A 230,686-nucleotide genomic window follows, 5' to 3' on the forward strand; every position below is an offset into this window, starting at 1 on the left:
AAAAAACTTCAAAATAAACGCTTGACAGCAAATGAGGAAAGCGTAGAATGCGCCCCTCGGTTGAGACGAAAAGCTCTTAACCAACCGCTCTTTAACAAATTGAATCAAGCAATTCGTGTGGGTGCTTGTGAGTATGGACTGATAGTCACAAAGATTATCAGCATCACAAGTGACCATGCGAGAAATCACATAGTCATTTGAGATTGCTGAGCCAAGTTTAGGGTTTCTTAAAAACCCAAGCAGTATTGAACTGAAGAGTTTGATCATGGCTCAGATTGAACGCTGGCGGCAGGCCTAACACATGCAAGTCGAGCGGATGAGAAGAGCTTGCTCTTCGATTCAGCGGCGGACGGGTGAGTAATGCCTAGGAATCTGCCTGATAGTGGGGGACAACGTTTCGAAAGGAACGCTAATACCGCATACGTCCTACGGGAGAAAGCAGGGGACCTTCGGGCCTTGCGCTATCAGATGAGCCTAGGTCGGATTAGCTAGTTGGTGGGGTAATGGCTCACCAAGGCGACGATCCGTAACTGGTCTGAGAGGATGATCAGTCACACTGGAACTGAGACACGGTCCAGACTCCTACGGGAGGCAGCAGTGGGGAATATTGGACAATGGGCGAAAGCCTGATCCAGCCATGCCGCGTGTGTGAAGAAGGTCTTCGGATTGTAAAGCACTTTAAGTTGGGAGGAAGGGCAGTAAGCGAATACCTTGCTGTTTTGACGTTACCGACAGAATAAGCACCGGCTAACTCTGTGCCAGCAGCCGCGGTAATACAGAGGGTGCAAGCGTTAATCGGAATTACTGGGCGTAAAGCGCGCGTAGGTGGTTTGTTAAGTTGAATGTGAAAGCCCCGGGCTCAACCTGGGAACTGCATCCAAAACTGGCAAGCTAGAGTACGGTAGAGGGTGGTGGAATTTCCTGTGTAGCGGTGAAATGCGTAGATATAGGAAGGAACACCAGTGGCGAAGGCGACCACCTGGACTGGTACTGACACTGAGGTGCGAAAGCGTGGGGAGCAAACAGGATTAGATACCCTGGTAGTCCACGCCGTAAACGATGTCAACTAGCCGTTGGAATCCTTGAGATTTTAGTGGCGCAGCTAACGCATTAAGTTGACCGCCTGGGGAGTACGGCCGCAAGGTTAAAACTCAAATGAATTGACGGGGGCCCGCACAAGCGGTGGAGCATGTGGTTTAATTCGAAGCAACGCGAAGAACCTTACCAGGCCTTGACATGCAGAGAACTTTCCAGAGATGGATTGGTGCCTTCGGGAACTCTGACACAGGTGCTGCATGGCTGTCGTCAGCTCGTGTCGTGAGATGTTGGGTTAAGTCCCGTAACGAGCGCAACCCTTGTCCTTAGTTACCAGCACGTTATGGTGGGCACTCTAAGGAGACTGCCGGTGACAAACCGGAGGAAGGTGGGGATGACGTCAAGTCATCATGGCCCTTACGGCCTGGGCTACACACGTGCTACAATGGTCGGTACAGAGGGTTGCCAAGCCGCGAGGTGGAGCTAATCTCACAAAACCGATCGTAGTCCGGATCGCAGTCTGCAACTCGACTGCGTGAAGTCGGAATCGCTAGTAATCGCGAATCAGAATGTCGCGGTGAATACGTTCCCGGGCCTTGTACACACCGCCCGTCACACCATGGGAGTGGGTTGCACCAGAAGTAGCTAGTCTAACCTTCGGGAGGACGGTTACCACGGTGTGATTCATGACTGGGGTGAAGTCGTAACAAGGTAGCCGTAGGGGAACCTGCGGCTGGATCACCTCCTTAATCGACGACATCAGCCTGCTGATGAGCTCCCACACGAATTGCTTGATTCTTTGTATAAAGACGATGCTGTAACGCGACCCTGTTATAGGTCTGTAGCTCAGTTGGTTAGAGCGCACCCCTGATAAGGGTGAGGTCGGCAGTTCAAATCTGCCCAGACCTACCAATTACTTGGTGCGGCCTACAAAATACGGGGCCATAGCTCAGCTGGGAGAGCGCCTGCCTTGCACGCAGGAGGTCAGCGGTTCGATCCCGCTTGGCTCCACCACTCTTCAGGTTTCGCAGCACTGCTCAGAACTTAGAAATGAACATTCGGTGATGAATGTTGATTTCTGGCTTTTGTCAGATCGTTCTTTAAAAATTCGGATATGTGATAGAAATAGACTGAACACTACTTTCACTGGTAGTGGATCAGGCTAAGGTAAAATTTGTGATTTGCTCTTAATCGAGCAGCATGCGAATTTTCGGCGAATGTCGTCTTCACAGTATAACCAGATTGCTTGGGGTTATATGGTCAAGTGAAGAAGCGCATACGGTGGATGCCTTGGCAGTCAGAGGCGATGAAAGACGTGGTAGCCTGCGATAAGCTTTGGGGAGTCGGCAAACAGACTGTGATCCAGAGATCTCTGAATGGGGGAACCCACTCAGCATAAGCTGAGTATCTTGTACTGAATACATAGGTGCAAGAGGCGAACCAGGGGAACTGAAACATCTAAGTACCCTGAGGAAAAGAAATCAACCGAGATTCCCTTAGTAGTGGCGAGCGAACGGGGACCAGCCCTTAAGTTGGTTTGAGATTAGTGGAACGCTCTGGAAAGTGCGGCCATAGTGGGTGATAGCCCCGTACACGAAAATCTCTTATCAATGAAATCGAGTAGGACGGAGCACGAGAAACTTTGTCTGAATATGGGGGGACCATCCTCCAAGGCTAAATACTACTGACTGACCGATAGTGAACTAGTACCGTGAGGGAAAGGCGAAAAGAACCCCGGAGAGGGGAGTGAAATAGATCCTGAAACCGTATGCGTACAAGCAGTGGGAGCCTACTTTGTTAGGTGACTGCGTACCTTTTGTATAATGGGTCAGCGACTTATATTCAGTGGCGAGCTTAACCGAATAGGGGAGGCGTAGCGAAAGCGAGTCTTAATAGGGCGTTTAGTCGCTGGGTATAGACCCGAAACCGGGCGATCTATCCATGGGCAGGTTGAAGGTTAGGTAACACTGACTGGAGGACCGAACCGACTACCGTTGAAAAGTTAGCGGATGACCTGTGGATCGGAGTGAAAGGCTAATCAAGCTCGGAGATAGCTGGTTCTCCTCGAAAGCTATTTAGGTAGCGCCTCATGTATCACTGTAGGGGGTAGAGCACTGTTTCGGCTAGGGGGTCATCCCGACTTACCAAACCGATGCAAACTCCGAATACCTACAAGTGCCGAGCATGGGAGACACACGGCGGGTGCTAACGTCCGTCGTGAAAAGGGAAACAACCCAGACCGTCAGCTAAGGTCCCAAAGTCATGGTTAAGTGGGAAACGATGTGGGAAGGCTTAGACAGCTAGGAGGTTGGCTTAGAAGCAGCCACCCTTTAAAGAAAGCGTAATAGCTCACTAGTCGAGTCGGCCTGCGCGGAAGATGTAACGGGGCTCAAACCATGCACCGAAGCTACGGGTATCATCTTATGATGATGCGGTAGAGGAGCGTTCTGTAAGCCTGTGAAGGTGAGTTGAGAAGCTTGCTGGAGGTATCAGAAGTGCGAATGCTGACATGAGTAACGACAATGGGAGTGAAAAACTCCCACGCCGAAAGACCAAGGTTTCCTGCGCAACGTTAATCGACGCAGGGTTAGTCGGTCCCTAAGGCGAGGCTGAAAAGCGTAGTCGATGGAAAACAGGTTAATATTCCTGTACTTGCAGTTATTGCGATGGAGGGACGGAGAAGGCTAGGCCAGCTTGGCGTTGGTTGTCCAAGTTTAAGGTGGTAGGCTGAAATCTTAGGCAAATCCGGGATTTCAAGGCCGAGAGCTGATGACGAGTTGCCATTAGGCGACGAAGTGGTTGATGCCATGCTTCCAAGAAAAGCTCCTAAGCTTCAGATAACTGGGAACCGTACCCCAAACCGACACAGGTGGTTAGGTAGAGAATACCAAGGCGCTTGAGAGAACTCGGGTGAAGGAACTAGGCAAAATGGCACCGTAACTTCGGGAGAAGGTGCGCCGGCGAGGGTTAAGGACTTGCTCCGTAAGCCCATGCCGGTCGAAGATACCAGGCCGCTGCGACTGTTTATTAAAAACACAGCACTCTGCAAACACGAAAGTGGACGTATAGGGTGTGACGCCTGCCCGGTGCCGGAAGGTTAATTGATGGGGTTAGCGCAAGCGAAGCTCTTGATCGAAGCCCCGGTAAACGGCGGCCGTAACTATAACGGTCCTAAGGTAGCGAAATTCCTTGTCGGGTAAGTTCCGACCTGCACGAATGGCGTAACGATGGCGGCGCTGTCTCCACCCGAGACTCAGTGAAATTGAAATCGCTGTGAAGATGCAGTGTATCCGCGGCTAGACGGAAAGACCCCGTGAACCTTTACTATAGCTTTGCACTGGACTTTGAATTTGCTTGTGTAGGATAGGTGGGAGGCTTTGAAGTGGGGACGCCAGTTCTCATGGAGCCATCCTTGAAATACCACCCTGGCAACTTTGAGGTTCTAACTCAGGTCCGTTATCCGGATCGAGGACAGTGTATGGTGGGTAGTTTGACTGGGGCGGTCTCCTCCCAAAGAGTAACGGAGGAGTACGAAGGTGCGCTCAGACCGGTCGGAAATCGGTCGTAGAGTATAAAGGCAAAAGCGCGCTTGACTGCGAGACAAACACGTCGAGCAGGTACGAAAGTAGGTCTTAGTGATCCGGTGGTTCTGTATGGAAGGGCCATCGCTCAACGGATAAAAGGTACTCCGGGGATAACAGGCTGATACCGCCCAAGAGTTCATATCGACGGCGGTGTTTGGCACCTCGATGTCGGCTCATCACATCCTGGGGCTGAAGCCGGTCCCAAGGGTATGGCTGTTCGCCATTTAAAGTGGTACGCGAGCTGGGTTTAGAACGTCGTGAGACAGTTCGGTCCCTATCTGCCGTGGACGTTTGAGATTTGAGAGGGGCTGCTCCTAGTACGAGAGGACCGGAGTGGACGAACCTCTGGTGTTCCGGTTGTCACGCCAGTGGCATTGCCGGGTAGCTATGTTCGGAAGAGATAACCGCTGAAAGCATCTAAGCGGGAAACTTGCCTCAAGATGAGATCTCACTGGGATCTAGAATCCCCTAAAGGGCCGTCGAAGACTACGACGTTGATAGGTTGGGTGTGTAAGCGCTGTGAGGCGTTGAGCTAACCAATACTAATTGCCCGTGAGGCTTGACCATATAACACCCAAGCAATTTGCTCATGCAGATTGCGGTGGTGAAGACACACGAACCGAAAGTTCGAATGCACATCACAAATCACATATCCGAATTCGCTAGGCTGTCCATCTGGACGTTCTGGCAACAGAATTTCTTGACGACCATAGAGCATTGGAACCACCTGATCCCATCCCGAACTCAGTAGTGAAACGATGCATCGCCGATGGTAGTGTGGGGTCTCCCCATGTGAGAGTAGGTCATCGTCAAGATTCATTTCGCAAAACCCCTATCTGCGCAAGCAGGTAGGGGTTTTGTCTTTCTGGCGTTTTTATAGCTATAGCCCTGTCTCCAGGCAAAGATGTTTTGTCCGTCCTGTACCTCTTCAACTGCGCTCAAGGGTGCGACAATTAATCCTGTTCGTACACGTGACTTTGCCCTGCCTAGCCTGCGTCAAGACTTAGGTTCGGGGCAACCTCGCGCCCGGATAGAGCGATGCCAGCGTGCCGTGCTGCGCATTTATGGACTTTCACCGTCCTATCACTTGAGGTAGAGAGCAAGATGGCCAAGGCCGCCGATGTCGTTGTGCAATGCCTGGAAAACGAAGGTGTCGAGTATGTGTTCGGCATTCCCGGTGAGGAGAACCTCGACCTGCTGGAATCCCTGCGCAAGTCGAAGATCAAGCTGGTACTGACCCGTCACGAGCAATCCGCGGGCTTCATGGCCGCTACCTATGGCCGCCTGACCGGCAAGACCGGCGTCAGCCTGTCGACCCTCGGCCCCGGCGCGACCAACCTGGTCACCGCCAGTGCCTACGCCTACCTCGGCGGCATGCCGATGATGATGATTACCGGCCAGAAGCCGATCAAGAAGTCCAAACAGGGCCGCTTCCAGATCATCGACGTGTGCGGCATGATGGACCCCATCACCAAGTACACCCACCAGTTCGCTTCGGCCGACAACATCCCTTCGCGCATGCGTGAAGCGTTCCGCCTCGCGGAAGAAGAAAAGCCCGGTGCCGTGCACCTGGAGCTGCCGGAAGACATCGCTGCCGAGCAGACCGATGCCATGCCGATCCCCCGCAGCCTGCACCGTCGTCCGCTGGCCGAACATGTGGCCATCGAAGCCGCCATCGAGAAACTGCGCACCGCGCGCAGCCCGATCCTGGTGATCGGCGCCGGTGCCAACCGCAAGATGACCGCCAAGGTCCTCAAGCAATTGATCGACAAGACCGGTATCCCGTTCGTCACCACTCAGTTGGGCAAGGGCGTGGTCGACGAGCGCAGCCCGCGCTTCCTGGGTAACGCTGCGCTGTCGTCCGGTGACTTCGTGCACCGTGCGATCGAAGCCGCCGACCTGATCATCAACATCGGCCACGATGTGATCGAAAAGCCGCCGTTCTTCATGGTCCGTGGCGGCACTGAAGTCATTCACATCAGCTTCCGCTCCGCCGAAGTCGATGCCGTGTACTTCCCACAGGTCGAAGTGATCGGCGACATCGCCAACGCCGTCTGGCAGATCGCCGAAGGCCTGGGCGACACCTCGCACTGGGACTTCACCCGCCTGATGGCCATCCGTGAAGCCAACGAAGCCCAAATCGCCGAAGGCGGCGACGACGACCGCTTCCCGATCTACCCGCAGCGTCTGGTGGCCGACATCCGTCGCGTGCTGCCTTCCGAAGGCATCGTGGCCTTGGACAACGGCATCTACAAGATCTGGTTCGCCCGCAACTACAAGGCGCACAAGCCCAACACCGTGCTGCTCGACAACGCCCTGGCGACCATGGGCGCTGGCCTGCCGTCGGCCATGGCGGCGCACCTCGTGTACCCGGACCGCCCAGTGATCTCGGTGTGTGGCGACGGCGGCTTCATGATGAACAGCCAGGAGCTGGAAACTGCAGTCCGTCTGGGCATGCACGTTACCGTGGTGATTCTGCGTGACGACGGCTACGGCATGATCCGCTGGAAGCAGGCGAACATGGGTTTCACCGATTTCGGCCTGGACTACGGCAACCCGGACTTCGTGAAATACGCCGAAGCCTACGGTGCCAATGGCCACCGCGTGGATAGCGCCGAAGGCTTGCTGCCGCTGCTCGAGCACTGCATCAAGACCCCAGGTGTGCACGTGATCGACTGCCCGGTCGACTACAGCGAGAACGACCGCATCCTCAACAGCGAGCTGCGTGAGCGCGCGCTGGCGGTATAAAGCTTGACCGCCTGTTCGCGGGCAAGCTCACGCTCACAGGATTACAACTTGCCCAAGGGCGGTGTATTCCATGTGAGCGCGGGCTTGCCCGCGAATGCTTTGCGGCAGGCAACAAATACTTCGATCCATTTCCTCATGTGCTAGGGTGCAGGCCAAATCTTCACCCTAGGATCCCCACATGCTCCGCGCGCTCAGCGAAAAAGAACTCCACCGCCTTGAAGACCTGCTGATCACTTACGGCAACGATTATTCGGTGATCAACCTGGCCGAGCTCAATGGCTTTTTCACCGCCCTTGCCAGCTCGCCGGTCACTGTCCACCCCGAGCAATGGTTACCTGCCGTTGCAGGTGGCAAGGTGCCAAACTTCAAGAAGCCTGCGCATGAAGAGGCCTACACGGCGCTGATGTTGCGTTATGCCAGCCAGGTGGCGGAAGAGCTCGCTGACAACGTCGATCACTTCGAGCCGGTATTCGAAGAAGGTGAAGACGGGGTGATCATCATGGAGGAGTGGTGCTTCGGTTACATGCGCGGCACTCAGGTCGCTGCCTGGAGCGAGTTGCCTGCGGAGCAGGATCCCCTGCTCAAAGCGATCTCGCTGCACGGCCTCGAAGACAATTTCGAGTTGCTCGACCAAATGAGCGAGGACGACATTCAAGCCTGTGTCCCCCATGTAATCGACGCGGCACGCGCGTTGTACCGCTTCCATCGTCAGCGTCATTGAAGCGACCGCATCCCCTGTAGAAGCGGCCTGATGTCGCTTCTACCCTTATTGTTTCGCTGTGCGAAATTATCGTTTCCCTCCCGCGCTAATTCTGCTGCCTGTCGAATCAGTTCAACATGGCCTGTATCAGCCCATTCCGGTGCTGTCCAGGAGCCAAGCCCATGTCGAACCCAATCAAACTCTACAACTTCCCCAAGTCCGGCCACGCCCACCGCATTGAGCTGATGCTCTCGCTGCTGAACCTGCCCACCGAGCTGGTCTTCGTCGACCTGGCCAAGGGTGCACACAAGCAGCCCGAGTTCCTTGCCCTCAACCCGTTCGGCCAAGTCCCCGTCATCGATGACAACGGCACGGTCGTCGCCGACTCGAATGCCATCCTCGTGTACCTGGCCAAGCAGTACGACAACGGCACCTGGTTGCCCGAGGACCCCGCAGCCGCAGCCCGTGTGCAACGCTGGTTATCGGTTGCAGCAGGGCCCTTGGCGTTCGGCCCGGCCGCCGCTCGCCTGGTCACGGTGTTCGGTGCTTCGTTCAACACCGATGAAGTCATCGGTCGTGCCCATACCCTGCTCAAGGTGATTGACGCCGAACTGGCCAAGTCCCCCTTCCTGGCTGGCAGCACGCCCACCATCGCCGACGTCGCCAACTACTCCTACATCGCCCACGCACCGGAAGGCAATGTCTCGCTGGAGCCATACGCCAACGTGCGCAGCTGGCTGGCGCGGGTCGAGGCGTTGCCAGGTTTCGTGCCGATGCCACGCACTGCGGCGGGCCTGCAAGCCACCGTTTAAGCCCAACCCTTCCGAGGAATGCCACCATGCATCAGCTCCCAGGCCATCGCTCGTCACCTTGGCACAGCGGTGAGAAAACCCTGCAGGAAAAGGTCGGTGTGTCGGAGCGCATGGAGGTGTTCGGGCAGAAGGTAATCCGCGACCACATGCCCGATCAGCATCGCGCGTTCTATCAGCAACTGCCGTTCATGGTGGCGGGCAGCGTGGATGCCTACGGCAAACCGTGGGCGACCCTGCTCGAAGGCCCGGAAGGCTTCGTCAGCTCGCCCCACCCGCGGCAGCTGATGATCGATGCGGACCTCAACGCAGATGACCCTGCCACCCAAGGCTTGGCGGGCGGGCAGGCGATCGGGCTGCTGGGCATCGAACTGCATACCCGCCGGCGCAACCGCATCAACGGCATGATCAGCCAGGCAACCAACGGCCAGCTGCAAGTGAGTGTGGAGCAGTCGTTCGGCAACTGCCCGCAGTACATTCAACGGCGCGACTACACCCGTATCGATGAGCCCGCACAAGGTCGCTTCGATGCGACAGCACTCGATGCCCGCGCCGTTGCCATGATCGAGATGGCCGATACCTTTTTCGTCGCAAGCTACGTCGACCACGAAGACGGCCAGCGTTCGGTGGACGTGTCCCACCGCGGCGGCCGGCCAGGGTTCGTCAAGGTCGAAGGCAACCGCCTGAGCATTCCCGACTACGCCGGCAACCTGCACTTCAACACGCTGGGCAACTTGCTGGTCAACCCCTTGGCTGGCTTGCTGTTCATCGACTTTGCCACGGGCAATGTACTGCAGTTGTCCGGGCGTGCCGAGGTGATACTGGACAGCCCTGCCATCACCGCCTTCGAGGGGGCTGAGCGGCTGTGGACCCTGGAGGTCGAGCGGGTGGTGTGGCGCCCGAAAGCGGTGTCGTTGCGCTGGGCGTTCCAGGAATACGCGCCGACCAGCCTGATGACCGGTACCTGGGCAGAGGCCGACACGCGCCTGCAGCAGCGCGAGCGCCAGCGCCAGTGGTTGGCGTGGCGCGTGGTGCGCTTGGAGCAGGAGAGCCGGGATATACGCTCCTTCTACCTGGCGGCAGATGCACCCGTGCAGTTTGCGCCGGGGCAGCATATCCCTGTGCGTATCGCGCTGGGCAGTGACGCCCCGCTGGTGCGTACTTACAGCGTCTCCAGCGCGCCGTCGGACGGCTACCTGCGCATCAGCGTCAAGGCCCAGGGCCCGGCCTCGCGCTATCTGCATGAACGCATCGCTGTGGGTGACCTGCTCGACGTGCGTCTGCCCATGGGCAGTTTTACCCTGGATGAGCAAAGCGAACGGCCGATCGTACTGATCGGCGCGGGGGTGGGCATCACCCCACTCATCGCCATGTTGCGCGAGCAAGTGGCCAAGCACCAGGCACGGCGTATTCACCTGTTTCACGGTGCGCGCAGCCTGGCGGATTTACCGTTCCAGCAAGAGCTGGCCAGCCTGCAGCGGCAGGCGGGCGCGCTATTGAGTCTGCACCGCTGCCTCAGCCAGCCTGAAGCAGGTGCCGTGCTGGGCCGCGACTACGAGCATGCTGGCCGGTTGGGCATCGAGCAGGTGAAGGCCACGCTGACGCTGGATGACTATGACTTCTACCTGTGCGGCCCCGCCCGTTTTACCCAGGACCTGTACGAAGGGCTGCGCACCGTGAACGTGCCCGACGCCCGCATCCATGCCGAAGCCTTCGGGCCCTCGACGCTCAGGCGGCACACCGATGACGACCAGCCTGTGCTGCAACAGCCGCCGGCTGCGAGCGAACCCGTGCCGGTGTACTTTGCCAGCTCGGCCAAGGAGGCGCGCTGGGCACCGGGCAGCGGGACCTTGCTGGAGCTTGCCGAGGCGCGCGGGCTGTCGCCGGACTTCAGTTGCCGGGGCGGTTCATGCGGCACCTGCAAGACCCGGGTAGTGAGTGGCCAGGTGCATTACCCGAACCCGCCAGCAGAAATGCCTGATGAGGGCACGGTGCTGATCTGCTGTGCAGTGCCGGCCAACGTGGGGGAGGGCGGGCAGGCCCTGGTGCTGGAACTTTGATGCGGTCTGCAAGGGCTCTTGCAGCAGCACAAAACCTGCTGATAACCGATAATCCCCCCACCCCTAGGCCCAGGAGCCGGCATGGACCACATCCACCTGATGAAGGTATTCGTCGCGGTCGGCGAGCTGGAAAGCTTCGCCGCCGCCGCCCGCCGGCTGGACATCTCGCCTGCGGCGGTGACGCGTGCCGTCAGTGCACTGGAAGAGCAACTGGGGGTCAAGCTGCTGCTGCGCACCACACGCAGCGTGCGCCTGACCGAGGCGGGCGGTCGCTACCTGGAAGACACCCGCCACATCCTTGCCAGCATCCTCGAAGCCAACGAGGCGGCCGCTGGCATCAACGCCACGCCCAAGGGCGATCTGGCCGTCACTGCGCCGATCCTGTTCGGCAAGAAGTTCGTCATGCCGTGCATCGTACGGTACCTGCAGCAGTACCCCGAAGTGGATGTGTCTGCCTACTTTCTCGACCGCATCGTCAACATGGTCGAGGAGGGCATGGACGTGGCCGTGCGCATCGGCCCGCTACCAGACTCGGGGCTGAAGGCACTGCGGGTGGGCAGGGTGCGGCGCATGCTCTGCGCCTCGCCCGACTACCTGGCGCGCCATGGCGTACCGCAGCACCCCTCGGATTTGCCGGGCCATGCGGTAATCGGCACCACCAACCTTTCGCCCCGGGCGGGTTGGCGCTTCGGCGTCACCGATGAACCGACCCTGGTGCGCATGAAACCTCGGCTGACAGTGACCAGCAATGACGGGGCGATTGCCGCAGCCAGCGGTGGGTTGGGGATTGCACGGTTGTTGTCTTACCAGGTGGCGGACGAGGTGGCGAGTGGGCAATTGCAGGTGATTCTTGCCGAGTACGAAGAGGCGCCCTGGCCGATTCATGTGTTGCACCGTGAGAGCAAATACGGATCGGCCAAGGTGAGGGCATTCATCGACATGCTGGCCCATGAGCTGCGGGCTCAAGGATTGGATTGAGGTCGTACAACTAGCCTTTTCTCTGCCGAAAGTATTTGTGGCTGGCGGCTTGATCAGCTCATGCATTGATAATTTATGTTGTACGACGACCTACGACATGGCAATCTTTCGCCTGAAACAAATTGTCTCAATTAGCCGCTGCCGGCCTTGAGCCAATCACCCGCACCTCTAAAAATAATATTCAGGTGAACCATGAAGATGAAAGGCATCCGTTGGTGGATGGTCAGCCTTGTCACGGCTGGGCTCGTCGTCAACTACCTCGCCCGCAATACCCTCTCGGTGGCTGCCCCCACCCTGATGACCGACCTCTCCATCACCACCGAGCAATACGCCAAGATCGTTGCTGCCTGGCAGGTGTGCTACGCCCTCATGCAGCCGATCGCTGGCTGGTTCATCGACTTCATCGGCACCAAGCTGGGTTTTGCCGTGTTCGCCATGGCCTGGTCGGTGGCCTGTGCCGGCGCTGCCTTGGCCACGGGCTGGCAGAGCATGGCGTTCATGCGTGGGCTGCTAGGCATGACCGAGGCGGCGGGCCTGCCCGCCGGCGTCAAGGCCACCACCGAGTGGTTCCCGGCCAAGGAGCGTTCGGTGGCCATCGGCTGGTTCAACATCGGCTCCTCGCTCGGTGCATTGCTGGCGCCTCCCCTGGTGGTGTGGGCAATCCTGCACAGTGGCTGGCAGCTGGCCTTCGTCATCGTCGGGGCGTCCGGCATCGTCTGGACTTTGCTGTGGATGCTGTTCTACAAGCACCCGCGTGATCAGAAGCGCCTGAGCAGTGACGAGCGCGACTACATCCTTGCCGGCCAGGAAGCACACTTCAAGGAAGAGAAACGTGAGAAGGGCGCCTGGAAGCGTATCTTCAAGACCCGCAACTTCTACGCCATCGCCTCGGCGCGGATTCTCTCGGAACCGGCCTGGCAGACCTTCAATGCCTGGATCCCGCTGTACCTGATGACCGAGCGGCACATGAACATCAAAGAAGTGGCGATGTTCGCCTGGCTGCCGTTCCTTGCCGCCGACATCGGTTGCGTGCTCGGTGGTTACCTGAGCCCGCTGTTCCACCGTTACTTCAAGGTGTCGTTGTTCACCTCGCGCAAGATGGTGCTGGTATTCGGTGCCAGCTGCATGATCGGCCCAGCGTGCATCGGCTTGGTGGAAAGCCCGTACACCGCGATCCTGCTGCTGTGTATTGGTGGCTTCGCGCATCAGACGCTGTCAGGTGCGTTGTACTCGATCACCTCGGACTCGTTCAGCAAGGACCAGGTGGCGACCGCCACGGGCATGGGCGGGATGTGCGGCTACCTGGGCGCGGCAGTGTTCACCTTGGTGTTCGGCATCCTGGTGACGCAGATTGGCTACAGCCCGCTGTTCGTGGTGCTGGCGGCGTTCGATATCGTGGCCGCGGTGCTGGTGTGGAAGGTCGCGCGGGAGGAGCGGGGGGCGTCGGATGACAGGCCTGCTGCGGTCGCGGCTGGGGCTCTGGCGTAAGGCGTGTGATGTTGGGGCTGCGCAGCAGCCCCACTGCAGGCAAAGCGGTTACAAGGCCTGGTATTGCATCCTGAAGCCCAGGCTCATTTCTTCACCCTGTTGCAGCAATCGCAAGCCTGGTCGCCCTGGCAGGTGGTGCGCATTGATCGGGTGGCTGACCGGTTCAAAGCAGAAGAACGCCTTGCCCGGTGGGCAGAACAACAAGAAGTGCTCGCAGCCACTGGCCGTGCAGGCCAGGGAATATCCCACGCTGGGCTGTTCGATCACGCAACTGCCAGGCCAACCCCCAAACGCATGATCGACACCCGTCGCTGGCAACGCGCCCGGCGCCTCGAAACACCAGTCTGCAGGCACCTCTGCCAGGTATGACGGCAGCCGGCCTTCTTCCGCCAGCCACACATGCTGCGCCGCAGCCTGTAGCCGGGTGTCGGGGTAGCGGGGGAAGTAAGGGTGCAGCCCCAGCCCGTACCAGGTGGCAGCTTCATCCAGGTGGGTAACATGCAAGTCAAGGTTCAGGCAGCCCTCATGCAGGTGCACATCCAGCGTCGCCCGGTAGGCAAATGGCAGCGTACTGTCGAGCGACAGCCGGGCGCGGCGCTCGCTGTGGTGGTCCACATGCCAGGCCTGCTGCCAGGCGCTGCCATGAATCGGGTAGGGGTCGTGGGCGGTGTTGGGCGGCAAGGCCAGCCAGCCCTCGGGCCGTGCGAAGCCCCCTTCGGCAATCCGGTTGGACCACGGCGCCAACGGGTAGCAGGCCAACTGCCGCGGCGTACCGCTGGCCAGCGCGGCCGGGTCGGAGTGGCGCAGTAGCGCCTGCCCGGTCGCCTTCACCTGCCAGTTGATCAGGCTGGCGCCCAGGTCGGGCGTGAGGCTCAATCGGGTCAGGTGGTCTTGCAGGTGCAGTTCGGTCACAGCCATCAGTGGCTCCTTCGAAAGTGTGTGGTCAGCTCGCCCGGCGGTAGGTCAGCAGCACGATGCCGCACACCACCACGGCCCCGCCGATCAACTGCAGGGTGCTCAGGCGTTGATCGAGCAACGCCCAGCCCAGCAGCAAGGTGGCGATCGGCTCGATATTCATCACCGGCGCGTTCTGCGCCATGTTCAGCCGTGGCACACAGACAAACAGCAGAGTAAAGGCCACGCCATACAGCACCACCAGGCTGGCCAAGGCCGCCCAGCCGCTGGCGCTGACGGGCATCGACAACCCCGACGGCATCACCCCGCTGACGCCGGCGACCAGCATGCTGGAGAACACGATCAGCAAGGTCAGCAGGCTGCGTACCGGGCCGCGCACGGCTGCCAGTTTGTGATCGGTGATCCACAAGGCGCAGGCGAAGACACATGCAGCGCAGAATGCCAGGCTGACACCCAGGGCCCAGTGCGGGTTGGCATCGCCACTGTCGGCCAGCCGTGCCGGCACATCCAGCGCCAGCACCAGGCCACAGAGGATCAGGCCCATGAACAGCACGGTACGGCCGGTCGGGCGTGCACCGCCCAGCGCCCAGCTAAGCAGTGCCAGCAACATCGGGAAGGTATTGCCCACCAGCAGCGCCAGTGCCACCGGAATGCGCGCCACCGCCGAATACAGGCACAGGCTCTGCGTGGCGATCAGCAGGCCGAGCAGCAATTGCCAGCGCCGTGTGCCCGCCGGCATGCCGAGTGCCTGGCGCTGCCACAGCAGCAGGCCAGCCAGGACCAGGAAGGTAATGCCTGAGCGGCAGAGGATCGCCAGCAGCACGCCGGTGCCGTCATCGAACGCGATGCGCGCGGCGATGTGGTTGGCGGCGAACGCGCACGCCAGCAGCGCCAGCAGGGCAATGGCCAACTTGCGCGGAAAGAGGGTTGCGACAGAAGAGGGGACAGCCATGTGCAGGATCCATTTGCAGAGAACGGGGCTGCAGCGCAGCCCCATTGGCATTTACAGCACGACGCTCGGCAGCCACAGCGATATGGCCGGGATGTAGGTCACGGCCATCAACACCATGAACAGCGCCAGGTAGAATGGCAGCAGCGCCTTCACCGTGGCCTCGATGCTCACCTTGCCGATGGCCGACCCCACGAACAGCACCGCACCTACTGGTGGTGTGATCAGCCCGACGCCCAGGTTCACCAGCATGATCATGCCGAAGTGCACCGGGTCCACGCCGATGCCGGTAATCACCGGCAGCAGGATCGGGGTAAGGATCAGAATCAGTGGCGCCATGTCCATCACCGTGCCCAGCAGCAACAGCATGAAGTTGATGCACATGAGGATCACATAGCGGTTGTCCGACAGGGTCAGGAACGCCGTGGTGATCTTCGAGGGGATCTGCATCAGCGTCATCACGTAGCCAAAGCTTGCGGCAAAGCCGATCAGGATCATCACGATCGAGATGGTGCGTACCGTGCGGTGCATCAGCTTGGGCAGGTCACGCCACTTGTAGTCGCGGTAGATGAACATGGTCACGAAGAACGACCAGACCACCGCCACGGCCGCCGACTCGGTCGCGGTGAACACGCCCGACAGAATACCGCCGAGGATGATGACCATCGCCATCAACCCCCACAGCGCCTCACCGGCGATTTTCAGGGCCTGGCGCAGCGGGATCACTTCACCTTTGGGGTAGTTGCGTTTCCTCGCGAAGATCAGGCACAGGCCCATCATCACTGCGCTCAGCAACAGCCCGGGCATGACCCCGGCCATGAACAGCGAGGCGATCGACACCGTGCCGCCGGCGGCCAGCGAGTACAGCACCGAGTTGTGGCTGGGCGGGGTCAGCAGCGCCTGCACCGAGCCACTGACGGTCACTGCGGTAGAGAACTCACGCGGGTAGCCCTTGCGCTCCATTTCCGGGATCAGCACCGAACCTACCGACGCGGTGTCGGCCACGGAAGAGCCAGAGATTGCGCCAAAGAAGGTCGAGGCCATGATGTTGACCAGCGACAGCCCGCCGCGCACGAAGCCCACCAGCACCCCGGCGAACGCCACCAGCCGGCGTGACATACCGCCTTCGGCCATGATCGCGCCTGCAAGCACGAAGAACGGAATCGCCAGCAGCGAAAACTTGTTAACCCCACTGGCGACCTGGATCATCATCGCCTGCAGCGGGATGTCGATCCACCAGGCGCCGATCAGTGCCGATAGACCCAGCGCATAGGCCACCGGCATGCCGATCAGGATCAGCGCGATGAAACTGCCCAACAGAATGAACGCATCCATTTATGCCGCTCCTTCGCTTTCTTCTACCTGGTCGAAGCGCACCGCCTTGCGGTTGCTCTGATCGCCCAGCAGGAGTTTTTCCAGCACGAACATCAACGTCAGCACGCCACCGACGGGGATCGGCGCGTACGTCATGCCCACCCGTACACCGGGCAGCGAGGCCAGCGACTGGTTCCAGGTGGTGATGCACAGCTTGGTGCCGTAGTAGGTCATGAACACGCACACCACGATCATCAGCAGTTGCACCAGCAGCGCGACCAGCTGGCGCTGCAGCGGTGGCAAACGGTCGGTGATCATCCCCACCGCCATATGCGCCCCGGCGCGGTAGCTGGCCGCGGCACCGACGAATGTGAACACCACCATCAGCAGGATCGAGACCGGCTCTGGCCAGCTGGAGCCGGTGCCCAGCACGTAGCGGGCGAAGATGCCCCACGGAATGATCAGCGTCATGGTCAGGATCGACAGGCCCGCGATCCAGATGCAGCTGCGGTACAGCGTGTCGTTCACGCTCAGGAAAAGCGATTTCATAGGCATCACCAAAGCGGCAGGGCGGCGGCCGCCGCACTGCCGAGGTCGTCTTGGAAGGGGCCGGTATTACTGGACGGCGTCGATACGCTTCATCAGGTCGGCGTACGGCGCGCCGTACTTCTCGCGCACCGATGCAGTGGCCTCGAAGAACGGTTTCTTGTCGACGGTGATGAACTCGACGCCTGCAGCCTTGAGCTTCTCTTCGCTAGCGGAGGACTTGGCGTCCCACAGCGCACGTTCTTCCATCTGCGCCTCACGTGCGACCTTTTTCACCAGTGTTTGCTGCTCGGCGGTGAGCTTGTTCCAGGTGGTCTTGGACATCACCACCGGCTCCGGCAGGATCAGGTGGCCGGTGAGGGTGTAGTACTTGGCACTCTGGAAGTGGTTGTGTTCGAGCAGGGTCGGCGGGTTGTTTTCGGCGCCGTCGATCACGCCCGTCTGCAGGGCGCTGAAGATCTCGCCGGTGTCCATGGCGATGCCGTTGCCGCCCATGGCGTTCATCATGTCGATGAACAACGGGTTGCCCTGCACGCGGATCTTCATGCCCTTGAGGTCTTCCAGGCTGCGTACCGGTTTTTTCGTGTAGATGCTGCGCGAGCCGCCATCCATCCAGGCCAGGGCCACCAGGTTGAATTCGGAGTTGGTGATCTTGTCGAGGATCTCCTGGCCGATGTCGCCGTCGATGATCTTGCGCATGTGCTCATGGTCGCGGAACACGAAGGGCATGTTGAACACATTCACATCCGGCACCACCGGGCCGACGATACCCAGGCTGACCCGAGTCATCTGCACGGCACCGATCTGCGCCTGCTCGATCACTTCCTTCTCGGAGCCGAGTACCCCACCGGCGAACATCTTGAAGGTGATTTCGCCATTGCTGGCGGCTTCGAGCTTCTTGCCCATGTTCTGTTCGGCGACCACGGTCGGATAGCCGGCCGGGTGGATTTCGGCGAACTTGATGTCCAGCGCGGAGGCCGGCATCGACAGGCTGAAGGCGAAGGGGAGTACGGCAAGGAGCAGCTTGCGTTTGAAGGTCATGTTGAAACTCCGTGGTTTTTATTATCCGGTTTCGTTTGTGCGAGCGTTGTTGGCAGTGCGGTTGCTCAGCCTCGGTAGGCGGGCTCCTCCAGGCCTTTGACGCCGAGTTCGAAGGCAAATACCCCACCGGCCAGCGGCTGGTCGGAGAGGTCGATGCCCGCAGGGCGGATCGAGGTGACGAACAGGGTGTCCAGGTTGGCGCCGCCAAAGGCGCACATCGCGGGTTTCTTCACCGGTACGTTCAGTGAGCGGTCGAGGCGGCCATCGGGGGTGAAGCGGTGGATCTGGCCGGCGTCGTTGCCGCAGATCCAGTAGCAGCCATCCTGGTCGATGGCGGCGCCGTCGGGGCGGCCAGGGAAGGCCTGCATGTCGACAAACAGGCGTTTGTTGTGGGGCGTGCCGCTGTCGATGTCGTAGTCGAAGACCCAGATCTTCTGCACGTTGGGGTGCGAGTCCGAGAGGTACATGCGCGTGCCGTCGGGGCTGAAGGCCAGGCCATTGGGCACGATCATGCCGTCTTGCTGCAGGTGCAACTGCCCTTCGCCGTCATGCCGGTACAGCGCCCCGACCGGAGCGCCTTGCGGCATGTCCATCAGCATGGTGCCAGCCCAGAAGCGGCCTTGGCGGTCGCAGCGGCCATCGTTGAAGCGCATGCCGCCCAGGGCATGTTCGACGCTATTGAGCAAACGGCTGTCGAGGCTGCCATCGGCCTGGGTTTCGAGGGCGAAGATGCCGCTCTCCATCCCTGCAATCCAGCCCTGTTCGGTGCGTGCGATGCAGGCCAGCATTTCGTCACCTTGCCAGGTGTGGTGGGCACCGTCAGGCTGCCAGCGATGCAGCTGGCGGGCGGGGATATCGACCCAGTACAGGGCTTGTTCGGTGGGGTGCCACACAGGGCTCTCGCCGGTACCGTTGCGGGCGTCGACGATCAGTTCGCAATTCATGGCCGTGCCTCCTGGCGCGCTGGGGTCAGTTGAACGGTCCGGCCACGGCGAAGGCGCCGCCCTGATAGACCATGCTCGGGTCATCGGCGGCAGGCGCCGGTTGCGCTTCGACCGCTTCGCGGAACACCTCGGAGGTGTCTTTGGGCTCATAGCCCAGGTGCGCGGCATGGCGGTTGTCCCACCACACGGTGCGGTTGTCGGAGGCGCCATAGACGACGGTGTGGCCGACGTCGGGCGTGAACAGCCCGCGCTCGATCAGTTGCATCAGGTCGTCGTAGCTGAGCCAGGTGCACAACATGCGCGGGTTCTGCGGTTGCGGGAACGACGAGCCGATGCGAATGCTCACGGTCTCGATGCCATAGCGGTCGAAGTAGAAGCTGGCGACATCCTCGCCATAGCACTTGGACAGCCCGTAGTAGCTGTCGGGGCGGCGCGGGGCGTGGGCGTCGATGCGCTCGTCCTGGCGGTAGAAGCCGATGGTGTGGTTGGAGCTGGCGAAGATGATGCGCTTGACCCCATGCTTGCGCGCCGCCTCGTAGACGTGGAACACGCCGCAGATGTTGGGGCCGAGGATGTCTTCGAAGGAATGCTCGGTGGACACGCCGCCGAAGTGGATGATGGCGTCTACGCCTTCGACCAGTGCATGCACAGCGGCTTTGTCGGCGAGGTCGCAGGTCACGACTTCTTCATGCGGGCCCGCGGCGGGCGCCATCGGGCTGATATCGGAAAGGCGCAGGACCTCGGCGTAGCCTTGCAGGCGTTCGCGAAGGACCTTGCCCAGGCCGCCTGCGGCTCCGGTGAGCAGCAGGCGATTGAGGGGGGTAGTGGTCATGGCCGGCTCATTGTTAGTTGTTGTAGGTTGTCGTATGACTGCGTTGATTATTGGCAGTGGCGTTGGCTGTTGTCAATGAGGCGTGTGCGGCTTCGCCTGGTTAGGTGGTCAACTGTAGGAGCGGCCTTGCGTCGCGAAAGGGCTGCGCAGCGGCCCCTAAACTCTACCGGCCCCGCCATTGCTGGGCCCGCTTTGCGGCCCTTTCGCGACGCAAGGCCGCTCCTACACAAGGCCGTTGCTACAGGGAAGCCTGGGTTACAACAGCGACAGGGGGTAGTTGAAGATCAACCGGTTCTCATCGAACTCGTTGTTGCTGTAATCACGGCGAATGCTCGAGTTACGCCACTTCACACTCAAGTCCTTGAACGCCCCGCTCTGGATCACATAGGCCAGCTCCGTCTCGCGCACCCATTCCTTGCCATCGGTAACCGCCCCTGTGTGCACATCCTGCCCGCTGATGTAGCGGTTCATCAATGTCAGCCCAGGCACCCCGACGGTGACGAAGTTGAAGTCGTGCCGCACCTGCCACGACCGCTCATTGGCGTTATCGAAGCTTGAGTTGTAGCTGTCGTTGGCCAGCGTCCCGCCGCTGGTGCCGTTGACCCGCATCCAGGTATCGCCATCGACCTTCTGCAGGCCGACCCAGAAGGTGTTGCCGCCATACTTGGCCGAGAACATCCCCGAATAGGTCTTGTTGTCCAGCTGCCCGGCACGTTCGGAGCCGTCTTCATCGCCATGGAAGTAGCCCAGGTTGGCACCCAGGGTCCAGTCACCCACTGGCTGGCTGTGGCTCAATTGAAGGTACTGCTGCTGGTAGACGTCCTTGAGCACTGCATTCCACAGCCCGACCAGCGTGCGGTCCTGGTTGAACTTGTATTCGCCGCCGACGAAGTTGAAGCGGTCCGACAGCCCACCGCCGTAGCTCATGTCCTCCATGCTCGCGTCGTTGCGCGGGCTGTTGCCACGGAACTGCCCGCCATACAGCGTCAGCCCGGCGATCTCGTTGGAGGTGACCTGCCCCCCGCGGAACGTCTGCGGCAGCGAACGGCCGTCGTCGGAACGCAGAATCGGCAGCACCGGCATCCATTCTCCGATCTTCAGCTCGGTCTTCGAGATCCGTGCCTTGCCTGCCACCGCCAGCCGCCCGTAATCATCGGCCGGCCGCCCATCGTCGTGGCGCGGCAGCAGCGCGGTGCCGTAGGTGCCGCCACCGCCATCGAGCTTGACCGACCACAGCCCCAGCACATCCACACCGAACCCCACCGGCCCCTCGGTGAACCCCGAGCGGGCATCGAGGATGAAGCTCTGCGTCCATTCCTCGGCCTTGCTTTGCGGGTTGCTGGGGTTGGTGAAGTTGCGGTTGATGTAGAAGTTGCGCAGGCCGAGCGTGGCCTTGGAGTCTTCGATGAAGCCCGCCGCCACGCTGGTGCCCGGCAGGCTCCCGAGCATGCCGGCGCCCAGCAGGGCAAAGGGTAGGGTTTGGCAGATTTTCATTATTGTTGTGCTCCACAAAAGGGTGTGGCAGCCCGTCCACCGGGCACGCGCAAGCGGCCTGCGGCGAGGGCGGGTAGGTAACGGACCGGTCAGGGCCTAGGGGGTGAAAACGGGACAGGCGAGCGGCGAGGGTAGTGCGCGAGGTGTGTCGACATGGGATCTTCCACTGATTGTTGTTTTTGTTATGCGTTGTCGTACAACTTGAGCGATTTTTAGCAAGTGGGGAGGGGGATGTCAACGCTTTGTGGTGCGATGGTTTTGTGGAGGTACTATGACTTGGGGTTTGGTGCGGGTTCTCGACGGGGATCGCGATAGGCATACACCGTGAGCCCAAAACGGCATCCGAAGGCGGCAGCAGCCAGCCCCTATTTCACCCGCGCAAACACCTTCGCCAGCGCCTCTACCGCTACCCGCATCTCGGCTGGCGTCTGCGCCGCGAACCCCATCAACAGGCCGGTATCATTGCGCGGCATCGCATACAAACTGCCGAGCCCCAGCAGATCAATCCCTACCGCGCGCGCCGCCTCGACCACCGCCTCTTCAGGCAAACCCTGCACGAAATGGCAGGGCATCTGCAGCCCGCCGGCCGGGATGCACGGCGCCAGAAACGCCCCCAGATGCTTGTGCACGAGCTCAGCCAGCACGTCCCGTCTCTCGGCATACAGCGCCCGCATGGCCCGCACATGAGCCGTGTAATGCCCGCCCTCCATGAACCTTGCCAAGGTCAGTTGCGCAATGGACGCGTTATGCCCGTCCTGCAGCGTGCGTGCGCTGGTCATCGGCGCGACGAGCGAGGGTGGCAACAGCAGGTAGCCGATACGCAGGCCGGCAAACAGCGACTTGGTGAAGGTACCGATGTAGAGCGTGCGGTCATGCGCGTCCAGGCCCTGCACGCAGGCAGTCGGCCGGCCTTCGTAGTGGAACTCGCTGTCGTAGTCGTCTTCGATGATCCAGGCACGCTGCTGCCGGGCCCATTCGATCGCCTGCAGGCGCCTGTCCAGCGACAAGGTCGCGCCGGTGGGGTATTGGTGGGAGGGCGTAAGAAAAACCGCCCTGGCATTGACGGCCAGCCGCGCCATGTCCTCCACACGCATGCCGTTTTCATCCACCGGCACGGGCACGCCTGCGAGGCCTGCGGCGGCGATGGCTTTGCGGGTGCCTTGGTAGAGCGGGTCTTCGACCAGCACCTGATCGCCGGCATCCATGAGCACTTGGGCGCACAGGCCAAGTGCCTGCTGCGAGCTGGTGAGGATCAGCACCCGATCGGCAGTCGCCTGCGCCCCCCGTTCGAGGTTGAGGTAGTCAGCGATCGCGCTGCGCAGCGCAGGCATGCCCTGTGGCGCACTGTGCTCCAGCGCCTGGGTGCCATATTCCTTGTAAACCTGGCGCTCCAGCTTCTCCCAGGTTGCCAGGGGAAACTGCCGGGTCTCGGCAACCCCCGGTGCGAACGGGCGCGGCCCCTGGAAGTTGTTCACGCCCCCGCTCTGCAGCACGGCCATCGCCCTGCGGCTCAGTTTAGCTGGCTCATCGCAGAGCACCTCGCGTTGGCGCTTGCGCCGCGGCAGGTGCCGCGCGCGTTGCGACACGAAGCTTCCGCTGCCCACCCGACGCTCGATGAAGCCCTCTGCATGCAACTGGCTGTATGCCGCCTCGACGGTATCCCGCGAGACGCCCAGGGAAAGCGCCAGCGGGCGTGAAGCCGGCAGCGACTTGCCGACCGGCAATGCGCCTTCAAGGATCAATTGGCGAATCGCCCTTTGAATCCGCACGTGCAGCGACAACGCCCCATGGGCGGGGTCACTCATCCAGGCTTTGACCGATTGCAACTGTGCATGTTTGAACATTGGTCTGCTTCACGTGCGAAAAGTGGCGGGGCTATTCCGGCCATTCTATCGCTATAAATGCACCTGTTTTCCGAGCATTCCCACATTGAGAGGGGTTCACCATGACAGTTGCACAAACATTGGTTTCGGTTCGCGAGTTGAAGCAGAGCGATTTGCAGCAATGGAGCGCGTATTGGGAGCAGTATCAGGCGTTCTACAAAGTAGAGCTGAGCAAGGCCACGACCGAACTGACCTGGGCCCGTTTCTTCGACCCGGCCGAGCCCGTGCACTGCGCCGTGGCTACGGACGGTGAGCGGGTGCTCGGCTTCGTCCATTATGTGTTCCATCGCTCGACCTGGGGGCGTAACGACTTCTGCTACCTGGAAGACCTGTTCGTTTGCCCGCGCACACGGGGCAAGAAGGTGGGCAAGCAGTTGATCGAGTTTGTGCAGGGCCAGGCGCAGGAAAAGGGTTGTGACCGGCTCTACTGGCATACCCAGGAAACCAACCAGACCGCACAGCGGCTGTACGACTGGATCGCTGAAAAGCCGGGGGTGATCGAATACCGGATGGCGCTGCCTGCCCAAGACAACTGAGGCCAGCAAGAGACGAGATGCGCTCGCAGTGTGAATTGCCCCTGGTTTTATAGACACCTTCAAGCCTCATAATGAGGCCCAAAAAAAGGCTGCCAATTGGCAGCCTTCTTGTTTCTCAGCCCGGACAATCAATCCCAGCTCAAAGCCCCGCCAGTCTGATACTCGATCACACGCGTCTCAAAGAAGTTCTTCTCTTTCTTCAAGTCCATGATCTCGCTCATCCATGGGAACGGGTTGGTGGTGCCTGGGTACTCTTCCTTCAGGCCAATCTGGGTCAGGCGGCGGTTGGCGATGAACTTGAGGTAGTCCTCCATCATCGCGGCGTTCATGCCCAGTACGCCACGCGGCATGGTATCGCGGGCGTATTCGATCTCCAGCTGGGTCCCTTGCAGGATCATCTGGGTCGCTTCTTCCTTCATCGAGGCATCCCACAGGTGCGGGTTCTCGATCTTGATCTGGTTGATCACGTCGATACCGAAGTTCAGGTGCATCGACTCGTCACGCAGGATGTACTGGAACTGCTCGGCAACGCCGGTCATCTTGTTGCGGCGGCCCATCGACAGGATCTGGGTGAAGCCGCAGTAGAAGAAGATGCCTTCCAGTACGCAGTAGTAGGCGATCAGGTTGCGCAGCAGCTCTTTGTCGGTTTCCGGGGTGCCGGTGTTGAATTCCGGGTCGGAGATGGCGCGGGTGTACTTCAGGCCCCAGGCGGCTTTTTTCGCGACCGACGGGATCTCGTGGTACATGTTGAAGATCTCGCCTTCATCCATGCCCAGCGACTCGATGCAGTACTGGTAGGCGTGGGTGTGGATCGCCTCTTCGAAGGCCTGGCGCAGGATGTACTGGCGGCACTCCGGGTTGGTGATCAGGCGGTACACGGCCAGGGCCAGGTTGTTGGCAACCAGGGAGTCGGCGGTGGAGAAGAAGCCCAGGTTGCGCATGACGATGCGGCGCTCGTCTTCGGTCAGGCCGTCCTGGCTCTTCCACAGGGCGATGTCGGCGGTCATGTTGACCTCTTGCGGCATCCAGTGGTTGGCGCAGCCGTCGAGGTACTTCTGCCAGGCCCAGTCGTACTTGAACGGTACCAGCTGGTTGAGGTCGGCGCGGCAGTTGATCATGCGCTTTTCGTCGACCGCAACGCGGGCAGCGGAGCCTTCCAGCTCGGCCAGGCCTTCGGCAACGTCGAGGGCGTCGAGGGCGGCCTTGGCGCGTTTTACGGCTTCGGAGTCAGAAGCGGTAGCAGCACGGGCTTCCAGGGCGGCGGCACCGCCGGCGCTGTCGAGCTTGTCGAGGGTGGCGGCGGCGTTGGCCTGCGCAGGGGTGTTGCCTTTGGCGGCTACTTCGCCGTCTTCGTTGTCGAATTCGTCCCAGCTCAGCATGGTTTGGCTCCTGCTTGAGGGCTGCCCTGAGGCAACCGGTTGGATTTTAAGAATGTGATGCCTGACGCACGGCCGTTACGGCGAATGGACAGCTCGAGAGGCTGACTCTCGTTACATCTGACGTGTGCCTGGCCAGGCCTCGGGGAGGGGCCAGGGACTTGAATAGGTGCCCTTTTCAGAGGGGGCGCAGTATACCGGAATTCGTCTTCGATCGGGACGCGTGTCTGGCGGTCGGGGGTAACTTTTTCGACCGGTTTTAGGTGCGTCCGTTCACGAGGCTTGAATCGGTATTTACGGGGTGGGAGTGTAGCGGCAAAAAGCGTATAGCACTACATATGGGGTGTTTTAATTTTGGTGGCACATTATGTTGTGTTTGGCGCGATTCTTGTAAGAGCGGCCTTGCGTCGCGAAAGGGCTGCGTAGCGGCCCCATCGATACCGCGGCGACGCTAAAATCCTGGGGCCACTGCGCAGATACAAAAATGCCGCAAAGGGGCACCCGTGGGCACCCCTTTTGCGGCATCAGGCCTTACTGGCAGGCTTCGCAGTCAGGCTCGTCGATCGCGCAAGCTTTCGGCACTGGTGCCGGGCCGGCAGCCTGGACCGGGGCGCTGTCGCCACCGCTGGAAACGGCGTTGAGCTTGCCGGTGTTGATGGTCGACTTCTCGGTGCTGGTCGCGGCCAGGGCACGGAGGTAGTAGGTGGTTTTCAGGCCACGGTACCAGGCCATGCGGTAGGTCACGTCCAGCTTCTTGCCCGACGCGCCGGCGATGTACAGGTTCAGCGACTGAGCCTGGTCGATCCACTTCTGGCGACGCGAGGCGGCATCGACGATCCACTTGGTCTCGACTTCGAACGCAGTGGCGTACAGGTCTTTGAGCTCTTGTGGAATACGCTCGATCTGCTGCACCGAACCGTCGTAGTACTTCAGGTCGTTGATCATGACCGAGTCCCACAGGCCGCGGGCCTTCAGGTCGCGGACCAGGTACGGGTTGATCACGGTGAATTCGCCCGACAGGTTCGATTTCACGTACAGGTTCTGGTAGGTCGGCTCGATGGACTGCGATACGCCGGTGATGTTGGCGATGGTCGCGGTCGGCGCGATGGCCATGATGTTCGAGTTACGAATACCTTTTTGTACGCGAGCACGCACCGGTGCCCAGTCCAGGGTCTCGTTCAGGTCGACATCGATGTACTTCTGGCCACGGGCTTCGATCAGGATCTGTTGCGAATCCAGCGGCAGGATGCCCTTGGACCACAGCGAACCCTGGAAGGTCTCGTAGGCGCCACGCTCGTCGGCCAGGTCGCAGGAAGCCTGGATCGCATAGTAGCTGACCGCTTCCATCGACTTGTCGGCGAACTCGACGGCAGCGTCGGAACCGTAGGCGATGTGCTGCAGGTACAGTGCGTCCTGGAAGCCCATGATGCCCAGGCCGACCGGGCGGTGCTTGAGGTTCGAGTTACGCGCTTGCGGCACCGAGTAGTAGTTGATGTCGATCACGTTGTCGAGCATGCGCACGGCGGTGTTCACGGTGCGTTGCAGCTTGGCGGTGTCCAGCTTGCCATCGACAATGTGGTTCGGCAGGTTGATCGAGCCCAGGTTGCAGACCGCGATCTCGTCCTTGTTGGTGTTCAGGGTGATCTCGGTGCACAGGTTCGAGCTGTGGACCACGCCCACGTGCTGCTGCGGCGAACGCAGGTTGCACGGGTCCTTGAAGGTCAGCCATGGGTGGCCGGTCTCGAACAGCATCGACAGCATCTTGCGCCACAGGTCTTTGGCCTGGATGGTCTTGAACACCTTGATCTTGTTGTACTCGGTCAGGGCTTCGTAGTACTCGTAGCGCTCTTCGAAGGCCTTGCCGGTCAGGTCGTGCAGGTCTGGCACTTCCGACGGCGAGAACAGGGTCCACTTGCCGTCATCGAAGACGCGCTTCATGAACAGGTCAGGGATCCAGTTGGCGGTGTTCATGTCGTGGGTACGACGACGGTCATCACCGGTGTTCTTGCGCAGCTCGATGAATTCTTCGATGTCCAGGTGCCAGGTTTCCAGGTAGGCACAGACAGCGCCCTTGCGCTTGCCGCCCTGGTTGACCGCAACGGCGGTGTCGTTGACCACTTTCAGGAAGGGTACGACGCCCTGGGATTTACCGTTGGTGCCCTTGATGTAGGAGCCCAGTGCACGCACAGGGGTCCAGTCGTTGCCCAGGCCACCGGCGAATTTCGACAGCATGGCGTTGTCGTGGATCGCGTGGTAGATGCCCGACAGGTCGTCCGGCACGGTGGTCAGGTAGCAGCTGGACAGCTGCGGGCGCAGGGTACCGGCGTTGAACAGGGTCGGGGTCGAGGCCATGTAGTCGAAGGACGACAACAGGTTGTAGAACTCGATCGCACGGGCTTCTTTTTCTTTCTCTTCCAGCGCCAGGCCCATGGCCACGCGCATGAAGAACACCTGTGGCAGCTCGAAGCGCACGCCATCCTTGTGGATGAAGTAGCGGTCGTACAGGGTCTGCAGGCCCAGGTAGGTGAATTGCTGGTCGCGCTCGTGGTTGATCGCCTTGCCCAGTTTTTCCAGGTCGAAGTCGGCCAGGGCCGGGTTCAGCAGTTCGAACTCGATACCTTTGGCGATGTAGGCGGGCAGGGCCTTGGCGTACAGCTCGGCCATCTCGTGGTGGGTGGCGCTGTCGGCAACGCTGAGGAAGCCCAGGCCTTCGGCACGCAGGGTGTCCATCAGCAGGCGGGCGGTGACGAACGAGTAGTTCGGCTCACGCTCGACCAGGGTACGGGCGGTCATCACCAGGGCGGTGTTGACGTCCTTGATGGCCACGCCGTCGTACAGGTTCTTCAGGGTTTCGCGCTGGATCAGGTCGCCATCGACTTCGGCCAGGCCTTCGCAGGCTTCGCTGATGATGGTGTTCAGGCGCGCCATGTCGAGCGGCGCCATGCTGCCGTCGGCCAGGGTGATGCGGATGCTTGGGTGCGGCTCGACCACAGCGTCGGTGTTGGCGCGGGTGGCGCGCTCTTTCGCGCGCTGGTCGCGGTAGATCACGTAGTCGCGGGCGACTTTCTGCTCACCGGCACGCATCAGGGCCAGTTCGACCTGGTCCTGGATTTCTTCGATGTGGATGGTGCCACCCGATGGCATGCGACGCTTGAACGTGGCGGTGACTTGCTCGGTCAGGCGCGCGACGGTGTCGTGGATGCGCGACGAAGCGGCGGCGGTGCCGCCTTCAACTGCGAGGAACGCCTTGGTGATGGCCACGGTGATCTTGTCGTCGGTGTAGGGGACGACAGTGCCGTTACGCTTGATCACGCGCAGTTGGCCGGGCGCGGTGGCAGCCAGATCCTGGTTGGCATCGGCGGCCTGCGGCACCTGGGCCTGCGGGTTCTCGCGAGTTGTGTCGGTTTGCATGGGTGGGTGTCTCCACAGTTTCTATATTGTACAGGCGCCTTTTGAGCGCCCACCGTTCCGTCCACTTGCTCGATCACCTGGCGGGGGATGCGTCATGCGCGCGCATCCGCCCGCTCGGGCGTACCGACTTCGGGACAGACTCAGGAATAAGGGGCAATAGCTTGCCGCTCCCTGGCCGAAGTCAAAGGCTTTGGGCTGAGCCCAAAAGCTGTTGCAGTTCAGTACTCCGCTGGAGCGGTATGGCTGGTCAGATCACCTGAAGTTCAACCGTAAAATCGAATAATTTGCCGGGTTGACTTTTGTGTGTGATTTTGCACGAACCCCAACATCTAGTGGTTCGCTGCGATCGGGATACAAGATAATGCGGTATTGGGGTCTTTGCAAGGCGAGCGCCTGTGGATAAGTTGTGCGTACTTTGTGGGTATGGCCTGTAGGCCTTGTGCCAAGTGGTTTGCAGTATTTTTCTTTCGCTCGCTGCCCCAAGGCAGAATTTTGAGGGCGCGAACCCTACCACAAAAAACGGTTCAGTCCAGTGGCTTGTGCGGCACCGCTGGCCGGTTGGCAGTACCCGGGGCGGCACGTAGTATCGGCCACAGAACAACAACAATTGCAAAGGCACAGGCCATGGACCAACCCGCACCGCGCATCCTCATCGTTGAAGACGACCAGCGCCTGGCCGAACTCACGGCCGAATACCTCCAGGCCAACGGCTTCGATGTGGCCGTCGAGGGCGATGGTGGCCGCGCCGTGCGGCGAATCGTCGACAGCCAGCCCGACCTGGTGGTGCTCGACCTCATGCTGCCCGGTGAAGACGGCCTGAGCATCTGCCGCCGGGTACGCAGCCAGTACGCGGGCGCGATCCTCATGCTCACCGCCCGCAGCGACGAGCTCGACCAGGTGCAGGGCCTGGACCTGGGCGCCGACGACTATGTCTGCAAACCCGTGCGCCCGCGCTTGCTGCTGGCCCGTATCCAGGCCCTGCTGCGGCGCAGCGAGGCGCCGGAAACCAAGCGCCAGGCCCTGGCCTTTGGTGCGCTGCGCATCGACAACCGCCTGCGCGAAGCCCGGCTGGACGAGCAGCTGATCGACCTGACCGGCGCCGAATTCGACCTGCTCTGGTTGCTGGCCAGCAACGCCGGCCGGGTGCTGTCGCGCGAGCAACTGTTCACCGCCCTGCGCGGTGTCGGCTACGACGGCCAGGACCGCTCCATCGATGTGCGCATCTCCAAGATCCGCCCCAAGATCGGCGACGACCCGATCCACCCACGCCTGATCAAGACCCTGCGCAGCAAGGGCTACCTGTTCGTCGGCGAGGCGCCATGAACAACTCGATCTTTCTGCGCATCTATGGCGGCATGCTCGCCGTGCTGGTGCTGGTGGCGCTGCTCGGTGTGCTCAGCCTGCACCTGGTCAACGAAGTGCGCGCCGCCCAGCACCGCGAGGGCCTGGCCCAGGGCACCTTCAGCCTGATGGCTGACAACCTGGCCGGGCAGAACGAAACCGAACGCAAACGCTCGCTGCTGATGTGGGAGCGCCTGCTCGGGGTGCCGCTGGCGCTGCAGCCGATGTCGGCGCGTACCCTTGATGGCGGCCAGCGTGCCCGGCTGTACCGTGGCCTGGTGGTGGTCGAGAAGACCGGCCCGCACGCCGCCCAGGTGCTGCGCAAGGTCGGCCGCGAGGAGGTGCTGCTGGTGGCCCAGGTGAAGCAGGTCAGCGAGCAACTGGCGCGGGCCACCCTTTATCTGTTGGCCGACGAACTGGTGCGTTACCCGGTCACCGAGCAGCAGCAACGCCTGGCGCAGCTCAAGCAGAGCAAAGGCTTTGGTTTTGACATTGCCCTGCAGCGCCTGGAGCGGGTTGGCCTGGATGACGACCAGCGGCGCCGGGTCGAGGAGGGCGACACGGTCATGGCCCTGGGCAAGGATGGCGATTCGATCCGGGTATTCGCTGGGCTGTCGGGCTCGCCCTGGGTGCTGGAAATCGGCCCGTTGCATCAGTTGAACCCCTATCCGCCGCAACTGCTGATCTTGATCGCCTTCCTTGGGCTGTGCCTGATCGGGCTGGTGGTGTACCTGCTGGTGCGTCAGCTGGAGCGGCGTGTGTCGGGGCTGGAGGTCGCCGCCACGCGTATTGCCCAGGGCAGCCTCGACACGCGGGTACCGGCTGGCGATGCCGACTCGGTCGGGCGCCTGGCTGCGGCATTCAACGGCATGGCCGAGCACTTGCAGCGCTCGCTGACCATGCAGCGCGAGCTGGTGCGGGCAGTGTCCCACGAGCTGCGCACGCCGGTGGCGCGGCTGCGTTTTGGCCTGGAGATGATAGAGACCGCGAGCACTGAGCAGGCCCGTGCCAAACACTTGGCAGGCATGGATGGCGACATCCAGGACCTGGACAAGCTGGTCGATGAAATGCTGACCTACGCACGCCTTGAGCAAGGCGCACCGGCCCTGAAATTCCAGCGGGTTGACCTGGATGCGTTGCTGGACCGGGTAATCGAGGAGCTGGCGCCGCTGCGCGCTGAAATCAAGGTGGTGCGCGGCGCATGCCAAGGCGATGAAAGCGATGGCGCCTGGGTCGAAGCCGAGCCGCGCTACCTGCACCGGGCCCTGCAAAACCTGGTGAGCAATGCTATGCGCCATGCCGAGGCCGAGGTGCGCCTGAGCTACCAGCTGGGCCAGCAACGCTGCCGGGTCGACGTGGAAGACGACGGCCCGGGTATCCCGGAAGGGGTCTGGGACCGCATCTTCACACCCTTCACCCGGCTCGACGACAGCCGCACCCGTGCGTCGGGCGGGCATGGCCTGGGCCTGTCGATCGTTCGGCGGATCATCTACTGGCACGCAGGCCGGGCCACGGTAGGGCGCAGCGAAACCCTCGGCGGTGCCTGCTTCAGCCTGAGCTGGCCGCGGGCACAGGCGCCGCTGTAGGGCTCAGACGCTGATCAGGCTGAGCAGGTGGCCATCCTGAAGGCAGAACTGGCCTTGCAGCTCGGTGCCCTGCTGCCACTCGGCCGATAGATCGGTGAGCAGGCGCAGGCGGGCCAGGCCCTCGGCCGACCATTCCAGCACCTCGGCGTGCTCGAAATAGAAACGCTGGCGGGTCAGCGGGTAGAGGGTCTTGAACAGGCTTTCCTTGAGCGAGAAGGTCAGGGTCACTGCCAGGCCGAGCTGGCGGCGGTCCAGGCGCTCTATTTCGGCGGGCGTGAGGATTTCCGCCAGCAGGCGCTCGGCGCGTTCGTCATCCAGCAGCGCTTCCTGGTCCAGGCCCAGGCCGCGGCAACTGCCCTGGTCGGCGACCACGGCGGCGGCCCAGCCTTGGCCGTGGGTGATCGAGCCGTGAATGCCGGCGGGCCAGATGGGCGAGCGGTCTTCATGGCTGGCTGGCACGTAGTTGCGGCCGTCCAGGCGTTGCAGCGCGGCGCGGGCGCAGACACGGCCGGCCAGGTACTCGGCCTGGCGCTTGGCCACCGAGCGTTGCAGGCTGGCGCTGGGGACGATGCCGGCACGCTGGAAGTCGTCGGCAGCCAGGCGGGCGGGGTCGAAGGCGCAACTGACCAGCACCGCACCTGGCAGCGGGCGGGGCAGGGGCCAGTGGTGCTGAAGCGGGGCGCAGCAGATGGGGAGTGTGTTCATGGGGGGTATTGTGCCAGCCGTAGCGGCTGTGGGGGAGGTGGGCGCGTCGGGGGCGCTTGCGCCCCCAGCGATCATTACTGGAACGCCTTCTTGAAGAACGCCTGCATATCCTTCCACGAGCTGTCATCAGCCGCTTTGTTGTAACCAATGTCCGGCCCGCCATGCGCGCCATGGCTCAAGCGGTCGGCATCCGGATTGGTAAACCCATGCTTGGCATCAGGAATACTGACGAACTGGTAATTGACCTTGGCCGCGTCCATTTCCGCCTTGAACGCTGCCACCTGCTCCTCGGTCACCATGCTGTCTGCCGCGCCGTGCTCGACCAGTATGTCGGCCCTGACCACGCCGGGCTTGGCCGGCGTTTGTGTGGCCAATGCCCCATGGAAACTCACCACGCCGTCCAGCTTCTCACCCCGGCGCGCCGCATCGAGCACCACCTTGCCGCCAAAGCAGTAACCCACGGCGCCCAATTGGTGCTTGTTCACGTTCGGCTGCTTTTTCAGCAACTCAAGGCCTGCGTCGAAGCGCGCGGCCGCCGCTGCCGGGTCTTTCATTGCCTCGGCCATGAATGCCTGGGCATCCTGCGGATGCTCGGTGTGCTTGCCATCGCCGTACATGTCGATGGCCAGCGCTTTATAGCCCAGGGCCGCCAGGTCGCGGGCGCGGCGCTTGGCATAGTCGTTCAGGCCCCACCATTCATGCACCACGACGATGCCCGGGCGCTTGTCGTCCAGCGCATCGTCATAGGCGTAGTAGCCGACAAAGCGCTTGCCTTCGTCGTCCTGGTAGGGGATATCGCGGGTCACCACTTGCGCCTGGGCAAGGGCGGCGCTGCACATCAGGGTCAAGGCCAGCAGGGCACGCATGTTCACTACTCCTTGTTCATCGCAAACGGTTCGTTCAGCCGCGGTTCAGCCAGGGTTCAGTCACGGTTCAGGGTGCCCTCCTTACTCTAGCTTCCAGACCGAAACAGCGCATCCAACTGGAGTACGAAGCCATGAAATCCTTCAACACCCTGCTCGCTGCCATGGCCGTTTGCGCCGCTGGCATCACCACCGTCCAGGCCGCCGATGACAACTTCGCCAGCCTGACCTACGGCCAGACCAGCGACAAAGTCCGCAAGTCCGGCCTGCTGCAGCGCAACACCGATAACCTGAACGCCGACGGCATCATCGGCAAGGACGACACCTGGGGTGTGCGTCTGGGTAAAATCAATGACCAGGGTCGCTACTACATGACCTACGACAACGTCTCGGGCGACCACAGCGGCCTCAAGCTGCGCCAGGAAAACCTGCTGGGCAGCTATGACCTGTTCCTGCCGGTGGGCGACACCACCAAGCTGTTCGGCGGTGGCAGCCTGGGCATGACCAAGCTGACCCAGGATTCGCCAGGTGCCAGCCGTGATACCGACTACGGCTACGCGGTCGGCCTGCAGGCCGGTGTGATCCAGGAGATTACCGACAAGGCGTCGGTGGAACTGGGCTACCGTTACCTGCGCACCAATGCCGCGACCGAAGTCGGCCAAAGCGGTGGGCCCAAGGACGGCACCCTGCGCCTGACCAGCAGTGCACAGACGTATCTGTCGGCCAACTACAAGTTCTGAGGTAGTTGTTATCCTGTACTGCCCTGTGCGCGGGTAACCCGCGCACAGGGCAGTACAGGCCATAAAAAAGGAGCTGCACATGAAACTGCTGGTGGTCGAGGACGAAGCCCTGCTTCGCCATCACCTCTACACGCGCCTGGGCGAAAGCGGCCATGTGGTCGAGGCGGTGGCCGATGCCGAAGAAGCGCTGTACCAGGCCGAGCAGTACCACTTCGACCTGGCCGTGATCGACCTGGGCCTGCCGGGCATGAGCGGCCTCGAACTCATTGGTCGCCTGCGCAGCCAGGACAAGACCTTCCCCATTCTCATCCTCACCGCCCGTGGCAACTGGCAGGACAAGGTCGAAGGCCTGGCCGCCGGTGCCGACGACTACCTGGTCAAGCCTTTCCAGTTCGAAGAGCTCGAAGCGCGCCTCAACGCCCTGCTGCGCCGCTCCAGCGGTTTCACCCAGTCGACCATCGCCGCAGGGCCACTGGTACTCGACCTCAACCGCAAGCAGGCGACCCTGGACGATCAGCCCCTGGCCCTGACCGCCTACGAATACCGCATCCTCGAATACCTCATGCGCCATCACCAACAGGTGGTGGCCAAGGACCGCCTGATGGAGCAGTTGTACCCGGGCGATGAGGAGCGTGACCCCAATGTCATCGAAGTGCTGGTCGGGCGCCTGCGCCGCAAGCTCGAGGGTGAACGAGGTTTCAAGCCCATCGACACGGTACGCGGCCTGGGTTACCTGTTCACCGAGCGCTGCCGATGATCCGTTCCCTGCGGGTGCGCCTGATGCTGGCGGCCGCAGTGCTGGCGCTGCTGTTCATGCTGGCCCTGCTGCCTGCCTTGCAGAAGGCCTTCAGCCTTGCCCTGCAGGAATCCATCGAGCAACGCCTGGCCTCGGACGTGACCACGTTGATCTCCGCAGCGCGCATCGAACACGGCCAGTTGCAGATGCCGACACTGTTGCCGGATGAGCGCTACAACCTGCCGTACACCGGCCTGCTTGGTTATATCTTCGACCGTGAAGGCCACCTGGTGTGGCAGTCGCGGGCCACCGCAGACCAGAACGTCAACTACCGGCCGCGCTACGACGGGCGTGGCAACGAGTTCGCCCGCATCCACCAAGGCGATGGCGAAGAGTTCTTCGTCTATGACGTCGAAATAAAACTGCTCGGCGGCCAGAGTGCGGCCTACAGCATCGTTGCGCTGCAACCGGTTCGCGAGTACCAGCATACCCTCGATGGCCTGCGTGAAAAGCTCTACCTGGGCTTTGGCGCAGCCCTGCTGGCGCTGCTGGTACTGCTGTGGGCCGGCCTGACCTGGGGCCTGCGTTCGCTGCGGCGGCTGAGCCGGGAGCTGGACGAGGTCGAGGCTGGCGCGCGTGACGGGTTGAGCCGCGAGCACCCGCGTGAACTGCTGCGCCTGACCGGTTCGTTGAACCGCCTGCTGCACAGCGAGCGTGAACAACGCCAGCGCTACCGAGACTCGCTGGATGACCTGGCGCATAGCCTCAAGACACCGCTGGCGGTGTTGCAGGGGGTGGGCGAGAGCCTGCGCCAGCGCAGTGGCGAGCGCGAGCAGGCACGGGTGCTGCAAAGCCAGATCGAGCGCATGAGCCAGCAGATCGACTATCAACTGCAGCGCGCCAGTTTGCGCAAGAGCGGCCTGGTGCGCCACAGCGTGCACCTCAAACCGTTGCTCGACAGCTTGTGCAGCACGCTGGACAAGGTCTATCGGGACAAGCGCGTCAGCGTGCTGCTGGAAATACCCGAGGCCGCGCAGGTGCCGATGGAGCAGGGGGCCTTGCTGGAACTGCTCGGCAACCTGCTGGAGAACGCCTACCGGTTGAGCCTGGGCCAGGTGCGGGTGAGCCTGGAACAAGCGCCAGGCCAACTGACCCTGTGCATCGAGGACGATGGGCCCGGGGTGCCGGCCGATCAGCGCGAGCGCATTCTTGAGCGCGGCGAGCGGCTGGACAGCCAACACCCGGGGCAGGGCATCGGCCTGGCGGTGGTCAAGGATATCGTCGACAGCTATGACGCCAGCTTGAGCCTGGGGGATTCGCCACTGGGCGGCGCGGCGTTCCGGGTCACCTTCAGGCTGGATTGACCTGCGGCCAGGGGCAGCCCTTTCACGGGGGAACCCATAGCGGGCGGATTCCCGCCATCATCCCCTGTACAAATTCCGCCACCGGGCGGATATCCGCCAGCCTTCCTCAGCATTTTCGCCCTGTCGTTGGGCAGTGACCCCTAGCAAACAGTGCCTTTGCACCCTTCATGGGCATTTTGGCATTGCCCTTGCTATTGATCCTGGCAGAGGCCTGCAAAGGCAACTCGAACACAACGACAAATCCCTCCAAGTGCAGGAGGGTTAGCGATTCAGGTGCCCTCACCCTGGGAAGGGTGAAAACCGGCACACTTGAGGAAATTAGCCATGACGACACGTCAGCCGCTGTACAAATCCCTGTATATCCAGGTGTTGGTCGCCATCACCATTGGCATCCTGCTCGGCCACTTCTATCCTGAAACCGGTGTCGCCCTCAAACCGCTGGGTGACGGGTTCGTCAAACTGATCAAGATGGTCATCGCTCCCATCATTTTCTGCACCGTGGTCAGTGGCATCGCTGGCATGCAGAGCATGAAGTCGGTAGGCAAGACCGGCGGCTACGCGCTCCTGTACTTTGAAATCGTCTCCACCATCGCCCTGATCATCGGCCTCGTCGTCGTCAACGTGGTCAAGCCGGGCGCTGGCATGCACATCGACGTCACCACCCTGAACGCCAGCAGCGTGGCCGCTTACGCCGCCGCCGGCGCGCAGCAGACCACCGTTGGCTTCCTGCTCAACATCATCCCCAACACCGTGGTCGGTGCCTTCGCCAACGGCGACATCCTGCAAGTGCTGATGTTCTCGGTGATCTTCGGCTTCGCTCTGCATCGCCTGGGCAGCTACGGCAAGCCGGTGCTGGACCTGATCGACCGCTTCGCCCATGTCATGTTCAACATCATCAACATGATCATGAAGCTGGCCCCGATCGGTGCCTTCGGTGCCATGGCCTTCACCATCGGCCAGTACGGCGTGGGTTCGCTGGTGCAGTTGGGCTACCTGATGGCCTGCTTCTACGTGACCTGCCTGCTGTTCGTCCTGGTGGTGCTCGGTGGTATCTGCCGCGCCCACGGCTTCAGCGTCATCAAGCTGATCCGCTACATCCGTGAAGAGCTGATGATCGTGCTGGGCACATCCTCCTCCGAGTCCGCCTTGCCACGCATGCTGGCCAAGATGGAGCGCCTGGGTGCCAAGAAATCCGTGGTTGGCCTGGTCATCCCGACCGGTTACTCGTTCAACCTCGACGGTACTTCGATCTACCTGACCATGGCCGCTGTGTTCATCGCCCAGGCGACTGACACCACCATGGACATCACCCACCAGATCACCCTGCTGCTGGTGCTGCTGGTGGCCTCCAAAGGCGCTGCTGGCGTAACCGGTTCGGGCTTCATCGTACTGGCCGCTACGTTGTCTGCTGTTGGCCACCTGCCGGTTGCCGGCCTGGCGCTGATCCTCGGCATCGACCGCTTCATGTCCGAAGCCCGCGCCCTGACCAACCTGGTCGGCAACGCCGTCGCTACCGTGGTCGTGGCCAAGTGGGTCAACGAAATGGACGACGACAAGCTGGCCTCGGAACTGGCTTCCGGTGGCGCCCCGCTGGAAGATACCCGCCCGACCGATGACCTCGGCGTGGCCGAAGGACCGGCTCGCTGATCGCGCAACTGAAATGAAAAAGGCGACCTTCGGGTCGCCTTTTTCGTGGGGGTCGATCAGCAGTCCTGGACCACTTCCAGTACCCGGATCAGCGTGGGCTGCGGATAATGCCAGCGCACCTGCACATCCCAGAACTTCACCCCGTACACCCGCTCCGCAGGTGGCACCTGATACGCCGGCCGCGGGTCTTGCCCCAGGCACTGCTCGATCAGTTCCACCAGCGGCTCACCCAGGCGCAGTGCATGCGCGCGGGCCTGGGGCAGGGCATTGTCGTGCCACTGCACGGCGATTGCGTCAGGCGCTTCGCTGGCCATCAGGTTGCTGGCGCCGGCAACACTGTCGGCGTACGGTACGTAGGGCTTGATATCCAGCACCGGGGTGCCATCGAGCAAGTCGATCCCGGACAGCAGCAGGCGCCCAGGCTCAACGCCCTCCAGGCGTACCACCGACTGGCCGATACCGTTGGGCCTGTGGGTGGCGCGGGTGGCGAACACCCCCATGCTCTTGTTGCCGCCAAGGCGGGGTGGTCGCACTTTCAGGCGTGGTTTGTCTTCCAGGGCCTGGTGAAACAGAAACAACAACCACACATGGCTGACCTGTTCTAGCCCCGCCACTGCATCACCCTGGTCGAACGGCGGCAGCAACTCCAGCACACCACGCGCGGCCGGTGCCAACTGCGGCTGGCGCGGGATGGCGAACTTTTCCTTGAAGCACGAGCGGACGATGCCGACCGGTGAAACCGTATGCTGCATGGCCACTCAGCCGCGCACGCGCAGGGTCAGGCCCTTGAGGAAGTTGCGCAGCAACTGGTCGCCACACGGGCGGTAGTTGTCATGGCCGACTTTGCGGAACAAGGCGCTGAGTTCGGGCTTGGAGACCGGGAAGTTGACCGACTTGAGGATCACATGCAGGTCTTCTTCCTTGAGCTCGAACGCCACCCGCAGTTTTTTCAGGATGGTATTGTTGGTCACTGGCAGTTCGACCGGCTGGGCCGGGCGGCTGTCGTCCTTGCCACGACGGTGAATCACCAGGCCATCCAGAAAGTGCGCCATGACCGGGTCAGGGCAGCGCACGAAGCCTGGCTCTTCCTCTTTCTTGAGGTAGCTGGCCAAGGTCTCGGCGCTGACCTCCAGGCCAGACAGCTTGATGATGCCCACCATCTTGGCATCATTGATCTTGAGCATGTAGCGCAGGCTGCGCAGTACATCGTTGTGGTTCATTTGACTCGAATCCTGTTCTGAGCCGTGCCCTCTGGCGCGGCGGTATTGCTTAGAAACGTTCGCTGGCGGCCATGTAGCGCCACTGTGCCAGTGGCAGCTTGCCCATGGACACACCGCCCAGCCGAATGCGGCGCATGCTGATGATCTGCAGGCGCAGGCTGGCGCACAGCTCGGAGATCTGCCCCGGTTGCGGGTTTTTCAAGGCCAGGCGCAGGTGGGTTTCGTTCTGCCAGCTGGCTTTGGCCTTGGGCAGTTCACGGTCGTTGCGCATGATGCCGCGGGCCAAGCGCTCCAGCGCCTGTGGCGTGGCTTCGCCGCTTACTTCGATGATGTATTCCTGCTCCAGGCGACGCAGGTCGGCGTCGATCTTGCGGGCAACCCGCCAATCCTGGGTGAACACCTGCAGGCCGCTGGCGCCGCGCTCCAGCGGGGCAATGCAGGACAGCTTGGTGAAGTGCCCATGCAATGGCCGTACGCCTTCACGGTGCGCCTCGCTGAGGCTGTCCATGGTCATGCTGATACGCGCCGACTCGGTGTCCAGGCCAGCAGGCTGGTTGAGCAGCAGGGTGACGGGCTCAAGGCTGTCGGCACGCGCGCCAGGCAGCAGCGCGACCTGCTGGCCGTCGACCTTGAACTGCGGCTGCTCGACCACCACGCCATCGACCGTGACCCAGCCGCCTTCGATATACAGCTCGGCTTCGCGGCGGGAGCAGCCGAACTGCTCGATAAGGCGTTTGGACAGGCGGACGGGCTCAGACATGACGGTGATTCGCAAAGGCAGGGAAAGGCCGCCATTGTACCTGCCTGAACGGTCGAGGGGCTGGGAATCTGTGTCATTTACGCCGTTTTGGCGAGACAACACGGCAGGCGCTCAGGCCCCTGCGCGGATCAGCCGCAGGTGCAGCAAGGGGTAGGGCTGCCCCAGCCCATCGGTCTGCGAGCGGCCGACCACCTCGAAGCCTTCGTGCAGATAGAACCCCAGGGCCTGCGGGTTCTGCTCGTTGACGTCCAGGCGTTCGGCATTCAGTTCGTCGATGGCGTAGCGCAGCAGCCGCTTGCCAATGCCCATGCCACGGCAGGCGGGCGCGACGAACAGCATGTCGACCTGCCTGTTGGACACGCCGGCAAAGCCCTGTATGCGTTGCTGGCTGTCCTTGCTGCAAATCAGCATCACTGCGTCCAGGTAACGGCGCAGTACATGCTCGCGAAGCAGGACGATATAGGCATCAGGCAGGAAGTCATGGGTCGCGCGCACCGAGTCCTCCCAGACCTGGGTCAGCTCGGGGTAGTCGCTAAGATGAGGGGTTTGTAGCGTCGATACCTGGCGCATCCGTGTATTCCTCCTGGGGACTGAGGAAAACATAGATGCAAAAACCAGAGGGGGCCTGGCGGATGTGGAGGCTGCAACGCAGCCCCCGGCATTTCACACCGATAGGCCGATCAGACAGGCTCAGCCCACATGTCGTATTCGTCGGCATCCACCACCCGGCAACGCACTTTGTCGCCTGGCTTGAAGCCGTGGTCGCCATCGATGAACACGCTGCCGTCGATTTCCGGCGCGTCGAAGAAGCTGCGGCCCACCGAACCTTGCTCTTCGACTTCGTCGATCAGCACTTCGATCTCCTTGCCGATGCGCAGTTGCAGGCGGGCGCTGCTGATGGCCTGCTGATGGGCCATGAAGCGGTCCCAACGGTCCTGCTTGACCTCATCCGGTACTTCATCAAGGCCCAGGTCATTGGCCGGGGCACCTTCGACAGGCGAGTACTGGAAGCAGCCGACACGGTCGAGCTGGGCTTCGGTCAGCCAGTCGAGCAGGTACTGGAAGTCTTCTTCGGTTTCGCCAGGGAAGCCGACGATGAAAGTCGAACGGATCACCAGCTCAGGGCACTGCTCGCGCCAGTTCTTGATGCGCGCCAGGGTACGGTCTTCGAAGGCCGGGCGCTTCATCGACTTGAGCACCTTGGGGCTGGCGTGCTGGAACGGGATGTCCAGGTACGGCAGGATCTTGCCGGCGGCCATCAGCGGGATCACGTCGTCGACGTTCGGGTACGGGTATACATAGTGCAGGCGCACCCAGGCGCCCAGGCTGCTCAGCGCTTCGCACAGCTCGAGCATGCGGGTCTTGACCGGGCGGCCGTTCCAGAAGTCGGTCTTGTACTTGACGTCGACCCCGTAGGCGCTGGTGTCCTGGGAAATCACCAGGATCTCCTTGACGCCGGCCTTGACCAGGCGCTCGGCCTCGCTCAGCACTTCGCCAACCGGGCGGCTGACCAGCTTGCCGCGCATCGACGGGATGATGCAGAAGCTGCAGCTGTGGTTGCAGCCTTCGGAAATCTTCAGGTAAGCATAGTGGCGCGGGGTCAGCTTGACGCCCTGCGGCGGCACCAGGTCGATCAGCGGGTTGTGGTCCTGGCGCGGTGGCACTACCTGGTGCACGGCGTTGACCACTTGCTCGTACTGCTGCGGGCCGGTCACCGACAACACGCTTGGGTGCACATCGCGGATGCTGCCTTCCTCGACACCCATGCAGCCGGTGACGATGACCTTGCCGTTTTCCTTGATGGCTTCACCGATCACTTCAAGCGACTCGGCCTTGGCGCTGTCGATGAAGCCGCAGGTGTTGACCACCACCACGTCGGCGTCCTCGTAGGTAGGCACGACTTCATAACCTTCCATGCGCAGCTGAGTCAGAATGCGCTCGGAATCGACCAGGGCTTTTGGGCAACCCAGGCTTACGAAACCTACCTTGGGAGTGGCGGGAGTGGTGGACATGACTAACCTCGGTATTGAATGCAGGTCGCCCGGCCGGAAACGGGGGCGATCTTGACGGGCGCTTATTGGCGCCTCTGATCAAAAAGTGCGCAATTCTAGCGAGCGCAAGGTCACTTGACTAGCAGAAATGCGACGAACGCTGCGCTGCACGGCAGTCCAGCACTGCGACTTCGACCAGTCGCGCATTAGCACGCCATGAATGACTTGTTAATGCTTATTGAATACTTATAATTCGCTTATAGAGAACGGGGCGGATATGAACTCGATCAATTGGTCGCGCAAAGCGGTGAAGCAGCTAAGTACGGCTACAGGCTCCGGGTCGGGAACTACCGCATCCTCTTCGACTGGGACGGTGGCGTGAAGATTGTCAACATCGAGGAGGTTAAAAGGCGCGATGAACACACCTACTAATGTACAGATTATCAATGGGGCGGATGGCCGCCCTGCCTTCGTCGTGTTGCCTTATGCCGACTACATTGCCAGCCGTCCTCAGGAGGATCTGGTCCCTAATGAGGTCGTGGGGTATATGGTCAAAGAGGGGCTGACTGCCATAGCCGCGTGGCGCAGGCATCTGGATATGACTCAGGCGGAAGTTGCGCAACGGCTGGGCATTTCCCAGTCTGCGTATGCCCAGCAAGAGGCCGCAGAGCGGCCGCGCAAGGCTACTCGCGAAAAGATCGCAGCAGCGCTTGGCATTCCCACGCAGTCGCTGGATCTATAAGGCCTAACACTCCAGGCGCTTTGCCCTCGCCAGCGTTACGAGAAGAAATGTGACGAACGCTGCGCTATGCTCCGGCCGTTGCGCCCGGGCATCTGCCATGCCCTGGCGTGGGGGTGAATTCTATGGGCCGAGAGGGCCGTCTGCGGGAGTGGTCGATGGTTCAGGCAAGCAGTCATGCCGAAGGCGGGCAAGCGGGGAAGCAGGGCGCGACACGGTCGCTGGGCCTGCTCGTGGCGGCAGTCGGGGTGGTCTATGGCGATATCGGCACCAGCCCGTTGTATACGCTCAAAGAAGTCTTTACCGGTGGCTATGGCGTGCCGGTCAACCATGATGGCGTGCTGGGGATCCTGTCGCTGATCCTCTGGTCACTGCTGTGGGTGGTCTCGTTCAAATACGTGATGTTCATCCTGCGCGCCGACAACCAGGGCGAGGGCGGCACCATGGCGCTAACCGCGCTGGCGCGGCGGGCCACTGCGGCCCACCCGCGGCTGCGTAGCTTGATGGTCATCTGCGGGTTGATCGGCGCTTCGCTGTTCTATGGCGACAGCATGATCACCCCGGCCGTGTCGGTGCTGTCGGCTGTCGAGGGCATGGGCCTGGCCTTCGACGGTATCGATCACTGGGTGGTACCTATTTCGCTGGTGGTGCTGGTGGCGCTGTTTCTGGTGCAGAAGCATGGCACCGAGAAGATCGGCAAGCTGTTTGGCCCGATCATGGTGGCCTGGTTCGTGGTGCTCGGGGCATTGGGGGTGCATGGCATCTCGCAGAGCCCGGAAGTGCTCAGGGCGTTCAACCCAGGCTGGGCGGTGAACTTCTTCATCGTCCACCCCGGCATGGGCGTGGCCATTCTCGGCGCCGTGGTGCTGGCTCTGACCGGTGCCGAGGCGCTGTACGCCGACATGGGCCACTTCGGCCGTAAACCCATCGCCCGCGCGTGGTTCGCCCTGGTGTTGCCGGCGCTGGTGCTCAACTATTTCGGCCAGGGCGCAATGCTGCTGCAGAACCCGGAGGCGGCCCGCAACCCCTTCTACCTGCTGGCACCTTCGTGGGCGCTGTTGCCGCTGGTGGGGTTGGCGACCATGGCCACGGTGATCGCTTCGCAAGCCGTGATTTCCGGGGCGTTCTCCCTGACCCGCCAGGCCATCCAGCTTGGCTACATTCCGCGCATGCACATCCAGCACACGTCCAGCGATGAGCAGGGGCAGATCTACATCGGTGCGGTGAACTGGACGCTGATGGTCGGTGTGGTGTTGCTGGTCATCGGTTTCGAATCTTCCGGCGCCCTGGCGGCGGCCTATGGGGTGGCGGTCACCGGCACCATGTTGATGACCACGATTCTGGTGTCGGCGGTGATGTTGCTGCTTTGGAAGTGGCCTCCGGTGCTGGCGGTGCCGATTCTGCTGGGCTTTCTCTTCGTCGATGGGCTGTTCTTCGCCGCCAACGTGCCCAAGATCGTGCAGGGCGGGGCCTTCCCGGTACTGGCAGGTGGTGTGCTGTATCTGTTGATGAGTACCTGGAAGCGCGGCAAGCAGATCCTCGTCGAGCGCATCGATGAAGGGGCGCTGCCGCTGCCGGTGTTCATCAGCAGCATCCGCATACAGCCGCCGCACCGGGTTGAAGGTACTGCCGTGTTCCTGACTGCACGGCCGGACGCCGTACCCCATGCGCTGCTGCACAACATGTTGCACAACCAGGTGCTGCATAGCCAGGTGGTGCTGCTGACGGTGGTGAGCGAGGACCGGCCACGGGTGCCGGAGCAGGAGCGCTTCGAGGTGGAAGCCTATGGCGACGGGTTCTTCCGTGTGCTGTTGCACTTTGGCTTCATGGACGAGCCGGACGTGCCGGCGGCCCTGAAGCTGTGCCATCTGGAGGATCTGGACTTCAGCCCGATGCGCACCACCTACTTCCTCAGCCGCGAAACGGTGATTGCTTCGCGGCTGGAGGGTATGTCGCGCTGGCGTGGCAACCTGTTTGCGTTCTTGCTCAAGAATGCCAACGGTAACCTGCGGTTCTTCAATCTGCCGTTGAACCGGGTGATCGAGTTGGGCACCCAGGTCGAGATCTGAATGGGTGCCTGATCTGCGTAGAGGGTTGGGCGTGGCTCAATTCTGCTCGGCCACGCTCGACTTGCCCTGGCGCGTCTCGATCTCACCGATCAGGCGCTTGGCCAGGGCCGGGTAGTTCTCGTCGAAGTGGTGCCCACCCGGCAGCTTCAGGCGCTCGCCCACCGCCGTCTTCTCGGTGCAGCCGCTCTCGTCGGTCTCTTCCACGCCATACACACACACCACTTTGGACGCCGGCAGCCGGGCCATTTCCGGCCCGGTTGGCGCCTCTTGGCCTTCTTTGCCCAGCCAGCCTTCCACCTCGATCTCGAAGCTGCCGCTACGGGCGAAGGCCAGTAGCATCACCGCGTCGATACGCTGCTGATCCTCGGCCGGCAAGCGGTTGTAGATCGCCGGCAGCACGTCGGCGCCAAACGAGTAGCCGGTCAATACAAAGCGCTTGGTTCCCCATTTCTGGCGGTAGTGCTGCATCAGTTCCGACAGGTCTGCGGCGCTCTGCTCGGGGGTCTTGTGTTGCCAGTAATAACGCAGCGTGTCGATGCCGACCACCGGGTAGCCCAGCTTGGCCATTTCCCCGGCCACGTCGCGGTCCAGGTCGCGCCAGCCGCCATCCCCGGAGAGGAACAGGGTGACGGTGTCGGTAGTTTGCCCTGCCGGCACCTCGACCACCGGAATGGCCAGGGCGTTGCCGTCGTGGCCGACCAGGGCTTGGGTCAGCTGTGACTTGAGCACCTGCGGCAAATGGATGTCGTAATCGCTGATGCTGGTTTCGGCGTTGGCCTGGTCGCGCACGAAGGCTGCGCTGGCGTCATCCGGGTTGTCGTTCCAGGCGACGTTCCAGTGGCCATGGGGCGCCGCTTTGGGTAGCGCGGCCTGGCAGCCGGGTTGCTCCAGGCTGAAGTCCACGGAAATGGCCCGCGCCTTGTCGTCGGTCTGTGCCGCCAGCCAGCGCCAGGCCTGCGCCGCGCCTGGGCCGATACCGGCCACCAGGGTCGGTTTTTCGGACAGCTGGGTCACCGCCAGGTCCAGCGCTTGTTGCTGCCGGGTGCAGTCGTTGGGTGGCAGGATCACCTGCACCAGTTGCGCTTCCCCAGCCTGGCTCAGGTCCAGCAACTGCTTGTCGGTCAGGGCCTGGTCCTGAGGGACGCCGATGGCGACCCGGGCCTTGGCGTGCACGCCCGGGGTCACGCGGGTGATGCTGAGGTTGTTGAGGGACAGCTGTTCGAGGTGCGCCTCAGGCGCAGGGCGCGTCCATAGCCAGAAGGCCACGGCACCGCCCAGGGCGGCCAGCAGCAGTGGAATCGCCAGGTAGAGCCAATAGCGTCGGATCATCAGCGTTTCACCAATCCAGTCAGGCCGCCAGCGATGAGGGCGGCAGTGTCGGCCAGTGCCACCAGCGGGTCGAGCCCCGCCGGCACGGCCATGTAACGGGGTTCCCAGTCCGGTTGGAATTTGTCCTTGAAGCGTCGAAGCCCCTGGAAGTTGTAGAGCTGTTCGCCACGGCGGAACACCATTGAACCCAGGCGCTGGGTCAAGGGCGCGCCGCGCCGTGGCTGCAGCCCGGACAGCGGGACCATGCCCAGGCTGAAGCGGGCGTAGTCGTGGCTTTTGTAGTGCAGGATGAGCCCTATCATCATGAACTCCATGGTCAGCTTCGGAGCTTCAGGGTGAGCCCGCATCAGGTCGAGGCTGGCCAGCTCGCGGCCGTGGGTTTCCAACAGGTTGGCAAAGGCCACCGGCCGGCCCTGGAAGCGAATCAGGGCGATGCGAAAGTGCTGCAGGTACTCGGGGCTGAAGCGACCGAGCGAGAAGCCTTTCTCGCGCACGTTCTTGCCACCCAGCCAGGCATCGGAGATTTCCTTGAGCGCTATCAGTGGCGCGTGACCGGGTTCGTGGATTTCCAGGCTGAGGCCGTCACGGCCACCGCGGTTCCAGGTGTAGCGCAGGTCTTTCATCTCCTTGCCCTTGGCTTCGAGGTCGAAGCGGCGCAGGTCGACCCGGGCCTCCTCGCCAAGTTTCAGCGCGGTCAGGCCAATGTCCATGTAGAACGGCAGGTTCTCCGCGCGGACCTGATAAAACACCGGCCTGGCGTGGTGCAGATCGCACAGGTCGCGGAACTGCCAGATCATCTCGGCGCGCTCCTGGGCGGGGCCGATCGGGTCATACAAGGCCACCAGGCTGCGACCGCGACGGGCGTACATAAGGAAGGCGTTGTCGCGCGGGTGGAACAGCAAAGCCTTGTCGCCGGTCAGGGCCAGGCCGCCATCGGGCTGGTCGGATGCCAGCAGGATGCGGTTGGCGCGTTGCAGTTCTGCGTCGTCAGGCAGGTGGATGACCGGCGGTGCGGTGCGCAGCAGCCAGGTCAGGGCGACAGCCACCAGCAGCACGGCGCTGCCCATGGCGGCGCGCAGGCCCCGCGGTGCATCGGCATCCAGGGTGAACTGCCACCACAGCTGGTGGCTGTAGGGCACATCCTGGTAGGCGAACAGCAGCAGCCATACCGAGGCCCCGACCACGCAGGCGCTGGCCACCAGAAACACCGGAGAGAAGGGCAGTTCCAGCAGGCGGCTGGGGCGGTAGAACGAACGGCGGAACAGGGCCAGCAGCGCGGCGGTGAACGTCAGCAGGCAGGCTTCTTCCCAGTCGAAGCCCTTGAGCAATGACAACAATGCGCCGACCAGCAGCAAGGTGGTGGTCAGCAGCCAGGCTGCGGACAGGCGCCGGCGCAAGCCTTGGGCCAGCAGCAGGCACAGCACGCCGATCAGGCTGGCGCCGAAGTGCGAAGCATCGATCAGGCGGTGGGGGACCAGAAAGCCCATGTGTTCCAGGCGCGTGTCGATCTCGGGCGTGGCCCCCGAGAACAGCAGCACCACCCCGGACAGAAACACCAGAATCGACAGCACCGGCGCCGCCAGCCCAGAGGCCGCCTTGATGGCCTGTTGCGCGAACAGCAGGCGCCGGGCTTCGTTGGCCAGCAGCAGCACACACGCCAGCAGCAGCGGCAACACCACATAGATCAGGCGATAGAGCAGCAGGGCCGCAGCCAGTGGCGCGGCACCCAGCTGGTCGGCAAAGGCTGCCAGCAAGATCGCCTCGAACACCCCGACGCCCCCTGGCACATGGCTGAGCACGCCTGCGGCCAGGGCCAGCAGGTACACCAGGATGAAAGCGCCAAATGGCGGGGCTTCTGGCAGCAGGAGATACAGCACGGTGGCGGCGGCGGCCACATCCAGGGCGGTGATCAGCAATTGCAGCGAGGCGAGGCGACCGTTTGGCAGGCGCAGGGTACGCCGGCCCAGCTGAACCAGCAGGTTGTCGGCCAAGGGCTGTTCGGCCAGGCGCTTGCGGTAAAGCCCGAGCACCAGCACGGCAGCCAGCACCAGCACGGCTGCCGCGATGCCGGCCAGCAACCCCGGCGAAAGGCCCAGTGCGGTCGAGGCTGCTGGCAGGTCGCTCAAGGTCGCCAGAGCAGCCAGGGGGGGCAGCGCACACCCCAGGGACAGGCTGGCAAACACGGTCATCCGCGCCACTTCGCCAGCCCCCAGTCCTTGGCGGGCATACAGGCGATAGCGCACCGAACCACCAGACAGCATCGACAGGCCGATGGCGTTACCAATGGCGAAAGCGCTGAAGCCGCCCAGTATCAAACTGCTCGCTGGCAGTTTTACCCCGGCATAGCGGCTGGCCGACCACTCGTACCCCAGCAGAATCACGAACCCGACAGCCGTGGCCAGCAAGGCCCCCAGCAGCGACTGCGTCGGCACGCTGAGCATGGCATCGTGCAAGGCGTAGATGTCCAGCTCGCTCAGCAGGTGGCGGCAGGCAACCAGCGCCATGGCGAACAGTATCAGCGTCACCGCCAGGCCGATGGGTTGACGATAGCGGCTCATTCGCTCGATCAGGGGCAGGCGCTGCGCGGCCGTGGGTAGCACCGAAGCAAGGGGCACCGGAGGTTCGGGGTTGTGGGAAGTCATGAATCAATACCCCGAGCAGGCAGCGCGAGGTGAGGGCGAGGTGCGGCCAAGTGAAAGTCCCTTAGGAAAACGTATCCAATGTTACTCCGGGCACAGGCGCTTTCAGCTGCCTGGCAGGGTTAAAGATAGTTCATCCAGGGGGCGACATCTCAAGCCTGGGGGGTAGGCTGATGGCAAGGCATTTCCAAGGCGACGAAATGCAGGGGGCGTAAAACAACAAACCCCGCGCTGCTGTTACACAGGCGGGGTTTGTTCTGACGAATATGGTTGCGGGAGCCGGATTTGAACCGACGACCTTCGGGTTATGAGCCCGACGAGCTACCAGACTGCTCCATCCCGCGTCAGAGGTGCGCATTCTACAGCTTGTTGAAACTGTGTAAAGCGTTAATTGTTGATTTATCGATCTTTTTTCTTCGGCATCATTTTCGATGCAAAGAAAAAGGCCACTGCGTTAACAGTGGCCTTTTCTTAAAGCTGGTTGCGGGAGCCGGATTTGAACCGACGACCTTCGGGTTATGAGCCCGACGAGCTACCAGACTGCTCCATCCCGCGTCTGTGGGGCGCATTCTACAGTTTATTGAATCAGTGTCAAGCGCTAGTAATTGATTTCTCGCCAGTTTTTGCCAATTGCTTTTCTACGGGCAAAGAAAAAGGCCACTGCGTTAACAGTGGCCTTTTCTCGAATCTGGTTGCGGGAGCCGGATTTGAACCGACGACCTTCGGGTTATGAGCCCGACGAGCTACCAGGCTGCTCCATCCCGCGCCTGTGAGATCGAATTCTACGGATTTACGCAGCTATGTCAAGCATTATTCCTAAAAAACCTTTTTCGTTCAAACCCTTAGCATTCGCTCAAAGCACGTGGCTCAGGCGCGGCGGGGCTTTCAGGCCGATTGTCGAGGCAAGCGGCGTGCAATCTGTTGCAGCGTAGGAGGCATGCGATATTATCTGTATGAATTTACAGTACTGACGGTCATCCATGTCCTTGCGCAAGATCATCCATGTCGACTGCGATTGTTTCTATGCCGCAATCGAAATGCGTGATGACCCGCGCCTGGCCGGTCGGCCCATGGCCGTAGGCGGGTCGGCCGACCACCGCGGGGTGATCGCCACCTGTAATTATGAAGCGCGGGCCTATGGTGTGCGCTCGGCCATGTCATCGCGGCATGCGCTCAAGCTTTGCCCTGACTTGTTGATCGTCAAGCCACGCTTTGAAGCCTATCGCGAGGCATCCCGTGAGATTCACGCCATTTTCCGTGACTACACCGAGCTGATCGAGCCGCTGTCGCTGGATGAAGCCTACCTGGATGTGAGCGATAGCCAGTGGTATGCCGGCAGCGCCACGCGAATCGCCGAAGATATCCGCCGGCGCGTTGCCCGTACCTTGCATATCACCGTGTCGGCGGGTGTTGCACCCAACAAGTTCCTGGCCAAGATCGCCAGCGACTGGCGCAAGCCCAACGGGCTGTTTGTCATAACCCCGGGTGAAGTCGAAGCCTTTGTCGCGGCCTTGCCGGTGGCCAGGTTGCACGGCGTGGGCAAGGTTACGGCAGACAAACTGGCGCGGCTGGGTATCGATACCTGCCTGGACCTGCGTGACTGGTCGCGCTTGGCGCTGGTGCGCGAGTTCGGCAGCTTTGGTGAGCGGTTGTGGGGGCTGGCGCGGGGTATTGATGACCGCGCCGTGCACAACGACAGCCGCAGGCAGTCGGTCAGTGTGGAAAATACCTACGACACCGACCTGCCAGACCTGGCCAGTTGCCTGGAGCGTCTTCCTGCGTTGCTCGACAGCCTTAATGAACGTATTGCCCGCATGGACAGCAGTTACCGGCCAGACAAGCCTTTCGTCAAGGTCAAGTTCCATGACTTCAGCCAGACGACGATGGAGCAGGCGGGGGCAGGCAGGGACCTGGAAAGTTATCGGCAGTTACTGCGGCAGGCGTTTGCCCGGGGCGGCAAGCCAGTGCGCTTGCTGGGGGTAGGGGTGAGGTTGAAGGACTTGCGCGGGGCGCATGAACAGTTGGAATTGTTCCCGCCTAAATGAAAGGGGCCGCAAAGCGGCCCCTGAATCAGTTCACTGCACGCCAGGGTCGGCGACCAATCGCCCGGTTGCCTTGGTCAGCGATTGCAGAAACTCCTGCTGCAGTTCCGGATCGTTGCGCGTCAGCTCGATCAGGCTCTGCTCCATTTCGCTGGCTTCCTCTTCCAGGCCCAGTTCGGACAAGCGTTTGACCCGGTGTACCCACTGGCCGACATCATCGTCTTCCAGGTCGTCGAAGATCAGTTCGTGGGCTTCGAGCAGCTTGTTGCGCAGGGTGGCGCTGACCAGCAGGCTGGCGTCACCGCGCACCGCGTTGTCCTCATCGACCACCTGCAAGTGCAGGGTACCAATGTGGTTGAGGTTCTGCTCGGAGAACGGGCTGTCGAGCAGGTTCAGGCGCAGTACGCCGTTTCTGTCGGTGGTCAGCTCGTGGGTCATCTTGCCGGCCTTGACCTCGACCAGGCGCTCGCTCCAGGGCAGGCTGGTGGATTCTTCGCGCTGGTCCTTCTGCACTTCGCTGATCCCGGCCAGGTTCTGCTGGGCGCGACCGTTGGACTGCACGTTCATGAACGGGTTGAGCCCCGCCACGCCATAGCTGAGCCAGTCGTGGGTGACGCTTTCGGGCAGGTTGCCCAAGGCGAACACATTGACCACGTTGGCGCCCACGCCGGCCACCACAGCCACCGCGCCCAGCGGGATCTCGTAGACCTCCCGCCAGGGCTGGTAGGGCGTGTAGCGGTCGTAGCGACGGGTGACTTCGAATTCGGTGACTTCGAAGCGCTTCTGCTCATGCACGCGCACACGTCGTTGCGGCAGCTCCATCACCTTCGGCTCGCCGACATCGATCTGCAGACTGTGTTCGAGCAACTTGCGCTCGACGCGCTCCTCATGCTCGCTGCGCTGGGACATCTGGTTGGCGCAGCCGCTGATGAGCAGGGCGCCGCTAAGTGCGGCGCCCCCCAGGGTAAAGGTACTTCGCTTGGACATGATCACTCGTGCATTGATTATCAGCGGCGAACGCGGGCCTGCAGGAACGACAGCACTTCATTGAGTGGCAGCGCTTGAGCATCCTGTTCGGTGCGGTGCTTGTATTCCAGGTTGCCTTCGGCCAGGCCGCGGTCGCTGACGACGATGCGGTGCGGAATGCCGATCAGCTCCATGTCGGCAAACTTGATGCCTGGGCTGGTCTTCTTGTCGCGGTCGTCCAGCAATACTTCAAAACCGGCGGCGGTCAGTTCGGCATACAGCTTGTCGGTAGCCTCGCGAACAACGTCGGTTTCGTAGCGCAGCGGCACCAGGGCGATCTGGAACGGCGCCAGGGCATCGTTCCAGATGATGCCTTTGTCGTCGTAGCTCTGCTCGATCGCGGCGGCGACCACGCGGGAAACGCCGATGCCGTAGCAACCCATCGACAGCACCACCGGCTTGCCGTTCTCGCCCAGTACCTGGCACTTGAGCGCCTCGCTGTACTTGGTGCCGAGCTGGAAGATGTGCCCGACTTCGATGCCGCGCTTGATCACCAGGGTGCCCTGGCCGTCCGGGCTCGGGTCGCCTTCGACGACATTACGCAGGTCGGCGACTTGCGGTACCGGCAGGTCGCGTTCCCAGTTGACGCCGAAGTAGTGCTTGTCGTCGATGTTGGCGCCGATGCCGAAGTCGCTCATCAGGGCAACCGAACGGTCGATGATGCATTCCAGCGGCAGGTTCAGCGGGCCGAGCGAACCTGCGCCGGCGCCAATGGCGTCATGCAGTTCGGCTTCGGTAGCCATGACCAGCGGGTCGGCAACCTGTTCCAGTTTGGTGGCCTTGATTTCGTTGAGCTCGTGGTCACCACGGACGATCAGGGCGATCAGCTTGCCTTCTTCGGCGCCGCGCACGATCAAGGTCTTGACGGTTTTCTCGATCGGCAGGCCGAACTGCTCGACCAGTTGCGCGATGGTCTTGGCGTCCGGGGTGTCGACCAGGCGCAGCTCTTCGGCAGGGGCAGGGCGCACGGTTTCACGCGGGATGGCCTCGGCCTTCTCGATGTTGGCGGCGTAGTCGGAGCTGTCGCTGAAGATCACATCGTCTTCGCCGGACTCGGCCAAAACGTGGAACTCGTGCGAATAGCTGCCACCGATGGAGCCGGTGTCGGCCTGCACAGGGCGGAAGTCCAGGCCCAGGCGGGTAAAGATGTTGGTGTACGCCTGGTGCATGCGGTCGTAGGTTTCCTGCAGGGAAGCCTGGTCGGCATGGAAGGAATAGGCGTCCTTCATGATGAACTCGCGGCCGCGCATCAGGCCGAAGCGCGGGCGGATCTCGTCACGGAATTTGGTCTGGATCTGGTACATGCTGAGCGGCAGCTGTTTATAGCTGGACAGCTCGTTACGGGCCAGGTCGGTGATGACTTCTTCGTGGGTCGGGCCAACGCAGAAATCACGGTTGTGGCGGTCTTTGAGGCGCAGCAGCTCGGGGCCATACTGCTCCCAGCGGCCGGATTCCTGCCACAGTTCGGCGGGCTGGATGCTAGGCATCAGCACTTCCAGGGCGCCGGCGGCGTTCATTTCTTCGCGGACCACGGCTTCGACCTTGCGCATTACTCGCAAGCCCATCGGCAGCCAGGTGTACAGGCCCGAGGCCAGTTTGCGGATCATGCCGGCGCGCAGCATGAGCTGGTGGCTGATGACCACTGCGTCGGCAGGGGTTTCTTTCTGGGTGGCGAGCAAATATTGACTGGTGCGCATGGTGGGCCGTGTCGATTGCCTAAGACGTTGAAATGACCCCGCATTGTACGGGGGTGAAACGAAGGCGTACAGGATGCCCCAGGGCGTGGCAATTGTCAGCCAAGAAAAAGCCCGGCAATCGTGCCGGGCTTTTTCAGGTGCGGGGCACTATAAGCGAGGCTTACAGGATGCTCAGCGGGTACTCGACGATCAGACGCAGTTCGTCGATCGAGCTCGAACCGTAGTACACACCGTCGCTGGAGCGGTAAGTGGCCTGACGGACACGGAAGCTCAGGTCCTTCGCTGGGCCGCTCTGCATGACGTACTTGACGTCGATGTCGCGTTCCCATTCCTTGCCGTTGTCGGTGGTGCGGGTGGTTGCACCGCTACCGCGAGCATAACGGGTCATGAAGGTCAGGCCTGGCACGCCGAACTCGGCGAAGTTCAGGTCGTAGCGCGCCTGCCAGGATTTCTCGTCTTCGGCGTTGAAGTCGGAACGGGCGATGGAGTTGGCCAGGAACACGGTACCGCCGCCGTCTACGCCGTAGGCGTAGTCGCCGTCACCGCTGACCTTCTGGTAGGCCAGGGTAAAGGTGTGGGCGCCGATGTTGTAGGCGCCGGACAGGCTGGCTGCGATGTTGTCGAGTTCGTTGCTGCCGTCGGACTTGGTGACGAACGCGCCAGTGCGGTTGTCGCCGATGGACTTGGTGTCATAGATGTTGAAGTCGAACACCAGGCCTTGCTTGTCGCTGATCGGCAGCGCCCAGTTCACGTTGCCGTACCACTTGCGGAAGTGATCTTCGACGCGCGAGTAGTAGATGCTGGTGCTGAGGCTGTCGGTAAAGGCGTAGGTGCCACCGAAGATGTTGGCTTCGGTCAGGTTCAGGCTGTCGTGGTAGGTCTGAGCCTGGGCATTCATCGCGGTGAAGTGACCGGCGTTCAGGGTCAGGCCGCTGATCTCGTTGCTGGTGATCAGGCCGCCTTCGGCAACTTCCGGCAGCAGTCGGCTGTCGTCGGTGGCGAATACTGGCATGGCGGTGAACTGGTCGCCGAACTTCAGCACGGTATTGGAGATGCGCACTTTTACAGCGCCACCGCCTTCGGAGTAATCATCTTGCGAGCGACCGTCGGAGCCTTGTGGGAACAGGCCGGTGCCGGCACGGCCACGGCCGCTGTCCAGCTTCAGGCCAAGCATGCCGATGGCGTCGACGCCGAAGCCTACGGTGCCCTGGGTGAAGCCCGATTCGTAAGTGCCGAGGAAGCCAAGGCCGGTTTCTTCCACGCGGCTCTGGGTGCCGGCTGGGTTGTTGCGGAAGTCACGGCTGAAGTACAGCATGCGAGTTTTGACGTTCAGCTGGCTGTCTTCGATGAAACCCTTGGACTCGTCTTGTGCAGAGGCGAAGGCCAATTGCGAGGTCCCTGCCGAAACGGCCAGGGCGATCATGCTCCACTTCATCACGCGCATCGTGATTTGCTCCTTTGGTTTTTAGGAAGAGTACCGCTGCGCCCAAGTCTTTTAGTTATATGGGGCAGCTCTTTCTTGTTATGTCGGCGGAAATGTATAGCACGCTGACTGTTGTTGGCGATATGGGCATATAGAACCTTTCGGGAACTTTATGGTCATGTCGCTTGTAGGTAATTCCATGTCGCAAATCACGTCCCGGATTCCCGGGCCGTACAACGCCAGCGCCGTTCCTGTCGCCGTAACGAATCTGTAACTACAGATTACGGCTAGGGAAACTCCCTGGTGTATCCAAAGCGGCTGTTGTTATTTGTCGCGTACATCCCTTGATGCAGATGTCGTGCCGACTTGGTGTGGAGGGAATGCAACAAGCGTGCACAAAATTAACCCCGGTTCATGAAATTTTCACAAATGGGGGTGCCGAAGGTCGGAAAGTACCGGAAACACGGGCTGAGGCTTGTCTGATGGTGTGCCAGATAAGTTAGGCATTTCAAACCCAAAAGCTGTCATAAAAGTCAATGTGTTACCGGCCACTGTTAATGCAGTGTCATTCGAGTGGGTAAAAGCGTAGTGGTGTGCTCGTTTGCGGCCTCATTTTGGTGCGAAAAGTAGCGCTGTGTTACCGCAGTTGTGCAGGCGGGGGGCGTAGATGAACTTAAAGTGTGCAGCGCACCGCAGCGCTTGCATGCCGGCGCCGGCGAAGCAAGGTATCCTTGCCCAATGTCCCGTGTAGGACGGGCCCGTTTTTGTCTGTTGGAGGTTTTGCATTGTTTGAGATGGATACGCGTTTGCAGCAGGACTCCCTGGTGCTTGGAGACTTCCCGTTGTGCCGTCTGCTGCTTAGCAAAGATGCCAATTACCCCTGGTTCATCCTGGTGCCCAAGCGCGCCGGCGTGAGCGAAGTGTTCGACTTGAGCCAGGAAGACCAAGCGCAGCTGTTCAAGGAAACCACTGACCTGGCGCAGGCGCTCAAGGGCGAGTTCAAGGCTGACAAGATGAACATTGCCACGCTGGGCAATGTGGTCAGCCAGCTGCACATGCACGTCATCGTTCGCCGCCATGGCGATGCTGCCTGGCCTGCGCCGGTGTGGGGCAAGGTGCCTGCGGTCGAGTATGCGCCAGGGCAGGTCGACGCCATCCGTCAGCGCCTTCGCACGCTGCTCGACAACGATTACCAGGAGGCCTGACATGTCACCTGAATCGCGAATCATCGAGCTTGAAACCCGCCAGGCGTTCCAGGACGACACGCTCCAGGCGCTGAATGATGTGGTGGTCGAGCAGGGGCGTGTGATCGACCGCTTGCAACTGCAGATGGCCGAACTGCTCAAGCGTTACGAAGAAATGGTAGGGCAGTACGGCAGCGAGGGAGAAGAGGCGCCGCCCCCTCATTATTGAGTTCAGGCAGCCCTGGCATTGCACCAGGGCTGGCAAGGTCAGCGACGGGTTACTGCCACCACATCTTCGGCCTGCAGGCCTTTGTCACGGTGCATGACCGAAAACTCGACGCGCTGGCCTTCCACCAGAATCCGGTGGCCTTCGCCGCGAATAGCGCGGAAGTGCACAAAGATGTCATCGCCCGAATCGCGGGAAATGAAGCCAAAGCCTTTGGAGGTATTGAACCACTTCACGGTGCCCGTATCGCGGTTGCCGGCCTCCAGTGGGGCGCTCTGGCTGTTGCGGGCCTTGCGGGGGCCGCGGGCGAAGCCTGCGGCCAGGTGCAGGGCCACGGCCAGCACCGCGCAGACCAGCGCAGCCAGGTTGCCCATCTCGGGCCGAGCCAGCAAGGTCAGGGTCTGCAGTACCACGGCGACCACCAGCAAGGCGCAGGCCAGGTGTTGCAGTTGTTGCCGTGCACCTCGGTAGTACAGCGGCAAGACCGGGGCCAATACCAGGTTAAGCAGGCCGAGCAGTGCCAGGTAGACCGCATCGGGTTGCTGCAGGAAGGGTGTTGCATCGGTTTTCAGGCTGGGCATGAGCGATAGCAGCAAAGCCGCTACGCCCGTCACCAGATGGACGATCTTGAACATGGGGTTGGCTCACAGTTGACAAGCTGATCACAGGAAGAGCTGGCGACACGGTGCGCATGAGGTGTAAAGCGCGAACACGTGGTGTGCCAGCCTATGCACCCGGCAATGACAATCCGCACGGGTGGCACCCTGCCTATTTAACAGCAAAGGCGCAGGCTACTCAAACCGCAGGTCTGCGCAGCCGATGTGTTGCGCCATGTCACAGGCGGCTTCTGCCAAGTGTTGATACAGTGTGAAGGGCCCGCTTGATCATCAAGCCTTATGGAAAGGGGAACTTCATGGCAATCGATATCGGTATCAGTGAAGAAGATCGCAAGTCCATCGTCGAAGGGCTGTCGCGCCTGTTGTCGGATACCTATGTGCTGTATCTGAAAACCCATAACTTTCATTGGAACGTCACCGGCCCTTCGTTCCGCACCCTGCACCTGATGTTCGAAGAGCAATACAACGAGCTGGCCCTGGCGGTCGACTCGATCGCCGAGCGGATTCGTGCCCTGGGCTTCCCGGCACCGGGTTCCTATGCATTTTATGCGCGGCATTCTTCGATCAAGGAGGAGGAGGGCGTGCCGGTGGCGGATGAGATGATCCGTCAGCTGGTGCAAGGCCAGGAAGCGGTCGTGCGCACTGCACGCAGCATCTTCCCGGTGGTGGACAAGGTCAGCGATGAGCCGACCGCCGACTTGCTGACCCAGCGCATGCAGGTACACGAAAAAACTGCCTGGATGCTGCGCGTGTTGCTTGACGGTAAATAGCCGCCGTAGCGTCAGAAATGCCTGAAAGCCCGGTTGCCGTCACGGCAACCGGGCTTTCTGCATTTCTGCGGGAAGGTTTTGCCGCTGCTGCGGATGCGCAGGCTGGCGCTTCATGGTTGCCGTGGCCCTAAGTGCAGGGCAATGACAGTCGATGGAGTGGCCCGATGGCGAGGCAAGTGGACAAGCGGGGCGCTGGCCAGGGTTGCTGGCCAGGCAAGCAATGCGTCGACCCCTTCAAAGCCGATTTCGACATGCTGCAGATCAGGCCGGTGTCACGCTCGGTCCGGCTCAATGGGTTTTCAACCTGCCTGCGGCTGGAAGCAGTCTACTGGGGCATTCTGGAGCGTATCGCCGAGGCCAACTGCTGTTCGGTCAGCGCGGTGCTGTCGTATGTGGACCGCGAGGTACATCTGCGCCAGGGCGGGGTGCGCAACTTCAGCGGCCTGATCCGCGTGATCTGCGTCGCCTGGCTGCTCGACCCGCCGAGTGCACGCTGATCGCCAGGCGGGCTGCGCAGTGCTTGCTAACCATATATAATCCCGCTTTTTGCTGCCCCGGCAGCCAGCGTTATGGTTGACGAGAGACACCCATGCCCCTTTATGACTATCAATGTGCGTCCTGCGAGCACCGCATGGAAGCGCTGCAGAAGATCAGCGCCGCGCCGCTGACCGATTGCCCGGCCTGTCAGGCGCCGGCACTGAAGAAGCTGCTGTCTGTCCCAGGCTTTCGCCTGAGCGGCACCGGTTGGTACGAAACCGACTTCAAGACCGGGGCAAAAAAGAATCTGGCAGGCGGCGACAAGGCCGACTGAGTTGAATGCTGTGACCGGGTCTTGCAGTATTAGCCCTCTGGGCGGCCAAGGCCTCCACCGAATACACGAATCACGAGAAGCGAAACCACCATCATGATGCGCAGCCATTATTGCGGCCAACTGAACGAGAGCCTGGACGGCCAGGAAGTCACCCTTTGCGGCTGGGTCCATCGTCGCCGCGACCACGGCGGGGTGATCTTCCTCGACATCCGTGACCGCGAGGGCATGGCCCAGGTCGTGTTCGACCCTGATCGCGCCGAAACCTTCGCTGCCGCCGACCGTGTGCGCAGCGAGTACGTCGTGCAGATCACCGGCAAGGTACGCCGCCGTCCGGAAGGCGCGGTCAACCCGAACATGGCCTCCGGTGGCATCGAAGTGCTGGGCTACGACCTGCAGGTCCTCAATGAGGCCGAAACGCCGCCGTTCCCGCTCAACGAATACTCCGACGTCGGCGAGGAAACCCGCCTGCGCTACCGCTTCATCGACCTGCGTCGCCCGGAAATGGCCGACAAGCTGCGTCTGCGTTCGCGCATCACCAGCAGCATCCGTCGCTTCCTCGACGAGAACGGCTTCCTTGACGTCGAGACGCCGATCCTCACCCGCGCCACCCCAGAGGGCGCGCGTGACTACCTGGTGCCGAGCCGCACCCACGCTGGCAGCTTCTTTGCCCTGCCGCAGTCGCCCCAGCTGTTCAAGCAGCTGCTGATGGTTGCCGGTTTCGACCGTTACTACCAGATCGCCAAGTGCTTCCGTGACGAAGACCTGCGTGCTGACCGCCAGCCGGAATTCACCCAGATCGACATCGAGACCAGCTTCCTCGATGAAGCCGAGATCATGGGCCTCACCGAGAGCATGATCCGCAAGCTGTTCAAGGAAGTCCTGGACCTGGAGTTCGGTGATTTCCCGCACATGACCTTCGAAGAAGCCATGCGCCGTTACGGTTCCGACAAGCCAGACCTGCGTAACCCGCTGGAACTGGTCGACGTTGCCGATCAGCTCAAGGACGTCGAGTTCAAGGTCTTCGCAGGCCCGGCCAACGATCCTAAATGCCGCGTTACCGCCCTGCGTCTGCCAGGCGGCGCCAGCATGCCGCGCAGCAAGATCGACGAGTACACCAAGTTCGTCGGCATCTACGGTGCCAAGGGCCTGGCCTACATCAAGGTCAACGAGCGCGCCAAAGGCGTCGAAGGCCTGCAGTCGCCGATCGTCAAGAACATCCCTGAGGCCAACCTCAACGTGATCCTCGATCGCGTGGGCGCAGTCGATGGCGACATCGTGTTCTTCGGCGCCGACAAGGCCAAGATCGTCAGCGAAGCCCTGGGCGCGCTGCGGATCAAGGTGGGTAACGACTTCAACCTGCACACCTGCGAATGGGCGCCGATGTGGGTTGTCGACTTCCCGATGTTCGAAGAGAACGACGACGGCAGCTTCACTGCGCTGCACCACCCGTTCACTGCACCGAAGTGCTCCCCGCAAGAGCTGGAGGCCAACCCGGCCACCGCGCTGTCGCGTGCTTACGACATGGTGCTGAACGGCACCGAACTGGGTGGCGGCTCGATCCGTATCCACCGCAAAGAGATGCAACAGGCGGTGTTCCGTCTGCTGGGTATCGAAGCGGCAGAACAGGAAGAGAAGTTCGGCTTCCTGCTCGACGCCCTGAAGTTCGGCGCCCCGCCTCACGGTGGCCTGGCCTTCGGCCTGGATCGCCTGGTCATGCTGATGACCGGCGCCCAGTCGATCCGTGAAGTGATCGCCTTCCCGAAAACCCAGAGCGCTGCCTGCGTCATGACCCAGGCCCCAGGCATGGTCGACGCCAAGGCCTTGCGCGAGCTGCACATCCGCCTGCGCGAACAGACCAAGGTCGAGTAAGCGGGCCCCGGGCGCATCCACATGGATGCGCCTTTGCGTTACGGCGCAGGTTTTTTTGTCGTTGCGCCCCGTCAGGGGCGCAATTGTTTGTGTTTCAAAGAATTTGGAGTCGTTATGGCTGGTCATTCCAAGTGGGCGAACATCAAGCACCGCAAAGAGCGCCAGGATGCCAAGAGAGGCAAGGTCTTCACCAAGTGGATCCGCGAGCTGACCGTTGCAGCCAAGCAGGGCGGCGGTGACCCGGCGTCCAACCCGCGCCTGCGTCTGGCGCTGGACAAGGCCCTTGGCGCCAACATGAGCCGCGATATCATCGACCGCGCCGTTGCCCGTGGTGCTGGCACCAACGAAAGCGACAACGTCGAAGAGCTCAGCTACGAGGGTTACGGCCCAGGTGGCGTGGCGATCATGGTCGAGGCCATGACCGACAACCGCAACCGTACTGCCGCGGCCGTGCGTCATGCCTTCACCAAGTGTGGTGGCAACCTCGGTACCGATGGCTCGGTGGCCTACCTGTTCGAGCGCAAGGGCCAGATCAGCTTCGCGCCGGGCGTGGATGAAGACGCCTTGATGGAAGCCGCGATGGAGGCCGATGCCGACGACGTGGTGAGCAATGACGATGGCTCGTTCGACGTCTTCACTTCCTTCAACAGCTTCTACGCTGTGCGTAATGCCCTGGAAGAGGCCGGCTTCAATGCCGGTGACGCCGAAATCGTCATGCAGCCGACCACCAGCGCCGAGCTCGACCTTGAAGGCGCAGAAAAGGTGCTCAAGCTGATCGACATGCTCGAGGATCTGGACGACGTGCAGAACGTCTACTCCAATGCGCAGATTTCTGACGAGATCATGGAAAAACTCGGCTAAGGTGTGCTGGCGTATCAAGCCAGGCATGTGAGTTTTTCAGCGTCTGTACCGGCCCTTTCGCGGGGCGAGCCCGCTCCCACAGGTCCCTGCCATCCTTAAGGCCAGCGGGGTACTTGTGGGGGTGGGCTCGCCCCGCGAAAGGGCCGGTGCAGTTTGCAAAAATGCATCCCTAAATACGACAGGCGTTATGACTCTGATTCTTGGTATCGACCCCGGCTCGCGGATCACCGGTTACGGCGTGGTTCGCCAAACGGCCCGTGGTTGCGAGTATGTGGCGTCGGGTTGTATCCGCACGGGCAGTGGCGAGTTGCATGAACGTCTGCAGATTGTCTTTCGCGGTGTCAGCGAGGTCATCAGGCTGCACGAGCCGGTAACCATGGGCATTGAACGGGTGTTCATGGCCCGCAACCCCGACTCGGCGCTCAAGCTCGGCCAGGCCCGCGGTGCTGCGATCGTGGCGGCGGCCGAGGCGGGGCTGGAAATCGCCGAATACAGTGCCACCCAGGTCAAGCAGGCCGTCGCAGGCACGGGCGGCGCCAACAAGGAGCAAGTGATGGTGATGGTCATGCACCTGCTCAAGCTGACGCAAAAGCCGCAGATCGACGCCTCCGACGCCCTCGCCATCGCCCTGTGCCATGCCCATACCCGCTCCAGCCTGGTGCCACATGGCCTGGCCACGGCACGCCGGCGCGGTGGGCGCTTGCGTCTGTAAGCGCTTCATGCGCTGATACACATTTTGTTCGGGTGGCAGGTTCACCCGGCGCATTTGCTGATAGGGTTGAGCGGTCTTTGACCGGCTCCCCGAGAGGAAGGATCGGAACGTGATTGGACGTTTGCGCGGCACCCTGGCGGAAAAACAACCGCCGCACCTGATTATCGACGTCAACGGCGTGGGCTACGAGCTGGAAGTGCCCATGACCACCCTGTATCGCCTGCCCAAGGTTGGCGAAACGGTGACCGTGCACACCCACCTGGTGGTACGTGAAGACGCCCACCTGCTCTATGGCTTCCACGAAAAGCGCGAGCGCGAACTGTTCCGCGAACTCATTCGCCTCAATGGCGTCGGGCCGAAGCTGGCGCTGGCATTGATGTCGGGCCTGGAAGCCGACGAACTGGTGCGCTGCGTGCAGGCCCAGGACACCTCGGCCCTGGTGCGCGTGCCGGGTGTTGGCAAGAAGACCGCCGAACGCCTGCTGGTCGAACTCAAGGACCGCTTCAAGGCCTGGGAGACCTCGCCGGCCATGTTCACCCTGGTGTCCGATGGGCCGGCACCGGCCAGCGGCGACTCCTCAGCCGAGGCCGATGCGGTCAGTGCATTGGTTTCCCTGGGCTACAAACCCCAGGAAGCCAGCAAGGCAGTGTCCGCCATCAAGGACAAGGCCGGCCTGAGCAGTGAAGAGCTGATCCGCCGCAGCCTCAAAGGGATGATTACCAAGTGATCGAAGCCGACCGTCTGATCGCCGCCAGTGGGCGTGACCGCGAAGAGGTCCAGGACCGCGCGATCCGCCCCTTGCGCCTGGACGACTACATCGGGCAGCCCGTGGTGCGCGAGCAGATGGCGCTGTTCATCCAGGCCGCGCGTGGCCGCAGCGAGTCGCTTGACCATACCTTGATCTTTGGCCCGCCAGGGCTGGGCAAGACCACCCTGGCCAACATCATCGCCCAGGAAATGGGCGTGTCGGTCAAGAGTACCTCGGGGCCTATTCTCGAGCGCCCGGGCGACCTGGCGGCGATGCTGACCAACCTTGAGCCCCACGACGTGCTGTTCATCGACGAAATCCACCGGCTTTCACCGGTCGTCGAAGAGGTGCTCTACCCGGCAATGGAAGACTTCCAGCTCGACATCATGATCGGCGAGGGGCCCGCCGCACGCTCGATCAAGCTCGACCTGCCGCCCTTCACCCTGGTGGGGGCCACCACCCGTGCCGGCATGCTGACCAACCCCTTGCGGGACCGTTTCGGCATTGTTCAGCGCCTGGAGTTCTACAGCGACAAGGACCTGGCGACCATTGTCAGCCGTTCCGCCGGTATCCTGGGCCTGGTCATCGAAGACCAGGGCGCCTTCGAGATCGCCCGGCGTGCCCGTGGCACGCCACGTATCGCCAACCGCTTGCTGCGCCGTGTGCGCGACTACGCCGAGGTGCGCGGCAAGGGCCAGATCACCAAGGCCGTGGCAGACCTTGCGCTGAACCTGCTTGACGTCGACGAGCGTGGTTTCGACCACTCCGACCGCCGCCTGCTGTTGACCATGATCGAGAAATTCGACGGTGGCCCGGTGGGGGTGGACAACCTTGCGGCAGCCATCAGCGAAGAGCGTCACACCATCGAGGACGTGCTCGAGCCCTACCTGATCCAGCAGGGTTACATCATGCGCACGCCGCGCGGCCGTGTGGTCACCCGGCATGCCTACCTGCACTTTGGCCTGAATGTTCCTGGGCGCTTGGGGGAGGGTGGTGATTTTTCCGAGCCAGGCGATGAATGACAGATCAAAACCGGCTTTTTGTGGTCCTACCGCTGGCATGCCACAGGCGCGCTGGCAATAAGACATTAATGAAGAAAAAACAGTTGCCGCAGCGGATTGGCAAGCTGAGGAGTAAGCACTAGAGTATGCGCGCGCAAAATCAGCTCGAACCGTTCGCCCACCGTTGTCGCGTCTATTACGAAGACACCGATGCGGGCGGCGTGGTGTATTACGTCAACTACCTGAAATTCATGGAGCGCGCGCGTACCGAGCGGTTGCGACACCTGGGCTTTTCCCAGTCGCAGCTGGCCGGTGAAAACCTGTTGTTCGTGGTCCATTCCAGCGAGGCGCGCTACCACGCGCCGGCGCGGCTGGACGATGAGCTACGGGTCACCGCGCAAGTACTTGAACTCAATCGTGCCAGCCTGCGCTTCGTGCAGCAGGTCTGGCGGGAAAAGGATGAAACGCTGCTCTGCGAGGGGCAGTTCCTGGTGGCCGCCGTGCGCGCCGACACTTTCAAACCCCGAGCCATACCCCCCAAGCTGCGCGACGCCTTTATGGCGGACGGCTCGGGTACTCAATCGAATGCAGGAGAATAAGCGTGGAAGCTAACGTCGTCGACCATACCTCCATGTGGAGTCTGGTCAGCAATGCCAGCGTGGTGGTACAGCTGGTAATGCTGATCCTGGTGGCCGCCTCGGTCACCTCATGGATCATGATCTTTCAGCGCAGCACCATGCTGCGCGCCGGTCGTCGTGCGCTGGATGCCTTCGAGGAGCGCTTCTGGTCGGGTATCGACCTGTCCAAGCTGTACCGTCAGGCAGGCAGCAACCCGGACCCGGACTCGGGCGTGGAGCAAGTCTTCCGCGCAGGTTTCAAGGAGTTCTCGCGCCTGCGCCAGCAGCCGGGCGTAGACCCGGACGCGGTCATGGAAGGCGTAGGCCGGGCCATGCGCGTGGCCATCTCGCGTGAGGAAGAAAAGCTCGAGCAGAGCCTGCCGTTCCTCGCCACTGTCGGTTCGACCAGCCCGTACATCGGCTTGTTCGGTACCGTGTGGGGCATCATGAACTCCTTCCGCGGCCTGGCCAGCGCCCAGCAGGCCACTTTGGCCACGGTTGCCCCAGGTATCGCCGAAGCCCTGATCGCCACCGCAATCGGCCTGTTCGCGGCAATCCCTGCGGTTATCGCCTACAACCGTTTCGCCGCACGCAGCGAAGTGCTGATCGGCCGTTACTACACCTTCGCCGACGAGTTCCAGGCGATCCTGCACCGCAAAGTGCACACCAGCGAAGAGTAATCAGGTAGAAGCCCATGGCCCGAGTTCGCCACAAACGCAAGCCGGTCGCCGAGATGAACGTGGTGCCCTACATCGACGTGATGCTGGTGCTGCTGGTCATCTTCATGGTGACGGCCCCCATGCTCAACCAGGGCGTGAAGGTCGACCTGCCCAAGGTTTCCAGTGAAGCCTTGCCGCAGGACAACAACGTCCAGATCCTTACCATCTCCATCAAGGCCGACAAGACCTACTATTGGAACCTCGGCAGCGAAGTCGATACCGATAAACAGATGGACAAGGCCATGACCTTGCCCGACATGACCAACGCAGTGACCAAAATCATTGCTGCCGGTCGTGACCAGGGCAAGCAGACCCAGGTCTTCATTCGTGGCGACAAGGCTGTCGACTACGGCGCGGTCATGGGTGCCATGGGCGGGTTGCAGAAGGCCGGTGTCGGTAACGTTGGCCTGATTACCGAGGCGCCCTGATGCAACAGCGAGAGCCATCCGCCTCGGAAAGCTACTTCTGGCCCAGTGTCTGGGCCATCGGCCTGCATGTGCTGGTGTTCGCTATGCTGTTCGTCAGTTTTGCCATGACGCCTGAACTGCCGCCTTCCAAGCCGATCGTCCAGGCTACTCTGTATCAGCTCAAGTCCAAGAGCCAGGCGACTACCCAGACCAATCAGAAGATTGCCGGGGAAGCGAAGAAAACCGCCTCGCGCCAGACCGAAGTCGAGCAGCTGGAGCAGAAGAAGGTCGAGCAAGAGGCCGTGAAGGCCGCGGAACAAAAGAAAGCCGACGCCGCTCAAAAGGCCGAGGAGGCTCGCGAGGCCGCCGAAGCCAAGAAGGCCGAGGACGCCGCCAAGGCCGCCGAGGCGAAAGAGGCCACCGAGGCCAAGAAAGCCGCCGAAGCCAAGAAGGCCGATGAGGCGAAGAAAGCCGCCGAGAAACAGCAGGCCGATATCGCCAAGAAGAAGGCTGAGGAAGAGGCCAAGAAGAAAGCCGCCGAGGACGCCAAGAAAGAGGCCGCCGAGGAAGCGAAAAAACAAGCCACCGAGGATGCCAAGAAAAAGGCAGCCGAAGAGGCCAAGAAGAAAGCAGCCGAGGACGCCAAGAAGAAAGCGGCGGCCGAGGACGCGAAGAAGAAGGCAGCTGAAGAGGCCAAGAAAAAGGCTGCGGCAGACGCCCAGAAGAAAAAGGCACAGGAAGCGGCCCGCAAGTCGGCAGAAGACAAGAAAGCCCAGGCCCTGGCCGAGCTGTTGTCCGATACCACCGAGCGGCAGCAGGCGCTGGCTGACGAGCAAGGTGACCAGGTGGCCGGCGATTTCGACGACCTGATCCGCATGCGCGCAGCCGAGGGCTGGGCACGTCCGCCTTCCGCGCGCAAGGGCATGACGGTAGTCCTGCAGATCAACATGCTGCCAGATGGCACCATCACCAACGTCAGCGTGTTGCGCTCCAGTGGCGACGGCCCGTTTGACAGTTCGGCGGTGGCAGCAATGAAGAACATCGGTCGTCTGACCGAAATGCAGGGTATGAAGCCGAGCGATTTCAACAGGTATCGTTCGTTCAAGATGACATTTACTCCTGAGGATCTAGCGTTGTGATTAAACTCCTTCGAGGACTGCTGGTCATGCTGTGCTGCGTGGCAGGCATGGCCGTAGCAGAGGAAAAGAACATCCTGGTCACCAGCGGCAGCGACCGGGCCACGCCCATCGCGGTAGTGCCGTTCGGTCTGCAGGGCGGCAGCGTGCTGCCCGAAGACATGGCTGACATCATTGGCAACGACCTGCGCAACTCCGGCTACTACTCGCCGATCCCGCGGCAGAACATGATCAGCCAGCCTTCCCAGGCCAGCGAAGTCATCTTCCGCGACTGGAAGGCGTTGGGTGCGCAGTACGTGATGGTCGGCAGCATCGTGCCGTCCGGCGGCCGCCTGCAGGTGCAGTACGCCCTGTTCAACGTCGCCACCGAGCAGCAAGTGCTGACCGGCAGCGTGGCGGGCAGCGTCGACCAGCTGCGCGACATGTCGCACTACATCGCCGACCAGTCGTTCGAAAAGCTCACCGGCATCAAGGGTGCGTTCTCTACCCGCATGCTGTACGTGACGGCCGAGCGTTTTTCCACCAACAACACCCGTTACACCCTGCAGCGTTCGGACTACGACGGTGCCCGGGCAGTGACCCTGCTGCAATCGCGTGAGCCGATCCTGTCGCCACGCTTTGCACCGGATGGCAAGCGTATTGCCTATGTGTCGTTCGAGCAGAAGCGCCCGCGTATCTTCGTGCAGCACATCGACACCGGCCGCCGTGAGCAGGTCACCAACTTCGAAGGCCTCAACGGTGCACCGGCCTGGTCGCCTGACGGTTCGCGCCTGGCGTTCGTGCTGTCGAAAGATGGCAACCCGGACATCTACGTGATGAACGTGGCTTCGCGTCAGATCAGCCGTGTCACTGCCGGCCCCGGTATCAATACCGAGCCGTTCTGGGGCAAGGATGGCAACACCCTGTACTTCACCTCCGACCGTGGCGGCAAGCCGCAGATCTACAAGCAGTCGGTCAGTGGTGGTAGCGCCGAGCGCGTAACTTTCGTCGGTAACTACAACGCCAACCCGAAACTTTCGGCGGACGAAAAGACGCTGGTGATGATCCACCGTCAGCAGGGCTTCACCAACTTCAAAGTGGCGGCACAGGACTTGCAGCGCGGAAGTGTAAAGATTCTCTCTGAAACAAGTCTTGATGAGTCTCCCACTGTTGCGCCAAACGGCACCATGCTAATCTACGCCACCCGCCAGCAGGGCCGGGGAGTCTTGATGCTCGTGTCGCTTAATGGCCGCGTGAGGCTCCCACTTCCTACCGCTCAAGGCGAAGTCAGAGAACCGTCCTGGTCCCCTTACCTGAACTGATTGCGGCGTAATACGTTTTGCTTAACACACTGGGGTTTCATTAGGAGTTTCACGATGGAAATGCTGAAGTTTGGTAAATTCGCTGCGCTGGCTCTGGCCATGGCTGTAGCTGTAGGTTGCTCCTCGAAAGGCGGTGACAACGCTGGTGAAGGCGCTGTTGACCCGAACGCTGGCTACGGTGCCAACACTGGCGCTGTCGACGGCTCCCTGAGCGAAGAAGCCGCCCTGCGCGCAATCACCACCTTCTACTTCGAATACGACAGCTCGGACCTGAAGCCAGAAGCCATGCGCGCTCTGGACGTTCACGCCAAGGACCTGAAGTCCAACGGCAACCGCGTTGTTCTGGAAGGCAACACCGACGAGCGCGGCACCCGCGAGTACAACATGGCTCTGGGTGAGCGTCGTGCCAAGGCCGTTCAGCGTTACCTGGTTCTGCAGGGCGTTTCCCCTGCTCAGCTGGAACTGGTCTCCTACGGTGAAGAGCGTCCTGTTGCCACTGGCAACGACGAGCAATCCTGGGCTCAGAACCGTCGCGTAGAACTGCGTAAGTAAGTTCCCATGCGAATGTGCCGCCGTGTAGTAACCGTCCTCGCACTCAGCCTGCCGCTCGCGGCCTGGGCTGAGGTCCCTGTAGTAGATGACAACGCAGGCAGTTATCCGCCTGCGGGTTATGGCACGAGCGGCGCCTATGCCGGGGCAGGGGCTTCAACCCCTGCCTCGGCACAGGGCCAGCTGTTCATGCAGCTGCAACAGATGCAGGACCAGCTTTCCCGCCAGCAAGGCATCATCGAAGAGCTGCAAAACGATGTGTCGCGCATGAAGCAGGAAAACCTGGAGCGATACCAGGACCTGGACCGTCGCATCAACAGTGGTGCCGCGCCTGCCGCGACCCCTGACAATTCCTCTACCGGGGGCGCATCCAATGCCGCCGCCGGTGCAGCAGCAGGTGCCGCTGGCGCCGCTGCGCAACAACCGGCCGCCAGTGGCGAGCCCGGTGATCCGGCGAAAGAGAAGCTCTATTACGATGCCGCTTTCGACCTGATCAAGCAGAAGGACTTCGACAAGGCCAGCCAGGCGTTCAACGCCTTCCTGCGCAAGTACCCCAGCAGCCAGTACGCCGGCAATGCCCAGTATTGGCTGGGTGAGGTGAACCTGGCCAAGGGCGACCTGCCAGGTGCCAGCCAGGCGTTCGCGCAGGTGAGCCAGAAGTACCCCAAGCACAGCAAGGTGCCTGATTCGCTGTACAAGCTGGCCGACGTCGAGCGCCGCATGGGCCACACCGACAAGGTCAAAGGCATTCTGCAACAGGTCATCACCCAGTACCCTGGCACATCCGCCGCGCAACTGGCACAGCGTGACCTGCAAAAGCTCTAAGCCGCACCCTTCGCAAGAAACCCGCGCCAGTCGCGGGTTTTTTCGTTAGAATCACTGCCCTTTTTCTTAAACACGCTGCAGCGGATAACGCCATGTCGAGTCCGCGACAGTGCCTGACGGAGGCGGACAGCCTGTTTAGCTGTCACGCCCGTGGCGATCATGCAAGACACATTACGCATCACCGAAGTTTTTTACTCTTTGCAGGGTGAAACACGAACGGCTGGGCTGCCCACGGTTTTCGTGCGCCTGACCGGTTGCCCCCTGCGCTGTCAGTACTGCGACAGTGCCTACGCGTTCAGCGGCGGCACCCTGCGCACCCTCGATTCGATCATCGAACAGGTGGCCGGTTTCAAGCCGCGTTACGTCTGCGTAACGGGCGGCGAGCCGTTGGCCCAGCCCAATGCCTTGCCGTTGCTTCAGCAACTGTGCGATGCCGGCTACGAGGTTTCGCTGGAGACCAGCGGCGCGCTGGATATTTCGGGTACCGACACCCGCGTCAGCCGTGTGGTCGACCTGAAGACGCCAGGCTCCGAGGAGTCGCACCGTAATCGCTATGAGAACATCGAGCACTTGACCCGCAACGACCAGGTCAAGTTCGTGATCTGCTCGCGCGAGGACTATGACTGGGCGGTGTCCAAGCTGATCCAGTACAACCTTGCCGAGCGTGCCGGCGAGGTGTTGTTCTCGCCTAGCCATCACCAGGTGCGCGCGAGTGACCTGGCCGACTGGATCATTGCCGACAACCTGCCCGTGCGCTTCCAGTTGCAGCTGCACAAGCTGCTGTGGAACGACGAACCCGGACGTTGATTGAGGAGTAGCAGTACATGACTGAAAAACGCGCGGTAATCCTGCTGTCTGGCGGCCTCGACTCGGCCACCGTTGTTGCCATGGCCAAGGCCGAAGGCTACAGCTGTTACACCATGAGTTTCGACTACGGCCAGCGTCATCGTGCAGAACTCGATGCCGCTGCCCGCGTCGCTCGTGACCTCGGGGTGGTCGAGCACAAGGTCATCGGCCTGAGCCTGGACGGTATCGGTGGCTCGGCCCTGACCGACAGCAGCATCGATGTACCGGAAACCCCCGGTGAGGGGATTCCAGTCACCTACGTGCCAGCGCGCAACACCGTGTTCCTGTCCCTGGCCCTGGGTTGGGCCGAAGTGCTCGAAGCGCGTGACATCTTCATTGGCGTCAATGCCGTGGACTACTCCGGTTACCCGGACTGCCGCCCCGAATTCGTCGAAGCCTTCGAGCGCATGGCCAACCTGGCGACCAAGGCGGGCGTCGAAGGGCAGGGCTTCCGTATCCAGGCGCCGTTGCAGAACCTGAGCAAGGCACAGATCGTTCAGGAGGGCATCGCCCGCGGTGTGGACTACAGCCTGACGGTGTCCTGCTACCAGGCCGATGATCAAGGCCGTGCCTGCGGCAAGTGCGACAGCTGCCGCCTGCGCGCCGATGGCTTCAAAGCTGCCGGTGTGACCGACCCGACGCGTTATTTTTGATTTTTTTACCGTAGGGTGTTGATTTCCCGTTAGAAATCAGTATTATACGCGCCATCCAACGGGTCGTTAGCTCAGTTGGTAGAGCAGTTGGCTTTTAACCAATTGGTCGTAGGTTCGAATCCTACACGACCCACCATACGCAGTAAGTCAAAGCCCGCTACCGGCAACGGTCGCGGGCTTTGTCGTTTCTGGCTTGTGTTGCTTGCCTTGGCCCATCGCCGGCAAGCCGGCGATGGGCTGCAAAGCGGCCCCGTTACTCGGCCCATTCCGGGTCGCCGGTAAACACCACGGTCAGCCAGCGGTCCGGCCCTTCGCCGCCCACGGCATCACCGATCTCGTTGCGCAGTGCATCCCACTCATCGATGGTTTTCGCGCCCATGCCGGTCGGCACGATGAAGTACAGCTCGATCTCCCGCGAGCGCCCCACCTTGGCCACATAAGCGCGGTACGACTGCAGGCCGTGGCGCGCGATGAATGCCTTGGCGACCTCGTCGACATGCAGTTTGAGGTCGCCCGGCGTCACCAGGAAAATCTCCGAAAATGCCTGGCGTACCACCGACAACGGCAACGGAATGATCACCAGGCAGACCAGTGCCAGTACCGCCGGGTCGATGTACGGTGACATCCACTCCCACTGCGTGCCTTGCACGGCATAACCAAAGCAGAAGGCGATCAGCAACGCGGCAGTAATGCTGGCCGACATCACCCAGCCCTTGACGTCCATGCGCACGAAGTCCGAACACAGCTTGCGGTTGGCCCGGGCTTCGATCACCGCGATGGTCACGCAGGCAATCACGGTCAGTACCGCGTAGACCATGGCAATGCCGAATTCCAGGTGGCGCCCGCCTTGCAGCACGCTGCTGACGGCGTTGATCAGCGCATAGATGGCCACGCCGCTGAGCAGGATGCCATTGAGCGCCAGCACCATCGGCTCCAGGTGCCAGAAGCCCATGGTGAAGCGCTCGCGCAGTTTGCGTGACATGTGCGCGGTGGTGGTGTGCGAGGTGATCAGCTTGACCACCACCAGCGACAGCCCGCTCATGCTGGCGTCGACCAGTGAATAGACGCCGTCGAAGATGATCGAGAACGAGCCGGAGGCCAGGCCGAAGGCGATGCCGATGGTGGCGATGAACAGGGTGACGGCGATCGAGGTGCGTAGCAGGCCTTGTTCGCTGGTGATGTCGAAGAATGGGGGTTTGTTTGCTGCTTCCATGGGTAAAGCTCTTTCAAAAGGTGGGTTGCCTGTACCGGCCTCTTCGCGGGGCAAGCCCGCTCCACAGGTGCGGCACCGCTCTCAAGGCTTGTGATAGTCCTGTGGGAGCGGGCTTGCCCCGCGAAGAGGCCAGTACAGACTAGACGCGAAACTGCTCCATCAAGGCTTGCTGCTGGTTGGCCAGCCGGTTCAGTGCCTGGCTGATCCGCGCCGACTCCTCGGCCTGGCCAGACAGCGATTCTGTCACATCGCGGATGCCGGCCACGTTGCGGTTCACTTCCTCGGCCACCGCACTTTGCTCTTCCGCTGCCGAGGCGATCTGCAGGTTCATGTCGCTGATCACCGCCACCGCCTCGCCAATTCGCTGCAGGGCCGGCAGTGCCTGCTCCATGCGCGTCGCGCTGGCTTGAGCCTGGCGTTGGCCTTCATGCATGGCGCCCACCACATCCTCGGTGCCTTGCTGCAAGCCTTCGATGACCTGGCGGATTTCCTCGACCGATACCTGGGTGCGTTGGGCCAGGCTGCGCACTTCGTCGGCGACCACGGCAAAACCGCGTCCGGCTTCGCCAGCCCGGGCGGCTTCGATGGCGGCATTGAGCGCCAGCAGGTTGGTTTGCTCGGCAATGGCGCGGATCACATCCAGCACCGAGCCAATTTGCTCGCTGCGGCTTTCCAGGGCGCGTGCTTCGTCCATCGCGGTGGTCATGTCGGCGGCCAGGCGGTCGATGGCCTGGCGGGTACTGGCGATCAGTTGCAGGCCTTCGCGGCTCGCCTGGTCGGCGCCGCGAGCCGCCTGAGCTGCCTGGGCGGCATTGTGGGCGACATCCAGTGCGGTAGCGCTCATTTCGTTGGCGGCGGTGGCCACCTGCTCGATTTCCCGGTGCTGTTGCTGCATGCCGTTGCTGGTCTGGCTGGCGATGGCAGCGGACTGGTCGGCGGTGCCGCGGGCTTCCTGCAGCGAGCCCTTGACCTGGGCAATTACGGGTTGGAGTTTGTCGAGGAAGCGGTTGAACCAGCCCGTCAGCTGGCCCAGTTCGTCCTCGCGGGCGTAGTCCAGACGGCGGGTCAGGTCACCTTCACCGCTGGCGATGTCCTCCAGGCGCGCCGCTACGGCAAGGATCGGCCGGGTTACCCCGCGTGCGGTCAGCCAGACCAGCAGCAGGCCCAGCACGGCAGCGGCGAGGCCGATCATCAGGCTGGTGAGGTTGGCGCGCTGGTTGTTCGCGTCCAGCCGTTGGTTGAGGGTGACTGCCGGCGCTTGCAGGACGCTTTGTGGCACTTCAAGCAGTACCTGCCAGGGGGGCGCATCGGGGATCGGTGCGAAGGGGTGGGCAACCCGCAGCAGGCCGCTCGCCACGCTCGTGCTCAGCGCCTTGCCGAGCTGAGAGCTGTCGCGGCTGTGGCCTGCCAGCAGGCCGGCCGGGCTGACGATGCTGACCTGGCCCTGGCCATCGAACAGCTCCTGACGGCCGTCCAGGCTCAGCTGCTGCAGGTTGTCCAGGCCAATGTCCAGGCCGACCACGCCGATGACCTTGCCGTTTTCCAGCAGGGGCAGGGCGATGCTGGTCATCAGCACCTGGCGGCCATTGACCTCGTCGAGGTACGGCTCGAGCATACAGGTCTGGGCCGTCTCTTGCGGGCAGGTCAGCCAGCGGTTCTGCGGGCTGCCGCTGGTGCTGGTGCGGGTGTCGGCCAGCATCGATTCCGGCATGGCTTCTGCTTCGAGGGTGCCAGGGCGCGGTTGCGACCAGTACAGCGAGAACCGCCCGCTGTCGTTGCTGCCCAGGGCATCCTGGCCGATGTACTGGCTGTCCTGGTGGTCCAGAGCATTGGGCTGGAACACCAGGTAAAGGCCGATCACATCCGGGTTGCCGGCCAGGCTGGCACGCGCTTCGCGGGTCAGGTCGCCGCGCAGGTCGCTGCCGCCGCGGGCCTTCAATACCTGCACCAAGCGGCGCAAGCCATTGCCATACTGATAAGCGTCCATGAAATAGCGCTGGATGCGCAATGCCTGGGTCTGGGCGTGCGCTTGCAGGCGCAGGCGCGCGCTCTGGTCGAGCATTTCGGTGTTGGCCTGGTTGACCAGTGCCGCGCTGCGCCGGGCCTGGGTCAGCGAGGTGGCGACCAGCAGGGCGACGATGGCCAGCAGGCACAAGCCGGCAAGCAGGGTGATCTTCCACTGGATGGAGAGACGGCGCAGCGGCATAGGGGCTTTCCTTTTCGATCAAGCGCAACGCCCGCTATCAGGCGCGGGCGTTGTCGGCAGCGTGGGTCATTCAGCGATGCAGTTCGGTGGGGCAACCCTGAAGGCCTTGGTCAGCCAGGCCAGATAGCACAAGCCGAACAATGCCCAGATGCCACCAAACATGAGCGAGTGCGCGTTCAAGTCCAGCCACAGCGAAACGATGATGCAGAAGCCGATGGTCGGCAGCACCAGGTACTTGAGCTTGTTGGCCAGCCCCTGGCGATTGCCTTCGCGCAGGTAGCAGTGGTTGATCACCGACAGGTTGACGAAGCTGAAGGCCACCAGGGCGCCGAAGTTGATGATCGACGTGGCCGTGACCAGGTTGAAGAAGATGGCCGACAGCGAAATCAGCCCCACCACCGCGATGTTCATGACCGGCGTCTTGTAGCGTGAATGCAGGCGGGCAAAGATGCTGGCCGGGATCACGTTGTCGCGGGCCATCACGTACAGCAAGCGTGAGACGCTGGTCTGCGAGGCCAGGCCCGAGGCGATGGTATTGATCACGGTGCAGGCGATGAACACCGACTGGAACAGCTTACCGCCCACGTACAGGGCGATTTCCGGCAAGGCGGCTTCCTGGTCATGGAAGCGCGCCATGGTCGGGAAGTAGGCCTGGATGAAGTACGACACCAAGATGAACACCATCCCGCCGATCAGCGCGGTGAGGAAGATCGCCCGTGGGATGGTCTTGCCCGGGTCGCGGGTTTCTTCCGACAGGCAGGTGACTGCGTCGAAGCCCAGGAACGAGAAGCACAGGATGGTCGCGCCAGCGGCCAGGGCGCTGAGCTGGGTCTGGTTGTCGGCGAAGGGCAGCAGGCTCCAGGTGGTACCCATCCCTTCGCCATGGTGCAGGCCGCGCACGCAGAGGTAGATGAACACGCCGATGATTGCCACCTGCACCGCCACGAACAGCAGGTTGAAGTGCGCCACCAGGTTGATGCTGCGCATATTGATCAGGCTGATCAGGCTGACGAACCCGACCACCCACACCCACGCCGGCACTTCGGGGAACATGGCCGACAGGTAGAGCTTGGCCAGCAGCGCATTGACCATGGGCAGGAGCAGGTAGTCCAGCAGCGATGACCAGCCCACCAGGAAGCCCACGTGCGGGTTGATGGCGCGCTGGGTGTAGGTGTAGGCCGAACCCGATTGCGGGAAGCGTCGTACCAGGGTGCCATAGCTCACGGCGGTGAACAGGATGCCGGCCAGCGCCAGGATGTAGGCGCTGGGCACATGCCCGGCGGTGATGCCGGAAACAATCCCGAACGTGTCGAACACGGTCATCGGTGTCAGGTAGGCCAGGCCGATGATTACCACGTGCCAGAGGCGCAGGGATTTGTGGAATTGGCCGCTGCCGGTAGCGCTCTGGTCAGGCTGCATGCTGGCATGGCTCCTGCGGCTGGGCGTGAACGGCGGGCACAGTGAGTGGCGCATGCGGCAAGTGCGAGCGGGTGGGCTCCATGTTGTTCACCTTTATTGTTCGGAGCAGAGGGAGGCGCGTGCGAGACGCCGGTTGTTCTTTGTGAGGTGGGCGCGGTGCAAGTGGTTAAAATAAAAAACGATGGGTAGGTTGGTGTCAAGTTAAACATGACAAGATGTTGCAAAACTGAAATATTTATCGATTTGAATAGGGTTTTGTTCGGTTTTTGCGCGCTTTTATGCGCTTTTGCTCGATTTAGATGTCCGTAAAATTGAACAAACCCGAAATGTTTCCTGCGCCTTTCAGACGCTTCCTAAAAGCGGGATTTCTCTGCTTCGGCCGTCACGTGCCTCAGGCTGCAGTGATATTCTTCAGGCCCTGCGTGGCACCTGGCCGCGTGCAAGCCCTTATGGACAGCAATCGGTTTTATTCATGAAGAAATCAGTAGGCATCCTTTCCGGCCTGGCCCTTGCCATTGCCGTCGCAACCACCGCTGGCGCCTGGTACACCGGCGAGCGCCTGCCTGCGGAGCTGGAATATTCCGTCAACCGCAGCAACGCTGAACTGAAGAAAGCCCTGGTAGGCGTCGGCGGCAGCATGACCGTCGAACTGGTCTCGCTGGATCGGCACTTCTTCAGCAGCACCGCCCAATACCGGCTCACCGCCAAGGGCATAAACCTTGGCGACGGCGAGGCGGTCAATTTCGAGGTGGGCATGACCGACCAGATCGAGCATGGCCCGTTCCCTTGGTCGCGGGTCAAGGCGCTGAAGCTGATGCCAGTGCTGGCTGTCAGCAACAGCACGCTGGTCAAAGACGCATTCACCGCCCCCTGGTTCGCCGCAGCGGGCGAGCAGTCGCCGGTCAGCGCGCAGACCAGCCTGGGTTACGGCGGCAGCGTCGACAGCACGGTATTGCTGGCCCCGGCCAAGGTCACCGAAACCGATGGCAACAGCCTCGACTTCTCGGGCATGCAGCTGCAAGTCAGCGGCGACCGCGAAGGCAAGGCGACCCAGTTCGAGGGCAGTGCCGAGCGCTTCGAGATGAAGGTGGTCCGCGACGATCAGCCGCCTGCCACGTTCGAGCTGAAAGGCTTGAAGGTCGGCGGTGACCTGGCGGCCACCAAGCATGATGCGATCTATGTCGGCAACGTCGACCTGTCGCTGGCTGAAACCAAGGTCACCTTGGGGCCCAAGCAGCAGGTGCTGTTGATCAAAGGCTTCGAGCAGAATGCCGTGCAAACCCTCGACGGCCCGGACACCGTGGGTGGGCGCGTGGCTTACACGCTGGCGGACATCACCTGGGACGGCCGCGCGGTCGGTAATGCTCAGTTGGCCGTGAGCATCAAGTCGCTCAACGCGCCGGCGCTGCAAGCGCTGTCGCACTGGTACCAGGCGCACGTGCCGGAGTTCGAGGCAGCGGCCGCAGCCGGCCAGCCGGTGCCACAGATCCAGATGGACGAGGCTGAGAAGGCCAAGTTCCAGGGCGACCTGCAACAGCTGTTGGCGTCCAAGCCCAAGCTGGCCGTGGAAAACTTCTCGTTCAAGACGGCCAATGGCGAAAGCCGCTTCAACCTGGCCATGGACTTCGCCAGCCCGACCTCCTTCGACTTGCCGCCTGACCAGTTGAGCAAGCAACTGATCAGCGAGGTGAAGAGCAAGCTGTCGCTGTCCAAGCCGATGATTGGCGACCTGGCAACCTTGCAGGCATTGCTGGAAGGGCAGACCGATGCCCAGGGGATCGCCATGCAGTCCAGCCAGGCGGGTGAAATGGTCGGCATGATGGCGCTGCAAAGCGGCATGGCCACGGTGCAGGGCAATGATGTGGTGAGCAGCCTGCACTACGCCGATGGCATGGTCGACTTCAATGGCCAGAAAATGACCGTGGAAGCGTTCGCGATGCTGATGTCCTCGCGTCTTGCAGCCTTGCAGCCGCAAGGTTGATTGGCTGAGCGGTACAGCCCTGTCGCCGGCAACCCGGTTACAGGGCTGTACAGGCTGCATAAAACCCTTTTGAATTGCCTCGATTGTCTGTAGCCTTCGGCGTCCGATAATAATCCGCGCCCGCAGAGGGCCGTGATGGCCTGCGCGCCGTCCGGCGCCCCTAGCCGATCTGCCAGGGCCGGGTGATACACTCGATTTGATGCGCACACGCGCCTGCAGGTCCAGCGATCATGACCCAGATTTCCGAACGCCTGTTGGTTCAGGCCCACCTCGACGCCAAACAGCCCAACCCGCTGACAGCCGAGCAGGAGGCCGAATACCGTGCGGCCATCGCTGCCGAGCTCAAGGCGCAGAACGCCGTGCTGGTCGCCCATTACTACTGCGATCCGGTGATCCAGGCGCTGGCCGAAGAGACCGGCGGTTGCGTATCCGACTCGTTGGAAATGGCCCGTTTCGGCAAGAACCACCCCGCCGAGACCGTGATCGTTGCCGGTGTGCGCTTCATGGGCGAAACGGCAAAAATTCTTACCCCCGAAAAACGCGTGCTGATGCCGACCCTCGAGGCCACCTGCTCCCTCGACCTGGGGTGCCCGGTTGAAGAGTTTTCGGCATTCTGCGACCAACACCCGGAACGTACCGTGGTGGTCTATGCCAATACCTCGGCGGCCGTGAAGGCGCGTGCCGACTGGGTGGTAACCTCCAGCTGCGCGCTGGAGATCGTCGAAAGCCTGATGGACAACGGCGAGACCATCATCTGGGGCCCGGACCAGCACCTGGGGCGCTACATCCAGAAGCAGACCGGCGCCGACATGCTGCTGTGGGACGGCGCGTGCATCGTTCACGAAGAATTCAAGTCGCGCCAGCTGGCCGACATGAAGGCGCTTTACCCGGACGCAGCCATTCTGGTTCACCCTGAATCGCCCGAAGCGGTGATCGACCTGGCCGACGCGGTAGGTTCGACCAGCCAGTTGATCAAGGCCGCCCAGACCCTGCCGAACAAGACCTTCATCGTCGCCACCGACCGCGGCATCTTCTACAAGATGCAGCAGCTGTGCCCGGACAAGGAATTTGTCGAGGCGCCGACGGCCGGTAACGGTGCAGCCTGCCGCAGTTGCGCGCACTGCCCGTGGATGGCGATGAACACCCTGGAGCGTGTGCTGGATTGCCTGCGCACGGGCAGCAACGAGATTTTCGTTGACCCGGCGCTGGTGCCCAAGGCGATCAAGCCGCTGAACAGGATGCTCGATTTTACTCAGGCGGCGCGCTTGAAGTTGTCGGGTAACGCCTGATATTGCTGGGGCCGCTTTGCGGCCCATTCGCGGTCCAGATGTGCCCTAACGGCCCATCATGTCCTTGACCATCCGCTGCTGCTCCATGATCTCGCGCTGGCGCTGATCGATCTGCGACGCCAGCGGGAAGTTGCTGCCCGCACGGCGTTTAGCGTAATCCAGCTGCTGGATGGCCTGGTCGAAATCCCCCACCAAGGTGAAGTACTCGGCCCGTGCCCGGTGCAAGCCGATGGTATTGCCCGACAACCCCCGCACTTCGGCAACCTCGTACCACACATCCGGGTCATCCGGCCGGCTCTTGAGCAGGTCGTTCAGTACCTTTTCTGCCTCGGCCGGCTTGTTCTGCTTGACCAGCAGGTCGGCGCGCACCTGTTTCAGCGGGTAATTGCCCGGGTACAGCCCCTGCATCCGTTCGGCGCGCTGCTGTGCATCGGCCAGGCGGTTGTTGGTGATGTCCAGGTCGATCTGCGCCAGGTTGTAGGTAATGTCGTTGGGAGCCTTGGCCAGCAGCGGCTTGAGCAGCTCGCGGGCCTCGTTCAGCTGGCCACCCTTGATCTGCGCCAAGGCCAGGCCATAGCGCGCGGCGTCCAGCTTCGGGTCTTCGTCAAGCTGGGCGCGGAAGCGCTTGGCGGCAAGGCCCGGGGTGCCTTCGTAGGTGAGTGCCACGCGGGCGCGGATCAACTGGTAGCGCTGGGTGTCCTCGATGCCGCCCTTGGGCGCCTGCTCGGCGCGGTTGCGCGTGTCGGCAACCCGCGACTCGGTCACCGGGTGAGTCAGCAGAAATTCTGGCGGCTTGGCATCGTAGCGGTACTGGCGCGCCAGGCGCTCGAACATGCTGGGCATGTTGCGCGGGTCGTAACCGGCCTTTTCCAGGTTCTGGATGCCGATGCGGTCGGCTTCCTGTTCATTTTGCCGCGAGAAGCGCCGCTGCTCCTGAATGGCGGCGGCCTGGGTGCCTGCGATCACGCCGATACCGGCATCGCCGCCGCCACCAGCGGCCAGCACGATGCCTGCCAGCAGGGCGGCCATCATCGGCAGTTGCATGCGTTGCTGGGCTTCGACGCCACGGGCGAAGTGGCGCTGCGACAAGTGCGCCAGTTCGTGAGCCAGTACCGAGGCGTATTCGCCCTCGGTCTGGGCATTGAGGAACAGCCCGCCGTTGACCCCGACGATGCCGCCAGGGGCGGCGAAGGCGTTGAGCTCGCGGCTGTCGATCAGGATGAACTCCAGGCGCCGGTCCTGCAGCTGGCTGGTTTCCGCCAGGCGATACACGCTGGTTTCGACGTAGTCCTTGAGCTGCGGGTCGTTCAACTGGTTGACCTGGCCACGCAACAGGCTCAGCCAGGCGCGGCCGAGCTGGTGCTCCTGTTGCGGCGAGACGATCGCAGAGCTGGCATCACCCAGTGATGGCAGGTCGTCAGCATGGCCGGGAAGGGCCATCAGGCAGGCCAGCGTCAACAGGGTAGGGCGCAGTAGATTCATGCACGAAGCTCGCGTCGGGTCAAAGGCCTCTACTGTAGCCCGCTCACACGTTGGCGACCAGTGGCGGTATCCTAGCGGGCCTGTTACCAAAGACGTCTGCCCCGCACGTGGAGAACCCCGATGAGCGACACCCTGACCTGCGACGCTGAACTCGACGCCAGCGGGCTGAACTGCCCGCTGCCACTGCTGAAGGCAAAGATGGAACTCAACCGCCTGGCCAGTGGCGCGGTGCTCAAGGTGATTGCTACCGATGCTGGCTCGCAGCGCGACTTCCGCACTTTTGCCAAGCTGGCCGGTCATACGCTGCTGCATGAAACGGCCGAGGCCGGCACCTACACCTACTGGCTGCGCAAGGCCTGAGTCTCAACCAAGGATCGTCAATGTTCAAAGTGCTTCGCGACTGGATGCAGCGCTATTTCTCCGATGAGGAGGCGGTGGTACTGGCGGTCCTGCTGGTTCTGGCGTTTACCGCGGTACTGACCCTGGGCGGCATGTTGGCGCCGGTGCTGGCGGGGATGGTGCTGGCGTTTCTGATGCAGGGCCTGGTCAACGCCCTGGAGCGCCTGCGGGTACCCACCCGGCTGGCGGTGGCCGTGGTGTTTGCGTTGTTCATGGGGGCACTGGCGGTCATCCTGCTGGTGCTGGTGCCGTTGCTCTGGCATCAGCTGATCACCCTGTTCAACGAGCTGCCCGGCATGCTCGGCAAATGGCAGTCGCTGTTGCTGCTGCTGCCCGAGCGCTACCCGCACCTGGTGTCGGATGAGCAGGTATTGCATGCCATCGAGTCGGTGCGCGGTGAAATCGGCAAGTTCGGCCAGTGGGCACTGACCTTCTCGTTGTCGAGCCTGCCGCTGCTGGTCAACGCCATGATCTACCTGGTGCTGGTGCCGATCCTGGTGTTCTTCTTCCTCAAGGACCGCGAGGTGATCGGGCGTTGGGTGGTGGGTTATCTACCCCGTGAGCGCACCTTGCTCAACCGCGTGGGCAACGAGATGAACCGGCAGATCGCCAACTACATTCGCGGCAAGGGCATCGAGATTCTGATTTGCGGGGTTGCCACCTATATCGCGTTCATCAGCCTGGGGCTGAACTATGCGGCCTTGCTGGCGTTGCTGGTGGGCTTGTCGGTGGTGGTGCCCTATGTGGGCGCCGTGGTGGTGACCGTGCCGGTGACGTTGATTGCATTGTTCCAGTGGGGCTGGGGCGATCAGTTCATCTACCTGATGACGGTGTACGCGATCATTCAGGCGCTGGATGGCAACGTGCTGGTGCCGTTGCTGTTTTCCGAGGCGGTGAGCCTGCACCCGGTGGCGATCATCTGCGCGGTGCTGCTGTTTGGCGGGTTGTGGGGCTTCTGGGGGATCTTCTTTGCGATCCCGTTGGCAACGCTGTTCAAGGCGGTGCTGGATGCCTGGCCGCGGCAAGAGCCGACAGTGGCGCCGCTGTTGTGATTTTTGGGGCTGCAAAGCAGCCCCGGCAATCTCAAGCCTTGTTCAACGCCTGAGCCGCCGCCAAGACGGCATCCACATGCCCGGGCACCTTCACCCCACGCCATTCCTGGCGCAGCACACCGTCCTTGTCGATCAGGAAGGTGCTGCGGTCCACGCCCATGTACTCCTTGCCATACAGCTTCTTCAGCTTGATCACGTCGAACAGCTGGCACAGGGCCTCGTCCTTGTCGCTGATCAGCTCGAACGGGAAGCCTTGCTTGGCCTTGAAGTTCTCATGCGACTTGAGGCCATCGCGCGATACGCCGAACACCACGGTATTGGCGGCGGCAAAGGCTTCATGCTGATCACGGAAGCCCTGGCCCTGGGTAGTGCAGCCCGGGGTGCTGTCCTTGGGGTAGAAGTACACCACCACCTGGCGGCCCTTGAGCTCGGCAAGGCTGACCGCCTGGCCGCTGGTGGCCTGGGCCTGGAAATCGGCAACGGGTTGGTCGAGTGCTACGGCCATGGGGGCTTCCTTACATGGGGTTCTGTGGGCGCCAAGGCTCGATCAGCGCATCCAGGTTCAAGGCATCGGCAAAGTCCAGGAACTGGTCACGCAGCCAGCTGATCTGGGTGCCGGCCGGCAAAATCACGGTGAACTGGGCGTTGAGCATGCTGCTGCCGGTCTGTGGCGCCAGGTAGGTGTCGCAGGTCATGGCTTCGAGCTCGACACGGTGGTCGAGGAAGAACTGGCACAGCTCGTTGATGATGTCGGGGCGGTAGGCCGCGCTGACATAGGCCACGTAAGGCAGCGCCTGCGGGCGTACCTCCTGGTCGGCGCTGCGCACCACATCGAGGGTCAGGCCGTGCTTTTTGCCCAGGCCAGGCAGGGAGGCTTCAAGACGCGCCAGGGCGTCCCAGCTGCCACCGACCTGCAGCACCAGGGCGCTGGTCTCGCCATGGCGGCTCAGGCGCGAGGTGACTACCGCGCAGCGGTTCTCGACGGCAGCGCGGCTGAGGACGTTGGCCAGTTCCATGGGGTTTGGGCCCAGGGCACTGATGACAAGGAATTGTTCGCGGACGGTGGGGGTGGACATGCAGCATTCCTAAAGCGATGAGCGGTCGGTGCAGGACAGGCAAAAGCCTCCAGTCGGCAGTGCCCGGGGCTCGCATGCGAGGTCGTGGACGCCGGCGGGGAGCAAGGTCGACGGCCCGGCGGGCCGCGCTGCACCGATCAAAGGATCAAGGGTAGCGAATTAAGCCGCCGAGGGGAATGCTCCGCCCGCCTGCTTCGCTTGTGCAAGGCCGATGCCCCCAGTACCATTACCGCTCTCTTTTTCCGGCAGGAGCAGTTACATGATTGCGGGCAGTATGGTGGCATTGGTCACTCCCATGGATGCACAAGGGCGTCTTGACTGGGACAGCCTCGGCAAACTTGTAGACTTCCACCTGGAAAACGGCACTCACGCCATCGTCGCCGTCGGTACTACCGGCGAGTCGGCCACCCTGACCGTCGAAGAGCACATCGAGGTCATCGAATTCGTGGTCAAGCGTGTCGCTGGCCGCATCCCGGTCATCGCAGGCACTGGCGCCAACTCCACCTCGGAAGCCGTGCACCTGACCCAGAACGCCAAAAACGCCGGCGCCGACGCCTGCCTGCTGGTCGTGCCGTACTACAACAAGCCGACCCAGGAAGGCTTGTACCAGCACTTCAAGCACATCGCCGAAGCCGTCGACATCCCGCAGATCCTCTACAACGTACCCGGCCGCACCTCCTGCGACATGCAGGCCGAGACCGTGATCCGCCTGTCGACCGTGCCGAACATCATCGGCATCAAGGAAGCCACCGGCGACCTGGCCCGTGCCAAGGCCATCCTCGATGGCGTCAGCAAGGACTTCATCGTCATGTCCGGCGACGACCCGACGGCTGTCGAGCTGATCCTGCTGGGCGGCAAGGGCAACATCTCCGTGACGGCCAACGTCGCCCCGCGCGAAATGGCCGACCTGTGCGAGGCCGCCCTTGAGGGCAATGCCGAGAAGGCCCGCGCAATCAACGAAACACTCATGCCGCTGCACAAAGACCTGTTCTGCGAAGCCAACCCGATTCCGGTGAAATGGGCGCTCGTCGAAATGGGCCTGATGCACAAAGGCATTCGCCTGCCGCTGACCTGGCTGAGCGAAGGCTGTCACGAAAAAGTCCGTACTGCCTTGCGCCAGTCCGGCGTACTGGTTTAATCGAGGAAGTACACCGCATGAAGCGACTGGCTGGTCTTTCCGCCCTTGCCCTGATCATTTCCAGCACCAGCGGTTGCGGCTGGCTGTGGGGCGACGAGGGTTATTTCCGCGACCGCGGCAGCGATTACCTGCAGGCGCACCCGACCGCGCCGATGCAGCTGCCGCCGGACGCCAGCAACGTCAAGCGCCTCGACCCGCTGTTGCCTATTCCGCGTAACGTTGCCGATGACAGCGCCACCGGCGAGTTCGAAGTACCGCGTCCGCAACCGCTGACGGCCGGTGCCGAAGTCAGCGACTTCAGCTTGCAACGCAGCGGCAACAGCCGTTGGGTGCTGGCCCAGCGCTCGCCAGCCGAAGTCTGGCCTGCGGCCCGTCAGTTCTTTGAAGACAATGGCTTCCGCATTGCCGAAGAGCGCCCGCAAACCGGCGAATTCAATACCAGCTGGCAGCGTTTCGATGAACTCTCGGCCTCGCTCGGCCAGCGCCTGGCGAGCACCGCCAGCAGCGGCGACAGCGAAGTGCGCGTGCGTGTACGCATGGAGCCCGGCGTGCAGCGCAACACCTCCGAGGTGTACATCGTCAGCGTCGAGCGCCCGGCTGGCAGCACCGCCGAGCCTGGTTTCCCGTCCACCTCCAGCAACACCGGCGCCGATGCCCTGCTGGTTGACGAAATGCTCGCCAGCATGAACCGCAGCGCCGAGAAGGGCGGGTCTGTCTCGCTGCTGGCCGCGCGCGATTTCGATGCGCCAAGCCGCGTCAGCCTGAGCGAAGACGGCAGCGGCAACCCGGTACTGTACCTGGGCGCCGACCTGGATCGCGCCTGGTCCAGCGTGGGCCGTGCCCTGGAGCAAGGTGGCGAGTGGCGTGTCGAAGACATCAACCGCAGCCTGGGCCTGTACTACATCAACCTGTCCGAAAAACCTGACGACAAGCAGAACGAGCCGGGCTTCTTCAGCCGCATGTTCGGCAGTGCACCGACCAAAGAAGAGCGTGAAGCCCGTGCCGAGCGCTACCAGGTACGCCTGAGCAAGGTCGGCGAGAGCGTGCAGGTCACCGTCGAGAAAAACATCAACACCGTGGCTCCGGCCGATGTCGCCCGCCGTGTGCTGAGCGCCATTCAGGACCACCTGGGTTAAGTGCGCTTCGCGGTACTCGGAAGCGGCAGCCAGGGAAACGGCACGCTGATCGCCAGTGGTGACACGTTCATCCTGGTCGATTGCGGGTTCTCCCTGCGTGAGACCGAGCGGCGCCTGGCGCTGCTCGGGGTCTCGGCGGCACAGCTGAGCGCGGTGCTGGTTACCCACGAACATGCCGACCACGTGCATGGGGTTGGGTTGCTGTCGCGGCGCTACAATGTACCGGTCTACCTCAGCCAAGGGACGTTGCGCGGCCTGCGCAAGCCGGTGGAGGTGGCCGGTTTTCTCGCTTGTGGCGACAGCCTGCGCATCGGTGGCCTGGAGGTGACGGCAGCGCGCGTCGAGCACGACGCCTACGAGCCGTTGCAATACGTGCTCAGCGACGGCCGGCGGCGTTTCGGCATGCTCACCGACCTGGGCTCGTACGATGCCTTGTTGCTGGAGCGCTACCAGGGCCTGGATGCCCTGTTGATCGAAGCCAATCACTGCCGCGACATGCTGGCACGCGGTCACTACCCGTCGTTCCTGAAGCAGCGGGTAGGTGGCATGCAAGGGCATTTGAACAATCACCAGGCCGCGCGCCTGGTGGACGAGTTGGGCTGGAGCAACCTGCAACACCTGGTGCTGGCCCACCTCAGCAGCAAGAACAACCTGCCACAACTGGCCCGCCAGTGCTTCGTCGACACCCTTGGGTGCGACCCGGACTGGCTTCAGGTGGCGAATCAGGAACACGGGCTCGACTGGCGCGAAATCGCCTAGCCCAACTACTCAAGCAAGCGGAGCCCATCATGGAAAAACGCGAAGAACTTTACCGCGGCAAGGCCAAATCGGTTTACAAGACCGACGACGCCGACCGCTTGATCCTGCTGTTCCGCAACGACACCTCGGCGTTCGACGGCAAGCGTATCGAACAGCTCGACCGCAAAGGCATGGTGAACAACAAGTTCAACGCCTTCATCATGCAAAAGCTCGAAGAAGCCGGCGTGCCGACCCAGTTCGACAAGCTGCTGGGCGACAACGAGTGCCTGGTGAAGAAGCTCGACATGATCCCGGTCGAGTGCGTGGTGCGTAACTACGCGGCGGGCAGCCTGGTCAAGCGTCTGGGCGTGGAGGAGGGCATCAAGCTGGAGCCGTCCACCTTCGAACTGTTCCTGAAGAACGACGAGAAGGGCGACCCCTTCATCAACGAATCCCACGTTGTCGCGTTCGGCTGGGGCACCGCCGAGCAGCTGGTAGAGATGAAAAAGCTGTCGCTGAAAGTCAACGAAGTGCTGAACAAACTGTTCGATGACGCAGGCCTGCTGCTGGTCGACTTCAAGCTGGAGTTCGGCGTGTTCCACGGCCAGATCGTCCTGGGCGACGAATTCAGCCCCGACGGCTGCCGCCTGTGGGACAAAGAAACCCGCAAGAAGATGGACAAGGACCGCTTCCGCCAGGGCCTGGGCGACGTAATCGAAGCCTACGAAGAAGTTGCCAAGCGCCTGGGCGTGCCGCTGTAAGCGGCCTGTTCACGCAAGCGCCTGATACCACGCGATTTTTTTGAAAATAAAGGTTTGCGTTTTCAGAATTCGCTGGTATGATGCGCGGCATTGGAGAGATGCCGGAGTGGTCGAACGGGACGGATTCGAAATCCGTTGTACTGGCAACAGTACCTAGGGTTCAAATCCCTATCTCTCCGCCATACATGAAGTAGTCGAAGCCCCCGAAAACGTTGAAGTTTTCGGGGGCTTTGTCGTTTCAGGGATGAAAGTTAGGGCATTTTTAGGGCATATTCTCAACCTTGGAGACCGCGCTGGGCCCGCTCTGGCCATGGTGACGGCTCCGGTTTAGGGCTGAGTCTGAGTATGATTCGACACTGGTGATGTGGCCATAAGGGAAGGCAGGCTCCATGTTTGTGTATCTGGATGAAACTGAGTTTGGAGAGGGGCAGTTCAGCAAAATCTCAGCGTCCTAGTGTGGTGTTTCAGAAGTGCCAATGAAAATTACATGCCCGAGGCCCGTGCCGCACGGGCGATGGAGGCCAGGGTGTCCTCGGCTTTTTCAGGGGTTTTGAATGCCTGGAGCTTGTATTCGGGGCCACTAGGTGCCTGGCTTGGCAATTTTCGGCGCCTATCAGATCGAGCGCCGCCCGCGCGGCGCATCGCGAGCTAAGCTCGCTCCTACATTTGTTTCGGCCAGTTAATCCTGAGGCATTGGCGCGCTGCCCTTGGCGTCCGCCTCAATATTGTGGCGGACAAACAAGGCGGTCGCGCGCGCTGGCATAGGCGTGACTGGCCCGAAACAAGTGTAGGAGCGAGCTTAGCTCGCGATGCGCCGCGCGGGCGGCGCTCGATTTCCGCCCCACCTCCAAACCCAAGACAGGCACCTAGCCCCCATCACCCTATCTTCCGTCAAGCACATAGCAGCCCCACTCCCCAACATTCCATGAAAATCCACAAAAAAAGCCGACCTGGCCTCCAACGCCCGTGCGGCACGGGCCTTGGGCATGTAATTTTCATTGGCACTTCTGAAACACCACACTAGGTCCGCAAACTCAACGTTAGCCAAGAACCACGATGACCATCCTCCTTCGCCCGCAGGGCGCCTTCGGCTGGTTCAGTTACTGGTTATTCAATTGTTTGCAAAGCGTGAGGTTCCTTCCCTCTCAAGACTGCCGGTGGAAATTAAAATCTTTGAACGAGGCGATGAGTCGAGGTTCGTTCTTTTTTCCATTGACGTGAAAGTTGTCTGATGGTCAGCGCCACCGTAGTCCTTGTGCCCCTGTCGAGGAAGCGCGAAGCCTCGAACGGTTTGGTGTTGCTCAAGTTCAGATCGAGGACTCGCATAGCGTTGCCTTAATGTTTCATCATCCCCAGCTCAGCATCATCCAGCAGCGCCTTGGCCATCGCGCTCAGGTAGTGCGAGGCCCAGATCAGCTTTTGATCGCCATCCATCAACCCGGCCAATGTCATGTCGCGTACGTAGCCCATCAATTCGGAGGCCTGTTCGCGGGCGCTTTGGCAGCAGATGCCCGGCTCGATGCGAAAGAGTGGGTGGGTCTGGTTTTCGCCTTGGTAGAACGTGGTTTTGCCGGCTGTAGTGGGCGGCTTGGGGGTGTCTGTAGTCATCATTGAACTCCCTGGAATGTTCAGTTCCCGGGCGTGCCTGTTCGCGGTTTTACCCGCGAACAGGCACGCCCAGGCGATGCATCACTTCAATGGTTTCAGTGCAGGGTGCGCGGCTCTGCCGGAGCATGCGGCTGCATCTGCAGTTGCATCAAGGCGGACTCCACCAGGCTTTGTACGGCTTCCATCTCGTGGATGACCGCCTGCATCACGATCGAGCTGGGGGAGGTGGGTTTGAGTTGCACGGACTGACGGGCTACGGACAGGGCGCAGAGGACGTACTCTGTGGATTGGATCAGGGTGTCCTGCAGGATTTGAGAGGCATCGAGGGAGTAGGGCGGATCGGGGACTATCTTGCGCATATACAGCTCCTTGAGTCAGGTGGAGCTGCCTGCTAACGCTGTCAAACGAATGGAGGCAGCTATACATGGGTTGACAGACCGGTGACCCAAGGAACCCGGCGCACACGAGTGTGCCCCATGTACAGCTGCCATTAAGCGCTGCAAGTGAGTTCTTAAGTCGGGACGGCCTGTCAAAGCCGGTCGCTACAGTGGCAACGACACGGCGAGACTAGAGCGCGACCCAAGCACTAGCAACAGTTTGAGCGGGTTGGGAGTATGTTTGGGAAATGGACTACAAGATAGGGGAAAAAACTGAAGGTTAGCTGTAGGGCGGAAGGCTCAGTTGCCGTCTTTTATCGTTCAGGGAATGAATACTGGGCTGACCTGTTGGTTTTGGTTTGCTGGATAGATCCTGGGGCCGCTTTGCGGCCCATCGCAGGGCAAGCCAGCTCCTACAGGGCAGCGCAAGCCTTGTAGGAAAACCCTCAGCGCATCGCCGCCAGCTTGATCCCGAACCCGACCAGGCATACCCCCGCCAACCGCTCGAACAGGTTGGTAATCCGGGGATTCGCGCGCATGCGTTCAGCCAGCTTGTGGGTCAACACCACCGCAATCAGCCCATACAGGAACGTCACCACCGCCACGGTCGCCGCCAGGAAGCCAAAGGTCACCAGCCCCTGGTGCTTCACCGGGTCGACGAACAGCGGGAAAAACGCCATGTAGAACATGATCGCCTTGGGATTGAGCAAGGTGATCATCATGGTCTGGCGCAAGTAGTGGCCGTTGTCCATGCGGCTTGCACGCGGGGCGCCGCCGGGTTTGCTCAGCAGCATGCGCAGCCCCAGGTAGGCCAGGTACGCAGCGCCCGCCCACTGCACCACATGGAACGCGGCAGGGTAGGCGGCCAGCAGGGTGGCAACGCCCGCCACGGCCAGCCACAGCAGCACCTGGTCACCCAGGATCACCCCGCAGGTCGCCGCCATGCCAGCCTTGATGCCGCCTTTGCCGGTCGCCGTGATCAAGGCAAAGTTGCCCGGGCCGGGGATGGCCAGGACGATGATGAAGGCGATGACGAACGCGCCGTAGTCGGTAACACCGAGCATGGGGAAACTCCTGTAAGCGTGCAGGTGTGAGGCAGAACGACAGACTATCTTCCGTGGCGGCCTACTTTTCAACTGTCGGTTAATGCTGCGATAACGCGACGTATTGTTACATCGCGGCCCGCACGACTTGGATCCAATGCCTTGGTTCTGTATGATCCGGGCGCCATCAGCACGATGGCCGACGATTCATTTAAAGGACTTTGTATGAAAAAGCTGTTGAAAGCCACTGTTGCTGTTGCTGTCGTTTCGGGCGTTGCCCTGCTGTCCGGCTGCACTGGCCAAGTCTACAACCAGCAGAAGAACTGCTCGTACGACTACCTGTTCCACCCTTCGGTTTCCATCTCCAAGGTCATCGGTGGCTGCGGCCCAATCGATAAACTGCCTCAGCCGCAGTAATCTTGGCGATACCCTGATCGCGCCGCTTGCGACGTGATCCAAAGACCCCGGCCATGCAAGTGGCCGGGGTCTTTTGTTTTCCCCCTGGGACAACCTGCCGCCTTGACGCGAACCCCCTCAATTTGTTTGTGCTGGCAATTGGGTTACAATCGGAAAAACGTTTCAGCGATGGCCGGTCAATTCGACCAACGGCTGAGCGTTCACTGTTTCTCTTGGCTGCTGACTCCAATGACCAATAACAAGCGCGCGCTGAAGGACAGAGAAATACAAGGCCCCGCCTAGGCCTTCCTTACGTGCTAACCATTGGAATCAATCAATGTTCAAGAAAGCTGGCAAGACCTTGCTGGGTCTGGCTGTCGCGGCGAGCGTCATGCAAGCGCACGCGGCAGAAACCAAGAAAGTCGACGTGCTGCTGGTCGGCGGCGGCATCATGAGTTCCACCCTGGCTGTCTGGCTGCACGAGCTGGAGCCGAGCTGGTCGATGGAAATGGTCGAGCGCCTGGACGGCGTCGCCGAAGAAAGCTCCAACGGCTGGAACAACGCCGGTACCGGCCACTCCGCGCTGGCCGAGCTGAACTACACCCCGGAAGACAAAGACGGCAACGTCAACATCACCAAGGCCATCGAAATCAACGAAGCCTTCCAGATCTCCCGCCAGTTCTGGTCGTGGCAGGTCCGCCAGGGTGTGTTGAAGAACCCGCATTCGTTCATCAACAGCACCCCGCACATGAGCTTCGTCTGGGGCGATGACAACATCAAGTTCCTCAAGAAGCGTTACGACGCGCTGCAGGCCAGCCCGTTGTTCCGCCCGATGCAGTACTCCGAGGACCACGCGCAGATCGCCAAGTGGGTCCCGCTGATGATGGAAGGGCGCGACCCGAACCAGAAGCTGGCCGTGACCTGGACGCCGATCGGCACCGACGTCAACTTCGGCGAGATCACCCGCCAGTTCGTTGGCCACCTGAAGACCCAGGACAAGTTCGACCTGAAGCTGTCCAGCGAAGTGCAGGACATCACCCGTAACAAGGACGGCTCCTGGCACGTCGAGTACAAGAACCTGAAGGACGGTACCGAGTCGGCCACCGACGCCAAGTTCCTGTTCATCGGTGCCGGCGGCGGCGCGCTGAAGCTGCTGCAGAAGTCGGGCATCCCGGAGGCCAAGGAATACGCCGGCTTCCCGGTGGGTGGTTCGTTCCTGGTGACCGAGAACCCGACCGTTGCCATGCAGCACATGGCCAAGGCCTACGGCATTGCCTCGACCGGCGCGCCGCCCATGTCGGTACCGCACCTGGACACCCGCGTGCTGGACGGCAAGCGCGTGATCCTGTTCGGGCCATTCGCCACGTTCTCGACCAAGTTCCTGAAAAACGGCTCGTACCTCGACCTGTTGGGCAGCACCACGCTGCACAACGTGTGGCCGATGACCAAGGTCGGTATCGAACAGTACCCGCTGGTCGAGTACCTCGCTGGCCAGCTGATGCTGTCTGACGACGACCGCTTCGAAGCGCTGCGCACCTACTTCCCCAACGCCAAGAAAGAAGACTGGCGCCTGTGGCAGGCCGGTCAGCGCGTGCAGATCATCAAGCGTGATGCCGAGAAGGGTGGCGTGCTGAAGCTGGGCACCGAAGTGGTGGCTTCCCAAGACCGCACCATCGCCGGCCTGCTGGGCGCCTCGCCAGGTGCTTCGACCGCGGCCCCGATCATGCTCAATGTGCTTGAGACCGTGTTCAAAGAGAAAGTGGCGACGCCAGAGTGGCAGGCCAAGATCAAAGAGATCGTGCCAAGCTACGGTACCAAGCTGAATGATTCGGCTGCGGCCACGCAGAAAGAGTGGAACTACACCGCTGAAGTGCTGCAGCTGGAGAAGCCGCCAGTGATCGACGCCAGCGTTGATTTCGGCAACGCGCCGAGCGAGCCGGTAGAAAGCAAGCCTGAGAACGACATGGCGCTGTAAGCCCCATTGTTGTAATCGAAAGCCACGGGGGTGACCTTCGTGGCTTTTTTTTGGCCAGCACGGGACTACCGCTGACGCAGAATGCACTCCAGCAACCCAGGGAAGCGTTCGTCGAGCATTTCGCTGCGCAGCGAATTCATGTGGGTAGTGCCGACGTTGCGCGTGTGCACCAGCCCCGCATCGCGCAAGACGCGAAAATGGTGGGACATGCTCGACTTCGGCCGCCCGCCGTCAAGCTCGCCGCAGCTGGCCTCCGCCACGCCCGCCAGGTGGCGCACAATCTCCAGGCGCACGGGGTCGCTCAGGGCGTAAAGCAGGCGCTCGAGAATCAGGTCTTCAGGGTTGGGATGTTTGTAGGCTCGCATGGTCGACATGATAACGGGCCTTTCAATTATTGCCATAGTTCGATTATGATCGAACTATCGTATTCAGATAACCCGGGAGCTTCCCCATGTCCGCATTGTTCGAACCCTACACCCTCAAGGACGTCACCCTGCGCAACCGCATCGCCATTCCGCCGATGTGCCAGTACATGGCCGAGGACGGCATGATCAACGACTGGCACCACGTGCACCTGGCCAGCCTGGCCCGAGGTGGTGCCGGCCTGCTGGTGGTCGAAGCCACCGCCGTGGCGCCGGAAGGGCGCATCACCCCCGGTTGTGCCGGTATCTGGAGCGACGCCCACGCCCAAGCCTTCGTGCCGGTGGTGCAGGCGATCAAGGCCGCAGGCTCGGTGCCCGGCATCCAGATCGCCCACGCCGGGCGCAAGGCCAGCGCCAACCGCCCCTGGGAAGGTGACGACCACATCGCCGCCGACGACGCCCGTGGCTGGGACACCATCGCCCCGTCGGCCATTGCCTTCGGTGCTCACCTGCCGAAAGTGCCGCGCGAAATGACCCTGGGCGACATCGCCCGGGTCAAGCAGGACTTCGTCGACGCTGCACGCCGTGCGCGGGACGCGGGTTTTGAATGGATCGAACTGCACTTTGCCCACGGTTACCTGGGGCAGAGCTTCTTCTCCGAACACACCAACCAGCGCACCGACGCCTACGGTGGCAGCTTCGACAACCGCAGCCGCTTCCTGCTGGAAACGCTGGCTGCGGTGCGTGAAGTATGGCCAGAGAACCTGCCGTTGACCGCGCGTTTTGGTGTGCTGGAATACGATGGCCGCGACGAGCAGACCCTGGAAGAGTCGATCGAACTGGCGCGCCGCTTCAAGGCTGGCGGCCTTGACCTGCTGAGCGTAAGTGTCGGTTTCACCATTCCTGAGACCAACATCCCGTGGGGCCCGGCGTTCATGGGGCCGATTGCCGAGCGTGTGCGCCGTGAGGCGAAGCTGCCGGTGACTTCGGCGTGGGGCTTTGGCACACCGCAACTGGCTGAGGCCGCGTTGCAAGCCAATCAGCTGGACCTGGTTTCGGTAGGGCGTGCGCACCTGGCCGACCCGCACTGGGCGTACTTTGCGGCCAAGGAGCTGGGGGTGGAGAAAGCTTCCTGGACCTTGCCAGCACCATACGCGCACTGGCTTGAGCGGTATCGCTGAGGCTTAGAGGGGCTGCTTTGCAGCCCATTCGCGACACAAGGCCGCTCCTACAAAGAGCACGCGTTCCCCTGTAGGAGCGGCCTTGTGCCGCGAATGGGCCGCACAGCGGCCCTCGAATCTAGAACCGATCCAACCGGTAGGCTCCCATCTCGGGCCCACCGGCCCGCTCAGCCAACCGCCCCACCCATTCCGCCGTCACCGCCGCCTGGGTCAACCCCAGGTGCTGATGCCCAAACGCCAACAGCACCCGCCCATCACACGCCCGGTCAATCACCGGCAACGAGTCCGGCAACGATGGCCTGAAACCCATCCACGGTGTTGCCCCTTCGACGCTCAAGTCTTGCCGGAACAACCCCTTGCTCAACCGGTGCAACTGCCACGCCCGTTGCATGCTCGGCGGTGCCTCCAGCCCGGCGAACTCCACCGTGCCGGCCAGGCGCAAACCTTCGGCCATGGGCGTCATGATGAACTTGCGCTCAAGTGAGGTGACTGCAAACGGCAGGCGCTGGTGCTCACCCGGCAACATCAGGTGGTAACCGCGCTCAGTGTCCAGCGGCACCCGCTTGCCCGTCAGCGCGGCGGTCAGTTTCGCAGAGTGGGCACCACAGCTGATCAGCACCTGGCGGGCATTGAGCGGGCCCTGGTCGCTGGCCAGGCTGACGCCGCCGCTGTGCAGCTGCCCGCCATCGACCTGCGCCTGGATAAAGCGCACGCCGCTGGCCTTGGCCGCTTCGAACAATTCGCACACTACCCGGTAAGGGTCGATGAAGTGCCCGGTGCGCGGAAAGAACAGCCCACCCAGCAGGGACGGGCTCAGTTGTGGCACTGCCTCGCGCACGGTTTCGGCCGACCAGACGTCCACCGGCACCGCCTGCTGTTGCATGCGTGTACGCAACGCCTCCAGTGCCGAGCGTGACTCAGGCTTCTCGAACACCAGCAACGAACCCTCCTCCTGGAACAGTTCGCTGCGCCCGATCGAACCCAGCAGCCGCTGCCAGGCACCCAGGCTGCCTTCGTTCAGCGTGCGGATGCCGGCCACACTGCGCTGGAACGGGGCCGGGCGCAGGTTGAGCAGCAGGCGGGTGAACCAGGGCATGGCCTTGGGCAGGTACTTCCAGTCCAGGCGCAGCGGGCCCATCGGGTCCATCAGCATGCTCGGCAGGCGCTTGAGGATCGACAGGTCGGCGATCGGGAATACCTGCTCGGTGGCCAGGTGCCCGGCGTTGCCATAGGACGCGCCCTGGCCGGGTGCCTGGCGGTCGATCAATAGCACCCGGCGGCCTTGGCGGGCCAGTTGCAGGGCACAGGCAACGCCGACAATGCCGGCGCCTACCACGGCGATATCGGCTTCAGGGGTTTCGACCATGCTCAGCCTTCCCGTTTGCCGTCGAGCAGGCGCCGCAGTTGCAGCGGGTTGCCGTGCTGCAACGCCTGCGGCAGAAGGGCATCAGGGAAGTCCTGGTAGCACACCGGGCGCAGGAAACGCAGGATCGCCGCCGTGCCCACCGAGGTCGTACGGGCATCGGAGGTAGCCGGGAACGGACCGCCATGGACCATGGCATCGCACACCTCGACACCGGTCGGCCAGCCATTGACCAGAATGCGCCCGGCCTTGCGTTCAAGGGTCGGCAGCAGCGCACGGGCGCTGTCGATGTCGGTATCGTCCAGTTGCAGGGTCGCGGTCAACTGGCCTTCCAGGTGCTCGGCCACTTGGCGTACCTGCTCGTCACTGGCGCAGGCCACCACCAGTGACGCCGCGCCGAACACTTCAGCCTGCAACGCCGGGTCGGCGAGGAAGGCTTCGGCCTGGGCGACGAACAAATGCGCCTGGCATTGGTTGGGCCCTTGCCCGGCCTGGCCGCTGGCCGCAGCCTGGGCATTGGCGTTACCCGCCAAGCTACCGACACCGGCCTGGTAAGCACTGAAGATGCCCGGGGTGAGCATGGTTTGCGCAGCGGCTTGGCGCACGTGCTCGCTGGCAGCGTCGATAAACCGCTGCAACGCCGGCCCTTGGCGGGCAATCACCAGGCCGGGGTTGGTGCAGAACTGGCCGGCACCTTGGGTCAACGAGGCGACGAAGCCTTGTGCCAGCGCTTCGGCGCGGGCCTGCAGGGCCGCCTCGAACAGGAACACCGGGTTGATCGAACTCATTTCGGCGTAAACCGGGATCGGCTCCGGGCGTGCCTGGGCCGCCTGGCACAGCGCGATACCACCGCTGCGCGAGCCGGTAAAACCAACGGCCTTGATACACGGGTCGCTGACCAGCGCGATGCCGACTTCACGGCCGGAGCCGTACAACAGCGAGAATACGCCGGCCGGCAAGCCGCACAGCTTCACCGCTTGCGCCACCGCCTGGCCGACCAGTTCGCTGGTGCCAGGGTGGGCGCTGTGGGCCTTGACCACCACTGGGCAGCCAGCGGCCAATGCCGACGCGGTGTCGCCACCGGCCACCGAGAAGGCCAGCGGGAAATTGCTGGCGCCGAACACGGCTACCGGCCCCAGGGCCACCTGGCGTTGGCGCAGGTCGGCGCGGGGCAAGGGCTGGCGTTCTGGCTGGGCGTTGTCGACCCGCACATCCAGCCATTCACCGGCCCGCACCACCCGGGCGAAGGTGCGCAGCTGGTTGCAGGTGCGGCCACGCTCGCCCTGGATGCGCGCCTTGGGCAGGCCGCTTTCGGCCACGGCACGGTCGATCAGGGCATCGCCCAGCGCTTCGATCTGCGCGGCGATGGTTTCGAGGAACTGTGCGCGTTGTTCGAGCGATGTTTCGCGGTAGGCATCGAACGCCGCCCAGGCCAAGGCGCAGGCCTGGGCCACGTGCTCGCCGGTGCCGCCGAGGTAGGCCGGTTCCAGTGGCTGGCCGGTGGCCAGGTCGATGGCGCGAATGGCTTCGCGGCTGCCGGTTACCGGCGTCTGGCCGATCAGCAGGTTGCCTGTGAGGGGCATGGAGCCTCCTTGGAAATCAGATTCGGGTATCAAGGGAAACCGCAGCCCCTGTAGGAGCGGCCTTGTGTCGCGATCGGGCTGCAAAGCAGCCCCGGGATTTCCGCGCAAATGCACAAATTGCTGGGGCTGCTTTGCAGCCCGATCGCGACACAAGGCCGCTCCTACAAAGGGCCGCGCAGGGCTTAGGCGATGTTCTGCTCGGCCGACCAGCTGGCGTACCAGTTGCGGAACAGCGCGTACTGCTGCTCGGCATAGTTGCGCTGTGCGTCGGTCAGCACGTCGGTCTCGTTGAAGTGCAGGCTGTACTCGCTGTCGCCGTTCAGCACCATCAGGTGCTTGTAGTACAGCACCAGGTCGCAGCCTTCATCGAACGAGGACAGCACTGCCAGCGCCGCTTCCAGTTCGCGGGCCAGGCGTCGGGCCTTGGCGTCGCCCTTGGCGTCGCCCTTGGCCGCCTGTTTGCTCAGGCTCACCAGTTGCAGCACTTCACGCGGCAGGGCGTTGCCGATACCGGTGATGGCGCCGGTGGCGTTGCAGTTGACGAAGCCATGCACCACCTGGGTGTCGACGCCGACCATCAGGGTCACGTCGTCGTCCTTGGAGGTGATGTGCTCGGCGGCGTAGCGCAGGTCGGCACCGCCGCCGAATTCCTTGAAGCCGATCAGGTTCGGGTATTCGCGGCGCAGTTCGAAGAACAGGTCGGCGCGGGTGGCGAAGCCGTAGTACGGGCTGTTGTAGATCACCGCCGGCAGCTTCGGCGCAGCCGCCAGAATGGCCGAGAAGTGGTGCTTCTGGGCGATCAGCGAGGCGCCGCGGGACAACACCCGCGGGATCACCATCAGGCCGGCGGCGCCGACTTCGGCGGCATGGGCGGCGTGGGCGACGGCCTCGCGGGTGTTCACCGCGCCGGTGCCGACGATGGTCGGGATGCCGGCCGCCACCAGGCGCGCCACGCCTTCCTGGCGCTCGGCCTCGGTCAGCAGCGGCCAGTCGCCCATCGAGCCGCAGTACACCACGGCGCTCATGCCGGCTTCGATCAGCTCGCGGCCTTTGCGCACCAGGGCGTCGAAGTCTGGTTTGCGCTCGGCGGTGCAAGGGGTCATCAGGGCAGGCATGCAGCCGGTGAAGATGTTGTCGCTCATGGGTGTCACTCCTTGCAGTATTCAGTAGGGGGGCGAATAAAAGGCCTGGGCGGGTCAGATGCCCCAGGCGAAAGGGTCCTGTTCGTCGATAAGCAAGGTGCTGTCGGCGGTCATGTAGGCGCGGCCGGTGATGAACGGGCGAATACGCTCGCCTTCGCGTTCGTAGCGGCCCTGGAACTGGCTGCCGGTGATGCTCGCCTGGACCCAGGTCTGGCCCTCGTCGAGCTTGCCGTCGGCGGCCAGGCAGGCCAGTTTGGCGCTGGTGCCGGTGCCGCAGGGCGAGCGGTCGTAGGCCTTGCCGGGGCACATGACGAAGTTGCGGCTGTCGGCGTCGGGGTCGTCGGCAAACAGCTCGACATGGTCGATCGGCTGGCCGTTCTCGCCGGTGATGCCCTGGGCCTCCAGGGCTTTGAGCATTGCCCAGGTGTAATCGGTGAGCGCCTCGACGTTGTCCATCGCAATGCGCTGGCCGTGCTCGGACACCAGGAAGAACCAGTTGCCGCCCCAGGCGATATCGCCGTGCACCACGCCATGGCCCGGTACCTCGACCGGCACCTGCTGGCGATAGCGGTAGGCCGGCACGTTGCCTACGGTGACCGCGCCGTCTTCATGCAGGGTGGCGCTGACCTGGCCGACCGGCGTGTCGATCTTGTGCACGCCCGGTGCGATAAGCCCCAGGTGCTGCAGCGAGGCGATCAGGCCGATGGTGCCGTGGCCGCACATGTTCAGGTAGCCGGCGTTGTTGAAGAAGATCACCCCGCAGGTGGCGCCCTCCGACACCGGTGGGCAGTACAGCGCGCCCACCAGTACATCGTTGCCGCGTGGCTCCAGCAGGCAGGCGCGGCGCCAGGGGTCGTGCAGCTCGCGCAGTTCGTCGCGCTGTTCGGCCATGGTGCGGCCATTGAGCTGCGGGAAGCCTTTCATCACCAGGCGGGTCGGTTCGCCGCCGGTATGCGAGTCGATGACGTGAATGTGTTTCATGGGCATGTCCCTTGGTTGAGGCCGAGGTCAGGAGGCGACGGCGGCAGGGCGGTGGCCCAGGTGGGTGTCGGCGCTGGCTTCGCTTTCATCTTCGCCATCCAGGCGCACCAGATGGGCCGGCACGCCGGTGGCAGCGCCCCAGTAGTAGATGCCCAGGGCGCAGGCCGCGACGGCCACGGTGTCGAGCGGATGGCCGAGCACGCCCAGGCCACCGAAGCTGCCCAGCCAGGACAACAGAATGGTCACGGCATAGAAGCCGATCAGCCAGGCCGACGAGCGCACTTGCTGGCCAAGGGACAGGTGCTGGGTGGGCACGAAGCGGGCGCACAGCAGGTACAGCACGAACATCACGATTTGCAGGGCCAGCAGCCACGACACGGTGTTCCAGCCAGACCAGTAGACGATCAGCGCGGCGATGATGAACGACAGCGGGCCGAGCACGCTCATGCCCTTGACCCGGAATGGGCGCGGCATGTCAGGAGCGTTGCGGCGCAGCGCGGCGACAGTGACCGGGGCCACGGCATAGCTCAGCACCAGTGCCGCCGACACCACGTTGATCAGCGCTTCCCAGGAGGGGAACGGCAGGGTCCAGAACACCGACAGGGCGAAGGTCAGCCACAGGGCCGGGCGGGGGATGCCGGACTGCTCGTCGATGCGGGTGAAGAACTTGAAGAAGGTGCCGGTCTGCGCCCAGCCATAGATCACCCGCGGGGTGGCATTCATGTAGATGTTGCCGCAGCCGCTGGGCGAGATCACCGCGTCGGCCACCACCAGGTAGGCCAGCCAGCCCACGCCCAGGGCCAGGGCGATGTCACGGTAGGGCAGGGCGAGTTCCTTGGTCACCCCGGCCCAGCCGTTGGCCAGCATTTCGGTCGGCACGCTGCCGAGAAACGCCAGTTGCAGCAAGGCGTAGATCGCGGTGGACAGCAGCACCGACAGAATCAGCGCAATCGGGATGGTGCGCTGCGGGTTCTTCACTTCACTGGCCACCGAGATGATCGGCGTCAGCCCCAGGTAGGCGAAGATGATGCCGCCGGCCGACACGGCCATTTCCACACCGGACAGGCCGTAGGGCGCAAAACCCTGGACTTCGAAGTTTGCCGGCTTGAAGAAGGTGAACAGCACGCCGATCACCAGCAAAGGCACGATGAACTTGAACACGCTGACCAGGTTGTTGGCTTTGGCAAAGGTCTTCACGCTGCGGTAATTGAGCACGAAGAACAGCCCCAGCAGCGCGAACTGCACCAACCAGCCGAGCACGCTCGGGTCACTGGAGCCGGCCTTGGTCAGTTCGGGGAACCAGGCAGCGGCGTATTGGCGCGAAGCGACCACTTCGATGGCGATCAGGCTGGAGAAAGCGATCAGGGTGATGAAGCCCATCAGGTAGCCGAGCAGCGGGCCGTGGGAGTACACCGGGTAACGCACCACGCCACCGGCGCGGGGCAGGGCGGCGCCGAGCTCGCAGTACACGATGCCCAGCAACAGCACGGCGAAACCGCCGAGGAACCAGGAGAGGATACCGGCGGGGCCGGCGATGGCCGAGACGTGGCTGGCAGCGAACAGCCAGCCGGAGCCGAAGATGGCGCCTAGGCCGATGAAGGTGAGGTCCAGCAATGACAGCTGTTTTTTGAATTTACCTGACATGGGTGCGCCTTTTTGTAGGTTTTGGATAGGCAGGTCTGATGTCACGAGATGCGGCTTTTGGGCCGCGCTCTTGTAGGTCTTGGGCGGCTTGCGTGGGGCATAGAGTGGACCGATCGGGGCGTCGGTTCTTGATGGTTTTCTGCAAGGGGGATGACGAAATCGGCACAGTTGCAGAAAAAGCTGGCGGCTGGCGGGGGCGGGCGGATAGGCTGGAAGCCATACCAGCTGTGGGCTGGCGAGGAGCAGTGACGCTTCTGGCGCCTTCGCGGGGCAAGCCCGCTCCCACAGGTGGTCAATAGCGTCGACCCCGAGAAGCGAGATGACAGAGCACCCCCTGGCAACCTTGTATCAGTGCTTCGACCAGCACCGCCCCGCCACCCTGGAGGCGCTGCTCGCCGGGGTCTCCCTGCTGCTGCCGATCCTCGACGCCATCCCCAACGCCGCGATCTTCATCAAGGACCCCGACGCCCGCTACGTGCTGGCCAACGACACCTTGGTCCAGCGCTGTGGCCTCAAGCGCCTGCAGCCGTTGCTGGGCAAGACCAGCGCCGAAGTCTTCCCGGCGCAACTGGGCCCCGGCTACACCGAGCAGGACCGCCGTGTACTCAAAGATGGCCTGGTGCTGCAAGACCAGCTCGAACTGCACCTGTACGGCAGCCGCGAGCCCGGTTGGTGCCTGACCCACAAGCGGCCGCTGTACAACCCGCAAGGTGCCATCATCGGCTTGGTGGGCATCTCGGTCGACCTGCAGTCAGCCGCCGACACCCATCCCGCTTACCAGCGCCTGGCCGCCGTGGATGAGCATATTCGCCAGCACTTTCACCAACCGATCAGCATGGGTGAACTGACCCGCATCGCGGGTATTTCCGTGGCGCAGCTGGAGCGTTACTGCAAGCGGGTGTTCCACCTCACGCCGCGGCAGATGATCCACAAGGCGCGCCTGGAGCATGCCCATCGCTTGCTGCATTCGGACCTGCCGATCACCGACGTGGCGATGCGCTGCGGCTACACCGACCACAGCGCCTTCAGCCGGCAGTTCAAGCAACTGACCGGCTTCACCCCGCGCCAGTACCGCCAGGCGACGGCGGCTCAGGTGGCTTGAAACAGGGCGCGGGCTTCGTCGAAGCACTGCTCGGCAATTGCCGAACGTGGTTCGCTGCGGCGCAGCAGCAGGCCCACCGGGCTGTGGATGCTGGCATCGACGATGGGCAGGATGCGCATGTGGTCGCTCAAGTCCTCCAGCCCGCAATCGAGTGGCATGATCGCGCAGCACACGCCGGTGTTGATGGCCTGGATCAGCTGGAAGCTGGAGTCGCTTTCCAGCACGGCGTTGGGCTCCAGGCTGCGGCTGCGAAAACTCAGGTCCAGCGACTGACGGTAGTGCATGCCTTTGCTCAGCAGGCCCAGGGGGATCTCGCCGAGTGCCTCCCAGCGCAGGCTGTCGGCCTCGAACTGGAAGTGCCGGGTGTCGTGCAGCAGGCCCATGGTGGTGGTGCCCAGCTCGATCACTTCGAAGAAACTGGCGTTGACCTGGTCCAGGTAGCAGATGCCCAGGTCGAGCTGGTTGCGGCTCAGGCCATCCATGATCTGTTCGGTGCTGTGCGAGCTGAGCTGAAACTGCAGCTCGGGGTATTTTTCGCGCAGCGGCAGCAGCAATTGCATCGGGTTGAAGCTGGCCAGCGGCACCGTGCCCAGGCGCAGGCTGCCGACCACCTGGCCACGGCAACTGGCGGCTTCGGCCTGCAGGCCATCGTGGGCGGCCAGCAGGGTGCGGGCCCAGGCCAGGATGCGCTCGCCGGCCTCGGTAAACCCTTCGAAGCGCTGGCCGCGCTTGACCAGCACCAGGTCCAGTTCGTCTTCCAGGTTGCGCAGGCGCATCGACAGCGTCGGCTGGGTGATGTGGCACAGCGCTGCGGCCTGGCCGAAGTGGCGGGTCTGGTCGAGCGCGATGAGGAACTTGAGTTGCTTGATGTCCATGGGAGTGCCTGGCGTCTGGTTGTGCTGACCTTAACCAAGTCAGCGATAGATGTCATTGATCACCCGGTACGCCATATCGATTGGACGCCCCCAGGCCATGCCTCTAGCGTGGTGACAATGCCCTTTCAGGAGTAGCCCACGTGAGCGTCAAACCCGACGCGGTCTTCGTACCGCTCAATATCGCCGTGCTGACCGTCAGCGACACCCGCACCTACGACAACGACACCTCCGGCGAGCTGCTGGCCAGCCGCTCGGTGGAGATCGGCCACCGCCTGGTGGCACGGGCGTTGCTCAAGGACGACCTGTACAAGATCCGCGCCCAGGTCGCTACCTGGATTGCCGACGAGCAGGTGCAGGTGGTGCTGATCACCGGCGGCACCGGCTTTACCGGGCGTGACAGTACGCCGGAAGCGGTTGAATGCCTGCTGGACAAACGTATCGATGGCTTTGGCGAACTGTTCCGGGCGTTGTCGATTCTCGATATCGGCACCTCGACCGTTCAGAGCCGCGCCTTGGCCGGGTTGGCCAACGGTACCCTGGTGTGCTGCCTGCCGGGTTCCACCGGCGCGTGCCGCACGGCATGGGAAGGCATCCTGGCGGAGCAGCTGGATGCGCGGCACCGGCCGTGCAATTTTGTGCCGCACCTGAAGCCCGTCGAGGCTTGTGCCAGCCGAGGGTAACGGCCAGCACAGAAAGCAGAAAACCCTCAGCTCAATACATACCCCACCGGCTCCAAAGCCGGTGGCAGTGGCGTTACCCCCAACCCCGCCAGTACATCGCGCTCCACGGTACGCACCAGCGCATCGGTGGGCAGGTCGTTTTCATCCCGCCCGAACGGGTCTTCCAGCTCATTGCCAATCGCATCCAGCCCGAAAAACGTATACCCGACGATGGTGGTGAACAAGGGCGCCAGCCAGCCCAGCGGTTCGGCCAGGGCGAACGGCAGCAGCAGGCAGAAGATGTAGATGGTGCGATGCAGCAACAGGGTGTAGGGGAACGGCAGCGGCGTGCCCTTGATGCGTTCGCAGGTGGCCTGTACCTCCGACAGGCCCACCAGGCGCTGTTCCAGCACGCTGTAGCGCCAATCGCTGATCTGTTGTTGCTCGGCCAGCCGCGAACAGTGCCCGCCAATCTCGCTCAGGATGCTGTTGCACACGTTATGTGGGCTGATTGCAGCCGGGCTGGCCAGCCAAGGTCGGGCAGCGGCCAGGTCATCCTCGTTGCGCAGCCGGGCATTGAGCGCATGGGCAAAGCCGCACAGGTTGCGCAGCAGCTCGGCACGCAGCGCCGGGTCGGCGATCACCACACTCTCGCGCACGAATGAACGGGTCTCGATGATCAGCTTGCCCCAGGCCTTGCGGCCCTCCCACCAGCGGTCGTAGCAGGCGTTGTTGCGAAAACTCATGAAAATCGACAGCGACAGGCCGAGCAAGGTGAACGGCGTGGCGCTGACCGGGTAGAAGAACGCCGGGAAATGCCGCTCGACCAGCACGATCAGCGCCGCCAGCACGGTGACCATCAGGCAGCGCAGGGCAATGCGCTTTACGATCGAACCCTTGAGGGTGAACAGCACGCGCAGCACATCGGGGCGGGGGTGGACGATCATGGAAATCCAGAGGCGGCCAATCAGCCGCCGGTCATGTTCATGAAGCGCAGAATCTGCACCTCACCGCCCACTTCGAAGTGATGGCGGTAGGGCTTGAGGTGCAGCGAGTCGCGGATGGCTTTTTCCAGCCGCGCGGCATCGCCAGGGTGGGCACGCAGGACCTGTTTCAGGTCCACCGAATGCTCGTTGCCCAGGCACAGCAGCAGGCGGCCTTCGACGGTCAGGCGCACGCGGTTGCAGGTGGCGCAGAAGTTGTGGCTGTGCGGCGAAATGAAGCCCACCCGGGTGTGTGCCGCTTCGGCCAGGCGCCAGTAACGGGCCGGGCCTTGGGACGACTCGGTGGACTCGATCAGGGTGAACTGCTCGGCCAGGCGGTCACGCACCTGGTCGCTGGAGTAGAACGACTCACCGCGCTGGTGTTCGCTGATTTCACCCAGGGGCATTTCTTCGATGAAGGTGATGTCCAGCTCACGGTCGATGGCAAAGCGCACCAGGTCGACCAGCTCGTCATCGTTGCGGCCTTTGAGCACCACGCAGTTGAGTTTGGTCTTTTCAAAGCCTGCCTTGCGTGCGGCGTCGATGCCGGCGATGACCTGGTTGAGGTCGCCGGTGCGCGTCAGCTGCTTGAAGCGCCCGGTGTCCAGGCTGTCGAGGCTGATGTTCAGGCGCGATACGCCGGCGTCGAACAGCGGCTGGGCCAGGCGCCCGAGCTGCGAGCCGTTGCTGGTCAGGCACAGTTCGCGCAGGCCGGGCAGGGCGGCGATGCGCCCACACAGCTCGACGATGCCCTGGCGTACCAGCGGCTCGCCCCCGGTCAGGCGGATTTTGCGGGTGCCCAGGGCGACGAAGCGCTCGGCCACCTGGAACAGTTCTTCGAGGCTGAGGATCTGCTGGCGTGGCAGAAACTGCATGTCTTCGGCCATGCAGTAGACGCAGCGGAAGTCGCAGCGGTCGGTGACCGACATACGCAGGTAGTCGATTTTCCGGTTGAAGCCGTCGATCAGGGCCCGGCTGTTCTGTTCCACGATTGTGCTCGAATGGGTTGGACTCATCTCCAAGCTATAACCTGGGTGCACCCCCGTCAAATTGCTTTCCCCGACCGAATGATCAATATGCTCTATCACGGCTGCTGGGCCAGCCCCCCATGATCGAAACGGCTTATCACGCCGTAAGATCTTTCGATTGGACGCCCCCACCCCACGCTCAATAGTCTGGAAAAAACACCGAGCGTGAGGATTCACCGCATGAGCCAGGACGAACACATCAGGGACTACAAAGGCGCCGCCGCCGGCTGGGGTGCGCTCAAGAGCGTGACCAAAAGCTGGCTGGGCAGCGAAAACGCCTTCAAGAACCTGCGGGCCATGCTCAAGACCAACCAGAACGGCGGCTTTGACTGCCCAGGCTGCGCCTGGGGCGAGTCGCCGGAAAACGACATGGTCAAGTTCTGCGAGAACGGCGCCAAGGCGGTCAACTGGGAGGCTACCGGCCGCTCGGTAGACCCGGCATTCTTCGCCAAATACAGCGTCAGCGCGCTGGCCGAGCAGACCGACTACTGGCTCGAATTCCAAGGCCGGCTGACCCACCCGATGCGCTACGACGCGGCCACCGACCACTACGTCGAAACCTCCTGGGAAGACGCCTTCGCCCTGGTCGCCCAGCACCTGCAGGCACTGGACTCGCCCGATCAGGCCGAGTTCTACACTTCGGGGCGGGCCAGCAATGAAGCGGCATTTCTGTACCAGCTGTTCGTCCGCGCCTACGGCACCAACAACTTCCCCGACTGCTCGAACATGTGCCACGAGGCCAGCGGGGTGGGCATGTCGGAAACCCTCGGCGTGGGCAAGGGCACGGTGGTGTTCCATGACCTGGAGCTGGCCGACGCCATCTTCGTCATCGGCCAGAACCCCGGCACCAACCACCCGCGCATGCTCGAACCGCTGCGCGAGGCGGTCAAGCGGGGCGCCCAGGTGGTCTGCTTCAACCCGCTGAAAGAGCGTGGCCTGGAGCGTTTTCAGCACCCGCAGCACCCATTCGAGATGCTCAGCAACGGCTCCGAGCCGACCAACACCGCTTACTTCCGCCCGGCCCTGGGCGGCGACATGGCGGCCATGCGCGGTATCGCCAAGTACCTGCTGCAGTGGGAGCGCGAGGCCCAGGCCAAGGGTGAGCCGGCCGTGTTCGACCATGCCTTCATCGCCGAGCACACCAGTGGCGTCGATGCCTACCTGGCGGCGGTGGATGCCACCGCCTGGGCGCATATCGTCGAGCAGTCGGGGCTGACCCAGGCCGAGATCGAGTTGGCCGCGCGCATGTACCGCAAGGCCGAACGGGTCATCATGTGCTGGGCCATGGGCATCACCCAGCACCGCCATTCGGTGGCCACCGTGCAGGAAATCGTCAACCTGCAGCTGCTGCGCGGCAACGTGGGCAAACCGGGTGCCGGCCTGTCGCCGGTGCGTGGCCATAGCAACGTGCAGGGCGACCGCACCATGGGCATCGACGAGAAGCCCAAGGCCGGCTTGCTCGACGCCCTGGAAAAACGCTTCCAGTTCCGTGTGCCACGTGCCCACGGGCATAACGCGGTGCTGGCGATCAAAGCCATGGAAGAAGGGCAGGCCAAGGTCTTCATCGCCCTGGGCGGCAACTTCGCCCAGGCCACGCCGGACACCCCGCGTACCCATGCGGCCCTGCGCAATTGCGCACTGACCGTGCAGATTTCCACCAAGCTCAACCGCTCGCACCTGGTCACCGGCCGCGATGCGCTGATTCTGCCGTGCCTGGGCCGTACCGAAATCGACCTGCAGGCCAGCGGGCCGCAGGGCGTTACCGTGGAGGACACCTTCAGCATGGTGCACATCTCCCACGGCCAGCTGCGCCCACGTTCGCCGCACCTGCGTTCGGAGCCGGCGATCGTTGCCGGCATGGCCCAGGCAACCTTGGGCAAGAAGCCGATCGACTGGGAATACGCCATTGCCGACTACGGCCGCATCCGCAGCATGATCGCTGATGTGATCCCGGGTTTTGCCGATTTCAACGAGCGCCTGCAGCACCCGGGTGGGTTCCACCTGGGCAACAATGCGGCGGATCGCAACTGGCGCACCGCGACCGGCAAGGCGCGTTTCAGTGCCAGCCAGTTGCCGGAGCAACTGGTCAATGCCCAGGTGCTGGCCCGTGGCGACAAACCGGACCTGATCCTGCAGACCTTGCGTTCGCACGACCAGTACAACACCACGCTGTATGGCCTGGACGACCGCTACCGCGGGGTGTTCGGCCTGCGCGAGGTGGTCTTCGTCAACGAGGCCGACATTCGCCGCCTGGGCTTTGAGCCCGGCGAGCATGTTGACCTGGTGTCGCTGTGGGAGGATGGGCGCGAGCGGCGGGTGTCGGGGTTCCGCCTGGTGGCGTATGACGTGCCCGAGGGGCAGGCGGCGGCCTATTACCCGGAGACCAATCCGTTGGTGCCGCTGGAGAGTTATGGCGAGGGGACGTATACGCCGACGTCGAAGTTTGTGGCCATCAAGCTAGAGAAGGCCAAGGCCGGGAACCGCATCGAGGCGGTGTTGGCGGCGGATTGAGCGGTGGCGTGGAAGGGCCTCCAGCATCGCCTCAGGGGCGGTGCACGGGGTACGCCGTGGTGTACTTCATCTGCTCCATGGCAAAACTCGAGGTGATGTTGGAAAGCCCATCCGTGCGGGTGATCAGCTTCTTGTAGAACCGGTCATAGGCGGCGATATCACCCACCACCACCCGCAGCATGTAGTCCCAGTCCCCGGACATGCGGTAGAACTCCATCACCTCTTCGAAACTGGTCACGGTGGCGGCGAATTGCTCCAGCCAGGCGCTGTCGTGGCGCTGGGTCTTGAGCTGGACGAACACGGTCAGGCCCAGCCCCAGGCGCGTGGGGTCGAGCAGGGCGACACGGCCGACGATGTAGCCGTCTTCTTCCAGGCGCTTGACCCGCTTCCAGCAGGGGGTGGTCGACAGGTTGACCGCCTCGGCCAGGTCTTTGAGGGAAACTGACGCGTCGCGTTGGAGCAGGGTGAGGATGTGCTGGTCGAAACTGTCCATATCGATAGAAGGCTGGCTGTAGAAAATTCTTCTCCAGATTACCCCAGAATGCAGGAAATTAATCCCCCTTGCTGCGCGCCCTTGCCGAGCGCGGCGGTTGTGCGATAGTTGCAGGCTCTATTCAGTCAATGGACCGGATCATGTCCGACAAGCCGCGTAATTTCGCCACCCGCACCATCCACGCCGGCGAACAGCATAGCGTTGCCGACAACGCGATCTTCCCGCCCATCTATACCGCCAGTTCCTACATCAAGCGCAGCCTCGACGATAACCCCGAGTATGCCTACAGCCGTGTCGGCAACCCGACCCGGCATGCCTACGAGAGCTGTGTGGCGGCGCTGGAAGAAGGCGTTGGCGCGGTGGCTTGTGCCTCTGGCGTGAACGCCACCGCGACGGTGCTCGAACTGTTGCCCAAGGATGCCCACGTGGTGGTGATGAACGGTGTCTATGGCGGCACCTTCCGTATCCTGGAGGACTACCGCAGCCATACGTCGGGGCTGACCACCACCTACGTCGACCTCAACGACCTGCAGGCCGTGGCTGCGGCGATACGCCCCCAAACCCAGCTGATCTGGATCGAATCACCGACCAACCCGCTGCTGCACCTGGTCGATATCAAGGCGGTCTGCGACCTGGCGCGTGCGCGCGGTATCCTCACCTGCATCGACAACACCTTCTGCTCGCCCTGGAACCAGCGGCCGATCACCCTGGGCGTGGACCTGGTGATGCACTCGGCAAGCAAATACATCGGCGGCCACTCCGACCTCACCGGCGGTGTGGTGGTAGCGGCCAATGACGCACTGCTGGCGCGTTTGCGCAAGATCAGCATGGCGGTCGGGGCCATCCAGGGGCCGTTCGACTGCTACCTGGCGCTGCGCGGCCTGAAGACCCTGGATGTGCGCATGGAGCGCCAGTGCGCCAATGCCCTGCAGGTGGCGCGTTTTCTCGAAAGCCACCCGCAGATCGAACAGGTCTACTACCCGGGGCTTGAAAGCCACCCGCAGCATGACCTGTGCAAGCGCCAGATGCGCGCTGGCGGGGCCGTGGTGGCAATGAAGGTCAAGGGCGGCGACCGGGCCGCGCTCAATCGCCTGGTAGAGGCCTTGCAGATCTTTGTGCTGGCCGACTCGCTGGGCGGGGTGGAGAGCATGATCAACCACTCCTGGAGCATGTCGCACAACTCGCTGAGCCCGGAGCAGAAAGGCGAGATGGGGATCGGTGAGAACCTGCTGCGGTTGTCGGTGGGGATCGAAGACTACCGGGACTTGATCGAGGACCTGGACTGCGCGCTGCGGGCGTCGGCAGCGGTGTGAGAGTTGCCGGCCTGTTCGCGGGTTTGCCTGCGAACAGGCCGGCGCTTTCAAATTCAGGTTGTTGGGATATCAGGCTTTGTGCTGATCAACGATGCCTTTGATCCTGTCCTTGATCGCCAGCCGCTCCTTGCGCAAACGCGTGACGGTGTCATCGGTGCTGGCGTTGCTTTCGGCGGCCAGCACTTCCTTGTCCTTGGCGTTGTACTCCTTGTGCAGTTTGTGCAGGTCGTGGTTCTCGTCAATGCGCGCCTGGAAGTCGTCGGCAGTGATGTTCAGGTCAGCGAGCAGATCGTGCGGAACGGGCATTTCTTCACCTCTCTTGGGGGTTGGCGAATGGTCCTGACTTTTGAGGATAGTCGCCTTTGCGCCGGTGGGGGACTGGGGTAGGCTGTCGCATCCCTCCCGTGAGCCGGAACCCTGCGCCATGCCTCATCTGAACCTGGAATACAGCGACAACCTGCGCGAGCTGAACGTCGACGTGCTGCTGCTGCGCTTGAACCACGCCCTGGTCGGCAGTGGCCAGTTTGCCGAAGAGCTGGACATCAAGAGCCGCGCCCAAGCGTTCAAGCACTACCGGGTGGGCACTGCGCCGGCCGAACGGGCCTTCGCCCATGTGCGCCTGGCGATCCTCAGCGGGCGCTCGCCGGAGGTGAAAAAACAACTGTCCGCCAGCCTGCTCGAGGTGCTGCGCGAAACCATTACGGCCCAGGGCGGGCTGGACATTCAGCTGTGCGTTGAAGTGCTTGATATCGACCGTGAGCCGTACGCCAAGCTTCGCCTGCCTGGCTGAATGGCGGCTGAATGAACTTCATTTAATGTGATAAAGATGCCCACTCACTGTTTTGTTGGCGTCTTTTTCACGAAATATTGATGGTGCCCTTTCTAGAGTTCAGCCAACTTTCCCGGTGCCGCACAGGCCCACGGGCTGATAATCACTCTTGATTGCGAACCCTGATGCTCAACTTCAAATCGCTGCGGACTGAATGGGTCACGTTGTTGGCCAGCCTGTACTTGCTGATCGGCTTCAATGTCTTTCTCTGGCAGCACCTTGAGCAGGTGGTTCCGCCAGGGCTGCCGGGGCTTTGGCTGAGCCTGGCGTTTGCCGTGCTGATGCTGTTCGCATTCAATTTGATCTTGACCTTGTTTGCCTTTCGGTATGTGTTGAAACCGGTGCTGATCCTCTTGTTCATGAGTGGCGCAGGTGTCGCTTATTTCATGAATCAATACGGTGTACTTATTGATGCCGGTATGTTCCGTAATATCGCCGAAACCAATGTCACGGAAGTCCGCGACTTGCTCTCGCTGAAGTTTGCCTTGTCTATCCTGGGGTTGGGTGTTTTGCCTTCGGTGCTTTTGTGGAAGGCGCCGATCGCCTACCGCGCCTGGCACCGTGAACTGCTGGGCAAGCTGGTGGTAAGCGGCGCCTGCGTGGTGGCCTTGGGGTCGGTGGCGTTGGTCAACTATCAGGGGTTGTCTTCGCTGTTTCGCAATCACCACGAACTGCGCCTGATGCTGACGCCCAGTAATATCGTGGGTGCCTCCATAGGTTATGTCAGTGAACGTGTGGGCACGGCCGCCCGGCCATTCCAGCCTTACGGTGAAGATGCCCGGCGCGATGCAGCCTGGCAGCACCACGCCCGCAAGTCGTTGACCGTGCTGGTGGTGGGTGAGAGCGCGCGTGCAGAAAACTTTGGTGTGCTCGGCTATGCCCGCGACACCACGCCAAACCTTGCCAAGGAGCAGGGCCTGCTGGCGTTTTCCGATGTGCATTCGTGCGGTACCGAGACGGCAGTGTCGGTGCCGTGCATGTTCTCGGGCATGGGCCGCAAGGAGTACGACGCGCGCGTCGCCAAGAACCGTGAAGGGCTGCTCGACATCCTCCAGCGCGCAGGCCTGGCCGTGCAGTGGCGCGACAACCAGTCGGGCTGCAAGGGTACCTGTGATCGGGTGCAGTTCATCGATGTCAGCAACCTCACCGACCCGGCCCTGTGTGCCAATGGCGAATGCCATGACGAGATTCTGTTGCAGGGTTTGGCCGAGCTGCTCGACAACCTCGACAAGGACACCGTGCTGGTGCTGCACCAGATGGGCAGCCATGGCCCCGAGTACTTCAAGCGTTACCCGGCGCAAACCGAGCGGTTCACCCCGGTGTGCCACAGCAATGCCCTGAACCAGTGCAGCCAGCAGGAGATCGTCAACGGCTACGACAACACCCTGGCCTACACCGACAAGGTGCTGGCCATGTTGATCGATACCCTGCGCAGCAAGCAGGACAAGGTCGATACCGCCATGATCTACCTGTCCGACCACGGCGAATCGCTGGGCGAATACAACCTGTTCCTGCATGGCACCCCCTACATGCTGGCGCCTGAGCAACAGAAGCACGTGCCGTTGCTGACCTGGTTTTCGGACAGCTACCGCGAAGATTTCGGCCTGGACACCGACTGTCTGGCCAAGCTCAGCGACGCGCCGCTGTCCCAGGACAACCTGTTCCACTCGATGCTTGGCCTGTTGCAGGTGCGCACCGAGGTCTACCAGCAGTCGCTGGACATGTTCGCCAGCTGCCGGCCTTGGCTGGCAGCCAAGCGGTGATTGCCAATGGCCTGCATACCACCGTTTATCTATTCCAGGGATGGCGCAGGTTTCACCCGCAGTGCCCGCGCCGTATATACTGCGCGCCAATGTTAGTGGGAGAGCCTCGTGGCCATCGAAATACACTGGATCCGTGACGACCAGACCCTGGCCGAACTCTGCCGAAGCTGGCGCGAACTGCCCTTCGTAGCGCTCGACACCGAATTCATGCGGGTAGACACCTTCTACCCCAAGGCGGGGCTTATCCAGATTGGCGATGGCCAACGCGCCTTTCTGATCGACCCGCTGCTGATCAAGAATTGGCAGCCCCTGGCCGAGTTGCTGGAAGACAGCGGCGTGGTCAAGGTGCTGCACGCCTGCAGCGAAGACCTCGAAGTGTTGCTGCGCCTGACCGGCAAGCTGCCACAGCCGCTGTTCGACACGCAGTTGGCCGCCGGCTACCTGAACCTGGGCTTCTCCATGGGTTATTCGCGCCTGGTCCAGGAAGTGCTGGGGCTCGAGCTGCCCAAGGGTGAAACCCGCTCCGACTGGTTGCAGCGCCCGCTTTCCGAAACCCAGATCAGCTACGCCGCCGAGGATGCCGTGCACCTGGCCGAGCTGTTCACCGCCCTGCGCCCGCGCCTGTCCGACGACAAGTACGCCTGGGTGCTGGAGGACGGCGCCGAGCTGGTTGCCCAACTGCGCCGCGAGGTCGAACCCGAGAGCTTGTACCGCGACGTCAAGCTGGCCTGGAAGCTTGCGCCCCAGCAGTTGGCGGTGTTGCGCGAGCTGTGTGCCTGGCGCGAGCGCGAGGCACGCCACCGCGACGTGCCGCGCAATCGCATCCTCAAGGAGCACTCGCTGTGGCCGATGGCCAAATCCCAGCCGTCCAACCTGTCGGCGCTGGCCAAGATCGACGAGATGCACCCGCGTACCATCCGTCAGGACGGTGAATTCCTCGTTCAGCTGATCAAGCGGGCTGCCAGCCTGCCTGCCGAGCAGTGGCCGCAGGTCCTGCCCGAGCCCTTGCCGATCGAGGCTGCCGGTATCCTCAAGCAGCTGCGCGCGATCGGCCAGGCCGAAGGCGAGCGCCTGGGCATAGCCCCCGAGCTGATGCTGCGCAAGAAAACCCTGGAAGCCCTGCTCAAGAGCGGCTACCCCAACGGCCCCTATCAACTGCCCGATTCGCTGCGCGGCTGGCGCCGTGAGCGTATGGGCCAGGCCCTGCTGGACAACCTGGCAGGTGCCGGAGAAACCCGATGAAACGTATCTGCTCGATCTACAAGAGCCCCCGCAAGAACGAAATGTACCTGTATGTGCTCAAGGCCGAAGGCCTGGAGCGCGTGCCCGAGGCCCTGCTGCCGTTCTTCGGCGCCCCCGTGCATGCCTTCGACCTGGTGCTGACCCCCGAGCGCAAGCTGGCCCGCGAGGACATCGCCAAGGTGCTGGAAAACCTCGACAACCAGGGCTATCACCTGCAGATGCCGCCGGTCGAAGACGAGTACATCGAGCACCTGCCCGAAGAGCTGCTGCGCCGTAACGATCCGGTCTGACCCAGGCCAGGTTCCCCTCTTTCGCCAAGTGGCCCGCGCGTCGGGCCGCTTTGGTTGTCTGCCAAGGTTGTTTTCACGAATGCGCGTTCTGATTGCCGAACAGGATCATGCCCATTACGCCCAGTTGTTGGGCCAGGCGGCCCCTGACCTGGAAATCCTGACCAGCAGCGACTCTGCCGAACTGGCGCTGCAGGCGTCGCAGTGCCCAGTGTGGCTGGGTCAGCCTGACTTGCTAGCGAGCCTGCTGCGCCAGGGCCACAAGCCGGCCTGGATGCAGTCGACCTGGGCGGGCATTACTCCGCTGCTGGCCGACGGCTTGCCACGGGATTATCGCTTGACGCGTGCGGTGGGCATTTTTGGTCAGGTGATGGCGGAATACATGCTCACCTACATGCTTGGCCATGAACGCGAAGTGCTGCCGCGCCTGCTGAGCCAGGTGGAGCGGCGCTGGGACGACCGCCCGGGCGGGACGCTGGAGGGGCGCCAGGTGTTGATCGTCGGCACCGGCGATATCGGCCAGCGGGTAGCCGAGTTTCTCCAGCCGTTTGGGGTAACCCTGTACGGTATTGCCAGCAGCGCCCGTGAGCAGGCGCCGTTCGCCGAAGTGGCCGCGCTGGCGGACCTGCCGAGCAGGGTCGAGCGGGCCGATTACGTGATCAACCTGCTGCCGGACACGCCGGCGACCCATGATCTGTACGATGCGGCGCTGTTCCAGCGTTTCAAGCCCAGTGCGTTGTTCATCAATGCCGGGCGCGGGGTGGCGGTGGTCGATGGCGACCTGGTCGAAGCACTGAAGCAAGGCCACCTGGCGGGCGCGGTAATCGATGTGTGCCGCCAGGAGCCGCTGCCCCAGCGTCACCCGTTCTGGACCGCCTTGGGGTTGCTGCTGACCGGGCACAGCTCGGCGCCCACCTCGCCGGCGGCGATGGTGCGGCTGTTTGTCGAGAATGTGCGGGCATATGAGGCGGAGCAGGGCTTGCGCGGGGAAGTGGATTTCACCCGGGGTTACTGATGTGCAGTGGTTGTACTGGCCTCTTCGCGGGGCAAGCCCGCAGGTACTGAGCAGTTCTGCAACTTGCTCAGTGCCTGTGGGAGCGGGCTTGCCCCGCGAAGAGGCCAGTACAGCCAATAAAGCGCTTACAGGCTGAAATCACCCTCAGCCGCCAGCTCGCTCAGCGGCCGGCGTGGGCTTGGCACCTCACGCGCCTGCAGTGCCTCGGCCAGGGTCGCCTTGTCGCCCAGCTTGCCGATCGCGATCATGGCATGCAGCTCGTAACCTTCAGGCACTTTGAGTTCGGTACGCGCCAGTGCCTTGTCGAAACCGGCCATGCCGTGGGTGTGCCAGCCGCTGATGCTGGCCTGCAGGGCCAGGTGCCCCCAGGCGGAACCGGTATCGAAGGTGTGCCACAGGGCCGGGCTCTCTTCCGCGGCGCCAGGCGCTGCGAAGGTGGTCTTGGAAATGATCAGCACCAACGCCGAAGCCTGTTGCGCCCAGCTGCGGTTGAAGGGCACCAGCAGGTTCAGGTAGCGCTCCCAGTTCGGCGTATCGCGACGGGCATAGAGGAAGCGCCAAGGCTGCGAGTTGTACGCCGACGGCGCCCAGCGCGCGGCTTCGAGGAAGCTCAGCAGGGTTTCTTCGCTGATCGGCTCGGCAGTGAAGGCGCGCGGCGACCAGCGGTTGATGAACTGCTCGTTGATCGCGTAATCGGCAATACGGGGTGTGGCGCTCATGGCTGCTCCTGCACGAGGATGGGAAAACCGCACGCTACTGCGTCCCGTCGTCACTGACAAGCGGTCTGGCTTTGCCGAAGGCCAGGCTCTAGACTGGCGCCGCCGCGCGCCGCCCATTGAAGATGAATGCAGGAAACCCGTGTGATGATCGCTGACAGCGCGCCGTTCTGGCGGCGCAAGACCCTCGAACAACTCAACCCGCAAGAGTGGGAATCGCTCTGCGACGGTTGCGGTTTGTGCTGCCTGCAAAAGCTCGAGGACGAGGACGACAACAGCATCTATTACACGCGCATCGCCTGCAAACTGCTGGACCTGAACACCTGCCAGTGCAGCGATTACCCCAACCGTTTTGCCCAGGTGCCCGACTGCATCCAGCTCACTCCGGGCAAGGCCGACCAGTTCAAGTGGCTGCCAAGCACCTGCGGTTACCGCCTGGTCAGCGAAGGCAAGGATTTGCCGGACTGGCACCATCTGATCTGCGGCGATCGCCAACAGGTCCACGAACAGCGCATTTCCCAGTCAGGGCGTATGCTCAGTGAGCACGATGTCGACGAGGACGATTGGGAAGACCATCTGATTTTTCGCGCCAGCTGACCGGCGCGCCCCGTCGCCTCTGGGAAACAAGGAGTTTCTGTATGCGTTGCCCGCTGTTGCTGCTGTTAAGCCTGGTGGCCTGTTCGCCGGCCTGGGCGAAGAAAGTCGACCTGGACTATCACGTGCGTCTGTTGCCCGCCAATGGCCAGGCCGAAGTGCGCCTGACCCTGGCTGAGGGCAGCAGTGTGCGCAGCCTGGACTTCGACCTGGGCAAGGGCGGCACCTACAGCGGTTTCCAGGCCGACGGCCAATGGCAGGTGGCGGACCAGGGCGCGCGCGGTGTGTGGCACCCGGCGCCGGGCAAGACCAGCCTCAGCTACCGCGTGCAGCTGGACCAGCAACTGCGCAGCGGCGCCTATTCGTCGCGTATCACGCCCCATTGGGCGTTGTTCCTCGGTGACCAGTTGGTGCCGCCTGCGCACCTCGACCAGCAGGACGGTACCGAGCTGGTGGCGCGCCTGTGGTTCGACCTGCCCGAAGGCTGGAAAAGCATCGAAACTTCCTGGCCACGTGTCGGCAAGGACAAGTTTCGCATCGACAACGTTTCACGCCTGTTCGACCGCCCCACCGGCTGGATGCTAGCCGGTGACCTGGGCAGCCGCCGTGCGCGCCTGGGCGAAACCGAAGTCACCGTTGCCGCGCCGGTCGGGCAGGGCATGCGGCGCATGGACAGCCTGACCTTGCTGACGTTCGTCTGGCCGCAGTTGCAGGCGGTGTTCCCCCGTAACCCGCCGAAGTTGCTGCTGGTCGGTGCCCGTGACGGCATGTGGCGTGGCGCGATGGCGGCGCAGGGGTCGCTGTATCTGCACAGTGCCCGGGCGATGATCAGCGAGAATGGCAGCAGCCCGTTGTTGCGCGAACTGGTGCAACTTTTTGCACAGATCCAGGGGCGTGATGGCAATGACTGGCTTGTCGAGAGCCTGACCGACTACTACGCCAGCGAGTTGCTACGCAGGGCGGGAGGGGTGAGCGATGACCGCTACCAGGCCTGGCAGGCGCGCTTGAGCAAGCAAGGTGCCAAGGTCAGGCAGCTCAAGGGCGAACAGGCCAGCCCGGCTCAGGTTGCCCGGGGGGTGATGCTGTTGCAGGCACTGGACAAGGAGATTCGCATCCACACCCAGGCCAAGCGTTCGCTGGATGATGTGGCGCGGGCACTGATGCGTTTGCCGAGCGTAAGCACCGAAGAGTTCGTGCAGATCAGCGAGAGCGTGCTGGGGCGCCGGTCCGAGGTGTTGCAGAGCAAGGCGTTGCGCTAAAGACCTCTGTGGCCTGTGCCCGCGAACCGGCTGGCACAGGCCAAGTAACATCAAAGGCCGGTCAACGGATCCTTCCCTGTCACCGTCACCCCGCGCGTAGCTGCCTTGGCGCTCGCCTTCAATGCCTGCAACTGTTCCGCACTGCGTTCGATGTCCGAGCGCAACCGGTTGTATTCCTGACGGTGCCGTTGCCACCAGGCCTTGGTCGAGCAGTGCCCGCTGACCCCACGCGCCACCGCCAGGCCGCCCACTACCATCTGCAGCAGGCCGACCAGGCCGCCATGGCGCAGCCCCTTGCTGAACATCAGCGCCCCGCCGGCCAGCGAGCCGACCCTTTCCAGGCCTTGGACATTGTGCTCCGGCGACGCCGCAGCGGTATGGATATCGAGCATGGCAAGCCCTCCGTGTGAAGTGTAAGTAGCTGACCGCAGGCTGCTTGCAGCCGTTCATTCGTGTTGCTCAACGGCACGCGGGATGAGTGGCTGCAAAGTGGAAGGGGAGAGGTCGCAAAAAAGCCGCGATGTGTCCGGTCTGGATAACATTTTGTCCGGTTTGGAAATGCAGCGCCAACGGTGTTTAATCTCACCCCAGGTAACCCCTCAAGCCCTTTGAATCAGCGGCTTTGAGAGATTCAACCGCTCATCGAAAATGCTGTAGACACATTGTCTAACAGTGCCCTATAGTCGTTATACAAATAGTAGACACAGCGCCATGACAACAAAGAAGGCCGCCATGAAAGCCACAGTTCAAGCCATCAGTGCGCCCGCAGGCGCTGAAGCGCCGCAGGACCGCAAGGCCGTCCTCGCCGAAGCGCTGCGCCGCCGGATCCTCAGCATGGAACTGGCCCCAGGGGCTGTGGTGGACGAGCTGGCGCTGTGTGACGAGTTCGGCCTGTCGCGCCCACCGGTGCGTGAACTGCTGCGCCAGATTGCCGCTGAAGGCTATATCGAGCTGGAAGCCAACCGTGCGCCACGGGTTGCCGCGATGAACCATGATTCGCTGCACAGCTTCTTCGTCGCCGCGCCGCTCATCTATATCGCCACCACCCAGTTGGCAGCCACCAACGCCAGCGCAGCGGAAATCGAGGCGCTCAAGGCTATCCAGGTGCTGTTTCGCCAGGCCATCGAAGCGCGTGATGTGGAAAACCGGGTGGTCTACAACGATGCCTTCCACCTGGAAATCGGCAAGATGGCGCACAACGACTACCTGATGCCGAGCCTGCGCCGCCTGCTTATCGACCATGCCCGCCTGGGCAAGATTTTCTATCGCCACCCGACCACCGATGACATGCAGCAGGACCTTGAAGTCGCCTGCGATCAGCATGACCAGATGATCCACGCCATCGAACACCGCGACCCCGCACGCGCCGGGCAACTGGTGCGTGAGCACTTCGAGCTGTCGCGCCGGCGCATGGCCGAATACGCAGCGCCGCAAGGGCTGGATGTACCCATTCAGCTATGAGTTTCCCAGGTCTCGCCGCTGGCGCTGACCGCTCGTCAACAACAAGATCCAGGTTAGTGACATGACAAGAATAAGTTCGTTACCTGCCGATGATGCCACCTGTGGTTGGTATCACCTGAGCAAGCCCCGTACGCCCCGGCCGGCCCACAGCGGCCACAGCCAGGCGCGCTGGGTGGTGGTCGGCGCTGGTTTCACCGGCCTGGCTGCTGCACGCCAGCTGGCAACGAACTTTCCGGACGACGAAATCGTGTTGGTCGAGGCGCAGGAAGTCGGTTTCGGCACCTCCGGGCGCAACGCCGGTTTTGCCATCGACTTGCCCCATGACATTGGTGCCGAGGATTACATCGGCGACATCGATATCGCCAAGACGGTGCTCAAGCTCAACCTGGGCGGGCAGTCCTATCTCAAAGGGCTGATCGAACGCTACGACATCGAGTGCCAGTTCCGCCACTGCGGCAAATACCAGGCGGCCGTCGAAGATCGCGGCATCGCGGTGCTGGATGCCTATCGCCGTGGCCTGGACAAACTGGGCCAGCCGTATGAAGTGATTGAAGGTCGCGACATGCCGGAGCATATCGGCACCGACTTCTACCGCAAGGGGCTGTTTACCCCCGGCACTGCGTTGCTGCAGCCCTCGGCGCTGGTCAAAGGCCTGGCCGACAGCCTGCCGAGCAACGTCTCGTTGTACGAAAACACCCCGATTACCGACGTCGAATATGGTGCGAAGGTGGTGCTGCGTCATGCCAACGGCTCGATCACGGCCGACAAGCTGGTGCTCACCACCAACGCCTTCGGCATGAGTTTCGGCTTTCTCAAGGGCCGCATGCTGCCCGTCTTCACCTACGGCAGCATCACCCGCCCGTTGACCGATGAGGAACAGGCACGCCTGGGGGGCAAGCCCTACTGGGGCGTGATCCCGGCCGACCCGTTCGGCACCACGATGCGGCGCACCGTCGACAACCGCCTGCTGATCCGCAACAGTTTCAGCTACAACCCGGACGGGCGCAGCAACCGCAAGTACCTGGAACGCTTTGTCCAGCGCCACCGCGAGTCATTTGCCCGGCGCTTCCCGATGCTGCCCGAGGTGAACTTCGAATATACCTGGGGCGGTGCCCTGGCGTTGTCGCGCAATCACATGGGGTTCTTCGGCCAGTTGGCGCCCAATGTAGTAGGCGCCCTGTGCTGCAATGGCTTGGGCGTTACCCGTGGCACCGTCACCGGCGCATTGCTGGCCGACTGGCTGGCCGGCGACAAAAACGAACTTATCGAGTTTCTGCTCAAGGCCCCCGGGCCTTGCGCAAATCCACCGCAGCCCTTGGTATCCCTGGGCTTGAACGCAAACTTGATGTGGGGGCAACTGCGCGCTGGCAAAGAAAGCTGATCCTTATCTGAGTTAGGCCATTGAACATTTAACGCCGGGTGTGAGTTAGCCGGCACGGGCGCGCTTTGCCCGAATTTGATGATCGAGATGCGCTGTCCGGTCACCCGGGGCTGAACCGTGTTTCAGTTTCGCGGCCGCGCTCGCCTTGAATATGTGCATGCAGATGAAGTGGTAGGAACAATAATGACAAGTCCGAATATTTCGATTGAAGATGTACCGATCAACCGCTTCCACCAGTTGCTGACCCTGCGCTCGGGTGGCGGATCGTTCGTCGATGGCTATGTGTTGAGCATCATTGGCGTGGCCATGGTGCAAATGTCTGCAGGCCTTGGCCTGAACAGCTTCTGGCAGGGCATGATCGCCGCCTCGGCGCTGATCGGCATTTTCTTCGGCGGCTTCTTCGGCGGTTGGTTGACTGACCGCTTTGGCCGCAAACGGGTGTTCTTCGTCGGCCCGACCCTGTTCATCCTGGCCTCGCTTGCGCAGTTTTGGGTGGAGTCGGCGCTGGCGTTATTCCTGCTGCGGTTTGCCATCGGCATCGCAGTGGGCATCGAGTACCCGGTGGCCACTTCGCTGCTGGTGGAGTTCTTGCCGAAGAAGAACCGCGGCCCGCGCCTGGCCACCTTGACCGTGCTGTGGTTCGCCGGTGCCGCTACCGCCTACGTGGTCGGTGAAGCGCTGCTGCGCAACGGAGGCGAGGATGCCTGGCGCCTGGTGCTGGCCAGTGCGGCGGTGATCGGCGCGCTGCTGTTCGTCATGCGCCTGGGCACCCCGGAGTCGCCGCGCTGGTTGATCAGCAAAGGCCGTTCGTCCGAGGCCGAGCAGGTGATCAAGCGCGTCTATGGCGAGGGCTTCTCGCTGCGCAACCTGCCGGAAGAGCCCAAGGCCCGCAAGCTGTCGTTCTTCAGCCTGCTGCACTCCGGCTACGGCAAACGCATGCTGTTCGTCACCATGTTCTGGACTTGCTCGGTGATCCCGGTGTTCGCCGTGTACGCCTTCGCCCCGAAAGTGCTGGGTGCACTGAACCTGAAGGGTGACTGGGCATCGATCGGTTCGGTCGCCATCACCTGCCTGTTCGTGGTGGGTTGCATCGTCGGCACCCGCTTGCTGAACACCATTGGCCGGCGCACCACGCTGCTGCACAGTTTCTTCTGGTCGGGGCTGGCCCTGCTGGGCCTGGCGGCGTTCAGCAACGGCAACGAGATGCTCATCCTGGTGCTGTTCGGGGCCTATGCATTGTTCATTGGCGGTGCCCAGGTACTGCAGTTGGTCTACCCCAACGAACTGTTCCCCACCGAAATCCGCGCTGGCGCCGTTGGCGTGGGCACCTCCATGTCGCGGGTCGGTGCTGCGGTCGGTACCTGGCTGGTCCCCATCGCCCTCGACAACTATGGCATCGGCGCGACCATGTATGCCGCAGCCGCCGTCACCTTTGTCGGCCTGGCCTTCTCCGTCGCCCTGGCCCCGGAAACCCGTTCGCTGAACCTGCAACAAGCAGCTTCGCTCACCTGAACCCATGACAACCGGCCGCAGCGTCGCACCGCTGCGGCCTCTACAACACTGATCAACGCACTGGAGAACCTACCGTGAAATTCGAAGGCATCTACACCCCGGCAATCACTCCGCTGGCTGCGGACGGCTCGATCGACAAGGCGGCGTTCGCCGAAGTGCTCGATTACCTGGTCGAATCGAAAATCCACGGCGTGATCATCGGTGGCTCCACCGGCGAGTACTACGCCCACACCGCGCAAGAGCGTATCGAACTGGCCGCCCAGGCCAAGGACGTGCTCAACGGCCGCCTGCCGCTGGTCATCGGCACCGGCGCGATCCGCACCGAAGACTCGGTGGCGTTCGCCAAGCACGCCAAGGAAATCAAAGCCGATGCGCTGCTGGTGGGCACCCCGCCGTACGCGCTGCCGACCCAGCAGGAAATCGCCCTGCACGTCAAAGCGGTCGACGCTGCCGCCGGCCTGCCGATCATGCTCTACAACTACCCAGGCCGCATGAGCGTGAGCATGGGCGAAGCGTTCTTCGATGCGGTCGCCGAGGTGAAAAACATCGTCGCCATCAAGGAAAGCTCTGGCGACATGGCCCAACTGCACCGCCTGGCCATCCAGCGCCCGAACATCCAGCTGTCGTGCGGCTGGGACGACCAGGCCCTGGAGTTCTTCGCCTGGGGCGCCCAAAGCTGGGTGTGCGCCGGCTCCAACTTCATCCCGCGGGAGCACGTGGCCCTGTTCGAGGCCTGCGTGGTCGAGAAAGACTTCGACAAAGGCCGCCGCATCATGAGCGCCATGATGCCGCTGATGGACTTCCTGGAAGGTGGCAAGTTCGTCCAGTCGATCAAGTACGGCGTGGCCCTGAACGGCCTGAGCACCGGTGGCGTGCGCAAGCCGCTGTCCGAGCTGGACGCTGCCGAGAAGCAGGCACTCGAGCGCGTGGTCACTGAACTCAAGCGCAACATCGCCCAGATCACCGGAGGTGCCTGAAAATGGCTGAATTACTGAGCAAGGCACAGTACGCGGCCATCGCCGCCGACCTGCAACTGCGTACCCAGGCGTTCATCGACGGTGAATTCCGCGATGCTGTCTCGGGCCGCACCTTCGTCACCACCAACCCGGCCACCGGCAAGCAACTGGCCGAAGTCGCCGCCTGCGACGTGCAGGATGTCGACGTTGCCGTGGCAGCAGCCAAGCGCGTGTTCGAAGACGGTTCGTGGTCCAAGCTGCAACCGGGTGAGCGCAAGCACATCCTGCTGAAGTTCGCCCAGTTGCTGGAAGACCACAGCCATGAGCTGGCGGTACTGGAAGCGCTGGACAGCGGCAAGCCGGTCAGTGAATGCCAGAACGTCGACGTACCGGAAACCATCCACACCATCCGCTGGCACGCCGAGCTGATCGACAAGATCTACGACAACACCGCCCCGACCGGCAACGCTGCCGTGACCATGGTGGTGCGTGAAGCCATCGGTGTGGTCGGCCTGGTGCTGCCTTGGAACTTCCCGCTGCTGATGCTGGCCTGGAAGATCGCCCCGTCGCTGGCCGCCGGGTGCTCGATCGTGGTCAAGCCGGCCAAGGAAACCACCCTCAGCGCCCTGCGCGTGGCCGAACTGGCCCACCAGGCTGGGGTACCGGCGGGTGTGTTCAACCTGGTGCCTGGCGGTGGCCGTGAAGTGGGCGAAGCCATCGGCCGCCACATGGACATCCCGATGGTCAGCTTCACCGGCTCCACCGACACCGGCCGCCTGTTCCTGAAATACGCCGCCGAGTCCAACCTCAAGCGCATCGTCCTGGAGCTGGGGGGCAAGAACCCGGCCGTGGTCATGAACGACTGCGAAGACCTGGACGAAGTGGCCCAGTTCGTCACCGCCGGTGCGTTCTGGAACATGGGCGAGAACTGCTCGGCCTCTTCGCGCCTGATCGTGCACAAGGACGTCAAGGACGAACTGCTGACCCTGATTGGCAAGCACTTGAAGGACTGGAAGCTGGGCGACCCGCTCGACCCGGAAAACCGCCTGGGCGCGATGGTCAGCAAATCGCACTTCGAGAAGGTGAAGTCTTACCTGGAATATGCCGCCGAGCAGAAGCTCAACGTGGTGCAGGGCGGTGAGACCGAGCAGGGCGTGTTCGTGCAGCCGACCATCGTGGATGGGGTTACGCCTGACAATCGGTTGTTCGTCGAGGAAATTTTCGGGCCGGTGCTGAGCGTGACGTCGTTCGAGACCATTGACGAAGCGATCGAGCTGGCCAACGACACCGTCTACGGCCTGGCCGCTTCGGCGTACACCGGCAGCCTGCGCAATGCCTTGCGCCTGTCGCGGGAAATCCGCGCGGGGGTGGTGACGGTGAACTGCTTTGGCGAGGGCGATGCGTCGACGCCGTTCGGTGGCTACAAAGAGTCCGGCTTTGGTGGGCGTGACAAGTCCATCTGGGCCCATGACCAGTACACGGAGTTGAAGACCATCTGGATCAACGCTGCGTGAGCTGACTGCAGGACGGTGCTGTTCTGACGGAGCTCAGCACCTGGCCGCTTCTGGTTTTGTCTGTGCCGGCCTCTTCGCGGGGCCGGCATGAGCACCATCAGAAGCGGCTTTTTATTTGAACTTGGGCCCGGAGCGGGTATTCAGGCCTTTGGCCAACCGGTCATACAGCACCACATTCACCGTCGCCGCCAGGTTCATGCAACCTTCGGTCGGGATGTAGATGGTTTCTTCACACCACGCCCGCACGCTGGCATCGAGGCTGCCGTCTTCCGGCCCGAAGATGTAGATGGCGCGATCCGGGTGGGTGTATTCGGGCAGCGGCCGTGCGCCTTCGACCAGCTCCACTGCCACAGGCGTGCAACCCAGCGGGATGATGCGCTGCAGGTCGTCGATGCCGATCAGGGGGATGTCGTAGTGCACACGCTTGGTGTCGGTGACGAAGTCGCGGGCGCGTTCATAGCGCTTGCCGGTGTAGAACACCGAATTGACGCCGTAGCAACCTGCTGCGCGCATCACCGAGCCGACGTTTTCTGCCGACTTGGGGTTGAACAGGCCGATGCAGCTGTATCGTTTGTTTGCCACGTACCGGGGCCCTTCGCGTAAAAAGCGCGATTATACGGGCTCGCCGGTAGCAGCGGGGGGCGAATCGATGTTCAGTCTTTCTTCAGCAGACCCGCCAGCCCGGCAAACGGGTTGTGAGTGGCCTTGGCGATGCTCGGGGTGCTGGTCGAGCCTTCGCTGAAATATTGCTGGTCGGTATAGCGCGAGTGTTCGTTGTCGTGGCAGTACAGGCACAGCAACTCCCAGTTCGAACCGTCCTGCGGGTTGTTGTCGTGGTTGTGGTCACGGTGGTGCACGGTCAGCTCGCTCAGGCGCTTGCCGGCGAACTCGCGGGCGCAGCGGCCACACACATGCGGGTACATCTTCAGGGCCTTGTCGCGGTAGCCCATTTCTTTGTCGCGCTTGGCATCGGCGAGGATGCGGTCGAGGCGCGCGGTGGCGGCGGAAGTAGAGGCCGAGCTCATGGTGTTTCCTTTGTTCTGATCAGGCAAATGACGGTTATGCCACTGAGTCTAGCGCGCTTGCAGGCCAGGCGGACAGGCGAAAGCTGTCATTTAGGCGTAGCCTGTAGAAAGGTTCCCGACAGGAGGTTGCTGATGTTGCATGCGATCCTCGCCGCGTTGCTGCTGGCTGGCTTGCCCATGGCCGAAGCGGCCAGCACGCCCCCCAGGCTCAATACACCCGTGCCCGGTGCGCCTGGCACGCCTACGCCCACGCCTTACCCGCAGATCACCCCAAGTACGCCGCCCAAGGCATACGACAGCCAGCCTGGCGCGCCGCTGTTGCCACCGATGCCGGTGCCGGGGCCGCCTAAAGACCAGCCTTTGCCGGGGTTACGGCCAGAGCCCGCCAAGGTGCCGGTGGAGGAGGACTGAGGGTTTGTGAAAGGGGCGCAGAGCGCCCCAATATTGGTCAGTTCACACCCAGCTCGCCAAACACAAACGCATACTCCAGCGCCACATCCTTGAGCCCTTGGTACCGCCCACTCATGCCGCCATGCCCGGCGCCCATTTCGGTCTTGAGCAGCAGCCGGTTGTCATCGGTCTTGCTTGTGCGCAGGCGGGCCACCCACTTGGCCGCCTCCCAGTACTGCACGCGGCTGTCGTTGTAGCCAGCCACCACCAGCATGGCCGGGTAGGCCTGGGCCTTGACGTTCTCGTACGGGGCGTAGGCCTTGATGCGCTCATACACCTCAGGCTCCTGCGGGTTGCCCCATTCGTCGTACTCGGTGACGGTCAGCGGCAGGTCGGGGTCGAGCATGGTGTTGAGCACGTCGACGAAGGGCACTTCGGCGATCGCGCAGCGGAACAGCTCAGGGCGCAGGTTGAGCACCGCCCCCATCAGCAGCCCGCCGGCGCTGCCGCCACTGATCGCCAGGCGCTCGGGCGAGGTCACGCCTTCGGCGATCAGGTGCTCGGCACAGGCGATGAAGTCGGTGAAGCTGTTCTGCTTGTGTTCCTGCTTGCCGGCCCGGTACCAGGCCTCACCCAGTTCGCCGCCACCGCGCACATGGGCAATGGCGAAGGCCACGCCGCGCTGCAGCAGGCTCAGGCGGGCATGCGAGAACCACGGGTCGAGGCTTTCGCCATAGGCGCCGTAACCATACAAGTACAGCGGCACGGTCTTGCCCAGGTCTTCGCGGCGACGCACCAGGCTGATCGGTACCTGGGTGCCGTCCTGAGCGGTGGCCCACAGGCGCTGGCTGACATAGTCGTCGGCATCGAACACGCCCAGCACCGGGGTTTGCTTGAGCACCACCTGCGCACCGCTGGCCAGCTCCAGCTGGCGCACCTGGGCTGGGCGGTTGAGCGCTTCGTAACGCAGGCGCACGCGGCTGCTGGCGAATTCCAGGCTGTCTTGCACGTAAAGGCTGTAGGCCGCATCCGGCAATTCGACGCGATAGGCTGGCAGGCCCTGCGGGCGCACTTCGATGATCGGCAGGCCACCTTCGCGCAGGCTCAGGGTCAGCGCCCCCGCGTTGAGGCTCAGGCCCTCGAGCATGACGTTGTCGTTGTGCGGCACCAGCAGTTGCCAGCGATCACGGGTCGGGGCCTGGTCGGCCGGGGCGTGGTAGAGGGCGAAGTTGATGCCGTCCTGGTTGCTGCGCACGAACCACTGCCACTGGCCATCGAGCTGGCCGTGGTCGGGGAAGTACTCATGGCCCTCCACCCGCGGCGCCAGGCAGGTGAACGGCAACTGCGGGGTTTGGGCATCGAGTACCCAGGCCTCGCTGGTGGTCTTGCTGTTGAGCAACAGCACCAGCTGGCGTTCGGAGCTTGTGCGGTAGCAATGCAGGAAGAAGCGGCCATCGGGCTCTTCGAACACGGTCGGCGCGTCGCTGCCGCCCAAGGTGTGGCGGCGCAGGCGCCAAGGGCGGTGGGTGTCATCGAGTTCGGCGAAAAACAGCGTCTGGCTGTCATTGGCCCAGGTCAGGCTGCCGTCGCAGTCCTCGAAGGGCAGGGCGGTGACACGGTCGTTGCCCAGGTCCTTGACGTACAGGGTGTAGACCTCGTCGCCGCTGGTGTCGAGGCTGTAGGCCAGCAGGCGATGGTCGGGGCTGACGTTGAAGGCACCCAGCGACAGGAAGCCGCCGTTGGCCAGGGCGTTAGGGTCGAGCAGCAGTTGCTCGCGGCTTTCATCCACCGTGTTGGAGTCGTCGGCCGGGCGCGGGCAGCGGTAATGGCGTGGGTACTCGTCGCCGGCGGTGGTGCGGGTGTAGTACAGGTACGGGCCCCAGGGCGAGGGCAGCGACAGGTCGGTCTCGAGGATGCGGCCCTTGATTTCCTCGAACAGTTGTTCGCGCAGGGGCGCCTGATGGGCCAGGCAGGCCTTCTGGTAGCTGTTTTCGGCCTGCAGGTAGTCGAGCACCTCGGGGGTGTCACGCTGCTGCAGCCAGGCATATGGGTCACTGGATTGGTCTGCGCGGGCAATGGGGGGCTGGGGCTGGGTGGGCATCTGCATTCTCTTGGCTGGGAGGTCGGCGCGGGCCTCCGAACAGCGGAGGGGCGCCTGCGCCCTGAAAAGTGTTTATCATAGGCAACTCTTTGCCTGGCTTGCACGAACACCATGACCGAGAACGACTATACCCTCGCCTGGGGCCTGTACGCCCTTGCCGCCCTGGGCTGCCTGCTGGTGGGCTTCAAGCTCACCGGATGGATGTGGCGCTGGCTGCGCGAACCGCTGCGGGTGATCCTGGCGGTGCTGCTGCTGACCCCGACCGTCGTCGACCCGGTCAAGGACAGCTTTGCCCCGGCGATTGCCATTACCGCCCTGGACGTTGCCTTCAAGGTGGGCAACAACGCCTGGCGGGCGGTTTCCGACTTTGCCATGTACGGCATGATCGCCTTTGCCCTCTACCTGCTCTTCGTGCTGTTGCGCTGGCCGCTGGAAAAGCGCGCCCGTGAGCGTCGCGAGCAAGCCGAGGCAGCCGCCAAGCGCCAGGCCGTCGAGGATGCCGACGTCACGGCCCAGGCCCCCTTGTCGGCCGAACGCCGCGACCGTTACCGCAACGATCCCCCTGCCGCACCTGCTGGCGGCGGCCGGGTCGAGCCTCGTCTGTAACCGGAGACACGCGCATGTGCGAACTGCTGGGCATGAGTGCCAACGTCCCCACCGACATCGTTTTCAGTTTCACCGGCCTGATGCAGCGCGGTGGCCGCACCGGCCCGCACCGTGATGGCTGGGGCATCGGCTTCTATGAGGGGCGCGGCCTGCGCCTGTTCCAGGACCCGGCGGCGAGCAGCGAGTCGGAAGTGGCCAACCTGGTGCAGCGTTACCCGATCAAGAGCGAAGTGGTCATCGGCCACATCCGCCAGGCCAATGTCGGCAGGGTTTGCCTGTCCAACACCCACCCGTTCGTGCGCGAAATGTGGGGCCGCAACTGGTGCTTTGCGCATAACGGTCAATTGGGCGAGTTCAAAGGTGAAGCCACCTTCTACCGGCCTGTGGGTGACACCGACAGCGAAGCGGCCTTCTGCGACCTGCTCAACCGCATTCGTGCGGCGTTCCCAGAGCCGGTCGCCGTGGAACAGCTGCTGCCGGTGCTGGTCGAAGCCTGTGCCGGCTACCGTGGCAAGGGCGTATTCAACTGCATGCTCAGCGATGGCGACTGGCTGTTCTGCTTCTGCTCGACCAAGCTGGTGCACATCACCCGTCGCGCACCCTTTGGCCCTGCAAGGTTGAAGGATGTCGACCTGATCGTCGATTTTCACACCGAAACGACCCCCAATGACGTGGTCACGGTGATTGCTACCGAGGCCCTGACCGAGAACGAGACCTGGCAGCGTTACGCGCCGGGTCAATGGGCACTGTGGCGGCACGGAGAGTGCGTTGCGCAAGGCCAGAGCTAAGGACGCTGCATGTTCAGAAGTTACCTGCGGTTGTTGCTGTTCACGTTCGGCCTGCTGGCCGGTATCCAGGTTCCGGGGCTGATCAACGACTACAGCCAGCGGGTCGAGGCGCACCTGTTCGAGTCGCGCCAGGCGCTTGATGGCTTCAAGCAGACTGCCGAACGTTTCTTCAATGGCGACCTGCAGGCACTGCTGCGGCATTACCGCAGCAGTGACGACCCGGTGTTCAACAGTGATGCCAACAGCATCGAAAGCCTGATGATCCGCAATGAACTGCTGGAAAACGAATGGCAGGCGTTGCAGGGTTCGTGGGCCAGCCGCACCTGGCATGTGCTGGTGCAGCCGGACCCGCAAATGCGTGAAGAAACGCTGAAGGGCTACAGCTACCAGATACTGCTGGTGCCAGAAGCGATTGGCTGGGGCCTTGGTGCCGGGTTTGTGCTGGCCTTCGTGGTCGAGAGCCTGTTGCTTGCGATTGGCTGGGTAATCATGGGCGGGCGGCGCAGGGTGGTGAAGGAAAGCTGGCGCTGAGGTTGCATCGGGCTCTGGCGGTCGCTTGGGGCCTCATGGACACAGCATATCCAATGGCAAGCACCTACGGTGCAACCAGCACAATTCTCTGGGCCCCCACATCCCGCGCATATTGTTCCAGCACCTGCCGGCAAACCCCTACCACCTCATCCACCAATGCCACGCCGGTCTGCCAGGCCACCACCAGTTCCAGGCTCGGGGGGGGTTGCAAGCCCTCCAGCAGCACCAACTCGCCAAGGCCCAGCTCCGCATCCACCAGGGCCGGTGGCAGCGCACCGATCGCGAAGCCGTCACGCAGTAGCCGGGTAATCGCCGCCACCGAGTTCACGCAATTCAAGCGCGGTGTTTGCACCCCGGCGCCCTGCAGCAGGCTGAGTACCTCCTGATGCGGCCGTGAGTTCTTCGAAAAGGTCACGATGCGCTCGCGGCCAAGCTCGGCCAGCGAGGCATAATCGCGCTGCTGGAGCGAGCCTGCGGCGACGATCCAGCCCATCGGGTAGCGCGCCAGGTCCAGGCTGCGGATCGACTGTTCGCGCAACAGGTCGGTCTGCAGGATCACATCGAGAAAGCCTTTTTGCAGCTGCTCGCGCAGGTTCAGCGCGGTATCGGCCACCAGCTCGATCTCCACCTGCGGGTAACGTTCGGTCAACGCGGCCACCAGCGCGCTCATCCAGGTGTGGATCACCGTGTCCATCACGCCGATGCGGATGCGCCCGACCTTGGCCCGGTCGCTGTCCAGCGACTGCTTCATGGCCTTGGCGGTGTCGAGCATACGCTCGGCGTACTCCAGCACCTTGCTGCCCTCTGGGGTCAGGCTGACGCCGCGTGAGTCGCGCAGCAGCAGTTTGACGCCCAGGTCAGCCTCCAGCGCGGCGATGCGGCTGGAGACCGAGGCCTGGGTGGTGAACAGCTTTTCTGCCGTCAGGCGGAAGCTCTTGAGCCGGGCGACCCAGACGAAGGTTTCGAGGAAGCGAAGGTTCATGATCAGTTTTTCTTGTTCCAGACCGGGGGTTTTTCTCGTTGGACGCAAGTCGCGCGGCCTCTGAACAATGATGCCCAGGCCGCGACGCATCTGGTCGCTCCATAAAACAATACCAACAAGCCGAGGCAAGCATGAACCCCACCGGCGTGCAGCAGCAGGTCGCTACACCTCCTTCGACCGGGCCCTTCGCCTGGTATCGCGACATCGACAAACAGCAACGGCGTACTTTCTGGAGCTGCAAGATCGGCTATGGCCTGGACGGCATGGACACGCAGATGCTCAGCTTCGTCATCCCCACGCTGATCCTGATTTGGGGCATCAGCACCGCCGAGGCCGGGCTGATCCACACCAGCACCCTGATCGCCTCGGCTGTCGGCGGCTGGGTCGCCGGCATCCTCTCCGACCGCATCGGCCGTGTTCGCACCCTGCAACTGACGGTGCTGTGGTTCGCGTTCTTCACCTTCCTGTGCGGCTTTGCGCAAAGCTACGAGCAACTGTTGATCGCCCGTACCCTGATGGGCTTTGGCTTTGGCGGCGAATGGACGGCGGGTGCGGTGCTGATCGGTGAAGTGATCCGCGCCGAGCACCGCGGCAAGGCCGTGGGCATGGTGCAGTCGGGCTGGGCGCTCGGCTGGGGCCTGACGGCGATCCTCTATGCCTTGCTGTTCTCCTACCTGCCACCCGAGCAGGCCTGGCGTGCGTTGTTCCTGCTGGGCATCGTGCCGGCCGTGTTCGTGATCTTCGTGCGCCGCCTGGTCAAGGACCCCGAGGTGTACCGCGAGGCCAAGGCCGCTGCAAAGGCCGAGGCGCCGTCGCACTTCTACGAAATTTTCGCCCCTGGCATGCTCTGGACCACCGTACGCGCTTCTTTGCTGACCACCGGTGCGCTGGGCGGCTACTACGCGATCACCTCGTGGCTGCCGACCTTTCTCAAGAACGAACGTGGCCTGAGCGTGCTGGGCACTGGTGGCTACCTGGCGATGGTGATCGTGGGGTCTTACATCGGCTATGTGGTCAGCGCTTATTTGTCTGACCTGCTGGGGCGCAAGAAAAACTTCATCCTGTTCGCCGTGGGCTCGTTCGTCATCGTGCTGCTGTACACGCAGATGCCGGTCAGCGATGGCGTGATGCTGTGGCTGGGCTTCCCGCTGGGTTTCTTTGCCTCGGGCATTTTCAGCGGCATGGGGGCCTTCCTGACCGAATTGTTCCCCACGCGCATCCGCGGCTCGGGGCAGGGCTTTTGCTACAACATCGGCAAGGTCATCGCTGCGCTGTTCCCGTTGCTGATCGGCATGCTCGGCGAGAAGGTGCCGCTGGGGCTGGGTATTGGCGTGTTCTCTGCGGTGTCGTATGGCGTGGTCATTCTGGCGGCGCTCAGCCTGCCGGAAACACGCGGCAAACAACTCCAGGCACGGTAAGGTAGGCCTATGAACATCGACAAGGGAGTCTGTGTGGTGGAACGCCTGCTTCTCAATTGCGACATGGGCGAAAGTTTCGGCAGTTGGCGCATGGGCCTGGACGCCGAGGTGATGCCGTATATCGATTGCGCCAACATCGCCTGCGGCTACCATGCCGGTGACCCCGGCATCATGCGCCGCACGGTGGAAATGGCCCTGGCGCATGGGGTGACCATCGGCGCGCATCCGGCCTACCCGGACCTGGTTGGCTTCGGCCGCCGCGCCATGGCCTGCAGCCAGGACGAAATCCGCGACCTGCTGCACTACCAGATCGGTGCGCTGGACGGCATCTGCAAGGTGCTCGGCGGCCGAGTGGCTTACGTCAAACCCCATGGTGCGCTGTACAACGACATGATGGCCGACCCGCTCAAGTTGCGCGCGGTGCTCGAAGCCGTGGCGGCCTACGACAGCAGCCTGCCGCTGATGCTCATGGCCACCGCCGATAACCGTGCAGCCCAGGCCCTGGGCGACGAAATTGGCGTGCGGCTGTGGTTCGAGGCCTTTGCCGACCGGGCCTACACCGCCAGCGGCCACCTGGTGTCGCGGCGCCTGCCTGGCGCCGTGCATCACGACCCGGCGCTGGTGGTCGAGCAGGCGCTGCGCCTGGCCCGTGGCGAAGCGCTGGTGGCGGACGATGGCAGTGCGCTGCACCTGCAGGCCAGTACCCTGTGCGTGCACGGCGACAACGACAGTTCAGTGGCGGCGGTGCGGCAGATCCGCCAAGCCCTCGATGCGCTGGAGCGGGCATGAAGCTGCGCATTGAAGTGGTCGCCATCGACAGCCTGATGGTGCGCCTGTTCGACACCATCGACGAAGCCAACATGCCGTGGATCCTCGCGGCCTGCCAGCGCTTGCGTGCAGCCTTCGGCGAGCGGTTGATTGAGCTGGTGCCGTCCTACACCACCTTGATGGTGCAGTACGACAGTGCGCCGAGCACGGCGAGGGCGTTGATCGCCCAGGCGCTGGAGGGGTTGCAGCCTGATGCAGGCAACAGTGGTCGGCGCCATGAGATTGCGGTGTGGTACCACGCCAGTGTCGGCCCCGAGCTGCCTGCCTTGGCCAGCCGAAGCGGGCTGACCGAGGCCGAAGTGGTTCGCTTGCACACCGGGCGCGAGTACCCGGTTTTCGCCCTGGGCTTTGCGCCGGGCTTCGGCTTCATGGGGTTGGTGGACGAACGCCTGGCCACGCCGCGCCTGAGCACCCCTCGCAAGCGCGTGACAGCTGGCAGTGTGGGCATTGCCGAGCGCCAGACCGCCGCTTACCCGGCGGTATCGCCAGGCGGCTGGAACCTGATCGGGCGCACCCCGGTGCGCCTGTTCGACCGTGAGCGTGAGGGCTACAGCCTGTTGCAACCGGGCGACCGGGTACGCTTCGTGGCGGTTACCCACGCCGAGTTCATGGCGTTGGGCGGAGATGACAGCCCGCTGGAGGCACAGGCATGACGCAGTTGAAGATCGAAGCCAGCACCGCGCTGTGCCAGTTGCAGGATGCCGGGCGCTTTGGCGTGCGTCACCTGGGCGTGACCCAAGGTGGGGCGCTGGACTGGGTGGCGATGCACTGGGCCAACTGGCTGCTGGGCAATCCGCTGGGTGCGCCGGTGATCGAGGTGGCGCTGGGTGGTTTCAGCGTGGTGGCTGAGGAGGATTGCGTACTGGCGCTGGCCGGTGCCGACCTGGATGCGCGGGTTGGCGATCAGCCCTTGGCGCCCTGGCGCAGTTTTGCCTTGGCCAAAGGTCAGCGGTTGACCCTCAAGCAACCGAAGCAGGGTGCGCGCGCTTATCTTGCGGCGCCGGGCGGCTTCCAGGCCGAGGGGGTGCTGGGCAGTTGCGCCACTGTTGTACGTGAAGCGCTGGGCGGCATCGATGGGCGAGGGGAGGCGCTGAGTAAAGGGCAGGTGTTGGCATTTGCTGGTTCAGCAGCGGCCTTGCGTGAAGTGCCTGGAGCGTTGCGACCGGTCTACTCGGCAAAGCCTGTACTCGACCTGGTGATGGGCGCGCAGATCGGGGATTTCAGCGGTACCAGTTTGTTCGAGGCGTTCAACAGTGACTGGACCCTGGACAGCCGGGCGGACCGCATGGGGATCCGGTTGCTCGGGCCGCAGTTGGTTTACCAGGGCGCGCCGATGATTTCCGAAGGCATTCCGCTGGGCGCGGTGCAGGTGCCGCCCGACGGGCAGCCGATCGTATTGCTCAATGACCGGCAGACCATTGGCGGTTATCCGCGGCTGGGGGCGTTGACGCCGTTGGCGTTGGCGCAGCTGGCGCAGTGCATGCCGGGGGCGGCGGTGCGGTTCAGGGCAGTGGTACAGGAGGAGGCTTGGCGGGAGCAGCAGTCTTGCCTGGGGCACTGGCGGTAAATCTACCGGCCTCTTCGCGGGGCAAGCCCGCTCCCACTGGGTACTTCACCGTCCTCAGAACAGTGAGCACCTGTGGGGGCGGGCTTGCCCCGCGAAGAGGCCGGTACAGGCAGCTTTACTTGGACAGGTACCGCATCCCATCCTCCAACCCTTGCAGGGTCAGCGGATACATCTTGTCCTCGATCAGATCCCGCACCAAATGCGTGGACGCGGTGTAGTCCCACGCCTGCTTCGGATAAGGGTTGATCCAGATGATCTTCTTGAATTTCTCCATGAAGCGTTGCATCCACACATACCCAGCTTCTTCGTTCCAGTGCTCCACGCTGCCACCCGGCTGGGTGATCTCGTAGGGCGCCATGGCCGCATCGCCGACGAACACCACCTTGTAGTCATCGCCATACTTGTGCAGCAGGTCGAAGGTGGAGAAGCGCTCCGACGTACGCCGCAGGTTGTTCTTCCACACCGACTCATACACGAAGTTATGGAAGTAGTAATACTCCAGGTGCTTGAACTCGGTCTTGCAGGCCGAAAACAGCTCTTCGCAGACTTTGACGTGGGCATCCATCGAGCCGCCGATGTCGAACAGCAACAGCAGCTTCACGGTGTTGCGCCGCTCCGGGCGCATCTGGATGTTCAGCAGCCCGGCGTCGCGGGCGGTGTGGTCGATGGTGCCGTCGATATCCAGCTCTTCGGCCGCGCCTTCCCGGGCGAACTTGCGCAGCCGGCGCAGGGCCAGCTTGATGTTGCGCGTGCCCAGCTCGACCTGGTCGTCGAGGTTCTTGTACTCGCGCTGGTCCCACACTTTGACCGCCTTGCCCTGGCGCTGGCCGGCTTCGCCCACGCGGATGCCTTCGGGGTTGAAACCGCCCGAGCCGAACGGGCTGGTGCCGCCGGTGCCGATCCACTTGTTGCCGCCGGCGTGGCGTTCCTTTTGCTCTTCGAGGCGCTTCTTGAACTCTTCGATCAGCTTGTCCAGGCCACCCAGGGACTGGATCTGTGCACGCTCCTCATCCGTCAGCGAACGCTCGAACTCCTTGCGTAGCCAGTCTTCGGGGATCAGCGCTTCGAGGTGGCGGTCGAGGTTTTCCAGGCCTTTGAAGTAGGCGGAAAAGGCCCGGTCGAACTTGTCGAAATGGCGCTCGTCCTTCACCAGGATGGCCCGCGCCAGGTAGTAGAACTCGTCCATGTCGGCGAACACCACGCGTTGCTGCAGGGCGTTCAGCAGGTCGAGCAGTTCGCGTACCGACACCGGCACCTTGGCCGCGCGCATTTCGTTGAACAGGTTGAGCAGCATGACCGGCTCCTGTCAGCGGTTGCCGCGCCGGCTCATGAAGGCCAGGCGCTCGAGCAGCTGCACGTCCTGCTCGTTCTTCACCAGGGCGCCTGCCAGCGGCGGGATGGCTTTGGTTGGGTCACGCTCGCGCAGTACCGCTTCGCCGATGTTGTCGGCCATCAGCAGCTTGAGCCAGTCGACCAGCTCGGAGGTGGAGGGCTTTTTCTTCAGGCCCGGCACCTTGCGCACGTCGAAGAACACGTCCAGCGCCTCGCTGACCAGCGATTGCTTGATGTTCGGGTAGTGCACGTCGACGATCTGTTGCAGCGTAGTGCGGTCGGGGAAGGCGATGTAGTGGAAGAAGCAGCGGCGCAGGAAGGCGTCCGGCAGTTCTTTTTCGTTGTTCGAGGTGATGATGATGATCGGGCGTTGCTTCGCCTTGATGGTCTCGTCTGTTTCGTAGACGTAGAACTCCATCTTGTCGAGCTCTTGCAACAGGTCGTTGGGGAACTCGATGTCGGCCTTGTCGATTTCGTCGATCAGCAGAATCACCCGCTCTTCAGCCTCGAAAGCCTCCCAGAGCTTGCCCTTTTTCAGGTAGTTGCGCACATCGTGGACTTTTTCGGTACCCAGCTGCGAGTCGCGCAGGCGGCTGACCGCATCGTATTCGTAGAGGCCCTGGTGGGCCTTGGTGGTGGATTTGATGTGCCAGGTGATCAGGCGGGCGCCGAAGGAGGCGGCGAGCTGCTCGGCGAGCATGGTCTTGCCGGTGCCCGGCTCGCCTTTGACCAGCAGCGGGCGTTCGAGGGTGATGGCCGCGTTTACCGCCAGTTTCAGGTCGTCTGTGGCGACGTAGTCGCGGGTGCCTTCGAACTTCATGGGAGTGTCCTCTGCGGGGTGCCTGGGCCGGCCCTTTGCGGGGCAGGCAACACATGTTTATCGTTTGTCAGCGACTATACCCCGGCCCCAGACGCCTGCAAACGCAGACCGGGTATTCAGTCCCTGAATGCCCCGTCACGCGCTTTCAGTCAGGCTTGGGCGCAGGCTGCTCATAGCGGGCATTGAATGCCTGGACAAAGCCGTTGCGCAGTATCTGCAAGACAGCCTCGAAAGCGCTGACATCCTGCTTGTGCACGCTGCCACTAAGCTCTACGCGGGTGGCGAATTGGTTTTTCGGCTGGTTCTTCAGCACGGTTTCAGTCGCCCCCACCAATGCCTCCCACACCGAGCGGAAGAAGCCCTTGTCTTTGTCCTGCACATCCTGCTGCCAGTTGAACACATCGACATCGCGCAGCAGCGGCTTGATATAGCCATTGAGCCGCCCGTTCTCGGCCTGCGCTTCGATCACCAGGTCGCCGTGCCCGGCATTGAAATCGAACTTGCCATAGGCACTGGCGAAGTCATTGAGTTGGCGCAGCTGTATGCCGGTGGCACGCAGGCGGAACTCGAAGTCGTCGAAGTCGCTGAAGGGGTCGAACGTGGCGCGGCTCTCGACCTTGGCATCGCCAAATAACAGGGCATGGGCGTCGAAACTGGCGTCGCGCCGGCCTTTCTCATTGCGCACGTTGGTCAGGTTGCGAATGCGCGCGTCGAGCTGGGTGGCCTTGAGGTCGACCGGCGGCTTGGAGGTGAAGTTGCGAAAGGTCAGCACGCCATCTTGAATGCGTACTTCGTTGAGGGTGATGGGCAGCAGTTTTTCCAGCTGCTGGCGCCAGTCGGTGCCCTGGCCAGTCTGCGAAGACTGCTTGCTGCCGCCATCGACGAAGTTCAGCTCGGGCCGCACGAAGGTCACCTCGGCCACCACGGCGCGGTCGTACCACAGTGCATGCCAGCTGACCGAGAGGTCGATCAACGGCGCGTCGAGCAGCGGCACCGGGACCTTGCCGGTGGTCTTGACGATTTTCAGGCCGTTGATCTGGTACGCGCCGCGCCACCAGGCCAGGTCCACGTCAACGACCTGGCCGCGGTAGTCGCCCATGTCGGCCAGTTTGTCGTTGAGGTAGTCGCGCACCAGGTAGGGCAGGGCCAGGTGCAGGGCGACCAGCAGCACGACCAGGCTGGCCAGGCCGACCAGCGGCCAGCGATAGCGACCTTTCATTGTCGGCTCTCCAAGGCAGGATGTGTGGTTGACCGCAGGCGCCGCTCGGGAGTTCGAACAGGCTTTACGGGCCAACGGGGCAGGCTTACCCTTGAAGTCTTTCCCTGCTTCTTCACGTTCAAGGACCCCTGCCATGAGCCGTATCTACGCAGACAACGCCCACTCCATCGGCAACACGCCGCTGGTACAGATCAACCGCATCGCCCCGCGCGGGGTCACCATCCTGGCCAAGATCGAAGGGCGCAACCCGGGCTACTCGGTCAAATGCCGGATCGGCGCGAACATGGTCTGGGACGCCGAGAGCAGCGGCAAGCTCAAGCCCGGCATGACCATCGTCGAGCCCACCTCGGGCAACACCGGCATTGGCCTGGCATTCGTCGCCGCCGCCCGAGGCTACAAGCTGATCCTGACCATGCCGGCCTCGATGAGCCTGGAGCGGCGCAAGGTGCTCAAGGCGCTGGGCGCCGAGCTGGTGCTGACCGAGCCGGCCAAGGGCATGAAGGGCGCGATCGAGAAGGCCAACGAAATCGTCGCCTCCGACCCGGCCCAGTACTTCCTGCCAGGCCAGTTCGAAAACCCGGCCAACCCGGCGATCCATGAAAAAACCACCGGCCCCGAGATCTGGAACGACACCGACGGCGCGGTCGATGTGCTGGTGGCGGGTGTGGGTACGGGCGGTACCATCACTGGCGTGTCGCGCTACATCAAGCACACCCAAGGCAAGTCGATTTTGTCGGTGGCGGTGGAGCCGCTGGCCTCGCCGCTGATCAGCCAGACCCTGGCCGGTGAAGAACTCAAGCCCAGCCCGCACAAGATCCAGGGCATTGGCGCAGGCTTCGTGCCGAAAAACCTCGACCTCTCCATCGTCGACCAGGTCGAGACGGTGACCGACGAAGAGTCCAAGGCCATGGCTATCCGCCTGATGCAGGAGGAGGGCATTCTGTGCGGTATTTCCTGTGGCGCAGCAATGGCGGCAGCGGTGCGCCTGGCTGAAAAACCGGAGATGCAGGGTAAGACCATCGTCGTAATTTTGCCCGACTCGGGCGAGCGTTACCTGTCGAGCATGTTGTTCAGCGACCTGTTCAGCGAGCAGGAAAACCAGCAGTAAACACCCCGTCCGCTGACCAGGCGCAACACTCGGTGATCCGGTTTATTGCAAAATCTTCATGACTCAGATCCCGCCCAGGTTGTTTGTACCGGGGCGGGATGGGTTTATGATGGCCGGATGATTTTTTTGGGAGCAGGCAGCGCAGGCCTGTTTCCTTTCCAAGGAGTGTTGCATGACCTTTTCCTTTGCAGCCAAGGCGGGTGTCCTGCTGGTGTTTTTCGGCAGCGTGCTCTTCGTGCACCTGCGCGGCAAGGCGCGCCTGCCGGTGCTGCGCCAGTTCGTCAACCATTCGGCGCTGTTCGCCCCGTATAACGCCCTGATGTACCTGTTCTCCGGCGTGCCGTCCAAGCCTTACCTGGACCGCCAGCGTTTCCCCGAGCTGGATGTGCTGAAGGACAACTGGCAGGACATCCGCGAAGAGGCCATGCGCCTGTTCGACGAGGGCTATATTCGCGCTGCTGAAAAAGACAACGACGCAGGCTTCGGCTCGTTCTTCAAGAAGGGCTGGAAGCGCTTCTACCTGAAGTGGTACGACAAACCGCTGCCATCGGCCGAAGCCCTGTGCCCGCGCACCGTCGAGCTGGTCAGCAGCATCCCCAACGTCAAGGGCGCGATGTTCGCCTTGTTGCCGGGCGGCAGCCACCTGAACCCGCACCGCGATCCGTTCGCCGGCTCCTTGCGCTATCACCTGGGCTTGGCCACACCTAACTCCGATGCTTGCCGCATCTACGTCGACGGTGAGGAATACGCCTGGCGTGACGGTGAGGATGTGATGTTCGACGAAACCTACGTGCACTGGGTCAAGAACGAAACCGACGTCACCCGCGTGATCCTGTTCTGCGACATCGAGCGCCCGCTGAGCAGCCCGCTGATGACCCGCATCAACCGCCAGGTCAGTGCCTTCCTCGGCCGCGCCACCGCGCCGCAGAACACCGACGACGAGCGCGTGGGTGGGATCAACCAGGCGTATGCCTGGAGCAAGCGCTTCAGCAACAAGATCAGTGGCCATGTGAAGCAGTTCAAGCGCGCCAACCCCAAGGCCTACCGCATTTTGCGGCCGGTGTTGGCGGTGGTGGTGGCGTATCTGTTGTATCGCTGGTTGTTCTGATTTCTACTCGCATGCAGCGCCAGGGGGGCCTGGCGCTTGCGGGGGCGTGATCAGCAAAGCCCTTGTAATGCACCATCAGTGCGAATATAGAGGGTTGCCAGTTGGCGGACTGACGGGCTTTTCGCGAAATGTTGTGGACGGATGGCTGCGATGTATTCGTCGGGCGATAGGGTGAAGGCAACTATGTGCCTGTCTTTAGTTTTGCAGGGGTGCCTATATCGAGCGCCGCCCGCGCGGCGCATCGCGAGCAAGCTCGCTCCTACATCCGTTTCGGGCCAATTAATCCTGAAGCCACCGCGCGCGACCCCTTGGTGCCCGCCTCATTTTCGAGTCGAAAAAACAAGGCGGTCGCGCGCGGTGGCACAGGCGTAACTGGCCCGAAACGGATGTAGGAGCGAGCTTGCTCGCGATGCGCCGCGCGGGCGGCGCTCGATCTTCCCGGCGCTATAAATACCAAGACAAGCCCTTTGCTGCCCCCATGCATTCTCAGCGCGCACAAAAAAGGCGGTCATTATCCTGACCGCCCCTCAAGCCCTCACAACGCTATCTCACGCCGGCTCCAGCGCCTCAACCACCTTCCCGCGGCTAAGGTGCACCACCTTGTCCGCCGTATCGAAGTACCGGTCATCATGCGAAATCACGATGATGGTCTTGCCCAGCCGCTTCAGGTCCGGCAGCAGCTCGGTATAGAACACCCGGCGGAAGGTCGGGTCCTGGTCGGCCGCCCATTCGTCGAACACCAGCACCGGCCGGCCATCCAGCCATGCATTGACCAGGGCCAGGCGCTTGCGCTGCCCGGTCGACAGGTCGGTGGTGGTAAACGCGCCATCGCGCACGCTGACCTTGTGCGCAATCTCCAGCCGCTCCAGGTAGCGCGTGGCATCACTCGGCAGGCTGTGCTCGTGCTCGGGCAGGTCTTCGAACAGGTAGTAATCGGCGAACACGGTGGTGAACAGCTGGCGATAATCGTCCAGCTCTTCCGGCCCGACTGCCACGCCGTTCAGGCGCACTTCGCCGCGCTGCGGGGTATACAGGCCCAGCAGCAGCTTGATCAGCGAGGTCTTGCCGCAGCCGTTCTCACCGACGATGAACAGGATCTCGCCCGGCTCGATGCTCAGGTTTACCGGCCCCACGCGAAACGGCTCTTTGCCGTCCACCGGTGGGTAGGCGTATTCGACATTGTGCAGCTCCAGGTGGGCGCTGCCCGGGGCGCTGCGTTTGACCGGCTGGTCCAGCAGCAGGTGCGGTTCGGGCGAGGAGAAGCGCTCGGACAGGTCGGCGATGCGGCGGAACGCCACCTGGGCGCGGCCGAGAATCGGCAGGTTGCCGATCAGCGTCTCCAGCGGGCCTTTCATGTACAGCAGCACCAGCACGAAGCCGCTCATCACCGCTGGGTCGTTGCTCGGCCACAGCGATTGCAGGGCCAGGGTCAAGCCGATGACCACGAAGAACAGCATCGAACCCAGGCTCTTCGCTGCCACGAAAATGTTGATGGAGCGGATGTGGGTGTTGGCGATGAAGTCCGCCGTGCCCTGAATATTGCGGGTCAGCATGGCGTGGCGGCGGCGGCGGTCGATGCGCAGCTCCTTGGCGCCTTCGGCGATCGCCGAGTAGTGCTTTTGCAGGTTGTCCTCGGCGTCGCGGGCGGCGTTGAAGCCGGCCACGCCTTTTTGCCGGGCGACGTACTGAATCGCGCTGCCAATGCCGATCGCCACCAGGGTGATGAGGAAGATCGGCCACGACAGCCAGGCCAGGTAGGCCATGCAGCCGATCACGGTGGTGAGTGAGATCGCCAGCGGCGCGAAGGCGAAGGCGAAGTCGCTGATGGTGTCGACGTCGCGGGTCAGCACCGGGATCAGGCGGTGGGTGCGGTAGCGCTCGATCTGCTCGATGGGCGCAGACAGCACCTTGGCGCCCAGGTCTTTGCGCAGCCGGGCAATGACCTTCTGGCCGACGTAGTTGGTGCCGCTGTCGGCGGCCACGCTGCTCACCAGTGCCAGCACGCACAGGCCGGCGAAGGCCAGGATCACACTCTGGCTCATGCCGTCGGCGGCATGCAGGCCCTGGTTGACGGTGGCCAGCAGCGCGGTCACGGCCAAGCCGCCGACCATGCCCAGCAGCACCGAGACGATGACCGCCGGGCGGTAGGGTTTCAGCAGGCCCAGCAATTCGCGGATGGCCCCGGGGGAAGACGTTTTCATGAAGCGCGATCTCGGTGATGGAGTGGGGGTGGGCGGCGCAGCGGGGTCAGCTCCCGAGGGCCAGGGTGCCCTTCATCAAGGTGCTGTGGAACGGGAACGAGCAGTAGAAGCTGTAGGCGGTCCCGGCCTTCAACGACCGGGTGTCGAGGATGACGCTGTCTGTTTCACCGCCGCCGATCAGGCGGGTATGGGCGAGCACCCGGGTGTCGCCTGGCTTCACGTAATCCTGTGCCTCACCGGCCTTCAGGCCATCGTCCAGCACGCCTTGCATGTCTGCCTGGGTGCTCAGTACCCAGTTGTGGCCCATGACGTTCTTGGGCATCTGGCCGGGGTGGGCGAGGGTGACGGTGAACGACGTGCAGGCCTTGGGTACGGTGATTTCGACCTTGTCGAAGGTCATCTGGTCGGTGCCGTGGATCTCTACGGCGCAGTCCTCGGCCGACCAGGCCACGGCAGGGGCCGCGGCAAGCAGGGCGAGGAGCAGAAGCTGGCGAGTCATGTAAGGTTCCTGGACGATAAAAGGGTGCACATCGTTCAGACGAACCGGCGCGCGTTCGCTTTACCTTGTGAGTGGGGACGGGTGAATTTCTGCCGGGCACGCTCGTTCATCTAGTCAGGCGCCCTGATGGCGCAGCATCCGATTTCGCCGCCATGGCGGCCCTGGCTTGAGGTGACGGTACATGAGTGAATTGCTGAGCTTTGCGATCGAACCCCTGGACGCCGCCCGCGGCGACCTGCCGCTGCTGGTGCGCGCGCCAGAGCCCGGCATCGACCTGCTCGACGCGTTCGAAGAACTGAAGCCGCTGGTGGAACGCCACCTGCTGCATGCGGGCGGCATCCTGTTCAGGGGCTTCCAGGTGGGTGGGGCCGAGGCTTTCCGCCAGTTCGCTGCCGCCTTCGGCCACCCGCTGCTCAACTACGAGTTCGGCTCCACGCCGCGCAGCAACGTGACCAAAGGGGTGTACACCTCGACCGAATACCCGGCGCACCAGAGCATCCCCTTGCACAACGAACAGGCCTATACCCTCGAGTGGCCGATGAAGATCTGGTTCTACAGCGTGATCCCTGCCGAGACCGGGGGCGAGACGCCGATTGCCGACAGCCGCGAGGTCTACCGGCGGATGCCGGCGCGTATTCGCGAGCGGCTGGTCGAGAAGGGGCTGATGTATGTGCGCAACTACGGTAATGGCCTGGATGTGGAGTGGTCGCAGGTGTTCAACACCGAAGACCCACGCCAGGTCGAGGCGTACTGCCGGGCGCATGCCATTGAATGCATCTGGAAGGAAGATGGCGAACTGCGCACCCGGCAGCGCTGCCAGGTGGTGGCGCACCATCCGGTGACGGGGGAGGACGTTTGGTTCAACCAGGCGCACCTGTTCCATGTCTCGAACCTGCAGCCGGAGGTGCGTGAGTCGCTGATGGACATTGTCGAGGAGGAGGACCTGCCGCGGAATGTGTATTACGGCGATGGTTCGACCATCGAGGATTCGCTGCTCGATGAAGTGCGTGGGGTGCTGGATGAGTGCACGGTCAGTTTTCCTTGGCTGGAGAATGATGTGCTGATGCTCGACAACATGCTTGCGGCCCATGCGCGGTCGCCGTTTACCGGGAAGCGCAAGGTGGTGGTGGCGATGGCGGAGGGGTATTCGCAGGTTTTGCGTTGATTGGTTTTTTTGGGGGGGCAGGGGTGCAAACCTCAAGGCATGCACTCACCGGCCCACCCCAAATCCCCCCGCCCCTAAATCAGCCCCCCATGCCTTCGTCTGACAGTTACCGCTCGACTGCCAGGACATCGCTCGACATGAATGCTGAACAGACGCTCAAACTCGCTCGCCGCTTCATCGAACTCAGCCCCGACAAGCGCCGCCTGTTCCTCAAGGCGCTGCAGGGCGAGGGCATGGACTTCTCCGTGCTGCCGATCGCGCCAGGTGTCGAGGTCGACGAGCGTGACCAGCTGTCCTACGCGCAGCGGCGCATGTGGTTTCTCTGGCAGCTCGACCCCCAAGGCGCAGCCTACAACCTGCCCATGGCCGTGCGCCTGCATGGCCCGCTGAACCGGGTGGCCCTGCAGCACGCCTTCGATGCCCTGGTGGCCCGCCACGAAACCCTGCGCACCCGCTTCGTCGCCGACGGCGATGACGTGCGTCAGCAAGTCGATGCAGCCGCCGCCCCGCTGCAACTGCGCCACGACGGCTTGAGCGAGCTGGCCGAAGAGGCCCGCCAACACGCCCTCGAATCCATCGCCGAAGAAGAGGCCCTGGCCCCCTTCGACCTGGCCGGCGGCCCGCTGCTACGCGTACGCCTGCTGCAACTGGCAGAACAGGACCATGTGCTGCTGCTGACCCTGCACCATATCGTCGCCGATGGCTGGTCGATGAACGTGCTGATCGACGAGTTCCTGCACCTCTACGATGCCGCCGTGGCCGGCACCGAAGCCACACTCGAACCCTTGCCGATCCAGTACCGCGACTACGCCCTGTGGCAGCGCAGCTGGCTTGAGGCTGGCGAGCAGGACCGCCAGTTGGCGTACTGGCAGGCGCGCCTGGGCGACGATCACTCGCCGCTGGAGCTGCCACTGGACCGCGCCCGCAGCGGTCGGCCGAACTACCGCGGCGCGCGTCACGAATTCCCGATTGCCGCCGATGTCGCCGAACGCCTGCGCGGCCTGGCGCGTCGGCACAACGTCACCCTGTTCATGGTCCTGCTGGCAGCCTTCAAGCTGCTGCTGCAGCGCTATGGCGGGCAGAGTGCCGTCCGCGTCGGGGTGCCCATTGCCAACCGCAACCGTGCCGAAAGCCAGGGCCTGATCGGCTGCTTCATCAATACCCAGGTGCTGCACACCGAAATCGACCCACTGCTGGATATCGCCGGCCTGCTGCAGCGCGTGCGCGAAACCGCCGTGGGCGCGCAAAGCCACCAGGACCTGCCGTTCGAACAACTGGTCGAGGCCCTGGAGCTGCCGCGCAGCACCGAGAGCCCGCTGTTCCGGGTGCTGTTCAACCACCAGGCCCAGGTGGCGGATGTCGAAGCCATCAAGACCCGCTCCGGGCTGAGCCTGGCACCGATCACCCTGGAAAAGCACAGCGCCCGTTTCGACCTTGCACTGGATACCCACGAGCGGGCCGGCCAGCTGCATGCTGCCTTCACCTATGCCCTCGATGTGTTCGATGCGGCCACTGTCGAAGCCCTTGGCGAACAATGGCTGGCGCTGGTGCAGGCGCTGGCCGACGAAGCTCCCGGCGCGGTGGGCGAGTTGTCGTTGCCAGGCCTGGCCGCCACCCTGAATGCGCATCGGCAGGCCGCCGAGCCGTTGTTGGTCCACCAGCGCTTTGCCGAGGCTGCCCAGCGCCACCCCGAGCGCACCGCCGTGATGGCAGCAGGCGAGGCGGCCAGCTTTGCCGAGCTTGATGCCCGTGCCGAGGCCATCGCCGACAGGCTGGTCGAAGCTGGCGTGCAGCCGGACACCCTGGTCGGCGTGCTGGCCGACCGCAGCGTCGGCATGCTCGCCAGCATCCTCGGCGTGCTCAAGGCGGGCGGCGCCTACCTGCCACTGGAGCCCGAGCAACCGGCCGAACGCCTGGCCTACATGCTCGCCGACAGTGGCACCCGCCTGGTGCTGGCGCCCGGCAATGGGCAGGCAGCGCTGCCAGGCGGCGTCCATCGGCTGGCCTGGGAACACACCCAGGTGGGTCGTGAAAGCGCCCCACGGCGTGCCGTTGCAACGGGCAACCTCGCCTATGTGATCTACACCTCCGGCACCACCGGCCAGCCCAAGGGCGTTGCGATCAGCCATGGCGCGTTGGGCAACTATGTCGAGGGCATCGCCGCGCGCCTGCCGATGAGCCAGATTCACAGCATGGCGCAGGTCTCGACCCCGGCTGCGGACCTCGGCCACACCATGCTGTTCGGCGCCCTGTGCGGCGGCCAGACCTTGCACCTGCTGCTGCGCGATCAGGTACTGGATGCCGAAGGCTTCGCGGCCTACCTGGCGCAGCACCAGGTGGATGCACTGAAAATCGTGCCCTCGCACCTGGAGGCCATGCTGGTCGCCGGCCGCTCGGCACTGCCGGGGCAGTGCCTGGTACTCGGCGGCGAAGCCATCAGCCCGGGCCTGCTCGGCAAGATCCGCGCGCTGGCGCCGGCACTCAAGGTGTTCAACCACTATGGCCCGACCGAGACCACGGTCGGCGTGCTGGTGGCCGAACTGGACAACCAGGCTTCGCTCGGCCAACCGCTGGCCAATGCACGCGTCAGCGTGCTCGACCGCTGCCTGCAGCCCTTGCCGGCCAAGGCCAAAGGCGAGCTTTACATCGGCGGGGCAGGCCTTGCCCGTGGCTACCTCGCCCGCCCGGCGTTGACCGCTGAGCGTTTTGTGCCCGACCCGAACGGTAATGGCGAGCGCTTGTACCGCAGCGGCGACTGGGTACGGCAGAGCGCTACCGGCGAGCTGCAGTTTGCCGGGCGCATGGACGGCCAGGTGAAGATCCGTGGCTACCGCGTGGAGCTGACCGAAATCGAGAGCCAGCTGCGTGGGCTGGAGGGCGTCGCCAATGCCCTGGTGCGGGTCCAGGGCCAGGCACCGGAGCTGCAACTGGCGGCCTGGCTGGTGCCGAGCCAGATGCCGGCAGACAGCCAGGCCTGGCAGGAGGCGATTCGCGCCACGCTCAAAGGGCTGCTGCCCGAGCACATGGTACCCACCCACCTGATGGTGCTGGAGCGCCTGCCGGTGACGGTCAACGGCAAGGTCGACATCAAGGCGCTGCCTACGCCGGTCGCCACCCAGGTGGCCTACCAGGCACCGGTAACCCCGTTGCAGGTGCAACTGGCGCAGATCTGGGCCGAGGTGCTGCAGGTGCCGCACGTGGGCCTGGGCGACAACTTCTTTGCCCTGGGTGGGCATTCGCTGCTGGCCACCCAGGCCGTGTCGCGGGTGCGCAAGCACCTGGGCCTGGACATCCCGCTGCGCACGCTGTTCGACACGCTCGACCTGCAGGCCTTTGCCCAGGCCGTGGCCGAGGGCGAGCAGGGTGCGGGGCTGGAGATCGAGATCCTCGACCGCCAGCAGCCGCTGCCGGTGTCCCGCTCGCAAAACCGCCAGTGGCTGTTCTGGAAACTCAACCCGCAAAGCCTGGCCTACAACACACCGATGGCCGTGCGCATGCAAGGCGCCCTCGACCGCGCAGCCGTGCAGGCCGCGCTGGATGCGCTGGTGGCACGCCACGAATCACTGCGCACGGTGTTCGTCGAAGCCAACGGCTTGCCGTGGCAGCGCATTCTGCCCGCCGCTTCGGTACCGATCGGCTTCGAAGACCTCAGCGGCCAGGACGAGGCCGCGCAGATGCGCAAGCTCGAAGCCGAAGCCTTTACCACGTTCGACCTGGAGCACGGCCCGCTGCTGCGAGCGCGCCTGTTCAAGGTGCATGCGCACGAGCACCTGCTGTCGCTGACCTTGCACCACATCGTCTCTGATGGTTGGTCGATGAGCCTGCTGGTACGCGAGTTCGCTGCTGCCTACAACGCGGCTGCCAGCGGCCAGGCAAGGGCCATCGAGCCGCTGCCGGTGCAGTACGCCGATTTCGCCGCCTGGCAGCGCAAATGGCTGGCCGAGGGGCAGATGCAGGCACAGATCGACTATTGGAAGGCGCGCCTGGAGGACGATTTCGAAGTGCTCGAACTGCCCGCCGACCGTATTCGCCCGCCGGCCAAAAGTTACCAGGGCAGCCGCTTCGACCTGCGCCTGCCGTTGGCCCTCACCGAGCGCCTGAGGGCCCTGGCGGTGGCGTCCAATGCCACGCTGTTCCATGTGTTTCTGGCGGCCTACGCCATCGTGCTGTCGCGCTACAGCCGCAAGGGCACGATCAACATCGGTGTCCCAGTGACCAACCGTAACCGCCTGGAGCTCGAAGGGCTGATCGGCTTCTTCATCAACGTGGTGGTGGCGCGGGTCGGCGTCGATGGTAGCCTGCCGTTTCCGCAGTTGCTGGCGGCGATCAAGGAAACCACCCTGCAGGCGCAGGCCAACAAGGACGTGCCGTTCCTGGAGGTTGCCGAGGCCCTGTACCCAGAGCGCGACCAGGGCGTGAACCCGTTCTTCCAGGTGCTTTACAACCATTTGCGCGACCTGGGCGAGCAGGTGTCCAGCGATGCTCTGCATGGCCTCAAGGTCCGCGAAGTGGACTTGCTGGAGCCGGGCGCGCAGTACGACATCTCGCTCAATACCCTGGAGCGCTCCGACGGTGTGACCGCCTCGTTCAACTACTCCACCGACCTGTTCGATGCGCCGCGCATCGAGCGCATGGCCGGGCACTGGCAAGCGCTGCTCGAAGCCATCTGCGCCGAGCCGCAGCGCTGCATCGCCGAGCTGGACTTCCTGGCCGACGATGAGCGTCGCCAACTGACCCATGGCTGGAACCCACCGCCGGCAGCCAGCAGCGGCCTGTGCGCGCACCAGTTGCTGGAGCGCCAGGCGCGTGCGCAGCCAGACGCCGTGGCGCTGATCTTCGATGATCAGCAACTGAGCTATGCCGAGCTGGACCGCTGCAGCACTCAGTTGGCCCATCGCCTGCGTGCAATGGGCGTAGGCCCTGACTGCCTGGTGGGTGTGGCCGTCGAGCGTGGCCTGGGCATGGCACTGGCGCTGATCGCCATCCACAAGGCCGGCGGTGCCTATGTGCCGCTGGACCCGGACTACCCGCAAGAGCGCCTGGCGTACATGGTCGAAGACAGCGGCATCGGCCTGCTGCTGGCCGATGCGCCGTCGCTGGCGCGTTTGCAGCTCGACCCGCAGCTGCCTTGCCTGGTGCTCGAACCCGGCACCCAGTGGCTGCACGCCTGGCCGGCCGAGCCGCTGCCTAACCTGGCGGCGCCGCACAACCTGGCCTACGTCATCTACACCTCGGGCTCCACCGGCATGCCCAAGGGCGTGGCCATCGACCACCATGCGCTGTCGGTGTTCTGCCAGGTGGCCGCCGACTACTCACGCCTGAGCCCGAGTGATCGCGTGCTGCAGTTCGCCACCTTCAGCTTCGACGGCTTTATCGAGCAGTTCTTCCCGCCGCTGGCGCAAGGCGCTTGCGTGGTGCTGCGCGACCTGCGGCTGTGGGACACCGCCACCCTGCTGGACGAAATCAACCGCCACGGTGTGACCGTGGCCGACTTGCCCGCCGCCTACTGGCGCCTGCTGGTCCTGGAGCGTCGCGGGCCAGAGGCCTATGGCCGGCTCAAACAGATCCACGTTGGCGGTGAAGCGGTGCCGGAAGACGCCCTGCGCGCCTGGCTGGCCGATGGGCCGCCGGCGGTGCGTCTGCTGAACACCTACGGGCCGACCGAAGCGACCGTGGTGGCCACCACTTTCGACTGCTCTCAGATGACGCCCGCGCAGATCAGCCAGGGCGGTGTACCGATTGGCCGAGCGCTGCCGGGCCGTACCCTGCACGCACTGGACGACGGCCTGGCGCCGACCCCAGTGGGCGTCTCTGGCGAGCTGTTCATTGGCGGGGCAGGGTGCCTGGCGCGGGGTTACCACCAGCGCCCGTCGCTGACGGCCGAGCGCTTCATCCCCGACCCGTTCGACAGCGTGGGCGGTGGCCGCCTGTATCGTACCGGCGACCTGGGCTACTACGACCCACATGGGCAGCTGGCCTATCGCGGGCGGGCTGACCACCAGGTGAAGGTGCGCGGCTTCCGCATTGAACTGGGCGAGATCGAGCAGTACCTGCGCGCGCACCCGGACGTTCGCGAGGCCACGGTACTGGCCATCGACCTGCCCAGCGGCAAGCAGCTGTGCGCCTATGCGGTACCTGCTGAAGGCGCCAGCGGCGATCTGCGCCAGGCCCTCAAGCAGTACCTCAAGGCCAGCCTGCCGGACTACATGATCCCGTCCTACCTGGTGACCCTGCCGAGCATGCCGCTGACCCCCAGCGGCAAGCTCGACCGCAAGGCGCTGCCATTGCCCGACCCCAGCCAGCCACAGCACGAATACGAAGCGCCGCAGACCGAACTGCAACAGCAACTGGCGCAGATCTGGGCGCAGTTGCTCAACCTCGGCCAGGTCGGCCTGAACGACAACTTCTTCGAACTCGGCGGCCACTCCCTGCTGGCGGCGCAAGCAGTATCGCGCATCAACGTGGAACTGGGCCTGGACATACCGCTGCGGCTGATCTTCGCCCACCCCGAGCTGCGCGCGTTCGCCCAGGCGCTGGATGAACAAGGCCTGTCGCTGAGCGACGACGGCCTGAGCGATATCGAAAAAATGATGAACGAATTCACCGAGGCCTGACATGCAACTCACCCCCGCACAACGCATTGCCCAACGCTTCGTCAGCCTGCCTGTGGAGCAGCGTCAGCAGATCCTGGAGAAAATGCAGGCCACCGGGCAGAGCTTCCGCCTGCTGCCCATCGTGCCTGCACGCCAGGGCCTGGCGCGCATTCCCTTGTCGTTTGCCCAGCAGCGCCTGCTGTTTCTCTGGCAGTTGGAACCCGACAGCCCGGCCTATAACGTGCCGATGGCCGTGCGCCTCAAGGGCGCTCTGGAGCTAACGGTGCTGCAGCAGGCGCTGGATGCGCTGGTCAGCCGCCACGAGTCGCTGCGCACGCGCTTCGTTTCGGATGAAGGCGAGTTCCACCAGGAGATTCTCGGCGCCTGCCCGCTGGTGCTGGACGTGGTCGAGTTTCAGGCGGGCGACGATGAAGCCGCCTTGAGCGAAGCCGTCGATGCCGCACTCAAGCAACCGTTCGACCTGCTGACCGGGCCGCTGATGCGGGTCACCCTGCTGCGCCTGAGCGCCGAGCACCACGTGCTGGCCCTGAGCATGCACCACATCATCTCCGACGGCTGGTCGAGCGACTTGCTGGTGCAGGAGTTCATCCAGCTGTACACCGCGCTGGCTGAAGGCCGCGAGGCGCAATTGCCGGCCCTGCCGATCCAGTACGCCGACTATGCGATCTGGCAGCGCGCCTGGCTCGAGGCCGGTGAGGCCCAGCGCCAGCTGGCGTATTGGCAGGCGCAACTGGGTGACGAGCAGCCGCTGCTGAGCCTGCCGCTGGACTTCGAACGGCCCGCCACGCCGAGCTACCGCGGCGCAGTGCTCAAACTGCAGATTGGCGCCGAGCAGGCCGAAGCGCTGCGCAGCCAGGCGCGCAAGGGCGGGCACACATTGTTCGTGCTGATGCTGGCGGCCATGGCGGTGGTGCTGTCGCGCTACAGCGGGCAGTCGGACATCCGCATCGGCGCGCCGAATGCGGGGCGTAACCGCAAGGAGCTGGAAGGCCTGATCGGCTTCTTCATCAACACCCAGGTGCTGCGCGTGCAGGTGGACGAACGCGCCACCTTCGCCGAGCTGCTGGAGCAGGTCAAGGACGTGATCGGCGGCGCTCAGTCGCACCAGGAGCTGCCGTTCGAGCACCTGGTCGATGCCTTGCTGCCAGAGCGCAACCTGGCCCACAACCCGCTGTTCCAGTTCAAGATCAACCAGCACGTGGCGGCGGGTGACGCGTCGCGCAAGCGCCTGGGTGCGCTGGAGGTGGAAGGCTTTGCCCGTGAAGGTGGCGATGCGCGCTTCGACCTGGCGTTCGACTTCTCGGATAAACCCGATGGCATCGAGGGGTATTTCACCTACGCCACCGACCTGTTCGAGCCTGCCACCATCCAGCGCCTCGCCGATTCGCTGCGGCGCGTGCTGGACGTGCTGATCCATGCCCAACAGCAGCCGATCGTCGACCACCTGGAGGTAGCGGCGCAGCAGCCGATCGCAGCAGAAACCTACCCGCACCGCGACTTCCTCGCCCTGTGGCACCAGGCGATGGCGCAAGGGCAGGCCCAGGGCGGCGTGCGCGCTGGTGAACGCTTCATGACCCAGGGCGGCCTGGACGCTGCGTCCAACCGCGTAGCCGACTACCTGCGCCAGCGTGGCGTCGGTGCCGGCAGCATCGTTGCCCTGTGCCTGCCGCGCTCCATCGATTGGGTCACGGCCTTGCTGGCGGTGCTCAAGACCGGCGCCGCCTACCTGCCGCTGGACACCCAGCAGCCGCAAGAGCGCCTGCAGCAGTTGATCGTCGACAGCGGCGCCGCCGTGCTGTTGCATGAGCCTGGCGATACCCGCTTCGCTGGCCTCGACGGCTTGCAGGCGGTTGCCTGCGAGCCCGCGACGTGGGCGGCCTGCAGCGACAGCCCGGTGGCGGTCGCGGTCAGCCCTGAGCAGCCGGCTTATCTGATCTACACCTCGGGTTCGACCGGCCAGCCCAAGGGCGTGGTGGTCAGCCACGGGGCACTGGCCAGCTATATCCAGGCTGTGCTCGAACGCCTGCAACTGCCGGCCGGGGCGAGCATGGCCATGGTGTCCACCACCGCCGCCGACCTTGGCCACACCGTACTGTTCGGTGCCCTGGCCTCGGGCCGCTTGCTGCACTTGCTACCGCAGGAGTTGGCCTTTGACCCCGATGGTTTCGCCAGCTACATGGCGCAGCATCAGGTGGGCGTGGTGAAACTGGTGCCAAGCCACCTGCAAGGCCTGCTGCAAGCTGCCCGCGCCGCCGATGTGCTGCCCGCTGCAGCACTGATTCTGGGCGGTGAAGCATGCCCTTGGAGCCTGCTGGAAAAAATCCGCGCATTGCGCCCCGAGTGCCGCGTCATCAACCACTACGGCCCGACCGAGACCACGGTCGGCGTGCTCACCTTCGAACCCGACCAGCGCCTGGCCAACTGCCGCACGGTGCCGGTCGGTCGCCCACTGGGCAATGCCTGCGCCGAAGTGCTCGATGGCTACCTCAACCCGCTGGCGCCGCAGGTGGTCGGCGAGCTCTACCTGGGTGGCCAGGGCGTTGCCCAGGGTTACCTGGGCCAGCCCGCGCTGACGGCCGAACGCTTCGTGCCGGCGGCCGATGGCGCCCGCCTGTACCGCACCGGCGACCGGGCGCGGTTGAGCGCTGAAGGCCTGGTGGAGTTTATCGGGCGTGCCGATGACCAGGTGAAAATCCGTGGCTATCGCGTCGAACCGGGTGAAATCGGTCGCGTGCTCGCCGGGCTGCCCGATGTCAGCGACGCCGTGGTCCTGGCATTGCCGCTGGAAGGCGATGCCGAGCGCCTGCAACTGGTGGCCTACGTGGTGGCCGAAGCGGGCGTGACCGTGCCGCAGTTGCAGGCGCAACTGCAGGCCCGCTTGCCCGACTACATGGTGCCTGCGCAGGTGCTGTTGCTCGAGCGTCTGCCGCTGACCGCCAACGGCAAGCTCGACAAGCGCGCCTTGCCGGCGCCGGGTGCGGTAAGCCGTGGTTACGTGGCGCCTGAAGGCGACATCGAGGAGAAGCTGGCCGCGGTATGGGCCGACGTGCTCAAGCTGGAACGCGTGGGCAGCAGCGACAACTTCTTCGAGCTGGGCGGCGATTCGATCCTCAGCCTGCAGATCATCGCCCGGGCCAAGCGCCAGGGCATCAAGATCACCCCCAAGCAGCTGTTCGAACAGCAGACCGTCGGCCAACTGGCCCAGGTCGCCAAGCGCATCGAAGCCAAGCAACCGGCAGCCGCTGCCCCGGTGGACACCGCTGTCAGCGGTGAAGTGGTGCTGCTGCCCGCGCAGGCGCGCTTCTTCGAGATGGACATCGCCCAGCCAGGGCACTGGAACCAGTCGGTGCTGTTGAAACCGGCCCAGCGCGTGCAGGTGGAACACCTGGAGTCGGCCCTGCGTGCGGTGCTGGAGCAGCACGATGCCTTGCGCCTGCGCTTCAGCCGCCAGAACGGCCAGTGGCAGGCCCGCTTCCAGGCCCTGGACAGTGCGCCGCTGGTGCGCCAGCGCAGCCTCGCAGCGCTGGGCGAACTGGACGCCGCTGGCACCGAGGTGCAGGCCAGCCTAAACCTTGAGCAAGGCCCGCTGCTGCGTGCCGAACTGTTCGACCTCGCCGATGGCCAGCAGCGCTTGCTGTTGGTCATTCACCACCTGGTGGTGGACGGCGTGTCCTGGCGGGTGCTGCTCGAAGACCTGCAAGAGGCTTATCAGCAACGCCTGAAAGGTCAGCCGGTAAGCCTGCCAGCCAAGACCTGCTCGGTGAAAACCTGGGCCGAGCGGCTGGTTGCGCATGCCAGCAGCCCGGCGCTGCAGGCACAGGGCGACTACTGGCTGCAGGTGCTGCAAGGCAGCCCGGCAGAACTGCCGCGTGACAACCCGCAGGGCAGCCTGGGCAACCAGCACGCCCGCACTGCCGCGTCGCGCCTGGATGCTGCGCGTACCGCGCAGTTGCTGAAGCAGGCCCCCGCTGCCTATCGCACACAGATCAACGACCTGCTGCTGACCGCGCTGGCGCGCACGCTGTGCCAGTGGAGCGCGCAGGATGAGGTGCTGGTGCAACTGGAAGGCCATGGCCGCGAAGACCTGTTCGACGACCTTGACCTCAGCCGCACGGTCGGCTGGTTCACCAGCCTGTTCCCGGTACGTCTGGCCCCTGGCCAGGCCGTGTGCGAGTCGATCAAGGCGATCAAGGAGCAACTGCGCGCCGTGCCGGACAAAGGCATCGGCTACGGCCTGCTGCGCTACCTGGGCGATGCCCCTACGCGCGAGCGGCTCAGCGGCGCAGTGCAGGCACGCGTCACCTTCAACTACCTGGGCCAGTTCGACGGCAGTTTCACCGCCGACGACGCGGCATCGTTCAGCCCTAGCGGCGAAAGCGCCGGCCGCACCCAATGCGCCGGTGCGCAGTTGGGCAACTGGCTGAGCATCACCGGCCAGGTGTACGGCGGCGAGCTGTTCCTGGAGTGGACCTACAGCGAAGACGTCTACCGCCCGGAAACCATCCAGCACCTGGCCCAGGCCTACGAGCAGGCGTTGGCCGAGCTGGTCGAGCATTGCTGCCAGCCTCAGCACCAGGGCGTGACGCCGTCGGACTTCCCGCTGGCGGCACTCACCCAGGCCCAGCTGGACAGCTTGCCGCTGGCCCCGGAGCAGATCGCCGATGTCTACCCGCTGTCGCCGATGCAGCAGGGCATGCTGTTCCACACCCTCTACGACCAGCAGGCCGGCAACTACATCAACCAGTTGCGGGTCGATGTAGAAGGGCTGGATGTGCAGCGCTTCAAGCAGGCTTGGCAGGCCGCACTCGATGCCCATGACATCCTGCGCACCGGGTTCGTGCTGCAGGGCGAGCTGGAGCAGGCCGTGCAAGTGGTGCGCAAGTCGGTAGCGTTGCCGTGCAGCGAGCATGACTGGCGTGGCCAGCCGGCGCTGGAAGCCGCCTTGCTGGCCTTGGCCGAGGGCGAGCGCCAGCGCGGCTTCGAACTGGCCGAGGCGCCGCTGCTGCGGCTGGCCTTGGTGCGCACGTGCGAGGCGCGCCACCACCTGATCTACACCAACCACCATATCCTGATGGATGGCTGGAGCACCTCGCGTTTGCTGGGCGAAGTGCTGCAACGTTACGCGGGGCTGGCGCCACAGGCCCAAGCCACGCATTACCGCGACTATATCGCCTGGCTGCAAGGCCAGGACGCAGCGGTTGCCGAAAGCTTCTGGAAGGCCCAACTGGCCGGGCTCGACGAGCCGACCCGGCTGGCCCAGGCCATTGCCGGTAGCGCAGGGGTTGCAGGCACCGGCTACGGTGATCATCGCCTGGCCTTCGATGCGGAGCAGACGGCGCGCATCGAAGCCTTTGCCCGCGCCAACCGCGTTACCGTCAACACCCTGGTGCAATCGGCCTGGCTGCTGCTGTTGCAGCGCTGTACTGGCCAGGCCAGCGTGTGCTTCGGCGCCACGGTAGCGGGTCGCCCGGCAGACCTGGCTGGGGTCGAAGAGCAGATCGGCCTGTTCATCAACACCCTGCCGGTGATCGGCGCACCCCGTGCCGAACAGACCGTGGCCGAATGGATTGGCCAGGTGCAAGCCAGCAACCTGGCCGTGCGCGAGTTCGAGCACACCCCGCTGTATGACGTGCAGCGCTGGGCAGGGCAGGGCGGTGATGCCCTGTTCGACAGCATCCTGGTGTTCGAGAACTACCCGGTGTCCGAGGCCTTGCAGCAAGGCGCGCCTGGCGGGTTGCGCTTTGGCGATGTGGCCGTGCAGGAGCAGACCAACTACCCGCTGACCCTGGTGGTGGAACTGGGCGCGACCCTGTCGATGCACTACAGCCACGACCGTGCGCTGTGGAGCGACGAGGCCATTGGCCGACTGGCGGGTTGCTTCGCCAACGTGCTGCAGGCGCTGGTTGCCAATGCGCAGGCAGTGGTCGGCGAGCTGCCGATGCTGGGCCTGCAAGAACAGCAACTGATGGTCGAGCGCTGGAACGACACCCAAGCGGCGTACCCGGATCAGCGTAGCATCCATTCGCTTATCGAAGCCCAGGCGTTCGCCACCCCACACGCCCCGGCACTGGTGTTTGGCGAGCAGTCCCTGAGCTATGCCGAGCTCAATGGCAAAGCCAACCAGCTGGCGCACAAGCTGCGTGAACTGGGCGTTGGCCCGGACGTGCTGGTGGGCATCGCCATGGAGCGCAGCCTGGAGATGGTCATCGGCCTGCTGGGCATCGTCAAAGCTGGCGGCGCCTACGTGCCGCTGGACCCGGAATACCCGCAAGACCGCCTGAGCTACATGTTCGAGGACAGCGGCATTGCCTTGCTGCTGACCCAGTCGCACCTGCGCGATGCCTTGCCGATCCCGGCCGGCCTGCGCAGCCTGGACCTGGACACCGAGCAGCTCGGTGCTTACAGCGACGCCAACCCGAACATCGACGTGGCGCCGCTGAACCTCGCTTACGTGATCTACACCTCCGGCTCCACCGGCCGCCCGAAAGGCGCTGGCAACAGCCATCAGGCGTTGGTCAACCGCCTGTGGTGGATGCAGAAGGCCTATGGCCTGGATGCCAGCGACAGCGTGCTGCAGAAGACCCCGTTCAGCTTCGACGTGTCGGTGTGGGAATTCTTCTGGCCGCTGATGACCGGCGCCCGTCTGGTCATGGCCCAGCCAGGTGCACACCGCGACCCGCAACTGCTGGTTGAAACCATCAACCAGTACGCCATCAGCACGCTGCACTTCGTGCCGTCGATGCTGCAGGCGTTCATGACCCACGAAGCAGTGGAAAGCTGTGTCAGCCTCAAACGCGTGGTGTGCAGCGGTGAAGCGCTGCCTGCCGAGCTGGCCCGCCAGACCCAGCAGCGCCTGCCAGCGGCCGGCCTGTACAACCTGTACGGCCCGACCGAAGCCGCCATCGACGTCACCCACTGGACCTGCCAGCCGGACGAAAGCATCAGCGTGCCGATCGGCCAGCCGATCGACAACCTCAAGGCCCACATCCTCGAAGGCAGCCTGCAACCTGCGGTACGCGGCAGTGCCGGCGAGCTGTACCTGGGTGGCGTGGGCCTGGCCCGTGGTTACCACCAGCGCCCAGCGCTGACTGCCGAACGCTTCGTGCCGGACCCGTTCAGCGACAACGGCGGGCGTCTGTACCGCACCGGTGACCTGGCACGTTACGACGCCGACGGCGTGATCGACTACGCCGGGCGTATCGACCACCAGGTGAAGATCCGCGGTTTGCGTATCGAACTGGGTGAAATCGAAGCGCGCCTGCTGGAGCTGCCAAGTGTGCAGGAGGCGGTAGTGCTGGCCCTGGATGGCCTGAGCGGCAAGCAGTTGGTGGGTTATGTGGTGCCGGCCGACAGCACGCAAGACGAGGGTGCACTGCGCGACAGCCTGCGGGAGGCGCTGAAGGCCGGCCTGCCGGATTACATGGTCCCTACGCACCTGTTGCTGCTCGGCAAGCTGCCTGTGACACCGAACGGCAAGCTGGACCGCAAGGCCTTGCCGCAACCCGATGCCAGTTTGCTGCAAGGCGAGTACGTGGCGCCGCAGAGCGAGCTGGAACAGCAGATCGCGACGATCTGGGCGGATGTGCTGAAGCTGGAGAGGGTCGGGTTGACCGACAATTTCTTCGAGTTGGGCGGCGACTCGATCATCTCTTTGCAGGTGGTAAGCCGAGCGCGTCTCGTGGATATCCAGTTCACGCCCAAGGACCTGTTCGAGGCCCAGACGGTGCAGGCACTGGCAGCCGTGGCTCGACGTGAAGGAAGTACGCTCATCGACCAGGGCGCGGTCACCGGTGCGATGCCACTGACGCCGATCCAGCACTGGTTCTTCGACCGCGCGATCCCTGAGCGTCATCATTGGAACCAGTCTGTGCTGCTCAAGCCCAACATGGCACTGGATGCTCGGCACGTTGAGGATGCTCTGCGTGTATTGGTCGATCATCACGATGCGTTGCGTTTGCGCTTCGTGCAGGCTGAAGGCCCTGCTCCGGCTGATTTTGCTCAGGCGGAGCTGGCTCAACTGCTGTGGTCTGTTCACTTGCCCGACCTAGTAGCACTGGAGCAGATCGCCAACGATGCGCAGCGCAGCCTGGTGCTCGAGCACGGCCCGCTGATCAGGGCGGTGCTTGCTTCGCTGTCGGACGGCAGCCAGCGCTTGTTGCTGGTGATCCATCACCTGGTCGTGGATGGCGTTTCCTGGCGTGTCCTGCTGGAAGACCTGCAGCAGGCGTACCGCGCACTTGCAGCTTTCCAGCCGGCCACTCTGCCTGCCAAGACCAGCTCGTTCAAGGCTTGGGCAGAGCAGTTGCAAGCGTATGCCCAAGGCGCCGAGCTGCAGGCAGAGCTGAGCTACTGGCAAGCGCAGTTGCAGGGCGCCAGTGATGCCTTGCCTTGTGATCATCCGCAGGGCAGCAATCAGCAGCGCCATGCTGCCTCATTCACGACGCGCCTGGACCGTGAAACCACCCGGCAACTGTTGCAGGACGCACCGGCGGCCTATCGCACACAGATCAACGATTTGCTGCTGACTGCGCTGGCACGGGTAGTCGGCGGGTGGACCCAGCGAGAAGAGGTATTGGTACGCCTGGAAGGCCACGGCCGTGAAGACGTGTTCGACGACATTGACCTGAGCCGCACGGTGGGTTGGTTCACCAGCATGTACCCGGTCAAGCTCAGCCCACAGGCTGACGTGGCCAGCTCGATCAAGACTATCAAGGAGCAACTGCGAGCGGTCCCGAACAAAGGGCTGGGCTACGGCCTGCTGCGTTACCTCGGCGGTGCCGAGGCCAACGCTACCCTGGCGGCGTTGCCTCAGGGCGAGCTTGTGTTCAACTACCTGGGCCAGTTCGATGGCAGCTTCGATGATGACGCCGGGCTGTTCGTGCCCGCGCAAGAAAATGATGGCGCCAAGCAGAACGAAGCATCGGAATTGAGCAGCCTGCTTTCCCTCAGTGGCCAGGTGTACGGCGGTGAGCTGCGCCTGGAATGGAGCTACAGCCAGGCAATCCATGACACCTCAACTATCGAGAAACTGGCAACAAGCTACCAGCAGGCCCTGATCGAGATCGTTACCCATTGTTGCCTGGAGCAGAGCCGTGGCGTTACGCCATCGGACTTCCCGCTCGCCGGCCTTACACAGGGTCAACTGGACAGCCTGCCGGTGCCTACCACGCAAATTGCGGATATCTATCCGCTCTCGCCGATGCAGCAGGGGATGCTCTTCCACACGCTCTATGAGCAGCAGGCGGGTAACTACATCAACCAGTTGCGGGTGGATGTGGATGGCCTGGATGTGGAGCGTTTTAAAAACGCCTGGCAAGCGACCCTGGATGCTCATCCTGTGCTGCGCAGTGGGTTCGTTTGGCAAGGAACGTTCGACCAGGCAGTGCAAGTGGTGCACAAACGCGTGGTGTTGCCGTTTATCGAGCATGACTGGCGCGGCCAGCCAGAAATGGAGCAATCCCTGCAGACACTTGCCGCTGGCGAGCGAGAGCGTGGCTTCACCCTGGACCAGGCGCCATTGCTGCGTCTGGTTCTGGTGCACAGCGCTGCCGGGCGCCATCATTTGATCTATACCAGTCATCACATCCTCATGGATGGGTGGAGCAGCTCGCGTTTGCTGGGCGAGGTACTGCAACACTACGCCGGGCAAACGCTGCCAGCCCAGACTGGCAGCTACCGTGATTACATCGCTTGGCTGCAACGCCAGGACGGTGCTGACGCAGAAACCTTCTGGAAGCTGCAGTTGACCGACCTGCAGGCGCCGACCCACCTGGTCCAGGCCATTCGAGAGCCACAGGCCAGCACCGGTACGGGCCAGCACGATCTTGACCAGCACTTCGACGCGCAGCAGACCGCTCGTATCGAAGCCTTCGCCCGTGCCAACCGGATTACCGTCAACACCTTGGTCCAGTCGGCCTGGTTGCTGCTGCTGCAACGCTACACCGGCCAGGCTAGCGTGTGCTTCGGTGCCACTGTTGCGGGCCGCCCGGCCGAGCTGCCAGGCGTCGAGGACCAGATCGGCCTGTTCATCAACACCTTGCCGGTGGTCGGTGCACCACGTGCGGAGCAGACAGTGGGCGAGTGGGTCGCGCAGGTGCAGGCGAGCAACTTGGCCCTGCGCGAGTTCGAGCACACGCCGCTTTACGATGTACAGCGTTGGGCGGGCCTGGGTGGCGAGGCGCTGTTCGACACCTTGGTGGTATTTGAAAGCTACCCGGTTTCCGAAGCACTAAAGCAGGGCGCACCCGGTGGTTTGCAGTTCGGTGATGTGGGTATCCAGGAGCAGACCAACTACCCGTTGACCCTGCTGGTAAGCCTCGGCGAGACATTATCGATCCAGTACCGCCATGACCTTGCGCGGTGGAACGCGGCAAGCCTCCAGCAGGTCGCCCGTCATCTGAGCAACTTGCTGCAAGCCATGACTCAGGATGCAGGCCAAGTGCTCGGCGAGCTGTCGCTATTTGGTGCGGATGAGCAGCAGCGCATCCTGCAGGGCTGGAACCACAGCCATAGGCAGTATCCGGACCATCGCGCCATCCACCACCTGATAGAGGCCCAGGTACAACGTGCACCGAACGCGCCGGCCTTGGCTTTCGGTGAGCGGACGATGAGTTATGGCGAGCTCAACAGCCGTGCAAACCGGTTGGCACACAAGCTGCGCGAGCTTGGCGTCGGGCCAGATGTACTGGTGGGTATCGCCATGGAACGTGGCCTGGAGATGGTGACTGGGCTACTGGGCATCCTCAAGGCCGGTGGTGCTTATGTGCCATTGGACCCGGGTTACCCGAGCGAGCGTCTGGCTTACATGTTCGAGGACAGTGCTATCGAGCTGTTGCTGACCCAGGCGCACCTGGCCGATGCACTGCCAGTGCCCGCTGGGGTGCAGTGCCTGGATATCGTTGCCGATCTGTTTGCCGGCTACAGCGATGCCAACCCGGATATCGAGTTGACGCCAGACAACCTGGCCTACGTGATCTACACCTCTGGTTCCACAGGCAAGCCCAAGGGCACTTTGCTGCCGCACGGCAACGTGGTGCGGTTGTTTGCAGCGACCCAAGACTGCTTTGCATTCGACGCCAGCGACGTGTGGACGGTGTTCCACTCGTATTCCTTCGACTTCTCGGTATGGGAACTGTTCGGGGCATTGGTGTATGGCAGCAAGGCGGTTGTCGTGGCCAAGGATGTGGCGCGTTCGTTCGACGAGTTCCATGCCTTGCTGGTGCGTGAGCAAGTGACAGTGCTGAACCAGACGCCTTCGGCTTTCAAACAGCTGATGCCCCTTGCCTGTGAACGGGCCAAGGCAGGGCAAGGGCTGGCGCTGCGATACGTGGTGTTCGGTGGTGAGGCATTGGAAGTTGCGAGCCTCAAACCTTGGTTCGAGGTGTTCGGCGATAGCCAGCCGCGCTTGATCAATATGTATGGCATCACTGAAACCACGGTGCATGTCACGTACCGCCCGATCACTTGCGAAGACCTGCGCCAGGGTGCGACCAGTCCAATCGGCGAGGTCATCCGCGACCTTTCCTGGTACCTGCTCGACGCAGCACTGAACCCGGCTGTACCGGGTGGGCATGGCGAACTGGTGATCGGTGAGGCTGGCCTGGCCCGTGGTTATCACGGCCGTGCTGGGTTGACCGCTGAGCGCTTCGTGCCCAATCCGTTTGGTGCCGCCGGTGGCCGGCTGTACCGCTCAGGCGACCTGGCTCGCTACCGCACCGACGGGGTGATCGAGTACATGGGTCGTATCGACCATCAGGTGAAGATTCGCGGCTTCCGCATCGAACTGGGCGAGATTGAAGCATGCCTGCTGAACCAGCAGGTTGTGCGGCAAGTCTCGGTCCTGGCCCAGGACGGGCCGAGTGGCCAGCAATTGGTGGGGTATGTAGTGCCTGCCGACGTTGCTGTTCTGGCCAGTGTCGAGGCCCAGGCCCGACTACGCGAAGCCTTGCGCGGTGCGCTCAGGGCCGATTTGCCGGATTACATGGTGCCCGCTCATCTGCTGCTGCTGGAGGCCTTGCCACTTACCGCCAACGGCAAGCTCGACCGTAAAGCCTTGCCACAACTGGATGCGAGCTTGCTGCAGAGCAATTACGTCGCCCCACGCAGTGAGCTTGAACAGCAAATTGCTGCTGTCTGGGCCGAGGTGTTGAAGCTGGAGAAGGTGGGGTTGAACGACAACTTCTTCGAGCTGGGCGGCCATTCTCTATTGGCAACCCAGGTGCTGGCCCGTCTGCAGATCGAGCTGGGCGTGAACCTGCCACTGGCCTTGCTTTTCCAGGCTGAAAACCTGCAGGCCTACGCGGCCATGATCAGTGAACTGAATACAAATAGTGACGAAGACCTGGATGAGCTCCAGGACTTCATGAACGAGCTTGAGGCAATTTGAGATGCAAATGGATAAAAGAAATACGGACCTGGTCCAGCGCTTCGTTCGGCTGCCTCTTGCACAGCGCAAGCTCTTCCTTGAGAAGCTCAGCGTAAAAGGCATCAGTCTCGCGCAATTGCCCATTCCGGTCGTGCGCCATGAGGTGGAAAAGCCCGAGCTTTCCTATGCCCAGCAACGCCAATGGTTCCTGTGGCAGTGGGAGCCGGAAAGCGCCGCCTACAACATTCCCACTGCTTTGAAGTTCAAGGGTGCATTGAACGCGGCTGCGCTTCAGCGCAGCTTCGAAACGCTGATCGCCCGTCATGAAACGCTGCGCACCACCTTCCACCTGGAAGGTGAGCAAGCAGTACAAGTGCTGCATGACGATCAACCTTTCGAATTGTCGCTTGAGGTACGGGAGCAGGCAGACGAGCAGGCTGTTCGCGCCTGGGTCGAGGCCGTGGCGCGTCAACCTTTCGACCTGGTTAACGGGCCGCTGTTGCGGGTCAAGTTGTTGCGACTGGCGGAGCACGAACATGTATTGGCGGTAACCCTGCACCACATTGTCTCCGATGGATGGTCCATGCCGGTGATGGTGGAAGAGCTCGTGCGTCTCTACGAAGGCTACAGCCAGGGCCATGAGGTGACCCTGCCGGAACTGCCCATTCAGTACGCTGACTACGCCATCTGGCAGCGTCGCTGGATGGAAGCCGGAGAGCAGGAGCGCCAGCTGGCCTACTGGAAGGAACAGCTGGGCGATGAGCAGCCGGTGCTCGAATTGCGCACCGATTTACCACGCCCAGCGGTACCCAGCGGTGCTGGCGCGTGTATCGGCATCAGCTTGCCGGCTGAGCTGGCGGCTTCGCTCAAGCAATGCGCGCAACAGCAGGGTGTGACGCTGTTCATGCTGTTGCTGGCGAGCTTCCAGGTGTTGCTGCACCGGTATTCGGGGCAACCGGACATTCGTGTAGGTGTACCAGTGGCCAACCGCAATCGGGTGGAAACCGAGCGGTTGATCGGCTTTTTCGTCAACACTCAGGTGCTTAGGGCCGATTTTGCCGGGCGTGTCAGCTTCAATGACCTGTTGGCGCAGACCAAACAGCGTGTTCTAGGTGCCCAGGCCCATCAAGACCTGCCATTCGAGCAACTGGTCGAAGCCTTGCAGCATGAACGTAGCTTGAGCCATAGCCCTTTGTTCCAGGTGATGTACAACCACCAGACGCAGGTTAAGGGTGAGCGCCATAGCTTGCCTGGCTTGGAGGTCGAGGGGGTAGCCTGGAGCAACGACACGGCACAGTTCGACCTGAAGCTGGATACCGTCGAGCACGATCGTGGGATCGAGGCCGCGCTGACCTACTCAACCGATTTGTTCGAGGCATCGACCATTGAGCTGATGACGCAGCATTGGCGCAACCTGCTGAAGGGAATTGTCAGCCAACCAGGGCAGCAGGTCGCTGATTTACCGCTGCTGAGCCAGCAAGAGCAGCTGATGATGGTGCAGGGTTGGAACGCTACCGCTGCCGACTTCCCTGATAACTGCAGTATTCACCAACTGATCGAAGCCCAGGCGTTCGCCACCCCACACGCCCCGGCACTGGTGTTTGGCGAGCAGTCCCTGAGCTATGCCGAGCTCAATGGCAAAGCCAACCAGCTGGCGCACAAGCTGCGTGAACTGGGCGTTGGCCCGGACGTGCTGGTGGGCATCGCCATGGAGCGCAGCCTGGAGATGGTCATCGGCCTGCTGGGCATCGTCAAAGCTGGCGGCGCCTACGTGCCGCTGGACCCGGAATACCCGCAAGACCGCCTGAGCTACATGTTCGAGGACAGCGGCATTGCCTTGCTGCTGACCCAGTCGCACCTGCGCGATGCCTTGCCGATCCCGGCCGGCCTGCGCAGCCTGGACCTGGACACCGAGCAGCTCGGTGCTTACAGCGACGCCAACCCGAACATCGACGTGGCGCCGCTGAACCTCGCTTACGTGATCTACACCTCCGGCTCCACCGGCCGCCCGAAAGGCGCTGGCAACAGCCATCAGGCGTTGGTCAACCGCCTGTGGTGGATGCAGAAGGCCTATGGCCTGGATGCCAGCGACAGCGTGCTGCAGAAGACCCCGTTCAGCTTCGACGTGTCGGTGTGGGAATTCTTCTGGCCGCTGATGACCGGCGCCCGTCTGGTCATGGCCCAGCCAGGTGCCCACCGCGACCCGCAACTGCTGGTCGACACCATCAACCAGTACGCCATCAGCACGCTGCACTTCGTGCCGTCGATGCTGCAGGCGTTCATGACCCACGAAGCAGTGGAAAGCTGCGTCAGCCTCAAACGCGTGGTGTGCAGCGGTGAAGCGCTGCCTGCCGAGCTGGCCCGCCAGACCCTGCAGCGCCTGCCAGCGGCCGGCCTGTACAACCTGTACGGCCCGACCGAAGCCGCCATCGACGTCACCCACTGGACCTGCCAGCCCGACGAGAGCATCAGCGTGCCGATCGGGCAGCCGATCGACAACCTCAAGGCCCACATCCTCGAAGGCAGCCTGCAACCTGCGGTACGCGGCAGTGCCGGCGAGCTGTACCTGGGTGGCGTGGGCCTGGCCCGTGGTTACCACCAGCGCCCAGCGCTGACTGCCGAACGCTTCGTGCCAGACCCGTTCAGCGACAACGGCGGGCGTCTGTACCGCACCGGTGACTTGGCGCGTTACGACGCCGACGGCGTGATCGATTACGCCGGGCGTATCGACCACCAGGTGAAGATTCGCGGTTTGCGTATCGAACTGGGTGAAATCGAAGCGCGCCTGCTGGAGCTGCCGAGTGTGCAGGAGGCGGTGGTACTGGCCCTGGATGGCCTGAGCGGCAAGCAGTTGGTGGGTTATGTGGTACCTGCCGACAGCACGCAAGACGAGGGTGCACTGCGCGAAAGCCTGCGGGAGGCGCTGAAGGCTGGCCTGCCGGATTACATGGTGCCTGCGCATCTGCTGCTGCTCGGCAAGCTGCCTGTGACACCGAACGGCAAGCTGGACCGCAAGGCCTTGCCGCAACCGGATGCCAGTTTGCTGCAAGGCGAGTACGTGGCGCCGCAGAGCGAGCTGGAACAGCAGATCGCGGCGATCTGGGCGGATGTGCTGAAGCTGGAGAGGGTCGGGTTGACCGACAACTTCTTCGAGTTGGGCGGCGACTCGATCATCTCTTTGCAGGTGGTCAGCCGGGCCCGACAGCAAGCGATCCAATTTACCCCAAAGCAGTTGTTCCTGAATCAGACGGTAAAAGCGTTGGCAGCAGTGGCCCGCCGTGCGGTCAGTACAGCCGTCGATCAAGGTTTGGTCACCGGCTTAACGCCTATGCTGCCCGTCCAGCACGCGTTCTTCGAGGCGGATATTCCGGCGGCACATCACTGGAACCAGTCCGTACTGCTGTCGCCGAACGAAACGTTGATTGCGGATCCACTGGAAGCTGCGCTCAACGCGCTGGTCGAGCACCACGATGCATTGCGTCTGCGCTTTAAAGACCAGGCCACATTTGCTGCGCAACAGACCGGCACCTTACTGTGGGTCAGGCCCTGCGCGAATGATCAGGAACTGCAGCAGGTTGCTGACCAAGCCCAACGTAGCCTTAGCCTGCAACAAGGCCCATTGCTGCGTGCAGTGCTTACCCAAATGCCTGACGGCAATCAGCGGTTGCTCTTGATCATCCACCACCTTGCGGTAGACGGTGTGTCGTGGCGCGTGCTGCTGGAAGACTTGCAACAGGCGTACCAGGCACTGCGCGCTGGGCAGCCTTTGAAACTGCCCGCCAAGACCAGTTCCTTCAAGGCCTGGGCTGAGCACGTGGAGGCGTTTGCTCAAGGCGCTGAGCTGCAGGCCGAGCTGGGCTACTGGCAAGCGCAGTTGCAGGGCGCCAGTGATGCTTTGCCTTGTGATCATCCGCAAGGCGGCAATCAGCAGCGCCATGCCGCTTCGGTCAGCACCCGACTGGATCGGGAAACCACCCGACAACTGCTGCAGGATGCCCCCGCAGCCTACCGCACGCAGATCAACGACCTGCTGCTGAGCGCCCTGGCGCGAGTCATTGGGCGTTGGACGGAGCGAGACGAAGTACTGGTACGCCTGGAAGGCCACGGCCGTGAGGACCTGTTCGAGGGCATCGATCTGAGCCGCACGGTGGGCTGGTTCACCAGCATGTACCCGGTCAAGCTCAGCCCCCAGGCTGACCTGGCGAGCTCGGTCAAAACCATCAAGGAGCAACTGCGAGCAGTTCCACACAAAGGGCTGGGCTACGGCCTGCTGCGTTACCTGGGCGGTGCCGATGCGAAGGCGACTCTCGCGGCGTTGCCGCAGGGCGAGATCGTCTTCAACTACCTGGGCCAGTTCGACGGCAGCTTCGATGAGTCAGGGTTGTTCGTACCCGCCAAGGAGTATGCCGGCGCCCCTCAGGACGCCCAGGCCCCTCTGGGTAGCCTGCTGGCGCTTAACGGGCAGGTGTACGGCGGTGAGCTGAAACTGGGTTGGAACTTCAGCCGGGAACAGTTCGATGAAACTACCATTGAGCGACTGGCCGATGACTACACGCAGGAACTTAGGGCACTGATTGCCCACTGCTGTAATGCAGAGCACCGAGGTATTACCCCTTCGGACTTCCCTCTCAGCAGCCTGACCCAGGCGCAACTGGACAATTTGCCAGTGGCTGCCGAGCTGATTGCCGATGTCTATCCGCTTTCGCCGATGCAGCAGGGTATGCTGTTCCATACACTGTACGAGCAGAGCAGTGGTCATTACATCAACCAGATGTGCATGGATGTAGAAGGCCTGGATACCGAGCGATTCAAGCAAGCCTGGCTCGGTACGATGAACGCCCACGATATTCTGCGCACCAGTTTCATCTGGCAGGACGATCTGGGCCAGGCAGTACAGGTTGTGAGCAAGCGCGTGACTGCGCCATTCACCGAGTATGACATGCGTGGTCAAGTGGGCATGGATGACGCAATGCGTACTCTCGCTTTGAGTGAGCGTCAGCGTGGGTTCGATCTGGGCGAGGCGCCTCTTTTGCGTTTGGCAATTATCTGCACCGGGGACCAACGCCACCATTTGGTCTATACCAATCATCACATCTTGATGGATGGTTGGAGCACCTCCAGGCTGCTGGGAGAGGTGCTTCAGCGTTATGCCGGTCAGCCTGTTGCTTCCCCTGTCGGTCACTACCGGGACTACATTGCCTGGTTGCAACGCCAGGATACAGCACTTGCTGAGTCCTTCTGGAAGGGCTACTTGACTGAGTTACAGGAACCTACGCGGTTGGCCCAGGCCTTGCGTAGCGGTTCGGGGGCGAATGACGGCGGCCACGGTATTCATCGCCAGTTATTGGATCGTGAACAGACCGCGCGCATCGAGGCTTTCGCCCGGGCCAACCGTGTCACTGTAAATACGCTTGTACAGTCGGCCTGGCTGTTGATGCTTCAGCGCTATACCGGCCAGGCCGTGGTGTGCTTCGGAGCCACAGTGGCGGGCCGACCCACTGATCTGATGGGCGTTGAAGAGCAGATCGGCCTGTTCATCAATACTTTGCCAGTGGTTGGAGCTCCTCGTCCGGAGCAGACGGTTGCGCAGTGGATCGATCACGTGCAGGCGAGCAACCTGGCGCTGCGTGAGTTCGAACACACGCCTCTCAATGATGTTCAGCGCTGGGTTGGGTTAGGCGGCGAAGCGCTGTTCGACAGCTTGCTGGTATTTGAAAACTATCCCGTTTCCGAAGCGTTGCAGCAAGGGACGTCAGGTGGCCTGCGCTTCGGTGAGGTGGCCAATCTGGAACAGACCAACTACCCATTGAGTGTGGCCGTCGTCCTGGGGGCAGCACTGGCATTCAGGTTCACCTACGATCGTGCTTTCTGGAGTGAAGAAGCCATTGCTCAGGTCGCGGGCCATTTGCGTAACGTTCTCGAAGCGCTGATCGAAGATGCTGCAATGCCTATCGGCGAGTTACGGTTGCTGAGTACTTCCGAACACCGTCAGATCGTGTCGGCATGGAACCAGACAGACTCGAACTACCCTGATGATCTGAGTGTTCAGCAGATGATCGAGAGGCAGGTCGAACGCTCCCCAGAGGCTACTGCGGTGATCTTTGGCGAGCAAAGGCTGAACTACGCACAACTGAATGACCGCGCCAACCAGTTGGCACACAGACTGCGTGAGTTGGGAGTGGGGCCCGATGTACTGGTGGGCATCATGATGCCCCGCAGTTTGGAGATGGTGGTGGGGTTGTTGGGCATTCTCAAAGCCGGCGGGGCTTATGTTCCTTTCGATCCGGAGTATCCAGAGGATCGACTGTCTTACATGTTCGATGACAGCAATATTGGATTGCTGCTTACCCAACGTGATGCATTGAACGCGCTGTCGGTCCCCGAGCATGTCCAGTGCGTATGGCTAGACCAGCAAGGCAGCTTTGATGGCTACCCGTGTTGTAACCTTGCTCGCAGCGCCGCGCCGCAAAACCTTGCCTACGTGATCTACACCTCAGGTTCGACAGGCAAACCGAAGGGGGCAGGCATTGACCAACAGGCGCTTTGCGGGCGCCTGAACTGGATGCAAGACAGCTATGTCCTGACCGAGCAGGATGTCGTGCTGCAGAAAACATCCTTCAGCTTCGATGTCTCGGTATGGGAGCTCCTGTGGCCGTTGGTCAGCGGAGCTCAGCTATTGCTCGCCCGTCAGGGTGATCAGCGAGACCCTTACTTGCTGATGGATCTGATTCGTCAGCATGGCGTCACGACCTTGCATTTCATTCCTTCGATGCTCAGAAGCTTCATCGAGACTGAGGGTGTGAGTGAATGCCGTAGCCTCAAGCGTCTGTTCTCCGGTGGTGAAGCTATTAGTCATGACCTTTTGAACAAGGCCATCGATTGTTTACCGCATGTGGAGGTCTTCAACCGTTACGGTCCAGTAGAAGCGACGATCAATGCAACGCACAGTGAGCGCCTGGGTAAACGCACAGCTGACGTAGAGATTGGCAAGGCACTACCCGACACGCGCATTCATATTCTGGATGCTGGCCTCCAACCGGTACCGGTGGGGGTTTGTGGCGAACTCTACATCGGTGGCAAGGCCCTCGCGCGTGGTTACTATCGCAAGCCATGGCTTACCGCCGAGCGCTTTATCGCCAGCCCATTCGACGGGCAGGATGGCGAGCGTTTGTATCGTACGGGTGATCTGGCTCGTTTTCGCGCGGATGGTGTCGTCGAGTACGTGGGTCGAATCGATCATCAAGTGAAAATCCGCGGTTTCCGAATCGAGTTAGGTGAAATCGAAGCGCAGTTGCAGGCCCAGGCAAGCGTTCGCCAGGCAGTCGTACTGGCACAGCAAGGGCCGTTGGGCAATCAGTTGGTCGCCTATCTCGTTCCGGTGGAGTCAGCGCACCTGGAAAGCAGTGAAAGCCAGGTCGCGTTACGCGACCGGTTGCGAAACCAGCTAAAGGCAAGCCTGCCTGAGTATATGGTCCCTGCACATCTGCTGTTCCTGGATGCACTGCCCCTGTCCCCTAACGGCAAGCTGGATCGCAGGGCCTTGCCTCAAGCAGACGCCAGCCAACTGCAGACCACCTATATCGCACCGCGAACCGAGCTTGAACGCGAAATTGCAGCAATCTGGGCCGACGTGTTGAAGTTGGAAAAGGTGGGTATTGCCGATAACTTCTTTGAGCTGGGTGGCGACTCGATCATTTCCTTGCAGGTCGTCAGTCGAGCCCGGCAGGCAGGTATTCAGTTCTCGCCCAAAGAGCTGTTTGAGCATCAGACTGTGCAAGGCTTGATGTCTGTCGTACGACGCGCGGAGGGGGTAAGGGTAGAGCAGGGGCCTGTCACGGGGGCAATGCCACTGACGCCTGTGCAACAACGCTTCTTCGAACAGCCGCTGCCAGCGCGCAATCACTGGAACCAGTCTGTTCTGCTCCACGTCAAAGAAGATTTGAAGGAAGCGCATCTACGTTCGGCGATTTGTACATTACTCGAACACCACGACGCGTTACGTTTGCGCTTCCGTCAAGGCCAGGACCAATGGCACGCCGATTTCGGTGAGGTGGAGTTGCAAGAGGTCTTGCGGGTTCATGCTTTCGACTCCATTCAAGCCCTGGAACAAATGGCCGAGCAGGCCCAGCGCAGTCTGAATCTGGAGCACGGGCCATTGCTGCGTGCGATTCTGGGTACGCTTCCTGATGGTACCCAGCGACTGCTGCTGGTCATCCATCACCTGGTAGTAGATGGCGTATCTTGGCGCATATTGCTGGAAGATCTGCAAGTGGCCTATCACGCACTGGCGGCGGGAGAGGCCGTGGCACTGGGGGCCAAAACCAGTTCGTTCAAAGCGTGGGCTGAGCACTTGCAGGCTTATGTGGCCACTCAGGCTCTCGAGCCGGAACTTGCCTATTGGCAGGCTCAGTTGCAAGGTGTCAGCGATGACTTGCCATGTGATCGTGCCAACGGCAGCAACCAACTCAGGCATGCTGGCTCCGTGACTACCCAGTTGGATCAGAACTGGACCCGGAAGCTACTGCAAGAGGCTCCGGTGGCTTATAGAACGCAGATCAACGATTTATTGCTGACGGCGCTAGCACGAGTAATCGGCCGTTGGAGCGATCAGTCTGATGTCTTGGTACGCCTGGAGGGCCACGGTCGTGAAGACCTGTTCAATGACATCGATCTAACGCGAACGGTGGGGTGGTTCACCAGCATCTATCCGGTCAAGCTCAGCCCCCAGATCGCGCTGGATGAATCGATCAAGGTGATCAAGGAACAGTTGCGTGCAATCCCCAACAAAGGCCTCGGTTACGGTCTTCTTCGGTATCTGGGCAATCGTCAGAACCGTGAAGCCCTTGAGTGCTTGCCTCAGGGGGAGATCGTCTTCAATTACCTGGGCCAGTTCGATGGCAGCTTCGACGGCGAACAGAGTCTGTTCGTGCCCGCCAAGGAGAACGGCGGCGCTACGCAAAGTGAGTTGTCTGCACTCAGCAGCCTGCTGGCAGTGACCGGCCAGGTCTATGGCGGCGAGCTGAAAATGGCCTGGAGCTTCAGCCGTGGGCTGTTCGACGATTCGACAGTACAGCGCTTGGCCGATGATTACGCTCAGGAACTCAAGGTACTGATCGCACATTGTTGTGAAGAAGCCAACGGTGGCGTTACCCCGTCGGACTTCCCGCAAGCGAACCTCACTCAGGCCCAACTGGACAAACTGCCAGTCCCTTCCAGCCAGGTTGTCGACATCTACCCGTTGTCCTCGATGCAGCAAGGGATGCTGTTCTACACCTTGCAGGGTTCAGAGGCTGCGCTTTACGTCAATCAGACCTCGGTCGAGGTGGAAGGCCTGGAGATAGAGCGGTTTGTCACCGCCTGGAATGAGGTCATCAACAGGCACGATATCCTGCGCACCAGCTTCTGGTCTGAAGCAGTGCTGGTGGACCCCTTGCAGGTAGTGCATCGCCAGATCGAACTGCCACTGCGCCTCTACGACTGGCGAGATCGCGAAGAGATTGGAGGAGATCTACAGACATTGCTCGTGACCGATGCAGCGCAAGGTTTCGATCTGGGTGTCGCCCCTTTGATGCGTCTGACACTGGTGCGACTCAGTGATACGCGTATGCAACTGGTCTGGACCCGTCATCACATACTCATGGACGGCTGGAGCAGTTCTCGGCTGCTGGGTGAGGTCTTGCAGACCTACCATGGTCACGCGACGAGCCACCCTGCTGGGCGCTATCGAGACTACATTCGTTGGTTGGGCAAGCAGTCGCAGGTGGAGCTGGAGCAGTTCTGGCGCACCAAGTTACGAGAGTTGGAAAGTGTAACAATGCTGGCCGATAGCATTGGGCCAAAACCTGATACCGAGCTGGTAGGGCATGATGCGCTCTATTTGCACTGGGATGCTCAGCGTACCCGCTACCTGCGTGAGCAGGCACAATGCTTGCGCATCACCCCCAATACTCTAGTCCAGGCCACCTGGTTACTGCTGTTGCAACGTTATACAGGGCAATCCTCGGTCTGCTTCGGTGCGACAGTCGCGGGACGCCCCGCAAGCTTGGCCGGTGCAGACGAAATGCTCGGCTTGTTCATCAATACGCTGCCTGTCGTGCAGTCCCCACAACCGCAAGACACAGTCTGTGAGTGGTTGCAGCAGTTGCAGGCTTACAATCTGGAGTTGCGCGACCATGAGCATGCGGCCCTTGCGGATGTCCAGCGCTGGGCCGGACGCCCTGGCCAGGCACTGTTCGACAGCATAGTGGTGTTCGAGAACTACCCAGTCGACAAGCGTCTGCAGGAAAGTGGCAGCAACACATTACGCTTCGGCCAGGTCAGTTCACGCGATGTCACCAACTATGCGATGGACCTTGCCGTTCACCTCAATGAGACCTTCTCGGTAGAGTTCCTGTACTTGCGAAGCCGTTTCACCGAGGCCGCCGCCGATAGCATACGTAGCAGCTTCGAACGCCTGCTGGGGGGGCTGCTGGACAACCCCTACGCCAAACTCGGCAGCCTGGATTTGCTAAGTGCCGCACAACATCAGCATGCTGGCGAGCGCAATAGCCTGCAGCCACGCATGCTCACTGCGCCGTTGCTGGCACAGCGCATCGCGGAACAGGCTGAGTCTCGCCCGGACGCATTGGCTGTCATCTGTGGCGAATGCCAATTGAGTTATGCCGATCTGGATCAGCGTGCCAATCGGCTGGCGCATCATCTGATTGCGCTCGGTGCTCGGCCAGAGGGTACGGTCGGCATCGCGCTTGAACGCTCTGTGGAAGTGATCGTTGCCTTCCTAGCCGTGATGAAGACAGGTGCGGCCTATGTAGCAATGGACATCGGCTATCCACAGGAGCGTCTCGATTGGATCGTCGAAGATACGGCGATGCAACTGTTGATCACCAGCAGTGAGTTGCGTCAGCGTTTCGATACGGTGGCACATTGCGTCGAACTGGAACAGATAGCGCTTGCTGACTTGCCAAGCACGCTGCCCATCATCGCCGTGCAGGACGACAATCTTGCCTACCTGATCTATACGTCTGGCTCCACCGGCAAACCAAAGGGAGTTGCGGTAAGTCACGGACAGATTCGTATGCACTGTCAGGCGATCGCGCAACTGTATGAGATGGACGAGACTACCCGTGAGCTGTTGTTCATGTCATTTGCATTCGACGGAGCACAGGAACGCTGGTTATCGACACTGTCGTCTGGCGGTTGCCTGGTGGTGCGCGACAATCGACTGTGGACTGCAGAGGAAACCTGGCAGGTGCTGCATGCTCAGCGTATCGACATTGCCTGCTTCCCACCGGCATACCTTCAGCAATTGGCCGAGTTTGCCGAGACACGACAGCAAGAGGCACCGCGGGTGCGTATCTACTGCTTCGGCGGCGACGCAGTGCCTGATGCTTTGTTCGAACTGGTCAAACGTACGTTGCGCCCGCAGTACCTCACCAATGGCTATGGACCCACCGAGACGGTGGTCACGCCGCTGCTTTGGAAGGTTTCTGTGCAGCATGCTTGTGAGGCTGTGTACGCGCCGATCGGTGATCGGGTTGGTCAGCGCACTCTGCATGTGCTCGATCAAGACTTGAACCCGCTACCCGATGGTGTTGCAGGGGAGCTGTACATCGGTGGAGAAGGCGTAGCGCGTGGTTATCATCAGCGTTCGGCTTTGACCGCTGAACGTTTCGTGGCTGATCCGTTTGCCGATGGCTCTCGCTTGTACCGTACAGGGGACCGCGTGCGTCGCCGGCATGATGGCGTGATCGATTTCATGGGCCGCCTGGACAACCAGTTGAAGATCCGCGGCTTCCGAATTGAACCAGGTGAGATCGAAGCCCGTTTGCGCAATATGTCTGGTGTTCGGGACGCTGTGGTAGTAGCCCGGGATGGCACTACAGGCAAGCAGTTGGTGGGCTATGTCGTGGCCGCTACTTCGCAGACGTCAGCCGCGCAATTGCGAGAAGGCTTGCGCACTGAACTTCCTGACTACATGGTGCCAGCGCGGATAGTACTCTTGGCGGCGATGCCGCTCACGCCCAATGGCAAGATCGACCGCAACGCATTACCTGCGCCTGGCTGCACGCCTCAGCGTGAGCGGCTGGCGCCACGCAATGCCCTGGAGCAGGCACTGGTTGAAATCTGGAAGGAAGTGCTGGGTGTCGATGAGGTGGGGGTCGAAGATAACTTCTTTGAACTGGGTGGCGATTCGTTGCGGGTTCTTAAACTGCTCTCCAAGGTGCGTGCACGTGACGATTTGTCCATTGAGCTGAAGCTACGGGATGTAATGGCCAAACCGACTATTGGCGAGCTGTCCGGTTACGCAAACTCCAATGCAAACCTTGACCCGTTGTTGTTGCTGAACACGCGAGTCGCTGAAGCACTACCGCTTTTCTGCCTTCACGCAGGCTTTGGTACGGTGTTCGATTATGAGCCACTGGCGCGTCGCCTGGATGGCCATTGCAGTGTGTACGGCATGCAGTGTCGAATGTTGCTGGACCGTGAGTGGCAGGATGAGTCACTGCAATCCATGGCCATCGACTATGCACAGTACATCCGTCAGAAGCAGCCAGAAGGCCCCTATCAATTGGCCGGTTGGTCGTTGGGCGGCACGTTGGCAATGTTGGTCGCCGAAGAGCTGGAAGGTCAGGGTCAGCAGGTAACGTTGCTTGGGCTGGTGGACAGCTTTATACCGCCTGGCGAACTGACGCCGCAGAAAAACGACTGGAATGAGGATCTGACGGCGTTCCTTGCGGTCGTCATGGGGGTTGAAAAGTCAAAGATTCTGCTGCCCGCAGTACCTGTCGATGGCGATGAAGTCAGGTTGGTCCGACTGATCGATCAGGTACGTCCGCAGTGGGGTAGCCAGTCGAGCCTTGCCAGTATCGAAAGCGTTGAACTGGCGCACACTTTCAGGGTAGCTATGCGGCTCAAGGTGCTGTCGCGCCAACTGCCAGACTTGCCTGCGACATCTGTATCCGCTACTTGCTGGTGGGCGGGTAGAGATGTTAATCCAACCTTGATTCGAGGCAGTATCGGAAACCGGACGTTTGATGTCGATCACTACAGCATTCTCAAGCACGCTGATGTGATCGATGAGCTGGCTGCGAAGGTGCAGGGAGAGGATCTAGTCATTCAATGAGTGCACCGCCCCTCAACCAGGGGCGGGTCTACCCAAGCCCTGCATCGATAGTCGACATGGCTAACGAGGCAGGGCTTCTTGTAAGGTTCATCACGTGTGGTGGGCTATGCTCGTTACATAAAAAAGCGGCGTTGTTCGCAAGAACAACGCCGCTTTTTTATGTGGCAGGGGGCGGGTAATGGCTTGTCAGGCGAGTGCTAGAAGTCGTAGCGCAGGTTCAGCATGGCATTACGCGGTGCGCCGTAGTGACCGTAGTTTCCGGCAAAGCCTGCATAGTACTTTTCGTCGAAAAGGTTGTTGATATTGAGGGTCGTACTCAGATGGTCGGTGACTTGATAACGCGCCATCAAACTGGCGACGTAGTAGTCATCTTGTTTAGCACGAGTCCCGTAGCGTGTGAAGTAGAGCGATGTCCCGGAGTTCCAATTGACGCCCCCGCCCAGGGTCAGGTCGCTCCATTGGTCGGGGAACCGGTAAGTTGTCCAGAAGCGAAGGGTATCAGTGGGGAGCTGCGTCAGTTGACGGTTACCATCTGCATCTTCGGTGCGGGACCAGCTGTAGCCGGATTGTACGTTCCAGCCAGGCAGTACTTCACCAGACAGTTCAAGGTCGATGCCTTTGGTCTTGGCACCGCTGATGGACTTGAACGCAATGTCATCGGTCCCTGGAATTGTCTCGCCGGTAGAAACGCCCAAGTTATCGCGCTTGATGTAATAAACGGCAGCGTTGGCATTTAGGCGACTGTCAAAGAATTCACCTTTCCAGCCAAGTTCGTAGTTTGTGCCCACCACCGGTTCCAGTGGTTTATTATCGATGTCGCGGTTCGACTGCGGCTTGAAGATATCGGTGTAGCTCGCATAAACCGATTGCTCCGAGGTCAGGTCGTAGACAATGCCGGCATAGGGCGTGACTACGCCATGTTCCCGCATGCCGTAGGAGGTCGGCTCGAGGGCTGGGTTGTTAAGTACTTTCGAGTAATAGTTATATTCGTAGTTGCTGCCGCGTGCGCCGAGAATAAAGTGGAGGTCGTCAGTGAGGTTGAGGCGGGTTGCCGCAAAGTAACCGCTTTGCCGGGAATTGATGTTGAAGTCCAATAATGGCGTGTAGCTGCTCGGCTTCGGAAGCTCGTTGTCCCAGGTGTCAAAATCGAAACTTTGTGTTCCGCCTGTGTAGGAGTAGTGTGTATTATCGTATTGCTGGTAGTTATAACCAAAGATTAATTCATGCGTTTGACCAAACGCTTCGAACGGGCCTTGAAGGGTGACGTCGACCCCTTTTTGGACTTGGTCTGCCCAGGACTTTCCTCGTTCGCCGGTGGCACGATTGGTGGCGGGGTCAAGGCTGGACGTGAGGCTGTTGGTGGCGTAATAGGCGACGCCAACGTCACGGTCCACATCCATGTAGTTTCCCGCAATCTTCAACTGCCAGTCATTGGCGAGTTGTTGCTCGATATTGACGGTGTAATTGAACGTTTCGTAATCATCGTACGCCCAGCGAGCACCGGCACTTGTGGACCGCGAAAAGTTGGTTTGCTGGCCGTTGTTGTACATCAAGGGCACGCCTGGAGCACCTGTTGCCTTGTAGGTCTGATAGTCCACCCCGAAACGGACCAGCGTGGTATCGGTGACGTCGGCTTCGATGACGCCGTAAAAGATATTCTTGTCCTGACTGTACCAGTCCATGAACGTATTGTTGTCTTGTTTAGCCGCCACGAAGCGCCCGCGCAACTTGCCGCTATCGACCAGAGGGCCCGAGACGTCTGCTTCCAGGCGGTTAAAGTCCCAGGAACCGACAGTACCCTGAACATAGGATTGAAAGTGTGCCGTCGGGCGTTTGTGAATCACGTTGACTACGCCGCTGGGGTCCCCCGCGCCGGTCATCAATCCGGTGGCGCCTCGGACGATTTCGACTCGGTCATAGAGTGCCATGTCCAGCAATGTGCCAGGCATGGTGCGGGTCTGGTTTTCTTGGGTAGTGGTGACGCCATCTATCTGGTATGTGTTTATCTGACTACCGCGAGAATAGATGTTGAACCGTTCTCCCCCATCTTGGGACATGGTGATACCCGGGGTCTGGGTCAGTACTTCGCTCATGGTATGAAGCTGTTGGTCATCCATACGCTGACGCGTCACGACGCTGATGGTCTGCGGCGTTTCTCGAATCGACAGATTCATCTTGGTCGCAGTGCTGGTGGAGCCCGTTGTGTAGGACCCGGTCCCCTCAGTGGTTGCGCCCAGGCCCACGCTATTCACGTTGGTCGCCGATAACTCTACCTGCCCGTCCTTCGAGCCCGAGCTCGCCGTCACCGTCACCGAATTACCATCAATCTGATACCGCAGCCCCGTCCCCTGCAACAGAATCCGCAACGACGACGCAAGATCATGCCGCCCCTTCAGCGCCGAAGACCGCAGCCCGCCAATGTCTTCCGGGCTGTACAGCAGCTGCGTATCCGTCTGCTTGGCCAGCGCCTGCAGCGCGGAGTTCATCGACTGCGCCGGGATATCCAGCGTCCACTCCTGCGCCTGCACCTGGAAAACCAGCGCACTAGACAGCGCCAGGCCCAGGCCGATGCGTGACAGCGCACGCTGGGGACGAAGCGAATGACGAATCAGTAAGGCTTTGGCGAGCGGGTTGAGCGCACTGGGCAAGGGCTTGGACATCGGGTTGCGTTCTCGTTGGCAGAGGGGTTTTTTTCTATGTGCTGTATGTGACGCAGCACCTGCGAAAAACCGGAACGATTCTTATTGACTGTTTTTTTCGCAGGCGCAACGTTAACCGTGTCACACGTTTCAGAGTTCGCGTGCTACGCGGAAACCGAGAAAATCACCACGGGTGGTTTTCAGCCGGTCATTGCGGTTGGCCGAGCGCGAGAAGATCGGTGGCTCACCCCAGTCGTTGCCGCGCATGTGCGCGCGGATGCACGTGGGGTCCTGGACCCAGGCGCTGCCGTCGCTGGGGGCGCCTTCGTAGCTTTCGTGGTAGCAGTCGGCGACCCATTCGTAGACGTTGCCGTGCATGTCGTACATGCCGAAGGCATTGGCCGGATAGCTGCCCACGGGGGCGGTGAAGGTGTAGCCATCGCGGGGGCCATAGGTGTTGGCGTGCTTGCTGATTTCGTACTTGCCCGGCTCATCGAAGGGGAAGGGGAACGGGCCGGTGGAGCCGCCGCGGGCGGCGTATTCGCGTTCGGCCTCGCTGACCATGCGGTACGGTTTGCCGGTTTTTTTCGCCAGCCATACGGTGTAGGCCTGGACTTCGTCATAGTCGACGCACACCGCAGGTTGGCGGGCGGTTTGTTTGTAGGTTGGCTTGCTGGCCTCGCACCAGCGGCCGGGGCGGTCGTCGCCGCTCTTGATGACGGTGCCGGTGGCCTTGATATAAGCGTCCAGCTCGCCAGCGGTGACCTGGTAGCGGCTCATGGCGAATGGCTTGGCGAAGGTCACGGTATGCAGCGGGCCTTCGTCGGGCTGGCGGCCGACTTCGTCGTCGGGGGCGCCCATCACGTAGCTGCCGGCGGGCAGCACTACCATCTCTGGGCAGTCCTTGCAGTCCTGGAATACGTCACCTGGCTTGGCCGCGTGGGCGTAGGCGCTGACCAGCAGCAGGCAGGTAATCTGGGCTGGCCGGTAGAGCCAGGTTTTTGCGTTCATTGGGGGTCCTCGGAGCGGGTGAATGCGTGCGACGTTTCGCATTCAGACGAGCCAAGGCGGTGAAAAATTAACCAGCGGCCGCGCCCGCGAGGGTTGTGCAAGGTCGGCGATTGGGGGAGTTGTCAGCGGGCTTGCAGCGGGCTATAGTCCAGGCCATTGATCTCATCCGAAGACCTGTTCATGCCTGCCATCCCTTCCACCACATGCTTTGCCCTCGCGCCAGTCGCGGGCAGTGTCGTGCGTGGCAGCCAGCAGCCGGCCATGATCAGTCACTACCCACCACCTGTCAGTGGCGTTGTAGGCGGCGTAGCTCCGCCTCGCTGCGTGGTCGTGCTGGGCTGATCGGCTTTTTGCCGCATCCCACCGCACCCGCAACCTACTGAACACGGTCGGCTACTTCCCTCGCTGAAAGTTACGCCCTCCGTTCGGCTTATTCGCCCGAAAGGTGGCACTACATGTCTGTCATTTCCAAAGCATCCGTGGCCTCGGCGGCCACCACCAGCCTGTTCGTCCTGCTGTGGAGCAGCGGGGCAATCGTCTCCAAGCTGGGCCTGGCGCACGCCAGCCCGTTCGCCTTCCTGCTGTTGCGCTCGGCGCTGGCACTCGCCGGCCTGTTGCTGATCGGCCCGTTGCTGGGCTTGCGCTGGCCGCGCAGTCGCGGGGCGATTGTGCGCGCCCTGGGCACCGGCTGTGTGCTGCTGGGGGCCTATCAGATCTTCTATCTGTTGGCGCTCAATACCCATGTCACCCCCGGCGTCATGGCCACGGTGATGGGGGTGCAGCCTATCCTTACTGTGGTACTGATGGAGCGTCAGCGCTCCTGGAGCCGGTTGTTCGGCCTGGGGTTGGGCCTTGCCGGGCTGGTGATGGTGGTCTATCAGAGCATCAACCTTGGCGGGGTGTCCCTGGCCGGCATGCTGTTTGCGCTGTTGGCGTTGGGCAGCATGACCTTTGGCTCGATCCTGCAAAAACGCATCACCGACAACCCCATGGGCACGCTGCCGCTGCAGTACCTGGCAGGGTTTGCCCTGTGCGCGCTGTTCGCGCCGTTGCAGCCGTTGCAGGTGCAGTGGAGCGGTGGTTTCGTCGTTGCGCTGTTGTGGATGGGGCTGGTGGTGTCGTTGTTGGCGACCTTGCTGCTGTATCGCCTGATCGCCAAGGGCAACCTGGTCAACGTCACCAGCCTGTTCTACCTGGTGCCTGCGGTGACGGCGGTGATGGACTTCCTCATCTTCGGTAACCGCCTGGCACCGCTGAGCCTGCTGGGGATGGGGCTGATCGTGGTGGGCTTGCTGTTCGTGTTCCGCAAGCCGGCTGCGCAATTGGCCGAGGCGTAAGCCTTTAGCGGAATTCTTCGGGGATGGTGTGCCGTAGCACGCCTTCCTCGAAGTCCAGCAGGTCGGCTTCGCGCTGGGTCAGCAGGTAGTAGAGCAAGGTGTCGAGCGAGCGCTGTGTGGCGACTTCGACAGCGAGCATCCTCACTGCCTGTTCCGCTTCGCATTTGCAGCCGAAATCCTCCAGTGCCGTGCGCACTTGGTCGAGGGTTTCCGGTGGCTTGACGATGACCCGGAACACCGAGCGGCCGCCGCTGCTGCGCAAGGCGTCGAACCAGGTTTCACCTGCTTCGTCCCGCGTGCCAATGATGTCGCCCGGTGCAATGCCGTAGACATAGAACGGGATGTTGTCGACTTCGTAGCCGCCCTCTGTTGCCTTGGCCCACAGGCCCTCGACCGAGGCGGGCGGGTAGCCGTCCGCGTCCTGCTGCAGGCGGAACAACACCTTCTTGTATGCATCGCTCATCGTGGCTCCTGCTTTATTTACGTGTCGGGCGCAGCACCAGCCACAGGGCGGCGCCAATCAGCAGGCCGCCGTACAGGTGCGCCATCGACAGCGGCTCGTCCAGCAACCACGCGCCCCACAACACGCCGAATACCGGGATCAGGAAGGTCACGGTGCTGGCCTTGACCGGGCCGATTTCTTCCAGCAGACGGAAGTACAGGATATACGCGAATGCGGTGCACAGCAGGCCCAACCCGAGCAGCGACAGCCACACGTTCCAGCCACCCCAGCTGGCGGGTGGCTGGGTCAGCGCGCTCCAGGCGAACAGCGGGCTCAGCAGCAAGGTTGCGCCGAGCATGCTGCCCAGAGCCGAAAGGCGGCTGTCCAGGCCGCTGACCCAGCGGCGGGCGAGGAAGCCGGCAAAACCATAACAGGTGGTGGCCGCCAGGCAGGCGAGGGCGCCTTGCAGCAGGGCCATGTCCAGGGCGACGGGGCCGGCGCCGCTGAGGATGCCGACGCCGAACAGGCCCAGGAAGATGCCGCAGAGTTTGGGCAGGGTCATCGGTTCGCGGAAGAACAGCACGCCGATCAGCACGCCCATCAGCGGTGTGGTGGCGTTGAAGATCGCCGAGTAGCCGGCGGGCAGTACTTGCGCGGCCACGGAGTAGAAAGTGGCCGGGATGCCCGAGTTGATCATGCCCAATACCAGGCAAGCGCCGAGTTTGCCCTGGAAGTCCCAGCGTACCCGCGCGGCGGCGAGGATGGCGATCAGCCCCAGGCAGGCAATCGACACCCGGAAAAACGCAGTCGGCACGGTACCGAGTTCGGGGGCGATGATGCGCATGAACAAAAAGCTCGCCCCCCAGACAGCGGCAAGGGTCAGCAGGCGGGCTAGGGCGATGGGGCTCACAACGGTCTCCGGGGTTTGGGCAGGGCGCGAGTTTACGCCAGGGGGGAGCGGGATTCTTGTGCTTTCTTGCGCAGTGAATCGGTGCGCGCCCTTTCGGGGGCAAGGGACCGGCTAAGCTGTGTATCTCACCCTGCAACGAGATGCCTCGCATGCCCCAGCACTGGCCCGCCGGCGAAATCGCCCGGATGATCCTCGACGGCTTCGATGACTACCGCGAGCACTTTCGGCGCATCACCCTCGGTGCCCGTGAGCGCTTCGAGCAAGCGCGCTGGCAAGACATCCAGCGCGCAGCGGCGGCGCGTATCAACCTGTATGAAGAGAAGGTGGCCGAGGCCAACGGCTGGCTACGCCAGCGCTTTGCCGAGGATGTATTGCTGGAGGTGGAGCAGTGGCCGCTGGTCAAGAGCGCCTATATTCGCCTGATCGATCCTCGGCTCGACGACGAGCTATCCGAAACCTGGTACAACTCGCTGTTCTGCAGCCTGTTCAGCCATGACCAGATCAGCGACGGCTGCATGTTCATCCACACCACCCGGCCGTCGATGCGCAGCCACGAGCGCGCCGCGCAAACCCGCACGTACGCACTTGGCGATGGTCTCAAAGGCTTGCTGCGGGCGATCTTCGCCGACTACCCGTTCGATGTGCCCTATGGTGACCTGGAAGGCGACCTGACGCGCCTGGAAGAACAACTGCGCGAATGCCTGCCGGACTGGGTGTGCAAGGACCCGGCCCTGGCAGTCGAGCTGTTCTCGCCGGTGCTGTACCGCAACAAGGGCGCCTACCTGGTCGGCCGCCTGTACACCCCCGACGAGCAGTGGCCATTGGTGATCCCCTTGCTGCACCGCGAAGGCCATGGCATCGAGGCCGATGCGCTGATCACCGATGAGGCCGATGTGTCGATCATCTTCTCCTTCACCCGGTCTTATTTCATGGTCGATGTGCCGGTGCCGGCGGAGTTCGTCAACTTCCTCAAACGCATCCTGCCGGGCAAGCACATTGCCGAGCTGTACACCTCGATCGGTTTCTACAAGCATGGCAAGTCGGAGTTCTACCGGGCGTTGATCAACCACCTGGCCAGCAGCGACGACCGTTTCATCATGGCCCCGGGGGTGCGCGGGATGGTCATGAGCGTGTTCACCCTGCCGGGCTTCAATACGGTGTTCAAGATCATCAAGGACCGGTTCGCGCCCTCGAAGACGGTCGACCGCGCCACCGTGATCGACAAGTACCGGCTGGTGAAGAGTGTCGATCGGGTAGGGCGCATGGCCGATACCCAGGAATTCGCTGATTTCCGCTTTCCGCAGAGCAAGTTCGAGCCGCAGTGCCTGGCCGAGTTGCTGGAGGTGGCGCCGTCCACGGTCGCGTTGGAGGGTGACACGGTGCTGATCCGCCACTGCTGGACCGAGCGGCGCATGACGCCCCTCAACCTGTACCTGGAACACGCCAGTGAAGGGCAGGTGCTCGAGGCGCTGGAGGATTACGGCCTGGCCATCAAGCAACTGGCGGCGGCGAATATTTTCCCCGGCGACATGCTGCTGAAGAACTTCGGCGTCACCCGCCATGGCCGGGTGGTGTTCTACGACTATGACGAGATCTGCTTTCTGACCGAGGTGAACTTCCGCCATATTCCACCGCCGCGCTACCCGGAGGACGAGATGTCGGGCGAGCCGTGGTACTCGATCGGGCCGCATGATGTGTTCCCCGAGGAATTTCCGCCGTTTCTGTTTGCCGATATGGGCCAGCGGCGGCTGTTCAGCCGGTTGCATGGGGAGTTGTATGACGCGGATTACTGGAAGGGGCTGCAGGCGACGATTCGTGAGGGGAAGGTGATCGATGTGTTTCCGTATCGGCGCAAGTTGCGGTGAACCCGGGGCCGCTTTGCGGCCCCAGCATGTCAGCCCTTCAAACACTTCAACTCACTGAAATCATTCCGCACCTTGCCCAGCCGCTGCTGCAGCAACTGGCGCTGCGCCGGGGTACTCAGTTGCATCAGGTCGACCAGCAACGTGCGCGCCTGTTGCTCGGTGTTCTGGTAGGCCATGCGATATGCCGGCGTCCACAGGCTCTCCTTGCGCTGTAGCAATTGCGCCAGGCGTGGTTCGAAGCTGGCGTCGCTACGCTGGTCCATCGCCAGCACCAGCTGTTGCTGCCAATGCGCGCGGTTGGCGATCCACTGGCGGTTCTGGTCGCCCAGCGCCTGTGACCAGGCTTGCACCCGCAGCCGTTGCGCCGCACTGAGCTCACCCAACCACGGCGTCAGGCGTTTTTCCATGCGTTCGGTACGGCGGGCAATCTGCTTGGGCAAGGGCGTGTCGACATACTTCTTTTGTCGTTCGCTGATGTCGTCGCGGAACGCCTGGCGCATTTCTGCCACCTGGGCGTCGCTCATGCCACGTAACAATTCGGTAGCGGAAGGGGTGATCTCTTCGGCGACACGGCCTATGGCTGCGCGCGCTTCGCGGGTGCGTTGCTGCAACGCCTGGTCGGTCACCTGGTCCTCGGCGACCATGGTGCGCACCCGGTCCAGCCAGTCGAGGTAGCTGGGCAGCTGGGTTTTGCAATGCCAGGCCAGGTGCTGCTTGAGGCGCTCGTCGAGCAGTACTTTCTGCTCGCGGTTCATGTCCAGATAGTCGCCCAGCGACCACGGCACCAGGCGGTCGAGGTTGCGGTAGGCCAGGTCGATGCGGCTGCACGCCGCCAGGGCCAGGGCGAACGCCACGGCGATGAGCAGGGGCTTGAACAGGCGTGAAGGCATGTGCTGATCCTTGCAGTGGCTGCCAATCAGTAGACGCAAGGGTAAGGTGGCGGTTCCACCGAATCAGCGGTCAGGCAGCGCGGCGGCTTCGGGTGTAGAATAGCCGTCTTGTCTTGAGGAACATCGGAAATGGCTCTGCTTGGGCGTTACAACAGTTTGCAAATCGTTAAACACGTGGAATTCGGCCTCTACCTGGACGGCGGCGCCGATGGCGAGATCCTGCTGCCGGGGCGCTACATCCCGAAGAACGCCGAGACCGAGGTCGACGATTGGTTGAACGTGTTCATCTACCTGGACAGCGAAGACCAGCTGATTGCCACCACCGAGAAGCCCAAGGTGCAGGTCGGTGAATTCGCCAGCCTCAAGGTCAAGGACATCAACGGCGCCGGCATCTTCCTTGACTGGGGCCTGCCCAAAGACCTGCTGATGCCTTACTCGGAAGAGTTGCAGCCGCTGAAGATCGGTGACTACTGCGTGGTGCACGCCTACCTCGACAAGCGCACCCGCCGCATCACCGCAACGGCGCGCCTGGACCGCTACCTGGACCGCACCCCGGCCGATTACCAGGTGGGCCAGCCGGTCGAGCTGCTGGTGGCGGGCGAGACGCCGATGGGCTTCAAGGCGATCATCAACAACCGCCACTGGGGCTTGATCCACAAGAACGAAGTGTTCAAGTTCTTGCGCTCGGGCATGCACGAGAAGGGCTTCATCAAAGAGATTCGCCACGACGGCAAGCTCGCCCTGAGCCTGCAGCCGGTGGGTGCCGCCCTGGCGGACAGCCTGCAAGAGCTGATCATGCAGCGCCTTGAAGCCGAAGGCGGCATGCTGCCGGTGTGCGACAAGAGCGACCCGGCAGTGATCAGCAAGCTGTTCAACGTCAGCAAGGGCAACTTCAAGAAGGCCATTGGTGCGTTGTTCAAACAAGGCCGCATCGTCATCCATGACGATCGCATCGAGCGGGCCTGATCAGGCCTGCACGAAGGTCCGGAAGTCCAGCTGCTCGCCACCTGGGCGGGTGTCGCGCAGCAGCGAATCGCGGTCGGCGCTCAGGGCCAGGCTGATGGTCGAGCGGCGCTTGCCGGGCTTGCGCACTTCCATCTGCTCCAGGTGAGCCTTGAGGAAGTTGGTCGGCACCTTCAGGTGCTGTAGCTCATCGGTGTCGGGGGTGTGCAGCAGCAGGTTGACCCAATCGGGCTGGCCCTTGCCCAGCAACGCTACCGGCACCTCGAACCACCACAGGTTGCGTTTCGGGTCGAGGATAGCGAACAGGGTGTTGCTGCTGGTCAGTACTGGCCGGGCCAGTGCTTCGTTACGCCGTGCGATGGCGGCGGGTTTGTCGAGTTTCATGCAGGTTCCTGCGGGTTGACGCTTGATAAGGCCTGCATTGTGAGGGGTGGCGGGTGGCTGAGCAAGGTTTGCCTGGGCCGGCCTCTTCGTCTGTAAACCCGCGAAGAGGCCGGTTGCCTCAGCGACGAACCGGCAGGCTCAACTCGGAAGTCGCCCCGTCGGCCGTGGTCACGGTCGCCGTGAAGCTGTGCAGCCCGTCACTGTTCTCCAGCACCTGGGCGAACCGCGCCTGCCCCTTGGCATCGCTGTTCACCAGCACTTCCCCGAGATACTGCTCCGCTTCGCTGCCGGTTGCTTGCGCATTGCCGAACACCTCGACGCGCAACAGGCTCGACGCTGGCCCCTGCACCTCACCGCGGATCACGTTCCCCTCCAGCGCCATCAGCCGCGGTGGCTGCTGGTTGTGATTAGGCAACGGCTGGCACGGCTTGGGTTCACCCTGGGCATTGCAGATGATCGCCTGGTCCTTCTTCGCCAGCTCCGCCCCCACCCCGCGCGACCCTACGTACAACGCATGCGCCTGCGCCGGCACGCCGAACACGATAGCGCCGGTGCGCTGGTCTGGTACGCAAGAGCCGCCGGCCTCGCAGCGGCGGATGTCCTGGCTGTTGCCCCAGATACGGTTGGCGCTCAGGCGGGTGGCGGTGATTGCCGGCTCCGGGCGCAGGGCCACGCCAATGCGGTTGCCGTGGATCAGGTTGCCATCGAGCATGTTGCCCTCGCCGGTGACGCTGACACCGATCGAGTTGCCGCTGAAGGTATTGGCGCCCAAATAGTTGCGGTTGCCCCAGTTGATCTGCAGGCCGTCGGAGTAGTTCTCGAAACGGTTGCGGACCACGCTGTTGTCGTTGCCCAGCAGAATTTCGATGCCCTGGGAGGGCTCGGGGTTGGCCGCCGTGGAGCGGAACAGGTTGTCGGCCACCAGGTTGAAGGCTGCGCCGCGGGTCAGTTCCAGGCCGTCGCCGTTGTCGATCAGCTGGTTGCGCAGCACCTTGTTGTTGACCGTGGTGGTTGCGGTCGGGTTGCCGGCACCGTCGTCGCCGGTCAGCATGATGCCAGCACCGCCCTTGTTGGCGATGATGCGGTTGTCTTCGATGACGTTGCCACTGGCGCGATTGACCAAAATGCCAATGCAGAAGTTGCGCACTTCCAGGCCGCTCAGGTGCACGCCCTGGGTGTCGCGCAGTACCAGGCCAGGGTGCGTGGTGGTGCGCACGTTGGTGCCGAACTGGCCGGGCAGAGCGCCGGGGCAGGTGTGCACACCCTGGTCCTTGATGTAGCCCGAGCCGTCGATGGCGATGTACTGGCCGTCGCGCGCCCACGCCTGGCCGGTGATGCGCACCGGCCCTTTGATCTCAGGCAGCGCGCGCGTCGGTCGGATGACATAAGGCGCCTGGCCGACCGCAGCGATTTCGATGCGGTAGTGGCCGGGGTTCTGGTTGTTGGTCTCGATTGCCCAGCGCAGGCTGCCGGGTTGGCCGTCGTCGGCATAGCGGTCGACGCGCAGGGTTTCGGTTACGGCCGGCGAGGCGGCAAGGGCGGGCAGAGGAAGCAGTGGCAGCAGGGCCACGAGCACAGGCATCAAACGCATGGGGGCGGGTTTTCCGAAAATCGTTGTTTTTATGACTGGCCTGCCCTATGTGGGCGGGCGTATGCCGCGATTCTAGGGCAGCCGGCAGGTACTGGGCAGTTGGGCGGGGTAAATGGGTGCGGTATTCGCACGCAGATTTGCCGCTCGGCTTGTTCGGGTGAAATTGGTTGAAACTCTTGCGAAAGGCCCCGGGTCCACAGACTGTCGACACGGTTCACGTGTCTCCATTTGCAGGAGTTTTGCCATGAGCGGTACTAAAGACAAAGCGAAAGGCTTGGCCAACGAAGCAATCGGCAACGTGAAACAGGGCGTCGGCAAGGTGACCGACAATGACAAGCTCAAGGCTGAAGGCAAGGCCCAGGAACTCAAGGGTGAAGCGCAGCAGATCAAGGGTGACGTCAAGGATGCCGTGAAGAAGCCTTGATGCCGTGTTGAGCGTTCCATCGATTCGCGGGCAAGCCCGCCCCTGCAGGTAGCACGTAGCCGGTGGGGGCGGGCTTGCCCGCGAATGCCTGGGCCCAGTTACGTAGGCATTTTCTTTATAACCCTCGGGAGCAGCACGGCAACGGCGTGGTCTATTAGACTTGCCTGTTGTATCGATCGAGCGGCGAAAGGAGACGCTATGATATTTTCCGCCCTGCAGGGCCTGCCCTTGCACCGCGTGCTGGTGCGCACCGTCAAGGAGTTCCTTGACGACGAGATGTCCACCTATGCGTCCGCGCTGGCTTACCAGATGCTGTTTTCGCTGTTCCCCTTCCTGTTGTTCCTGATTGCCCTGATCGGTTTCCTGCATTTGCCAGACTTCTTCTCCTGGTTGCGCCTGCAATCGGAACTGGTGCTGCCGCCCCAGGCGCTGGAGCAGGTGAACCCGGTGATCGACCAGTTGCAACAGTCCAAGGGCGGGCTGTTGTCGGTGGGTATCGTGATTGCCCTGTGGACCGCCTCGGCGGGTGTGCGCTTGATGATGAGCGCCATGAACGCCGCCTACGATGTGCCGGAAGGCCGCCCGGTGTGGAAGCGCATACCGCTGTCCATCTTCTACACCGTGGGTATCGCCGGCATGCTGCTGGCTGCGGCAGCGCTGATGGTGCTGGGGCCGCAGGTGATGGAATGGATTGCCGCGCAGGTCGGCATGCAGGAGGTCATCGTCACGGTCTGGACCATCCTGCGCTGGCCGGCGATCATCATTCTGATGATGGTAGCGGTGGCCTTGATCTACTACGTGATGCCGGATGTGAAGCAGAAATTTCGCTTCATCACCCCCGGCTCGGTGCTGGCAGTGGTGGTGTGGATCGTCGCCTCCCTGGGGTTTGCCTACTACGTCAAAACCTTTGCCGATTACAACGCCATGTACGGCAGCATCGGTGCAATCATCGTGCTGTTGCTGTATTTCTATATTTCCGCCGCCGTGCTGTTGCTCGGCGCGGAAATGAACGCGGTGATCGAGCACATGTCGGCCGAGGGCAAGAACCCTGGCGAGAAGGATTTCGACGGTGAAAAATCCCAGGAAACCCTGACCGTGCTGGGCCACGAACACCCGCAACCGAGCCAGCATCAACCTTCCGAGCCGAACCCCAGATGATCCGTGACATTCTCAAGATGGGCGACGAACGCCTGCTGCGCATCGCCCCGCCCGTGCCCGAACACCTGATCGGCAGCGCCGAATTGCAGCAGTTGATCGACGACATGTTCGAGACCATGCGCCATGTCGGGGGTGTGGGCCTGGCCGCGCCGCAGATTGGCATCGACCTGCAACTGGTGATTTTCGGCTTCGAACGCAGTGAGCGTTACCCCGATGCCGAAGCGGTGCCGCAGACCATCCTGATCAACCCGTTGATCACGCCGATGACCACCGAGGTCGAGGACGGTTGGGAGGGCTGCCTGTCGGTACCCGGTTTGCGCGGCGTGGTGCCGCGCTACAAGCACATTCGCTATGAAGGGCTCGACCCGCAAGGCAACCCGATCAACCGTTTTGCCGATGGCTTCCATGCGCGGGTGGTGCAGCACGAGTGCGACCACCTGATCGGCCGGCTTTACCCCTCGCGCATCCAGGACTTCGCCAAATTCGGTTACACCGAGGTGCTGTTCCCCGGGTTGGACGCCAGCGACGACTGACCACGCTGCAGGGCCACCAGCGGCTTGCTGCGCTGGTAGCGCTGCAGGCGGGCAGCCAGGGGTTCTGGCAGCATGGTTGCCGTGTCGAAGTCAAGGCGCTGGTAGAAGGGCACCAGGTCGGGGTGGCAGAACAGCCAGGTCGGCCCAACGGCCTGAGCCAGCGCGGCTTCGACCAGCCGCCCAGCCACACCCTGGCTGCGCTGTTGCGGGTCGACGAACAGCCCGGTAAGCCAGTAGCCATCGCCCACCGGGGTCAAGTTCAGCCCTGCAATGATGCAGCTGGCACGCGCCACCCACAGTTCGCCGTCACTGGCCGAGCGCATGCGCGAGCCGTGCTGGCGGTAGAAGTGATCGAGCAGGCGTCGTTCAGGGTCGAGCAGCCTTGAGCAACACAGGTAATCAGAAATCGCGCATTTCCCTTGTTGAATCGGCCGGGTCGGGCAGAGACCAATCAACGGCTCTACGCCACTATATCCAGCCCATTATGTCGCAGATTGTTGCAAATCCGGCAAGGGTGAATATCCGACTTCGGGGTTCAACTATTGCCAACCGGGAGTAGACTTTTACTCATCCCACCAGCAGTACGACGAAGCGGGATCGGTACTTCGTGTCATCTTTGCAGTCGATGACAACTTCTCCGCGCCAATGACGGCATTAGAAGTCAATCGATCAGCTTGATTGCTTTATAGGCACTCCCACATGAAACCATTACTGATTCTTGCATTGGTCGGTATGTCCTCGTTCGCCCTCGCCGATGAGGTCCAACCTGTCTCCAACCAGCCTGTGGCCCAGCAGTACGACTACTCCATGAACCTGGATATCAAACGGGTCATCAACCTGTCGACCATCCCCAATGTTTGCGAAGTGGTACCTGCAACCATGACCTATGAAGACCACCAGGGCCAGGTGCACACCATTCAGTACCGCGCCATGGGCGAGGGTTGCCAGCAGGGTTGATCGTTCAAGGTCAGCGGCCTCTTCGCGCCGCGCCGACGCGAAGAGGTTGCAGGCTTCTCCCGGTGCAGTGGCTGGCCCGGTTCATTCACTGGAAAGCACCTGCCGCACCACCTCCAGCCCTTGTTTCAGTTCAGCCCGGCTGGCGGCCGCCGACAGGCTGATACGCACGGCCTGCACCTCGCTGGCGCCAATGGCGAACACACTGGCCGGGACAACCTCCACGCCCCGTTCGCGACACTGCTTGACCACCCCCTCTGCACCTTGCGGAGTGGCCAGCCACGCGTGCGGCGAAGGCTGGCCTGTGTTGTGCAACCCATCGCCCAGCAGCTTTCGCGCCAGGCGCCAGCGCTCGGTAATTTCAGCACGTTGCCAGGCCAGGCGTAGCGCTGCGGTGCCATCTTCTATCCACTGGCAGGCGATATGCAGGTTCAGTGGCGACACCGGCCAGTGACTCGCCTGGGCGTGCGGGTCGATGTGTGCAAGCAGCTGTGGGTTGGCCGCGATCCACCCTACACGCAAACCTGCTGCCACCGTCTTGGACAAGCTGCTGATGAGCACCCCTTGCTCGCCCAGCAGTGGGTACAGCGGCGGTCGGTCGCTGAGTGCGCCATACACGTCATCCTCGATCACCAGCAGCCCCAGGCGTTTGACGACCGCCGCGAGCGCTTCGCGGCGGGCGTCATCCATGCAGGCGCCCGTGGGGTTGTGCAGGGTCGGTGTGGTGACCAGTACGCGGGCACCGCTGGCGCGGGTGACACGGTCAAGGTCGTCGGGCCGCAGGCCTTGGCTGTCCAGTGCCACGCCATGCACGGGCAGGCGTAGCTGTCGGCAGGCTGCCTTGATGCCAGGTGCGGTCAAGGCTTCGAGCATGACCGGTTCACCGGCCTGGCAGAACGACTGCAGCACCAGGGTCAGTGCTTGCTGAGCGCCGCCACTGAGCAGCAACTCGTCCGGGGCCAACGCCAAGCCACGCTTGGCCAGCCAGTGCGCGCCCTGAATACGGCCGCGCAGCAGTTGCTCGGGGCCCAGGTAGTGATCCAGCAGGCTGCTGTCGCGCTGCTCCAGCACGCTGTGCAGGCTGCGCTGCAGGTCCTGATTGTGCGGGTCGGCCACCGGTACGTTGGTCGACAGGTCGATCAGCGGCTTTGGCCCGTCTTGGTGTTTGAGGCGAAACAGGGTCGCTTCCTTGCTGCCTGCCAGCACGTAGGTGCCGCGGCCGACTTCGCCGGCCACCAGGTGGCGGGCGGCAGCTTCACGGTAGGCCTGCTGGGTGGTGCTGGGGTTCAGGTCGAGCTTCCAGGCCAGGCGCCGTTGCGGTGGCAGGCGGTCACCGACCTTGAGCTCGCCGCGCTCAATCGCGTTGGCGATCGCATCGACCAATGCCAGGTAGCGGGGCTGGTCATCGTTTACGAGTGTTGGGATCCACACGAAATTGCTACCCATGCAATATAAGATTGTACCCATACAATGCCCGGGGCTTAGGATCGGATCAACCACCTACCGAAGAGGGATGATCGCCATGTTCGACCTGAATGCCCTGCGCGAAGCCGCCGATTTCGTTCACCAGCACGTGCCTGCAACACCGCAGCACGCCTGGCCTTTGCTGGCCGAACGGCTGGGCTGCCAGGTGTGGGTAAAGCACGAGAACCACGCGCCCACCGGTGCATTCAAGGTGCGTGGCGGGTTGGTCTACGTGCGCTCGCTGCTGGCGGGCGGCAATCCGCCGCGCGGCCTGGTTACCGCGACGCGTGGCAATCACGGCCAGAGCATGGCACTGGCTGCCCGCCAGGCTGGTATCCCCTTGGTGATTGTGGTGCCTGAAGGCAATTCCACCGAAAAGAACGCCGCCATGCGCGCCCTCGGCGCCGAACTGGTGGAGCACGGTGTCGATTTTGATGTGGCCCGTGAAGAGGCTGCCCGGCTGGCTGATGAATTGGGGTACGCGATGGTGCCGTCGTTTCACCCGGAGCTGGTGCGCGGCGTGGCCACCTATGCCCTGGAGCTGCTCGAGGCGGTGTCTGACCTGGACAGCGTGTACGTGCCGATCGGCATGGGGTCGGGGATCTGCGGGCTGATCCAGGCACGCAACCTGCTGGGGTTGAAGACCGAGATCGTGGGGGTAGTGTCCAGCGCTGCCGATGCCTATGCGCAAAGCTTCGAGCTGGGCCGCATCGTCACCACCGCCACCGCCCAGACCTTCGCCGATGGCATGGCCTGCCGCGTGCCGCACCCGGAGGCGTTCGCCTTGGTGTGCGAGCATGCCGCGCGCATCGTGCGGGTCACCGACAGTGAAGTCGCCGAGGCCATGCGGGTGTACCACGAAGCCACGCACAATACTGCCGAAGGTGCAGGGGCTGCGGCGCTGGCGGCGTTGATGCAGGAGCGCGAGCGACAAGTGGGTAGGCGGGTGGCCGTGGTGCTTAGCGGGGCGAATGTGGACCGGGCGCTGTATGCGCGCGTGCTGGCGGGCATCGACTGAGCTTGATTGGCATCAGGGGCTACCGCGCCCACTGTCATGGGGAATTTGCGCTTTCAATCGAGTGATCACTCGTGGCAGGCTCTACGGCGCTTAATTGGCCGGTCATCGAGTGCTCAATGCCTTTTTCCAATGGATTTCTCCTAAGCCTGTCCCTGTGTCTGGACATCGGCATCGCCAATATCGCCATGATCACCTTGGCCATGCAGCGTGGTTTTCTCAAAGGTTTCTGGCTGGGGCTTGGGACTTGCGTGGGTGACTTGATCTATGCCGTTGCCGCACTGGCCGGGATGACCGTGCTGTTGCAATTCGAAAGCGTGCGCTGGACCTTGTGGCTGGGCGGTTCGGCGCTGCTGGTGTGGTTTGCGGTGAAGATGCTGCTGGCCGCGTGGCGCGGCGGCCACATGGAGGCGCGGGCAGACGTGGTGGTGGAGTCCGGTTGGCGTGAGTTTCTGCGTGGGATCTTTTTGGCCATGTCGTCACCCACCGCGATTTTGTGGTTTGCGGCTGTCGGTGGGGTGCTGATTTCACGCTCCGGCGGTGGCAGTTTGCTGGATGCGGGGTTGTTCCTTAGCGGCTTTTTTGCTGCTGGGTTGGTCTGGTGTCTGAGCCTGTGTGGTATTGCCAGCCATGGTGGGCGCTTGCTTGGGGACCGGCTGCTGACCTGGTCGTACCTGTTGTCGGCGGCGATCTTCTGCTATTTCGCGGTTTATGTGATTGTTTCGGGGTATCGGGAATTTATTCTCGCCAGTTCGGCAGTGTAGGCAGGGGGGCATGCCTTAGGTTGTGCAGCGCCCATGAGATCGAGCGCCGCCCGCGCGGCGCATCGCGAGCGAAGCTCGCTCCTACATTTGTTTCGGGCCAGTTATTCCTGAGGCATTGGCGCGCGGCCCCTTGGTGCCCGTCTCAATATCGCGTCGGACCAACAAGGCGGTCGCGCGCCAATGTCACAGGCTTCACTGGCCGGAAACAAATGTAGGAGCGAGCTTCGCTCGCGATGCGCCGCGCGGGCGGCGCTCGATCTGATGGGCGCTACACATCTCCAGGCATGCACCTGCCGGCCCAACCCTCTCTTACCGGCAACAAAAATAATTTCACCCCCTGTCGATTCCCCCAGTTCCCGTTCGACCAGAGTTGAAGGCCCAGCCCAAACCTGTGCCAAAACCTCAAGCGATCGGAGTACCCCGATGAGCACCTCAGCCGAAAACGAAATCCGCCAACTGATCGACCGCTGGATGCAAGCCGTGCGAGACCGCGACATCCAGGCCATCACCGCCCCCTATGCCGACGACATCGTCGCCTTCGATGCCATCAAGGCACTGCAATTCAAAGGCAAAGCCACCTACCAGGCCCACTGGGAAATGTGCATGGGCTTTTGCACCGGCCCGATGGTCTTCGAACTGGCCGAACTCACCGTGTACGCCGACGGCGACCTGGGCCTGGCCCATTGGCTGAACCGCTGCGGCCCGTCCGATGACGAGAGCCAGTGTGGCTTCATGCGCGTCACGGTCGGCTATCGCCGCCAAGGCGGGCAATGGCAGGTGATCCACGAACACTGGTCGGCACCCTTCGACATGGAAACCCAAAAAGCCCTGTTCGATCTCAAGCCCTGAGCCGATATCGCCAAACGCACTGTGCCAATGCCCTGGAGGCAACCATGAAATACCTGTGCCTGGTCTATTGTGACGAAGGGCTGCTGCACAGCCTGCCCGACAGCCCGGAAGACGCCGAGTGCATGGCGTACGCCGAATCCCTGCAGGGCGGCGGGCGCATGCTCGCGGCCGAGGCGCTGAAGTCGGTGCAGACCGCCACCACGGTGCGTGTGCGCAATGGGCAGATGAGCCTCACCGATGGCCCGTTCGCCGAGACCAAGGAGCAACTGGCCGGCTTCTATCTGGTGGATGCCCGCGACCTCAACGAGGCGCTGAACATCGCCAAGGGCATCCCCGCCGCCAGGGTCGGCAGTGTGGAAGTGCGGCCTGTGCGCGAACTGCAACCCTGACAATAACGGAGAACAACCAGCATGAGCCTTGCACACCCTGCGCAAGCGCAGCACGAGTTGTCCATCAGCCGCCTGATCGACGCACCACCGGCCAAGGTGTTCCGCGCCTGGACCGAGCCCCAGTGGCTGATGCAATGGTGGGGGCCACATGGCATGACCACCCCCGAATGCGAAATGCAGCTGTGGGTCGGTGGCCTGTTCCGCACCTTGATGCGCGCCCCGGACGGTACCGAGTACCCGACCCAGGGCGTGTTCCTGGAGATCGCCGCGCCCCGGCGGTTGGTGTTCACCGACGCTTTCGGGCCAGGCTGGGTGCCTTCAAACAAAGCCTTCATGACCGCCGTGGTGACCTTCGACGAGGAACACGGCAAAACCCGATACACCGCCCGCGCCTGGCACTGGAGCGCCGCCGACAGCCGTGCCCATGAAGAAATGGGGTTTCACCAGGGCTGGGGAGAAAGCCTGGACCGCCTGGTGGAGGTGGTGACCCAGCGGATGCCTGACTGATGGTGACGCTGGCGCAGGTGCGCGCCGAGGTCGAGGGAGTCTACCGCCGCGATTCCCGGCGCATCCTGGCAACCTTGATCCGCCTGCTGGGGGATTTCGACCTGGCCGAGGAGGCCATGCACGATGCGTTCTTCATTGCCGTCGAGCGCTGGCAGCGCGATGGCATCCCCGACAACCCGCGGGCGTGGCTGGTTTCAACCGGCCGTTTCAAGGCCATCGATGCGTTACGCCGACGCGCCCGCTTCGACCGCTCACAGGCGGACATGATCATGCTGCTGGAAGGCCAGGCGCAAGACCCCAGCGACGAAGAACTGCTCGGCGACGACCGTTTGCGGCTGATCTTCACCTGCTGCCACCCGGCGTTGGCCGCCGACGCCCAGGTGCCGCTGACCCTGCGCGAGGTCTGCGACCTGACCACCGAGCAGATTGCCCGAGCGTTTCTGCAAAGCCCGGCCACCATTGCCCAGCGCATCGTGCGGGCCAAGGCCAAGATCCGCGATGCCGGCATCCCCTATCAGGTGCCGGCGCTCATTGAGTTGCCCGAGCGCCTTGAGAGCGTATTGCGGGTGATCTACCTGGTGTTCAATGAAGGGTACTCGGCATCGTCCGGCGACACCCTGCTGCAGCAAGATCTGACTGACGAGGCGATTCGCCTTGGCCGCCTGCTGGTGCAACTACTACCCGACCCGGAGGGGTTTGGCTTGCTGGCGTTGATGCTGTTGCAGGCGTCGCGTCAGCGCGCGCGTACCGATGCCGAGGGCAATCTGGTGCTGCTTGAGCAACAAGATCGCAGCCTGTGGGACCGCGAGTGTATTGAAGAAGGCTGTGCGCTGGTGCGCCACGCCCTGCGAAGCCAGGCCTATGGCGCCTACACCGTACAGGCGGCGATTGCTGCGGTGCATGCCGAGGCGGCCACGGCCGATGCGACGGATTGGGACGAAATCGTCGGGCTGTACGATGTGTTGCAACGCTACTGGCCGTCCGCGGTGGTGGCGCTGAACCGGGCGGTGGCGCTGGCCAAGCGTGACGGGCCGCAGGCGGGGCTCGTGGAGGTTGAAGCGATTCTGGCGGCGGGGGAGTTGCGCGATTATCACCTGGCCTATGCGGCAAGGGCGCAGTTGCATGCTCAGCTGGGCCATGTCGAAGAGGCCCGCGCGGCCTGGCAGCAGGCACTGGCGTTGACCCGGCAGGCGCCGGAGCGACGGCATATCGAAAGCCGTCTACGCGAATTGGGGTAAGGGTATTAGCGGCCCTTTCGCGGAGGTTCGGCGCCCCGAACCTCCGCGAAGCAATAGGTGCTGAAATCAGCTGGCCACGAAATGCGGCGGCGATACCAGCTCGACGGTCTGCTGCTTGCGTGGCGCCAGGATTTCGGCCTCGCCTTCGACGACCAGCTCATCGTTCTGGTTGTACACATTGGTGGCGATGCGCACCTTGAACTTGGGCAGCTTCTCGAGGATTTCCAGGCGCACGGTCAGGGTGTCGCCGATTTTTACCGGCTTCTGGAAGCTCATTTTCTGGCCCAGATAGATAGTGCCAGGCCCAGGCAGGGTGCAGGCCACTGCGGCACTTATCAGCGCGCCGCTGAACATGCCATGGGCAATGCGCTCACGGAACATGCTCTTGGCCGCGAACTCGGCATCCAGGTGCACCGGGTTGTGGTCACCGGACATCGCGGCGAACAGCTGGATGTCGCGTTCTTCCACAGACTTCTCATAGGTGGCTTTCTGGCCGACCTCAAGGGCTTCGTAAGGCGTGTTGGTGACCTGGGACATCGGGGCTTCCTTAAGCGGTGGGGCGAGGGTGCCTATCATTCACTGCGCGCAGGGCGGCCAAGGGCCAGCGCCTGTTCGAGCCAGCCGAGAATATCGGCGGTGACCTCGTCACGGTTGGTTTCGTTGAGCACTTCGTGCCGCGCGTGTGGGTAGACGCGCAGCTGTACATGCCGGTTGCCGGTCGCGCGCAGCGCGTCGGCCAGATGGGTGAGACGCTTGCCGGCACTGACCGGATCACATTCGCCGCCAATCACCAGCATTGGCAGGTTCGGATCGATCTGCGCGAGGGTACTTGCCTGGCTGATCTGCGCCAAGCCTTGCAGCAAGTCGAGCCACAGTTGGTTGCTGCAGCGAAAGCCACACAGCGGGTCATTCACATACAGGTCCACTTCGCCAGGGTCGCGGCTAAGCCAGTCGAAGGCCGTGCGGTTAGGCTTGAAGGCCTTGTTGAACGCGCCGAACGACAGCCAGTCTATCAGCGCACTCTTGCCCAGCGGCCCCTGGCGCCACGCCTCCAGCCGGGCAATCAGCCGCGCCACCCGGTACAACGCCGCCGGCTGGAAGTTGGAGCCGCTGAGGATCGCCCCCTGCACGCTGGCGCTGTGGTGCATCAGGTACGCCTGGGCGATGTAGCTGCCCATGCTGTGGCCAAACACAAACAACGGTGTGCCGGGGTACTGCTGACCGATGTGCTGGGCGAGCAAGCCCAGGTCGTTGACCACGGCATTCCAGCCATGATTGCGGGCGAACAGGCCCAGGCTGCCCAGCTCGGCGGTGCGGCCATGGCCGCGCTGGTCGGCGGCGAACAGCGCAAAGCCGGCCTCGCTCAACGCCTGGCCCAGGCGCCGGTAGCGCCCGGCGTGCTCCGCCATGCCATGGGCCAGCAACACCACGGCCTTCACCGGGGTTGTCGGCAGCCATTGGTGCACATAGAGGCTGCAATGCTCGCTGGCGGGTAGCCAGAAGGCGTCGTGGGGCATGGCCGGTCCTTTGCGCAGGGGTACGCGCACAGTGTATGCGCAACCGGCTGGATTGCAGGAAGGGCACAAATAAGATTCACAATGTTAATGGCGGAGCTTGGCGTATATGCCGCCTTCGGCTTACCTGCTAACGTCGGTTCAACGCCTGTTTGCCATTGGCGACCAGGTCAAAGGATTACATGACCCGCTACCGGTAGCAGGTCCAGGCAGAGGAACAATAATAAATGCAAGCCGACTTCTGGAATGACAAGCGCCCGGCGGGCGTGCCTTCCACCATCGATATCCATGCCTATACCTCTGTGGTCGAGGTGTTCGAACGCTCCTGCAAGCGCTTTGCCGACCGCCCGGCGTTCAGCAACCTCGGCGTCACCCTGACCTACGCGGCGCTGGAGCGCCAGTCGGCAGCCTTCGCCGCCTGGCTGCAGCAACATACCGACCTGGCCCCGGGCGATCGCATTGCCGTGCAGATGCCCAACGTGCTGCAGTACCCGATCGCCGTGTTCGGTGCGTTGCGTGCGGGCCTGATCGTGGTCAACACCAACCCGTTGTACACCGAGCGTGAAATGCGCCACCAGTTCAAGGACTCCGGCGCCCGTGCCCTGGTGTACCTGAACATGTTCGGCAAGCGCGTGCAGGAAGTGCTGCCCGATACCGGCATCGAATACCTCATCGAAGCAAAGATGGGCGACCTGTTGCCCACCGCCAAGGGCTGGCTGGTCAACACCGTGGTCGACAAAGTGAAGAAGATGGTGCCGGCCTATCAATTGCCCCAGGCGGTGTCGTTCAAGCAGGTGCTGCGTGAGGGCCGTTCGCTGAGCCACAAACCGGTACCGCTGAGCCTCGACGACATCGCCGTGTTGCAATACACCGGTGGCACCACTGGCCTGGCCAAGGGCGCCATGCTCACCCACGCCAACCTGGTGGCCAACATGCTCCAGGTGCTGGCGTGTTTCTCGCAGCACGGGCCAGACGGGCAGAAGATGATCAAGGAAGGCCAGGAGGTGATGATCGCGCCGCTGCCGCTGTACCACATCTACGCGTTTACCGCGAACTGCATGTGCATGATGGTCACAGGCAACCACAACGTGCTGATTACCAACCCACGCGACATCGCCGGCTTCGTCAAGGAGCTGGGCAAGTGGCGTTTTTCCGGCCTGCTGGGGCTCAATACCTTGTTCGTCGCGCTGATGGACCACCCAGGCTTCAGGCAACTGGACTTTTCCGCGCTGAAGGTCACCAACTCTGGCGGCACAGCGCTGGTCAAGGCCACCGCCGAGCGCTGGGAGAGCCTCACGGGCTGCCGTATCGTCGAAGGCTACGGCCTGACCGAGACTTCGCCGGTAGCCAGCACCAACCCCTATGGCCAGCTGGCGCGCCTGGGCACGGTAGGCATCCCGGTGGCAGGCACGGCGTTCAAGGTGATCGACGACGAGGGCAACGAGCTGCCGCTGGGCGAGCGGGGCGAGTTGTGCATCAAGGGCCCGCAGGTGATGAAGGGCTACTGGCAACAACCCGAGGCCACGGCGCAGACCCTGGACGCCCAGGGCTGGCTGAAGACCGGCGACATCGCGGTGATCGACCCCGATGGTTTCACCCGCATCGTCGACCGCAAGAAAGACATGATCATCGTCTCGGGCTTCAATGTGTACCCCAACGAGATCGAGGACGTGATCATGGCCCATCCGCAGGTCGCCAGTTGCGCCGCCATCGGCGTACCCGACGAGCGCTCCGGCGAGGCGGTGAAACTGTTCGTGGTGCCGCGTGAGGGCGGGGTCAGCGTGGATGAGCTCAAGGCTTACTGCAAGGCCAACTTCACCGGTTACAAGGTGCCCAAGCACATTGTGCTGCGCGACTCGCTGCCGATGACACCGGTGGGCAAGATTCTACGGCGCGAGCTGCGTGATATTGCCTGACAAGGCTGCAAATACGCCTCTAGAGCGGGCCTTTCGGCCCGTTTTGCGACATTTTGGATAATTACTCTAAAAATGACCTGTATTGTTCATTGAGTCATTTTTGTGACCATAAGGCCTGTTTTGGCCTCTAGGCGACCCCTGGCAAAGCTGTTACTCTCGGGCCGCTTTCAGATGATCCGGTTTGCAATGAGCCGTCATCACATATCAATAATAAGCGCATCGACGCGTGAATCGAACTTCGCTGTTGCTGAAGGAGTGGGCTTCCATGATCGAACATTTTTGGAAGGATAAATACCCAGCCGGGATTACGGCGGAAATCAATCCTGACGAATTCCCCAATATCCAGGCGGTACTCAAGCAATCCTGCCAACGCTTTGCCGACAAACCGGCCTTTAGCAACCTGGGCAAGACTATCACCTATGGCGAACTGTATGCGCTGTCGGGGGCATTTGCCGCCTGGCTGCAGCAGCACACCGACCTGAAACCGGGTGATCGCATTGCCGTGCAACTGCCCAATGTCCTGCAGTACCCGGTAGCGGTATTCGGCGCCATGCGTGCAGGGCTGATCGTGGTCAACACCAACCCGCTGTACACCGCGCGGGAGCTGGAGCACCAGTTCAACGACTCCGGCGCCAAGGCGCTGGTGTGCCTGGCCAACATGGCCCACCTGGCTGAAAAGGTGCTGCCCAAGACCCAGGTCAAGCATGTCATCGTCACCGAAGTGGCCGACCTGCTGCCGCCACTCAAGCGCCTGCTGATCAACAGTGTCATCAAGTACGTGAAGAAGATGGTGCCGGCCTACAATCTGCCGCGTGCCGTGCGCTTCAACGACGCCCTGGCACTGGGCAAGGGCCAGCCGGTCACCGAAGCCAACCCGCAAGCCAGCGACGTTGCGGTGCTGCAATACACTGGCGGTACCACGGGTGTGGCCAAGGGCGCGATGCTGAGCCACCGCAACCTGGTGGCCAACATGCTGCAATGCCGGGCGCTGATGGGCTCGAACCTGCATGAAGGTTGCGAGATCCTGATCACGCCGCTGCCGCTTTACCACATCTACGCCTTCACCTTCCATTGCATGGCGATGATGCTGATCGGCAACCACAACGTGCTCATCAGCAACCCGCGTGATTTGCCGGCGATGGTCAAAGAGCTGGGCAAGTGGAAATTCAGCGGCTTCGTCGGCCTCAACACCTTGTTCGTCGCCCTGTGCAACAACGAGGGGTTCCGCACCCTGGACTTCTCGGCGCTGAAAATCACCTTGTCTGGCGGCATGGCGCTGCAACTGAGCGTGGCCGAGCGCTGGAAGGCCGTGACCGGTTGCGCCATCTGCGAAGGTTACGGCATGACCGAAACCAGCCCGGTGGCTGCGGTCAACCCGTCCGAGGCCAACCAGGTCGGCACCATCGGTATCCCGGTGCCCTCGACGCTGTGCAAGGTCATCGACGACAGTGGCAATGAACTGCCGCTGGGCGAGGTGGGTGAACTGTGCATCAAGGGCCCGCAAGTGATGAAGGGCTACTGGCAGCGCGAGGACGCCACCGCCGAGATCCTCGACAGCCAAGGCTGGCTCAAGACCGGTGACATCGCGCTGATTCAGCCGGACGGTTACATGCGCATCGTCGACCGCAAGAAGGACATGATCCTGGTCTCGGGTTTCAACGTGTACCCCAACGAGCTGGAAGACGTGCTCGCCGGCTTGCCCGGTGTGCTGCAGTGCGCGGCCATTGGGGTGCCGGACGAGAAGTCGGGTGAAGTGATCAAGATGTTCATCGTGGTCAAGCCGGGCATGACCGTGACCAAGGAGCAGGTGATGGAGCACATGCGTGCCAACGTCACCGGTTACAAAGTGCCGCGCTACATCGAGTTCCGCGATACGTTGCCGACCACCAACGTGGGCAAGATCCTGCGCCGTGAATTGCGTGACGAAGAGCTGAAGAAGCAGGGCCTCAAAAAGATCGCCTAATCCTTTATTCAGGGCTGGCTTTGCCGGCCCCTTCGCGGGCATACCTGCGAAGGGGCCGGTATAATCAGCGCAGTTTCTCAAGCATCTGGTAGTACCACATCCCCGCCGCCAGCAGCGGATTCCCCAGCAGTTCCCCCATTGGCACCCGCACATGCTTGCACTGGGCAAAGGTGTCGAACTTCTCCAGAGTCCCGGTCAACGCTTCGGCCATGATCTCGCCCATGATGTGGCTGGTGGCAATGCCATGCCCGGAATAGCCCTGGCAGTACCAGACATTGTCCGAGAGCTTGCCCAGTTGCGGGATGCGATTGACCACGATACCCATGGCGCAGCTCCACTGGAACTCGATCGGTACCCCTTTGAGCGCCGGGAAGGTGCGCTCGATGCACGGGCGCAGCTCTGCTTCGATATCGCGTGAGTCGCGCCCGGAATAGTTGGCGCCGCCGCCAAACAGCAAGCGCTTGTCGGCGGTCAGGCGGTAATAGTCGAGGACAAAACGGCAGTCGTATACCGCCAGGTCCTGCGGGTTGATCTGCTCGGCCAGCTCGCCCAGCGGTGCGGTGGTGACGATGCCGCCCATGGCCGGGAAGATCTTGCCCTTGAGCTTGCGCTGTTCCAGCTTGTGATAGACATCGCCCGCCAGCATCACTTGGCGGGCTTCGATCCGTCCCTGGGCCGTCACTACTGCCGGGCGCGGGCCGTGGACGATGTCCAGCACCTCTGAGTTTTCAAAGATCAGTGCCCCCAGGCTATGGGCGGCACGCGCCTCGCCCAGGCACAGGTTGAGCGGGTGCAGGTGCAGGTTGCGTCGGTTCTTCAATGCACCCAGGTACAGCGGGCTTTGCAGGTGCTGGGCCATGGCGTTGCGGTCGAGCATCTGCACCTGGTCGCCCATGCCGCGACGCTGGGCTTGGGCCTCGAACCCGCGCAGCTCGTTCAGGTGCGACGGTTTCATCGCCGCATGCAGGTGGCCGCGCTTGAGGTCACAGTCGATACCGTAGCGGGCCACCCGTTGCTCGATGACCTGGTGCCCGCGCCAGCGCAGGTGCCAGATGAAATCATCCACCTCGCCGCCCAGGCGGTTGCGCATCTGTGTACGCATGGCTTCGTCGCCCGACAAGCTGCCGGTCACCTGCCCGCCATTGCGCCCGCTGGCACCCCAGCCGATGCGGTTGGTTTCGACGATAGCCACTTTGAGGCCGCGCTCGGCCAACTCCACGGCAGTGGCCACGCCGGTGAACCCACCGCCGATGATCGCCACGTCTACCTGCTCGGTGCCCTTGAGGGTCGGGTACTGCGTATGGTCATTCAGGGTGGCGTTGTAATAGGACGGCGCACGTTGGGCCGGCCCCTGGTTCAGTGCTGCGTTCATGGGTGTTCCTTGTTATGAATGGGGCTCAGGCCTGGTGCAGGTACCAGCGCCAGTCCTGCTCGCTGACTTCGGCCATGAACTGGCGGTACTCGGCGCGCTTGACCTTCAGGTACACGCCGAGGAAGTCCGCGCCCAGTGCTTCGCGCGCCCAGTCCGAATGCTGCAGTGCATCCAGGGCGGTCAGCCAGTCGGTGGGCAGGTGCTCGGTGGCCTGGGCGTAGCCGTTGCCTTCAACGGGGGCGCCAGGGTCCAGCTGTTCGCGAATACCTCGGTGGCTGGCGGCGAGGATTGCCGCTGCCGCCAGGTACGGGTTGGCATCGGCGCCGCAGATGCGGTGCTCCACGTGCCGGCTGTTGGCCGGGCCGCCCGGTACCCGCAGGCTGACCGTGCGGTTGTCGACCCCCCAGGTCGGCGCAAGTGGCGCGTAGCTGTTGGCCTGGAAGCGGCGGAACGAGTTGGCGTTGGGGCAGAACAACAACAGCGAATCACGCAGGTGGCGCAGCATGCCGGCCACCGCTTGGCGCAGCAGTGGCGTACCGGCCTTGTCTTCGCTGGCGAACAGGTTGTTGCCGGCGCTGTCGGCCAGGCTCAGGTGCATGTGCATGCCGGTGCCGGCCAGTTGCGCGAAGGGTTTGGCCATGAAGCAGGCCTGCATGCCATGGGCATTGGCCACGCCTTTGACCAGGCGCTTGTAGCGTACGGCCTGGTCCATCGCCGCCAGGGCATCGCCGTGCTCAAGGGTGATTTCCACCTGGCCGGGTGCATACTCGGAGATCGCCGTGCGGGCCGGAATGCCCTGGGCCTTGCAGGCGGCGTAGAGGTCAGCGAGAAACGGCTCGATCTGCTCAAGCTCACGCAGGCCATACACCTGGGTGCTGCGTGGGCGGCCGCCGTCGTTGTCCAGGGCAGGCTGCGGTCGGCCCTGGGCATCACGCTTCTGGTCGAGCAGGTAGAACTCAAGCTCGCAGGCCATCACCGGGTGGTAGCCGTCAGCCTTGAGTGCATCGATGGTGCGCAGCAGCACATGGCGCGGGTCGGCAATGCTGGCCGGCAGGCCCTCGCTGGGGTGCATGCTGACCTGCACTGCGGCGGTCGGCACGCGCCGCCACGGCAGGCGTACCAGGCTGCCCTCCAGCGGGTAGGCGCGGCAGTCGATGTCGCCGACATCCCAGACCAGGCCTGAATTTTCGACGTCATCGCCGTTGAGGGTCAGGCCCATGATGGTGCTGGGCAGCGGGCGACCGGTCTGGTACACCGCCAGCAGTTCCTCGCGGTGCAGCAGCTTGCCGCGGGGTACACCGTTGGCGTCGAGGATGAACAGTTCGATCAGCTCGATATCGGGGTTGTCGGCCAGGAACTGGCGGGCGTGTTCGGGGTTTGCAAAGTGCATGTCGGATTCGCTCATGGGCGCACATGACCGCCGCGGGCAACCGTGGGGTCAAACTGAAACGATCGGCCAGCAGCGGGCCGGGTCTGGTCAGTGATGCGGGAGCGAAGTATCCGGTGGGCGCGCATGGCGGCAGTGCCACAAGGCCCAGAACGCGAGGATGATGTGCACCAGCGGATTTTCACCGGCGCGGGTCCGGGCCTTCGGGAGCGAAGGGCGGGGCTGCGGGGGCACGGTGAACGGGGCAGGGATCATGCCTTTGATACTCACATGCGGCGTAAGGTTGATTAAAGCAATGAATGGCAACCTTTACATCGGTGTCGGCTAAACATTTGCGTCGAGGTGCTGGGTGCAGGAGCCAGCAGAGAACGGGCAAATCTGCGACAATCGCGCCTCTTCAAATGCCGATCATGAAAAAGCAGGCCCACCTGCATCACTAAAAAGCCCCATGACAGATCAAGCCATCGACCAGCTCCTGAAAAACCTCGACCACGCCATGATCGCCGACCGCCATCGTCTGCGTCGGCAACTGCATGAGCTGCGCAAGCGCCCCGATGAGGCCAAGCTCGCCCAGTGGGCGGAAAAGGTCCAGGCCTCCTGCGCCCAGGTCACTGCGCGCCAGCAAAGCGTGCCGACCGTGCGTTACGACGACAGCCTGCCCATTGCAGCCAAGCGTGACGAGATCAAAAAGGCGCTGGCCGAGCACCAGGTGCTGGTCATAGCCGGTGAGACCGGCTCGGGCAAGACCACCCAGTTGCCGAAGATCTGCCTTGAGCTGGGGCGTGGCAGCCATGGCCTGATTGCCCACACCCAGCCACGCCGGATTGCTGCGCGCAGCGTCGCCGCCCGTGTCGCCGAAGAACTCGGCACGCCGCTTGGTGGGCTGGTTGGTTACCAGGTGCGTTTCGAGGACCAGAGTGATTCCAACACCCTGGTCAAGCTGATGACCGACGGCATCCTGCTGGCCGAAACCCAGCACGACCGCTTTCTCGAACGCTACGACACGATCATCGTCGACGAAGCCCACGAACGCAGCCTCAACATCGACTTCCTGCTCGGCTACCTCAAGACCCTGTTGCACCGCCGCCCGGAACTGAAGCTGATCATCACCTCGGCGACCATCGACCTCGAGCGTTTCTCCAAGCACTTCGACGGCGCACCGATCATCGAAGTCTCCGGGCGCACCTTCCCGGTAGAAACCTGGTACCGCCCGCTGACCAGCGAGCAGGACGAGGAAGGCAACCAGATCGAAGATGACCTCACCGTCGACCAGGCGATCCTCGCCACCCTGGATGAACTGGCGCAACACGAGCGCAGCCAGGGCAAGGGGCCGGGTGATGTCTTGATCTTCTTGCCGGGGGAGCGGGAAATCCGCGACGCGGCCGAGATCCTGCGCAAGGCGCAACTGCGCCATACCGAGATTCTGCCGCTGTATGCACGCCTGTCGCCCGCCGAGCAGCAGCGCATTTTCCAGTCGCATACCGGGCGCCGGGTGATCCTGGCCACCAACGTTGCCGAGACCTCGCTGACGGTGCCGGGCATTCGCTACGTGATCGACACCGGCACCGCCCGCATCAGCCGCTACAGCTACCGGGCCAAGGTCCAACGCCTGCCGATCGAGGCGGTATCCCAGGCCAGTGCCAACCAGCGTAAAGGCCGTTGCGGCCGGGTCGAGCCTGGCATCTGCGTGCGCCTGTACAGCGAAGAGGATTTCAACGGCCGGCCGGCGTTCACCGACCCGGAGATTCTGCGCACCAACCTGGCGGCGGTGATCCTGCAGATGCTGCACCTGCGCCTGGGTGCGATCGATGCGTTCCCGTTCATCGAGCCGCCGGATGGCAAGGCCATCAGCGATGGTTTCAACCTGTTGCAGGAGCTCTCGGCGGTCAACCGCGAAAACCAGTTGACCCCGCTCGGGCGGCAACTGGCGCGCTTGCCCATCGACCCACGGTTAGGCCGCATGCTGCTTGAAGGCGCCCGTCAGGGCAGCCTGCAGGAAGTGTTGATCGTCACCAGTGCACTGTCGGTGCAAGACCCGCGCGAGCGGCCGCCGGAGCGCCAGCAGGCGGCCGACCAGGCGCATGCCCAGTGGAAGGACGTCGACTCCGACTTCGCCGCGCTGGTCAATGTGTGGCGGGGTTTCGAGGAACAGCGCCAGGCATTGACCGCCAGCCCGCTGCGCAACTGGTGCCGCAAAAATTTCCTCAATTACCTGCGCCTGCGCGAATGGCGTGACGCCCACCGCCAGTTGGCGCTGATCTGCCGTGACCTGCAATTGACGGTAAACAAGGAACCGTCCGATTACCAACGGATGCACAAGGCAATCCTCAGCGGCCTGCTCAGCCAGATCGGCCAGAAGACCGAGGAGGGCGATTACCAAGGTGCCCGCCAACGGCGCTTCTGGGTCCACCCGTCCTCGGGGTTGGGCCGCAAGCGTCCGCAGTGGGTGATGGCCGCCGAGCTGGTGGAAACCACCAAGCTGTATGCGCGCATGGTCGCCCGCATCGAGCCCGACTGGATCGAGCCGCTGGCGGCCCACCTGGTCAAGAAGAACCACTTCGAGCCGCATTGGGAGAAGAAGCGCGGGCAGGTGGTGGCGTACGAGCAGATCACCTTGTACGGGCTGATTCTGGTTGGCCGCCGCCCGGTTCACTTCGGCCCGATCGACCCGGTGACATCGCGGGAGCTGTTCATTCGCGAGGGGCTGGTGGGCGGCGAAATCCAGTCGCGGGCCAAGTGCCTGTCGGCCAACAAGCGCCTGCTCGAACAGCTCGACGAACTGGAGGCCAAGGCCCGCCGGCGCGACATTCTGGCCGACGAAGAGACCCTCTACGCCTTCTACGAAGCGCGCCTGCCCGAGGACATCCACCAGACCGCGACCTTCGATGCCTGGTACCGCATGACCAGCCAGAAGGACGCCAACCTGCTGATCATGCGCGAGGAAGACGTGCTGGCCCGTGAGGCCAGCGAAGTCACCGCAGCGCAGTACCCGGACAGCCTGCAGGTGGGGGACTTGCGCCTGTCGTTGAGCTACCACTTCGAACCGGGCCACCCGCGCGACGGCGTGACGGTGCGGGTACCGGCCCCGCTGTTGCCGAGCCTGCCGGGCGAGCGCCTGGAGTGGCTGGTGCCGGGCCTGCTCGAAGCCAAGTGCGTGGCGCTGGTGCGCAACCTGCCCAAGGCGCTGCGCAAGAATTTCGTGCCGGTGCCGGACTTCGTCAAAGCTTCGCTGGCCCGCATGACTTTCGGCCAGGGCGCGCTGCCCCAGGCGTTGGGCCAGGAGCTGCTGCGCATGACCGGTGCACGTGTTTCCGACGAGGCCTGGGCAGAATCTGTCAGCCTGGTCGAAGGCCACCTGCGGATGAACATCGAAGTGGTCGATGCCCAGGGCAAGTTCCTTGGCGAAGGCCGCGACCTGGCCGAGTTGACCGCGCGCTTCGCCGCTGCCAGCCAGGCCGCGCTGGCGGTGCCACGCAGCGAAAACGCCGAACGGCCGGTGCAGGCCAAGGCGTTCAGCGAAGTGGCGCAGACCACCCAACAGAAGATCGCCGGCCTGTCGATGACCGTGTACCCGGCGCTGGTGGAGGAAAACGGCACTGTTCGCGAAGGGCGTTTCTCGACCCAGGCCGAAGCCGAGTTCCAGCACCGCCGCGCCTTGCAGCGCCTGTTGTTGCAGCAGTTGGCAGAGCCTGCCAAGTTTTTGCGCGGCAAGCTGCCCGGGCTCACCGAACTGGGCTTGCTGTACCGCGAGCTGGGCCGTGTCGAGGCGCTGGTCGAAGACATTCTGCTGGCCAGCCTGGACAGCTGCATCCTTGAAGGCGAACAGCCGCTGCCCCGTGACGGCGCGGCCTTGGCCGGGCTGGCTGAGCGCAAGCGTGGCAGCTGGGCCGAGCATGCCGAGCGCCTGGCGCGTCTGACCCTGGAGGTGCTCAAGCTGTGGCATGGCCTGCAGAAGCGCTTCAAGGGCAAGATCGACCTGAGCCAGGCGGTGGCGCTGAACGACATCAAGCAACAATTGGCCAACCTGGTGTACCCGGGCTTCGTGCGCGAAACCCCGGGTGCCTGGTTCAAGGAGCTGCCGCGTTACCTCAAGGCCGTGGAGCTGCGCCTGGAGAAGCTGGGCTCGCAGGTGCAGAAGGATCGCGTCTGGAGCGGCGAGCTGGCCAACCTCTGGGCCCAGTACAAGACCCGCGCCGACAAGCACGCCCAGGAGGGCAAGCGCGATGAGCAACTGACGTTGTACCGCTGGTTGCTGGAAGAATACCGGGTGTCGTTGTTCGCGCAGCAGCTGGGGACGAAAGTGCCGATTTCTGACAAGCGATTGAGCAAACAGTGGAGCCAGGTGGAAGGCTAACTGCCTTGATTTGTGGCACACTTCAAGGCGTTTGGGGGCCGCATTGCGGCCCTTCGCGGGTAAACCCGCGCCCACAAGGGCGCGGCCCTCGCCTTTGAATTGGCACTAAAGTGCCATTATTCAGTCATGTTTCCAGCCAGCGCCCCGTGGCGATGGCCTTTGACCAGAGGAACGACCGTGCATAACGTCGTGATCAGCGGCACCGGCCTGTATACCCCGGCCCAGAGCATTTCCAACGAAGAACTGGTGGAGTCCTTCAATACCTGGTCGCAGCAGTTCAACCGCGACAACGCCGCCGCCATCGAGCGCGGTGAGATCGAGGCAGCGCCGCTGTCCGACGCTGCTTTCATCGAAAAGGCCTCGGGCATCAAGAGCCGCTTCGTGCTGGACAAGGCCGGCATTCTCGACCCGCAACGCATGAAACCGCGCCTGCCAGAACGCTCCAATGACGAGCCGTCGGTTCTGTGCGAAATGGCCGTGGCTGCAGCGCGTCAGGCACTGGAACGTGCAGGCCGCACCGCTGCCGATGTCGATGGCGTGATCGTCGCCTGCTCCAACCTGCAGCGCCCGTATCCAGCCATTGCCATCGAAGTGCAAAAGGAACTGGGGATCGAGGGCTTCGCCTTCGACATGAACGTGGCCTGCTCGTCAGCCACCTTCGGCATCCAGACCGCCGCCAACAGTGTGCAACTGGGCCAGGCGCGTTCGGTGCTGATGGTCAACCCCGAGGTCTGCACCGGGCACCTGAACTTCCGTGACCGCGACAGCCACTTCATCTTCGGCGATGCCGCCACTGCGGTGCTGATCGAGCGGGCCGACCAGGCCACGTCCAAGCACCAGTTCGAGATTGTCAGCAGCAAGTTGTGGACGGGGTTCTCCAACAACATCCGCAACAACTTCGGCTTCCTCAACCGCGCGGCGGAGGAGGGTGAAGGGGCGGCAGACAAACTGTTCATCCAGGAAGGGCGCAAGGTGTTCCGTGAAGTGTGCCCGAAGGTCGCCGAGCTGATCGGTGAGCACTTGGAGGCGAATGACCTGCAGCCGAGCGACGTCAAACGCTTCTGGCTGCACCAGGCCAACCTGAGCATGAACCACCTGATCGTCAAGAAGCTGCTGGGGCGTGAAGCCACCGAGGAAGAGGCACCGGTGATTCTGGACCGTTATGCCAACACCAGTTCGGCAGGGTCGGTGATTGCCTTCCACCTGTACCAGGATGACCTGGCCGAGGGGGCGGTGGGCGTGCTGAGCTCGTTTGGTGCAGGGTATTCGGTGGGGAGTGTGATTCTGCGCAAGCGCTAGGTTTTTGTAAGGACCTGTACCGGCCCCTTCGCGGTTTTACCCGCGAAGGGGCCGGCGCATTTCTGGCAGATGAAAAAAGGCAGGAAATGCCGGATGGGGTCGGCATTTCCCGCCTTGAGTGAAACAGAGAAGCAGTTGCTTAGAACTTGGCTTCCAGGTCGACCTGCAGCGTATCGACATCCGCATTGCTGTTCGGCAACTGCGACAGATCGGTCTTGGCCATCAGGTAAGCAGCACCCAGCGAGAAGTTCTTGTCGATTTCGTAACCGACCTTGAACTTGTGCCCGCGCGAACCGGTGAAGCCGTTGCCGAAGTCGGAGTCGGTGAACAGGCTGACCACGGCGTTGCGCTGAACATCGCGGTAGTTGTAGTCCAGGCTCCAGGCGCCAACCTTGGTCTTCAGGCCGGCCAACCAGGCCTGGTCTTCACCGTCGGTGCTTTCGGTGTTTTTCACGTACTGGCCGTAGGCCGACAGCGGGATGGCGAAGCCGGTGAAGTCCAGCTGGCCGAAGCCTTCCACCAGGTTGAACTCGTTGGTGGTGTTGCCGAACGACTGCAGAATGGCCGCTTCCTTGTCGTTGTCGTAGCCGTAGATGCTCGCACCCACGGTGACCTTCAGCACGTCGGCGGGGGCGAACTTGGCACCCAGCTGGCCGTGGTAGACCTGCGCGTCATGCTTGTACTGCACACCGTCGCCGTCGACGTTGTCCTTGAGGGTGTACTGGCCCGCACTGGCGAACACTTCGGCGCCGCCCAGGTCGGCCTTGTAGGTCGCTGCGACGCCTTCGGGGTTGATGTCGCTGTCCCAGATGATGTCGCCCATGCTCACCCACGGCTGGGGCATCTTGCCGCCGATCAGGTGAAGGTTCGGCACCGCCGTCGGGTGCCAGTCGAGGTAGGCCAAGTCGACCCACAGCGACTTCTTGTCGAAGTAGTTGTCAAGGCTCTGGTTGGTGGAGCGGCGGTCGGCGCTGCTGCCGGTGGCGATGCGTACGCCGGCATCGACTTGCGGGTTGATCTCGCTGTAGAAGCCGACACGGGCACGGACGCGCTGACGGTCCTGGTTGCCGCTGCTGCTGTTCGGCTCGTCGACGTTGACGTCTTCATAGCGCAGGCGCACATCACCCTTGATCTGGGTCTTGGCGGCCCATGCCACTTTCTGTTCAAAGGAACTCATACGTTCGGACTGAGCTTTCTGGTCTGCCTTTTCCTTGGTCTCTTTTGCCAGATCGCCTTGCAGTTCGGTGTACTGCGCCTGGTTGATCGAGCCATTGGCGCGGAGCATTTCGAGCAACTTGGCGTCGACAGCAGCACTGGCCGGAGTACTCAGAGCCAGCATCATGCCGGTGAGGCTCACTCCGGTAAGTGTGGAAACAAGACGCATAAGGTTCTCCCTACTGAAAAAAAATGGGGGAGGCTCAGCGCCCGCCCCTGTGTTGGCATGTCTTCTGAAAGGGCCTGAATAGACAGGTTCTGGGGTTCCGGAAAACAGGCGCAAGTATTGCGGGGGGGGATTACAGATTAATGTCGGATTAGTGGCACTGTTATTAAGTAATCGGTAATAAACGGGTTGGCCGGGCGATCGTCATTTGAGTGATGGGCCCTTCTTCCGGGATACTGAGTGCCTCAAGAAAGCGAGTCGAAACCGTGACCAGCCTGTACAGCCTTGCTCATCTGCGTGATCTTCCGGCGGCCACCTGGGATGCCCTGGTGCCCGCTGGCCAGCCGTTTCTGCGCCACGCCTTCCTCACTGCCCTGGAGGACAGCGCCAGCGTTGCACCGTCGACCGGCTGGGCGGCCGAGCACCTGGTGCTGGAACGGGAAGGGCAGGTGCGCGCCGTCATGCCGGCCTACCGCAAGTGGCATTCGTTTGGCGAGTACGTGTTCGACCACGGCTGGGCCGATGCCTGTGAGCGGGCAGGCATCGCCTACTACCCCAAGTTGCTCGGCGCGGTGCCGTTCAGCCCGGTCAGCGGCCCGCGCCTGCTGGCTGCCGACCCCGCCGACGGCCTGCTGGTGTTGCAAGCGCTACCCGAATACCTGGGCAAGGGCGGGCTTTCTGGCGCGCACATCAACTTCACCGACCCGGCCCTGGACCAACAGATGGCCAGCTTGCCAGGCTGGATGGAGCGCCTTGGTTGCCAGTTTCACTGGCGTAACCGCGGCTATCGAGACTTCCAGGATTTCCTCGACACGCTCAGCTCGCGCAAGCGCAAGCAGATGCGCAAGGAGCGCGAACAGGTGGCCGGGCAGGGCATCGACTTCCAGTGGTACCGGGGGGAGCAACTGACGCAGGCGCAGTGGGATTTTGTCTACCTGTGCTACGCCAACACGTATGCGGTACGCAGGCGCGCCCCGTACCTGACCCGTGAATTCTTCAGCCTGCTGGCCGAGCGCATGCCCGAGGCACTGCGGGTGGTGATGGCGAGGCAAGGTGGGCGTGATGTGGCCATGGCCCTGAGCCTGGTGGGCGACGACAGCCTGTATGGCCGTTACTGGGGGTGCCTGGATGAATTCGACCGGCTGCACTTCGAGACCTGCTTCTACCAGGGCATGGACTTTGCCATTGCTGAAGGCTTGCAGCGCTTCGACGCGGGGGCCCAGGGCGAGCACAAGCTGATCCGCGGGTTCGAGCCGGTGCTGACGCGGTCGTGGCATTACCTGTTGCACCCGGGGTTGCGGCGGGCGGTCGAGGGGTTCTTGTTGCAGGAGCGCGAAGGGGTGCAGGGGTATGCCGAGGAGGCGCGGGGGATGTTGCCCTACCGCAGGGATTGAAACCTGCCTCGGCTGCACCTGCCGGGCTCAATCCACCCCGACAAACCCCCCGGTCTGGTGATGCCACAACCGTGCATACAACCCTTGTTGCGCCAGCAGTTCACTGTGGCTGCCGCTTTCGACGATATGCCCCTTGTCCAGCACCACCAGGCGGTCCATCCGGGCAATGGTTGAAAGCCGGTGCGCGATGGCGATTACCGTCTTGCCTTGCATCAGGGTCTCCAGGCTTTCCTGGATCGCCGCCTCGACCTCCGAGTCCAGCGCCGAGGTGGCCTCGTCCATGATCAGGATCGGTGCATTCTTCAGCAGTACCCGGGCAATGGCGATACGTTGGCGCTGGCCGCCAGACAGCTTGACCCCACGCTCGCCCACATGGGCATCGAAGCCGGTACGCCCCTGGGCGTCCGACAGCTGCGGTATGAACTCGTCGGCGCGGGCGCGGCGCACCGCTTCGTGCAGTGCCGCTTCGCTGGCCTCGGGGCGGCCGTACAGCAAGTTGTCACGGATCGAGCGGTGCAACAGTGAGGTGTCCTGGGTGATCATGCCGATCTGTGCGCGCAGGCTGGCCTGGCTCACTTCGGCGATGTCCTGGCCATCGATCAGGATGCGCCCGCCCTGCACGTCGTACAGGCGTAGCAGCAGGTTGACCAGGGTCGATTTGCCCGCGCCTGACGGGCCGATCAGGCCAATCTTCTCGCCCGGGCGAATGTCCAGGTTGAGCCCCTCGATCACGTTGCTGGCCTTGCCGTAGTGGAAGTCCACGTCGTCGAAGTGCACCGCGCCACGGCTTACCTTCAGCGCAGGCGCATTGGGCTTGTCGGTGACGGTGACCGGCTGGGCGATGGTCTGCAGGCCGTCCTGGACCATGCCGATGTTCTCGAAGATGCCGTTGACCACCCACATGATCCAGCCCGACATGTTGACGATGCGGATCACCAGGCCGGTGGTCAGGGCGATTGCGCCCACGGTGATCAGCGACTGGCTCCACAGCCACAGCGCCAGGCCCGTGGTGCCGACCACCAGCAAGCCGTTGAGGGTGGTGATGACCACGTCCATGCTGGTGATGACGCGGGAGGCCAGCTGGGTTTTCTCGGTCTGTTCGCGGATCGCCTCGCGGGCGTACTGCTGCTCGTAGTCGGTGTGGGCGAACAGCTTCAGGGTGGCGATGTTGGTGTAGCCGTCGACGATGCGCCCCATCAGCTTGGAGCGTGCGTCGGACGAAATCACCGAGCGCGCCTTGACCCGGGGCACGAAGTAGAACAGCGCGCCGATGTAGCAGGCGATCCACGCCAGCAGCGGCAGCATCAGGCGCCAGTCGGCCTCGGCGAACAGCACCAGTGCACTGACGGCGTAGATCAGGACGTGCCACAGCGCATCCACCGCCTGTACCGCCGAATCGCGCAGCGAGTTGCCGGTCTGCATGATGCGCTGGGCAATGCGCCCGGCAAAATCGCTCTGGAAGAAATTCAGGCTCTGTTTGAGCACATAGGTGTGGTTTTGCCAGCGGATCATGCTGGTCATGCCTGGGTTGATGGTCTGGTGCACCAGCAGGTCGTGCAGGCCGAAGAACAGCGGGCGCAACAGCAGCACCACCACCAGCATCCAGATCAGCTCACCGCTGTGCTCGCTGAAAAAGTTGGCATTGGGCGTGCCCTGGGCCAGGTCGATGATGCGGCTCAGGTAGCTGAACATCGCCACTTCGATCAGCGAGGCAACCAGGCCGACCACCAGCAGGGCGACAAAGCTGGGCCAGACCTGGCGCAGGTAATACAGGTAGAACGGCCACACCGTGCTCGGCGGTGCTTCGCTCGGTGCCTCGCGGAAAATATCGATCAGTCTTTCAAAACGGCGGTACAGCATGGGTGACAACACTCCTGTTCGTCCGACCCTCAGGCGGTTTCACATCCCTGTGAAGCCTGCGGTCAGTCGATGCGTTTGGCGGACTTGATGTAGACCGGGTCGGCCGGCACATCGCGCATGCCGTTTTTGACAGTGGTCGGTGAGTTGACGATCTGGTCGACCACTTCCATGCCTTTGGTCACCTTGCCGAACACCGCATAGCCGCGGTCACGGCCCGGGTTGAGGAAGTCGTTGTCGGCCACGTTGATGAAGAACTGGCTGGTGGCCGAGTTCGGGTCCGAAGTGCGGGCCATGGACAGGGTGCCGCGGGTGTTCAGCAGGCCGTTGCTGGCCTCGTTACGGATTGGGTCCTGGGTGTTTTTCTGCGCCATCCGATCGGTAAAACCGCCGCCCTGAACCATGAAGCCCGGGATCACGCGGTGGAAGATGGTGTTGTTGTAGAAACCGCTGTCGACGTACTGGAGGAAGTTCTTGGTACTGATCGGCGCCTTCTCGGCATTCAACTCGATTTCGACCTGACCGAAGCTGGTGTCCAGCAATACGTGAGGGGTCTTGTCGGACGCCATGACGCTGGTGGCGAAGGCAACCGAGCAGGCGGTGAGCAGGAGTTTTTTCAGCATGGGCTCAAAGATCCTTGAGAGGTGGAAGCGGCTGCAAGGAACTGCAGCAGGGTCTGGTTGAAGACCTCGGGTTGATCGAGGGGCGTAGCGTGCCGGGAATCGTCGATGACTACCAGCCTGGCCTGGGGCATCAGGGCGACGTAGCGCTCTTTGAGTTGTATCGGCGTGTAATCGTGGTCGGCGGCGATCACCAGCGTGGGACAGCGGATTTGCCCGATGCGTTCCTGCACGCCCCAGTCGACGATGGCGTCGAAGCTCTTGAGGTAGGCGCGCTTGTCATTGCGGGCCCAGCGCTGGGCCATCTTCTGGCGCAGGTCGGCTTGCCCGGGCTTGGGTAACAACCGTTCGGCCAGCCCTTTGCCAACGGTCTCGACACTGAGCAGGCGTGCCAGGCCCCAACGCTTGGCCCACCAGGCCCAGTCACTGCGAGTGCGGCGCTTGACCTCGGGGGCGCTGTTGACAATGCACAGGCTGCGCAGCCACTGCGGGTGGTCGACGGCGAACTGGAAACCGACCATCCCGCCCATCGACAGGCCAACGAAGTGCACCGGGCCGGTCTGCAAGTGTTCGAGCAAGGCCAGCAAGTCTTCGCTGAAGGTGGCGATCTGGTAACCGTCGCGGGGCTTGTCGGAGCGGCCATGGCCGCGGATGTCCATGGCAATCACACGGTAGTGATGGCTCAGCAGGGGTATCTGCAGCTCCCAGTCCTGGCAGCTGGAGCCCAGGCCATGCAGCAGCACCAAGGGTTCGCCCTGGCCATATTCCTCGTAATGCAGCAAGCATCCTTCGTGTTCGAAATAGGCCATGGGCGCGGTCCTCTCAGGCTTGCGGGGGGGCTGCGAAGGGCACGTCCAGGGGCGCGGTGTCGAAATTACGCAGCAGGTCGATGAGAATCTGCGTGGCCGGGCCCAGGGTCTTCTCTTTGCTCGAATAAAGGTAGAACAGTGGGTGGCGGCTGCCACCCTGGTCCAACGGCAGCGCCTTGAGTACCCCCTCGCGCAGCTCGCGTTCGATCATATGCCGGGGCAACCAGGCAAAGCCCAGGCCGCTGCTGACGAAGGTGGTGGCGGTGCCCAGGCTGCCGACGGTCCAGCGCTGCTCGGCACCCAGCCAACCGACATCGAGCGGTTGCGCGCGGCCGGAGTCGCGGATCACCACCTGCAGCTGGCTTTCCAGGTCCTGGAAGGTGATGTCCCGGCCCAGGCGGTGCAGGCTGTGTTCGGGGTGGGCAACGGCGATGAACTCCACCGCGCTCAGTTCGGCGCCCAGGTAGCCGCCGATGCTGTAGCTGCTGATGGCAAGGTCGGCGATGCCTTCACGCAGCACTTCTTCGACGCCCGACAGCACCTCTTCGCGCAGACGCACCCGGCAGCCACGGCTCTGCGGCATGAATGCACTCAAGGCACGCACCAGCCGGGCGCTGGGGTAGGCGGCATCGACCACCACGCGCACTTCGGCTTCCCAGCCTTGCTCCATGTGATGGGCAAGGTCTTCGAGCTGGCTGGCCTGCTTGACCAGGTGGCGCGAACGGCGCAGCAGCACGTTGCCGGCTTCGGTGAGCACGGCCTTGCGCCCGTCGATGCGCAGCAGCGGTACACCGAGCTGCTCTTGCATGCGTGCCACGGTGTAGCTGACCGATGACTGCGAACGGTGCAGTGCCTCGGCGGCCTGGGCAAACCCCCCGTGATCGACCACTGCTTGCAGGGTTCGCCACTGATCAAGGGTTACGCGCGGCGCTTTCATGTTTCGCTCCTGTTGTCCTAAGCTGCGCTCTTCCAAGGAGAGCGCCCCATGAAGAAATGTTGTGCGGCAATACTGATGTGCCTGCCCCTCGGGGCCATGGCTTATCCCATCGATGTGGAGAAGCAACTGGACGGGGTCAAGCTCGACTACACCGCCTACGACACTGCCTACGATATTGGCGCCATCACCCTCAACAACTACGGGCAGGTACCGGCGGCCTGCAAGGTGACGTTCCGCAACGGCCCGGAAGCGCCGCGGGTGCGCCGGGTGAACGTACCGGCAGGTAAAAGCGTCGATGTGACCGCCAAGTTCAATCGCCAGATCATCAAGCTGCGGATCGGCGTGAACTGCGCGGCCGAATAAAACTGATTAATCGATTGATTGAACCCACTTTTTACGCTTTTTTATCGATAGGTCAAGCCTTAATCTCACCTCCATCGAATCGCACCCTATTTGCCGATGGAGGCACCCCATGTCCCGCGTACTGATCATCGAAAGCAGCGCCCGCCAGCAGGATTCCGTTTCCCGTCAGCTGACCCGCGACTTCATCCAGCAATGGCAGGCGGCCCACCCGGCCGACGAGATCAACGTACGTGACCTGGCCGTGAGCCCGGTGCCCCACCTGGATGCCAACCTGCTCGGAGGCTGGATGAAGCCCGAGGCGCAGCGCAGCGCCGCCGAACTGGACGCGCTGGCCCGCTCCAACGAATTGACCGATGAGCTGTTGGCGGCCGACGTGCTGGTGATGGCCGCGCCGATGTACAACTTCACCATCCCCAGCACCCTCAAGGCCTGGCTGGACCATGTACTGCGCGCCGGTATCACCTTTAAGTACACCCCGACCGGCCCGCAAGGCCTGCTGACCGGCAAGCGCGCCATCGTCCTGACTGCCCGCGGCGGTATTCATGCCGGCGCCACCAGCGACCATCAGGAACCGTACCTGCGCCAGGTGATGGCATTCATCGGCATTCACGATGTGAACTTCATCCATGCCGAGGGCCTGAACATGAGCGGCGACTTCTTCGAGAAGGGCCTCAACCAGGCCAAGGCCAAACTGGCTGCGGTGGCCTGAGCGTCAACGAATTCCCAAGCCTGACACCTTGTTTGCTCCTTTGGGTGTACCTGCCCGGCCAATGGCCGGGCTTTTTTTGGGGGGGAGGTTGTGGATGCCTGGAGATTGGATTCGGGGCCACCAGGTGCCCGTCTTGGGTTTTGCAGCGCCCATGAGATCGAGCGCCGCCCGCGCGGCGCATCGCGACGCAAGGCCGCTCCTACATTTGTTTCGGGCCAGTGAGACCTGTGGCATTTGCGCGCGACCGCTTTGTTAGTACGACGCGATATTTAGGCGGGCACCAAGGGGCCGCGCGCCAATACCTCAGGCATAATTGGCCCGAAACAAATGTAGGAGCGGCCTTGCGTCGCGATGCGCCGCGCGGGCGGCGCTCGATTTCCGCCCCACCTCCAAATCCAAGACAGGCAGCTAGCCGCCATCACCCTATCTCCCGACAAGCGCATAGCAGCCCCACTTCCCCAACATTCTGTGAAGAACCTATTTTGCCGTGGCCAAGGCGGTCTGCTTTTAGGACCGGAACGGTCGCGTGCGCTGCCATCCCTACATTCCTCATGGTTGAACACAGCGGCCGCAACCCGCTAAGGTCGCCGCCTTGATCCACGAGAGGCAACCATGGGCTACCTGATTATCGTCGCGCTGATCCAGGCGTTTTCCTTCAGCTTGATCGGCGAGTACCTGGCCGGGCATGTCGACAGCTACTTTGCCGTGCTCGCGCGGGTGCTGCTGGCGGGCCTGGTGTTTCTGCCGCTGACCCGCTGGCGCCAGGTCGAGCCGCGCTTCATGCGCTCGATGCTGCTGATCGGCGCGCTGCAGTACGGCATCACCTATGTGTGCCTGTACCTGAGCTTTCGCGTGCTCACCGTGCCGGAAGTGCTGTTGTTCACCATTCTCACGCCGTTGCACGTCACCTTGATCGAGGACGCCTTGAACCGGCGTTTCAACCCATGGGCGTTGCTCGCGGCGCTGGTGGCGGTGGCCGGGGCCGCGGTGATCCGCTTTGACAGCATCAGCGGCGAGTTCTTCATCGGCTTCCTGCTGCTGCAGCTGGCCAACTTCACCTATGCCGCGGGCCAGGTGCTGTACCGCCATCTGGTCGCCCGAAACCCCAGCGACCTGCCGCACTACACGCGCTTCGGCTACTTCTACCTGGGGGCCTTGATCGTGGTGTTGCCGGCGTTCGTGTTGTTCGGCAATGCCCAGCACTTGCCGAGCACTGATGTGCAATGGCTGGTGCTGTTGTTCCTCGGGCTGTGCCCTACTGCGTTGGGCCTGTACTGGTGGAACAAGGGCGCGTGCCTGGTCTCCGGGGCGACACTGGCGGTGATGAACAACCTGCATGTGCCGGTGGGGCTGTTGCTCAACCTGTTGATCTGGAACCAGCACGAGCCGCTAGGGCGGCTGTTCATCGGCGGTGCGGTGATTCTGGCGTCGGTGTGGCTGAGCCGGTTGGGCAGCCGCGCTCAGGTACCGCTTGGCAACAAGGCGTGAATGAACCCGCATGGCTACATCGGTATCCCCTTGTGCGTCCTGCTGTTTGGTCAGGCGGGTTTGCAGCCGACGTTGATTTCATCGCTGATCGTGGTCTGCCGGGTGTTCGCGATTTCAGTGATGTTGATTGAAATCGGCCTGCAGGAAGAACGGCAGGTGGGGCGAGCCATGTGGGTGGTGAGCAAGGCGCTGGCCAAGAACCCGTTGGTCATTTCGCCGATTGCCGGGGCGGCTTGGGCGGTTTCTGGTTTGGGCCTGGCGGAGCCGGTGCTGCATTTTCTCGACATGCTGGCGCTGGCGACCACCCCGTGCGCGCTGATTTCACTGGGGGCGTTCCTGGCCGAGAAACGGGGCATGGGGCAAGCCAGCCCGTGGCCGTTGGTGGGGCTGAAACTCGAGTAGGCGCTGGCTTGCCTGCGATGGGCCGCAAAGCGGCCCCGTCAGCCTCAAGCCTCGCTCAGGTCTTCCAGACGATGCGGCACAGGCTCAGCTGGCAGTCGCCCCGCCAACCCCGCCCGCATGTCATTGCCGCTAGGCTGCTGGTACAAGCTCAACCCGAACTCCGGCAATACCGCCAACAGGTAATCGAAGATATCCCCCTGGATCCGCTCATACTCCGCCCACACCGTGGTCGTGGTGAAGCAGTAGATCTCCAGCGGCACGCCTTCGGCGGTAGTCTGCATCTGGCGAACCATGCAAGTCATGCCTTGATGCACGTTGGGGTGGTTCTTCAGGTAAGCCAGGGCAAAGGCGCGGAAGGTGCCGATGTTGGTCAGCTTGCGCCGGTTGGCGGACAGCTCGGCCACCGGCCCCAGGGCTTCGTTCCAGGTTTGCAGTTCCTGGCGCTTGCTGGCCAGGTAGTCGCCCAGCAGGCGCACCTGGGTGAGGCGCTGCTCCTCTTCGCGGGTGAGGAAGCGCACACCCGCGGCGTCGATGAACAGGCTGCGCTTGATGCGCCGGCCACCCGACTGCTGCATGCCGCGGTAGTTGCGGAACGACTCGCTCATCAAGCGCCAGGTCGGGATCGAGACGATGGTCTTGTCGAAGTTCTGCACCTTCACTGTATGCAAGGTGATGTCCACCACGTCACCGTCGGCGCCCACCTGGGGCATTTCGATCCAGTCACCCACATGCAGCATGTCGTTGCTGGTCAGTTGCACGCTGGCCACGAACGACAGCAGCGTGTCCTTGTAGACCAACAGCAGCACCGCCGACATGGCACCCAGGCCCGACAGCAGCAGCAATGGCGAGCGGTCGATCAGGGTGGCGACGATGACGATGGAGGCAAAAATCCACAGCATCATCTTGGCCAGTTGCACATAGCCCTTGATCGAGCGGGTGCGGGCGTGCTCGGTGCGGGCGTAGATGTCGAGCAGGGCATCGAGCAGGCACGACAGGGCCATGGTCATGAACAGCAGGGTGAAGGCCAGGGCGACGTTGCCAAGGAAGTGCTGCGCCGTGTCGGACAGCTCCGGCACCAGTTTCAGGCCAAACTGCAGCACCAGCGACGGTGTGGTCTGGGCCAGCCGGTGCAGGACTTTATTGTGGCGCAGGTCATCCAGCCATTTCAGCGCCTGTTGGCGTGCCAGCAGGCGAGTGCCGTGCAGCATCAGGAAACGCGCCAGGCGGCCGACCACCAGTGAAATCAGCAGCAGGACGGCCAGGCCGATGGCGGCGTGGAGCATGGGATGTTGGTCGAGGGTGCCCCAGAGGTCGAGGGAGTCACGCCAGATTCGTTGGATATCCATGGGGTTGTGAGCGGTCTGTATTGCCAAACGAAGCGCCATTAGAGCGCGGAAGCCGATAAAGTTGCCAAAAGAAATTCGGCTATGGCGGCAGAAAACGTTACCCTATGCAACTGAATTTCCCGCACTTGCCTGAGGTTACCTCCGTGTTTTCCCAATTCGCCCTGCACGAACGCCTGCTTAAAGCCGTGGCCGAGCTTAAATTTGTCGAGCCGACCCCGGTGCAGGCAGCGGCCATCCCCCTGGCCCTGCAAGGGCGTGACTTGCGTGTGACCGCGCAGACCGGCAGCGGCAAGACCGCGGCATTCGTCCTGCCGATGCTCAACCGCCTGGTCGACCTGAGCGGCCCACGCGTGGAAATCCGCGCGCTGATCCTGCTGCCTACGCGCGAGCTGGCGCAGCAGACCCTCAAGCAGGTGCAGCTGTTCTCCCAGTTCACCTACATCAAGGCTGGCCTGGTCACCGGCGGTGAAGATTTCAAGGAACAGGCCGCCATGCTGCGCAAGGTGCCGGACGTGCTGATCGGCACCCCGGGCCGTCTGCTCGAACAGCTCAATGCCGGCAACCTGGACCTGTCCCATGTCAAAGTGATGATCCTCGACGAAGCCGACCGCATGCTCGACATGGGCTTTGCCGAAGACATGGAGCGCCTGTGCAAGGAGTGCGAGAACCGCGAGCAGACCCTGCTGTTCTCCGCCACCACCGGTGGCGCGGCATTGCGCGACATCATCGGCAAGGTGTTGAAAGACCCTGAGCACCTGATGCTCAACAGCGTCTCGCAACTGGCCGAGGGCACGCGTCAGCAGATCATCATGGCTGACCACGACCAGCACAAAGAGAAGATCGTCCAGTGGTTGCTCGAAAACGAGACCTACCAGAAGGCGATCATCTTCACCAACACCCGTGCCCTGGCAGACCGCATCTATGGTCACCTGGTGGCCAAGGACGTCAAGGTCTTCGTACTGCACGGTGAAAAGGACCAGAAAGACCGCAAGCTGGCCATCGACCGCTTCAAGCAGGGCAGCTCCAAGGTGCTGGTGGCGACCGACGTGGCGGCCCGTGGCCTGGACATCGACGGCCTGGACCTGGTGATCAACTTCGACATGCCGCGCAGTGGCGACGAGTACGTGCACCGCATTGGCCGTACCGGCCGTGCCGGGGGCGAAGGCCTGGCCATCTCGTTGATCACCCACAACGACTGGAACTTGATGTCGAGCATCGAACGCTACCTCAAGCAGCAGTTCGAGCGCCGGGTTATCAAGGAAGTCAAAGGTACCTACAACGGGCCGAAAAAGGTCAAGGCCTCGGGCAAGGCTGCCGGGACCAAGAAGAAAAAGGTCGAGAAGAAGTCGGGTGACAAGAAGGCTGCCGCCAAGCGCAAGCCAACCGCCAAGCCAAAGGCCAACGCGCCACTGGCCAGTTCCGACGGCATGGCTCCGCTGAGAAAGCGTCAGCCTGCAGCTGAGTAAATCGACTTGTGCCCTATCGTCGGCTTGCCGGCGATAGGGCTTCACAACCTCGCATCAGTCAGCTTTTTTCTCAGCTGTCTTCAGTTCCTTGATCCGTGTATCGATCAACTGGCATTTGTCGGGCAAGTCCTTGCTCGCCGTCCCTAGCTCCATCCCTTGGAGCTCATCATTGATTTCCTTGGCCTTTTGCGGGTTTTGCTCAGTGAGCTGGCTGACCAGGCCGGCCAGTTCTTCACGCTTCTGCGTGGCCTCTTCCGGTGTGCAGGCCCAGGCGGGTAGGGCGCAGAGCAGGGCGGTGGCGCAGGCAATGCTTAGCAGCGGTTTCATCCTTCTTACCTCTCGCGTCGGCTATGCCTGATGGAGCGTGCTGGCCGCTGGTAAGTTCAGCGTCTGCGACAGGTGGCCTGCAACTGCGTAATGGCTACCGATTTACGCGGTTTCCTGTTTGGCAGTAGTCCCTTTCTGAATCGCTCTCAAACAGCCAAGGCACCCTTGATGAGGGCTGTGCCATATCGCTAGTCTTGGCCGAAAAGAGGGGGTATCGTATGTACAGCTGTAAATACAGGGCATCCCATGTTCTTTGAGTGGGACGAAGCCAAAAATGAAATCAACATCCGTAAACACGGTATCGACTTCGCAGATGTACCGGACATGTTCAATCATCCTATGCTGGCGCGACAGGATGAAGACGTGGCATGCGGTGAAGAGCGCTGGGTGTGCCTGGGCTGGCTCAAGGCTTTGATAGGCGTTGTTGTGTATACGGAGAAGCGGGGCGAGGTAATACGCATCATCTCTGCCCGCAAAGCCACCAAATGGGAGGCCAAACACTATGACCAAAACTTCGAGAACTGATTGGGGCCGTTTGGCTCGGCAGGAAGACAAGGACATCGACACGTCTGATATCGCCGAGCTGGATCAGGACTTCTTTCGCCAGGCCGAATTGCGGGTCCCCGCCAAGCAGACCGTGACCATTCGCCTGGACTCTGATGTCCTCGCCTGGTTCAAGGAGCAGGGGGCTGGGTATCAGACCCGTATCAATCAGTTGTTGCGCCAATACATGCAGGCTCAGCAAAGACAGCGCTGATATCTTTCTGAACGCAGCCGCGCTCCGGCAGGTCCACCCTGTGTACCCCTACCGTCCACAGCAGGAGCCTGCCGCCATGAGCATCACCTACGACTGGGACCTGATCGAGCGCTTGCTGCATGAAGCCCAGAACAGCGCCGGTCACAGCTTCACGCCACGCCCCTATGCCGAGCAGCATGCCGCAGCGTTGGCCGCCAAAGGCCAGCCGGTGGGCGACCTTGACCACCTGAAGACCCGCGCTTGCGAGTATGAAAAGCTGCTTTTCGAGCGCGGCTTCATCGAAACCCGGCCCGCAGAAGACGGTGGCAACGGTGAAAACTTTGTCCTTACCGAGCGCGGATCACGCCTGTTGAGCCTGATCGACAGCAGCATCCCTGGCTTCGAGCACCCCCGCCAAGTGCTTGAAGAGCAGGAAGACGCGCTGGATGAGGCAACCTTTGAGCAGGTGTCCTCCAAGGCGCAGATTGCTTGAGGTCGTTTTGAGGGTGGCACGGGTGGCCAAGGAAAACCGATAATCGGTAATTCTTGATGACTGCCGAGTTGACGCCCATGCCATTGACTACCCCTAAGGCCCGCTCATGAGCGCGGCCCGGAAGAACCCCGACGCCTTTGCTTTCCAGGTCATGCTGGGGCTGTGCCTGATCTGGGGCTGCCAGCAGGTGCTGATCAAGACGGCCGCCGTCGACATCGCACCGGTGATGCAGGCCGCCCTGCGTAACTGCATCGCTGCAGTGCTTGTGGGCCTGATGATCTGCTGGCGCGGTGGTTGGGAGCAGGTGGGCACTACCTGGCGCGCCGGGTTGTTGGCCGGCGGGCTGTTCGGCGTGGAGTTTCTGTTCATCGCCGAGGGGCTGAAGCTGACGTCGGCAGCGCACATGTCTGTGTTCCTGTATACGGCACCCGTGTTTACTGCCTTGGGCCTGCACTTCATGCTGCCCAGCGAGCGGCTGCGCCTGCTGCAGTGGTTGGGGATCTTGCTGGCGTTCGGGGGGATCGCCACGGCATTTGCCGGCGGTATGTCGTTCGAGCAGATGGACAGCCGCACCTTGCTGGGCGATGCCTTCGGCGTCGTGGCAGGGTTGGCCTGGGGCGCGACGACGGTGGTGGTGCGCTGTTCGCGATTGTCGGAAGCGCCAGCGACCTTGACCTTGTTCTATCAGCTGGCCGTCGGTTTTGCCGGGTTGCTGCTGATTGCCTTGCTCAGTGGCCAGATCGGGGCGGTGTCGCTGACGCCGTTGGCCATTGGCAGTGTGCTGTTCCAAGGGATCGTGGTGTCGTTTGTCAGCTATCTGACCTGGTTCTGGCTATTGCGCAAATACCTGGCGTCGAACCTGGCTGTGTTTTCGTTCATCACGCCGTTGTTCGGCGTGACGTTCGGAGTGCTGCTGCTGGATGAGCCACTGAGCGTGAACTTCGTACTCGGCGCAGTGATGGTTTTGCTTGGGGTGGTGCTGGTGAGTGCCGAGCCCTGGGTAAAGCAGCAATTGCGTAAGTGGGTGGGGTGATGGTTGCACCTACACCGAGCGCGCATCCGCCGAGTGTTGGGCAGGGCAGGTGCGATGGGCTTGGGCGCCAGCCAGCACCAGCAGCCCGGCCATTGCCAGACCACTGGCGGCCAGCAGCAATGCGGGCTGCAAACTCCCCGTGTAGTGGTTGCTGACGGCCGCCAGCAACGGCCCGCTCAGTTGCCCGAGCGCAAAGCACGCAGTAAGCAGCCCGGCATTACGCTGCGTCGCCTGCGGCGCCAGCTCCCGCGAACGCTGCATCACCAGCTGCATGCAGGCCAGGAACGGCGCACCGCACAGCACCACGCCCAAGGCCAGGCCAAGGCCGCCGCCCCACAAGCAAGCCAGCACGCCCAGCCCTTGCAGCCATAGGGTGGCGGTCAGCCAGGCAGAGGTCCGGCCGCCCCGGCGCAGGCTCACCAGCACCACGCCCAGCGCTGCCGCCACGCCAAACGCAGGCCAGAACAGGTCGGCCAGCCATTGTCCCTGAAACTGCTGGTTGGCCATCTGTGACAAGAAGGTGGCCGGCAGGATGTAACCGACGCCGTACAAGGCATATACCAGCCCAAGGCGCCCAATACCGGCACCGTGCCTTGTACCTGGCTGCACAGTGGCCGGGATCACTGCCGGCGCCTGCGGCCGTGGCAACCAAGGCCTTACTGCCAGCAGCATTAGCAGCGCGGCGGTGGCATAGATCAGCCAGAGCGCAGCCGATCCCAGCCCCAGCACATGCGCACCCAGCGCCAACAGTCCGCTAACGGCGATACCCACCCCGGGCCCTGCGAACACCAGCGCGCCCAGGCGCTGGCGCTGGTGTGCATTGGCGACCTGCTGGCTGAGGCTGGTGATCATCACCAGTACCCAGGCGCTGGCCACGCCAGTGCCGAAACGCAGCAGCAGGTGGCTCCAGAAGCCATCGGCGGCCCCAGAGGCCAGGGTCAACAGCACGCACAGCCACAGCCCGCCATGCAGGCGCAGGCGCACCTGGACAGGGGTGCGGGCGAACATGGCATCCACTGCACCCAGGAAGTAGCCCAGGTAATTGGCTGCTGCGACCAACCCGGCGGCCGTGAGGTCGAACTGGCCTTCAGCGATCAATTGCGGCAGTTGCGGGGTCAGGGCAAAGCGGCCTATGCCCATGGCCATCATCAGCGCCACGGCGCTGGCCAGCAGTTGTATGAGCGGTGACATGGAAGGACTCCTGCACGGGGTAAGCGATGGCTGGCAGGTTAAGGGGCTTTTATCTTCAATAAAATTGAATAATGATGATGAAGTTGTTCTGTTTTGGAGAATGGTATGGAGTTCAGCCAACTGCGCATCTTCCAGGCGGTTGCCGAGGAAGGCTCGGTGACCCGCGCCGCCGAGCGCTTGCATCGAGTGCCCTCGAACCTGTCGACGCGCCTGCGCCAGCTCGAAGACCAACTGGGCGTCGAGCTGTTTTTGCGCGAGCGCCAGCGCCTGCAGCTGTCACCTGCGGGCAAGGTGTTGCTGGACTACGCCAATCGCCTGTCGGCCCTGCGTGACGAGGCGATGGCGGCCGTGCAGGGTGGCCAGCCGGCCGGGGAGTTTGTGCTGGGCACCATGTACAGCACTGCAGCGACCCACCTGCCGGCCTTGTTGGCGCGTTACCACCAGGCGTACCCGGCGGTGAACCTGCAGGTGCGCGCGGCGCCCAGCGGCGAGTTGTTCGAGGGTTTGCTCAGCCATGGCCTGGACGCGGCCCTGGTGGATGGCCCGCCGAGCCTGGCCGGGCTGGATGGCGTGCCACTGTGCGAAGAGCAACTGGTGTTGATCACCAGCCCTGAGCACCCGCCCGTGCACACGGCAAAAGACGTGGCAGGCAAGGCGGTGTTCACCTTCCGCCAGGGCTGCTCGTACCGCATGCGCCTTGAAGCTTGGTATGCCCACGCGCATACGCCGATGGGGCGGGTGATGGAGATCGAGTCCTACCAGAGCATGCTGGCCTGCGTCATCGCCGGCGCCGGCGTGGCGATGATGGCGCAGTCCATGCTCGACAGCCTGCCAGGGCGTGACCGGGTGCGGGTTCATCGCCTGCAGGCGCCGTTTGATCAGGCGGTGACTTGGTTGATGTGGCGCCAGGGGATGCGAGGGGCGAATTTGCAGGCGTGGATCGATCTGCAACAAAGCGAAACGATTAGCCAGTCGTCGGAATGCGGCGTTTCCCCTTGATCCGCGTCAAAATGGCCCCTATCTCTAGGAACAGATACATGCGCAATACAGGACATCGGGCTATGATCTGTATGAAACATGACTGGATTGATTGACCGTGAGGCTGACCCGTCAAAGGGGGCACTATGAAGAAACCACTGTTCAACTGGCTCCACGACTTGGCTGTCGCACTGGGGCTGATACCACCACCCTTGCAGCCGGTGCCGATCCCGACTGACGAAGAGCAGCGCAAGCGCCAGCCGCGTCGTCGCTGAAATGAAAAAGGCCGCCGCATCATGGCTGATGCGGCGGCCTTTTTGTTGCTGGGTGTTATCTAGGCGCGTATCGGCTATCAGGCCAGCTTCATCGCTGCCACCGATTTACGCGTCATCAGGCTGATCCCCACAAAGCTCACCAGGCCGATCGTCAGGCTGTAGTAGATCGGCGTGTTGGCTTCCAACCCATCCTTGAACATGAACAACAGCGCGGTGGCGAAGCCCAGCGACATGCTGGCGATTGCGCCTGCGGTGGTTGCGCGCTTCCAGAAGATCGCACCGATCAGCGGGATCAGCATGCCGCCGACCAGCAGGTTGTAGGCCAGGGTCAGGGCGTTGATCACATCGTTCACCACCAGGGCGATACCCAGCACCACAAGGCCGGTGAGCAAGGTGAACAGGCGGCTGATGCCCAGGCTCGATTGCTTGCCGCCACGCAGCTTGGGCAGCAGGTCTTCGGTCAGGGTGGTGGACGCGGCCAGCAGGCCGGCGCTGGCGGTGGACATCATGGCTGCCAGGGCCGCCGCCATCAGCAGGCCGCGGATGCCATCGGGCAGGGTGCTCTTGATCATCTCGGCAAAGGCATTGTTCGGGTTGGCCAGGTCTGGCATCAGCACGTGTGCAGCCATGCCGATCAGGGCGCAAGCCAGGCCGTACACCACGCAGTACACACCTGCGGTGGTACCGGCGCGCTGGCAGACCTTCTCGTCACGGGCGGTGAACACCCGCTGCCAGATGTCCTGGCCGATGAGGATGCCGAAGAAGTAGATCAGGAAGTAGGTGATGATGGTGTCCCAGCCGATGCTGGTCAGCTGGAAGCTAGACGCTGGCAGCTTGGCCACCAGGCTGTCCCAGCCGCCGGCCTTGTACAGGCAGACTGGCAGCAGGATGAACATCAGGCCGACGGTCTTGATGACGAACTGGACGATGTCGGTCAGGGTCAGCGACCACATGCCGCCGATGGTCGAGTACAGCACCACCACGCCACCGCCGAGCAGCAACGACATCCAGAACGGCAATTCCAGCAGCACCTGCAGCACGGTTGCCATGGCCAGGGTCGAGGTGACGCCGATCATCAGCGCATAGGCCAGCATGATCGCTGCACTGGCCTGGCGTGCCATAGGGTTGTACCGACGCTCCAGCACCTGGGTCACGGTGAAGATGCGCAGGCGCAGCAGCGGTTTGGCGAGGAACAGGTTGAGGGCGATGATGCCCAGGCCCAGCGCAGCGCACAGCCAGAAGCCCGAAATGCCGTGGACATAGCCCAGGCGCACGGTGCCGACGGTGGACGCGCCGCCCAGCACGGTGGTGGCCATGGTGCCCATGTACAGGGTGGGGCCGAGGTTGCGTCCGGCCACCAGGTAGTCTTCGTGGGTTTTCGCACGCCGCATGCCATACCAGCCAAGCCCGAGCATGCCGGCGGTATAGATCATTACAACAATGATGTCCAAGGCCATTGGGAGTCTCCCGATTATCTTTATTATGGCGAGATCGACCGCCCGGGCACCTTACGGCGCCTGGCGGTCTTGTCTTGTGTTGACGGGCCTCAATGGCCCTCCCTCATGGCTCCTGCCAGGGTATAGCGGGTATCGCGGTTGGCGCGGCGCAGGCCTGGTTCAGCGACGCACCACGCCGGGTAGCACGCAGAGCATTTCGAACAGCAGGTTGGCGCCGAGCAGCGAGGTGTTACCGGTGGTGTCGTAAGGCGGGGAGACTTCGACAAGGTCACAGCCGATCAGGTCCAGGCCGTGGCAGCCGCGAATGATCTCCATAGCCTGGATCGTGGTCAAGCCCCCAATTTCCGGCGTGCCGGTGCCCGGTGCCCAGGCAGGGTCGATGCCGTCGATATCGAACGACAGGTAAACCGGGCCACCGCCGACCTTTTCGCGTACTTCGGCCATCAGCGGTTCCAGCGATTTGTGCCAGCATTCCTCGGCCTGGACTACGCGAAAGCCCTGGCGACGGCTCCAGTTGAAGTCGTCGGCGGTATAGCCTTGGGCGCGCAGGCCGATCTGTACCACGCGGTCGCAATCGAGCAGGCCTTCTTCCACAGCGCGGCGGAAGGTGGTGCCGTGGGCGATCTTCTCGCCGAACATGTGGTCGTTGACGTCGGCGTGGGCATCGATATGCACCAGGCCGATCTTGCCGTGCTTTTTATGCAGGGCACGCAGGATTGGCAGGGTGATGGTGTGGTCGCCACCCAGGGTCATCGGGATGACGTTGTGCTCGACGATCTCGTCGTAGGCTTCTTCGATGATGCGCACGGCGTCGAGCAGGTTGAAGGTGTTGATGGCCACGTCACCGATGTCGGCTACCGACAGCGAGTCGAACGGCGCAGCACCGGTGGCCATGTTGTACGGGCGGATCATCACCGATTCGGCGCGGATCTGCCGTGGGCCGAAGCGGGTGCCGGAGCGCAGGGAGGTGCCGATGTCCAGCGGCACGCCGATGAACGCGGCGTCCAGGCCGGCGGCGCTTTGCAGGTGGGGGAGGCGGAGCATGGTGGCGAT

At 62.6% G+C, this 230,686-nt stretch carries 182 protein-coding genes, 7 tRNA genes, 3 rRNA genes and 3 pseudogenes (1 of these 195 cut by a window edge); 113 read left to right on the plus strand and 82 right to left on the minus strand.

The window, feature by feature from the left end; translation table 11 throughout:
• Nucleotides 1-247: 247 nt before the first annotated feature.
• The 11 genes from DJ563_RS00005 to DJ563_RS00055 all read left to right on the plus strand — a co-directional run bounded on the left by DJ563_RS00005 (nt 248) and on the right by DJ563_RS00055 (nt 13,402).
• A 16S ribosomal RNA gene (locus DJ563_RS00005) occupies nt 248-1,784 on the plus strand.
• A gap of 86 nt (nt 1,785-1,870) precedes the next feature.
• A tRNA-Ile gene (locus DJ563_RS00010) sits at nt 1,871-1,947 on the plus strand.
• A gap of 26 nt (nt 1,948-1,973) precedes the next feature.
• Nucleotides 1,974-2,049, plus strand: a tRNA-Ala gene (locus DJ563_RS00015).
• A 244-nt stretch (nt 2,050-2,293) separates the two neighbouring features.
• Nucleotides 2,294-5,186 (plus strand): 23S ribosomal RNA (locus DJ563_RS00020).
• A gap of 132 nt (nt 5,187-5,318) precedes the next feature.
• Nucleotides 5,319-5,434: ribosomal RNA gene (gene rrf / locus DJ563_RS00025) — 5S ribosomal RNA — on the plus strand.
• Together the 16S, 23S and 5S rRNA genes with 2 tRNA genes alongside form the textbook arrangement of a ribosomal RNA operon.
• A gap of 289 nt (nt 5,435-5,723) precedes the next feature.
• Nucleotides 5,724-7,367 (plus strand): acetolactate synthase large subunit, encoded by a 1,644-nt coding sequence (locus DJ563_RS00030; protein ID WP_033699916.1) that lies wholly within the window; start codon nt 5,724-5,726, stop codon nt 7,365-7,367.
• A 178-nt stretch (nt 7,368-7,545) separates the two neighbouring features.
• Nucleotides 7,546-8,088, plus strand: a complete 543-nt coding sequence (locus DJ563_RS00035) for a UPF0149 family protein (protein ID WP_227696387.1) — start codon at nt 7,546-7,548, stop codon at nt 8,086-8,088.
• Nucleotides 8,089-8,249: 161 nt separating this feature from the next.
• Entirely contained in the window at nt 8,250-8,879 is a 630-nt protein-coding gene (locus DJ563_RS00040) for a glutathione S-transferase family protein (RefSeq protein WP_274099923.1), read from the plus strand.
• A 26-nt stretch (nt 8,880-8,905) separates the two neighbouring features.
• Complete coding sequence (locus tag DJ563_RS00045; protein ID WP_434518622.1) at nt 8,906-10,936, plus strand: pyridoxamine 5'-phosphate oxidase family protein; 2,031 nt, start codon at nt 8,906-8,908, stop codon at nt 10,934-10,936.
• 81 nt (nt 10,937-11,017) lie between these two features.
• A complete protein-coding gene (locus DJ563_RS00050) occupies nt 11,018-11,914 on the plus strand; it encodes a LysR family transcriptional regulator (RefSeq protein ID WP_274099925.1) in 897 nt (298 codons plus the stop codon).
• Between the two features lie 192 nt (nt 11,915-12,106).
• Entirely contained in the window at nt 12,107-13,402 is a 1,296-nt protein-coding gene (locus DJ563_RS00055; protein ID WP_434518623.1) for an MFS transporter, read from the plus strand.
• A gap of 48 nt (nt 13,403-13,450) precedes the next feature.
• Here the strand turns inward: DJ563_RS00055 and DJ563_RS00060 are convergent, their stop codons facing one another.
• The 9 genes from DJ563_RS00060 to DJ563_RS00100 all read right to left on the minus strand — a co-directional run bounded on the left by DJ563_RS00060 (nt 13,451) and on the right by DJ563_RS00100 (nt 23,281).
• Nucleotides 13,451-14,320 carry an aldose 1-epimerase gene (locus DJ563_RS00060; RefSeq protein ID WP_434518624.1) on the minus strand — a complete coding sequence of 290 codons (870 nt, stop codon included), beginning with the start codon at nt 14,318-14,320 and terminating at the stop codon, nt 13,451-13,453.
• A 25-nt stretch (nt 14,321-14,345) separates the two neighbouring features.
• Nucleotides 14,346-15,269 carry an EamA family transporter gene (locus tag DJ563_RS00065; RefSeq protein ID WP_186658251.1) on the minus strand — a complete coding sequence of 308 codons (924 nt, stop codon included), beginning with the start codon at nt 15,267-15,269 and terminating at the stop codon, nt 14,346-14,348.
• Nucleotides 15,270-15,320: 51 nt separating this feature from the next.
• A complete protein-coding gene (locus tag DJ563_RS00070) occupies nt 15,321-16,601 on the minus strand; it encodes a TRAP transporter large permease (protein WP_434518625.1) in 1,281 nt (426 codons plus the stop codon).
• Nucleotides 16,602-17,129 (minus strand): TRAP transporter small permease, encoded by a 528-nt coding sequence (locus DJ563_RS00075; protein ID WP_033699895.1) that lies wholly within the window; start codon nt 17,127-17,129, stop codon nt 16,602-16,604.
• 66 nt (nt 17,130-17,195) lie between these two features.
• Nucleotides 17,196-18,167: a TRAP transporter substrate-binding protein gene (locus tag DJ563_RS00080; RefSeq protein ID WP_033699894.1), complete on the minus strand. Its 972-nt coding sequence runs from the start codon at nt 18,165-18,167 to the stop codon at nt 17,196-17,198.
• A gap of 65 nt (nt 18,168-18,232) precedes the next feature.
• Nucleotides 18,233-19,111 (minus strand): glucurono-1,5-lactonase, encoded by an 879-nt coding sequence (locus tag DJ563_RS00085; RefSeq protein WP_274099928.1) that lies wholly within the window; start codon nt 19,109-19,111, stop codon nt 18,233-18,235.
• Between the two features lie 25 nt (nt 19,112-19,136).
• Nucleotides 19,137-19,943, minus strand: coding sequence for an NAD-dependent epimerase/dehydratase family protein (locus DJ563_RS00090; RefSeq protein ID WP_274099929.1), 807 nt, complete (start codon nt 19,941-19,943; stop codon nt 19,137-19,139).
• A 255-nt stretch (nt 19,944-20,198) separates the two neighbouring features.
• Nucleotides 20,199-21,437 carry an OprD family porin gene (locus tag DJ563_RS00095; RefSeq protein WP_227696385.1) on the minus strand — a complete coding sequence of 413 codons (1,239 nt, stop codon included), beginning with the start codon at nt 21,435-21,437 and terminating at the stop codon, nt 20,199-20,201.
• Nucleotides 21,438-21,802: 365 nt separating this feature from the next.
• Nucleotides 21,803-23,281 carry a PLP-dependent aminotransferase family protein gene (locus DJ563_RS00100; RefSeq protein WP_274099999.1) on the minus strand — a complete coding sequence of 493 codons (1,479 nt, stop codon included), beginning with the start codon at nt 23,279-23,281 and terminating at the stop codon, nt 21,803-21,805.
• A 101-nt stretch (nt 23,282-23,382) separates the two neighbouring features.
• On the opposite strand from DJ563_RS00100, the gene DJ563_RS00105 reads away from it, so the two are divergent.
• The gene (locus tag DJ563_RS00105; RefSeq protein ID WP_434518626.1) at nt 23,383-23,856 is read left to right on the plus strand and encodes a GNAT family N-acetyltransferase; all 474 of its coding nucleotides are present in this window, start codon (nt 23,383-23,385) and stop codon (nt 23,854-23,856) included.
• A 128-nt stretch (nt 23,857-23,984) separates the two neighbouring features.
• Here the strand turns inward: DJ563_RS00105 and DJ563_RS00110 are convergent, their stop codons facing one another.
• Both DJ563_RS00110 and DJ563_RS00115 read right to left on the minus strand, forming a co-directional pair.
• Nucleotides 23,985-25,235, minus strand: coding sequence for a ribonucleotide-diphosphate reductase subunit beta (locus DJ563_RS00110; protein WP_033699886.1), 1,251 nt, complete (start codon nt 25,233-25,235; stop codon nt 23,985-23,987).
• 528 nt (nt 25,236-25,763) lie between these two features.
• On the minus strand, nt 25,764-28,643 hold the full coding sequence (locus DJ563_RS00115; RefSeq protein WP_033699885.1) for a ribonucleoside-diphosphate reductase subunit alpha: 2,880 nt from the start codon (nt 28,641-28,643) through the stop codon (nt 25,764-25,766).
• A 624-nt stretch (nt 28,644-29,267) separates the two neighbouring features.
• Between DJ563_RS00115 and DJ563_RS00120 the strand changes: the two genes are divergently transcribed.
• Complete coding sequence (locus DJ563_RS00120; protein ID WP_274100001.1) at nt 29,268-29,966, plus strand: response regulator transcription factor; 699 nt, start codon at nt 29,268-29,270, stop codon at nt 29,964-29,966.
• Complete coding sequence (locus DJ563_RS00125) at nt 29,963-31,570, plus strand: ATP-binding protein (protein WP_186658285.1); 1,608 nt, start codon at nt 29,963-29,965, stop codon at nt 31,568-31,570. The genes DJ563_RS00120 and DJ563_RS00125 overlap by 4 nt, the downstream gene beginning before the upstream one ends.
• A gap of 3 nt (nt 31,571-31,573) precedes the next feature.
• On the opposite strand, the gene DJ563_RS00130 is transcribed toward DJ563_RS00125, so the two are convergent.
• Nucleotides 31,574-32,275, minus strand: a complete 702-nt coding sequence (locus DJ563_RS00130; protein WP_434518627.1) for a 4'-phosphopantetheinyl transferase family protein — start codon at nt 32,273-32,275, stop codon at nt 31,574-31,576.
• Between the two features lie 74 nt (nt 32,276-32,349).
• Complete coding sequence (locus tag DJ563_RS00135) at nt 32,350-33,141, minus strand: dienelactone hydrolase family protein (RefSeq protein WP_434518628.1); 792 nt, start codon at nt 33,139-33,141, stop codon at nt 32,350-32,352.
• A gap of 131 nt (nt 33,142-33,272) precedes the next feature.
• Here DJ563_RS00135 and DJ563_RS00140 point away from each other — a divergent pair, with 131 nt between their 5' ends.
• The 4 genes from DJ563_RS00140 (at nt 33,273) to DJ563_RS00155 (ending at nt 37,625) form a co-directional block, all read left to right on the plus strand.
• A complete protein-coding gene (locus tag DJ563_RS00140) occupies nt 33,273-33,878 on the plus strand; it encodes an outer membrane protein (RefSeq protein ID WP_033699880.1) in 606 nt (201 codons plus the stop codon).
• A 79-nt stretch (nt 33,879-33,957) separates the two neighbouring features.
• Nucleotides 33,958-34,635 carry a response regulator gene (locus tag DJ563_RS00145; RefSeq protein ID WP_033699878.1) on the plus strand — a complete coding sequence of 226 codons (678 nt, stop codon included), beginning with the start codon at nt 33,958-33,960 and terminating at the stop codon, nt 34,633-34,635.
• Nucleotides 34,632-35,978, plus strand: coding sequence for an ATP-binding protein (locus DJ563_RS00150; RefSeq protein WP_033699876.1), 1,347 nt, complete (start codon nt 34,632-34,634; stop codon nt 35,976-35,978). Before DJ563_RS00145 ends, DJ563_RS00150 begins: the two co-directional genes overlap by 4 nt.
• Nucleotides 35,979-36,302: 324 nt before the next feature.
• Nucleotides 36,303-37,625, plus strand: coding sequence for a dicarboxylate/amino acid:cation symporter (locus DJ563_RS00155; RefSeq protein ID WP_274099937.1), 1,323 nt, complete (start codon nt 36,303-36,305; stop codon nt 37,623-37,625).
• A gap of 56 nt (nt 37,626-37,681) precedes the next feature.
• On the opposite strand, the gene tsaA is transcribed toward DJ563_RS00155, so the two are convergent.
• The 5 genes from tsaA to rimO all read right to left on the minus strand — a co-directional run bounded on the left by tsaA (nt 37,682) and on the right by rimO (nt 41,617).
• Entirely contained in the window at nt 37,682-38,377 is a 696-nt protein-coding gene (gene tsaA / locus DJ563_RS00160) for a tRNA (N6-threonylcarbamoyladenosine(37)-N6)-methyltransferase TrmO (RefSeq protein ID WP_047583258.1), read from the minus strand.
• Nucleotides 38,378-38,383: 6 nt separating this feature from the next.
• Complete coding sequence (locus DJ563_RS00165) at nt 38,384-38,845, minus strand: DUF1456 family protein (RefSeq protein WP_274099938.1); 462 nt, start codon at nt 38,843-38,845, stop codon at nt 38,384-38,386.
• Between the two features lie 49 nt (nt 38,846-38,894).
• On the minus strand, nt 38,895-39,605 hold the full coding sequence (locus DJ563_RS00170; RefSeq protein WP_033699870.1) for an rRNA pseudouridine synthase: 711 nt from the start codon (nt 39,603-39,605) through the stop codon (nt 38,895-38,897).
• A 111-nt stretch (nt 39,606-39,716) separates the two neighbouring features.
• Nucleotides 39,717-40,175: a GNAT family N-acetyltransferase gene (locus DJ563_RS00175; RefSeq protein WP_274099939.1), complete on the minus strand. Its 459-nt coding sequence runs from the start codon at nt 40,173-40,175 to the stop codon at nt 39,717-39,719.
• A gap of 110 nt (nt 40,176-40,285) precedes the next feature.
• The gene (rimO, locus tag DJ563_RS00180) at nt 40,286-41,617 is read right to left on the minus strand and encodes a 30S ribosomal protein S12 methylthiotransferase RimO (protein ID WP_274099940.1); all 1,332 of its coding nucleotides are present in this window, start codon (nt 41,615-41,617) and stop codon (nt 40,286-40,288) included.
• Between the two features lie 300 nt (nt 41,618-41,917).
• On the opposite strand from rimO, the pseudogene DJ563_RS00185 reads away from it, so the two are divergent.
• The 3 genes and pseudogenes from DJ563_RS00185 to DJ563_RS00195 form a co-directional block, all read left to right on the plus strand.
• Nucleotides 41,918-42,028: pseudogene (locus DJ563_RS00185) on the plus strand (type II toxin-antitoxin system RelE family toxin); the annotation flags it as partial.
• A complete protein-coding gene (locus DJ563_RS00190) occupies nt 42,012-42,338 on the plus strand; it encodes a helix-turn-helix domain-containing protein (protein ID WP_274099941.1) in 327 nt (108 codons plus the stop codon). The pseudogene DJ563_RS00185 and the gene DJ563_RS00190, both read left to right, overlap by 17 nt.
• Before the next feature lie 155 nt (nt 42,339-42,493).
• Nucleotides 42,494-44,404: a potassium transporter Kup gene (locus DJ563_RS00195; RefSeq protein ID WP_274099942.1), complete on the plus strand. Its 1,911-nt coding sequence runs from the start codon at nt 42,494-42,496 to the stop codon at nt 44,402-44,404.
• Nucleotides 44,405-44,440: 36 nt separating this feature from the next.
• On the opposite strand, the gene DJ563_RS00200 is transcribed toward DJ563_RS00195, so the two are convergent.
• From DJ563_RS00200 to DJ563_RS00220, 5 genes are all read right to left on the minus strand, one after another.
• Nucleotides 44,441-45,733: a virulence factor family protein gene (locus DJ563_RS00200; protein ID WP_274099943.1), complete on the minus strand. Its 1,293-nt coding sequence runs from the start codon at nt 45,731-45,733 to the stop codon at nt 44,441-44,443.
• On the minus strand, nt 45,733-48,375 hold the full coding sequence (mprF, locus tag DJ563_RS00205; RefSeq protein WP_434518629.1) for a bifunctional lysylphosphatidylglycerol flippase/synthetase MprF: 2,643 nt from the start codon (nt 48,373-48,375) through the stop codon (nt 45,733-45,735). Before mprF ends, DJ563_RS00200 begins: the two co-directional genes overlap by 1 nt.
• Before the next feature lie 264 nt (nt 48,376-48,639).
• Nucleotides 48,640-48,716: transfer RNA gene (locus DJ563_RS00210), tRNA-Met, on the minus strand.
• Nucleotides 48,717-48,850: 134 nt separating this feature from the next.
• Nucleotides 48,851-48,927 (minus strand) — tRNA-Met (locus tag DJ563_RS00215).
• A 134-nt stretch (nt 48,928-49,061) separates the two neighbouring features.
• Nucleotides 49,062-49,138, minus strand: a tRNA-Met gene (locus DJ563_RS00220).
• A 220-nt stretch (nt 49,139-49,358) separates the two neighbouring features.
• Between DJ563_RS00220 and dinB the strand changes: the two genes are divergently transcribed.
• Nucleotides 49,359-50,417 carry a DNA polymerase IV gene (gene dinB / locus DJ563_RS00225; RefSeq protein ID WP_177326494.1) on the plus strand — a complete coding sequence of 353 codons (1,059 nt, stop codon included), beginning with the start codon at nt 49,359-49,361 and terminating at the stop codon, nt 50,415-50,417.
• Between the two features lie 30 nt (nt 50,418-50,447).
• Here dinB and DJ563_RS00230 read toward each other — a convergent pair whose 3' ends face one another.
• The 3 genes from DJ563_RS00230 to DJ563_RS00240 form a co-directional block, all read right to left on the minus strand.
• Nucleotides 50,448-51,401 (minus strand): lipoprotein, encoded by a 954-nt coding sequence (locus tag DJ563_RS00230; protein ID WP_033699859.1) that lies wholly within the window; start codon nt 51,399-51,401, stop codon nt 50,448-50,450.
• Between the two features lie 20 nt (nt 51,402-51,421).
• On the minus strand, nt 51,422-53,137 hold the full coding sequence (locus tag DJ563_RS00235) for a proline--tRNA ligase (RefSeq protein ID WP_274099586.1): 1,716 nt from the start codon (nt 53,135-53,137) through the stop codon (nt 51,422-51,424).
• Nucleotides 53,138-53,297: 160 nt separating this feature from the next.
• A complete protein-coding gene (locus DJ563_RS00240; protein ID WP_274099587.1) occupies nt 53,298-54,581 on the minus strand; it encodes an OprD family porin in 1,284 nt (427 codons plus the stop codon).
• A gap of 764 nt (nt 54,582-55,345) precedes the next feature.
• On the opposite strand from DJ563_RS00240, the gene DJ563_RS00245 reads away from it, so the two are divergent.
• Together DJ563_RS00245 and DJ563_RS00250 are read left to right on the plus strand one after the other, a co-directional pair.
• Nucleotides 55,346-55,765, plus strand: a complete 420-nt coding sequence (locus DJ563_RS00245) for an HIT family protein (RefSeq protein ID WP_274099588.1) — start codon at nt 55,346-55,348, stop codon at nt 55,763-55,765.
• Between the two features lies 1 nt (nt 55,766).
• Complete coding sequence (locus DJ563_RS00250) at nt 55,767-55,973, plus strand: SlyX family protein (protein ID WP_186658305.1); 207 nt, start codon at nt 55,767-55,769, stop codon at nt 55,971-55,973.
• A gap of 38 nt (nt 55,974-56,011) precedes the next feature.
• Here the strand turns inward: DJ563_RS00250 and DJ563_RS00255 are convergent, their stop codons facing one another.
• The gene (locus DJ563_RS00255; RefSeq protein WP_274099589.1) at nt 56,012-56,605 is read right to left on the minus strand and encodes a cold-shock protein; all 594 of its coding nucleotides are present in this window, start codon (nt 56,603-56,605) and stop codon (nt 56,012-56,014) included.
• Nucleotides 56,606-56,883: 278 nt separating this feature from the next.
• Here DJ563_RS00255 and DJ563_RS00260 point away from each other — a divergent pair, with 278 nt between their 5' ends.
• The 18 genes from DJ563_RS00260 (at nt 56,884) to DJ563_RS00345 (ending at nt 70,548) form a co-directional block, all read left to right on the plus strand.
• Nucleotides 56,884-57,357: a Dps family protein gene (locus DJ563_RS00260; protein WP_016392255.1), complete on the plus strand. Its 474-nt coding sequence runs from the start codon at nt 56,884-56,886 to the stop codon at nt 57,355-57,357.
• Nucleotides 57,358-57,521: 164 nt separating this feature from the next.
• On the plus strand, nt 57,522-57,854 hold the full coding sequence (locus DJ563_RS00265) for a ribbon-helix-helix domain-containing protein (protein WP_434518630.1): 333 nt from the start codon (nt 57,522-57,524) through the stop codon (nt 57,852-57,854).
• Between the two features lie 92 nt (nt 57,855-57,946).
• Nucleotides 57,947-58,168, plus strand: coding sequence for an FmdB family zinc ribbon protein (locus DJ563_RS00270; protein WP_033699849.1), 222 nt, complete (start codon nt 57,947-57,949; stop codon nt 58,166-58,168).
• A gap of 93 nt (nt 58,169-58,261) precedes the next feature.
• Nucleotides 58,262-60,037, plus strand: a complete 1,776-nt coding sequence (aspS, locus tag DJ563_RS00275) for an aspartate--tRNA ligase (RefSeq protein ID WP_274099591.1) — start codon at nt 58,262-58,264, stop codon at nt 60,035-60,037.
• 114 nt (nt 60,038-60,151) lie between these two features.
• Nucleotides 60,152-60,898: a YebC/PmpR family DNA-binding transcriptional regulator gene (locus tag DJ563_RS00280; RefSeq protein WP_434518631.1), complete on the plus strand. Its 747-nt coding sequence runs from the start codon at nt 60,152-60,154 to the stop codon at nt 60,896-60,898.
• A 187-nt stretch (nt 60,899-61,085) separates the two neighbouring features.
• Complete coding sequence (gene ruvC / locus DJ563_RS00285; RefSeq protein WP_434518632.1) at nt 61,086-61,610, plus strand: crossover junction endodeoxyribonuclease RuvC; 525 nt, start codon at nt 61,086-61,088, stop codon at nt 61,608-61,610.
• A 109-nt stretch (nt 61,611-61,719) separates the two neighbouring features.
• Nucleotides 61,720-62,337, plus strand: coding sequence for a Holliday junction branch migration protein RuvA (gene ruvA, locus DJ563_RS00290; RefSeq protein ID WP_274099594.1), 618 nt, complete (start codon nt 61,720-61,722; stop codon nt 62,335-62,337).
• Nucleotides 62,334-63,380 (plus strand): Holliday junction branch migration DNA helicase RuvB, encoded by a 1,047-nt coding sequence (gene ruvB, locus DJ563_RS00295; RefSeq protein WP_186658328.1) that lies wholly within the window; start codon nt 62,334-62,336, stop codon nt 63,378-63,380. The genes ruvA and ruvB overlap by 4 nt, the downstream gene beginning before the upstream one ends.
• A gap of 125 nt (nt 63,381-63,505) precedes the next feature.
• Nucleotides 63,506-63,958, plus strand: a complete 453-nt coding sequence (gene ybgC, locus DJ563_RS00300) for a tol-pal system-associated acyl-CoA thioesterase (RefSeq protein WP_033699843.1) — start codon at nt 63,506-63,508, stop codon at nt 63,956-63,958.
• 2 nt (nt 63,959-63,960) lie between these two features.
• On the plus strand, nt 63,961-64,656 hold the full coding sequence (tolQ, locus tag DJ563_RS00305) for a protein TolQ (protein ID WP_008090219.1): 696 nt from the start codon (nt 63,961-63,963) through the stop codon (nt 64,654-64,656).
• A 14-nt stretch (nt 64,657-64,670) separates the two neighbouring features.
• Nucleotides 64,671-65,123, plus strand: a complete 453-nt coding sequence (gene tolR / locus DJ563_RS00310) for a protein TolR (protein WP_012273765.1) — start codon at nt 64,671-64,673, stop codon at nt 65,121-65,123.
• Nucleotides 65,123-66,241, plus strand: coding sequence for a cell envelope integrity protein TolA (tolA, locus tag DJ563_RS00315; RefSeq protein ID WP_033699841.1), 1,119 nt, complete (start codon nt 65,123-65,125; stop codon nt 66,239-66,241). The genes tolR and tolA overlap by 1 nt, the downstream gene beginning before the upstream one ends.
• A 26-nt stretch (nt 66,242-66,267) precedes the next feature.
• Nucleotides 66,268-67,539 carry a Tol-Pal system beta propeller repeat protein TolB gene (gene tolB, locus DJ563_RS00320; protein WP_033699839.1) on the plus strand — a complete coding sequence of 424 codons (1,272 nt, stop codon included), beginning with the start codon at nt 66,268-66,270 and terminating at the stop codon, nt 67,537-67,539.
• A gap of 54 nt (nt 67,540-67,593) precedes the next feature.
• Nucleotides 67,594-68,091: a peptidoglycan-associated lipoprotein Pal gene (gene pal, locus DJ563_RS00325; RefSeq protein ID WP_008090230.1), complete on the plus strand. Its 498-nt coding sequence runs from the start codon at nt 67,594-67,596 to the stop codon at nt 68,089-68,091.
• A 6-nt stretch (nt 68,092-68,097) separates the two neighbouring features.
• Nucleotides 68,098-68,913: a tol-pal system protein YbgF gene (gene ybgF / locus DJ563_RS00330; RefSeq protein WP_274099595.1), complete on the plus strand. Its 816-nt coding sequence runs from the start codon at nt 68,098-68,100 to the stop codon at nt 68,911-68,913.
• 159 nt (nt 68,914-69,072) lie between these two features.
• Nucleotides 69,073-69,720, plus strand: coding sequence for a 7-carboxy-7-deazaguanine synthase QueE (queE, locus tag DJ563_RS00335; protein ID WP_434518633.1), 648 nt, complete (start codon nt 69,073-69,075; stop codon nt 69,718-69,720).
• Between the two features lie 17 nt (nt 69,721-69,737).
• Complete coding sequence (queC, locus tag DJ563_RS00340) at nt 69,738-70,412, plus strand: 7-cyano-7-deazaguanine synthase QueC (RefSeq protein ID WP_434518634.1); 675 nt, start codon at nt 69,738-69,740, stop codon at nt 70,410-70,412.
• A 60-nt stretch (nt 70,413-70,472) separates the two neighbouring features.
• A tRNA-Lys gene (locus DJ563_RS00345) sits at nt 70,473-70,548 on the plus strand.
• 117 nt (nt 70,549-70,665) lie between these two features.
• Here the strand turns inward: DJ563_RS00345 and DJ563_RS00350 are convergent.
• The 4 genes and pseudogenes from DJ563_RS00350 to DJ563_RS00365 form a co-directional block, all read right to left on the minus strand.
• Complete coding sequence (locus tag DJ563_RS00350) at nt 70,666-71,625, minus strand: cation diffusion facilitator family transporter (RefSeq protein ID WP_434518635.1); 960 nt, start codon at nt 71,623-71,625, stop codon at nt 70,666-70,668.
• 139 nt (nt 71,626-71,764) lie between these two features.
• Nucleotides 71,765-72,520 (minus strand): methyl-accepting chemotaxis protein, encoded by a 756-nt coding sequence (locus DJ563_RS00355; protein ID WP_371925451.1) that lies wholly within the window; start codon nt 72,518-72,520, stop codon nt 71,765-71,767.
• Nucleotides 72,521-72,622: 102 nt separating this feature from the next.
• A pseudogene (locus DJ563_RS00360) lies at nt 72,623-73,831 on the minus strand (PDC sensor domain-containing protein); the annotation flags it as partial.
• A gap of 66 nt (nt 73,832-73,897) precedes the next feature.
• Nucleotides 73,898-75,250: an APC family permease gene (locus DJ563_RS00365; protein WP_434518636.1), complete on the minus strand. Its 1,353-nt coding sequence runs from the start codon at nt 75,248-75,250 to the stop codon at nt 73,898-73,900.
• A 472-nt stretch (nt 75,251-75,722) separates the two neighbouring features.
• Here DJ563_RS00365 and DJ563_RS00370 point away from each other — a divergent pair, with 472 nt between their 5' ends.
• Both DJ563_RS00370 and nadA read left to right on the plus strand, forming a co-directional pair.
• Nucleotides 75,723-77,231: a YdgA family protein gene (locus DJ563_RS00370; protein ID WP_434518637.1), complete on the plus strand. Its 1,509-nt coding sequence runs from the start codon at nt 75,723-75,725 to the stop codon at nt 77,229-77,231.
• A 230-nt stretch (nt 77,232-77,461) separates the two neighbouring features.
• A complete protein-coding gene (nadA, locus tag DJ563_RS00375) occupies nt 77,462-78,520 on the plus strand; it encodes a quinolinate synthase NadA (RefSeq protein ID WP_186658350.1) in 1,059 nt (352 codons plus the stop codon).
• 45 nt (nt 78,521-78,565) lie between these two features.
• On the opposite strand, the gene DJ563_RS00380 is transcribed toward nadA, so the two are convergent.
• On the minus strand, nt 78,566-80,002 hold the full coding sequence (locus DJ563_RS00380) for a M48 family metalloprotease (RefSeq protein ID WP_033699831.1): 1,437 nt from the start codon (nt 80,000-80,002) through the stop codon (nt 78,566-78,568).
• Between the two features lie 120 nt (nt 80,003-80,122).
• Here DJ563_RS00380 and DJ563_RS00385 point away from each other — a divergent pair, with 120 nt between their 5' ends.
• Nucleotides 80,123-80,362, plus strand: coding sequence for a sulfurtransferase TusA family protein (locus tag DJ563_RS00385; protein WP_027594652.1), 240 nt, complete (start codon nt 80,123-80,125; stop codon nt 80,360-80,362).
• A 20-nt stretch (nt 80,363-80,382) separates the two neighbouring features.
• Nucleotides 80,383-81,453 carry an AI-2E family transporter gene (locus tag DJ563_RS00390; protein WP_186658352.1) on the plus strand — a complete coding sequence of 357 codons (1,071 nt, stop codon included), beginning with the start codon at nt 80,383-80,385 and terminating at the stop codon, nt 81,451-81,453.
• A 31-nt stretch (nt 81,454-81,484) separates the two neighbouring features.
• On the opposite strand, the gene DJ563_RS00395 is transcribed toward DJ563_RS00390, so the two are convergent.
• Both DJ563_RS00395 and DJ563_RS00400 read right to left on the minus strand, forming a co-directional pair.
• Nucleotides 81,485-81,958, minus strand: a complete 474-nt coding sequence (locus DJ563_RS00395) for a peroxiredoxin (RefSeq protein ID WP_156311203.1) — start codon at nt 81,956-81,958, stop codon at nt 81,485-81,487.
• 10 nt (nt 81,959-81,968) lie between these two features.
• Nucleotides 81,969-82,529 carry a glycine cleavage system protein R gene (locus DJ563_RS00400; protein ID WP_033699827.1) on the minus strand — a complete coding sequence of 187 codons (561 nt, stop codon included), beginning with the start codon at nt 82,527-82,529 and terminating at the stop codon, nt 81,969-81,971.
• Nucleotides 82,530-82,788: 259 nt separating this feature from the next.
• Here DJ563_RS00400 and dapA point away from each other — a divergent pair, with 259 nt between their 5' ends.
• The 5 genes from dapA to DJ563_RS00425 all read left to right on the plus strand — a co-directional run bounded on the left by dapA (nt 82,789) and on the right by DJ563_RS00425 (nt 86,484).
• Nucleotides 82,789-83,667, plus strand: a complete 879-nt coding sequence (gene dapA / locus DJ563_RS00405; protein ID WP_033699825.1) for a 4-hydroxy-tetrahydrodipicolinate synthase — start codon at nt 82,789-82,791, stop codon at nt 83,665-83,667.
• A gap of 17 nt (nt 83,668-83,684) precedes the next feature.
• Nucleotides 83,685-84,803, plus strand: a complete 1,119-nt coding sequence (gene bamC, locus DJ563_RS00410; RefSeq protein ID WP_047583250.1) for an outer membrane protein assembly factor BamC — start codon at nt 83,685-83,687, stop codon at nt 84,801-84,803.
• On the plus strand, nt 84,804-85,562 hold the full coding sequence (locus DJ563_RS00415; protein WP_033699821.1) for an MBL fold metallo-hydrolase: 759 nt from the start codon (nt 84,804-84,806) through the stop codon (nt 85,560-85,562). It begins immediately after the preceding gene.
• A gap of 29 nt (nt 85,563-85,591) precedes the next feature.
• A complete protein-coding gene (gene purC, locus DJ563_RS00420; protein ID WP_008097517.1) occupies nt 85,592-86,302 on the plus strand; it encodes a phosphoribosylaminoimidazolesuccinocarboxamide synthase in 711 nt (236 codons plus the stop codon).
• Nucleotides 86,303-86,394: 92 nt separating this feature from the next.
• Nucleotides 86,395-86,484 (plus strand) — tRNA-Ser (locus DJ563_RS00425).
• Nucleotides 86,485-87,637: 1,153 nt separating this feature from the next.
• On the opposite strand, the gene DJ563_RS00430 is transcribed toward DJ563_RS00425, so the two are convergent.
• The 3 genes from DJ563_RS00430 to DJ563_RS00440 all read right to left on the minus strand — a co-directional run bounded on the left by DJ563_RS00430 (nt 87,638) and on the right by DJ563_RS00440 (nt 89,351).
• Nucleotides 87,638-87,910 (minus strand): DUF3077 domain-containing protein, encoded by a 273-nt coding sequence (locus DJ563_RS00430; RefSeq protein WP_033699807.1) that lies wholly within the window; start codon nt 87,908-87,910, stop codon nt 87,638-87,640.
• A 95-nt stretch (nt 87,911-88,005) separates the two neighbouring features.
• Nucleotides 88,006-88,269, minus strand: coding sequence for a hypothetical protein (locus DJ563_RS00435; RefSeq protein WP_033699806.1), 264 nt, complete (start codon nt 88,267-88,269; stop codon nt 88,006-88,008).
• Between the two features lie 464 nt (nt 88,270-88,733).
• Nucleotides 88,734-89,351, minus strand: coding sequence for a LysE family transporter (locus DJ563_RS00440; RefSeq protein WP_434518638.1), 618 nt, complete (start codon nt 89,349-89,351; stop codon nt 88,734-88,736).
• Nucleotides 89,352-89,555: 204 nt separating this feature from the next.
• On the opposite strand from DJ563_RS00440, the gene DJ563_RS00445 reads away from it, so the two are divergent.
• Nucleotides 89,556-89,747 carry a DUF4223 family protein gene (locus tag DJ563_RS00445; RefSeq protein ID WP_027594641.1) on the plus strand — a complete coding sequence of 64 codons (192 nt, stop codon included), beginning with the start codon at nt 89,556-89,558 and terminating at the stop codon, nt 89,745-89,747.
• A 316-nt stretch (nt 89,748-90,063) separates the two neighbouring features.
• Nucleotides 90,064-91,701, plus strand: a complete 1,638-nt coding sequence (gene mqo / locus DJ563_RS00450) for a malate dehydrogenase (quinone) (protein ID WP_033699799.1) — start codon at nt 90,064-90,066, stop codon at nt 91,699-91,701.
• Between the two features lie 65 nt (nt 91,702-91,766).
• Here mqo and DJ563_RS00455 read toward each other — a convergent pair whose 3' ends face one another.
• Nucleotides 91,767-92,102, minus strand: coding sequence for an ArsR/SmtB family transcription factor (locus DJ563_RS00455; protein WP_186658358.1), 336 nt, complete (start codon nt 92,100-92,102; stop codon nt 91,767-91,769).
• A 50-nt stretch (nt 92,103-92,152) separates the two neighbouring features.
• Between DJ563_RS00455 and xenA the strand changes: the two genes are divergently transcribed.
• On the plus strand, nt 92,153-93,244 hold the full coding sequence (gene xenA, locus DJ563_RS00460) for a xenobiotic reductase XenA (RefSeq protein WP_434518639.1): 1,092 nt from the start codon (nt 92,153-92,155) through the stop codon (nt 93,242-93,244).
• Between the two features lie 118 nt (nt 93,245-93,362).
• Here the strand turns inward: xenA and DJ563_RS00465 are convergent, their stop codons facing one another.
• From DJ563_RS00465 to DJ563_RS00485, 5 genes are all read right to left on the minus strand, one after another.
• The gene (locus tag DJ563_RS00465) at nt 93,363-94,610 is read right to left on the minus strand and encodes an NAD(P)/FAD-dependent oxidoreductase (RefSeq protein WP_434518640.1); all 1,248 of its coding nucleotides are present in this window, start codon (nt 94,608-94,610) and stop codon (nt 93,363-93,365) included.
• A gap of 2 nt (nt 94,611-94,612) precedes the next feature.
• Complete coding sequence (locus DJ563_RS00470) at nt 94,613-96,190, minus strand: aldehyde dehydrogenase (NADP(+)) (protein ID WP_434518641.1); 1,578 nt, start codon at nt 96,188-96,190, stop codon at nt 94,613-94,615.
• Nucleotides 96,191-96,372: 182 nt separating this feature from the next.
• Entirely contained in the window at nt 96,373-97,332 is a 960-nt protein-coding gene (locus DJ563_RS00475; protein ID WP_434518642.1) for a dihydrodipicolinate synthase family protein, read from the minus strand.
• A 54-nt stretch (nt 97,333-97,386) separates the two neighbouring features.
• Entirely contained in the window at nt 97,387-98,313 is a 927-nt protein-coding gene (locus DJ563_RS00480; RefSeq protein ID WP_274100109.1) for a 4-hydroxyproline epimerase, read from the minus strand.
• A gap of 27 nt (nt 98,314-98,340) precedes the next feature.
• Nucleotides 98,341-99,957 carry an amino acid permease gene (locus DJ563_RS00485; protein ID WP_434518643.1) on the minus strand — a complete coding sequence of 539 codons (1,617 nt, stop codon included), beginning with the start codon at nt 99,955-99,957 and terminating at the stop codon, nt 98,341-98,343.
• Nucleotides 99,958-100,276: 319 nt separating this feature from the next.
• On the opposite strand from DJ563_RS00485, the gene DJ563_RS00490 reads away from it, so the two are divergent.
• The gene (locus tag DJ563_RS00490; RefSeq protein WP_274100111.1) at nt 100,277-101,059 is read left to right on the plus strand and encodes an AraC family transcriptional regulator; all 783 of its coding nucleotides are present in this window, start codon (nt 100,277-100,279) and stop codon (nt 101,057-101,059) included.
• Here DJ563_RS00490 and DJ563_RS00495 read toward each other — a convergent pair.
• Nucleotides 101,047-101,934: a LysR family transcriptional regulator gene (locus DJ563_RS00495; protein WP_434518644.1), complete on the minus strand. Its 888-nt coding sequence runs from the start codon at nt 101,932-101,934 to the stop codon at nt 101,047-101,049. The two genes, DJ563_RS00490 and DJ563_RS00495, sit on opposite strands and share 13 nt — an antisense overlap.
• A gap of 140 nt (nt 101,935-102,074) precedes the next feature.
• Here DJ563_RS00495 and moaB point away from each other — a divergent pair, with 140 nt between their 5' ends.
• On the plus strand, nt 102,075-102,614 hold the full coding sequence (gene moaB, locus DJ563_RS00500; protein WP_186658373.1) for a molybdenum cofactor biosynthesis protein B: 540 nt from the start codon (nt 102,075-102,077) through the stop codon (nt 102,612-102,614).
• A 26-nt stretch (nt 102,615-102,640) separates the two neighbouring features.
• Here the strand turns inward: moaB and DJ563_RS00505 are convergent, their stop codons facing one another.
• Complete coding sequence (locus tag DJ563_RS00505) at nt 102,641-103,540, minus strand: bestrophin family protein (RefSeq protein ID WP_033699784.1); 900 nt, start codon at nt 103,538-103,540, stop codon at nt 102,641-102,643.
• Nucleotides 103,541-103,560: 20 nt separating this feature from the next.
• A complete protein-coding gene (gene moaA / locus DJ563_RS00510) occupies nt 103,561-104,565 on the minus strand; it encodes a GTP 3',8-cyclase MoaA (protein ID WP_274100114.1) in 1,005 nt (334 codons plus the stop codon).
• 219 nt (nt 104,566-104,784) lie between these two features.
• On the opposite strand from moaA, the gene DJ563_RS00515 reads away from it, so the two are divergent.
• Nucleotides 104,785-107,115: an FdhF/YdeP family oxidoreductase gene (locus tag DJ563_RS00515; protein ID WP_274100115.1), complete on the plus strand. Its 2,331-nt coding sequence runs from the start codon at nt 104,785-104,787 to the stop codon at nt 107,113-107,115.
• Nucleotides 107,116-107,146: 31 nt separating this feature from the next.
• On the opposite strand, the gene DJ563_RS00520 is transcribed toward DJ563_RS00515, so the two are convergent.
• On the minus strand, nt 107,147-107,608 hold the full coding sequence (locus DJ563_RS00520) for an Lrp/AsnC family transcriptional regulator (RefSeq protein ID WP_033699780.1): 462 nt from the start codon (nt 107,606-107,608) through the stop codon (nt 107,147-107,149).
• Nucleotides 107,609-107,736: 128 nt separating this feature from the next.
• Here DJ563_RS00520 and DJ563_RS00525 point away from each other — a divergent pair, with 128 nt between their 5' ends.
• Nucleotides 107,737-108,921: a trans-sulfuration enzyme family protein gene (locus DJ563_RS00525; protein WP_033699778.1), complete on the plus strand. Its 1,185-nt coding sequence runs from the start codon at nt 107,737-107,739 to the stop codon at nt 108,919-108,921.
• A gap of 69 nt (nt 108,922-108,990) precedes the next feature.
• Here DJ563_RS00525 and DJ563_RS00530 read toward each other — a convergent pair whose 3' ends face one another.
• A complete protein-coding gene (locus DJ563_RS00530; protein ID WP_274100556.1) occupies nt 108,991-109,227 on the minus strand; it encodes a YdcH family protein in 237 nt (78 codons plus the stop codon).
• A gap of 118 nt (nt 109,228-109,345) precedes the next feature.
• Here DJ563_RS00530 and DJ563_RS00535 point away from each other — a divergent pair, with 118 nt between their 5' ends.
• The 5 genes from DJ563_RS00535 (at nt 109,346) to DJ563_RS00555 (ending at nt 114,057) form a co-directional block, all read left to right on the plus strand.
• A complete protein-coding gene (locus DJ563_RS00535) occupies nt 109,346-109,711 on the plus strand; it encodes a 5-carboxymethyl-2-hydroxymuconate Delta-isomerase (protein ID WP_274100555.1) in 366 nt (121 codons plus the stop codon).
• A gap of 164 nt (nt 109,712-109,875) precedes the next feature.
• Complete coding sequence (locus DJ563_RS00540) at nt 109,876-111,513, plus strand: phosphoethanolamine transferase (RefSeq protein WP_274100554.1); 1,638 nt, start codon at nt 109,876-109,878, stop codon at nt 111,511-111,513.
• Between the two features lie 108 nt (nt 111,514-111,621).
• On the plus strand, nt 111,622-112,755 hold the full coding sequence (gene rnd / locus DJ563_RS00545) for a ribonuclease D (protein WP_274100553.1): 1,134 nt from the start codon (nt 111,622-111,624) through the stop codon (nt 112,753-112,755).
• A complete protein-coding gene (locus tag DJ563_RS00550; RefSeq protein WP_033699773.1) occupies nt 112,752-113,045 on the plus strand; it encodes a YcgL domain-containing protein in 294 nt (97 codons plus the stop codon). Before rnd ends, DJ563_RS00550 begins: the two co-directional genes overlap by 4 nt.
• Before the next feature lie 79 nt (nt 113,046-113,124).
• A complete protein-coding gene (locus DJ563_RS00555; RefSeq protein WP_033699772.1) occupies nt 113,125-114,057 on the plus strand; it encodes a D-2-hydroxyacid dehydrogenase in 933 nt (310 codons plus the stop codon).
• A gap of 125 nt (nt 114,058-114,182) precedes the next feature.
• Here the strand turns inward: DJ563_RS00555 and DJ563_RS00560 are convergent, their stop codons facing one another.
• Nucleotides 114,183-114,776, minus strand: coding sequence for a nitroreductase family protein (locus tag DJ563_RS00560; RefSeq protein ID WP_033699771.1), 594 nt, complete (start codon nt 114,774-114,776; stop codon nt 114,183-114,185).
• A gap of 144 nt (nt 114,777-114,920) precedes the next feature.
• On the opposite strand from DJ563_RS00560, the gene DJ563_RS00565 reads away from it, so the two are divergent.
• Nucleotides 114,921-115,370 carry a YcgN family cysteine cluster protein gene (locus DJ563_RS00565; RefSeq protein WP_033700206.1) on the plus strand — a complete coding sequence of 150 codons (450 nt, stop codon included), beginning with the start codon at nt 114,921-114,923 and terminating at the stop codon, nt 115,368-115,370.
• A gap of 41 nt (nt 115,371-115,411) precedes the next feature.
• Nucleotides 115,412-116,626: a hypothetical protein gene (locus DJ563_RS00570; protein ID WP_434518645.1), complete on the plus strand. Its 1,215-nt coding sequence runs from the start codon at nt 115,412-115,414 to the stop codon at nt 116,624-116,626.
• A 50-nt stretch (nt 116,627-116,676) separates the two neighbouring features.
• Here DJ563_RS00570 and DJ563_RS00575 read toward each other — a convergent pair whose 3' ends face one another.
• The gene (locus DJ563_RS00575) at nt 116,677-117,018 is read right to left on the minus strand and encodes a DUF2892 domain-containing protein (RefSeq protein WP_033699769.1); all 342 of its coding nucleotides are present in this window, start codon (nt 117,016-117,018) and stop codon (nt 116,677-116,679) included.
• Between the two features lie 340 nt (nt 117,019-117,358).
• On the opposite strand from DJ563_RS00575, the gene DJ563_RS00580 reads away from it, so the two are divergent.
• The 5 genes from DJ563_RS00580 (at nt 117,359) to DJ563_RS00600 (ending at nt 123,450) form a co-directional block, all read left to right on the plus strand.
• The gene (locus DJ563_RS00580; protein WP_186658443.1) at nt 117,359-118,087 is read left to right on the plus strand and encodes a GntR family transcriptional regulator; all 729 of its coding nucleotides are present in this window, start codon (nt 117,359-117,361) and stop codon (nt 118,085-118,087) included.
• Between the two features lie 61 nt (nt 118,088-118,148).
• A complete protein-coding gene (locus DJ563_RS00585) occupies nt 118,149-119,468 on the plus strand; it encodes an NAD(P)/FAD-dependent oxidoreductase (RefSeq protein WP_434518646.1) in 1,320 nt (439 codons plus the stop codon).
• Between the two features lie 183 nt (nt 119,469-119,651).
• Nucleotides 119,652-120,980 carry an MFS transporter gene (locus tag DJ563_RS00590; RefSeq protein WP_047583229.1) on the plus strand — a complete coding sequence of 443 codons (1,329 nt, stop codon included), beginning with the start codon at nt 119,652-119,654 and terminating at the stop codon, nt 120,978-120,980.
• 74 nt (nt 120,981-121,054) lie between these two features.
• A complete protein-coding gene (locus tag DJ563_RS00595; RefSeq protein ID WP_434518647.1) occupies nt 121,055-121,957 on the plus strand; it encodes a dihydrodipicolinate synthase family protein in 903 nt (300 codons plus the stop codon).
• A gap of 2 nt (nt 121,958-121,959) precedes the next feature.
• On the plus strand, nt 121,960-123,450 hold the full coding sequence (locus DJ563_RS00600) for an aldehyde dehydrogenase (RefSeq protein ID WP_434518648.1): 1,491 nt from the start codon (nt 121,960-121,962) through the stop codon (nt 123,448-123,450).
• A gap of 111 nt (nt 123,451-123,561) precedes the next feature.
• Here the strand turns inward: DJ563_RS00600 and DJ563_RS00605 are convergent, their stop codons facing one another.
• Nucleotides 123,562-124,032, minus strand: coding sequence for an RNA methyltransferase (locus DJ563_RS00605; protein ID WP_033699757.1), 471 nt, complete (start codon nt 124,030-124,032; stop codon nt 123,562-123,564).
• 71 nt (nt 124,033-124,103) lie between these two features.
• Nucleotides 124,104-124,475, minus strand: a complete 372-nt coding sequence (locus DJ563_RS00610) for a YajD family HNH nuclease (RefSeq protein ID WP_027594605.1) — start codon at nt 124,473-124,475, stop codon at nt 124,104-124,106.
• Between the two features lie 132 nt (nt 124,476-124,607).
• On the opposite strand from DJ563_RS00610, the gene DJ563_RS00615 reads away from it, so the two are divergent.
• The gene (locus DJ563_RS00615) at nt 124,608-124,886 is read left to right on the plus strand and encodes a hypothetical protein (protein WP_033699755.1); all 279 of its coding nucleotides are present in this window, start codon (nt 124,608-124,610) and stop codon (nt 124,884-124,886) included.
• A 37-nt stretch (nt 124,887-124,923) separates the two neighbouring features.
• On the opposite strand, the gene DJ563_RS00620 is transcribed toward DJ563_RS00615, so the two are convergent.
• Nucleotides 124,924-126,966, minus strand: coding sequence for a S9 family peptidase (locus tag DJ563_RS00620; protein WP_434518649.1), 2,043 nt, complete (start codon nt 126,964-126,966; stop codon nt 124,924-124,926).
• A gap of 111 nt (nt 126,967-127,077) precedes the next feature.
• Here DJ563_RS00620 and DJ563_RS00625 point away from each other — a divergent pair, with 111 nt between their 5' ends.
• Genes DJ563_RS00625 through DJ563_RS00635 form a run of 3 tightly spaced genes read left to right on the plus strand, consistent with a single transcriptional unit; the run spans nt 127,078 to nt 128,891 of the window.
• Entirely contained in the window at nt 127,078-127,572 is a 495-nt protein-coding gene (locus tag DJ563_RS00625) for a hypothetical protein (protein WP_033699750.1), read from the plus strand.
• Between the two features lie 14 nt (nt 127,573-127,586).
• Nucleotides 127,587-128,360, plus strand: a complete 774-nt coding sequence (locus tag DJ563_RS00630) for a class II glutamine amidotransferase (RefSeq protein WP_434518650.1) — start codon at nt 127,587-127,589, stop codon at nt 128,358-128,360.
• A 9-nt stretch (nt 128,361-128,369) separates the two neighbouring features.
• On the plus strand, nt 128,370-128,891 hold the full coding sequence (locus DJ563_RS00635) for a DUF2937 family protein (protein WP_258714035.1): 522 nt from the start codon (nt 128,370-128,372) through the stop codon (nt 128,889-128,891).
• A 64-nt stretch (nt 128,892-128,955) separates the two neighbouring features.
• Here the strand turns inward: DJ563_RS00635 and DJ563_RS00640 are convergent, their stop codons facing one another.
• Nucleotides 128,956-129,873 carry a LysR family transcriptional regulator gene (locus DJ563_RS00640; RefSeq protein ID WP_274099145.1) on the minus strand — a complete coding sequence of 306 codons (918 nt, stop codon included), beginning with the start codon at nt 129,871-129,873 and terminating at the stop codon, nt 128,956-128,958.
• A gap of 131 nt (nt 129,874-130,004) precedes the next feature.
• Here DJ563_RS00640 and DJ563_RS00645 point away from each other — a divergent pair, with 131 nt between their 5' ends.
• From DJ563_RS00645 to DJ563_RS00660, 4 genes are read left to right on the plus strand one after another with little or no spacing between them, the layout of a single operon-like run.
• The gene (locus DJ563_RS00645) at nt 130,005-131,291 is read left to right on the plus strand and encodes an MFS transporter (protein ID WP_274099144.1); all 1,287 of its coding nucleotides are present in this window, start codon (nt 130,005-130,007) and stop codon (nt 131,289-131,291) included.
• Nucleotides 131,292-131,300: 9 nt separating this feature from the next.
• The gene (locus tag DJ563_RS00650; protein ID WP_434518651.1) at nt 131,301-132,080 is read left to right on the plus strand and encodes a 5-oxoprolinase subunit PxpA; all 780 of its coding nucleotides are present in this window, start codon (nt 131,301-131,303) and stop codon (nt 132,078-132,080) included.
• Complete coding sequence (pxpB, locus tag DJ563_RS00655; protein WP_274099142.1) at nt 132,077-132,772, plus strand: 5-oxoprolinase subunit PxpB; 696 nt, start codon at nt 132,077-132,079, stop codon at nt 132,770-132,772. Before DJ563_RS00650 ends, pxpB begins: the two co-directional genes overlap by 4 nt.
• Complete coding sequence (locus DJ563_RS00660) at nt 132,769-133,686, plus strand: biotin-dependent carboxyltransferase family protein (protein ID WP_434518652.1); 918 nt, start codon at nt 132,769-132,771, stop codon at nt 133,684-133,686. The genes pxpB and DJ563_RS00660 overlap by 4 nt, the downstream gene beginning before the upstream one ends.
• Nucleotides 133,687-133,801: 115 nt before the next feature.
• Here the strand turns inward: DJ563_RS00660 and DJ563_RS00665 are convergent, their stop codons facing one another.
• The 3 genes from DJ563_RS00665 to DJ563_RS00675 all read right to left on the minus strand — a co-directional run bounded on the left by DJ563_RS00665 (nt 133,802) and on the right by DJ563_RS00675 (nt 137,057).
• Nucleotides 133,802-134,980 carry a vWA domain-containing protein gene (locus DJ563_RS00665; RefSeq protein ID WP_033699733.1) on the minus strand — a complete coding sequence of 393 codons (1,179 nt, stop codon included), beginning with the start codon at nt 134,978-134,980 and terminating at the stop codon, nt 133,802-133,804.
• A 12-nt stretch (nt 134,981-134,992) separates the two neighbouring features.
• Complete coding sequence (locus tag DJ563_RS00670) at nt 134,993-135,838, minus strand: AAA family ATPase (protein ID WP_033699731.1); 846 nt, start codon at nt 135,836-135,838, stop codon at nt 134,993-134,995.
• A gap of 145 nt (nt 135,839-135,983) precedes the next feature.
• A complete protein-coding gene (locus DJ563_RS00675; RefSeq protein ID WP_227696307.1) occupies nt 135,984-137,057 on the minus strand; it encodes a DUF748 domain-containing protein in 1,074 nt (357 codons plus the stop codon).
• A 133-nt stretch (nt 137,058-137,190) separates the two neighbouring features.
• Here DJ563_RS00675 and cysK point away from each other — a divergent pair, with 133 nt between their 5' ends.
• Nucleotides 137,191-138,165, plus strand: coding sequence for a cysteine synthase A (gene cysK, locus DJ563_RS00680; RefSeq protein ID WP_033699727.1), 975 nt, complete (start codon nt 137,191-137,193; stop codon nt 138,163-138,165).
• Between the two features lie 172 nt (nt 138,166-138,337).
• Entirely contained in the window at nt 138,338-139,273 is a 936-nt protein-coding gene (locus tag DJ563_RS00685; protein WP_047583953.1) for an aspartyl/asparaginyl beta-hydroxylase domain-containing protein, read from the plus strand.
• A 548-nt stretch (nt 139,274-139,821) separates the two neighbouring features.
• On the opposite strand, the gene DJ563_RS00690 is transcribed toward DJ563_RS00685, so the two are convergent.
• Both DJ563_RS00690 and azu read right to left on the minus strand, forming a co-directional pair.
• Nucleotides 139,822-141,474, minus strand: a complete 1,653-nt coding sequence (locus DJ563_RS00690) for a cyclic peptide export ABC transporter (protein WP_434518653.1) — start codon at nt 141,472-141,474, stop codon at nt 139,822-139,824.
• Nucleotides 141,475-141,520: 46 nt separating this feature from the next.
• Nucleotides 141,521-141,973, minus strand: a complete 453-nt coding sequence (gene azu / locus DJ563_RS00695) for an azurin (protein WP_434518654.1) — start codon at nt 141,971-141,973, stop codon at nt 141,521-141,523.
• Between the two features lie 181 nt (nt 141,974-142,154).
• On the opposite strand from azu, the gene DJ563_RS00700 reads away from it, so the two are divergent.
• From DJ563_RS00700 to DJ563_RS00715, 4 genes are all read left to right on the plus strand, one after another.
• On the plus strand, nt 142,155-143,138 hold the full coding sequence (locus DJ563_RS00700) for a TauD/TfdA family dioxygenase (protein WP_434518655.1): 984 nt from the start codon (nt 142,155-142,157) through the stop codon (nt 143,136-143,138).
• Between the two features lie 137 nt (nt 143,139-143,275).
• Nucleotides 143,276-149,752, plus strand: a complete 6,477-nt coding sequence (locus DJ563_RS00705; RefSeq protein ID WP_434518656.1) for an amino acid adenylation domain-containing protein — start codon at nt 143,276-143,278, stop codon at nt 149,750-149,752.
• A gap of 1 nt (nt 149,753) precedes the next feature.
• On the plus strand, nt 149,754-162,137 hold the full coding sequence (locus tag DJ563_RS00710) for a non-ribosomal peptide synthase/polyketide synthase (RefSeq protein ID WP_434518657.1): 12,384 nt from the start codon (nt 149,754-149,756) through the stop codon (nt 162,135-162,137).
• Between the two features lies 1 nt (nt 162,138).
• Complete coding sequence (locus DJ563_RS00715; RefSeq protein ID WP_434518658.1) at nt 162,139-175,239, plus strand: non-ribosomal peptide synthase/polyketide synthase; 13,101 nt, start codon at nt 162,139-162,141, stop codon at nt 175,237-175,239.
• A 197-nt stretch (nt 175,240-175,436) separates the two neighbouring features.
• Here the strand turns inward: DJ563_RS00715 and DJ563_RS00720 are convergent, their stop codons facing one another.
• A complete protein-coding gene (locus DJ563_RS00720) occupies nt 175,437-177,899 on the minus strand; it encodes a TonB-dependent siderophore receptor (RefSeq protein ID WP_434518659.1) in 2,463 nt (820 codons plus the stop codon).
• Between the two features lie 129 nt (nt 177,900-178,028).
• On the minus strand, nt 178,029-178,889 hold the full coding sequence (gene pvdO, locus DJ563_RS00725; protein WP_274100252.1) for a dihydropyoverdine dehydrogenase: 861 nt from the start codon (nt 178,887-178,889) through the stop codon (nt 178,029-178,031).
• Nucleotides 178,890-179,344: 455 nt separating this feature from the next.
• On the opposite strand from pvdO, the gene DJ563_RS00730 reads away from it, so the two are divergent.
• Nucleotides 179,345-180,226, plus strand: a complete 882-nt coding sequence (locus tag DJ563_RS00730; protein ID WP_274100251.1) for a DMT family transporter — start codon at nt 179,345-179,347, stop codon at nt 180,224-180,226.
• Nucleotides 180,227-180,230: 4 nt separating this feature from the next.
• On the opposite strand, the gene DJ563_RS00735 is transcribed toward DJ563_RS00730, so the two are convergent.
• Together DJ563_RS00735 and DJ563_RS00740 are read right to left on the minus strand one after the other, a co-directional pair.
• Complete coding sequence (locus DJ563_RS00735) at nt 180,231-180,689, minus strand: DUF4265 domain-containing protein (protein WP_033699708.1); 459 nt, start codon at nt 180,687-180,689, stop codon at nt 180,231-180,233.
• Between the two features lie 13 nt (nt 180,690-180,702).
• Entirely contained in the window at nt 180,703-181,578 is an 876-nt protein-coding gene (locus DJ563_RS00740; protein ID WP_186658137.1) for a DMT family transporter, read from the minus strand.
• A 149-nt stretch (nt 181,579-181,727) separates the two neighbouring features.
• On the opposite strand from DJ563_RS00740, the gene aceK reads away from it, so the two are divergent.
• Nucleotides 181,728-183,443: a bifunctional isocitrate dehydrogenase kinase/phosphatase gene (gene aceK / locus DJ563_RS00745; protein ID WP_274100250.1), complete on the plus strand. Its 1,716-nt coding sequence runs from the start codon at nt 181,728-181,730 to the stop codon at nt 183,441-183,443.
• 29 nt (nt 183,444-183,472) lie between these two features.
• On the opposite strand, the gene DJ563_RS00750 is transcribed toward aceK, so the two are convergent.
• Nucleotides 183,473-184,333 (minus strand): DUF6279 family lipoprotein, encoded by an 861-nt coding sequence (locus DJ563_RS00750; RefSeq protein WP_434518660.1) that lies wholly within the window; start codon nt 184,331-184,333, stop codon nt 183,473-183,475.
• A gap of 129 nt (nt 184,334-184,462) precedes the next feature.
• Here DJ563_RS00750 and DJ563_RS00755 point away from each other — a divergent pair, with 129 nt between their 5' ends.
• Nucleotides 184,463-185,299: a CvfB family protein gene (locus tag DJ563_RS00755; RefSeq protein WP_274100248.1), complete on the plus strand. Its 837-nt coding sequence runs from the start codon at nt 184,463-184,465 to the stop codon at nt 185,297-185,299.
• On the opposite strand, the gene DJ563_RS00760 is transcribed toward DJ563_RS00755, so the two are convergent.
• Nucleotides 185,300-185,680: a hypothetical protein gene (locus tag DJ563_RS00760; protein WP_186658124.1), complete on the minus strand. Its 381-nt coding sequence runs from the start codon at nt 185,678-185,680 to the stop codon at nt 185,300-185,302. It abuts the gene before it with no gap.
• Between the two features lie 118 nt (nt 185,681-185,798).
• Nucleotides 185,799-187,271, minus strand: coding sequence for a right-handed parallel beta-helix repeat-containing protein (locus DJ563_RS00765; RefSeq protein ID WP_434518661.1), 1,473 nt, complete (start codon nt 187,269-187,271; stop codon nt 185,799-185,801).
• A gap of 244 nt (nt 187,272-187,515) precedes the next feature.
• On the opposite strand from DJ563_RS00765, the gene DJ563_RS00770 reads away from it, so the two are divergent.
• The 3 genes from DJ563_RS00770 to def all read left to right on the plus strand — a co-directional run bounded on the left by DJ563_RS00770 (nt 187,516) and on the right by def (nt 189,386).
• Nucleotides 187,516-187,695 (plus strand): CsbD family protein, encoded by a 180-nt coding sequence (locus DJ563_RS00770; RefSeq protein WP_033699700.1) that lies wholly within the window; start codon nt 187,516-187,518, stop codon nt 187,693-187,695.
• A gap of 198 nt (nt 187,696-187,893) precedes the next feature.
• Nucleotides 187,894-188,853, plus strand: coding sequence for a YihY/virulence factor BrkB family protein (locus tag DJ563_RS00775; protein ID WP_186658118.1), 960 nt, complete (start codon nt 187,894-187,896; stop codon nt 188,851-188,853).
• On the plus strand, nt 188,850-189,386 hold the full coding sequence (gene def / locus DJ563_RS00780; RefSeq protein WP_274098887.1) for a peptide deformylase: 537 nt from the start codon (nt 188,850-188,852) through the stop codon (nt 189,384-189,386). The genes DJ563_RS00775 and def overlap by 4 nt, the downstream gene beginning before the upstream one ends.
• Here the strand turns inward: def and DJ563_RS00785 are convergent.
• Nucleotides 189,341-189,709 (minus strand): GNAT family N-acetyltransferase, encoded by a 369-nt coding sequence (locus DJ563_RS00785; protein ID WP_434519682.1) that lies wholly within the window; start codon nt 189,707-189,709, stop codon nt 189,341-189,343. The genes def and DJ563_RS00785 overlap by 46 nt on opposite strands.
• A gap of 376 nt (nt 189,710-190,085) precedes the next feature.
• On the opposite strand from DJ563_RS00785, the gene DJ563_RS00790 reads away from it, so the two are divergent.
• Nucleotides 190,086-190,343: a DUF2790 domain-containing protein gene (locus DJ563_RS00790; RefSeq protein WP_033699696.1), complete on the plus strand. Its 258-nt coding sequence runs from the start codon at nt 190,086-190,088 to the stop codon at nt 190,341-190,343.
• 81 nt (nt 190,344-190,424) lie between these two features.
• On the opposite strand, the gene DJ563_RS00795 is transcribed toward DJ563_RS00790, so the two are convergent.
• Nucleotides 190,425-191,786, minus strand: coding sequence for a PLP-dependent aminotransferase family protein (locus DJ563_RS00795; RefSeq protein WP_434518662.1), 1,362 nt, complete (start codon nt 191,784-191,786; stop codon nt 190,425-190,427).
• 76 nt (nt 191,787-191,862) lie between these two features.
• On the opposite strand from DJ563_RS00795, the gene DJ563_RS00800 reads away from it, so the two are divergent.
• The 6 genes from DJ563_RS00800 to DJ563_RS00825 all read left to right on the plus strand — a co-directional run bounded on the left by DJ563_RS00800 (nt 191,863) and on the right by DJ563_RS00825 (nt 196,566).
• On the plus strand, nt 191,863-192,822 hold the full coding sequence (locus DJ563_RS00800; protein ID WP_434518663.1) for a threonine dehydratase: 960 nt from the start codon (nt 191,863-191,865) through the stop codon (nt 192,820-192,822).
• A gap of 116 nt (nt 192,823-192,938) precedes the next feature.
• Entirely contained in the window at nt 192,939-193,583 is a 645-nt protein-coding gene (locus DJ563_RS00805) for a LysE family translocator (protein ID WP_033699695.1), read from the plus strand.
• Between the two features lie 423 nt (nt 193,584-194,006).
• A complete protein-coding gene (locus DJ563_RS00810; RefSeq protein ID WP_047583801.1) occupies nt 194,007-194,432 on the plus strand; it encodes a YybH family protein in 426 nt (141 codons plus the stop codon).
• Nucleotides 194,433-194,476: 44 nt separating this feature from the next.
• Complete coding sequence (locus DJ563_RS00815) at nt 194,477-194,821, plus strand: YciI family protein (protein WP_033699692.1); 345 nt, start codon at nt 194,477-194,479, stop codon at nt 194,819-194,821.
• Nucleotides 194,822-194,842: 21 nt separating this feature from the next.
• Nucleotides 194,843-195,328, plus strand: coding sequence for an SRPBCC family protein (locus tag DJ563_RS00820; protein WP_047583802.1), 486 nt, complete (start codon nt 194,843-194,845; stop codon nt 195,326-195,328).
• Nucleotides 195,328-196,566, plus strand: coding sequence for an RNA polymerase sigma factor (locus tag DJ563_RS00825; protein WP_434518664.1), 1,239 nt, complete (start codon nt 195,328-195,330; stop codon nt 196,564-196,566). Before DJ563_RS00820 ends, DJ563_RS00825 begins: the two co-directional genes overlap by 1 nt.
• A gap of 66 nt (nt 196,567-196,632) precedes the next feature.
• Here the strand turns inward: DJ563_RS00825 and DJ563_RS00830 are convergent, their stop codons facing one another.
• Nucleotides 196,633-197,103 carry a MaoC family dehydratase gene (locus DJ563_RS00830; protein ID WP_033699686.1) on the minus strand — a complete coding sequence of 157 codons (471 nt, stop codon included), beginning with the start codon at nt 197,101-197,103 and terminating at the stop codon, nt 196,633-196,635.
• Nucleotides 197,104-197,138: 35 nt separating this feature from the next.
• Nucleotides 197,139-198,083: a lysophospholipase gene (locus DJ563_RS00835; protein ID WP_434518665.1), complete on the minus strand. Its 945-nt coding sequence runs from the start codon at nt 198,081-198,083 to the stop codon at nt 197,139-197,141.
• A 224-nt stretch (nt 198,084-198,307) separates the two neighbouring features.
• Here DJ563_RS00835 and fadD2 point away from each other — a divergent pair, with 224 nt between their 5' ends.
• Both fadD2 and fadD1 read left to right on the plus strand, forming a co-directional pair.
• Nucleotides 198,308-199,996: a long-chain-fatty-acid--CoA ligase FadD2 gene (fadD2, locus tag DJ563_RS00840; RefSeq protein ID WP_274098881.1), complete on the plus strand. Its 1,689-nt coding sequence runs from the start codon at nt 198,308-198,310 to the stop codon at nt 199,994-199,996.
• Nucleotides 199,997-200,261: 265 nt separating this feature from the next.
• Nucleotides 200,262-201,959 carry a long-chain-fatty-acid--CoA ligase FadD1 gene (gene fadD1 / locus DJ563_RS00845; RefSeq protein WP_274098880.1) on the plus strand — a complete coding sequence of 566 codons (1,698 nt, stop codon included), beginning with the start codon at nt 200,262-200,264 and terminating at the stop codon, nt 201,957-201,959.
• Nucleotides 201,960-202,023: 64 nt separating this feature from the next.
• Here fadD1 and DJ563_RS00850 read toward each other — a convergent pair whose 3' ends face one another.
• Together DJ563_RS00850 and DJ563_RS00855 are read right to left on the minus strand one after the other, a co-directional pair.
• Entirely contained in the window at nt 202,024-203,331 is a 1,308-nt protein-coding gene (locus DJ563_RS00850) for an NAD(P)/FAD-dependent oxidoreductase (RefSeq protein ID WP_434518666.1), read from the minus strand.
• A gap of 25 nt (nt 203,332-203,356) precedes the next feature.
• Nucleotides 203,357-204,721 (minus strand): glutamine synthetase family protein, encoded by a 1,365-nt coding sequence (locus tag DJ563_RS00855; RefSeq protein ID WP_274098888.1) that lies wholly within the window; start codon nt 204,719-204,721, stop codon nt 203,357-203,359.
• A 445-nt stretch (nt 204,722-205,166) separates the two neighbouring features.
• Between DJ563_RS00855 and hrpA the strand changes: the two genes are divergently transcribed.
• Nucleotides 205,167-209,072 carry an ATP-dependent RNA helicase HrpA gene (hrpA, locus tag DJ563_RS00860; RefSeq protein ID WP_274098878.1) on the plus strand — a complete coding sequence of 1,302 codons (3,906 nt, stop codon included), beginning with the start codon at nt 205,167-205,169 and terminating at the stop codon, nt 209,070-209,072.
• A gap of 177 nt (nt 209,073-209,249) precedes the next feature.
• Nucleotides 209,250-210,371, plus strand: a complete 1,122-nt coding sequence (locus DJ563_RS00865) for a beta-ketoacyl-ACP synthase III (protein ID WP_274098877.1) — start codon at nt 209,250-209,252, stop codon at nt 210,369-210,371.
• A 139-nt stretch (nt 210,372-210,510) separates the two neighbouring features.
• Here DJ563_RS00865 and DJ563_RS00870 read toward each other — a convergent pair whose 3' ends face one another.
• A complete protein-coding gene (locus tag DJ563_RS00870) occupies nt 210,511-211,755 on the minus strand; it encodes a putative porin (protein WP_274098876.1) in 1,245 nt (414 codons plus the stop codon).
• Nucleotides 211,756-212,018: 263 nt separating this feature from the next.
• Between DJ563_RS00870 and DJ563_RS00875 the strand changes: the two genes are divergently transcribed.
• On the plus strand, nt 212,019-213,146 hold the full coding sequence (locus tag DJ563_RS00875; protein ID WP_274098875.1) for a GNAT family N-acetyltransferase: 1,128 nt from the start codon (nt 212,019-212,021) through the stop codon (nt 213,144-213,146).
• 27 nt (nt 213,147-213,173) lie between these two features.
• Here DJ563_RS00875 and DJ563_RS00880 read toward each other — a convergent pair whose 3' ends face one another.
• The 4 genes from DJ563_RS00880 to DJ563_RS00895 form a co-directional block, all read right to left on the minus strand.
• Nucleotides 213,174-215,006 carry an ABC transporter ATP-binding protein gene (locus DJ563_RS00880; RefSeq protein ID WP_434518667.1) on the minus strand — a complete coding sequence of 611 codons (1,833 nt, stop codon included), beginning with the start codon at nt 215,004-215,006 and terminating at the stop codon, nt 213,174-213,176.
• A gap of 62 nt (nt 215,007-215,068) precedes the next feature.
• Nucleotides 215,069-215,626 (minus strand): peptidylprolyl isomerase, encoded by a 558-nt coding sequence (locus DJ563_RS00885; RefSeq protein WP_274098874.1) that lies wholly within the window; start codon nt 215,624-215,626, stop codon nt 215,069-215,071.
• Nucleotides 215,620-216,432 carry an alpha/beta fold hydrolase gene (locus DJ563_RS00890; protein WP_434518668.1) on the minus strand — a complete coding sequence of 271 codons (813 nt, stop codon included), beginning with the start codon at nt 216,430-216,432 and terminating at the stop codon, nt 215,620-215,622. Before DJ563_RS00890 ends, DJ563_RS00885 begins: the two co-directional genes overlap by 7 nt.
• Nucleotides 216,433-216,445: 13 nt before the next feature.
• A complete protein-coding gene (locus tag DJ563_RS00895) occupies nt 216,446-217,369 on the minus strand; it encodes a LysR family transcriptional regulator (RefSeq protein ID WP_033699665.1) in 924 nt (307 codons plus the stop codon).
• A 48-nt stretch (nt 217,370-217,417) separates the two neighbouring features.
• Here DJ563_RS00895 and DJ563_RS00900 point away from each other — a divergent pair, with 48 nt between their 5' ends.
• From DJ563_RS00900 to DJ563_RS00915, 4 genes and pseudogenes are all read left to right on the plus strand, one after another.
• Nucleotides 217,418-217,732: a hypothetical protein gene (locus DJ563_RS00900; protein WP_033699663.1), complete on the plus strand. Its 315-nt coding sequence runs from the start codon at nt 217,418-217,420 to the stop codon at nt 217,730-217,732.
• 109 nt (nt 217,733-217,841) lie between these two features.
• The gene (locus tag DJ563_RS00905; protein ID WP_033699661.1) at nt 217,842-218,441 is read left to right on the plus strand and encodes an FMN-dependent NADH-azoreductase; all 600 of its coding nucleotides are present in this window, start codon (nt 217,842-217,844) and stop codon (nt 218,439-218,441) included.
• 612 nt (nt 218,442-219,053) lie between these two features.
• Nucleotides 219,054-219,929: a carboxylate/amino acid/amine transporter gene (locus tag DJ563_RS00910; protein ID WP_274100258.1), complete on the plus strand. Its 876-nt coding sequence runs from the start codon at nt 219,054-219,056 to the stop codon at nt 219,927-219,929.
• A 12-nt stretch (nt 219,930-219,941) separates the two neighbouring features.
• Nucleotides 219,942-220,325: pseudogene (locus DJ563_RS00915) on the plus strand (AEC family transporter); the annotation flags it as partial.
• Nucleotides 220,326-220,375: 50 nt separating this feature from the next.
• Here DJ563_RS00915 and DJ563_RS00920 read toward each other — a convergent pair.
• Nucleotides 220,376-221,677 carry a mechanosensitive ion channel family protein gene (locus DJ563_RS00920; protein WP_434518669.1) on the minus strand — a complete coding sequence of 434 codons (1,302 nt, stop codon included), beginning with the start codon at nt 221,675-221,677 and terminating at the stop codon, nt 220,376-220,378.
• Nucleotides 221,678-221,781: 104 nt separating this feature from the next.
• Between DJ563_RS00920 and DJ563_RS00925 the strand changes: the two genes are divergently transcribed.
• A complete protein-coding gene (locus DJ563_RS00925; RefSeq protein WP_033699652.1) occupies nt 221,782-223,143 on the plus strand; it encodes a DEAD/DEAH box helicase in 1,362 nt (453 codons plus the stop codon).
• Between the two features lie 54 nt (nt 223,144-223,197).
• On the opposite strand, the gene DJ563_RS00930 is transcribed toward DJ563_RS00925, so the two are convergent.
• Nucleotides 223,198-223,470: a hypothetical protein gene (locus tag DJ563_RS00930; RefSeq protein ID WP_033699650.1), complete on the minus strand. Its 273-nt coding sequence runs from the start codon at nt 223,468-223,470 to the stop codon at nt 223,198-223,200.
• A 246-nt stretch (nt 223,471-223,716) separates the two neighbouring features.
• Here DJ563_RS00930 and DJ563_RS00935 point away from each other — a divergent pair, with 246 nt between their 5' ends.
• The 4 genes from DJ563_RS00935 to DJ563_RS00950 all read left to right on the plus strand — a co-directional run bounded on the left by DJ563_RS00935 (nt 223,717) and on the right by DJ563_RS00950 (nt 225,732).
• Nucleotides 223,717-223,995, plus strand: a complete 279-nt coding sequence (locus tag DJ563_RS00935) for a BrnT family toxin (protein WP_047583466.1) — start codon at nt 223,717-223,719, stop codon at nt 223,993-223,995.
• Nucleotides 223,973-224,227, plus strand: a complete 255-nt coding sequence (locus DJ563_RS00940) for a BrnA antitoxin family protein (protein WP_047583465.1) — start codon at nt 223,973-223,975, stop codon at nt 224,225-224,227. Before DJ563_RS00935 ends, DJ563_RS00940 begins: the two co-directional genes overlap by 23 nt.
• A 76-nt stretch (nt 224,228-224,303) precedes the next feature.
• A complete protein-coding gene (locus tag DJ563_RS00945) occupies nt 224,304-224,699 on the plus strand; it encodes a transcriptional regulator (protein ID WP_033699644.1) in 396 nt (131 codons plus the stop codon).
• A gap of 106 nt (nt 224,700-224,805) precedes the next feature.
• Nucleotides 224,806-225,732, plus strand: coding sequence for a DMT family transporter (locus DJ563_RS00950; RefSeq protein WP_186663941.1), 927 nt, complete (start codon nt 224,806-224,808; stop codon nt 225,730-225,732).
• Between the two features lie 9 nt (nt 225,733-225,741).
• On the opposite strand, the gene DJ563_RS00955 is transcribed toward DJ563_RS00950, so the two are convergent.
• On the minus strand, nt 225,742-226,923 hold the full coding sequence (locus DJ563_RS00955) for an MFS transporter (protein WP_434518670.1): 1,182 nt from the start codon (nt 226,921-226,923) through the stop codon (nt 225,742-225,744).
• A 105-nt stretch (nt 226,924-227,028) separates the two neighbouring features.
• Between DJ563_RS00955 and ptrR the strand changes: the two genes are divergently transcribed.
• Together ptrR and DJ563_RS00965 are read left to right on the plus strand one after the other, a co-directional pair.
• Nucleotides 227,029-227,922: a putrescine utilization regulator PtrR gene (ptrR, locus tag DJ563_RS00960; protein ID WP_033699637.1), complete on the plus strand. Its 894-nt coding sequence runs from the start codon at nt 227,029-227,031 to the stop codon at nt 227,920-227,922.
• A gap of 125 nt (nt 227,923-228,047) precedes the next feature.
• Nucleotides 228,048-228,176 (plus strand): PA1414 family protein, encoded by a 129-nt coding sequence (locus DJ563_RS00965; protein WP_256214945.1) that lies wholly within the window; start codon nt 228,048-228,050, stop codon nt 228,174-228,176.
• 77 nt (nt 228,177-228,253) lie between these two features.
• On the opposite strand, the gene DJ563_RS00970 is transcribed toward DJ563_RS00965, so the two are convergent.
• Together DJ563_RS00970 and speB are read right to left on the minus strand one after the other, a co-directional pair.
• Nucleotides 228,254-229,633, minus strand: coding sequence for a sodium:solute symporter (locus DJ563_RS00970; protein WP_434518671.1), 1,380 nt, complete (start codon nt 229,631-229,633; stop codon nt 228,254-228,256).
• A 159-nt stretch (nt 229,634-229,792) separates the two neighbouring features.
• Nucleotides 229,793-230,686 carry the 3' portion of an agmatinase gene (gene speB, locus DJ563_RS00975; RefSeq protein WP_027593127.1) on the minus strand. Its footprint extends 57 nt past the window's final position, so only the last 894 of its 951 coding nucleotides appear in the window; the start codon falls outside the window, past its right edge; its stop codon occupies nt 229,793-229,795.

Origin of the sequence: Pseudomonas sp. NFX1, from assembly GCF_051123555.1 — a bacterium.
GTDB lineage: Bacteria > Pseudomonadota > Gammaproteobacteria > Pseudomonadales > Pseudomonadaceae > Aquipseudomonas > Aquipseudomonas capeferrum.

Coding starts and splice junctions, on each gene's coding strand:
- DJ563_RS00030 (WP_033699916.1), top strand. CDS start 5,724: ATGGCCAAGGCCGCCGATGTCGTTGTGCAATGCCTGGAAAACGAAGGT.
- DJ563_RS00035 (WP_227696387.1), top strand. CDS start 7,546: ATGCTCCGCGCGCTCAGCGAAAAAGAACTCCACCGCCTTGAAGACCTG.
- DJ563_RS00040 (WP_274099923.1), top strand. CDS start 8,250: ATGTCGAACCCAATCAAACTCTACAACTTCCCCAAGTCCGGCCACGCC.
- DJ563_RS00045 (WP_434518622.1), top strand. CDS start 8,906: ATGCATCAGCTCCCAGGCCATCGCTCGTCACCTTGGCACAGCGGTGAG.
- DJ563_RS00050 (WP_274099925.1), top strand. CDS start 11,018: ATGGACCACATCCACCTGATGAAGGTATTCGTCGCGGTCGGCGAGCTG.
- DJ563_RS00055 (WP_434518623.1), top strand. CDS start 12,107: ATGAAGATGAAAGGCATCCGTTGGTGGATGGTCAGCCTTGTCACGGCT.
- DJ563_RS00060 (WP_434518624.1), bottom strand. CDS start 14,320: ATGGCTGTGACCGAACTGCACCTGCAAGACCACCTGACCCGATTGAGC.
- DJ563_RS00065 (WP_186658251.1), bottom strand. CDS start 15,269: ATGGCTGTCCCCTCTTCTGTCGCAACCCTCTTTCCGCGCAAGTTGGCC.
- DJ563_RS00070 (WP_434518625.1), bottom strand. CDS start 16,601: ATGGATGCGTTCATTCTGTTGGGCAGTTTCATCGCGCTGATCCTGATC.
- DJ563_RS00075 (WP_033699895.1), bottom strand. CDS start 17,129: ATGAAATCGCTTTTCCTGAGCGTGAACGACACGCTGTACCGCAGCTGC.
- DJ563_RS00080 (WP_033699894.1), bottom strand. CDS start 18,167: ATGACCTTCAAACGCAAGCTGCTCCTTGCCGTACTCCCCTTCGCCTTC.
- DJ563_RS00085 (WP_274099928.1), bottom strand. CDS start 19,111: ATGAATTGCGAACTGATCGTCGACGCCCGCAACGGTACCGGCGAGAGC.
- DJ563_RS00090 (WP_274099929.1), bottom strand. CDS start 19,943: ATGACCACTACCCCCCTCAATCGCCTGCTGCTCACCGGAGCCGCAGGC.
- DJ563_RS00095 (WP_227696385.1), bottom strand. CDS start 21,437: ATGAAAATCTGCCAAACCCTACCCTTTGCCCTGCTGGGCGCCGGCATG.
- DJ563_RS00100 (WP_274099999.1), bottom strand. CDS start 23,281: ATGTTCAAACATGCACAGTTGCAATCGGTCAAAGCCTGGATGAGTGAC.
- DJ563_RS00105 (WP_434518626.1), top strand. CDS start 23,383: ATGACAGTTGCACAAACATTGGTTTCGGTTCGCGAGTTGAAGCAGAGC.
- DJ563_RS00110 (WP_033699886.1), bottom strand. CDS start 25,235: ATGCTGAGCTGGGACGAATTCGACAACGAAGACGGCGAAGTAGCCGCC.
- DJ563_RS00115 (WP_033699885.1), bottom strand. CDS start 28,643: ATGCAAACCGACACAACTCGCGAGAACCCGCAGGCCCAGGTGCCGCAG.
- DJ563_RS00120 (WP_274100001.1), top strand. CDS start 29,268: ATGGACCAACCCGCACCGCGCATCCTCATCGTTGAAGACGACCAGCGC.
- DJ563_RS00125 (WP_186658285.1), top strand. CDS start 29,963: ATGAACAACTCGATCTTTCTGCGCATCTATGGCGGCATGCTCGCCGTG.
- DJ563_RS00130 (WP_434518627.1), bottom strand. CDS start 32,275: ATGAACACACTCCCCATCTGCTGCGCCCCGCTTCAGCACCACTGGCCC.
- DJ563_RS00135 (WP_434518628.1), bottom strand. CDS start 33,141: ATGCGTGCCCTGCTGGCCTTGACCCTGATGTGCAGCGCCGCCCTTGCC.
- DJ563_RS00140 (WP_033699880.1), top strand. CDS start 33,273: ATGAAATCCTTCAACACCCTGCTCGCTGCCATGGCCGTTTGCGCCGCT.
- DJ563_RS00145 (WP_033699878.1), top strand. CDS start 33,958: ATGAAACTGCTGGTGGTCGAGGACGAAGCCCTGCTTCGCCATCACCTC.
- DJ563_RS00150 (WP_033699876.1), top strand. CDS start 34,632: ATGATCCGTTCCCTGCGGGTGCGCCTGATGCTGGCGGCCGCAGTGCTG.
- DJ563_RS00155 (WP_274099937.1), top strand. CDS start 36,303: ATGACGACACGTCAGCCGCTGTACAAATCCCTGTATATCCAGGTGTTG.
- tsaA (WP_047583258.1), bottom strand. CDS start 38,377: ATGCAGCATACGGTTTCACCGGTCGGCATCGTCCGCTCGTGCTTCAAG.
- DJ563_RS00165 (WP_274099938.1), bottom strand. CDS start 38,845: ATGAACCACAACGATGTACTGCGCAGCCTGCGCTACATGCTCAAGATC.
- DJ563_RS00170 (WP_033699870.1), bottom strand. CDS start 39,605: ATGTCTGAGCCCGTCCGCCTGTCCAAACGCCTTATCGAGCAGTTCGGC.
- DJ563_RS00175 (WP_274099939.1), bottom strand. CDS start 40,175: ATGCGCCAGGTATCGACGCTACAAACCCCTCATCTTAGCGACTACCCC.
- rimO (WP_274099940.1), bottom strand. CDS start 41,617: ATGTCCACCACTCCCGCCACTCCCAAGGTAGGTTTCGTAAGCCTGGGT.
- DJ563_RS00190 (WP_274099941.1), top strand. CDS start 42,012: ATGAACACACCTACTAATGTACAGATTATCAATGGGGCGGATGGCCGC.
- DJ563_RS00195 (WP_274099942.1), top strand. CDS start 42,494: ATGGTTCAGGCAAGCAGTCATGCCGAAGGCGGGCAAGCGGGGAAGCAG.
- DJ563_RS00200 (WP_274099943.1), bottom strand. CDS start 45,733: ATGATCCGACGCTATTGGCTCTACCTGGCGATTCCACTGCTGCTGGCC.
- mprF (WP_434518629.1), bottom strand. CDS start 48,375: ATGACTTCCCACAACCCCGAACCTCCGGTGCCCCTTGCTTCGGTGCTA.
- DJ563_RS00230 (WP_033699859.1), bottom strand. CDS start 51,401: ATGTCCAAGCGAAGTACCTTTACCCTGGGGGGCGCCGCACTTAGCGGC.
- DJ563_RS00235 (WP_274099586.1), bottom strand. CDS start 53,137: ATGCGCACCAGTCAATATTTGCTCGCCACCCAGAAAGAAACCCCTGCC.
- DJ563_RS00240 (WP_274099587.1), bottom strand. CDS start 54,581: ATGCGCGTGATGAAGTGGAGCATGATCGCCCTGGCCGTTTCGGCAGGG.
- DJ563_RS00250 (WP_186658305.1), top strand. CDS start 55,767: ATGTCACCTGAATCGCGAATCATCGAGCTTGAAACCCGCCAGGCGTTC.
- DJ563_RS00255 (WP_274099589.1), bottom strand. CDS start 56,605: ATGTTCAAGATCGTCCATCTGGTGACGGGCGTAGCGGCTTTGCTGCTA.
- DJ563_RS00260 (WP_016392255.1), top strand. CDS start 56,884: ATGGCAATCGATATCGGTATCAGTGAAGAAGATCGCAAGTCCATCGTC.
- DJ563_RS00265 (WP_434518630.1), top strand. CDS start 57,522: ATGGCGAGGCAAGTGGACAAGCGGGGCGCTGGCCAGGGTTGCTGGCCA.
- DJ563_RS00270 (WP_033699849.1), top strand. CDS start 57,947: ATGCCCCTTTATGACTATCAATGTGCGTCCTGCGAGCACCGCATGGAA.
- aspS (WP_274099591.1), top strand. CDS start 58,262: ATGATGCGCAGCCATTATTGCGGCCAACTGAACGAGAGCCTGGACGGC.
- DJ563_RS00280 (WP_434518631.1), top strand. CDS start 60,152: ATGGCTGGTCATTCCAAGTGGGCGAACATCAAGCACCGCAAAGAGCGC.
- ruvC (WP_434518632.1), top strand. CDS start 61,086: ATGACTCTGATTCTTGGTATCGACCCCGGCTCGCGGATCACCGGTTAC.
- ybgC (WP_033699843.1), top strand. CDS start 63,506: ATGCGCGCGCAAAATCAGCTCGAACCGTTCGCCCACCGTTGTCGCGTC.
- tolR (WP_012273765.1), top strand. CDS start 64,671: ATGGCCCGAGTTCGCCACAAACGCAAGCCGGTCGCCGAGATGAACGTG.
- tolA (WP_033699841.1), top strand. CDS start 65,123: ATGCAACAGCGAGAGCCATCCGCCTCGGAAAGCTACTTCTGGCCCAGT.
- tolB (WP_033699839.1), top strand. CDS start 66,268: ATGCTGTGCTGCGTGGCAGGCATGGCCGTAGCAGAGGAAAAGAACATC.
- pal (WP_008090230.1), top strand. CDS start 67,594: ATGGAAATGCTGAAGTTTGGTAAATTCGCTGCGCTGGCTCTGGCCATG.
- ybgF (WP_274099595.1), top strand. CDS start 68,098: ATGCGAATGTGCCGCCGTGTAGTAACCGTCCTCGCACTCAGCCTGCCG.
- queE (WP_434518633.1), top strand. CDS start 69,073: ATGCAAGACACATTACGCATCACCGAAGTTTTTTACTCTTTGCAGGGT.
- queC (WP_434518634.1), top strand. CDS start 69,738: ATGACTGAAAAACGCGCGGTAATCCTGCTGTCTGGCGGCCTCGACTCG.
- DJ563_RS00350 (WP_434518635.1), bottom strand. CDS start 71,625: ATGGAAGCAGCAAACAAACCCCCATTCTTCGACATCACCAGCGAACAA.
- DJ563_RS00355 (WP_371925451.1), bottom strand. CDS start 72,520: ATGCAGCAACAGCACCGGGAAATCGAGCAGGTGGCCACCGCCGCCAAC.
- DJ563_RS00365 (WP_434518636.1), bottom strand. CDS start 75,250: ATGCAGCCTGACCAGAGCGCTACCGGCAGCGGCCAATTCCACAAATCC.
- DJ563_RS00370 (WP_434518637.1), top strand. CDS start 75,723: ATGAAGAAATCAGTAGGCATCCTTTCCGGCCTGGCCCTTGCCATTGCC.
- nadA (WP_186658350.1), top strand. CDS start 77,462: ATGACCCAGATTTCCGAACGCCTGTTGGTTCAGGCCCACCTCGACGCC.
- DJ563_RS00380 (WP_033699831.1), bottom strand. CDS start 80,002: ATGAATCTACTGCGCCCTACCCTGTTGACGCTGGCCTGCCTGATGGCC.
- DJ563_RS00385 (WP_027594652.1), top strand. CDS start 80,123: ATGAGCGACACCCTGACCTGCGACGCTGAACTCGACGCCAGCGGGCTG.
- DJ563_RS00390 (WP_186658352.1), top strand. CDS start 80,383: ATGTTCAAAGTGCTTCGCGACTGGATGCAGCGCTATTTCTCCGATGAG.
- DJ563_RS00395 (WP_156311203.1), bottom strand. CDS start 81,958: ATGGCCGTAGCACTCGACCAACCCGTTGCCGATTTCCAGGCCCAGGCC.
- DJ563_RS00400 (WP_033699827.1), bottom strand. CDS start 82,529: ATGTCCACCCCCACCGTCCGCGAACAATTCCTTGTCATCAGTGCCCTG.
- dapA (WP_033699825.1), top strand. CDS start 82,789: ATGATTGCGGGCAGTATGGTGGCATTGGTCACTCCCATGGATGCACAA.
- bamC (WP_047583250.1), top strand. CDS start 83,685: ATGAAGCGACTGGCTGGTCTTTCCGCCCTTGCCCTGATCATTTCCAGC.
- purC (WP_008097517.1), top strand. CDS start 85,592: ATGGAAAAACGCGAAGAACTTTACCGCGGCAAGGCCAAATCGGTTTAC.
- DJ563_RS00430 (WP_033699807.1), bottom strand. CDS start 87,910: ATGACTACAGACACCCCCAAGCCGCCCACTACAGCCGGCAAAACCACG.
- DJ563_RS00435 (WP_033699806.1), bottom strand. CDS start 88,269: ATGCGCAAGATAGTCCCCGATCCGCCCTACTCCCTCGATGCCTCTCAA.
- DJ563_RS00440 (WP_434518638.1), bottom strand. CDS start 89,351: ATGCTCGGTGTTACCGACTACGGCGCGTTCGTCATCGCCTTCATCATC.
- DJ563_RS00445 (WP_027594641.1), top strand. CDS start 89,556: ATGAAAAAGCTGTTGAAAGCCACTGTTGCTGTTGCTGTCGTTTCGGGC.
- mqo (WP_033699799.1), top strand. CDS start 90,064: ATGTTCAAGAAAGCTGGCAAGACCTTGCTGGGTCTGGCTGTCGCGGCG.
- DJ563_RS00455 (WP_186658358.1), bottom strand. CDS start 92,102: ATGGCAATAATTGAAAGGCCCGTTATCATGTCGACCATGCGAGCCTAC.
- xenA (WP_434518639.1), top strand. CDS start 92,153: ATGTCCGCATTGTTCGAACCCTACACCCTCAAGGACGTCACCCTGCGC.
- DJ563_RS00465 (WP_434518640.1), bottom strand. CDS start 94,610: ATGGTCGAAACCCCTGAAGCCGATATCGCCGTGGTAGGCGCCGGCATT.
- DJ563_RS00470 (WP_434518641.1), bottom strand. CDS start 96,190: ATGCCCCTCACAGGCAACCTGCTGATCGGCCAGACGCCGGTAACCGGC.
- DJ563_RS00475 (WP_434518642.1), bottom strand. CDS start 97,332: ATGAGCGACAACATCTTCACCGGCTGCATGCCTGCCCTGATGACCCCT.
- DJ563_RS00480 (WP_274100109.1), bottom strand. CDS start 98,313: ATGAAACACATTCACGTCATCGACTCGCATACCGGCGGCGAACCGACC.
- DJ563_RS00485 (WP_434518643.1), bottom strand. CDS start 99,957: ATGTCAGGTAAATTCAAAAAACAGCTGTCATTGCTGGACCTCACCTTC.
- DJ563_RS00490 (WP_274100111.1), top strand. CDS start 100,277: ATGACAGAGCACCCCCTGGCAACCTTGTATCAGTGCTTCGACCAGCAC.
- DJ563_RS00495 (WP_434518644.1), bottom strand. CDS start 101,934: ATGGACATCAAGCAACTCAAGTTCCTCATCGCGCTCGACCAGACCCGC.
- DJ563_RS00505 (WP_033699784.1), bottom strand. CDS start 103,540: ATGATCGTCCACCCCCGCCCCGATGTGCTGCGCGTGCTGTTCACCCTC.
- DJ563_RS00515 (WP_274100115.1), top strand. CDS start 104,785: ATGAGCCAGGACGAACACATCAGGGACTACAAAGGCGCCGCCGCCGGC.
- DJ563_RS00520 (WP_033699780.1), bottom strand. CDS start 107,608: ATGGACAGTTTCGACCAGCACATCCTCACCCTGCTCCAACGCGACGCG.
- DJ563_RS00525 (WP_033699778.1), top strand. CDS start 107,737: ATGGACCGGATCATGTCCGACAAGCCGCGTAATTTCGCCACCCGCACC.
- DJ563_RS00530 (WP_274100556.1), bottom strand. CDS start 109,227: ATGCCCGTTCCGCACGATCTGCTCGCTGACCTGAACATCACTGCCGAC.
- DJ563_RS00535 (WP_274100555.1), top strand. CDS start 109,346: ATGCCTCATCTGAACCTGGAATACAGCGACAACCTGCGCGAGCTGAAC.
- DJ563_RS00540 (WP_274100554.1), top strand. CDS start 109,876: ATGCTCAACTTCAAATCGCTGCGGACTGAATGGGTCACGTTGTTGGCC.
- DJ563_RS00550 (WP_033699773.1), top strand. CDS start 112,752: ATGAAACGTATCTGCTCGATCTACAAGAGCCCCCGCAAGAACGAAATG.
- DJ563_RS00555 (WP_033699772.1), top strand. CDS start 113,125: ATGCGCGTTCTGATTGCCGAACAGGATCATGCCCATTACGCCCAGTTG.
- DJ563_RS00560 (WP_033699771.1), bottom strand. CDS start 114,776: ATGAGCGCCACACCCCGTATTGCCGATTACGCGATCAACGAGCAGTTC.
- DJ563_RS00565 (WP_033700206.1), top strand. CDS start 114,921: ATGATCGCTGACAGCGCGCCGTTCTGGCGGCGCAAGACCCTCGAACAA.
- DJ563_RS00570 (WP_434518645.1), top strand. CDS start 115,412: ATGCGTTGCCCGCTGTTGCTGCTGTTAAGCCTGGTGGCCTGTTCGCCG.
- DJ563_RS00575 (WP_033699769.1), bottom strand. CDS start 117,018: ATGCTCGATATCCATACCGCTGCGGCGTCGCCGGAGCACAATGTCCAA.
- DJ563_RS00580 (WP_186658443.1), top strand. CDS start 117,359: ATGAAAGCCACAGTTCAAGCCATCAGTGCGCCCGCAGGCGCTGAAGCG.
- DJ563_RS00585 (WP_434518646.1), top strand. CDS start 118,149: ATGACAAGAATAAGTTCGTTACCTGCCGATGATGCCACCTGTGGTTGG.
- DJ563_RS00590 (WP_047583229.1), top strand. CDS start 119,652: ATGACAAGTCCGAATATTTCGATTGAAGATGTACCGATCAACCGCTTC.
- DJ563_RS00600 (WP_434518648.1), top strand. CDS start 121,960: ATGGCTGAATTACTGAGCAAGGCACAGTACGCGGCCATCGCCGCCGAC.
- DJ563_RS00610 (WP_027594605.1), bottom strand. CDS start 124,475: ATGAGCTCGGCCTCTACTTCCGCCGCCACCGCGCGCCTCGACCGCATC.
- DJ563_RS00615 (WP_033699755.1), top strand. CDS start 124,608: ATGTTGCATGCGATCCTCGCCGCGTTGCTGCTGGCTGGCTTGCCCATG.
- DJ563_RS00620 (WP_434518649.1), bottom strand. CDS start 126,966: ATGCCCACCCAGCCCCAGCCCCCCATTGCCCGCGCAGACCAATCCAGT.
- DJ563_RS00625 (WP_033699750.1), top strand. CDS start 127,078: ATGACCGAGAACGACTATACCCTCGCCTGGGGCCTGTACGCCCTTGCC.
- DJ563_RS00630 (WP_434518650.1), top strand. CDS start 127,587: ATGTGCGAACTGCTGGGCATGAGTGCCAACGTCCCCACCGACATCGTT.
- DJ563_RS00635 (WP_258714035.1), top strand. CDS start 128,370: ATGTTCAGAAGTTACCTGCGGTTGTTGCTGTTCACGTTCGGCCTGCTG.
- DJ563_RS00640 (WP_274099145.1), bottom strand. CDS start 129,873: ATGAACCTTCGCTTCCTCGAAACCTTCGTCTGGGTCGCCCGGCTCAAG.
- DJ563_RS00645 (WP_274099144.1), top strand. CDS start 130,005: ATGAACCCCACCGGCGTGCAGCAGCAGGTCGCTACACCTCCTTCGACC.
- DJ563_RS00650 (WP_434518651.1), top strand. CDS start 131,301: ATGAACATCGACAAGGGAGTCTGTGTGGTGGAACGCCTGCTTCTCAAT.
- pxpB (WP_274099142.1), top strand. CDS start 132,077: ATGAAGCTGCGCATTGAAGTGGTCGCCATCGACAGCCTGATGGTGCGC.
- DJ563_RS00660 (WP_434518652.1), top strand. CDS start 132,769: ATGACGCAGTTGAAGATCGAAGCCAGCACCGCGCTGTGCCAGTTGCAG.
- DJ563_RS00665 (WP_033699733.1), bottom strand. CDS start 134,980: ATGCTGCTCAACCTGTTCAACGAAATGCGCGCGGCCAAGGTGCCGGTG.
- DJ563_RS00670 (WP_033699731.1), bottom strand. CDS start 135,838: ATGAAGTTCGAAGGCACCCGCGACTACGTCGCCACAGACGACCTGAAA.
- DJ563_RS00675 (WP_227696307.1), bottom strand. CDS start 137,057: ATGAAAGGTCGCTATCGCTGGCCGCTGGTCGGCCTGGCCAGCCTGGTC.
- cysK (WP_033699727.1), top strand. CDS start 137,191: ATGAGCCGTATCTACGCAGACAACGCCCACTCCATCGGCAACACGCCG.
- DJ563_RS00685 (WP_047583953.1), top strand. CDS start 138,338: ATGACCTTTTCCTTTGCAGCCAAGGCGGGTGTCCTGCTGGTGTTTTTC.
- DJ563_RS00690 (WP_434518653.1), bottom strand. CDS start 141,474: ATGAAAACGTCTTCCCCCGGGGCCATCCGCGAATTGCTGGGCCTGCTG.
- azu (WP_434518654.1), bottom strand. CDS start 141,973: ATGACTCGCCAGCTTCTGCTCCTCGCCCTGCTTGCCGCGGCCCCTGCC.
- DJ563_RS00700 (WP_434518655.1), top strand. CDS start 142,155: ATGAGTGAATTGCTGAGCTTTGCGATCGAACCCCTGGACGCCGCCCGC.
- DJ563_RS00705 (WP_434518656.1), top strand. CDS start 143,276: ATGAATGCTGAACAGACGCTCAAACTCGCTCGCCGCTTCATCGAACTC.
- DJ563_RS00710 (WP_434518657.1), top strand. CDS start 149,754: ATGCAACTCACCCCCGCACAACGCATTGCCCAACGCTTCGTCAGCCTG.
- DJ563_RS00715 (WP_434518658.1), top strand. CDS start 162,139: ATGCAAATGGATAAAAGAAATACGGACCTGGTCCAGCGCTTCGTTCGG.
- DJ563_RS00720 (WP_434518659.1), bottom strand. CDS start 177,899: ATGTCCAAGCCCTTGCCCAGTGCGCTCAACCCGCTCGCCAAAGCCTTA.
- pvdO (WP_274100252.1), bottom strand. CDS start 178,889: ATGAACGCAAAAACCTGGCTCTACCGGCCAGCCCAGATTACCTGCCTG.
- DJ563_RS00730 (WP_274100251.1), top strand. CDS start 179,345: ATGTCTGTCATTTCCAAAGCATCCGTGGCCTCGGCGGCCACCACCAGC.
- DJ563_RS00735 (WP_033699708.1), bottom strand. CDS start 180,689: ATGAGCGATGCATACAAGAAGGTGTTGTTCCGCCTGCAGCAGGACGCG.
- aceK (WP_274100250.1), top strand. CDS start 181,728: ATGCCCCAGCACTGGCCCGCCGGCGAAATCGCCCGGATGATCCTCGAC.
- DJ563_RS00750 (WP_434518660.1), bottom strand. CDS start 184,333: ATGCCTTCACGCCTGTTCAAGCCCCTGCTCATCGCCGTGGCGTTCGCC.
- DJ563_RS00755 (WP_274100248.1), top strand. CDS start 184,463: ATGGCTCTGCTTGGGCGTTACAACAGTTTGCAAATCGTTAAACACGTG.
- DJ563_RS00760 (WP_186658124.1), bottom strand. CDS start 185,680: ATGAAACTCGACAAACCCGCCGCCATCGCACGGCGTAACGAAGCACTG.
- DJ563_RS00765 (WP_434518661.1), bottom strand. CDS start 187,271: ATGCGTTTGATGCCTGTGCTCGTGGCCCTGCTGCCACTGCTTCCTCTG.
- DJ563_RS00770 (WP_033699700.1), top strand. CDS start 187,516: ATGAGCGGTACTAAAGACAAAGCGAAAGGCTTGGCCAACGAAGCAATC.
- DJ563_RS00775 (WP_186658118.1), top strand. CDS start 187,894: ATGATATTTTCCGCCCTGCAGGGCCTGCCCTTGCACCGCGTGCTGGTG.
- def (WP_274098887.1), top strand. CDS start 188,850: ATGATCCGTGACATTCTCAAGATGGGCGACGAACGCCTGCTGCGCATC.
- DJ563_RS00785 (WP_434519682.1), bottom strand. CDS start 189,709: ATGCGCTCGGCCAGTGACGGCGAACTGTGGGTGGCGCGTGCCAGCTGC.
- DJ563_RS00790 (WP_033699696.1), top strand. CDS start 190,086: ATGAAACCATTACTGATTCTTGCATTGGTCGGTATGTCCTCGTTCGCC.
- DJ563_RS00795 (WP_434518662.1), bottom strand. CDS start 191,786: ATGGGTAGCAATTTCGTGTGGATCCCAACACTCGTAAACGATGACCAG.
- DJ563_RS00800 (WP_434518663.1), top strand. CDS start 191,863: ATGTTCGACCTGAATGCCCTGCGCGAAGCCGCCGATTTCGTTCACCAG.
- DJ563_RS00805 (WP_033699695.1), top strand. CDS start 192,939: ATGCCTTTTTCCAATGGATTTCTCCTAAGCCTGTCCCTGTGTCTGGAC.
- DJ563_RS00810 (WP_047583801.1), top strand. CDS start 194,007: ATGAGCACCTCAGCCGAAAACGAAATCCGCCAACTGATCGACCGCTGG.
- DJ563_RS00815 (WP_033699692.1), top strand. CDS start 194,477: ATGAAATACCTGTGCCTGGTCTATTGTGACGAAGGGCTGCTGCACAGC.
- DJ563_RS00820 (WP_047583802.1), top strand. CDS start 194,843: ATGAGCCTTGCACACCCTGCGCAAGCGCAGCACGAGTTGTCCATCAGC.
- DJ563_RS00825 (WP_434518664.1), top strand. CDS start 195,328: ATGGTGACGCTGGCGCAGGTGCGCGCCGAGGTCGAGGGAGTCTACCGC.
- DJ563_RS00830 (WP_033699686.1), bottom strand. CDS start 197,103: ATGTCCCAGGTCACCAACACGCCTTACGAAGCCCTTGAGGTCGGCCAG.
- DJ563_RS00835 (WP_434518665.1), bottom strand. CDS start 198,083: ATGCCCCACGACGCCTTCTGGCTACCCGCCAGCGAGCATTGCAGCCTC.
- fadD2 (WP_274098881.1), top strand. CDS start 198,308: ATGCAAGCCGACTTCTGGAATGACAAGCGCCCGGCGGGCGTGCCTTCC.
- fadD1 (WP_274098880.1), top strand. CDS start 200,262: ATGATCGAACATTTTTGGAAGGATAAATACCCAGCCGGGATTACGGCG.
- DJ563_RS00850 (WP_434518666.1), bottom strand. CDS start 203,331: ATGAACGCAGCACTGAACCAGGGGCCGGCCCAACGTGCGCCGTCCTAT.
- DJ563_RS00855 (WP_274098888.1), bottom strand. CDS start 204,721: ATGCACTTTGCAAACCCCGAACACGCCCGCCAGTTCCTGGCCGACAAC.
- hrpA (WP_274098878.1), top strand. CDS start 205,167: ATGACAGATCAAGCCATCGACCAGCTCCTGAAAAACCTCGACCACGCC.
- DJ563_RS00870 (WP_274098876.1), bottom strand. CDS start 211,755: ATGCGTCTTGTTTCCACACTTACCGGAGTGAGCCTCACCGGCATGATG.
- DJ563_RS00880 (WP_434518667.1), bottom strand. CDS start 215,006: ATGCTGTACCGCCGTTTTGAAAGACTGATCGATATTTTCCGCGAGGCA.
- DJ563_RS00885 (WP_274098874.1), bottom strand. CDS start 215,626: ATGCTGAAAAAACTCCTGCTCACCGCCTGCTCGGTTGCCTTCGCCACC.
- DJ563_RS00890 (WP_434518668.1), bottom strand. CDS start 216,432: ATGGCCTATTTCGAACACGAAGGATGCTTGCTGCATTACGAGGAATAT.
- DJ563_RS00895 (WP_033699665.1), bottom strand. CDS start 217,369: ATGAAAGCGCCGCGCGTAACCCTTGATCAGTGGCGAACCCTGCAAGCA.
- DJ563_RS00900 (WP_033699663.1), top strand. CDS start 217,418: ATGAAGAAATGTTGTGCGGCAATACTGATGTGCCTGCCCCTCGGGGCC.
- DJ563_RS00905 (WP_033699661.1), top strand. CDS start 217,842: ATGTCCCGCGTACTGATCATCGAAAGCAGCGCCCGCCAGCAGGATTCC.
- DJ563_RS00910 (WP_274100258.1), top strand. CDS start 219,054: ATGGGCTACCTGATTATCGTCGCGCTGATCCAGGCGTTTTCCTTCAGC.
- DJ563_RS00920 (WP_434518669.1), bottom strand. CDS start 221,677: ATGGATATCCAACGAATCTGGCGTGACTCCCTCGACCTCTGGGGCACC.
- DJ563_RS00925 (WP_033699652.1), top strand. CDS start 221,782: ATGCAACTGAATTTCCCGCACTTGCCTGAGGTTACCTCCGTGTTTTCC.
- DJ563_RS00930 (WP_033699650.1), bottom strand. CDS start 223,470: ATGAAACCGCTGCTAAGCATTGCCTGCGCCACCGCCCTGCTCTGCGCC.
- DJ563_RS00935 (WP_047583466.1), top strand. CDS start 223,717: ATGTTCTTTGAGTGGGACGAAGCCAAAAATGAAATCAACATCCGTAAA.
- DJ563_RS00940 (WP_047583465.1), top strand. CDS start 223,973: ATGACCAAAACTTCGAGAACTGATTGGGGCCGTTTGGCTCGGCAGGAA.
- DJ563_RS00945 (WP_033699644.1), top strand. CDS start 224,304: ATGAGCATCACCTACGACTGGGACCTGATCGAGCGCTTGCTGCATGAA.
- DJ563_RS00950 (WP_186663941.1), top strand. CDS start 224,806: ATGAGCGCGGCCCGGAAGAACCCCGACGCCTTTGCTTTCCAGGTCATG.
- DJ563_RS00955 (WP_434518670.1), bottom strand. CDS start 226,923: ATGTCACCGCTCATACAACTGCTGGCCAGCGCCGTGGCGCTGATGATG.
- ptrR (WP_033699637.1), top strand. CDS start 227,029: ATGGAGTTCAGCCAACTGCGCATCTTCCAGGCGGTTGCCGAGGAAGGC.
- DJ563_RS00965 (WP_256214945.1), top strand. CDS start 228,048: ATGAAGAAACCACTGTTCAACTGGCTCCACGACTTGGCTGTCGCACTG.
- DJ563_RS00970 (WP_434518671.1), bottom strand. CDS start 229,633: ATGGCCTTGGACATCATTGTTGTAATGATCTATACCGCCGGCATGCTC.